Origin of the sequence: Verrucomicrobium spinosum DSM 4136 = JCM 18804 (assembly GCF_000172155.1) — a bacterium.
GTDB classification, from domain to species: Bacteria; Verrucomicrobiota; Verrucomicrobiia; order Verrucomicrobiales; family Verrucomicrobiaceae; genus Verrucomicrobium; species Verrucomicrobium spinosum.
The window spans coordinates 865,071-1,095,756 of record NZ_ABIZ01000001.1; the positions used below are offsets into that span (position 1 = coordinate 865,071).

At 60.8% G+C, this 230,686-nt stretch carries 187 protein-coding genes, 1 other RNA gene and 3 pseudogenes (2 of these 191 only partly in view); 131 read left to right on the plus strand and 60 right to left on the minus strand.

Annotated elements, in window-relative coordinates:
• Positions 1-439, plus strand: the end of a protein-coding gene (locus VSP_RS03270; RefSeq protein ID WP_009958719.1) for a protein kinase. The gene continues 1,163 nt to the left of window position 1, outside the view; only the last 439 of its 1,602 coding nucleotides appear in the window; the start codon falls outside the window, past its left edge; its stop codon occupies positions 437-439.
• Positions 440-806: 367 nt separating this feature from the next.
• On the opposite strand, the gene VSP_RS03275 is transcribed toward VSP_RS03270, so the two are convergent.
• Positions 807-1,262 (minus strand): hypothetical protein, encoded by a 456-nt coding sequence (locus VSP_RS03275; protein WP_009958721.1) that lies wholly within the window; start codon positions 1,260-1,262, stop codon positions 807-809.
• Between the two features lie 191 nt (positions 1,263-1,453).
• On the opposite strand from VSP_RS03275, the gene VSP_RS03280 reads away from it, so the two are divergent.
• The 5 genes from VSP_RS03280 (at position 1,454) to VSP_RS03300 (ending at position 5,654) form a co-directional block, all read left to right on the plus strand.
• A complete protein-coding gene (locus VSP_RS03280) occupies positions 1,454-2,191 on the plus strand; it encodes a hypothetical protein (protein WP_009958722.1) in 738 nt (245 codons plus the stop codon).
• Between the two features lie 104 nt (positions 2,192-2,295).
• On the plus strand, positions 2,296-2,634 hold the full coding sequence (locus tag VSP_RS03285; RefSeq protein WP_009958725.1) for a hypothetical protein: 339 nt from the start codon (positions 2,296-2,298) through the stop codon (positions 2,632-2,634).
• A gap of 55 nt (positions 2,635-2,689) precedes the next feature.
• Positions 2,690-4,351 (plus strand): glycoside hydrolase family protein, encoded by a 1,662-nt coding sequence (locus VSP_RS03290; RefSeq protein ID WP_157210710.1) that lies wholly within the window; start codon positions 2,690-2,692, stop codon positions 4,349-4,351.
• Between the two features lie 97 nt (positions 4,352-4,448).
• The gene (locus VSP_RS03295) at positions 4,449-5,171 is read left to right on the plus strand and encodes an SEL1-like repeat protein (protein WP_157210711.1); all 723 of its coding nucleotides are present in this window, start codon (positions 4,449-4,451) and stop codon (positions 5,169-5,171) included.
• Between the two features lie 39 nt (positions 5,172-5,210).
• Complete coding sequence (locus VSP_RS03300; RefSeq protein WP_009958728.1) at positions 5,211-5,654, plus strand: hypothetical protein; 444 nt, start codon at positions 5,211-5,213, stop codon at positions 5,652-5,654.
• Positions 5,655-6,178: 524 nt separating this feature from the next.
• On the opposite strand, the gene VSP_RS03305 is transcribed toward VSP_RS03300, so the two are convergent.
• Complete coding sequence (locus tag VSP_RS03305) at positions 6,179-8,089, minus strand: hypothetical protein (RefSeq protein ID WP_009958730.1); 1,911 nt, start codon at positions 8,087-8,089, stop codon at positions 6,179-6,181.
• A gap of 194 nt (positions 8,090-8,283) precedes the next feature.
• Here VSP_RS03305 and VSP_RS33675 point away from each other — a divergent pair, with 194 nt between their 5' ends.
• The 4 genes from VSP_RS33675 to VSP_RS03325 all read left to right on the plus strand — a co-directional run bounded on the left by VSP_RS33675 (position 8,284) and on the right by VSP_RS03325 (position 12,171).
• Positions 8,284-9,207 (plus strand): DUF2167 domain-containing protein, encoded by a 924-nt coding sequence (locus VSP_RS33675; protein WP_009958731.1) that lies wholly within the window; start codon positions 8,284-8,286, stop codon positions 9,205-9,207.
• Positions 9,208-9,219: 12 nt separating this feature from the next.
• Positions 9,220-10,347, plus strand: coding sequence for a hypothetical protein (locus tag VSP_RS03315; protein WP_009958733.1), 1,128 nt, complete (start codon positions 9,220-9,222; stop codon positions 10,345-10,347).
• A gap of 761 nt (positions 10,348-11,108) precedes the next feature.
• Entirely contained in the window at positions 11,109-11,651 is a 543-nt protein-coding gene (locus VSP_RS03320; protein ID WP_009958734.1) for an NADPH-dependent FMN reductase, read from the plus strand.
• 103 nt (positions 11,652-11,754) lie between these two features.
• Positions 11,755-12,171 (plus strand): DoxX family protein, encoded by a 417-nt coding sequence (locus VSP_RS03325; protein WP_009958735.1) that lies wholly within the window; start codon positions 11,755-11,757, stop codon positions 12,169-12,171.
• 93 nt (positions 12,172-12,264) lie between these two features.
• Here the strand turns inward: VSP_RS03325 and VSP_RS03330 are convergent, their stop codons facing one another.
• The 3 genes from VSP_RS03330 to VSP_RS03340 form a co-directional block, all read right to left on the minus strand.
• Positions 12,265-12,837, minus strand: a complete 573-nt coding sequence (locus tag VSP_RS03330; RefSeq protein WP_157210713.1) for a hypothetical protein — start codon at positions 12,835-12,837, stop codon at positions 12,265-12,267.
• Between the two features lie 94 nt (positions 12,838-12,931).
• Entirely contained in the window at positions 12,932-14,260 is a 1,329-nt protein-coding gene (locus VSP_RS03335; protein WP_009958738.1) for a dipeptidase, read from the minus strand.
• A gap of 39 nt (positions 14,261-14,299) precedes the next feature.
• Positions 14,300-14,947: a metalloprotease gene (locus VSP_RS03340; RefSeq protein ID WP_009958740.1), complete on the minus strand. Its 648-nt coding sequence runs from the start codon at positions 14,945-14,947 to the stop codon at positions 14,300-14,302.
• A 370-nt stretch (positions 14,948-15,317) separates the two neighbouring features.
• On the opposite strand from VSP_RS03340, the pseudogene msrB reads away from it, so the two are divergent.
• The 11 genes and pseudogenes from msrB to VSP_RS03395 form a co-directional block, all read left to right on the plus strand.
• Positions 15,318-15,806, plus strand: a pseudogene (msrB, locus tag VSP_RS43735) (peptide-methionine (R)-S-oxide reductase MsrB); the annotation flags it as partial.
• Positions 15,807-16,401: 595 nt separating this feature from the next.
• Entirely contained in the window at positions 16,402-17,712 is a 1,311-nt protein-coding gene (locus VSP_RS03350) for a 1-acyl-sn-glycerol-3-phosphate acyltransferase (RefSeq protein WP_009958742.1), read from the plus strand.
• A complete protein-coding gene (locus VSP_RS33685) occupies positions 17,699-18,598 on the plus strand; it encodes a phosphatase PAP2 family protein (protein WP_009958743.1) in 900 nt (299 codons plus the stop codon). Before VSP_RS03350 ends, VSP_RS33685 begins: the two co-directional genes overlap by 14 nt.
• A complete protein-coding gene (locus VSP_RS03360; protein WP_009958744.1) occupies positions 18,576-21,092 on the plus strand; it encodes a PEP/pyruvate-binding domain-containing protein in 2,517 nt (838 codons plus the stop codon). Before VSP_RS33685 ends, VSP_RS03360 begins: the two co-directional genes overlap by 23 nt.
• A gap of 57 nt (positions 21,093-21,149) precedes the next feature.
• Positions 21,150-21,482 (plus strand): DUF4339 domain-containing protein, encoded by a 333-nt coding sequence (locus VSP_RS03365; protein WP_009958745.1) that lies wholly within the window; start codon positions 21,150-21,152, stop codon positions 21,480-21,482.
• A 99-nt stretch (positions 21,483-21,581) separates the two neighbouring features.
• A complete protein-coding gene (locus VSP_RS03370; protein ID WP_009958749.1) occupies positions 21,582-22,445 on the plus strand; it encodes an RDD family protein in 864 nt (287 codons plus the stop codon).
• A gap of 49 nt (positions 22,446-22,494) precedes the next feature.
• Positions 22,495-23,148, plus strand: coding sequence for a hypothetical protein (locus tag VSP_RS41870; protein WP_156345613.1), 654 nt, complete (start codon positions 22,495-22,497; stop codon positions 23,146-23,148).
• A gap of 8 nt (positions 23,149-23,156) precedes the next feature.
• Entirely contained in the window at positions 23,157-24,254 is a 1,098-nt protein-coding gene (locus tag VSP_RS03380; RefSeq protein ID WP_009958751.1) for a hypothetical protein, read from the plus strand.
• A 33-nt stretch (positions 24,255-24,287) separates the two neighbouring features.
• The gene (locus VSP_RS03385; protein WP_009958752.1) at positions 24,288-24,599 is read left to right on the plus strand and encodes an RING finger protein; all 312 of its coding nucleotides are present in this window, start codon (positions 24,288-24,290) and stop codon (positions 24,597-24,599) included.
• A 41-nt stretch (positions 24,600-24,640) separates the two neighbouring features.
• A complete protein-coding gene (locus VSP_RS03390; RefSeq protein ID WP_009958753.1) occupies positions 24,641-26,314 on the plus strand; it encodes a DUF4129 domain-containing protein in 1,674 nt (557 codons plus the stop codon).
• On the plus strand, positions 26,304-27,776 hold the full coding sequence (locus VSP_RS03395) for a DUF4350 domain-containing protein (RefSeq protein WP_009958755.1): 1,473 nt from the start codon (positions 26,304-26,306) through the stop codon (positions 27,774-27,776). Before VSP_RS03390 ends, VSP_RS03395 begins: the two co-directional genes overlap by 11 nt.
• Before the next feature lie 3 nt (positions 27,777-27,779).
• Here the strand turns inward: VSP_RS03395 and VSP_RS03400 are convergent, their stop codons facing one another.
• Positions 27,780-28,964, minus strand: coding sequence for a serine hydrolase domain-containing protein (locus tag VSP_RS03400; RefSeq protein WP_009958757.1), 1,185 nt, complete (start codon positions 28,962-28,964; stop codon positions 27,780-27,782).
• Positions 28,965-29,298: 334 nt separating this feature from the next.
• Between VSP_RS03400 and VSP_RS03405 the strand changes: the two genes are divergently transcribed.
• The 6 genes from VSP_RS03405 (at position 29,299) to VSP_RS03430 (ending at position 36,937) form a co-directional block, all read left to right on the plus strand.
• Positions 29,299-30,987 (plus strand): hypothetical protein, encoded by a 1,689-nt coding sequence (locus tag VSP_RS03405; RefSeq protein ID WP_009958758.1) that lies wholly within the window; start codon positions 29,299-29,301, stop codon positions 30,985-30,987.
• 83 nt (positions 30,988-31,070) lie between these two features.
• Entirely contained in the window at positions 31,071-33,749 is a 2,679-nt protein-coding gene (locus VSP_RS03410; RefSeq protein WP_157210714.1) for a tetratricopeptide repeat protein, read from the plus strand.
• 20 nt (positions 33,750-33,769) lie between these two features.
• Positions 33,770-34,075: a J domain-containing protein gene (locus VSP_RS33690; protein ID WP_009958760.1), complete on the plus strand. Its 306-nt coding sequence runs from the start codon at positions 33,770-33,772 to the stop codon at positions 34,073-34,075.
• On the plus strand, positions 34,072-34,818 hold the full coding sequence (gene grpE, locus VSP_RS03420) for a nucleotide exchange factor GrpE (protein ID WP_009958761.1): 747 nt from the start codon (positions 34,072-34,074) through the stop codon (positions 34,816-34,818). Before VSP_RS33690 ends, grpE begins: the two co-directional genes overlap by 4 nt.
• A 27-nt stretch (positions 34,819-34,845) precedes the next feature.
• Positions 34,846-36,594, plus strand: a complete 1,749-nt coding sequence (locus VSP_RS03425) for an Hsp70 family protein (RefSeq protein ID WP_009958762.1) — start codon at positions 34,846-34,848, stop codon at positions 36,592-36,594.
• A gap of 22 nt (positions 36,595-36,616) precedes the next feature.
• Complete coding sequence (locus VSP_RS03430; RefSeq protein ID WP_009958764.1) at positions 36,617-36,937, plus strand: hypothetical protein; 321 nt, start codon at positions 36,617-36,619, stop codon at positions 36,935-36,937.
• A 20-nt stretch (positions 36,938-36,957) separates the two neighbouring features.
• Here VSP_RS03430 and hisF read toward each other — a convergent pair whose 3' ends face one another.
• On the minus strand, positions 36,958-37,731 hold the full coding sequence (hisF, locus tag VSP_RS03435) for an imidazole glycerol phosphate synthase subunit HisF (RefSeq protein ID WP_009958765.1): 774 nt from the start codon (positions 37,729-37,731) through the stop codon (positions 36,958-36,960).
• A gap of 89 nt (positions 37,732-37,820) precedes the next feature.
• Between hisF and xerA the strand changes: the two genes are divergently transcribed.
• The 6 genes from xerA (at position 37,821) to VSP_RS03465 (ending at position 48,877) form a co-directional block, all read left to right on the plus strand.
• Positions 37,821-38,777 (plus strand): site-specific tyrosine recombinase/integron integrase, encoded by a 957-nt coding sequence (gene xerA, locus VSP_RS03440; protein ID WP_009958766.1) that lies wholly within the window; start codon positions 37,821-37,823, stop codon positions 38,775-38,777.
• 236 nt (positions 38,778-39,013) lie between these two features.
• Positions 39,014-40,204 (plus strand): efflux RND transporter periplasmic adaptor subunit, encoded by a 1,191-nt coding sequence (locus VSP_RS03445; protein WP_009958767.1) that lies wholly within the window; start codon positions 39,014-39,016, stop codon positions 40,202-40,204.
• 39 nt (positions 40,205-40,243) lie between these two features.
• The gene (locus tag VSP_RS03450) at positions 40,244-40,621 is read left to right on the plus strand and encodes a four helix bundle protein (RefSeq protein ID WP_009958768.1); all 378 of its coding nucleotides are present in this window, start codon (positions 40,244-40,246) and stop codon (positions 40,619-40,621) included.
• A gap of 39 nt (positions 40,622-40,660) precedes the next feature.
• Positions 40,661-43,864, plus strand: coding sequence for an efflux RND transporter permease subunit (locus VSP_RS33695; RefSeq protein WP_009958770.1), 3,204 nt, complete (start codon positions 40,661-40,663; stop codon positions 43,862-43,864).
• A 149-nt stretch (positions 43,865-44,013) separates the two neighbouring features.
• Entirely contained in the window at positions 44,014-47,376 is a 3,363-nt protein-coding gene (locus tag VSP_RS33700) for a PSD1 and planctomycete cytochrome C domain-containing protein (RefSeq protein ID WP_009958771.1), read from the plus strand.
• Between the two features lie 52 nt (positions 47,377-47,428).
• Positions 47,429-48,877: a DUF1501 domain-containing protein gene (locus VSP_RS03465; RefSeq protein WP_009958772.1), complete on the plus strand. Its 1,449-nt coding sequence runs from the start codon at positions 47,429-47,431 to the stop codon at positions 48,875-48,877.
• Positions 48,878-49,349: 472 nt separating this feature from the next.
• Here the strand turns inward: VSP_RS03465 and VSP_RS03470 are convergent, their stop codons facing one another.
• Together VSP_RS03470 and VSP_RS03475 are read right to left on the minus strand one after the other, a co-directional pair.
• The gene (locus tag VSP_RS03470) at positions 49,350-51,332 is read right to left on the minus strand and encodes a DUF3999 family protein (protein WP_009958774.1); all 1,983 of its coding nucleotides are present in this window, start codon (positions 51,330-51,332) and stop codon (positions 49,350-49,352) included.
• Entirely contained in the window at positions 51,329-54,490 is a 3,162-nt protein-coding gene (locus VSP_RS03475) for a DUF2339 domain-containing protein (RefSeq protein ID WP_009958775.1), read from the minus strand. The genes VSP_RS03470 and VSP_RS03475 overlap by 4 nt, the downstream gene beginning before the upstream one ends.
• Positions 54,491-54,619: 129 nt before the next feature.
• On the opposite strand from VSP_RS03475, the gene VSP_RS33705 reads away from it, so the two are divergent.
• The 5 genes from VSP_RS33705 to VSP_RS03500 all read left to right on the plus strand — a co-directional run bounded on the left by VSP_RS33705 (position 54,620) and on the right by VSP_RS03500 (position 58,219).
• Entirely contained in the window at positions 54,620-55,498 is an 879-nt protein-coding gene (locus VSP_RS33705; protein ID WP_009958779.1) for a LysR family transcriptional regulator, read from the plus strand.
• A gap of 50 nt (positions 55,499-55,548) precedes the next feature.
• The gene (locus tag VSP_RS03485) at positions 55,549-55,758 is read left to right on the plus strand and encodes a hypothetical protein (RefSeq protein ID WP_157210716.1); all 210 of its coding nucleotides are present in this window, start codon (positions 55,549-55,551) and stop codon (positions 55,756-55,758) included.
• Between the two features lie 63 nt (positions 55,759-55,821).
• Positions 55,822-57,204, plus strand: a complete 1,383-nt coding sequence (locus tag VSP_RS03490) for a tetratricopeptide repeat protein (protein WP_009958782.1) — start codon at positions 55,822-55,824, stop codon at positions 57,202-57,204.
• Positions 57,205-57,316: 112 nt separating this feature from the next.
• On the plus strand, positions 57,317-57,937 hold the full coding sequence (locus tag VSP_RS03495; protein WP_009958784.1) for a redox-sensing transcriptional repressor Rex: 621 nt from the start codon (positions 57,317-57,319) through the stop codon (positions 57,935-57,937).
• 69 nt (positions 57,938-58,006) lie between these two features.
• Positions 58,007-58,219 (plus strand): hypothetical protein, encoded by a 213-nt coding sequence (locus tag VSP_RS03500; RefSeq protein ID WP_009958785.1) that lies wholly within the window; start codon positions 58,007-58,009, stop codon positions 58,217-58,219.
• 362 nt (positions 58,220-58,581) lie between these two features.
• On the opposite strand, the gene VSP_RS33710 is transcribed toward VSP_RS03500, so the two are convergent.
• The 3 genes from VSP_RS33710 to VSP_RS41875 form a co-directional block, all read right to left on the minus strand.
• Positions 58,582-61,038 carry a helicase HerA domain-containing protein gene (locus tag VSP_RS33710; protein ID WP_009958786.1) on the minus strand — a complete coding sequence of 819 codons (2,457 nt, stop codon included), beginning with the start codon at positions 61,036-61,038 and terminating at the stop codon, positions 58,582-58,584.
• A gap of 203 nt (positions 61,039-61,241) precedes the next feature.
• Entirely contained in the window at positions 61,242-61,568 is a 327-nt protein-coding gene (gene trxA, locus VSP_RS03510; protein ID WP_009958787.1) for a thioredoxin, read from the minus strand.
• Positions 61,569-61,840: 272 nt separating this feature from the next.
• Positions 61,841-63,100, minus strand: coding sequence for a hypothetical protein (locus tag VSP_RS41875; protein WP_157210717.1), 1,260 nt, complete (start codon positions 63,098-63,100; stop codon positions 61,841-61,843).
• Positions 63,101-63,308: 208 nt separating this feature from the next.
• On the opposite strand from VSP_RS41875, the gene VSP_RS03540 reads away from it, so the two are divergent.
• The 4 genes from VSP_RS03540 to VSP_RS33720 all read left to right on the plus strand — a co-directional run bounded on the left by VSP_RS03540 (position 63,309) and on the right by VSP_RS33720 (position 67,109).
• Entirely contained in the window at positions 63,309-64,271 is a 963-nt protein-coding gene (locus VSP_RS03540; RefSeq protein ID WP_009958791.1) for an SDR family NAD(P)-dependent oxidoreductase, read from the plus strand.
• 238 nt (positions 64,272-64,509) lie between these two features.
• Positions 64,510-65,673 (plus strand): M20 family metallopeptidase, encoded by a 1,164-nt coding sequence (locus VSP_RS03545; protein ID WP_009958792.1) that lies wholly within the window; start codon positions 64,510-64,512, stop codon positions 65,671-65,673.
• 84 nt (positions 65,674-65,757) lie between these two features.
• Positions 65,758-66,492 (plus strand): PIG-L deacetylase family protein, encoded by a 735-nt coding sequence (locus VSP_RS03550; RefSeq protein ID WP_157210718.1) that lies wholly within the window; start codon positions 65,758-65,760, stop codon positions 66,490-66,492.
• A complete protein-coding gene (locus tag VSP_RS33720) occupies positions 66,489-67,109 on the plus strand; it encodes a methyltransferase domain-containing protein (protein ID WP_053332304.1) in 621 nt (206 codons plus the stop codon). The genes VSP_RS03550 and VSP_RS33720 overlap by 4 nt, the downstream gene beginning before the upstream one ends.
• 254 nt (positions 67,110-67,363) lie before the next feature.
• Here the strand turns inward: VSP_RS33720 and VSP_RS03560 are convergent, their stop codons facing one another.
• On the minus strand, positions 67,364-68,341 hold the full coding sequence (locus tag VSP_RS03560; RefSeq protein ID WP_009958796.1) for a magnesium transporter CorA family protein: 978 nt from the start codon (positions 68,339-68,341) through the stop codon (positions 67,364-67,366).
• A 114-nt stretch (positions 68,342-68,455) separates the two neighbouring features.
• Complete coding sequence (mutS, locus tag VSP_RS03565) at positions 68,456-70,969, minus strand: DNA mismatch repair protein MutS (protein WP_009958798.1); 2,514 nt, start codon at positions 70,967-70,969, stop codon at positions 68,456-68,458.
• 275 nt (positions 70,970-71,244) lie between these two features.
• On the opposite strand from mutS, the gene VSP_RS41880 reads away from it, so the two are divergent.
• Together VSP_RS41880 and VSP_RS42900 are read left to right on the plus strand one after the other, a co-directional pair.
• The gene (locus VSP_RS41880) at positions 71,245-71,559 is read left to right on the plus strand and encodes a hypothetical protein (protein WP_157210719.1); all 315 of its coding nucleotides are present in this window, start codon (positions 71,245-71,247) and stop codon (positions 71,557-71,559) included.
• A 53-nt stretch (positions 71,560-71,612) separates the two neighbouring features.
• Positions 71,613-71,774, plus strand: coding sequence for a hypothetical protein (locus VSP_RS42900; RefSeq protein ID WP_009958804.1), 162 nt, complete (start codon positions 71,613-71,615; stop codon positions 71,772-71,774).
• 165 nt (positions 71,775-71,939) lie between these two features.
• On the opposite strand, the gene VSP_RS03585 is transcribed toward VSP_RS42900, so the two are convergent.
• From VSP_RS03585 to VSP_RS38870, 9 genes are all read right to left on the minus strand, one after another.
• Positions 71,940-72,710, minus strand: a complete 771-nt coding sequence (locus VSP_RS03585; protein WP_009958805.1) for a tetratricopeptide repeat protein — start codon at positions 72,708-72,710, stop codon at positions 71,940-71,942.
• A 38-nt stretch (positions 72,711-72,748) separates the two neighbouring features.
• A complete protein-coding gene (locus VSP_RS03590; protein WP_009958807.1) occupies positions 72,749-73,792 on the minus strand; it encodes an SAM-dependent methyltransferase in 1,044 nt (347 codons plus the stop codon).
• Positions 73,789-74,589, minus strand: coding sequence for a DUF1295 domain-containing protein (locus VSP_RS03595; RefSeq protein ID WP_009958808.1), 801 nt, complete (start codon positions 74,587-74,589; stop codon positions 73,789-73,791). The genes VSP_RS03590 and VSP_RS03595 overlap by 4 nt, the downstream gene beginning before the upstream one ends.
• Complete coding sequence (locus tag VSP_RS03600) at positions 74,586-74,924, minus strand: DUF1475 family protein (RefSeq protein WP_009958809.1); 339 nt, start codon at positions 74,922-74,924, stop codon at positions 74,586-74,588. The genes VSP_RS03595 and VSP_RS03600 overlap by 4 nt, the downstream gene beginning before the upstream one ends.
• A 4-nt stretch (positions 74,925-74,928) precedes the next feature.
• Positions 74,929-76,215, minus strand: a complete 1,287-nt coding sequence (locus VSP_RS03605) for an SAM-dependent methyltransferase (RefSeq protein WP_009958811.1) — start codon at positions 76,213-76,215, stop codon at positions 74,929-74,931.
• Positions 76,212-77,027 (minus strand): DUF1365 domain-containing protein, encoded by an 816-nt coding sequence (locus VSP_RS03610; RefSeq protein WP_009958814.1) that lies wholly within the window; start codon positions 77,025-77,027, stop codon positions 76,212-76,214. The genes VSP_RS03605 and VSP_RS03610 overlap by 4 nt, the downstream gene beginning before the upstream one ends.
• Positions 77,021-78,298, minus strand: a complete 1,278-nt coding sequence (locus VSP_RS03615; protein WP_009958816.1) for an NAD(P)/FAD-dependent oxidoreductase — start codon at positions 78,296-78,298, stop codon at positions 77,021-77,023. The genes VSP_RS03610 and VSP_RS03615 overlap by 7 nt, the downstream gene beginning before the upstream one ends.
• Positions 78,299-78,357: 59 nt before the next feature.
• Positions 78,358-79,299, minus strand: a complete 942-nt coding sequence (locus tag VSP_RS03620; RefSeq protein WP_009958817.1) for an acyl-CoA desaturase — start codon at positions 79,297-79,299, stop codon at positions 78,358-78,360.
• 410 nt (positions 79,300-79,709) lie between these two features.
• Positions 79,710-81,170 (minus strand): N-acetylmuramoyl-L-alanine amidase, encoded by a 1,461-nt coding sequence (locus tag VSP_RS38870; RefSeq protein ID WP_157210720.1) that lies wholly within the window; start codon positions 81,168-81,170, stop codon positions 79,710-79,712.
• 193 nt (positions 81,171-81,363) lie between these two features.
• Between VSP_RS38870 and VSP_RS03630 the strand changes: the two genes are divergently transcribed.
• The 11 genes from VSP_RS03630 to VSP_RS03680 all read left to right on the plus strand — a co-directional run bounded on the left by VSP_RS03630 (position 81,364) and on the right by VSP_RS03680 (position 99,153).
• Complete coding sequence (locus VSP_RS03630; RefSeq protein WP_009958819.1) at positions 81,364-83,142, plus strand: ABC transporter ATP-binding protein; 1,779 nt, start codon at positions 81,364-81,366, stop codon at positions 83,140-83,142.
• A 114-nt stretch (positions 83,143-83,256) separates the two neighbouring features.
• Positions 83,257-85,428 (plus strand): thioredoxin domain-containing protein, encoded by a 2,172-nt coding sequence (locus VSP_RS03635; protein WP_009958820.1) that lies wholly within the window; start codon positions 83,257-83,259, stop codon positions 85,426-85,428.
• A 114-nt stretch (positions 85,429-85,542) separates the two neighbouring features.
• Positions 85,543-86,217: an HAD family hydrolase gene (locus VSP_RS03640; RefSeq protein ID WP_009958822.1), complete on the plus strand. Its 675-nt coding sequence runs from the start codon at positions 85,543-85,545 to the stop codon at positions 86,215-86,217.
• Positions 86,218-86,231: 14 nt separating this feature from the next.
• On the plus strand, positions 86,232-87,659 hold the full coding sequence (locus VSP_RS03645; RefSeq protein ID WP_009958823.1) for an ABC transporter permease: 1,428 nt from the start codon (positions 86,232-86,234) through the stop codon (positions 87,657-87,659).
• 350 nt (positions 87,660-88,009) lie between these two features.
• Entirely contained in the window at positions 88,010-89,404 is a 1,395-nt protein-coding gene (locus tag VSP_RS03650; RefSeq protein WP_081452373.1) for a DUF4915 domain-containing protein, read from the plus strand.
• Between the two features lie 115 nt (positions 89,405-89,519).
• Positions 89,520-90,662: a hypothetical protein gene (locus VSP_RS03655; RefSeq protein ID WP_009958825.1), complete on the plus strand. Its 1,143-nt coding sequence runs from the start codon at positions 89,520-89,522 to the stop codon at positions 90,660-90,662.
• Positions 90,663-91,244: 582 nt separating this feature from the next.
• Positions 91,245-92,918: a 30S ribosomal protein S1 gene (rpsA, locus tag VSP_RS03660; protein ID WP_009958826.1), complete on the plus strand. Its 1,674-nt coding sequence runs from the start codon at positions 91,245-91,247 to the stop codon at positions 92,916-92,918.
• A gap of 231 nt (positions 92,919-93,149) precedes the next feature.
• A complete protein-coding gene (locus tag VSP_RS43905; RefSeq protein ID WP_009958827.1) occupies positions 93,150-93,695 on the plus strand; it encodes a septal ring lytic transglycosylase RlpA family protein in 546 nt (181 codons plus the stop codon).
• 93 nt (positions 93,696-93,788) lie between these two features.
• Positions 93,789-96,890 carry a PVC-type heme-binding CxxCH protein gene (locus VSP_RS03670; protein WP_009958829.1) on the plus strand — a complete coding sequence of 1,034 codons (3,102 nt, stop codon included), beginning with the start codon at positions 93,789-93,791 and terminating at the stop codon, positions 96,888-96,890.
• Positions 96,891-97,476: 586 nt separating this feature from the next.
• Entirely contained in the window at positions 97,477-97,968 is a 492-nt protein-coding gene (locus VSP_RS03675) for a hypothetical protein (protein ID WP_009958831.1), read from the plus strand.
• Between the two features lie 150 nt (positions 97,969-98,118).
• Complete coding sequence (locus tag VSP_RS03680; protein WP_009958833.1) at positions 98,119-99,153, plus strand: methyltransferase; 1,035 nt, start codon at positions 98,119-98,121, stop codon at positions 99,151-99,153.
• A gap of 148 nt (positions 99,154-99,301) precedes the next feature.
• Here the strand turns inward: VSP_RS03680 and VSP_RS33735 are convergent, their stop codons facing one another.
• Entirely contained in the window at positions 99,302-100,333 is a 1,032-nt protein-coding gene (locus VSP_RS33735; RefSeq protein WP_009958834.1) for a Gfo/Idh/MocA family protein, read from the minus strand.
• 196 nt (positions 100,334-100,529) lie between these two features.
• On the opposite strand from VSP_RS33735, the gene rpmB reads away from it, so the two are divergent.
• The 13 genes from rpmB to VSP_RS03755 all read left to right on the plus strand — a co-directional run bounded on the left by rpmB (position 100,530) and on the right by VSP_RS03755 (position 117,032).
• Positions 100,530-100,793, plus strand: coding sequence for a 50S ribosomal protein L28 (rpmB, locus tag VSP_RS03690; protein WP_009958835.1), 264 nt, complete (start codon positions 100,530-100,532; stop codon positions 100,791-100,793).
• Between the two features lie 16 nt (positions 100,794-100,809).
• Positions 100,810-101,166, plus strand: coding sequence for a hypothetical protein (locus VSP_RS03695; protein ID WP_009958836.1), 357 nt, complete (start codon positions 100,810-100,812; stop codon positions 101,164-101,166).
• Positions 101,167-101,211: 45 nt separating this feature from the next.
• On the plus strand, positions 101,212-102,513 hold the full coding sequence (lysA, locus tag VSP_RS03700) for a diaminopimelate decarboxylase (protein WP_009958837.1): 1,302 nt from the start codon (positions 101,212-101,214) through the stop codon (positions 102,511-102,513).
• 178 nt (positions 102,514-102,691) lie between these two features.
• Positions 102,692-103,411 carry a hypothetical protein gene (locus VSP_RS03705; protein ID WP_009958839.1) on the plus strand — a complete coding sequence of 240 codons (720 nt, stop codon included), beginning with the start codon at positions 102,692-102,694 and terminating at the stop codon, positions 103,409-103,411.
• Positions 103,412-103,444: 33 nt separating this feature from the next.
• Complete coding sequence (locus tag VSP_RS33740) at positions 103,445-104,158, plus strand: YwaF family protein (RefSeq protein WP_009958841.1); 714 nt, start codon at positions 103,445-103,447, stop codon at positions 104,156-104,158.
• A 96-nt stretch (positions 104,159-104,254) separates the two neighbouring features.
• Entirely contained in the window at positions 104,255-104,989 is a 735-nt protein-coding gene (gene pyrH, locus VSP_RS03715; protein ID WP_009958842.1) for a UMP kinase, read from the plus strand.
• Positions 104,990-105,079: 90 nt separating this feature from the next.
• On the plus strand, positions 105,080-105,646 hold the full coding sequence (gene frr, locus VSP_RS03720; RefSeq protein WP_009958845.1) for a ribosome recycling factor: 567 nt from the start codon (positions 105,080-105,082) through the stop codon (positions 105,644-105,646).
• A 72-nt stretch (positions 105,647-105,718) separates the two neighbouring features.
• Positions 105,719-106,411 (plus strand): acyltransferase, encoded by a 693-nt coding sequence (locus VSP_RS03725; RefSeq protein ID WP_232289540.1) that lies wholly within the window; start codon positions 105,719-105,721, stop codon positions 106,409-106,411.
• A gap of 1,078 nt (positions 106,412-107,489) precedes the next feature.
• Positions 107,490-107,753: a hypothetical protein gene (locus VSP_RS03735; RefSeq protein WP_172682803.1), complete on the plus strand. Its 264-nt coding sequence runs from the start codon at positions 107,490-107,492 to the stop codon at positions 107,751-107,753.
• A 187-nt stretch (positions 107,754-107,940) separates the two neighbouring features.
• Positions 107,941-110,622, plus strand: coding sequence for a DUF4838 domain-containing protein (locus tag VSP_RS03740; RefSeq protein WP_009958852.1), 2,682 nt, complete (start codon positions 107,941-107,943; stop codon positions 110,620-110,622).
• Between the two features lie 691 nt (positions 110,623-111,313).
• Positions 111,314-111,595: a hypothetical protein gene (locus tag VSP_RS41885; protein ID WP_156345481.1), complete on the plus strand. Its 282-nt coding sequence runs from the start codon at positions 111,314-111,316 to the stop codon at positions 111,593-111,595.
• 52 nt (positions 111,596-111,647) lie between these two features.
• Complete coding sequence (locus VSP_RS33745) at positions 111,648-115,598, plus strand: cytochrome P450 (protein WP_081452375.1); 3,951 nt, start codon at positions 111,648-111,650, stop codon at positions 115,596-115,598.
• 69 nt (positions 115,599-115,667) lie between these two features.
• Complete coding sequence (locus VSP_RS03755; RefSeq protein ID WP_157210722.1) at positions 115,668-117,032, plus strand: UbiA family prenyltransferase; 1,365 nt, start codon at positions 115,668-115,670, stop codon at positions 117,030-117,032.
• Between the two features lie 33 nt (positions 117,033-117,065).
• Here the strand turns inward: VSP_RS03755 and VSP_RS03760 are convergent, their stop codons facing one another.
• The 7 genes from VSP_RS03760 to VSP_RS33755 all read right to left on the minus strand — a co-directional run bounded on the left by VSP_RS03760 (position 117,066) and on the right by VSP_RS33755 (position 123,598).
• Positions 117,066-117,662 carry an O-methyltransferase gene (locus VSP_RS03760; protein ID WP_009958857.1) on the minus strand — a complete coding sequence of 199 codons (597 nt, stop codon included), beginning with the start codon at positions 117,660-117,662 and terminating at the stop codon, positions 117,066-117,068.
• A 102-nt stretch (positions 117,663-117,764) separates the two neighbouring features.
• A complete protein-coding gene (locus VSP_RS03765; RefSeq protein ID WP_009958858.1) occupies positions 117,765-118,553 on the minus strand; it encodes an SDR family NAD(P)-dependent oxidoreductase in 789 nt (262 codons plus the stop codon).
• Positions 118,554-118,595: 42 nt separating this feature from the next.
• The gene (locus VSP_RS03770; protein ID WP_009958859.1) at positions 118,596-119,630 is read right to left on the minus strand and encodes a zinc-binding alcohol dehydrogenase family protein; all 1,035 of its coding nucleotides are present in this window, start codon (positions 119,628-119,630) and stop codon (positions 118,596-118,598) included.
• 107 nt (positions 119,631-119,737) lie between these two features.
• Entirely contained in the window at positions 119,738-120,658 is a 921-nt protein-coding gene (locus VSP_RS33750; RefSeq protein ID WP_009958861.1) for a helix-turn-helix domain-containing protein, read from the minus strand.
• A gap of 55 nt (positions 120,659-120,713) precedes the next feature.
• Positions 120,714-121,646 (minus strand): twin-arginine translocation signal domain-containing protein, encoded by a 933-nt coding sequence (locus tag VSP_RS03780; RefSeq protein ID WP_009958862.1) that lies wholly within the window; start codon positions 121,644-121,646, stop codon positions 120,714-120,716.
• A gap of 128 nt (positions 121,647-121,774) precedes the next feature.
• The gene (locus tag VSP_RS03785) at positions 121,775-122,644 is read right to left on the minus strand and encodes a 3-keto-disaccharide hydrolase (protein WP_009958864.1); all 870 of its coding nucleotides are present in this window, start codon (positions 122,642-122,644) and stop codon (positions 121,775-121,777) included.
• Between the two features lie 84 nt (positions 122,645-122,728).
• Positions 122,729-123,598, minus strand: coding sequence for a helix-turn-helix domain-containing protein (locus VSP_RS33755; RefSeq protein WP_063607722.1), 870 nt, complete (start codon positions 123,596-123,598; stop codon positions 122,729-122,731).
• A gap of 153 nt (positions 123,599-123,751) precedes the next feature.
• On the opposite strand from VSP_RS33755, the gene VSP_RS03795 reads away from it, so the two are divergent.
• From VSP_RS03795 to VSP_RS03805, 3 genes are all read left to right on the plus strand, one after another.
• Entirely contained in the window at positions 123,752-125,188 is a 1,437-nt protein-coding gene (locus VSP_RS03795; RefSeq protein ID WP_198141306.1) for a neutral/alkaline non-lysosomal ceramidase N-terminal domain-containing protein, read from the plus strand.
• Positions 125,189-125,298: 110 nt separating this feature from the next.
• Complete coding sequence (locus tag VSP_RS03800; RefSeq protein ID WP_009958868.1) at positions 125,299-126,255, plus strand: ABC transporter ATP-binding protein; 957 nt, start codon at positions 125,299-125,301, stop codon at positions 126,253-126,255.
• Positions 126,248-127,027, plus strand: coding sequence for an ABC transporter permease (locus VSP_RS03805; protein ID WP_009958869.1), 780 nt, complete (start codon positions 126,248-126,250; stop codon positions 127,025-127,027). Before VSP_RS03800 ends, VSP_RS03805 begins: the two co-directional genes overlap by 8 nt.
• Positions 127,028-127,401: 374 nt before the next feature.
• On the opposite strand, the gene VSP_RS03810 is transcribed toward VSP_RS03805, so the two are convergent.
• From VSP_RS03810 to ffs, 4 genes are all read right to left on the minus strand, one after another.
• Positions 127,402-128,808, minus strand: coding sequence for a DUF1501 domain-containing protein (locus VSP_RS03810; RefSeq protein ID WP_009958870.1), 1,407 nt, complete (start codon positions 128,806-128,808; stop codon positions 127,402-127,404).
• A 24-nt stretch (positions 128,809-128,832) separates the two neighbouring features.
• A complete protein-coding gene (locus tag VSP_RS03815) occupies positions 128,833-131,943 on the minus strand; it encodes a PSD1 and planctomycete cytochrome C domain-containing protein (RefSeq protein WP_009958871.1) in 3,111 nt (1,036 codons plus the stop codon).
• Positions 131,944-132,077: 134 nt separating this feature from the next.
• Positions 132,078-132,827, minus strand: coding sequence for a 3-keto-alpha-glucoside-1,2-lyase-like domain-containing protein (locus VSP_RS03820; protein WP_009958873.1), 750 nt, complete (start codon positions 132,825-132,827; stop codon positions 132,078-132,080).
• A gap of 42 nt (positions 132,828-132,869) precedes the next feature.
• An RNA gene (ffs, locus tag VSP_RS40485) (signal recognition particle sRNA small type) lies at positions 132,870-132,964 on the minus strand.
• A 174-nt stretch (positions 132,965-133,138) separates the two neighbouring features.
• Here ffs and VSP_RS03825 point away from each other — a divergent pair.
• The 3 genes from VSP_RS03825 (at position 133,139) to VSP_RS41890 (ending at position 135,343) form a co-directional block, all read left to right on the plus strand.
• Positions 133,139-134,188 (plus strand): hypothetical protein, encoded by a 1,050-nt coding sequence (locus VSP_RS03825; RefSeq protein WP_009958874.1) that lies wholly within the window; start codon positions 133,139-133,141, stop codon positions 134,186-134,188.
• A 75-nt stretch (positions 134,189-134,263) separates the two neighbouring features.
• Positions 134,264-135,049 carry a coiled-coil domain-containing protein gene (locus tag VSP_RS03830; protein WP_009958876.1) on the plus strand — a complete coding sequence of 262 codons (786 nt, stop codon included), beginning with the start codon at positions 134,264-134,266 and terminating at the stop codon, positions 135,047-135,049.
• 90 nt (positions 135,050-135,139) lie between these two features.
• Complete coding sequence (locus tag VSP_RS41890; RefSeq protein ID WP_009958877.1) at positions 135,140-135,343, plus strand: hypothetical protein; 204 nt, start codon at positions 135,140-135,142, stop codon at positions 135,341-135,343.
• Between the two features lie 475 nt (positions 135,344-135,818).
• Here VSP_RS41890 and VSP_RS03840 read toward each other — a convergent pair whose 3' ends face one another.
• From VSP_RS03840 to VSP_RS03850, 3 genes are all read right to left on the minus strand, one after another.
• Complete coding sequence (locus VSP_RS03840) at positions 135,819-137,138, minus strand: sulfate adenylyltransferase subunit 1 (protein ID WP_009958878.1); 1,320 nt, start codon at positions 137,136-137,138, stop codon at positions 135,819-135,821.
• 66 nt (positions 137,139-137,204) lie between these two features.
• The gene (cysD, locus tag VSP_RS03845; RefSeq protein ID WP_081452378.1) at positions 137,205-138,149 is read right to left on the minus strand and encodes a sulfate adenylyltransferase subunit CysD; all 945 of its coding nucleotides are present in this window, start codon (positions 138,147-138,149) and stop codon (positions 137,205-137,207) included.
• A 32-nt stretch (positions 138,150-138,181) separates the two neighbouring features.
• On the minus strand, positions 138,182-138,844 hold the full coding sequence (locus tag VSP_RS03850; RefSeq protein WP_009958880.1) for a phosphoadenosine phosphosulfate reductase domain-containing protein: 663 nt from the start codon (positions 138,842-138,844) through the stop codon (positions 138,182-138,184).
• 174 nt (positions 138,845-139,018) lie between these two features.
• On the opposite strand from VSP_RS03850, the gene clpS reads away from it, so the two are divergent.
• The 6 genes from clpS to VSP_RS03880 all read left to right on the plus strand — a co-directional run bounded on the left by clpS (position 139,019) and on the right by VSP_RS03880 (position 145,833).
• Entirely contained in the window at positions 139,019-139,315 is a 297-nt protein-coding gene (clpS, locus tag VSP_RS03855; RefSeq protein WP_009958881.1) for an ATP-dependent Clp protease adapter ClpS, read from the plus strand.
• Between the two features lie 15 nt (positions 139,316-139,330).
• Positions 139,331-139,873: a DUF2017 family protein gene (locus tag VSP_RS03860; RefSeq protein WP_044133419.1), complete on the plus strand. Its 543-nt coding sequence runs from the start codon at positions 139,331-139,333 to the stop codon at positions 139,871-139,873.
• 78 nt (positions 139,874-139,951) lie between these two features.
• Complete coding sequence (locus tag VSP_RS03865) at positions 139,952-140,683, plus strand: VTC domain-containing protein (protein WP_009958885.1); 732 nt, start codon at positions 139,952-139,954, stop codon at positions 140,681-140,683.
• Positions 140,680-141,396 carry a DUF4956 domain-containing protein gene (locus tag VSP_RS33760; protein ID WP_009958886.1) on the plus strand — a complete coding sequence of 239 codons (717 nt, stop codon included), beginning with the start codon at positions 140,680-140,682 and terminating at the stop codon, positions 141,394-141,396. The genes VSP_RS03865 and VSP_RS33760 overlap by 4 nt, the downstream gene beginning before the upstream one ends.
• Positions 141,389-142,912 carry a CotH kinase family protein gene (locus VSP_RS03875; RefSeq protein ID WP_009958887.1) on the plus strand — a complete coding sequence of 508 codons (1,524 nt, stop codon included), beginning with the start codon at positions 141,389-141,391 and terminating at the stop codon, positions 142,910-142,912. Before VSP_RS33760 ends, VSP_RS03875 begins: the two co-directional genes overlap by 8 nt.
• Positions 142,913-142,956: 44 nt before the next feature.
• On the plus strand, positions 142,957-145,833 hold the full coding sequence (locus tag VSP_RS03880; protein WP_081452380.1) for a PVC-type heme-binding CxxCH protein: 2,877 nt from the start codon (positions 142,957-142,959) through the stop codon (positions 145,831-145,833).
• Between the two features lie 17 nt (positions 145,834-145,850).
• Here the strand turns inward: VSP_RS03880 and VSP_RS33765 are convergent, their stop codons facing one another.
• Positions 145,851-146,606: an RNA polymerase sigma factor gene (locus tag VSP_RS33765; RefSeq protein WP_009958891.1), complete on the minus strand. Its 756-nt coding sequence runs from the start codon at positions 146,604-146,606 to the stop codon at positions 145,851-145,853.
• A 371-nt stretch (positions 146,607-146,977) separates the two neighbouring features.
• Between VSP_RS33765 and VSP_RS03890 the strand changes: the two genes are divergently transcribed.
• Entirely contained in the window at positions 146,978-147,400 is a 423-nt protein-coding gene (locus VSP_RS03890; protein ID WP_009958892.1) for a hypothetical protein, read from the plus strand.
• On the opposite strand, the gene folP is transcribed toward VSP_RS03890, so the two are convergent.
• Both folP and VSP_RS03900 read right to left on the minus strand, forming a co-directional pair.
• Positions 147,384-148,280 carry a dihydropteroate synthase gene (folP, locus tag VSP_RS03895; protein WP_156345896.1) on the minus strand — a complete coding sequence of 299 codons (897 nt, stop codon included), beginning with the start codon at positions 148,278-148,280 and terminating at the stop codon, positions 147,384-147,386. The genes VSP_RS03890 and folP overlap by 17 nt on opposite strands.
• 18 nt (positions 148,281-148,298) lie before the next feature.
• A complete protein-coding gene (locus VSP_RS03900) occupies positions 148,299-149,090 on the minus strand; it encodes a histidinol-phosphatase HisJ family protein (RefSeq protein ID WP_009958894.1) in 792 nt (263 codons plus the stop codon).
• A gap of 82 nt (positions 149,091-149,172) precedes the next feature.
• Here VSP_RS03900 and VSP_RS03905 point away from each other — a divergent pair, with 82 nt between their 5' ends.
• The 5 genes from VSP_RS03905 to tsf all read left to right on the plus strand — a co-directional run bounded on the left by VSP_RS03905 (position 149,173) and on the right by tsf (position 154,238).
• Positions 149,173-149,988, plus strand: coding sequence for a hypothetical protein (locus VSP_RS03905; RefSeq protein ID WP_009958895.1), 816 nt, complete (start codon positions 149,173-149,175; stop codon positions 149,986-149,988).
• Between the two features lie 83 nt (positions 149,989-150,071).
• Complete coding sequence (locus VSP_RS38875) at positions 150,072-150,599, plus strand: type II secretion system protein (protein ID WP_009958896.1); 528 nt, start codon at positions 150,072-150,074, stop codon at positions 150,597-150,599.
• A gap of 133 nt (positions 150,600-150,732) precedes the next feature.
• Positions 150,733-152,265: a proline--tRNA ligase gene (proS, locus tag VSP_RS03915; protein WP_009958898.1), complete on the plus strand. Its 1,533-nt coding sequence runs from the start codon at positions 150,733-150,735 to the stop codon at positions 152,263-152,265.
• A 539-nt stretch (positions 152,266-152,804) separates the two neighbouring features.
• Positions 152,805-153,554: a 30S ribosomal protein S2 gene (rpsB, locus tag VSP_RS03920; protein WP_009958899.1), complete on the plus strand. Its 750-nt coding sequence runs from the start codon at positions 152,805-152,807 to the stop codon at positions 153,552-153,554.
• Between the two features lie 93 nt (positions 153,555-153,647).
• Positions 153,648-154,238 carry a translation elongation factor Ts gene (tsf, locus tag VSP_RS03925; RefSeq protein WP_009958902.1) on the plus strand — a complete coding sequence of 197 codons (591 nt, stop codon included), beginning with the start codon at positions 153,648-153,650 and terminating at the stop codon, positions 154,236-154,238.
• Positions 154,239-154,351: 113 nt separating this feature from the next.
• Here tsf and VSP_RS03930 read toward each other — a convergent pair whose 3' ends face one another.
• The gene (locus tag VSP_RS03930) at positions 154,352-155,227 is read right to left on the minus strand and encodes a DUF6263 family protein (protein WP_029190156.1); all 876 of its coding nucleotides are present in this window, start codon (positions 155,225-155,227) and stop codon (positions 154,352-154,354) included.
• Positions 155,228-155,458: 231 nt separating this feature from the next.
• Between VSP_RS03930 and VSP_RS03935 the strand changes: the two genes are divergently transcribed.
• Positions 155,459-155,806, plus strand: a complete 348-nt coding sequence (locus VSP_RS03935) for a P-II family nitrogen regulator (protein WP_009958904.1) — start codon at positions 155,459-155,461, stop codon at positions 155,804-155,806.
• Between the two features lie 313 nt (positions 155,807-156,119).
• Here VSP_RS03935 and VSP_RS03940 read toward each other — a convergent pair whose 3' ends face one another.
• The 3 genes from VSP_RS03940 to VSP_RS03950 form a co-directional block, all read right to left on the minus strand.
• Positions 156,120-156,581 carry a bifunctional nuclease family protein gene (locus VSP_RS03940; protein ID WP_009958905.1) on the minus strand — a complete coding sequence of 154 codons (462 nt, stop codon included), beginning with the start codon at positions 156,579-156,581 and terminating at the stop codon, positions 156,120-156,122.
• 168 nt (positions 156,582-156,749) lie between these two features.
• Positions 156,750-158,303, minus strand: a complete 1,554-nt coding sequence (gene gpmI, locus VSP_RS03945; protein ID WP_009958907.1) for a 2,3-bisphosphoglycerate-independent phosphoglycerate mutase — start codon at positions 158,301-158,303, stop codon at positions 156,750-156,752.
• A gap of 120 nt (positions 158,304-158,423) precedes the next feature.
• On the minus strand, positions 158,424-158,669 hold the full coding sequence (locus VSP_RS03950) for a hypothetical protein (protein ID WP_009958908.1): 246 nt from the start codon (positions 158,667-158,669) through the stop codon (positions 158,424-158,426).
• A 159-nt stretch (positions 158,670-158,828) separates the two neighbouring features.
• Here VSP_RS03950 and VSP_RS03955 point away from each other — a divergent pair, with 159 nt between their 5' ends.
• Positions 158,829-160,148, plus strand: a complete 1,320-nt coding sequence (locus VSP_RS03955; RefSeq protein ID WP_029190157.1) for a homoserine dehydrogenase — start codon at positions 158,829-158,831, stop codon at positions 160,146-160,148.
• A 40-nt stretch (positions 160,149-160,188) separates the two neighbouring features.
• Here the strand turns inward: VSP_RS03955 and VSP_RS03960 are convergent, their stop codons facing one another.
• On the minus strand, positions 160,189-160,644 hold the full coding sequence (locus tag VSP_RS03960; RefSeq protein WP_157210723.1) for a Spy/CpxP family protein refolding chaperone: 456 nt from the start codon (positions 160,642-160,644) through the stop codon (positions 160,189-160,191).
• 132 nt (positions 160,645-160,776) lie between these two features.
• A complete protein-coding gene (gene ilvD, locus VSP_RS03965; protein ID WP_009958912.1) occupies positions 160,777-162,519 on the minus strand; it encodes a dihydroxy-acid dehydratase in 1,743 nt (580 codons plus the stop codon).
• Between the two features lie 184 nt (positions 162,520-162,703).
• Between ilvD and VSP_RS03970 the strand changes: the two genes are divergently transcribed.
• The 3 genes from VSP_RS03970 (at position 162,704) to VSP_RS03980 (ending at position 173,125) form a co-directional block, all read left to right on the plus strand.
• Positions 162,704-163,534, plus strand: a complete 831-nt coding sequence (locus VSP_RS03970) for an alpha/beta hydrolase (protein ID WP_009958913.1) — start codon at positions 162,704-162,706, stop codon at positions 163,532-163,534.
• A 202-nt stretch (positions 163,535-163,736) separates the two neighbouring features.
• Complete coding sequence (locus VSP_RS03975) at positions 163,737-172,736, plus strand: RCC1 domain-containing protein (protein WP_081452381.1); 9,000 nt, start codon at positions 163,737-163,739, stop codon at positions 172,734-172,736.
• Positions 172,733-173,125: a hypothetical protein gene (locus tag VSP_RS03980; protein ID WP_009958915.1), complete on the plus strand. Its 393-nt coding sequence runs from the start codon at positions 172,733-172,735 to the stop codon at positions 173,123-173,125. Before VSP_RS03975 ends, VSP_RS03980 begins: the two co-directional genes overlap by 4 nt.
• Positions 173,126-173,429: 304 nt before the next feature.
• Here VSP_RS03980 and VSP_RS41895 read toward each other — a convergent pair.
• Positions 173,430-173,678: pseudogene (locus VSP_RS41895) on the minus strand (IS66 family transposase); the annotation flags it as partial.
• A gap of 648 nt (positions 173,679-174,326) precedes the next feature.
• On the opposite strand from VSP_RS41895, the gene ltrA reads away from it, so the two are divergent.
• A complete protein-coding gene (gene ltrA / locus VSP_RS33780; protein ID WP_009958917.1) occupies positions 174,327-175,727 on the plus strand; it encodes a group II intron reverse transcriptase/maturase in 1,401 nt (466 codons plus the stop codon).
• Positions 175,657-176,715 (plus strand): chemotaxis protein CheW, encoded by a 1,059-nt coding sequence (locus tag VSP_RS38885; protein WP_332306728.1) that lies wholly within the window; start codon positions 175,657-175,659, stop codon positions 176,713-176,715. The genes ltrA and VSP_RS38885 overlap by 71 nt, the downstream gene beginning before the upstream one ends.
• Positions 176,716-177,222: 507 nt before the next feature.
• Here VSP_RS38885 and VSP_RS04000 read toward each other — a convergent pair.
• Positions 177,223-178,209: a 2-hydroxyacid dehydrogenase gene (locus VSP_RS04000; protein ID WP_009958919.1), complete on the minus strand. Its 987-nt coding sequence runs from the start codon at positions 178,207-178,209 to the stop codon at positions 177,223-177,225.
• Positions 178,210-178,332: 123 nt separating this feature from the next.
• Here VSP_RS04000 and VSP_RS04005 point away from each other — a divergent pair, with 123 nt between their 5' ends.
• The 12 genes from VSP_RS04005 to VSP_RS38890 all read left to right on the plus strand — a co-directional run bounded on the left by VSP_RS04005 (position 178,333) and on the right by VSP_RS38890 (position 190,397).
• Positions 178,333-178,518, plus strand: a complete 186-nt coding sequence (locus tag VSP_RS04005) for a hypothetical protein (RefSeq protein ID WP_009958921.1) — start codon at positions 178,333-178,335, stop codon at positions 178,516-178,518.
• Positions 178,519-178,545: 27 nt separating this feature from the next.
• Complete coding sequence (ccoN, locus tag VSP_RS04010; RefSeq protein WP_009958922.1) at positions 178,546-180,948, plus strand: cytochrome-c oxidase, cbb3-type subunit I; 2,403 nt, start codon at positions 178,546-178,548, stop codon at positions 180,946-180,948.
• Positions 180,949-180,963: 15 nt separating this feature from the next.
• A complete protein-coding gene (locus VSP_RS33790) occupies positions 180,964-181,299 on the plus strand; it encodes a hypothetical protein (RefSeq protein WP_009958923.1) in 336 nt (111 codons plus the stop codon).
• Between the two features lie 5 nt (positions 181,300-181,304).
• Complete coding sequence (locus tag VSP_RS04020; protein WP_009958924.1) at positions 181,305-181,916, plus strand: cbb3-type cytochrome c oxidase N-terminal domain-containing protein; 612 nt, start codon at positions 181,305-181,307, stop codon at positions 181,914-181,916.
• 22 nt (positions 181,917-181,938) lie between these two features.
• Complete coding sequence (ccoG, locus tag VSP_RS04025; RefSeq protein ID WP_009958925.1) at positions 181,939-183,369, plus strand: cytochrome c oxidase accessory protein CcoG; 1,431 nt, start codon at positions 181,939-181,941, stop codon at positions 183,367-183,369.
• Positions 183,335-183,496 (plus strand): hypothetical protein, encoded by a 162-nt coding sequence (locus tag VSP_RS41900; RefSeq protein WP_157210724.1) that lies wholly within the window; start codon positions 183,335-183,337, stop codon positions 183,494-183,496. The genes ccoG and VSP_RS41900 overlap by 35 nt, the downstream gene beginning before the upstream one ends.
• On the plus strand, positions 183,483-184,166 hold the full coding sequence (locus VSP_RS04030) for a sulfite exporter TauE/SafE family protein (protein WP_009958928.1): 684 nt from the start codon (positions 183,483-183,485) through the stop codon (positions 184,164-184,166). Before VSP_RS41900 ends, VSP_RS04030 begins: the two co-directional genes overlap by 14 nt.
• A gap of 36 nt (positions 184,167-184,202) precedes the next feature.
• Positions 184,203-186,686: a heavy metal translocating P-type ATPase gene (locus tag VSP_RS33795; RefSeq protein WP_009958929.1), complete on the plus strand. Its 2,484-nt coding sequence runs from the start codon at positions 184,203-184,205 to the stop codon at positions 186,684-186,686.
• 26 nt (positions 186,687-186,712) lie between these two features.
• The gene (locus VSP_RS04040) at positions 186,713-187,657 is read left to right on the plus strand and encodes a universal stress protein (RefSeq protein ID WP_198141308.1); all 945 of its coding nucleotides are present in this window, start codon (positions 186,713-186,715) and stop codon (positions 187,655-187,657) included.
• A complete protein-coding gene (locus tag VSP_RS33800) occupies positions 187,654-188,817 on the plus strand; it encodes a sensor histidine kinase (RefSeq protein WP_009958931.1) in 1,164 nt (387 codons plus the stop codon). The genes VSP_RS04040 and VSP_RS33800 overlap by 4 nt, the downstream gene beginning before the upstream one ends.
• Positions 188,814-189,476, plus strand: a complete 663-nt coding sequence (locus tag VSP_RS04050; RefSeq protein WP_009958932.1) for a response regulator transcription factor — start codon at positions 188,814-188,816, stop codon at positions 189,474-189,476. Before VSP_RS33800 ends, VSP_RS04050 begins: the two co-directional genes overlap by 4 nt.
• A gap of 114 nt (positions 189,477-189,590) precedes the next feature.
• Entirely contained in the window at positions 189,591-190,397 is an 807-nt protein-coding gene (locus VSP_RS38890; protein ID WP_009958933.1) for a helix-turn-helix transcriptional regulator, read from the plus strand.
• A gap of 288 nt (positions 190,398-190,685) precedes the next feature.
• Here the strand turns inward: VSP_RS38890 and VSP_RS04060 are convergent, their stop codons facing one another.
• The 4 genes from VSP_RS04060 to VSP_RS04075 form a co-directional block, all read right to left on the minus strand.
• Positions 190,686-192,164: a sulfatase gene (locus tag VSP_RS04060; protein WP_198141309.1), complete on the minus strand. Its 1,479-nt coding sequence runs from the start codon at positions 192,162-192,164 to the stop codon at positions 190,686-190,688.
• Between the two features lie 13 nt (positions 192,165-192,177).
• The gene (locus VSP_RS04065; protein WP_009958937.1) at positions 192,178-194,004 is read right to left on the minus strand and encodes an arylsulfatase; all 1,827 of its coding nucleotides are present in this window, start codon (positions 194,002-194,004) and stop codon (positions 192,178-192,180) included.
• Positions 194,005-194,096: 92 nt separating this feature from the next.
• Positions 194,097-194,864 carry a ComF family protein gene (locus VSP_RS04070; RefSeq protein WP_009958939.1) on the minus strand — a complete coding sequence of 256 codons (768 nt, stop codon included), beginning with the start codon at positions 194,862-194,864 and terminating at the stop codon, positions 194,097-194,099.
• Positions 194,865-194,899: 35 nt separating this feature from the next.
• Positions 194,900-196,300 (minus strand): DUF2851 family protein, encoded by a 1,401-nt coding sequence (locus VSP_RS04075; RefSeq protein WP_009958941.1) that lies wholly within the window; start codon positions 196,298-196,300, stop codon positions 194,900-194,902.
• Between the two features lie 137 nt (positions 196,301-196,437).
• Here VSP_RS04075 and VSP_RS04080 point away from each other — a divergent pair, with 137 nt between their 5' ends.
• The 7 genes and pseudogenes from VSP_RS04080 to VSP_RS43800 all read left to right on the plus strand — a co-directional run.
• Complete coding sequence (locus VSP_RS04080) at positions 196,438-197,169, plus strand: ABC transporter ATP-binding protein (protein ID WP_009958943.1); 732 nt, start codon at positions 196,438-196,440, stop codon at positions 197,167-197,169.
• A 7-nt stretch (positions 197,170-197,176) separates the two neighbouring features.
• Entirely contained in the window at positions 197,177-199,786 is a 2,610-nt protein-coding gene (locus VSP_RS04085) for an ABC transporter permease (RefSeq protein WP_009958944.1), read from the plus strand.
• A gap of 48 nt (positions 199,787-199,834) precedes the next feature.
• Positions 199,835-200,968, plus strand: coding sequence for a lipocalin-like domain-containing protein (locus VSP_RS04090; RefSeq protein WP_009958945.1), 1,134 nt, complete (start codon positions 199,835-199,837; stop codon positions 200,966-200,968).
• A 195-nt stretch (positions 200,969-201,163) separates the two neighbouring features.
• Positions 201,164-202,162, plus strand: a complete 999-nt coding sequence (locus VSP_RS04095; RefSeq protein ID WP_009958946.1) for a DUF3500 domain-containing protein — start codon at positions 201,164-201,166, stop codon at positions 202,160-202,162.
• A 556-nt stretch (positions 202,163-202,718) separates the two neighbouring features.
• The gene (locus tag VSP_RS04100) at positions 202,719-203,372 is read left to right on the plus strand and encodes a CmcI family methyltransferase (RefSeq protein WP_009958947.1); all 654 of its coding nucleotides are present in this window, start codon (positions 202,719-202,721) and stop codon (positions 203,370-203,372) included.
• A 227-nt stretch (positions 203,373-203,599) separates the two neighbouring features.
• Entirely contained in the window at positions 203,600-203,806 is a 207-nt protein-coding gene (locus tag VSP_RS04105; protein ID WP_198141310.1) for a cupin domain-containing protein, read from the plus strand.
• A 23-nt stretch (positions 203,807-203,829) separates the two neighbouring features.
• A pseudogene (locus VSP_RS43800) lies at positions 203,830-204,138 on the plus strand (MFS transporter); the annotation flags it as partial.
• Here the strand turns inward: VSP_RS43800 and VSP_RS43805 are convergent.
• Positions 204,084-204,269, minus strand: coding sequence for a hypothetical protein (locus VSP_RS43805; RefSeq protein WP_343123273.1), 186 nt, complete (start codon positions 204,267-204,269; stop codon positions 204,084-204,086). The pseudogene VSP_RS43800 and the gene VSP_RS43805 sit on opposite strands and share 55 nt — an antisense overlap.
• A gap of 80 nt (positions 204,270-204,349) precedes the next feature.
• Between VSP_RS43805 and VSP_RS43810 the strand changes: the two genes are divergently transcribed.
• The gene (locus VSP_RS43810) at positions 204,350-204,475 is read left to right on the plus strand and encodes an MFS transporter (RefSeq protein WP_343123274.1); all 126 of its coding nucleotides are present in this window, start codon (positions 204,350-204,352) and stop codon (positions 204,473-204,475) included.
• Positions 204,476-204,685: 210 nt separating this feature from the next.
• Here VSP_RS43810 and VSP_RS41905 read toward each other — a convergent pair whose 3' ends face one another.
• The gene (locus VSP_RS41905) at positions 204,686-204,943 is read right to left on the minus strand and encodes a hypothetical protein (protein ID WP_009958952.1); all 258 of its coding nucleotides are present in this window, start codon (positions 204,941-204,943) and stop codon (positions 204,686-204,688) included.
• Positions 204,944-204,967: 24 nt separating this feature from the next.
• On the opposite strand from VSP_RS41905, the gene VSP_RS04125 reads away from it, so the two are divergent.
• Positions 204,968-205,423 carry a hypothetical protein gene (locus tag VSP_RS04125; protein WP_157210727.1) on the plus strand — a complete coding sequence of 152 codons (456 nt, stop codon included), beginning with the start codon at positions 204,968-204,970 and terminating at the stop codon, positions 205,421-205,423.
• A gap of 108 nt (positions 205,424-205,531) precedes the next feature.
• Here VSP_RS04125 and VSP_RS04130 read toward each other — a convergent pair whose 3' ends face one another.
• Positions 205,532-206,734, minus strand: a complete 1,203-nt coding sequence (locus VSP_RS04130) for a hypothetical protein (RefSeq protein ID WP_009958954.1) — start codon at positions 206,732-206,734, stop codon at positions 205,532-205,534.
• A gap of 92 nt (positions 206,735-206,826) precedes the next feature.
• Between VSP_RS04130 and VSP_RS04135 the strand changes: the two genes are divergently transcribed.
• Complete coding sequence (locus tag VSP_RS04135) at positions 206,827-208,140, plus strand: APC family permease (protein ID WP_009958955.1); 1,314 nt, start codon at positions 206,827-206,829, stop codon at positions 208,138-208,140.
• A complete protein-coding gene (locus VSP_RS33810; protein ID WP_009958956.1) occupies positions 208,137-208,505 on the plus strand; it encodes a diacylglycerol kinase family protein in 369 nt (122 codons plus the stop codon). Before VSP_RS04135 ends, VSP_RS33810 begins: the two co-directional genes overlap by 4 nt.
• A gap of 56 nt (positions 208,506-208,561) precedes the next feature.
• Here the strand turns inward: VSP_RS33810 and VSP_RS04145 are convergent, their stop codons facing one another.
• Together VSP_RS04145 and VSP_RS04150 are read right to left on the minus strand one after the other, a co-directional pair.
• The gene (locus VSP_RS04145) at positions 208,562-208,963 is read right to left on the minus strand and encodes a GxxExxY protein (protein ID WP_343123275.1); all 402 of its coding nucleotides are present in this window, start codon (positions 208,961-208,963) and stop codon (positions 208,562-208,564) included.
• 85 nt (positions 208,964-209,048) lie between these two features.
• Positions 209,049-209,621 (minus strand): DMP19 family protein, encoded by a 573-nt coding sequence (locus tag VSP_RS04150; RefSeq protein ID WP_009958961.1) that lies wholly within the window; start codon positions 209,619-209,621, stop codon positions 209,049-209,051.
• A gap of 123 nt (positions 209,622-209,744) precedes the next feature.
• On the opposite strand from VSP_RS04150, the gene VSP_RS04155 reads away from it, so the two are divergent.
• The 3 genes from VSP_RS04155 to VSP_RS38895 all read left to right on the plus strand — a co-directional run bounded on the left by VSP_RS04155 (position 209,745) and on the right by VSP_RS38895 (position 212,924).
• On the plus strand, positions 209,745-211,124 hold the full coding sequence (locus VSP_RS04155) for an FAD-binding oxidoreductase (protein ID WP_009958962.1): 1,380 nt from the start codon (positions 209,745-209,747) through the stop codon (positions 211,122-211,124).
• A gap of 78 nt (positions 211,125-211,202) precedes the next feature.
• The gene (gene epsC, locus VSP_RS04160; protein WP_009958963.1) at positions 211,203-212,138 is read left to right on the plus strand and encodes a serine O-acetyltransferase EpsC; all 936 of its coding nucleotides are present in this window, start codon (positions 211,203-211,205) and stop codon (positions 212,136-212,138) included.
• Positions 212,139-212,204: 66 nt separating this feature from the next.
• Positions 212,205-212,924 (plus strand): SprT family zinc-dependent metalloprotease, encoded by a 720-nt coding sequence (locus VSP_RS38895; RefSeq protein ID WP_009958964.1) that lies wholly within the window; start codon positions 212,205-212,207, stop codon positions 212,922-212,924.
• Positions 212,925-213,017: 93 nt separating this feature from the next.
• Here VSP_RS38895 and VSP_RS04170 read toward each other — a convergent pair whose 3' ends face one another.
• Positions 213,018-213,329: a hypothetical protein gene (locus VSP_RS04170; protein WP_009958966.1), complete on the minus strand. Its 312-nt coding sequence runs from the start codon at positions 213,327-213,329 to the stop codon at positions 213,018-213,020.
• Between the two features lie 130 nt (positions 213,330-213,459).
• Between VSP_RS04170 and VSP_RS04175 the strand changes: the two genes are divergently transcribed.
• From VSP_RS04175 to truA, 3 genes are read left to right on the plus strand one after another with little or no spacing between them, the layout of a single operon-like run.
• Positions 213,460-214,545, plus strand: coding sequence for a mannose-1-phosphate guanylyltransferase (locus VSP_RS04175; protein WP_009958967.1), 1,086 nt, complete (start codon positions 213,460-213,462; stop codon positions 214,543-214,545).
• A 46-nt stretch (positions 214,546-214,591) separates the two neighbouring features.
• A complete protein-coding gene (gene ruvX / locus VSP_RS33820) occupies positions 214,592-215,047 on the plus strand; it encodes a Holliday junction resolvase RuvX (protein WP_009958968.1) in 456 nt (151 codons plus the stop codon).
• A 41-nt stretch (positions 215,048-215,088) separates the two neighbouring features.
• On the plus strand, positions 215,089-215,865 hold the full coding sequence (truA, locus tag VSP_RS04185) for a tRNA pseudouridine(38-40) synthase TruA (RefSeq protein ID WP_009958970.1): 777 nt from the start codon (positions 215,089-215,091) through the stop codon (positions 215,863-215,865).
• Here truA and VSP_RS04190 read toward each other — a convergent pair.
• The gene (locus VSP_RS04190; RefSeq protein WP_009958972.1) at positions 215,856-216,611 is read right to left on the minus strand and encodes an HAD family hydrolase; all 756 of its coding nucleotides are present in this window, start codon (positions 216,609-216,611) and stop codon (positions 215,856-215,858) included. The two genes, truA and VSP_RS04190, sit on opposite strands and share 10 nt — an antisense overlap.
• 1,489 nt (positions 216,612-218,100) lie before the next feature.
• Here VSP_RS04190 and VSP_RS04195 point away from each other — a divergent pair.
• The 9 genes from VSP_RS04195 to VSP_RS04245 form a co-directional block, all read left to right on the plus strand.
• Positions 218,101-220,638, plus strand: a complete 2,538-nt coding sequence (locus VSP_RS04195) for a DUF1592 domain-containing protein (RefSeq protein ID WP_157210728.1) — start codon at positions 218,101-218,103, stop codon at positions 220,636-220,638.
• A complete protein-coding gene (locus VSP_RS04200; protein ID WP_009958974.1) occupies positions 220,635-221,954 on the plus strand; it encodes a DUF1552 domain-containing protein in 1,320 nt (439 codons plus the stop codon). The genes VSP_RS04195 and VSP_RS04200 overlap by 4 nt, the downstream gene beginning before the upstream one ends.
• 596 nt (positions 221,955-222,550) lie before the next feature.
• Entirely contained in the window at positions 222,551-223,261 is a 711-nt protein-coding gene (locus VSP_RS04205; protein WP_029190164.1) for a hypothetical protein, read from the plus strand.
• Entirely contained in the window at positions 223,258-225,468 is a 2,211-nt protein-coding gene (locus VSP_RS04210) for a hypothetical protein (RefSeq protein ID WP_157210729.1), read from the plus strand. The genes VSP_RS04205 and VSP_RS04210 overlap by 4 nt, the downstream gene beginning before the upstream one ends.
• Positions 225,465-226,214: a hypothetical protein gene (locus VSP_RS04215; RefSeq protein ID WP_009958977.1), complete on the plus strand. Its 750-nt coding sequence runs from the start codon at positions 225,465-225,467 to the stop codon at positions 226,212-226,214. Before VSP_RS04210 ends, VSP_RS04215 begins: the two co-directional genes overlap by 4 nt.
• A gap of 577 nt (positions 226,215-226,791) precedes the next feature.
• Positions 226,792-227,004: a hypothetical protein gene (locus tag VSP_RS41910; RefSeq protein WP_009958978.1), complete on the plus strand. Its 213-nt coding sequence runs from the start codon at positions 226,792-226,794 to the stop codon at positions 227,002-227,004.
• Between the two features lie 86 nt (positions 227,005-227,090).
• A protein-coding gene (locus VSP_RS33830) for an IS3-like element ISVsp13 family transposase (RefSeq protein WP_086010718.1) occupies positions 227,091-228,265 on the plus strand; the annotation gives its coding sequence in 2 pieces (ribosomal slippage) (positions 227,091-227,367 and positions 227,367-228,265; 1,176 coding nt in all).
• Between the two features lie 356 nt (positions 228,266-228,621).
• Positions 228,622-229,236: a hypothetical protein gene (locus VSP_RS04240; protein WP_009958982.1), complete on the plus strand. Its 615-nt coding sequence runs from the start codon at positions 228,622-228,624 to the stop codon at positions 229,234-229,236.
• A 380-nt stretch (positions 229,237-229,616) separates the two neighbouring features.
• Positions 229,617-230,686 carry the 5' end (the start) of a hypothetical protein gene (locus VSP_RS04245; protein WP_009958984.1) on the plus strand. 4,057 nt of this gene lie beyond the right edge of the window, so the window shows 1,070 of its 5,127 coding nt (coding positions 1-1,070); the start codon lies at positions 229,617-229,619; the stop codon falls past the right edge of the window.

The following is a 230,686-nucleotide window of genomic DNA, read 5'->3' on the forward strand; positions in this document are numbered from 1 at the left end:
AGCCAGTGCCGGAGCTGTCGCCGGTGAGCCGATGACGAAGAAAAATGAGAAATCCGCCATGAGCGATGCCGAGCTCGCGAAAGCGATCAAAGTCGATCTCGACAAGTGCGTCGCAGTGGCAGAGAAATTTGTGGATCACATGGAAGCCGGCCGGCTTGCCGAAGGCGTCGCGCTTATGAGCGACCGCACCTTCGAGTCCATCTCCCGCCCCGAGTTCATCAAGAAACTGGAAAAATCAAACCAGGTCTTCGGCAAGCTCAAGAAGTTTGTGCCAGACAAGAAGGCCACCGACTTTGGCGTCAAAGGCGGTATCATGACCTTCATCCTGCAGGGAGACGGCGAGTATGAAAACGGCGATGTCCGCGAGACGCTCACCTTCATCCGTAACGAACAGGGCGGCGTGGACTTCGTAGCCTACAATCGCACGGCCAAACCCTGAAGGTAATCACTTGTTTCTTTGGCGGAAATCCCACGCCAGCGGCGTGATACAAAATAGACGCCCGGGGTCAGATCGCGAAGCGGTCGCCACCCCGGGTATCGAGGGGGGGGCACTGGAACTCCAAGGGAGTTCAACAAACCGTCCAGATCAGCTGGATGCGATCATCCTGCATGCGGTGGCACCTTCAGGGATACTGTCACGGTTTATAGAACTCGCTTCGGAGTTCTGGTCCACCTGTCGTTTTGCCCAGGGTCGCGGATCGTGCCTCGCCTGACCCTGGGCTCTATTTTGCCTGACGCCCGTGGCGTCAGGATGTTTGCGAGTTGCGGCGGTCTGATTCGCAGCAGCCCGGATGTCTTGGCCGTCCCTACTCGATGCCCAGGAACTTGGAGATTGCCTTCCAGGACTTTTGGCGGTTCTTCTCATAGGCCGCCTGGGTTTCTGGGGACGGGGTCTCCACATAGGTGATAATCCCTTTGGCGGTGCTGATCAGGAGATCATTGATGATGATCATTTCCTTCACCGCTGCGTCGTCGCCAGAGTTCAGCTTGCCGCTGTCCACCAGGTCGCTCAGGCTCTCTTTTGCCGCAGTCGTCAGGCCTGCATACATGTTGGCCAGCTGCACCACCTTGGTCTTCTCATAGACCTGCTTGCCATGAAGGTCCGCGAGTTCCGCGATGGCCATGTAGTTGCAGAAAACCGCCTGGGCACCGATGGCTCCAAACGAGTGCATTACTGGATTCTCGGCATTCGGGTCTTGAGCGCGGGTGGGAGTGGTGGCGCCCACGAGCAGGGCAAGCAGCAGAACGGCTAGTGTTTTCATAGAGAGAGATGTTGGCGCGCCACAGTGGCCTTCCGGCGCTGTTGAACAAGCAAAATGAGTTCGCATCTTGCCAGTGGGCATTCGAATGGGGGTTGCCAAACGCCCTCCTCCCTCCAATGATGACGGTTCCGGGAGGGGTGCAATCCCCTCGCGCACTGTTGTCATTCGTTCGATCAATCATTCCCTCTTCTATGGCAGAATCCTCCCCTGATCTTTGGCGCGGTCTCAGCGATGTGGCCCGTGCCGCCCTGCAAACTCGTGACTATTCCGGCGGCTCCTTGGGGGAGCGCTTGCAACAGACTGGCCGTGTGGATGCACGGGAACTGGTGGGCGGCATTCCGGCTGAGGTCGGCATTCCCGGGGTGGAGGTGTTTCATCGTCGCGTGTTTCACCAGCGTTACCGCGGCTATTTCTCCGAGTTCGCCCGCGAAGGGGAGGCTCTCTTGGGCAAGATCGGTCTCTGGCCCAAGCAGTGGGCCACTGCCAAAATGTACTCCGGCACCAGCAAGGGATTCCACATTCATCCCCCTGCGATTCCGGCGGACGCCACGCCTGAGGCATGGTTCAAGCGCCTCTTTGTGGAAGAGCCCACGAACTACGCGCTCCGTCCCTACGACAAGGAACAGTGGGATGTGATGTTCTTCATCCAGGGCATCTGCGAGATGTTCCTCATCGATGAACGCGCGGGCATGCCGCGCAAGAAGATGCGTTTCATCATCGAAGGCGATGACCTCCGCGGTGAAAGCAACGTGGGTGTGGTCATCCCGGCCGGCGTGGCCCATGCCATTCGCAGTGCCAGCTCCCAGGATCTCATCATGGTCTATGGCACCAGCACCGTCTTCCTGCCGGAAAACGAAGGCCGCATTGAGCATGGCATTGAAACTCCAGAAACGCCCGCCGACTGGGAGAAGTTCTGGAATCTCGCCTGAGCTTGAGTACTTTACCATCGGGAGTGGTCTCAAGACATGTTGAGACCACTGCCCGTGGTGGTGGCCGGGTTTGAAGTGAGATGGAATCTTGAAATTTGCCAGCCGTGTTTCTCCTCGTCGAAGAACAATCCACCCTGGAGCCCGAACGGGGATATGACCGCGAGGTCGTAGAGCGGGTTTGGCAGTTCGCCCGCACCGTGGCGGGAAATGATCCCTCAGTCTGGCGCAAGGACGAGCATGGGGCCTGGATTCACCGTCTGGCCTATCGCAACCGGCACTCCGAGTTTGGCTGGGAAATTGCCGACTGCGCCTTCACCCTGCCCGGCTGCGGGGTGGCTGCTCTCCGCCCCACCCAGTGGCAAAACCATCTGGATTTCCTGGTGGCTTCCCGCACCAGCGTGGTCACGGCGGACGGTCTGCGCAATGCCCGCCGGCTGCTCTGACGTGGTCTGTCCCCTACCTGCGCAACATCACGGCGCGGCCCGGCGTCTAGTGCAGATGGGAAAGAGATCTTCATGGTCGAGGCGACGGGTGCTGGCTGCCGGCGCGTCTGGCAGCGTGGCCGGATGGCTGGCCCCACGTGCGCATGGGGCCGAGATTGCCCCGGGGGCCAAGGCCCCCTTCAAGCTGCTCTACAACAGCGACACCACGCACATTCTCACCTGCACCAGTTCCTGGCGTCCCAACAAGGAGCCGCTTGCGGACTTCATGTTTGAAAAAACGGTGGATGAAGCCGTGGACGCGGGTGCCGATGCCTTCCTCATCGCCCCCGGTTTGGGCTGGGTGCCGTGGTGGCCCAGCCAAGTGCTGCCGCTGGCGGAGCATTGCGAATGGTTCAAGAGACGTTTCAACCTTCCCAAGGCCTCGACCAGCTTCACAAGCTACGTCCTCCGGGGTGGTGATTTCCTGAAGCTCACGGTGGACCGCTGCCACGCCCGTGGAGCCGCCTGTCTGGTGAGCTTTCGACTCAACGATGTGCATCACAAGGAATCGGCGGATGCTCCAGGCAACAGCCACATTGCGAGTGTGCCGCAGTTCTATTCCGATCATCCGCAATACCGCCTGGGGGAACAGTCGCGCGAGACCCAGATCAGCTGGGCCCGGCACGTCCAGAACTGGACCATTCCCGAGGTGCGGGAGTTTAAGTTTCGTTTCATCGAGGAACTCTCTCGGAACTACGACCTGGATGGCATCGAGCTCGACTTCTACCGCGCGGCCGCGTATTTCCGGGCGGGGGAGACCACCCGAGAACAGCGCCGCCAGATCATGACAGAATTCATGGGACGAGTCCGGCGGACTCTGGACGATCACGCCCGCGCCGGCCGCCGACGCTGGTTGAGCGTGCGCATCCCCGGGCAGCTGTCGGCCCATGATGCCCAGGGGATCGATGTGCAGGCGTTTGCTGCTGCCGGGGTGGATATGTTCAATCTCTCTGCCTCCTATCACGTGGAGCAGACGACTTCGCTGCCAGAGATCCGCCGCCTGGTGCCCGGGGCTGCAATTTACCTAGAACTCACCCATGTCGTCTCCTTCAATGGCGACACGCGGAACCGCTCACACCGACGCACGACTACGGAGATTGCCACCACCACCGCGCATCTCGCGTATTCCCGCGGGGCAGACGGGCTTTCGCTTTTCAACTTCCAGTACTACCGGGATTATCGTGATCCTGGGCAGACGGCGGGAGATGGTCCGTACACGGAGCCTCCCTTTGAGCTGCTTCAGGTGCTGCGCAGGCCGGAGGCCATGGCCTCGCTGCCCCAGCACTACTTTGTGGGCTTGATGTACCGCAACGATCCGCGGCGCGCGTACCCGTTTCCCCGCCGGGTGAAGGGAGGGGAGTCATTGCGTTATGTCCTCGATCTTGCCCCTCCGGCGCAAGGCTGGAGGCGGGAAGGGAAGATGCGGCTCCAGGCGCGATCCTCATGCCCTGAAGGAGGAATCTGGCAGGCCCGCATCAACGGACAGCTTCTGCCGGCCACTCCTGATGTGGGAGAACCCTACCCGACCGTTTACACCCAGATGCACGGCCAGGCTGGCGAATGGCTCGCATGGAACGTGCCGGTATCCGCCTTGCGCCCGGGCCTCAATGAGGTGGTCATTACCTGCCCCCCTGACACGGCGCTGGAACTCCTGGGGCTGGATCTGTCACTTCCGTGAGATTCTGCGGATGCCCTCATGGGTGGAGCTCGCAAAATTTATTGCTTCCAATGCATTAAAGTGACCTGCGGCACGGATGGGCTATCATTGTCCTGTCATGTCACAAAACGCTTCCCCACGATATTTGGGCAGGATTCGGATGCTGGCTCTCTGTTCGGCAGCCGCAGGGCTTTTGTTTGCAGGTTCGTGCGGAAGGAATGACCTCTCCAAACCCGCTCCGGCGGAGGAGTACAATCTCTCCGCAGCGGAGGTGCAAAGCCTTGCTCGTCTGGCGGATTCTGGCAACGGTGGGGCGGCGATGCGGTTGGGCTACTACTACCAGCTTTCCACGGGATCGCGGAAGGAGGCCGTCAAGTGGTTCGAAAAGGCCAAGGCGAACGGAGTGCGGGAGGCTGACGCATGGCTCCGGGGGGATGAGCATCAGTCTGCGCCGATGGGGAACCTTGAGCCCTGGGTGTTGACAGAACCCGTCACCCTGGCGGAGGCCGCAAACCGTTTTAACCAGCGCTATCGTGCGGAGCTTACGGCGACCTCTGAGCCGCCCCTTACCGAGGCGGAACTGCGCAATGCTCTGGCCCTGGGAAGCGGGGTTTTCCTGCGTCCTGAGAAGCCGTTGGTGGCGGATCTTTGCACTCAAGTTTATGAATCAGGTGTCCTGCCCAAAGGTTCGGAGGTCTCCATTTGGGTGGGGGAGAAGATTGGCCGCGGCCAGAAGGAGCAATTCCGCCCCTTCTTCTTCATTCACCTCCGCCTCACCGTCGCGGCGTCCACAGCGGCGCTTCCGGTGAGGCTGGCACCTCGCAAGACGGAGGGAAGGTAGATGCGACGCGAAGTGCAATGCACCAGGAATCTCACTCCAATGACTTGCATTAAACCCATACTGTACGGGCTTGTCTGCACCCTCACTGGATTCGCGTTGGTGAGTTGCGCCGTCCCCAAGCCTCAGCTTTCCTTGGAAACGGCTAAAGAGGTGACGGTGTACGAGAAAACACCCGACGCGACGCTTTCCAATCCCAAGGTGCAGAAAGTGGGCAAGCTCGACAGCCGGGGCGTGTCTCATTTGCAGAAATACATCGCCGGTGCGAAGACCAGGAGGCTGGGGTATGTTTCCTCGAATCGTTTCGTGCAAGTTGGAGACCGTCGGCTCGGCGTCGTGGTCTGGAGTGATGGCCGTTTGTTGGGGCTGGATTTCACCGGTCAGGATGCTTCGCGCGTGCCCCCGACGACGACTCATTCCCTCATGGTGAATGCGGATGAGGTGTTGTCCAAACACCTGCTTGATGCGGTGAAGGAGGCGGAGTGAGTCATGATGAGCGGAACTCCAGTCCAATCCTCGTTTGATGGACGCAGTCTGGTCCCGCATACGCATGCGCGTCAGGAGTTAAGGGACTCACCTTTGTCACACGCGAGTGTGCGCTGACGCCAAGGGCGTCAAACAGAGTAGCCCAGGAACGAGCCGCCACTGTGGGTACAGGGGAGTTCCCGCACTATCGCATCGAAACCCAGGGTGGCGACCGCTTTGCGGTCTGACCCTGGGCTGTTTTGTATCACGCCGTTGGCGTGGGCTTCCGCCGAAACACGGGATCATCGTCGCGGGCTCGGGTGGGGTAACCCCGTAAACTTGGCGACCCTGCGCATGCAGGACTGTGCAGCACAGCTGACCGCCCCCCCCCACGGCACGATGTCGCCTCGCTGTTGATGTCATTCTTTCATTGAACCCACATGGGGGCGCGAAAGCAGCGCTTCACGCACGCACTCCACCGCGACTTCGTCACCAGGTGTTGTTTCCCAACCACGATCAAAATCCGATAGAGCTTCCGCCACCTTTCACCGGGGAACATCCACGCGCTTCAGCACCCGGAAATAGAAGTCCGGCTCGATGCCGGGGAATGCGGCGACCTCTGTGAAGAGTGACTTGTCGTCCAGTTGTTTGAAGCCCTCAGGCAACACGGTGCGATTGAAGTTGGCGTAACCGTAGATCGCATAGAGCGGGCGCTTCTCCTTCTCGGCCTTGGCCACAATGGCAGCAAGTTCTGCACCGGAGCCCGCCGGCAGGCAGTGAGGTTCGTAGAGCGGCATGGCCTCTTTCCCGAGACCGTAGCAGACAATGACGGGCGCGGGTTTGAGACCCCGGGCATTCTTTTGGATGAATGTCGCCACATCATGCAAAGGCTCAATGGGGTGGGTGAGCAGAAGCTGCCAGCCGGGAGACACCACCCATCCGTAGAGCGCCGCCACGGCGAGGGCGGGCGTGATGCCCAGTGTTTTGCCGGCACTTTTCCCCAGCCAGGTGCTCAGGTCGGACATCGCCTGCACCGTGACCAGGATCAGGCAGGGCAGGGCGGCAATGATGAAGCGCGGATAGAAGTAGCTGTCCGCCAGTTGGGTCAGCGCGGCGAACACGCTTGAGGAGACCAGGAACGTGACCGGCAGCGTCCAGCGGAGGTGATGGTCTCGAACCTGAGCCCTCCAGGCTCCATAGAGCACGCTGCCAGCGATCACCAGAGCCAGAACGCCGGCGGTCAGCCCGTGGGCGCTGAGGGCGGGAATGCCGGTCGCCTCCACCAGTTGTGAGGGGATGTAGTGGTCCAGTCCCGAGAGCAGGTTGGAGGCGGTTTGATCCAGAAGCTGGCCGGTCAGCACGTGATGGTCCTTCTCCGCCCCCGCCCAGCGCCGGGCCTGTAGGACGTTGGGCAGGAAGACCTGGGTCAGCAGCAGTGCCGCAAACAAATTCGTGGCCAGCAGCCTCCACCAGGCAGTCCACCGGTCTCGGGCGGTTTCCTGAACTCGGAGGAGGAAGATGAGCGTGACCAGATTCAGTGCCGCAACATCAACTAGGGCATTGGGGAAGGCCCAGAGCCAGAGAAACTCCACGCCACCCAGCGCCACCAGCCCACCAATGCCCCGCCCTCGACTCCGGACGACCGCCGTCGCCGCCAGCATGGCCGCCGGGCAGAGCGGCAGGATCAGGGAGTAGGCGCGCGTGTCCACGCCATAGCGGATGGCCCACGGATGCACCGCCAGCGCCAGCGCGGCCGCGATGCCGGCCCCCGGGTGTCCCCATGCTCGCATCAGGCAGGCTATCAGCGAGATTGCCGCGGCCGCAGCGAGGAGTGCAGGCACCCGGGCCACCAGATCGTTGAAGGACTCACGCTTTGCTTTTGTGATTTTCTGCCAGACAGTCAGGCAGATTTTTTGTGCCAGAGACAGCGGGACATGATTCGTCGGCTTCTGGTAGTAGAAGGCGCATCGTTTCCAGTCATGAGGAAGAAAGCGGAGCCCGTCTGGCTTCTTGGGATCTTCCTTCCATTTGCCATGAGATGCCTGTTGTATGGCCCAGGCTTCATCCCACCAGAGGCTCCGGCTTGCCATGGGCAACCGCAGCCCCAACCCTACCACGATCGCCATCAGCACCAGCGGCCAGAACCACCGGGGGCTGGATATCGGGCGGGCGGACGGCTGCCCCGGAGGTGCTTTATCCCAACCTCGTGCCCATATCTTGTGGGTCACCGCCAGCAGCATCCACCCAGCCAGCCCGATCCAGGCTCCATAGTGTATGCCCATGGCCGCATCGTGCCACCAGTCCGGCTTGTCCCCGGCTGCAAGCGCGGTGGCGATGGCAGCCTGATGCTCTGCTGGTCGCGGTCCCCAGAGGAGCAGGGCCACGTCTCCCAGGATCAAGGCCGTCAGCACCGCAACGGGCGTGTGGCGGCGGAGTGCTTTCAGGTTCTCGATCATGGCGGGTGTTTCCGACAGACAATTTCCGGGAGACAATCATGGAATCTTGCGCCTGCTGGGATTGCGTCGTATGAATGTTCTTTAATTCCCTCGGCAGGGGCCTCACTTCCATAAGAGCTGCGAAAGCGATACGCGAACTCCCTTGACGGCCCTCATGACATCCTGTTGCATCAGGACGTCCCTTATATCTCACTATGAAATCTTCTTTCGCTGCGTTCGCGGTTGCCTTCGGTCTGGCCTTCGCTCCCGCTTTTGTCCCGGCCCAGACCCCGGCACCTGCTCCCATTGCCGCCGAGGCGGAACCTTCGGCAGAGGAGGAGGCCAAGAAAGAGGCGGCCATGCTCAAGGAACTGGGGGCCCAGTTTGAAGGGACCGGCAAGATCGGATCCCGCGCCGAAGTGCAGATTCCGGAAGGCTACATTTTCTTTGGGCCCTCCGGCACGAAGAAGCTTCTCAAACAGTGGGGCAACCTCATTGGTGGCAATGAAGACGGCCTGCTCATGAATCGTGAGAAGGGCTGGTCCGTGGTGTTCGAGTTTGATGACGTCGGCTATGTGAAAGACGACGACAAAGACGAGCTCAATGCGGACAAGATGATGAAGATGTTCAAGGACAACGAGCCTGCGGTGAATGAGGCCCGCAAGGAGGCAGGGCTCTCCGCACAGCACACCTTGGGCTTCACCCTTCCTCCCCGGTACAATCCTGACACCAACAACCTGGAGTGGGCCATCCGCTTCAACTTCGAAGGCACCCCGGGCGAGCAGGTCAACCACAACACCAAGCTGCTGGGCCGCAAGGGCGTGATGCAAGCCACCCTGCTCTGCAATCCTGAGGAGCTGGAAGCTGTCCAGCCCGACTACCAAAAGGTATTGACCGGGTTCAAGTTCAACCAGGGTGAGACCTATGCGGAATTCCGCCAGGGGGACAAGGTGGCCACCTACGGCCTCGTGGGCCTCGTGGCCGGCGGTGCAGCCTTTGCCGCTGGCAAGGCAGGTCTCTTTGCCAAGCTGGGTGTGGTGTTTGCCAAGTTCTACAAGTTCATCATCGCGGGTGTCTTGGCATTGTTCGTGGGCATCAAGAAACTCTTCGGTGGCCGGGACAACTCCCAGTACCGGTAAGGGGTCATCTGCATGACGGACGGACAGTTCCTCCTCCTCATCTTCGCCCTGCTCTATCTGTACGAGTGCCTGCGCTGGGTTCCCGGCCGGGCCATCGTCTGGAAATTGTTTGGGCGAGCCACGGAGCCCGGGGCATGGAGTCGCATCGCCCCCTTGGAACTGTTTCGCACACGGGGTGGGGCCTTCGCCCTGCTCCCGCCACTGCCACCAGTCGGGGCTCACCTGGTGACGGCAGCCTGGCCTGCGGTGCCCCATGCCCAAGGCTTGTGTCTCTGGGATGAGGTGAATGGCTCCGCCAGCCACATCCCGTGGTCGGAGGTGAACGCCTCTGCTGAAGAGGCCACTCTGCGTGTTGCCCCCGGTCGGGCCGTGAGATGTGTTCACGGCTGGCAGGCCGCCGAGTGGGCCCGACTGATCCAGAGCTGGAAGCCCCTGCCCCAAGAGGATCGCGAGTCCCAGTTCCTTGCCAAGGCAGCGACCTTGTTGGAGGAGCAACTGTTGCGGGATGCCGGGGTGGAGGTGGCACGCGCCACCCGTAGCCTCCGGTGGAATGGCACGTTGCTGGTCCTATGGGCTTTGGGAATCTTGCCCTACACCTACTGGCGGTTCGGCGATACGCTCCCCACTCTGGTCGCGATCGGATCCCTGTACTTCGTGATGCTCTGTCAGGCAGTGACGCTGTGGTGGATCTCCCGTCGTGATCCCCGCCTGAAATACGGGCGGTGGAGCCACATTCTTGGGGCCGCCTTTTATCCGCCTTCCTCCATCCGCTCGGCAGATTGGGTCTGTCTGATGAAGAGCCCTGAGATCCATCCGCTGCTGGCGGCCTTCACATTTGGCCAGCGGGAGGCGGCGGAGAAACTGGCCGCCCAGGCCTGGCGACTTGCCCGGTGGCCTGTGGGCAGTATTTCGGAACGTCCGTGGGATGGGCCTGAGGTGCAGGCGTTGCGGTTGTTCTTTGCCAAAGTGAACTTGGGTGTGTCTCGGTTGGAAACTCCGCCTGCTCTGCCTGAAGGTGCCAGCAAGCACTGCCCGCGCTGCCTCGCCACCTATGGCGACAAGGCAGAGACTTGCCACGACTGCGGTGGCATGCCCCTTGTAAAACGGGAAGCCGAGCCTGAAACGGCGGTGGCGGTGTAAGGGGGGCAAGTGGAGAATCCCATGTCGAAGAGAGAAATCCGCATCCTCATCGGGAAGCAAAGGTGTTATCCAGAGGTCTCTTCAACCCACAGCCTCGCGGCCATGTGGCACCCCTTGGGCACGCGGTCGCTCTCGGCGAGGTAGACATCGCATATGGGGAAGTTAGTGCCTGCCAAGGAACCTGGGGGACTGACGTGGAGGTGTTGATGGCGGTGGGGAGAAAGCGGATGCCGTCGGCTTTCCCACCTGATCGTCCTACGCGGAGGTACCCAGGGTTGACTCGCTTGAGGCTCGTACAACCACTGGGCTGTGCTAGAAATCCCTTTCAGGGATTGGCTTCGGGCTGAGCAGAAGATGGTTCCTTGGCGGCCGCCCCAGATCGAAGCTGATCCCCAGCGGGGATCTCTAACTCAGCCCAACGTTGGACGAGCCCTAAGCGAGTCAACGTTGGGTGCCACCGCGGAGGAGGATCAGGTGGGCCGGCTGACAGCATCTGCTTTCTCCCCACCGCTATCAACACCTCCACGTCGGTTGGACCTGAGGTCATGCGATGACTGACGTTCGCGGCAAGATGACGCAAACAGCATGCAGGATGCGTGCGCTCCCCGAGTTTCCCAGGCACTGGCTGAAGCGTCTGCAAGTTTCGACAGATTCAGGCACCCTTGATCCGCCTTCCCTTTCCACCTTGGCAGGGGAAACCCGACGACAACTGGAACCTTCTGTGCGAACTCCGCCCAAGTCACCCTTTCCGTCTTCGCCTTATGAAAATCACTCTTGTAAGCGGCACGAACCGCCCCGGCAGCAACACCCGCAAAGTCGTCAGCCACATCGCCCGCCTCTACGCTGATCTGGGCCAGCCGGTGGACATTCTCGATCTGGCCGACCTTCCCCCGGAGATTTTTCATCCTTCCTCCTACGCCAGCAAGCCGGCCTCCTTCTCGCGGTTCAGCGACGCGGTTCTGGCCAGTGACGGCCTCCACGTGGTGACGCCGGAGTACAATGGCAGTGTTCCGGGCGTGCTGAAGTATTTCATCGACATGCTGAAGTTCCCTGAGAGCTTCGAGCACCGTCCTGTGGCCTTCACCGGCCTCGGGGCTGGCATGTGGGGTGCCCTGCGTCCGGTGGAGCAGCTCCAGGCCATCTTTGGCTACCGCAATGCCTTCGTGTTTCCGGAACGGGTCTTCATGCCCGGCGTGAACTCGTTGCTCGGCGATGATGGCACGGTCATTGATCCCGATGTGGTCGGCCGCCTCAAGTCCCAGGTGCAGGGGTTCCTGGACTTCGTCAAGAAGCTCAAAGCCTGAGAGCCCCAGATCTGCGAGCCTGCAAAGCCGGGCAAAATTTTTGGAACAAAGGGCTGTTAATGGAGCGCCAACCCGCTACCCTCGAACGTAAGCACTCCCACCTATGAAATTCCTTCAGCTCAACTTCATTCCCCGCAGCACAGATCTTGGCCTCCTGGTCCTCCGAGTCTGGCTGGGTCTCTCCATGGGAGTGCTTCACGGCCTCGTCAAAGCCAAGAACTTTGACGGCATCCTGTCCCAGTTCAAATCCATGATCGGCCTGGGGGCCAAACCTGAGCTCATGCTGGCCCTCTTTGCAGAACTGGTCTGCTCCGTGCTGCTGGTCTTGGGACTCTTTACCCGCGTGGCCGCAGTGTTCCTGATCGTCACCATGGCCGTGGCCTTCTTCTTGGCCCATGGAGCCGCGCTTTCCGGCGCGGGCAGCGGAGAGCTCGCCTTCATCTACCTCGCCGGATTTGTGACCCTTTTCTTCACCGGCGCTGGCAAGTTCTCGGTGGACTCCAAGCTGGGCGGACGCTGATACCCGTTATCCTCTTTGAATGAAAAACGCCGGTGGCTGCAGACCACCGGCGTTTTTTTGTGAATGGGTTTCGGGAAAGAATGTCCTGCCGGGCTACTTCTTCACTGCGGAGAACACGCGGGCCACGGGGTCAAACACACACGTGAAGTCTTCGACCTCGAACCGCTTGCCATTGAGCGTGCCTTTGCCGCTGATCGCCAGGAAGGCCTGCGGGCCATCCTTGCTCCAGCCCACGCAGCGCAGGTAACTGCGGTCCAGGATGGTGTCCTTGATCTCCTTGCCACCCTCGATCTGGGCGGCCAGACGCTGTACGGCAAAGTCGAAGTCGAACTCCTTCACCTCCTTGTAGTCCAGTCCTTTGGAGCGCTTGAAAAGGCGCACCGTCGTCCCCAGGCTGCTGCCCCCATCGGTGACGAAGAGCCAGCGATCATCAGAGGAGAAGTGCACTTTCAGCGCGCCCAGGCCTACCAGATCGGCCACCTTGGCACCGGTGCCGCCATGCGCCCACGAGACAAAGAGTTCGCCGCCATCACTGGTGGAGCGGGCAACCCACACCAGATCTTTGGTGGAGGATTTGCCATCCACGGTGTCAGCCTGCACCTGGGCGGGCTGGAAAGCAGAGAGAACCGCGACTGCGGCCATCGCAATAAGAGAGAGTGTTTTCATGGATCAGTCAGGATGATGTGACGAGGGGGACAATCGCTGCTTGTGCAACGCACGGCCCGTGTGACAAAAAACCTGCGTGGTCATCCGCAGACGGTCACTTGGCCAGTTCGCGCAGCAGATGCTGGTTGAGCCGGATGCCTGCTTCGAAGTTCGCCACCGGGTAGTTTTCGTTCGGAGCATGGGCTTGGCAGTCGGGCAGCGCCAGCCCCAGCAGGAGGGTGTCCACGCCGAGCACATCGCGGAAAGCCTGCACGATCGGAATGCTGCCACCTTCACGGATGAGGGCGGGTTTGCCTCCGAAAGTCGCTTCCAGGGCGTTCTGAGCCGCTTTGCCGAAGGGGGAGAAGGGATCCATCAGGTACGGCTGGCCTGTGTGGCCCAGCTCGATCTCCAGACTCACGCCGGGAGGGGTGTGTTTGCGCAGATGGGCTTCCACCTTGGCCAGGATGTCGTCCGGACTCTGGTCAGGCACGAGACGGAAGCTGAACTTGGCAAAAGCGGAACGCGGGATCACCGTCTTCGAGCCTTCGCCCTGATAACCTCCCCCGATGCCATTAATCTCGGCTGTCGGCCGCGCCCAGCGGCGCTCCATGTCAGAATAGCCCGCTTCCCCAAAGAGCTCCGGTACGCCGGTCAGCTTCTGCGTCTCTGCGGCGGAGTCTCCCAGTGTGGCCCAGGACTCCCGTTCCCAGTCGGCCAGCGGTCGCACGTCGTCGTAGAAGCCCTCCACCGAGACCCTGCCTTCAGGATCGTGGAAGGTGGAGAGAATCCTCGCCAATGCCATGTTCGGGTTGGCCACCGCTCCACCAAACAGGCCCGAGTGCAGGTCAATACCAGGACCGCGCACCGTCACTTCCACACAGGCAATGCCCCGCAGGCCGTAGGTGAACGTGCCTTTGCCCTGCGCCACCATCCCTGTGTCGGAGATGGCCACCACATCGCATTTGAGCAGTTCCTTGTTGGCCAGCAGGAAGGGCTTGAGATTGGGGCTGCCGATTTCTTCCTCACCTTCAATGAGAAACGTCAGGTTGACGGGCAGGTCGCCGTGCTCCCGCAGGGCCTGTTCCACGCCACACACATGAGCCATGAACTGGCCCTTGTTGTCTGCGGCACCGCGGCACAGGATGCGGTCGCCCACCAGCGTCGGTTCAAACGCCGGGGTGCGCCACTCGCTCAATGGTTCTGCTGGCTGCACATCATAGTGCCCGTAGATCAGCACCGTTCGGCGATCCGGGCGGTGTTCGTTTTGGGCGACCACCACCGGGTGACCTGAGGTTTCATGCAGCTCGGTCTTCAGCCCCATGCGGCCCAGCTTTTCCACCAGCCAGTTGGCACAGGCTCGGGTGTCGTCGCGCCGGGAGGAGTCGGTGGAGACGCTGGGGAAGCGCAATACGGTGAAAAGATCTTCGAGGGGAGTGCTCATGGGAAAATGAATGGGAGGAGGAGGGCTGTCGGGACGCGATCAGTTGGGGTAGAGCATGCCCGCGGGGCGGTCACCGCGATAGCGCTGGAAGTTTTCGTACGCCATCATGCCGAGTAGGAGGGTGCTGAAGGTGCTGCCACGGGACAGCATCCAAAGTGCGAGCACGGCGGCTCCGATGATGCCGACCATGTAGGTGACCTTTTCCATGCGGGGGCCAAGGAAATGCAGCAGCACCTTGCCGCCGTCCATCGGGTAGATCGGGAAAAGATTGAAAACGCCCCAGACGATGCTGACCCATGTGAACGCCTTGAGAAAGTGGACCACAAACTGCGCGTCTCCACTGCTCATGCGGAGGAGCTTCCATGCAAGGGCACCCAGGAGGATCTGGATGACGGGTCCTGCCAGGCTGATCTTGATGTGCTGCTGCCGGGTGAATCCGCGGTCCGATATCGCGAGTCCGCCCAGCGCCACGAGCATAATTTGCACCTTGCCGCCATAGCGGCGCTGGAGGAAGGCATGGCCCAGTTCGTGGATGATGATGGAGATCAGAGCCGCCAGCACAAAGGCGATCAAGTACTGGAAGTCGTCTGGCGTCTTGGCCAGCGCTCCGCCGCTCAGAAGCACTGCTGTCACCCAGAACATCCAGTGGATGGCAATCGGGAAGCCAAATAGGGAAAATCGAATCATAGTTGAACCTCTAAAGGAAGGCTACGAATGCAACCAGATTGCGGCGGTGGACAACTTTCCTTGGGAATATTCCGCCGCTCGTTCGTCTTACAAGGGTAGAGCAGGGATGCAGTGCGCGGTTTGTTTGAACCTCCGGCTTGCAATCCCGATCAGAACCAGTCCATCCTTTCGTATTCTACTCATGTCCACTGTTCGCCAATACCCCATCTCCGCCGTCCGGGGCAGTGTCCTCGCTCACGCCGCCCGCGCCCTGACCCTGGTTGCCGGCCTTTCCCTCGCCACCATGTCCCAAGCTGAACCCGAGAAAAAGGAAGAACCGAAGACCGAAACTGCTGCCAAACCTGACGCTGCTGGACCCCGGGCCCCTCTTCCTACCAAGGAAGAGCTCAAGCAGAAGCTCACCCCCATCCAGTTCGCCGTCACCCAGCAGAGCGGCACGGAACGCCCATTCACCAACGAGTATGACCATCACTTCGAGGAGGGCATCTATGTGGATATCGTCTCCGGAGACCCGCTCTTCTCCTCCAAGGACAAGTTTGACTCGGGATGCGGCTGGCCCGCCTTCACCAAACCGATCAATGACAAAGAGGTCAAGGAACTCGCTGATACCTCCCATGGCATGATCCGCACCGAAGTCCGCTCCAATCGCGCGGACTCGCACCTGGGCCACGTTTTCAATGATGGCCCCAAGGACAAAGGCGGCCTTCGTTATTGCATCAACTCCGCCTCCCTGCGCTTCATCCCCAAGGCCAAAATGCAGGAAGCCGGCTACGGTGGGCTGCTCCATCTGTTTGACGACGCCAAGCCGAAAACGGAAGCCACGGCCGCTGCCAAGACCAAGGAAGAAGAAAAGAAGTAGTTTCACCTGCCTCTGCCACGTTTCTGCCCTGTCATGTTTTCGCATGACGGGGCTTTTTTGTGTTTGGGCATGATGGGAAGCAAGCCACCCCTTGACCTCGCGGGAGTAAAGGAGGCGGGGTCTCCGGCCCCGCTGGGGAGCGGAGGGGGATGGCAGAGTGTGTGATTGTATGAAGTGACCGTCCATGGCGTCAGGAGCGTGGGGCTGGCATGGCGTTGCCGACAGATGGAACGTTGGGCGAATGATTGTCAGCCAGGGGACCCGATAGGCTGACGTGGAGGTGTTGATGGCGGTGGGAGAGAGCGGAGGCAGTCGGCCTCCACACCTGATCATCCACTCTGCAGGTACCCAGGGTTGACTCGCTTAGCGCTCGTTCAACCGCTGGGCTGTGTTAGAAATCCCCTTCGGGGATTGGCTGAGGACTGAGCCGAAATCGGTTGCTTGGCGACAACTGCAAATGTGCGCTGGGTGGATGGCAACGGCGGCTGATTCCCCAGTGCGGCGGTAATCGAACGGAGAAACTCATTGCCGTGTCACAATCGCCGGCATTTTCCGATGCATGTCTTGTCGGGGGAGATCCCCGACTGCCCACGCCGTGCCTCCCTCCCGCTCAATTGACTCCTCCGCGCCGCTGCCTCTGGCAGAGGGCGACCGTGTCACGATGCGCCCTGGCTGGCATGCCGGGTTTCACCGGCTGATTTCCTGGCTCTACTTCGACCGGGTCACGGTGACCGGGCGGGAGCATCTGCCTGCGCCTGATGCGGGTCCCGTTTTGTTCCTCTGTCTGCATCGCAACGGGGCGGTGGACGCCTTTGTCTATCACTCGCTGCTGGCCCCCACGCGGTTCATGGTCTCAGTCCAGTTGTGTCGCAGTTTCTTTGGCCGGTTGTTTTTCTCGGGCATTCAGGTCGTGAGGGACAAGGATCGCGCCCGGACTCCGGATGCTGACCGGATCAACCGGGAAGCGATGGGAGAATGCCTGCGTCTGCTGTTGCAGGGAGGGCGACTCACCATTTTTCCTGAAGGCACCAGCACTCTGGGGCCGCAGCACCTGCCCTTCCGCGCAGGAGCGGTGCATCTGATCCAGGACTTTCTGGACTCTGGGCGCAGAGATTTGCAGGTCATTCCTCTGGGTGTCCACTACGAGGAGCCCTCGCTGTTCCGCCGCCGGGTCGAGGTGGTGATAGGCCCGCGTATTCCTCTGGAGATCGATGAAACAATGTCCGCGCGACAGAGGCTGGTGGAGATCCGTCGGCGCATGACGCTGGCGCTGGGGGATGTGGGCATCAATGTGCCGACCCCGTCCGATCAGGAGGACGTGCAGCGCATCGCCTACGCCCTGACCCTGGGCACAGAGCATGAATACTTTGCCATGATGAAGCGGCTGGAGCGGGGCGTCCCGGCTCCCATGCTGGAGGCCTGGCGTGGGTTTCAGGAGTCGATACGTGAACGTCAGGCGGCGGCCCCGGGCGTGCGGCTGCTGTTTCACCAGGGTATTCCGCTGTTTCCCATCAAGCCGGTCCCCGTCTATGTGGCGGCGTTCTTCGTTTTCGGCATCATCTGGTTGCCCGGCGTGCTGCTAAATCTGCCCCCGCTTCTTGCTGGCTGGCTGGCGGCCCGGAAGCTGGCGGATGACGAGAACGTCGTGAGTCTTTGGAAGTCCATGGTGGGCGTGCCGGTCTTTCTCCTCTGGTTTGCGGCTCTGGTGGTGGCTTTGCTTGCGGCAGGCCAGTTGGCGTGGCTGGTCTTTTATCTCCTGTCCACCCTGGTCAGCCTCCAACTCACTCATCGGTTTGCCAAGGTCACCATCGCCGTGAACAACGCCTTGCGTCACCCTGCTCTGCGTCTCCAGGCGCTTGCTTTTCATCAACGTTTGCTTGAGGAGGTGGGACATGACCCGGCTTGATCACTGGAAGATCCTTCCTCATGAGTGGGTCTTCGGCCTGTTCTGGATCAGCAGCACCATCCGGATCGCCTGGGTCACGGGCTGGCAGCAGGATGCCATCCTGTTCACCGTGCTGCTGCTGGTGAACGTCGCCCTCATTGTGGCCTGTCGCCAGTGGGAGCGGAGTCGTCGCCTCGCCTTTGCCCGGCTGTTGTACTACCCGGTGGCCATCAACTTCACCTATGGGGCCATGCGCACGGCCGTGCCCGCCATGACGGCGCGCCGCTGGGACGCGGAGCTGCAGGGGATCGATGAAAGAATCCTCGGCGGTCATCCCTCCCTCTGGCTTCAGGCCCATGTGCACCCCCTGGTCACGGAGGTCTTCAGCTTCTGCTATCTCACGTTCTTCTTCGCCCTGCTCTTCAGCTGGATTCACTACTACCGCCGGGGGCTGGACCTGGCGCGGCTCTTCACCGCCGGATTTTTTGCCGTGTACGGGCTGGGCTTCCTCGGTTATACCCTCATTCCTGCGGCGGGACCGCATTTGGACCCCGCTTTTGCCGCCCGCTACACCGTGCCGCTGGAGGGTTGGGTGTTCACCAAGTGGAACGCTGCCCTCGTGGAGGCGGGGAGCAACCGGGTGGATGTCTTTCCCAGCCTCCACACGGCGGTGACGGCGTTCCTCCTGGGGTTTGACCTTCGCTTTGCACCCGGCCGATTCCGTCTTTGGCTGGTGCCCACCGTTGGCCTTTGGCTCTCCACCATCTACCTCCGCTATCACTATGTGACGGACGTGGTGGCTGGGTTTGCCCTGGCCGGCTTTGCCCTCTGGCTGACCCGATACCTTCATGCCCCCGACCCACACCCGACATCCTCACTCCGACATGAGCCTGCTGCTTCCCTTTGACGATCAACGCGCCACCCGGGTGGATCTCTGCGGGGGTAAAGGAGCCAACCTGGCCCTGCTCACCCAGCATGGCTTCCCGGTTCCACCCGGGATGGTGGTCACCACCCTCGCGTACCAGGAGTTTGTATCAGGACTGGGGGAGGTGCTTGCCCAGGCCGCGGATCTCTCTGCCGGGGATCCGGTTCGCCTCCAGCAGGGTGGTGCGCGCCTGAGGGAAGAACTCGCCCGCGCACCGCTCCCGGAGGCCGTGGCTGCCGAGGTGCGCCAGTCCCTGGCGGCCCGCCCGGCGGGGCAGGCGTACTCGGTGCGTTCCTCCTCCAACCTGGAGGATCTGGCCAGTGCTGCCTTCGCGGGCCAGCATGATACCTTCCTCAATGTGATTGGCACAGACGAAGTGCTGGCGAAGGTCAAGGCTTGTTTCCTTTCCCTCTGGCATGACCGCGCCATCGCCTACCGGCGGGAGCACGGCTTTGACCACACGCATGCCAGCATGGCGGTGGTGATCCAGCAGATGGTGCCCTGTGATGTCGCAGGCGTGGCCTTCAGCATCAATCCCGTGAATGGTGACCTCGGTACGATCGTGGTGGATGCCAACTACGGACTGGGGGAGTCGGTCGTGAGCGGGGAGGCGGAGGTGGACCACTTTGAGCTCGACAAGGCCACGGGAACGGTGAAGTCCCGCACGGTGGCCGCCAAGTCGCATATGGTGGTTTCCTCAGACCAGGGTACGGTGGATCGTGTGGTGGACGATGCCGCCGCATGTTGCGCCTGCTTGAGTGACGCGCAGCTTGCCGAACTGGCGGCGCTCCTGGTCCGTGTGGAGCGTCACTACCGCTTTCCGCAGGACATCGAATGGGGCTTGCTCGGCGGCACACTGCACCTGCTCCAGTCCCGGCCCATCACCACCATCCCGCCCAAGTGGACCCGGGACGAGTCGGCCGAGCGTTTCCCCAATGTCATCACGCCGCTTACCTGGGACTTCGTGGAGGCCGGATTTCACGAATCTCTCCACTATTCCTTCCGCCTCATGGACTACCCGGCGTTCCGCGGGAAATGGTTCGCCAGCTTCGGTCACTACATCTATGGCAACCAGAATGCCGTGCGACTTTATGCGGGACGCACCCCTTTCCACTTCACCAACCTGGAGGATCTGCTGGGGCAGATGCCCCGGTTGCGGGAGGAATACCGTTGGGTGCAGGAACTGCCGGTGACATGGATGCGGGATCTGGATGGCTACCTCATCCGTCTGGGTGTGTTTTCCATGGTGCCACTTCAGGAGATGAACGAAGCCGCCCTGTGGGCGCATGTGAAGGAGGTGGTGGCGCATGGCGCACGGTATTTCCGGCCCAACATCGCCATCTCCATCACCCAGTCCGTGCTGTGCCGTCTGCTGCTGAAGCTGCTTGCATACGTGGTCGGTGAGCAGGACGCGCGACCCATCTTTGACGCCCTGATGTCCTGGTGTGAGACCAAGACCGGTCAGATCAACCGGGAGCTGTTTGAGCTGGCGCATCGCGCCCAGCAGAAGCCCAATCTGGCAATCTTGCTGAAGGAGGTTCCCTCACGCGAGATCATCGAGGATCATCTGCTCGAACCGTTCGAGGAGTTTAACGCCCAGTTTGAGCGCTTTATCGAGAATCACGGGCACCGTGAAATCGACTTTGATGCCTATCAGCCCCCTTGGCGTGAGGCACCGTGGGTGGTGCTGGACAACCTCAAGATCATCCTCGCTTCGCCCATGCATGCGGCCCCGGTGAAAAAGGAGCGGGAAGTGAAGGTGGCGGCACAGCAGGCGGAGTTTCGTTTGTTCAGCAAGCTCCCGCAGGAGGCCCATTACTTCTTCTCGGAGATCCTCCGCCTGGCGCGGGCTTACACCAGCCTGGATGACCTGGAACACTACCAGACCACCCGGCTCAACCAGCCCCTCCGCATGGGCTTGCGGGCGCTGGGGGACCGGCTCGTGGCGCGCGGCGTATTGGAAGAGGCCATGGACATCTTTTATGCGCATGAGGCGCAGATCGAAACCGCAGTGCATACGGGCAGCGGTGCCGCCTGGAGGCTGTTGGGAGAACAGGTGCGCGAACAAAAAGCCGCCTGCCTGGCGGATGCCGCGCGGGAGCCGGAGTGGAATCTGGGAGAGTCGGCTCAGGAGCCCTTGGAAGAGTCGGGAGACATGACCGGACTTGCAGGCAGTCCGGGCGAGTCCGAGGGCGAAGTCTTTCGCGTGTTATCGGCCGACGACTTCGCGAAGTTTCCCAAAGGCGCTGTGTTGGTCGCTCACACCACGAGTCCGACTTGGACCCCGCTCTTCTATCTGGCCAGTGCGGTCATCACGGCCAGCGGTGGCCCGCTGTCCCACGGGGCGGTCACCGCCCGGGAGATGGGCATCCCGGCGGTCATGGCTGTGCGTGATTGCCTCTCGCGGCTGACCAACGGGCAGCGGGTGCGTGTGGATGGCTCCCGGGGGCGTGTCAGACTGGTGCAGGAAACTTGATCACCAGGCACCCAAGTCTTGCAAACCCCGGAGGGGCGGGGCAGTATCCCTTCTGGCATGAACTGGTATTACTCAGTCGAGGGTCACGCGCTGGGGCCCGTAAGCGAGGAGGCGCTGGAGAAGCTCGCCCTCGAAGGCGCGCTGGTGAGAGACACCCTGGTCTGGCGGCCGGAACTTGAGGAATGGGCTCCGCTTCAGAAGCTGCATCCCGACCTGCTCGAACGTGTGCGCGAGGCCCAAGAAAAGCCCGCGTCTGTGACAAAGGCCACTGCCCCGGTCCCTCTGGACGTGCCCTCCTCCGATGCGGCCGCAAACGGCGGCTCTCCAGGAGAATCCCACAGGGAGAAGCCGGGGCTCTTTGGGCGACTATTCGGACGTGAAAGGAATTGAGGAGCCACGCAGGTTTTTTGCTTTTCTCCACGGCTTCTCTCAGCGAGGGTGCTTCCGCTCTCCACGCTTCTCCCAACCCAAGACAGATCCCGCCGACACATGAACTGGTTTTACTCTGACAACGGACAACAAAAGGGCCCGATCTCTGACATGGAACTGACCACGCTGGTGCGTGGTGGGACCCTCCCAACCTCAGCTCTGGTCTGGAGGGAAGGCCTGCCGGACTGGCAGCCGCTCTCCCAAGTGCGGCCAGACCTCACCCAGGTGAGCCCCGCCACCCCCACCATCGGTGGCGTGCCGGTGTATGACAAAGGGCTCCTCCTTCAGCAGATGCGGGAAGGCGTGGTCACCGAGGCCACCCATCCCGGGGCGATGGAGTACGTTGGCTTTTGGTGGCGTTTCCTGGCCCGGTTCATTGACTACATCGTAGTCTCTGTGGGCAGCTGCCTGCTGTTCTTGCCCATCGCCTTTGGCTTGGGGATGGCAAGTGCCTCTGGCGGTGACACTGCCGGGGCAGCGGGGATTCAGATTATCGGCCAGCTCGTCATGAATTTCCTGCAACTGGTCATCTGGGCGGGCTATTACACCTGGATGACGGGCAAATACAGTGCCACGCTCGGCAAGCTGGCTCTGGGCTTCAAGGTGGTCAATGCCGACGGCACCAAGCCGTCCTACCTTCGGTCGCTCGGACGTTTTGCGGCGGACTATCTGCTTAGTGGCTTGATCTTGGGCATTGTCGTTTTCGTCTTGCTCATGCTGGTCATGGCTTTGGGCTTTGGCGGTTTCAGATCTCTCATGGAAAGCAATGAAGAAGCATTCGCCGGTGGGATTGCCTTTGGCGTGATCGCTTCCCTCTTCGTTGGCTTCCTGTTGGGTTCCTTCCCGTGGTGGATGGCGGCGTTCGATCCAGAAAAGCGGGCGTTGCATGACCGGATCTGCGCGACCCGCGTGGTGCGCAAGTAGTGCCAGCCGCACGTCCGGCCCCCCCAAAGAAAAAACCCCGGCAGTGATCATGGCCACTCTTCGCTGTACCAGTTGCGGCTACGCCATCCCCCAAGAAGCTTTCAAGGGGCGCGAAAGCGCCCCCTGTCCGCTCTGTGGGCGGGTGTCGCAGGCATGGGTGCTCCCGGCTTTGGCTGCGGGTGCGGGAGTTAACCCCGCCGCCTCCCGGCCACCCTCGTTGCCGGATGATCCTCCTGGTCCGGGGGACAATGTTTGTTTCTACAATCCCGAGCGCCGGGCTACCACGTCCTGCAGCCACTGCGGCGTGTTTATTTCCGATGCCTGGGCGGCTCAGTGGGGAGGGGAGACGGTCTGCTTCAAGTGTCTGGACAATCTCCGGCTCAAGCGGCAGGATTCCCGTTTCCAGTCACGGCGCGTGCTTTGGGACAACATCGCCCTCTTGACGACCCTGGCCCCCTTCCTCCTCTGCATCCCGTTGTTGCTGCTGGGACCGGTCGGGGTGGCGTTCATCGCCGTGTGTGTCATGATCAGTCTCATCACTGCCCCCACGGGATTGGGCCTGGCCATCTTTGCCTGGGGCAAGCCGCGCAGCCTGGTACCCCGTGGGCGGGGGCGGGTGGTGTGGGCCGGGCTGTTGAGCCTTCTTCAGTGTGCGACTTGGGTGGTGCTCTTCATCGCGGTTGTGTCCAAGAACTTTAATTGAGGTGGCAGATGAAGCAGTCCTTTGACGATTACAAGCATCTGGCCGGCGGCACCGGGGGCAAGGGCAGCCTTTGGCAGGGGCCTGACCACCTGCTCGTGGTGGAGGGGCGTGGATTCCTTCTCCCGTTTAGTGAGGTGTACCGCCGGGTGGACTACGACAAGATTCAAGCCCTGACTCTGGTCACCACGAAGTCTTACATCTGGGCTTCCATCGGCATGGGGCTCGCGGCGTTCTTCTTTCTTGGGCTGGCGTTTTTGAGTCGTGATGAGGAGCCATTTCTCCCGATCTCCCTGGTCATCCCAGGGGTGATGCTCACGGTCCTGTTGTTGATCAATGTGTTTCGCGGGCGTACCTGCCGCTGTTCGCTCCAGACGGCCGTGCAGGTCCTGCGGTTGAAACCTCTCGTCCGTGTGAACAAGGCGGAGCCAGTCATGCGTCTGCTGGAGGATCTCTGCCGCAGGCAGCAGAGCCATCTGGTCCCGGCCTCCCTTTCCCCAGCTCAACCAGATGCGGTGTCTGGGGCAGCTTCGCCGCTGCCACCTCCCTTGCTGCCAGGCGCCTCCATTCCGGGCGGCAAACCCCCGTGGCAAGGTAGCAACTGGACCTTCTTCACCGGGCTCCTCATGCTCTTGTGGGGGCCTGCGCTGGCAGCAGAGCTTTTTGTTCCCGGGCTGGCGCTCACCCTCTCCAGCGTCGTGCTGGGCACCCTGATCACAGTCTTGGGCATCATCGGCCTCGTTCACGCGTCCCGTTACCGGACCCCAGGCACCTTGCTGACCTGTCTCTGGGTGAATCTCGTGGTGGATCTGCTGGCCGGTCTGGGCATGTATATTCTGGCAATCGCGGCGGTCATGCACCAGGGGATGAACCATCCCGAAGACATGTTTGGCAAGAAAACGGTTGGAAACGAGCGCATCCTCTCCTTCCTGGCCGACTACTCCATGGAGCAGTGCGAGCCTTGGGGCTGGGGCTTGGTGGTGTTGGGGGGCTTGATCCTCATTCTGGGCTTGAGTATTGTTGTGTACGGAGGGCGGGGCCGTCGGCTCGCCCCGAAAGCTGTCCCCGCCACTCCTCCGATACCGCCCCCCTTGGATCCCGCTGCCTAAGAGTCCGGCTTCGTTCCTAAATCCCTCTCTCCCGTGTCCAACGCCATCTGTCTCAATCACCCCCTCCGGGAAGCAGCGGCCCGTTGCACTTCCTGTGGGAACACCTTCTGTCGTGAATGCATCACGGATCTGGACGGGCGCATGGTGTGCGTGGCCTGTCACCGGGAGAAGACCAGCGTCAAGGACAAGCCCAAGCGGGATTGGTTCCTGGTGACCGCTGGCCTGCAGGCGGTGCTGGGGGTGGCGATCCTGTGGTTCACCACCTGGGCCGTGGGGCGCATCCTGCTGAACATCCCCGCCGAGGTGCATGAGGGCACCATCTGGATGAAATTCTCCGGCATGTAGCCGGATCGCCACAGACCTTTCCCTCCCGAGTTCCCCCCCCCATGGCCCACCGCCAGCCATCCACCCTGCCGACCCTCATCACCTTGTTGGAGGAGGCCACCCACCTGCTGCGACGCTCCCCGGCGTCGGCGTGGCTGACCTACTACGCCTCGACCATCCCGTTCGCACTCTACCTGTTTTATTTCCTCAATGACATGTCCCGCTCAGCCAGTGCGGGAGCCCATGTCATGGAGTCGTCCCTGGTGCTTGCCCTCCTCTACGGGGGCATGAAGGTGGGCCAGGCACTGTATTGCGACCAGTTGGAGGCCGTCGTGCAAGGCCGGACTCAACCGGGGTCACTGCCCTTCCGCGGATGGTGCCGACTGGTGGCCTCGCAGATGCTCATTCACGCCACGGCTCCCTGGGTGCTGGTGATTGCGCTTCTGGCCATGCTGCCCTTCCCGTGGACTTACGCGTTTTACCACAACGTGACCATTCTGTCGGTGGACCATTTCCGCAAGGGGGGTACCACGCGGGAACTGGTTCGCATTGCCGCCCGGCAGTCTCATTTGGAATGGCTGCAGAACGCCACCACGATCGGCATCATCAAGCTGGTGGCCTTCCTGATGTATCTCAATGTTTTCATCGGGTTCGGCATGGGCGCCATGCTGCTGAAGTCCTTCACCGGCATTGAGAACCCTTTTAGCATGAACTGGATGCTCCTCTTCAGCACCGGCATTCAGGGTTTGCTGGTCATGATCTGCTATCTGGGGATCAACCCCCTGGTGAAGAGTATCTACATTCTGAGGTGCTTCTACGGCGAATCCCGCACCACAGGGGCGGACCTCGCGGTCATTCTGCGACGCATCACCTCCCTGCGGGCGGCTACGGTGGGGGTGACCCTGTTGCTGGCGCTAGGGTCCTTTGCCGCGGTGACTCCGGCCGCCGCTCAGTCCACAGCCGCGGCCCCGGCCCCGTCCACAGAGCCTGGGCGTGGGGGCGAGCTGTCGCAGAACATCGAGAGCGTGCTACAGGGCTCAGAATACCAGTGGCGCATGCCGCGGGACGGGGGGCCGAAAGTGGAGGAGGAGAGCTCCTGGCTTGCGAGCGGATTTAAAGAACTGGGGGCCTGGATCAACAGCATGCTGGAGCACATTGGCAATGCCATCGGGGATCTCATCGACTGGCTGTTTGGCGGGAAGGAGATGCCCGACATGCCCACGGATGCCCCTGGGGGCTCGGCCTGGATGGCCATGATGCCCAAGTTCCTGATCGTGCTGGCAGTCGTGCTGGTCCTCGGCGTGCTCTGGCTGTTCTACCGCAACTGGCGGCAGTCGCGTCTCACCCAGGTGGTGGAGGCTGAAGCTGCCCCGGCGGAAATCGATCTGGAAAGCGAGCACGTGGTGGCGACGCAGTTGCCCGAGAATGAGTGGTTGCGCCTGGCCCGCGAGAAAATGGAGGCCGGGGAGCTGAGGCTGGCCTTGCGCGCCCTCTTCCTCGCCACGCTGGCGCATCTCGGCGAGAAACGCATGCTCCAGATCAGCGGCACCAAGTCCAACGGAGACTATGTGCGGGAGATCAACCGCAAGGCCCGGGGGCACGAGGATGTGCAGGCCAGCTTTCTGCGTCAGGTTCGCACCTTTGACCGGGTCTGGTACGGCTGGCACGAGGTCACACAGGAACTCATGACCAGCTTCCAGGAGGAACACGAGCGCATCACCCGCCATGCAGCGTAACAACGCAGTCCCTGTCGTCATCCTGGTTCTGCTGGGGTGTTTTGCCGTCTGGTGTCTCTCCAGCATCATTGGGCGTCGTTTCTCGGCGGGGGATGCGTATCCGCCCTATTCCTCGCTGCGCAGTGATCCCCTGGGATCGCGAGTGCTGTTTGAGTCCCTCGACCGTCTGGATGGCACACAGGCGCTCCGCAACTACCGCAGCCTCGACAAGCTGGAAGGTGGCCCCGGTCAGACCCTCCTGCTGCTGCGTCTGACCCCCGAGGTGTTTGCTTCGCGGGAATTCAACGGCAAGGACGTGCAGGCCTTTGCCGCCCGTGGTGGCCGGGTGGTGATCACATTGGACGGCCAGGTGGGCAACTGGAAGGAGATGGAGAACCGCGTGGACAAGCGGCGGGACGAGAATGCCGAGCGACGCGAGCGTGAACAGCGGGAAGAGCGCCGGAAGGAACGGGAGAAGAAGCGGGAACGCGAACAGGCTGCGAAAAAGGATGCTCCCGCTCAACCAGCAGACAAGAACGGTGAGGACCAGCGCAAGCATGAGGAGTTGCAGGAGAGAATGGCCTGGCTGCTGAAGTCGAGATCCTTGAAGGCGGTGCTCGGTTTGACGGTGGAACGACAGAACTTTGTCATGACGGCGAAGGGGGCGATTGAACTGGAGAAGTCCCCCCAACTGCCCCTGAAGGACGGCGAACTGCCGGCGTGGTACAGCCGGACGTCCCTCAAGTTCGAGGAAATCCCCGAGAAAAAGCCCGCGGTGGATGACAAGGCGGAGGATAAGGTGGAAGACAAGGCGGAAGCTTCGAGCAAGGACGAGGAGAAAGACGAAAAGCCGGTGTCCACCTCCGACCGCTGGACGGCCCTTGCCGCAGCCAATGGGTCCATCATGATTGCGGAGCAACGTATCGGCCAGGGGAGTGTGGTGGTGGCCACGGACAGCTACTTTGCCAGCAATGAAGCACTGCTGAAGGAGCGGGCCCCGCAGTTCCTGGCGTGGCTTGTGGGCCCCTCGCGTGAAGTGATCTTTGACGAGTTCCATCTGGGCACGGTGGAGTCTCCCGGCATCATGACGCTCGCCCGTCGTCTGCATCTTCAGGGCCTCTTTATCGGTGGTCTGGTTCTGTTCGGCCTGTTCATCTGGCAGAGCAGCTCCAGCCTGGTGCCTGCGGAGGATGTCGCGGGCAAGGAGTCGGAGGCAGTGGTCTCCGGTCACGGAGCCACCGCAGGTCTGATCAGCCTGCTGCGGAGGGGCATTTCTCGTGGCCAGTTGCTGACCCGCTGCTTCGAGGTTTGGGAGAAGTCCGCTCGTCAGAACGGGGCCGCAGCTTCACGCGTGGCTGCGGCGGAAAAGGTGATGGCACCTGTGAAAGGCATCAAGCTCCCCGTGCGACAGGTGGCGGGCGTCTATCGCCAGATTTGTGAAGCCGTGCACACCGGGCCCGGTCGCAAGCAGGGTGGTGCGTAAGTTTCAGAGGCCTGCTCCGCCCGTCAGCACATACCCTGCAGCTTGGGCGGAGAGGGTGCCCATCCGCTCATAGATGGAAAGGATGTTGGTGCGGCCTTTAGTGCCATGCAGCCGGCTGGAGAGGAAGATGTAGAAACTGCCGGATGCAGGATCGATCCAGAGACACGTGCCTGTGAATCCCGTGTGGCCGTAAGAGCCATCAGGAAACAACATGCCCCGGGGGCGGCTGTAGCTGGAGTTCAGATCCCAGCCGAGCCCCCGCTGGTCGGCCATCGCGGGTGGCGATTGCACAGAGGTCATCAGTTGCACCGTCTCCGGGCGCAAGACTCTGGTGCCCTCGAGCTCCCCCTGCCGCAGCATCATGCGGGCGTATCTTGCCAGATCACCGATGGTGCTGAACAGCCCTGCATGACCGGTCACCCCGCCCATGCGGCGGGAGGTGGGGTCGTGCACGACGCCACGGAGGAGCTGGCCGTTCTCGTCATTCTCCGTGGGGGCGATGCGTGGTTTCAGAGCATCTCCGGGCACATAGGTTGTGTCCTTCATCCGCAGAGGATCAAAGACATGCTGTCTGGCAAACTGGTCCAGCGGCTGTCTGGCCACGCGACTCACCAGCTCTCCCAGAAGGAGGAAATTGATGTCACTGTAGCGGAACTCTGCGTCAGGGAGGTGAAATGGCTCGGTGGTGATGATCAACTGATGCCCGGCTGCCCAGCCCGTCCACGGCGGATTGAGCGTGATGCCCGGGCGTAGTCCCGAGGTGTGGGTCATCAGTTGTTTGATCGTGATGAACTCCCGTCCGCTGCCGGTGAATTCCGGCAAGTGGCGGCAGACCCGGTCGTTGATGTCCAGCCTGCCCTGTTCATACAGCAGCATCACGGAGGGGGTCGTGGCCACCACTTTGGTAAGCGAAGCAAGGTCGAAAATCGTGTCCGCCGTCAGCGGCTCCACTGAAGGCACGCGGGCTCGCGATCCGTGAAAGCCTGAAGCCACAACGCCCTGCTTCTCGATCCACCACTCGGCACCGGGCAGTTGGCGGTTCTTGACGGCTTCTACCAACATCGCCTGGATCTCATCCAATCGGCTGCGCACCAGCGGCTGCGGGGCGGGGGACGCCCGGAGCGCCCGAGTCCCGCTCAAGGAGGCCAGGGCGGCAGTGTGAAGCCAGCGGCGGCGGCTGAACAGCATCGGCAGATTCTAACGGGAAATTCCTGGAAGGGAATCCTTGTCTGAGATTTTCACGAGGAGGATTTCCCGCCGAACTCCTTGCCGTTTTCGCCAGCCAGGGTGGAGTGCCGTCCCGTATGCGGGACCAATGCCGGCAGGGAAAGGTGGTGAGGTCGATGATTTCCCTTTGGCGAACGAGCTGAGGGCTGAAAGCCCGAGGTTATGCAGGGACGTCCGTCGTGGGCAGGCTTGATGAGGCCGGGCCTTCGGCCCTCCTGAGGTGGCATTGGCCTTTAGGCGGTCAGGGCCAGGGTGAACAGATGTTCTATGGTGGCTGCTCCCGGCGTAGGCTAGCATGACTTCCGCAGAGTTGCGGACACTGGTGAAGATGATGTCGATGCTCCAGGCTTCGGTCTGGCTGGCCATGGTGGCTGGTCTGTTCAGCCATGCCTTGCCGCTGAAGGCTGAAGACGTTGCAGTGTGGCAATGGTCTGCTCCGCTGGAAGGGACCGTTTCCCCTGAGACTCAGGCCGCTCCTCGCGCCTATCTGTGGATCCCGCCCACCTGTCAAAAGCTGAGGGGCCTGGTGCTGGGGCAGCACAACATGGAGGAGGAGTCCATCCTGGAGCATCCCGGATTTCGCAAAGCGCTGGCAGACTTGCAGTTCGCCGCCGTCTGGATCACTCCGCCATTGGGCATGGACCTCCAGGCGGATACGGCCTTGGGTGGGAGGTTCGAGGGAATTCTCAGCGCCTTGGGCGCGATTTCCGGGTACACCGAGCTGGGCACGGTGCCTGTGGTCCCCATTGGACACTCGGCTGCGGCCTCCTTCCCCTGGTCCTTTGCTGCATGGAAGCCAGAACGGACTCTGGCTGCCATCTCCATCAGCGGGCAGTGGCCGTACGCCACGGGGCCAGGCATTCCCAAACTGTCTGCGGACGCTCTTGATGGAGTGCCGGGCATGGTGATTATGGGGGAGTATGAATGGGCCTCGGATCGGGCGGGAGAGGGCCTCAAACAACGTCGTGAACATCCCCGGCTGCCGCTCTCGCTGCTGGCGGAGCCCGGGGGCGGGCACTTCGATGTCTCTGAGGCCAAGGTGGAGTTCCTGGCGTTGTATCTGCAAAAGGCCGCTCACCATCGCTTGCCAACCGAAGAAGGACAGCCTCTCGTGCCACTGGATCCCCGCCGTGAAGGGTGGCTGGTGGAACGCTGGCGACGCGATCAGCCCCGCAAGTCGGCGGCTGGTTCAGTGGCCCAGTACGGTGGAGATCCCGGGCAGACGTTCTGGTGCTTCGATCAGGAAACCGCTCAGAGAATCGAGGCCTTCGGGAACGAGCACGAAAACAAGAAAGCCCAACTCGTGGGTTATGAGCAAGCAGGCGTCAAGGTGGGGCAGGACAAGAAGACCCATCAGCAGGTCACGTTGCCGTTCTTGCCTGAACCAGATGGCATCACCTTCAAGGTGCGCGGCACCTTTCTTGAAGCTGTGCCAGAAGGGCGTCCTGTGAAATGGACCCAGCTTCCCGCTGGTGCGGAGATCGGTCATGCCTCCAGCGGCGGCCCGGTGGTCATCCAGAGGATCTGCGGCCCAGTGACCCAACTCGATCCCGAGACGTTTCAAATTGGCTTTGGGCGGCTTGGTTTCGACAACCCCCGCCGCTCGGGGGAGATCTGGCTGATGGCAAGCCATCCGGGAGATGGAGAGTACAAACGCGCCGTGCAGCAGGCGCTTCTGAAGATCCCGGTCCGCAACACTGCCGGCCCTGCCCAGCGCATCACCTTTGCCCCGCTTCCCAATCCAAAGTCCGGAACAACCACGGCGCCTTTGGTGGCCACCTCAGATTCGGGTGAGAAGGTCCGCTTCTACGTGCGAGAGGGGCCCGCACGGGTGGAAGGGGATACCCTGCATCTCACCCCGGTGCCGCCCCGCACGCGGTTTCCTGTGAAGGTCACCGTGGTGGCCTGGCAGTGGGGTCGGTCTATCGAACCCAGACTCCGGAGTGCCGAGCCGGTAGAGCGGACTTTTGAAGTGGCGCGTTAACGCCGTCAGCGGACAATTGAGGCTTGCCCGGCGGTCAAAGCTTGCGCATGGCGGTGGGTGGGATAAAGAAATTTTTCCGCCGCATGAAGCCTGCTGCATCATCCCCACCCCCGTCTGTGTCCGCAGTGGCCGACAGAGTGCGCACCCTGTTGGACGCCAAGCAGTGGCGCAAGGCCCGGGACGAGGCAAAGCAAGGGTGCAAGGCGGACAAAGCCAAGTTTCTGCCTCTGCTGATCGAAGCGAATACCGGCTTGACCAGGGAGATGATTGCCAAGAAGCAGATCTCTGAAGCGGAACAGGTGCTGGCCTACCTGGCCACCATCGCCCCCAAGGAATTCGTGGATGAGCTGAAGAAGGAGATGTTGGGGCAGAAGGAAGTCCAACTGGCCCAGCAGTCGGTGGTGCGTCCGCAGGGCGCGGGGGCAGCCCGGGTGCCAACTGTGGAGGAGGTGGCCGGACTTGCGGCTAGGCTCGGTTCTGGAGAGGAACTTGCCGCGTCTGATTGGAGCCGGGTGGACGCCTGGGTGGCAGATGGTCTGGGCAGGAACCTGCCCGCCCCCAAGGGGGAGGTCCCTCAGGTTGTCCAGGATATGACGGCAGTGTCCCGGGCGATTGACGCGGTGGGCGCAGGCAATTTCTCGGAGGCGCAGGATCTGCTTCGTCCGCTTTCGTTGCGGTCGCTCCTTCAACACTGGAAGGCGTTCCTGCGGGCTGTCATCTTCAGCCACCAGGGAGAGCGGGAGAAGGCTCTGAGAGGGTTCAGGTCCCTGGAGCCTTCCTCATTACTTTCGCGTGCCTCCGCGCCCTACCTGGCTCTCCTGAAGGAACCCATCCCTCTTGAGTCCAAGCCGTCTGATGAACAGCTGGCGTTTGGCCTGCTGGCCCTGTCGGGGGGAGATCCGGGATGGGCAGGCGCAGTCGCAAAGGCCGAATCTCACTGGGACAAGGGCGAAGTCTGCCGGGTGTATCGTGATCTTCGCAAAGGTGCCAAGGGCAAGTTCCCCACCATTGTCGCAAACGCTGCAGGGACCCTCACGGATTTGGTGTTTTGCACTCAGCAAGTGAATGATGATCGGCGTGATCAACTGCTGGCTGCAGTCATTGCGGACCTGCCACGGGCCCACACCCGGACCCATGAAACGCTGGCCCTGCTGCGGTGTGTCATGTTGAACCTGGACTTCCTGAAGGAATCGGACATCTCCCTGCTTTTCGAGCTCTATCTCAAGCTGTGGAAAAATGAAGGGGGGCTGCCACCTCAGACAGAGGCTCTGGCCCGGGAATGGATGGGCACGAAATGGGCCGATGAGGCAGTGGTGCCTTCGATGCGGATTCCGGGTCGCTTTGAAGTCCTGGTGCGCAACCCCATCGCCGCCCAGGCGGAGTTCGAGAAGGCCATCAAACTCCAGCCCGGCCGGGTGAAATCCTATTTGGGGTTGTGCCGGATCTTTGAGCGGACGGGTGAGATGGCCAGGCGGGAAAAGCTCCTTGCCGAGATGTGCCAGCGGTTCGAGGACGACAAAAGCGTGATGATGCTGGCTGGGGAGAGCGACTTGGGATTGAAGAAATTTGCCAGTGCGGTGGTGCATCTCGAGAAGGCGCTCCGGCTGGACCCGCTGGACACCCGTTTACTGGATGAAGTGGTGTTCGCCAAGGCAGGTCAGATCCTCGAAGCAGGGGGCAGTGCGCCGCGGGATGGATGGGCCCTGCTGGAGCCTCTGCTGGTGGATGAACCGAAGGTTCAGGCACGGTCCCGGTGGTGCATGCGCGTGATCCAGGGGGCCGGACAACGTCGTGGGCTCTCAGCAAACCTCCGGGAAGAGGGAAGTCAGATGGCACCTCACCCCCTTGTGGCGGTCTATTTTGAGCGTCTGGCCTGCCTCTGCTTTGCGCTGCCGGTGCCAAAAGACAGTGGCCCGCGATGGAAGGCTGTGCTTCCATCCGTGAAGGCCGACACCATCATCCAGCTGCTGGATGTCTATGAGTACTGGGTGGTGAGGCACAAGGCTTCCGGCACTAGGAGTCAGGTCCGGGGGGCGTTGGAGTCCGCGATCCCCGCACTGAATACAAAACACGCCACTCCAGAAGCGTTGCTGCAACTGACCGATGCCCTGGTGTCTCGTGTCACCAAGGACAAGAAGGATCTCCAGTTTGCGGAACTGTGCGACTACCTGATTTTTCTCCTGCACCAGCGGCACCTTTCGAAGTGTCACAAGCGAAAAGCGGACCCTCGCTTGAGGCTTGCGGTCGCTTTGTTGGACGATCTGCGCTGTTTCAACGGTACCATCTATGACCCGCTATCTTACCTTCAGGACCTGGCGAAAGATGCTGCCGCGGCAGGTTTGCCGGTGGTGGCGGAGAGGGCGCGCAAGTTGTTGCACAAGGTGAAGGAGTTTCACTTCAGCAGGAGGCCGGAATTTGACGATCCATTCGTCGAAGTGATCAGGCCGGGGCCGGACAGCTTGCCTGAGAGCAAGCCTGGGCCTTCCTTCGAAGACCTTCGCGGATTCATGGACATCATCCTCCAGATCAAGGCCTCCCTCCCGCAGGACGTTGCTGACATGCGGAAGATGGTGGTCAGAGAGAAGGTGATCCCGGTGGCGACGTTCGACATGCTGGTGGACTTCGCCAGGAATGCTACCGCAGAAGAGCTTGCCGGCATGATGACGGGGATGGACGGGTATGAAGGTGGGCCTGCCTACCGGCCAGGCCAGCCCAAGGGGCGCGGGAAGACCTCTCACCCAGACCAGCTCGACCTGTTCTAAACCACCACCTAAGTTGACTCATGAATCCCTACCTTGAACTGGGTGTCGCTGAAAATGCCAGTGACGAGGAAATACGCCTCGCCTACTTGAAAGGCATTCAAACGCGCTCGCCGGAAAGCGATCCTGAAGGTTTCCAGGTGCTGAATGCAGCGTACGACCGGGTCCGCACCTCTGATCTGAGGGACATGTGGCGGCTTTTCCGTGACGCCGCCCCCGGGGCATCGCTCTTGGACGCCCTGACCCGCCATCTTCAACAATCCGGTGTGGCCCGACCCATGCCCGCCGCCCGGCTCAAGCAGTACCTCCGTCTTTGTGCCCAAAAATGAATCCCTCTTTTCCCCTTCCTTACGGATCCGATGCAGATCCGGAAAGTTCCCCTCCCGGCGCGGTCGTGTCTCCTTCTGGCGTCCAGTGGAAGTCAGCCCTGCGTGCAGAGTTCGAAACCTGGCTTGAATCCGTGGATCAAATGGCCGAGCCGGAGGCTGTGGATATCGCAGCAGCTGATGAAGCGCCCAGCCTGAGGTCTTTTTACGAACAACTCACCACGGCGACCACGGAGTGGCGTCGCTCGGGGCGCCGCACGGCTGATGTGCTGGCACGTCTGGGGGACTCGCTCTCAGCCCTGGGGGAGGAAACGCGCCAGTTGCGTTTGCAACGGTCGCAAGAGGAGCAGGGAGAGGCGCTTCCTTCAGACTGGTGTCTGGCTTTGATCGAAACGGCTGACAAGATCCGGCGCATCCAGAGCGCCTTCGAGAATCCCCCGCAGACAGCCTCCCCCTGGTGGCCTTCTGCCCGTGCTGGCCTGCAGGCCTGGCGCAATGCGTGGCAAGTGCAGGGCGAGGCTTTGGCCATTCTGTCCGGCCATGTGGACGGACAGCTCAGAAAGGCCGGGCTGGAAAGGATTGTCACTCGCGGCAGAATCCTTGACCCATCCGTGATGACCGCCGTCAGTGTGACGGTGGATGGAACAGTGCCAGATCAGACGGTGATCGAGGAAACTCTGCCTGGGTACCAGCGGGGCGGCCAGGTCATTCGCGCCGCCCAGGTCCGCGTTTCCCGTTCCGCATAGAACCTCCCTCCCACAGAATTTTACATCATGTACGAAGTTATTGCAGGCATCGACCTTGGGACCACGAACTCTGCCGTTTGCGTGGTGGAGGACGGTGTGCCCAGAATCCTTCCCGTTCACGGCCAGCCCACCATGCCAAGTGCCGTGGGATTGGACCCCACAGGGAAACTCATCGTAGGACAGGCCGCCAAGAATCAGCAGATCTCCGCGCCAGAACGCACCATCACCTCCATCAAGAGACTGATGGGTGAGGACACGAAGGTCACGCTGGGCGACAGGCAACTTTCTCCGGAAGAGGTCAGCGCGCTGATCCTCAAGGAGCTGAAACAGGCCGCTGAGAAGGAGCTGGGTGTACCGGTGAAAAAAGCGGTGATCACGGTGCCCGCATTTTTCAACGAGCGCCAGCGCAAGGCCACTCAGGTGGCGGGAGATCTGGCCGGCCTTGAGGTGGTCCGGATCATCAATGAGCCCACTGCTGCAGCACTTGCCTATGGTGCTGGCCGTGAGGATGGGGAGACCATGCTGGTGTATGACCTGGGTGGTGGCACCTTCGATGTGTCTCTGGTACGGGTGGAGTCTGGAGTGGTGGAAGTAAAGGCCAGCCATGGAGACACCCATCTGGGTGGCGATGACTTCGATACGGAGCTCGTCCGGCTTGCTGCCGAGCGTTTTCGCACGCGTCACCGGACGGAAGGGGACCTCCCTGATCTGGTGCAGCGGCGTCTGAAAGGGACGATGGAGTCGGCCAAGATCCGTCTGTCAGAAGAGACATTTGTCCAAGTGCAGGAGGAATACCTGCATGCTGGACAGCACCTGGATACTGAAATCTCCCGTGCGGAGTACGAGGAAATGATCGCGCCCTGGCTGGACAGGACGCTGACCTGTCTGCACAGCACGCTGCGGGATGCTGGCATGACCAGCGCGGAGGTGGGCAAGATCATGCTCGTGGGTGGAGCCACTCGGACGCCAGCGGTGCAGGATTTGCTCAGGGAGCGGTTGGGGCTTGAAGCGCATTTTGAAATCAACCCGGATCTCATCGTCGCCATGGGGGCGGCCGTCCAGGGGGCCATCATCGCCGGACAGCCCCAGCGGGCCATTCTGGTGGACATCACTCCCCACTCGTACAGCGTGGCCGTGCTGGACCAAAACGTGGCGCACAGCCTGGTCTGTGTGCCGATCGTGAACCGGAATACGCCTCTTCCGGCAAAGCGGGCCAAGACATTCTACACCCTGATGCCAGGTCAGAAAGAGGTGAGGGTGGAGGTGTATCAGGGCGAGGGCTCCCTGCCTGAAGACAATCTCCTCGTGGGCGATTTCATTGTTGCCGGACTTTCCCCCACTGCTCCGGAAGACAGTCCCATCATTGTGGACTTCCATCTGGACCTCAATGGCATGCTCAAGGTGACCGCGACGGAAAAAATCACGGGTCTGGTCAAGACCGTGGTGCTTGACACGAGAGGGCAGCACCTGCTCGATCTGAAAGCGGCCCGGGCGAATCTCTCGAGCTATTACGACGCCATCACTGGCGAGTCGGCAGAAGAGGGTGATGCCGACGGAGAGGACAGTGACCTGGATCAGCAGTCCCTGCTTGCCACGGCGAAGTCACTCCGGCAGCGGGCGGAATCGCTTTTGGGCAAAGGCCTGTCTGACGATGACGCAGGGGAGATCCGTCGCCTGCTGGATCTCATTGGCACGGCGATCGGAAGCCAGGACTGGAGCAGCCTGGGCAAGCATTCCGACGCCTTGGGCGACGTCCTGTTCTACCTCGAAGATTAACTTGGCCCTGGCTCACACTCCCATGCCCGCGTGCTCCATCACCTGCCCCGCCTGTGGCAAGTCCAATGAGATCGAGGATGACAACCTTGCCTGCCGTCGTTGCGGTGCCGACCTGGAGCCGCTCCTGAGTCTGGATGCTGCGGCAGCAGGATTGCGACTTCTGGGGGCCCGGGCCCTCCGCCAACAGCAGCCTGAAGAGGCTCTTGCGCTGGCGGAGCAGGCTTGGGAGTTGAGTCCCAGCCGCGCTGCCGCCCAGGTGGCAATCCTCGCGGCAGTGGGATGTCGGGACTGGGAGGGGCTGCGGTGCTGGAGGCAGCGTCTCGTGGCCTTGTCAGGAGCTTAAGGCGAGAGCGGCAACCGGTGCTACAGCCGCACCGGAATGCCCTTGCTGGCCAGGTGGCGCTTCACGTCACCCACGGTGAACTCGCCAAAGTGGAAGATGCTCGCGGCGAGCACGGCATCCGCCTTGCCTTCCTGGAGGACGTCCACCATGTGGTCGAGGTTTCCTGCACCGCCGCTGGCGATCACGGGAATGGTGACGGCTTCGCTCACGGCCCGGTTCAGGGGCAGGTCATAGCCTGCCTTGGTACCGTCAGCATCCATGCTGGTGAGTAGAATTTCGCCTGCACCGCGGCGGCAGGCCTCGGCGGCCCATTCCACGGCATCGATTTCCTGGCCATCCCGCAGGGCCAGTTTGCGTCCGCCGTGGGTGTAAACGGACCAGGATCCCCGGTCATTGCGTTTGGCATCGATCGCGACCACGAGCGCCTGGCAGCCGAAAGCGGCAGCGCCTTCATCGATCACGCTGGGATTGAAGAGCGCCGCGGTGTTCAGGCTGACCTTGTCGGCACCGGCCAGCAGCATGGTGCGCATGTCGGCCACGGTGCGGATGCCTCCGCCCACTGTCACGGGCATGAAGCAGCGCTCTGCGGTGCGTTCCACCACATCGATGATCGTCCGTCTTTCATCACTGGAGGCCGTGATGTCCAGGAAGACCAGCTCGTCTGCGCCCTGGTCATTGTAGGCCACCGCACATTCCACCGGGTCGCCGGCATCACGCAGTTCCAGGAACTTGGTGCCTTTGACGACGCGGCCGTTGTTGACGTCCAGGCAGGGGATGATGCGCTTCGTGAGCATGAGAGACGGGTGGGAAAAGGGGAAAGGTTGAATATCTTGGTTAGACCAGATTGGCAAAAAAGCGAATCCTGCGAGAAGATGGGGCCGTCATGGCCGCCGCTGCACCCAGAAAGTCAGGCAAGAAAGTGGTCCCCGCCCGTCGGGAGCCTGAAGGCATGGCGCGGTCGGAGCTGGAGATGGACTTTCTGACGTTCATGGAGGTGGAGCGATCGGCTTCGCCCAAGACGCTGGAAAACTACCGGCATGCCATGAGTACGTTCCGGAAGAGCCAGCCGGCGTGCATGACCTGGGAGTCGCTGACGCCAGACGACTTTCGCCTGTATCTCTACGAGCAGATGAAGGCGGAACTGGGGCGCGCCACCATCCGGCTGCACTTCGCGGCCCTCCGGTCGTTCTTCAAGTTCCTGACGCGTCGCCGGGGTCTGGTGAAGAATCCTCTCCTGGAGGTGCAACTTCCCAAGCCCGAGAAGAAGCTGCCGGTGGTGCTGACTCTCAGCCAGGTGGAGACGCTCCTGAATCTCCCGTTGAACACCCCTCGTGAAAAGCAGGCCCCGGCGTGGGCACCAGAGCGGGATGCGGCCATCCTGGAGTTGTTCTACAGCACGGGTGTTCGTATCAGCGAGCTGGCCTCGCTGAACGTGGAGGATGTGGATGTGTACTCGGAGACCCTGCGAGTGATCGGGAAGGGGCGGAAGGAGCGCATCTGTCCCGTGGGTGGTCCCGCCATCCGGGCGATGCAGCGGTATCAAAGCCGTCTGGGAGTGTATTCTGGCCCTCTCTTTCGCAGCAAGGTGGGCAAGCGCATGACGAATCAGGCCATCAACAATGTGGTGGAGAAATACTGGAAACTATCCGGCCTGCCCGTGCAGGTGACGCCTCACAAGCTGCGGCACAGCTTTGCCACCCATTTGCTTAACAATGGCGCGGACCTGCGCAGCGTGCAGACGCTCCTGGGCCATGCCAGCCTGAGCACGACCCAGATCTACACTCACGTGACCACAGAGCGGATGAAAGAAGTGTACGAAGATGCTCATCCCCGGGCATAATGTGCTGCGTCCCCAGCCTGAAGGCATTTCAGGGCAAAGATGTCACGGACTTTTCGTGTCCAGCCCGGCTGAAAACGGCTGTTGGTAGGATGCCCATGCAGATTTTTCCGAAGTCAGAATGCAAGTGTACACTTGCAACTGTTTGACCTCTTCAGACGTACAGCCATTACCCCGCTCTCGCTGGATGCGGGTGGTCCAACCTGCAGGGCTGGCAAAAATACCCCCACGATTTCCACATGATCCAACGCGCCCCATTGTTCCTACTCGCGGTTGCAGGCCTGTCTGGCCTGGCCATTACTTCATGCCAGAAGAAGGCCAGCGGCACAGCTGGCGCGGCACCCGCCCCCCAGGTTACCGTGGCCGCACCGGTGGTGAAAAGAATCATGGAATGGGACGAGTTTGTGGGCCGTCTTGAGTCGCCCAAGATGGTGAACCTGCGCGCCCGTGTGGGTGGCTATCTGGAAAAGATCCATTTCAAAGAAGGTGCTGAGGTGAACGCCGGGGACCTGCTGGTGACGATTGATCCACGCCCCTACGAAGCCGCCGTGGAGGGGGCCAAAGCCGAGCTGGACCGCAACCGGACCCGGTCTGAACTGGCACGCAATGAAGCCAAGCGGGCGGAAACACTGATCAAATCCCGCGCCATCGCGGCAGAGGATTATGATTCCCGGCTCAAAGCCGCTGCAGAAGCCGATGCCGCCGTGAGGGTGGCGGATGCGGCGCTCAAGACGGCCCAGCTGAATCTGGAGTTCACCAGCGTGCGGGCTCCCATCAGCGGCCGCATCAGCAATGCCCCTGTCACGGAGGGGAACCTCGTGACCGGGGGCGAGAAGGATTCCACGCTGCTGACGACCATTGTTTCCTTGGACCCGATCTATTGTTACATTGAGGTTGATGAGCAGAGCGCGCTCAAATACCGGCAGCTCTACCGTGAGGGCAGGCGTCGTAGCGCGATCTTTGAGACCGTGGAAGCCCAGATGGGGCTCTCCAACGAGGCCGGATTTCCGCGCAAGGGCATCATCGACTTCGTGGACAACCAGCTCCGTCCTGACACCGGCACCATCCGCGCCCGTGGCGTGTTTGCCAATGCCGACAAGCTGATGGCCCCCGGCTTCTTCGCTCGTGTCCGCATCCCGGGTTCAGGAGAATACGAAGCCTTCCTGGTGCGCGACAACGCCATCGGCAACGACCAGGGCCGCACCTATGTCTTCGTCATCAACGGCGAGAACAAGGCCGAGTACCGCCCTGTCGATGTAGGCCCCATGGAAGACGGTCTCCGTGTGGTCCGCTCCGGACTGAAGGCGGGCGAAAAGGTCGTCATCAACGGTCTCATGAACATCCGCAACGGCGTCACAGTGAGAGCCTCTGAGGAGCCGATGGCGCTCCCCCCTGCGAGCCCGGTGGAGCAGGCGACTGCGAAGCGATAGGGGGGAATTATAAATTGAGAATTCTAAATTATAAATGGGATGCGTGGAACTCCAGAGGGCAGGGAGAATGTTGTTTTGGATAAGAGCTATGCCTTTGCGTTGGCAGTAATCGATGCCTACAAAAAGATGGTGGCGCAGCGTGAATTGGTTCTCTCTAAACAACTTTTGCGCTGCGGTACCAGCATCGGTGCCAACGTCGAGGAAGCCCAAGCCGCACAGAGTACTCGCGATTTCATCAGTAAACTTTCCATTGCCTGCAAAGAGGCCAGAGAATCCAGATATTGGCTCCGGCTCCTTGATCGTAGCAGTTTGTGCAACATCGACTTCAATCCGCTTCTGTCCCAGGTTGAGGAACTAATCCGGCTGCTTTGCTCCATACTAAAGAGCGTCTCTAAACGACTGACCGCCAAAGGGTAGCTCATTTATCATTTCTAATTTCAAATTTATAATTCTCTGATGAATCTTCCCCGGTTTTTCGTAGATCGCCCCGTCTTTGCTGCCGTGGTGAGCATTGTCATCACGCTCCTGGGTGGGCTGGCTTATTTCCAATTGCCCGTTTCACAGTATCCGGAGGTGGTTCCTCCCACGGTGGTGGTGAGTGCGACCTATCCGGGAGCCAATGCGGAAGTGCTTGCGGACACGGTGGCGACACCGCTGGAACAGGAAATCAACGGGGTGGAGAACATGCTGTATCTCTCCTCGTCTTCGACCAGTGACGGTCGACTGTCGATCACCGTGACCTTCAAGCTGGGCACGGACTTGAACCAGGCACAGGTGCTGGTGCAAAACCGTGTGAATGCCGCGCTGCCTCGTCTGCCGGAAGAGGTGAGACGTCTTGGGGTGACAGCCCTCAAGCGGTCACCAGACCTGACGATGGCCATCCAGTTCTATTCGCCTGATGACACGCGTGATGTGCTGTATCTGGCGAACTATGTGAACCTGCAGGTGCAGAACCGCATTGCCCGTGTGCCCGGTGTGGCGGAGGCTTCCACGCTGGGCGGTCTGGACTTTACGATGCGCATCTGGCTGGATCCTGAGAAGCTGGCAGTGCGCAATCTGACGGCGGGGGATGTGGTCAGTGCCATCCGCGAGCAGAACGTGCAGGTGGCAGCGGGCCAGCTCGGTCAACCGCCTGCTCCCAGCGGACTCCAGTTTCAGTACACGCTCACGACGCAGGGACGTCTGCGCAGCGCGGAGCAGTTTGGTCGTATCGTATTGCGCACGGGAGGCAGTGGGGATGTGATTCGTCTGCAAGATGTGGCCCGCATTGAGTTGGGTGGGAAAGACTATGCCGTGAAGAGCTATCGCGACGGCAAGAACTCGGTCTCACTGCGGGTGTTCCAGCTTCCCGGCACGAATGCGCTTCAGACCTCGGATGCCGTGTATGCCGCCATGGCAGACATCAGCAAGCGCTTCCCGCCCGGGGTGGATTACAGCATCAACTACGATCCCACGAAGTTCGTGCGCTCCTCCATGAAGGCGGTGCTTCACACCCTGGTGGAAGCCGTGCTGCTCGTGGTGCTGGTGGTGGTGGTCTTCCTGCAGAGCTGGCGCGCTTCCGTCATCCCGCTCCTGGCTGTGCCGGTGTCGCTGGTGGGGACCCTGGCGGTGATGTCAGCCTTCGGGTTCTCGTTAAACAACCTCTCCCTCTTCGGGCTGGTGCTGGCGATCGGGATTGTGGTGGATGATGCCATCGTGGTGGTGGAGAACGTGGAACGCTATCTGGCCAAGGGTTTCACGCCTCGGGAGGCCACCCTGCGGGCCATGAAGGAAGTGACGGGCCCCGTGGTGGCCATCGCCCTGGTGCTTTGCGCGGTGTTTGTGCCCACCGCCTTTCTGGGTGGCATCACCGGTGAGTTCTACCGCCAGTTTGCCCTCACCATCGCGGCCTCCACGGTGATTTCCGCGATCAACTCGCTCACACTGTCCCCGGCTCTGGCGGCTCTGCTCCTCCGCCACCACGAGGCCAAGCCTGATATCATGACGCGGCTTATCGAAGGGTTGCTGGGCTGGTTCTTCCGCATCTTCAACCGTGCCTTCGGTGCCATGTCAGAAATGTATGCCAAGAGCATCGCCAAGGTGATCCGGCATGCCGTTCTGTCCCTGCTGATCTATGGCGGCCTGATCGCCTTTGCCGTGCACGCCTTCAAAAAGGTGCCCACAGGCTTCATTCCAGCGCAGGACATGGGTTATTTCATGACGGTGATCCAGCTGCCGGACGGGGCCTCGTTCGAGCGATCTGATGAGATCGTGCGCCGGGTGGATGCCCTCGCTCGCGAAACCCCTGGCGTGGCCCACACGTTTGCCATCTCCGGCTACTCGAACGTGCTCCAGGCCAACCAGAGCAATCTGGGTGCCTGTTTCATCATTCCAGATGAGTTTGAGAAGCGCACGGATCCGTCGCTCAGCGCCAATGCGTTGATGGCCACGCTTCGCAAGAAGTTCGCCGATATCCAGGAAGCACGTGTGCTCGTCCTTCCGCCGCCGCCACTGCGGGGGCTCGGCAATGCCGGGGGTTTCAAGCTTCAGGTGGAAGACCTGAACAATGCCGGTCTGCCAGCCCTGGAGGCTGCCACGCGCAAGTTCCTGGATGCCCTGTCAGCAGAGCCTGGCTTCTCCTCCATGATCACCGGTTTCAGGTCGAACAATCCTCAGTTCAACCTGGTGATCGACCGCGAACGGGCGAAGACGATGAACGTCTCCATCTCCGCAATCAATGACACCCTCCAGACCTATCTGGGCTCGACGTATGTGAACGACTTCAACCTCTTCGGCCGCACCTGGCAGGTGATGGCCATGGCAGAGCCGGCGAATCGCATGAAGCCGGAGGACATCGGGCGTCTCCGCACCCGGAACATGAATGGAGAGATGGTGCCTCTCGGGGCCCTGGTGAAGGTGGAGCGCATCGGGGGTGCCGACCGTGTGCAGCGGTACAACATGTTTGTCTCCTCTGACATCAGTGGCAGCACCTCGGCCGAGATCAGCTCGGGTGAGATGATTCAACGCGTGGACGAGCTGGCCAAGCAACACCTGCCGGAGGGCTTCGACTACGAGTGGACCGACCTTACCTACCAGCAGATCCTGGCGGGGAATTCCATCGTGTACATCTTCCCGCTGTGCGTGCTGTTCGTCTTCCTCGTGCTCTCTGCGCAGTATGAGAGCTGGGCCCTGCCGCTGGCGGTGATCCTGATCGTGCCCATGTGTCTCCTTAGCGCCATCGGCGGGGTGTGGATCTCCGGGATGGACAACAACATCTTCACCCAGATCGGTCTGGTAGTGCTGGTAGGACTGGCTTCGAAGAACGCCATTCTCATCGTGGAGTTCGCCCGGCAGCAGCAGGATCTGGGCATGTCCCGGTTCGATGCGGCGGTTGAGGCCTGCCGCCTGCGCCTGCGCCCCATCTTGATGACCAGCTTTGCCTTCATCCTCGGCGTGCTTCCGCTGGTGCTGGCCAAAGGGGCTGGGGCGGAAATGCGAAATGCTCTGGGCACGGCCGTGTTCTACGGCATGCTCGGGGTCACCTTCTTCGGCCTGATTTTCACTCCGGTCTTCTACGTGGTGATCGCCAAGTTCATGAAGGATCGCAAGGAGATCAAGGACACCCCGGAGTCCCTGAAACTGCCTCATACCGTGCCTCATGGTGCTCCTGAGGGCGCATAGGGACTTTCGGGGGGAGCGAAAATGGTGTCGGTTGCTGGCAGCTTAGTTGCTGCCCGCAACCGCCTGGCAGGCCGAAAGAATGGGCGCTGGCACGCGTATCCTATATCCGTGGCCGCCCGTTACTCACTCTGCTGCGGAATCCCCTCCCAATGGCCCCAAAATTCTCCATTCGCACCCTTCTGGGCGGCCTGATCGCCGCTGCTCCCGGATTTTTAGCTGCAGCAGAAGCCCAGCCCACGTTTCCCGGGGATCAGATCGAGTTCTTTGAGAAGAACATCCGCCCCATTCTGGTGGAGAGCTGCCAGGACTGCCATGGCGGACATCGGCACGAGAACGGCCTCCGGCTGGACTCCCGGGCCGCCGTCCTGCGTGGTAGCGACTACGGCCAGATCGTGGTGGCAGGCAACCCCGAGGGCAGCAAGCTCCTCAAGGCGGTGAAGCACGCTCCGGGTGTGGAGGCCATGCCCAAGAAAAGGGACAAACTGAGTGCCTCTCAAGTGGCAGCCTTGGAGAAGTGGGTGGCCATGGGGCTTCCCTGGCCGCAGGAAAAGGAACAGGCAGTGGGTCACCATGACAAGCCGTCCTGGCAGGAGCATTGGGCTTTCCAAAAGGTTGCAAAACCGGCAGAGCCCACCCTCACCAAGCTCAAGGGTGAGGTGAAAAACGGCTTGGACAAGCATGTGGCCGCCAAACTGGAGGAGGCTGGCCTGGCCTTCGCCCCTGCGGCAGGCCGGGCCACGCTCGGTCGGCGTCTCTATCTGGATCTGACCGGCTTGCAGCCGACGTTTGAAGACCTGCAGAAGTTTGTGAAAGACCAGTCACCCGATGCGGTGGCCAAGCTGGTGGACAAGCTCCTGGACTCACCCCGCTATGGCGAACGCTGGGCGCGGCACTGGCTGGATGTGGCCCGGTACTCGGATGTGGACGGCTATCGCGCTGGCGGCGTGGACAACCGGTTGCCGTACTCCTACACCTACCGTGACTGGGTGGTGCAGGCGCTGAACAAAGACCTGCCGTACGATCAGTTCATCACCCAGCAGCTGGCGGCGGACAAGCTTCTCCCTCCGGCGCAGGGGCGGTCCGATCCTTCGCTCGCGGCCATGGGCTTCCTGACCATCGGCGATTATTTCCTTGGGGACCGGCTGCTGCAAAATGACGACCGCATCGATGTGGTGAGCCGTGGCTTGCTCGGTCTGACGGTCACCTGCGCCCGCTGCCATGATCACAAGTATGACCCCATCCCGAGCAAGGACTACTACGCTCTTTACAGCGTCTTCAACTCCAGCGAGACGCCGGACAAGCTCCCGGTGATCGGGGAGGCGGCAGACAAGGCGGCTGCCGAGGACTTCAAGAGCAAGGTGGCGGTGATTGAGAAGGAGATGCAGACCTTCCGTCAGGAGGTCTATGGCGACATCCGCAACAGCGCCCGGTTGAAGGAGTATCTCGTGTTCGCCCGCAAGGCGCTGGAGCTTCAGAGCGAACAGTTCCGCGGCGAGGCGGGCAAGGCCAAGCTGCGTGACCGCTACGCTGACGGACTGCGCGACATGGTGAAGCGCAATGCCTATGTGGCCAAGCCGCATCCCGTGATGCTGGCGTGGAAGAAGCTCTCCGACCTGCCTGACGGCGACTTCGCCGCGAAGGCCCCGGCGGTGGTTCAGGAGCTCACCAAACCCGAGAGCCCGGTCAATGCGGTGGTGAAGAACGAGCTGGCCAAGCGGCCTGCGCCCAAGACCTTCGACGATGTGGCGGGGCTTTACAGCGATGTGTTTGTGACCTGCATCAATGGCAAGGAGCCGGACAATGCCGACTGGCAGGCGGTGCGCGCCATGCTGATGGATGGCCGGTCTCCCATGGCAGTGCCGGTGGACCAGATTGACCGCTTTTTCACGCGGAAGGACCGGGAGCACATGACCCAGCTGGAGAACAAGATCACCAAACTGGAACTGACCTCCGAGGGAGCTCCGCAACGTGCCATGGTGATGCTCGACAAGGAAAAGCCCGCGGATGTGAAAGTGATGATCCGTGGGAATCCCGGGCGTCAGGGCGAACCAGCTCCGCGCGGTTTCCTGACCGCCCTGGGTGGCCAGAAGTTCAGCGAAGGCAGCGGACGCCTTGAGCTCGCCAAATTGATCGCCAGCAAGGACAATCCGCTGACGGCGCGTGTCATCGTGAACCGCGTGTGGATGCACCACTTTGGCAAGCCGCTTGTCAGTCAGCCCAGTGACTTCGGCGTGCAGACACCCAAGCCGGATCAGGCCGCTCTTCTGGACTACCTGGCTGCGACCTTCATGGAGCAGGGCTGGTCTTTGAAAAAGCTGCACCGTCTGATACTGACCTCCCGCACTTATCAGCAGAGCTCGACCACCACGCCAGAGAAGGAGGTCAAGGACGCGGAGAACAACCTCCTTTCCCACTTCAACCGCCAGCGTATGGACTATGAAAACATGCGCGACAATCTCCTGCAGGTCAGTGGCGCTCTGAATGTGGCCAAGGTGGGCGGCCGCTCCACCCTGCCAGAGACCCCGGATGCCGACAGCCGCCGCAGCGTGTATCTGTTTGTGAACCGGTACGAGCAGGCCACTGTGCCTGCCACGTTTGACTTCGCGAACCCTGATACGCTGAGCCCGCAGCGCTTCGTCACCACCGTGCCGCAGCAGACGTTGTTCCTCATGAACAGCCCGTTCATGAAATCCCGGGCTGACCAGGTCGCGCAGAAGGTGCCCGCAAACAACAGCGGCCTCGACTCGGAGAGTCTCAAGGTTTTGTATCGTCAGGTATTGCTGCGCGAACCCTCCCCTGACGAGGTGGAGCTGGCCGGCCGTTTCGTCAATGATGCGACCTCTCTCCAGAGCAACAGCCCCTTCACCTGGGCATACGGTTACGGCAATGTGAAGCGCGACGCCCCGAACGGCCCCGTGCAGGTGCAGTTCAACGCCTTCAAGAAATTCTTTAACGACAAGAAAATGGGCATTGTCTGGCAGGGGGGGGACAAGGTCCCTGATCCGGTTTCCAACTACACCTTTGCCCGCCTGTCAGCCAGCACGATCACCAGCCACGTGGGTGATGGTGACATGGCGAACATTGTTCGTTGGGTTGCTCCTTCTAATGCTGTGATTCGCATCTCTGGCACACTCCAGCATGGCAGCCCCCATGGCGATGGTGTCACCGGGTGGATCATCAGCAGCCGCACTGGGGTGGTAAAAGAGGTCCAAGTGGCCCCCAACACGGGCCGCAACATGGGTGTGGACCGCCTGGAGGTGAAGGCAGGTGAGGTGCTCGATTTCTGCGCAACCGCTGGCCCGAAGAGGGACAATACCAACGACGGCTACCGCTGGACCCCCCGCATCGAGCGCCAGGACTCCGCCGCCACAGGGTTCACCGTCTGGACCGATGCCGGTCGCGATTTCGTCGGCCCCGGCAACTGGCCCCTCAATCTCGCCCGCCCCCAGAGCCCCCTTTCGCAGCTCGCCCACGTACTGCTTATGAGCAACGAGTTTCAATTTGTCGAATAAGCACGCGAGCATTCCGCATTCCGAACTCCCCATTTCCCATTCCGCATTCCCTATGTCCCACCACGGTTTTAATCCAGAACACTCCTTCCTGACGCGCCGACAGATGCTCAATCGCATCGGCATGGGGTTTGGTACGATGGCGCTGGGCCAGTTGTTTGGCGGTATGGCGTCTGCGGCGGTGAGCAATCCCCTGGCCCAGCGCAGTTCCCAGTATGCGCCCAAGGCCAAGCGGGTGGTGCACCTGTTCATGAACGGAGGCCCGTCTCATGTGGACACGTTTGATCCCAAGCCCATGCTGACCAAGTATGATGGCAAGGTGCTGCCGAACACGTTGCGCACGGAGCGTCCCACGGGCGCAGGGTTGAAGTCTCCTTTCGAGTTCAGGAAATACGGTCAGAGCGGTCTGGAGGTGAGCGATCTGTTCTCCCATACCGCCCAGCATGCGGATGACATGTGTGTGATCCGGTCGATGCACGCGGATGTGCCAAACCATGAGCCTTCCCTTGGTCTCATGAACTGCGGTGAGTCCCGCCTGAACCGTCCGAGCCTTGGATCCTGGATCACCTACGGTCTGGGTTCAGAAAACCAGAACCTTCCTGGCTACATCGCCATGTGCCCCGGCGGCATGCCCATCCGTCGTACGAAGAACTGGCAGTCTGCCTTCCTTCCCAGCGCCTACCAGGGCACCTACATCAACACCAACCATGAAGAGGTGGAGAAGCTGGTGGAGTTCATCAAGAACCCCTCGCTGGACTTCAAACAGCAGCGTCGCCAGTTGGATCTGCTGACCCAACTCAACGAGCGCCACCTCGCAGAGCGTCAAAAGGACCAGCAACTTGAGGCCCGGGTGCAGAGCTATGAACTGGCCTATCGCATGCAGATGGAGGCCAGCGACGCTTTTGACATCAGCAAAGAGCCCCAGTGGGTGATCGACATGTACGGGGCCAAACCGGGCCGGGAGAACGCCTTTGCCCGCCAGTGCCTCATTGCCCGCCGTCTTTTGGAGCGTGGCGTTCGTTTCCTGCAGCTCTGGACCGGCGACGGCCAGCCTTGGGACAACCACGATGAGATCCTGGAACACCAGAAGCTCGCCGAGCGCACGGACAAGCCCATCGGCGCGCTCATGACCGACTTGAAGATGCGTGGGTTGTTTGATGAAACCCTCCTTTTCTGGGGCGGTGAATTCGGTCGTACCCCGTCTGTGGAACTGCCCACTCCGGGGTCCAATGCCGGAAAACAACGCGGTCGCGATCACAACCACTACGGCTTCAGCATGTGGATGGCGGGGGGCGGTGTGAAAGGCGGCCAGACCTACGGGGCCACGGATGAGTTCGGCTTCCAGGCCGTGGAGAACAAGATGCACGTCCGTGACCTGCACGCCACCATCCTCGCCCTGCTCGGTTTCAACCACGAGAAGTTCACCTACAAGTACGCCGGCCTCGACTTCCGCCTCACGGGTGTGGAAGACGGACCGAAGGTGGTGCGTGAGCTCATGGCGTAGGGGTGGGGTTGTTCTGTTGGCACTTCAAAGATCGCGGCAGCGTCTTGGAGTGCTGGCGGCTTGACGCCGCTTTCGCCGGGTGATGGAGGTGGTTGGCGTCTTGAACCTTGGTTCGGCTGGCTGGCGTATGCGGTGGCGTTGGGCTTCGCTGGTGTGTTGTCGTTCTTCGCGTTTGGTCGCGGTCAGAAAACGGTGTCGAGCCACCGTACTCCAAGACGCTTCGCGACGGTTGGAGGTGCTGGGGAAGAGTGGCTGATGATGGTCTGGACGTTCCCGGGCTTCGAATAGACAGCGCCACGTTACAAGCTTCGCATCTCGACGCATTGAACCCGGAGGGTTCTCCATGATTCGCCATGGGTCGGGCGAGTGTAGCGAGCCCTACCCAGGGATCCTGCAGAAATGCGCTCTACCGCGGAGCGGTAGGCCCATCGCGTTGCCAGATCCCTGACACCCCCCTCGACCTCTATTCCCATCACGCCGAACCACTCCCGCCGCCCGGCTGCTCGGGCAACAACTTCACCACGACCCACAGTAACCCACCCGCGACGGCGGCGAGAGCCACCCACAGCAAGACAGAGCCAGCACCGGATTCATCTTCTGCTTTGCGTTTCCCTGGTGCGACGGCCTCCTCCGGCCCCAGGGTGGCGGTGGATGGGGTGGCCAGATGGAGTTCACGCTCTACGAGCCGCAGGTCATAGCGCGGGGCAGGTGCTGACGGGTTGTCATAGTACAAATACACAGGAGCCCCGCTGGGCAGGGCCTGGAACTTCAATTGCGCCACTTGATAAGCTCCCCGCACGGCGGTGATCTCCATGGGCGTGTTGTCCGCATTGTCCGTCTCGATCCAAATCTCCCTGCCCGCCGCCCGAGTGTTCAACGGCACGGTGACAGTCTTCCCCTCCCCAAGGTTTCTCGCCGTCACGCTGCCCAGGATGGCGGAATAGTATTGCGACGAGCCGGAACGGTTGGGGCGTGTCTCCAGGATGTTGAGAGTTCTTTCATAAACCCGTGACGGGGTGTCAATCTCCAGCCGTTGCATCGAGAGATCTTCAAAAGGCAGCTCCAACTTCCACCGTGACCAGGTGGGGCGCTTGGGATCCGGTGCGAGAGTCGCAGGCAGGGGGATGGTGCGTGTGAGCCGTTCTTGAAGCACCAGGTAGGGCAGTTGACGCCCGTCCTGAACGAGGCGTAGATCAGCGAAATCATGATGACAGGTTGCCTCAAGGTCGAGTTCCAGGAGTTGCACGCCTGGCTGCGTGATCTGCACCGGTTTGCGTCGCCGCCAGCCGTTGGTGTCGATGGCGCTTCCTGATTCGGCAAACTGGCCAAGCACACCATCCTTGCGGTAGCTGGGGTTGGACTGGAGTTCCCCGATGGTCGCGGGGCTGGTCTGGGCCGACTGCAAATGAGAGGAAAGTGCAGCGAGATCATAGTACGGCGCGATGGCCAGCGGGTTGCCGCTGTACAGCTTCCAGGTGCCCAAATCCTGGGCGGCAAAGAGCAGATGCACGGGATAGCGGGTGGCCTGGACGCCGTCGATTTTCAGTGGCGGGCTGTTCCCGTTCTCAATGTCCAACACCAGTTGATCCCCCAATGCCTGACGATGCACGGGGATTTCCAGTGAGGTGGCGTTGAGTTCGTCTGCTTGCAGCCGGAACACGGTGCCGTCTGCGAGGGGCGAGGCATTCGCGCTGCGGACCACCGCCTTCCTGCTGAAGACAGGATCCGCGGTCTGCAGACGGAGCATGCCCAGCCAGGCATGCGGGGTTTGAAGAGTAAGATGAAGACGGGTGATGCCGGGGAGTTCCTCTGTCTTTGTCAGCGTGATGGCTTCCTTGATGGTGGCTGAGGCGGTCTGGGGCAGTTCCACGGTGGCACCCGTGAAAGCTGCGGGCGGCGACCTGCGATCATCGAGGGTGACGCGGAGTTGTTTCCAAGATCCGGCTGGAAAGACAAGACGGAGGCGGCTGCTGCCATCCCGCTGGCGGAAGACAATGCCGGGTTCACCGATTGGCTGCCAGGTGGCTCCGTCCTGGGAACCCTCCAGGGTCACTGCCTTGATGAAGGTGGGGGTGGCGGTCTCCAGGGTGAGGGCGCGGATGGATTCACCGGGTGGCGGCACCATCTCCAGGCAGGTCTTGTCCCCATCGATGCGGGCCCGAAATCCGGAAACGGCCCGCGTGGTGATCGTTTCTAGATGAGGCCACTGCAGCAGGAAAGGGGTTTCCACTCCCGATGGGTTAATGAGGCGGAGATCGCTCAAGTTCTGCTGGGCAGCACCATGAGTGGTGGAGGGAATCTCGATTCGCACTAGACCTGCCGCAGCCGGCCTCACATTCTGTACGTGACGCCAGTCCGTCAGAGGGGGCGTGCTGTCTTGCGCCCGGGCGGAAGCCACCGTCAGCATCAGAGCGAGAGGCAGCCACCGCGTCAGAATGGAAGACTGGGTTTTCATGCTTCGTCAGTGGGATGGCTGCGGTCCAGGAACTTCTGGTAGAGGAACGACGCGGCGAGCGCGATGAGAGCCACGATGATGAGGGCCCCAATGCGGTAGATGCTGCCGATATTGGCGAGGTCGTGGAAGAACAGCTTCAACAAGGTGATCGCGAGCAGGCCGATGCCGGCGTAGCGGGTCGCCGCTGTCCGCAGCCAGAAGCCGAGCCCGAGCAGGCCGAGGGCGAACAGGCCCCAGGAGATGCTGGTGGTCATGTCGCGGGCGAAATTCCCGTCGAAGTTGAAGGCGATGAATCGCTGGCCCGGTGCGGTGAAGTAGTCGGCGATTTCAATATTCAACAGCAGGAAGAGGAGCACTCCGCCCAGGGCACAGAAGAGGCTGCGCAAATTGATGTCCCCCAGCTTGTGACGTGGCGGAGCCAGCCACCAGGCAGCGAGGATGAGCGCGGCGGCGGCCAGGCCGTAGGTGTAGAGGTGCCAGTTCAGGATCGGCGTCTCGCTGCGTGGGTAATAGGTAAGTACGGCGGGGTTGAGTGCCAGGCGGACGAAGGCGGCGACAAGCAGGCCGGCTCCGGTGGCGCGGAGTCCGCCATGGGGCACACGACGATACAACCAGCAGAGGGCGGCTCCTTCAAAGGCCCAGCCGAGGGTGATCCACTGTCTGTCGAACTGGATCGGGAAGATGAGGGTGATGAAGAATAGCCCCACCGCGCCGAACCAGGCCAGTTGCGAAACGCGGGCAGGATTGGCGGCATCGTGACGCTTCAGCACCATCACCAGACTCAGCAGTGGCGCCACGGCAAAGGCGGCGGGCAGCAGGCCCATTACGTCGTTGGGCCAGGTGATTCTCACCAAGTCATGAACCAGCAGGAAGCCGCCGACTCCGGAGAGGGCTGCAGCGGCCCAGGGGAGGATTGCCCGCTCAAAGACCTTACGGAAGATGAAGGGATAGAGCGTGAACAGGAGATAGAAGCCCAGGTACCAGAAGAGCGGCTGCCAGGGGGAACTGATGTCAAATCGGTGCACATGCCAGGAGATCTGCAGGCCCAGGCTGCACAGCATGGCCACGGGTGGAAGGCTGCCAATGCCGCTCACCCGGGTGAGGCCAAGCATGAAGAGAGTCAGGACCAACGCTGCGCCAAAGACCGGTGCCGGATTCGGCATCGGAATGTGAAGCGATGCCATGATGAGCAGCAGGAAGGGCAGGGTGGCAGAGCTGATGGGCAGCCACTCGGCGAGACTGTTTGGGAGCAGGTCGCGGTCCCCAATCTGAGTCGGCTGGGAAGCCAGGACCCGGCGTGAGAGGAAACAACTGGCGGCGATGAAGACCACGGCGAAACCGCAAAGAATGGTGAGGAAGCCGGGCATGCTGCCGGTGGTGGCAGGCAGGCGGAGCAGCCAGGCCAGGGTGGTGAAGAGCGTGAGGACGATGGCCGTCAGCACCGGGAGCAGGGCCCGGGTCACCACCGCGAGACCGATGATGAGCAGGTTCACCAGCAGAAGGGCGGGCCAGAGCACGAAGGGCACTGCCGGGAGCCTCAGCACGGGAAGAATCATGAGGAGGAGCGCCACGACAGGCACGAAACCCGCAATGGTCTGCGGTGTCCCAGGGTGGCGACGTGCCCACACCACACTGAAGGCAGTGTGCATGAAGCCGAACACCAGATAGATCGCCAGCGCGGCGGGCAGCATGTCAGCCGTCAACTGATGCGTGCTCCAGATCGAGAGATGGGTGAAGGTGAGCAGTCCAACGATGGCCTGGGCGGCGCGGACGCGGGGTTCGATCCACACGATGGCCAGGGCGGCCACATTCACCAGCAGCACAAACGTGTACAGCAGGCCGGGGCGCTGGGTGATTTCTGGGACGTCAAAGAAGGAGAAGCCAATGATGAGGGCACTGCTGCAGAGCGCAAGGGCCGCGCCCACCGGATAGAGGTCCTCGTCCTCGCGACGCTTCGACCACCAGGCCCCGACGGTAAAGAGGACGGCAAACCAGAGGAAGACACCTACCACGATCCAGGTCTTGGGCCCGTACATGTAGCCTTCCGTAGAGAAGAACTTCGACATCCAGCCCAGTTGCATCAGGATCGTGCCCGTGGCTCCCAGTGCGGTGAGGTGGAGCCAGCGTTTTTTCTTGGCCACAGCGATCAAACCCAGGTCAAGCAGCGTGATGTAACCGAACAATCCCCAAGGGTTGTCCTGGCCAGTGGAACACAGGATGGGAGTGAGGAAACCACCCACCATGCCCAGAACCGCCACCACCATGGCATTCATCCGCACTGCGAGAAGGAAGGCGACGGCAGTGATCAACGTCATGAACCCGAAGGTGGTGATCGCGTTGAAGAATGGGAACCGGTACAGGGCGTGGGCGGCGAAGGTTACACCGTACAGGACCAGCACTCCCGTGGCGCTCAGGGTGTGGGCCAGCACGGTGTAGGTCTTTTTGGCGCTCAACTTCAATCCACCCACGGTGAGGCCAATGCCGAACACCAATCCGATGGCAACGCGGACCGACGGCGGAATGAGATTCTGCTCGAAGGCATACTTCACAAAGAAGACGATACCGAGGAAGAGGGCCAGACCGCCGAGCCAGGCAAAGAGCTTCACGCCCATGAACTGCTCCAGGGTGAAGGCGGGTTTCTCCTGAACCGGCTTCCGGGCCGCTGCGGGCAACGGCATGGGCGGAGGCATGACAGGCGTTGCCGGTTCGCTTGCCGGAATCGGGGCCGGCGTGGTGGCAGCAGGCAGGGGCGGAGGAGCGAGCGGGGCGGGGACAGTTTCTTCCACTGCGGCAGGAGCCGGGACAGATTCCAGCGTTTCCGCCAGCTCTGCCTTTATCTCCGCCGCTTCCTGCGCTTGTGGTGGCGGCACCGTTGAAGGCGGGGAAACCGTTTGAGGTCCGGCTGATTCCGGGGGCGTTGCTGCCAGGGCTGCTTTGGCAGATGGGGCTGCGCCATCCCGCAACTGGCTCTCCAACTCGCCGATGCGGCGGTTCATATGGTATTGCTGATCGGTCAGACGGGTTAGCGCCTGCCGCAGCCGTTCCTCGAGCTCAGCAGTTTTGTCCCGCGCAGCGCGAGAGACGATGGCCGCCCGGATGGGCAGGACGAAGACCAGCACCACAAAGGCGAGGAAAAAGAGAAGGCCAATGACTTCCATACGACGTGCCAGGTGTTGCCCCGGTATAGAACCCTAGTCTGGGACGGGGTGACGACGAATGGAAATTGATAAAGTTTGACCGTGTATTGATGGACTGAATACAGTGGGCCATCCCCAGACCGACCTTGCATGAACGTCCACCATCTTGAGCTGTTTTTCTACGTGGCCCGGCATGGCGGGGTGAGCGCGGCCGCCCGGCACATCCCCTACGGCATCCAGCAGCCAGCCATCAGCGCACAGATTCTGCAACTGGAGGACAACCTCGGTGTCACCTTGTTTCGGCGGCGACCTTTCCAGCTCACGAGGGAGGGGCAGGTCCTCTTCGCCTATATAGAGCCATTTTTCGCAGGACTGGATGACATGGCCCGGCGTCTGCGGGGTGGGGTGGACAACCGGCTCCGCATTGCCGCGCCTGAAATCGTGCAGCGGGAGTACCTGCCTGAGCTCCTGGTCAGGATGAAACAGCGTGTGCCCGGGTTTCATTTTACCCTCACGCAGGGGCGGCAGCAGGAAATCGAGGCTCTGCTGGAGTCTCAGGAGATTGATCTGGGCCTCTCGGTGCTGACCGACAAAGCAGGGCCCAACATTCAGATTCGCGAGGTGGCCACGCTTTCCATGGTGTTGCTGGTCTCCGAATCGAGCGGCATCCAGCATGCCCAAGAGATTCTGGAGCAGGATCGAATTGAGCTGCCCCTCATCACGCTCAGTTCCTTCGAAGGCGTCAGCCGCACCTTCCAGGCCTACCTTCGTACCCGGGGGGTGGACTGGCTGCCTGGTCTGGAGCTGGGCGGGCTGGATCTGGTGAACCGGTATGTGGAGGGCGGGTTTGGCGTGGGACTCAGCCTCCAGCTGCCGAAGATGAAGATGGCACCCGGGGTCAGAGAGCTGCCTTTGCCCGGTGCGCCGCCTGTCACCTTCGGCGCACTTTGGGCGGGCAAACTCACGGCTCCGGCGGAAGTCTTCGTGCGGGAGGCCGAGTTGCTGGCTGGCGAGTTGTTTTCAAGATGAATTCAAGGCTGGACGCCCGCCGCGTTTTGCCTTTAAACTTCAATTCTGCCATGCGTTTTTTCGCCCGTATTCTCTGGATCGTCGCGTTCTTGCTGGCCACCTACTCTTGGATGGTGGCCTTCGAGCACGGCTTCGGGTGGGCGGGTTTTCGCGATGGATTCAAGGGTGAATGGCGCAATCTTGCGGCATTCGTCACTGGCAAGCCCGTGGGGCCGCAGCCAGTCACCCCTGCCATGCCGGCTCCCCCCGCGGCAAAATAGCTCCCCCGTCTGCTTCCTTATTTACCTACAACGTCCAAACTTCACGAGACTCCCATCAATTCCATGACAGAAGCCGATCTTGCCCCTCAGCAGAAAAACTTGTGGCTCAAAGGTGTCAGTGCCTATCAGCTAAAGAACTTTGACTACGCCATCAGTCTTGTGCTTACCGTGGTCAAGCAGGCACCAGAGTTCCTGGACGGGCGTAAACTGCTGCGCCGGGCCGAAGGTGAGAAATTCCGCAGCCAGAAGAAGGGCCTCTTCGGCGGTGGCTTGAGCATGGGTGGCATCAAGCTGGGGCCTGCCTCCAAGAAGGACCCGTGGGAACAGATCGCTGATCTGGAGGAGAATGTTTTTCAGAAGGATCCCTACAATGCGGGGGCCAACCAGACACTGTATGACCTGGCCATGCGCCTGGGGCAGAACCATCTGGCTTCCTTGGCGCTGGAGACCATCAAAGAGGGGCAGCCGACCAATACGAGGAACATGCACCAGCTGGCTGTGCACTACATGGCCATTGATGAGCCGGAGAAGGCCAGCGAAACCTATCGCCAGATCCTGAAGCATGATCCGACCGACATGGACGCCATCAAGGGCGAAAAGGATGCGGCGGCCAAGACTTCCATGATGCGCCAGGGCTGGCAGGATCAGGGTGGCTTCGACAAGGCAAAGCGCGACAAGGACCAGTCCAATCGCGACGAGGCTCTCAACCGGCAAGGGATGACCCCAGAGCAGATGCAATCCCTGCTTCTCCAGCTGGCTGCGGACTACGAAAAGGATCCGAACAACGTCAACGTGGTGAGGAAGATAGCCGATCTGTACGACCGCCTCGACGATCTGGACAGTGCCCTGAGCTATTACGACTGGGCCGCTCAACTCGCCCCAGGTGACGTGGCACTGCAGGCCCGTATCGAGCAGGTGCGCAACAAGGCCGGCGAAAAGCACATTCAGCAGATGGAAGCTGAGATTGAGGCCAATCCTGACGCCGAAGACATCGAGGAGAAGCGGGAGATTATTCGCGCCACCAAGCGCGAGCGTCTCTCCACCCTTCTCGCAGAGGCCAAGTCCAAGGTGGAACGCAACCCCACGGACAAGCAGTACCGTTTCGACTACGCCACGATCCTCTTCCAGGCAGAGCAGTACCGCGAGGCCATCCCCGAGCTTCAGCAGGCCAAGAGCAACCCGCACATCCGCAACAAGGCGCTGCTCATGCTGGGCAAGTGCTTTGAGAAGCTCAACATGAACGACTTGGCCATCAACGCGATGACCGAGGCTGTGAAGGAAATCCCGGCCTTCAACAACGAGAAGAAGGAGATCCTCTACGAACTGGGCAAGACCTACCAAAAGGTGGGTAAAGCTGACGATTACCTCAACTGCATGAAGGAGATCTACAACAACGACTACGGCTACAAAGACGTGGCGTCGCGTGTGGAGTCGTCCTACGCTTGAGTTCGTAAACCTTCCTCAAACTGAATACGTTAGGCCGGAATCCGCAAGGGTTCCGGCTTCTTGTTTGTGTGGGGGTTCTTGACAAAGCCAATTCCTTTGTGAAATTTCACAAGTGACAAGAATCGAAATCCCCCGGAAAACAGTTTACCGCCTCTCGATTTACCAGCGATGCCTGCAGAAACTGAAGGACAACATGATGGAGACGGTCTCCTCTGAAGCTCTAGCCAAAGCGGCGGGGGTGAAGTCCACACAGTTGCGCAAAGACCTGACCTACTTCGGCCAGTTTGGCACCCGTGGCCTGGGCTACAATGTCGCTGGGCTGAGCGGTGCGATTGGAGAGGTGCTGGGGCGTTCTCGTCTCCAGCCCGTCATTCTGGTGGGGGTTGGGAATCTGGGTGCGGCGTTGCTCCGCTACGGCGGATTCCAGAAGGAGGGTTTCGAGATCGTTTCCGCGTTCGACGTCCGACCCGATCCCAAGCGGATGAAGGGTCTCAAGATCCCCTTGATGGACGCCAAGGAGCTCTCCTCCTTCATCCGGGAGAACCACATCAAGATGGCCATCCTCACGGTTCCTGCGACCCACGGACAGGAAGTGGTGAATGAGATGGTGGCGGCCGGGATTCAGGCCATCCTCAATTTCTCCCCGGTGGTGCTCGACGTCCCCAAGAATGTCGTGGTGAACAACGTGGACCTCGCCGTGGAGCTGGAGAATTTGAGCTACTTCATCCGATAGTGAGGCAAGGGTGTCCGCGGCCTGGTTTTGATGTTTGACGGAGTCCGTCACCCGTTGGATGTAGGTGGCATGGACCGCCCAGCCGCTATTGCCCAGATCCGGGAAGCTTGTAAGAACATTGCCCTCCAGTTCATGAAGCTTCATCCGGCACTGCCCGGATTGAATGATGCGGAGACAATGAGTGATTGCATCAAAGCGATTCACGAAATGACCGTGCAGCTCGAGACCATCAAAAAGAAGGTCGGCAAGCTGGAACGTGCGGATGACAGCACGTTGCTGTAAGCGAGAATGTGGGTGGCCCGGGGGCCGGTTGCGTTGCCCCGGCGTTTTCCAATCGCGCGCAGCGTCTTGGAGTGCCGGCGGCTTGACGCCGCTTTCGCCAGCCGATGAAGGGGAGTTGTGCCTTGAACCGCTGTCCTGCTGATTGGGGGTGGCGGTGGTGTTGGGCTTCGCTCAGGCTGCATGAGGCGTCGCACTTGATCGCGGTCAGAAAACGGTGTCGAGCCACCGTACTCCAGGACGCTTCGCGACGTTGGGAGTGGTGGGCTCGCTGGGTATCCCGGCTGGTTTGGTGAGCGAGTTCCTAAAAACGGCTGCCGCAGTGTTTCGCCGCGGCGGCCGATGGATAGGGCTAATCCCCCATGCTACTCTGCCACCCAGAGAATGCCGACGGCAGACGGGGTGATGTTCTTCTTGAGTGGATTGAGCTGCACGGTCTCGAAAACCAAAGCGGTCGGATCGTACTGATCGCGGATCTTCTGGATTTCATCCGTAAGCTGCTTGTCCAGTTCCCGGAGTTCCTGGTCATAACGCTCCACTTCATCCTCTGCGGCAGAGGCTTCCTTGGACTCCCGCCAGGCAGAGCCCACCTTGTTCACGGTGGTGCTGCTAAAGGCGCTGCCCTTGCGCCCGAACAAGGCTCCCAGCAGCCCGCTGCCGATCTGCATGACGGTGGAAAGTTTGGCGCTGCTGGCCTGGGCCTTCTGGGTCTCCAGCTTTTGCTGGGCCCGGGCCATCTTTTCCTGGATGGCCTTGGCCTGTTTGGTCATCCTGGCGCGAAGATCCTCCACTGCCTGATCGCGCAATTCACGAGCAGTCTGGTCCACACGAACCCGGAAGTCTGCCGCCGCTTCGCCGAACTTGGAGTAGGCGTCCAGCAGGGGGCTGTAGAGCAGTTCAAACACTTCGTTGGAGTACACCCAGTTGATGAAGTCCTTGGAGATGGCCTTGTAGGTGGCCGCCTTCTGGGCCACGCTTGGAAGTTCGCCGAAGGCCAGACTTTCGTCAGGCTCGGTCTGCAGGGTGGCGAGGTCCAGGTCCTTGGGAAGTTCAAGGAACTTGTCCCAGAGCACCTTGGCTTTGGCAGCGTCGATCTCGTTGGCCACGGTCACAGTGAGGCGACCGTTGATCTTTTTCTTGGTATCATTGAACTGCACCGTTGCAGAGCGCAGCAGCGCTGGTGTATAGCGGGCGCCGCCGCCATCGGCTTTGAAGTATTCGGCCACGCCATCGGGAAGTTTTGGCCGGATCGAGGAGCCAACTGGCATGTTTTCTTCGCCGTCATCGCCGCCGGGCGGCAGGAAGCCGCTGTCCTCCGTCGGAGTCGTGGACCTGGTGGCGCGGGGATTGCGCGATGAGGCGGAGGAGGAGATGCGGGCGGTCGTGGCGAATTCGGCCCGCTTTGGGTCCATGAGCTGTTTGATCTGGTTGCGGCCCAGTGGACCTCTCAGGTAGGTCATGACCCAGCGCACGTTGAAGACCACGGGGTGCTCCTCGTGCACGTTGTTCATCAGGAAGATGCGGTTGGCCAGGCCAGACAGGAGTTTTTCCATGTCGGAGCGGTCGAACTTGGCGTTCTGTGAGGAGGCCGCGCCTTCCAGCCCATCCAGCACTCGGGCCTTGTCGCGTTCTGTCTGCAGGCGGCCGAGCCACCAGGTGCCGATGTTGGAGAGTGCCTTGTAATCCAGATCCACAGGGTTCTGGGTGGCCAGCAGGATGCCCAAGCCGAAAGCACGGGCCTGCTTGAGCAGGATCATCATGGGCTTCTTGGACGGTGGGTTGGCCGTGGGGGGCAGGTAGCCGAAGATTTCGTCCATGTAGAGCATGGCCCGCAGGCTGGTGGTGCCAGACTGCGCCCGCATCCAGCCCAGGGTCTGGTTGAGCAGCAGGCTTACGAAGAACATGCGCTGCGCGTCGCTGAGGTGGGCGATGCTGAAGATGCTGACGCGAGGCTTGCCCTCGGGCGTGTAGAGCATGCTCTGAATATTGAGCGGCACCCCTTCCAGCCAGCTTGCAAAGCTGGGCGAGGCGAGGAGGTTGTTCAACTTCATCGCCAGGTCCGTGCGTTTTTTCTCGGGAAGGAACTCGTCCACGGTCATCACCCCCACCTTCTGGAAAGGGGGCTGCTGGGCGAGTTGCACCAGGTTTTCCAGCGTCAGGTTCTGCCCCTTGGCCCAGCAATGGGAAAAGATGTTTGCCAGGAGAATGTGCTCCGGGGACTGCATGGGGTCGCCTTCCACGCCAGCCAGGCTGAGCAGGCTGGTGGCGCAGCTCTCCACCCGCTCGTGAAATATTTCCTCGTCCTCCAGCACCTCTGCGGGCGGGGCCTCCAGGGAGGCGATGATGGAGACGGGAATGCCGGCGCTGCTGCCAGGCGTGAAGACCGTGATGTCCACGTTGTCCCGTAGTTTCCTGATCCGCTCTGCGCTCTGGCCCCATTCACCCAGGCCCTTCTTCCACATTGCGGACTGGCTCTCTGCGTACTCGGCGGTGCTCTGGCCCTTCTTGCGGGCATCCTCCTCGTTCACCCAGGGTTCGAAGTCGGCCCCGGCCAGGTCCGGGAAGGTGAGCAGGAAGTTCGCGATGTCGCCCTTGGGATCAATGGCGATGATAGGAATGCCGTCCATGGCGGCCTCTTCCAGCACTGCGAGGCAGAGACCCGTCTTTCCGGAGCCCGTCATGCCCAGCACAACGCCGTGAGTCACGAGGTCCTTGGAATCATAGAGCACCAGATCGTCTTCCAGCTTGGAAGATGCGGGATCATAAGTGCGGCCGAGGTAGAATGTGCCGGGCTGTTCGTAGATTTCGGGTTTGATTTCCATGGGAGAGGGAAGGGGTGGAACCCAATGCCGTTAAACCATGAAGCAGGTGAAAAGACAATGGGCAATGAACGGGAGGCGGAACTTGATCCGGCCTGTCCAGCGGGATCTCGTCGTGAAAAAGAAAAGGCGCGGCAAAAATGCCGCGCCAGTAAATGCTTGTCAGATGGACCGGTGCCGTGACCGGGAGATCGGAGCAAATTCAATCAGAGAGCTTCCAGCTTGCGGCTGAGGGCATCCTTGGACTGAACGCCCACGACGACATCCTTGGCCTGGCCATCCTTGAAAAACACCAGCATGGGGATGGAGCGCACGTTGAACTGCGCGGCGAGGTTCTGGTTGTCGTCCACGTTCACCTTGCCGATCTTCACTGCGCCTGCCTTGTCCTTGGCCAGGTCTTCAAGAATCGGGGTGAGCATGCGGCACGGACCGCACCATTCCGCCCAGAAGTCCACGATCACGGGCACCGTGGAGTTTTGCACTTCAGCGGAGAAGTTTTCTTCGGTCAAGGTGACCAGGGTTTCGCTAGCCATAGTATTAGGGTGTGGAAAGAATTACGCACGCATCGTGGCGAGGGGATGCGGCGAATCAACCGGAATCGCAGCGCAACGCTGGGGTGGCTGCCGGACGGGGGCACAAAAAAGGCACGACCAGAGCCGTGCCTTTTGAGTAGAAGGGAAGTGCTACAGGTGCTGTCCTAGCTGCCAATCTGACTCTTGGTCAGGATATTGATGGCGAGGACTGCGATTGAGAGCAGGAAAAGAATCCAGGCGAGAGGCATGGGAACAGGAGGAACGAGTTGAAATTACTGGTTGTAGAGGTCCGTGATCTTCTTGAGCGTGCTGTTGAACTCGTTCTTGAAGGTGCCGGTGTTCGGATCGCGAACTTCCCAAGCCGGGTTGTCAGCGGCAGGAACCATGAAAGAGCTGGTCTCTCCTGGGGCGGCGGCGAAGGCTTTGTCAGAACCGAGCAGGTTCAGAAGCATCACGGCCACGGCGAGGACGGTGCAGAGAATCGCGAGCGGGGCCAGGCCGGCTTCCGGGTCGGTTTCCTCATAGAGCGGAGCGTTGTCGGCAGCCTGGGTGCGCTTCACTGGGGCGCTCGGAGGCGTCACAGGGCTGGCGACCTTGGCACCTGTGCCAGCCATGGGGCCTGTGCCTTTGGCGAGCTGAACGGTGGCCTTGGGAAGTTGCTGAGTCGGACCTGCGCCAGACTTGGACATGGGCGAGGTGCCCGTGCCGCCTGCTGCGCCCGGAGGTTTCGGCGGCGCGGCGGGGGACTTGGAGAGAGGAACGGTGGTGGCCCCAGCCTCCACCTTGGCTCCGGGAGGAGCGCCGGGAGGGCGGGGAGCTCCGGGTGCTGCTGGGGCACCAGGGGGGCGGGGCGCTGCGCCAGGGGCTGGAGGAGCACCAGGAGGCCGGGGCGCTACGCCAGGAGCCGGAGGAGCCCCAACCGCTTTGGCGGCAGGAGCGGGAGGTGCCCCAGGGGCTTTGGCGGCAGGAGCGGGAGGAGGTGAGCCCGGAGGACGCGGGGCGGCTGGGGCACCAGGGGGGCGGGGTGCGCCAGGAGCTGCCGGAGCACCAGGAGGGCGAGGGGCCGCAGGAGCGCCTGGGCGCGGCGGGGCACCTACACCGGCGGGACGCGGGGCGGCAGGTGCTGCTGGGGCAGGCGGGGCACCAGAGGTATCAACTTTTACATACGCCGTCGCACGGGAGGCGGGAGGCGGCGGCAGGCTCACAGGAGCCGTGGCCTGACGGGCGGCTGGCGGTGGGAGGGGGGAGCTCGGAAGCTGGATGGATGCTGTGGCCTTGCTGACGGGCACGGCGGGCTTGGCCAAACCAGCAGGCACTGGGACGGCTACAGCACCAGCAGGCGTGATCGATGTCGTGATCGGGCGGGGAACCTGGGCCGTTGCTGGCGTCACCGGCGCAGTCAGTTCCTTCGGCTGCGTCACCCCAGCACCCGGGCGAGCCCTAAGGGTGATGCGCACCGTTTCTTTCTTCAACGGCACTGCGGCGGTCTTTGCGGGAGGAGTTGGTGGCTGATTGGGCTGGTTGTCGCTCATGGTGCAAAAAGTCTGTCGCGGGCATAAAAAGTCCCCCGAATTTCAAAAAGTCTAGCTGGTGCCCACTTCCAACGTCAATAGCTTTCAAGAAAGTTGAAGGGAAAATCGCACAGGGGGAGGCGCTTCCATTTCTCCGATGCAGTCAGAAGCCAACTTTTGCTTGCCTCCTGCCCCAGCCCACCCATTCTGACCGCCCTTTTTCCTACTCATGAAAGTCCTAGTTACCGGCGGCGCAGGTTTCATCGGATCCCACACGGTCGAGCGTCTGCTCGCCCAGGGGGCCGAAGTTGGCATTCTTGACAACTTCAATGACTATTACGCCCCCGACATCAAGCGGCACAACATCTCCGCAGTGCAGGATCGTATCACCCTCGTGGAAGGTGACCTGCGGGATCCAGAAGTCGTTGAGAGGGCTTTCGCAGAGGGGAAGTATGACGCGGTGATTCACCTGGCCGCCCGTGCCGGGGTCCGCCCGTCCATCGAGCAACCTGAGCTCTATATAGACACCAACATCAAGGGCACTTTCTACCTGCTGGAGGCCTGCAAGCGCCATGGGGTGAAGAAATTCGTCTTCGCGAGCAGCTCCTCTGTGTACGGGGTGAACAAGAAGGTCCCTTTTGCTGAAGAGGATCCCATCCTCCAGACCATCAGCCCCTATGCGATGACCAAGATGGCCGGAGAACAGATGTGCTCCAACTACAGCACTCTGTATGGCATACGCTGTGTGTGCTTGCGCTTCTTCACCGTCTATGGCCCGCGCCAGCGTCCTGATCTGGCCATCTCCAAGTTCACCAGGTTGATCCTGGAGGACAAGCCCATCGACCGGTATGGCAAGGGCGACACTGCGCGTGACTATACCTTTATCAGCGACATCGTGGACGGCATCATCGGTGCTCTCAACTACGAGGAAGGTCCACTGTGCAGCATCTTCAATCTGGGGGGCTCTCAAACGGTGAACCTCAACCAGATGATCGGGGCCATCGAGGACGCACTTGGCAAGAAAGCCATGATCAATGAGATGCCTGAGCAACCTGGTGATGTGCCCCTGACCAGCGCCGATGTGAGCAAAGCCAGCAAGCTTCTCAATTTCAAACCGACGACTCACCTGGACACCGGCATTCCGAAGTTCGTGGAGTGGTTCCTGGAGATGCGGAAACTGGGGCTTCGCTAGAGAGATCTTTTTCGCCAGGGCGGCGGCTCAAACCCGCCGCCACACAGAGCAACACCATCATGGGGCCGGGGGTGGTTTGAGGGTGAAACACCCTGAAGCGTCCCAGCCCTGGGGCGTGACCCTCGCCCCCACCCTAGGCCAGTCACTGATTATTATTTGGAGGGGCGCAGGCGCTGTCACATCTGACGGGTTGCGGGAGCGAAGATGCTGCGGAAACATGGCGCAATCCCGTCCGCCCATGACTGAAGCCTTTCCCTCCTCCGTCACTGAACTCGCCCAGGCGCTGGTCCGCATCCCCTCAGTCAACCCCGACGGTGAACCCGGTACGGAGAAGACGGGTGAGGCACAATGCGCCGCGTTTGTGGCTCGTTTTTTAGAAGCGGCGGGAGCCACAGCGGTGTTGGAGGAAGTGCTGCCCGGCCGCCCCAATGTGATTGGGCGCTTTCCCAGCGAGCCTCTGGAGGGAGGAGGGCAGAAACCGGTGGTTCTCTTTGGGCCTCACACGGACACGGTCGGTGTGGGGGGTATGACGATTGACCCATTTGGAGGTGAGGTCAGGGACGGCAGGCTCTGGGGCCGCGGGGCGTGTGATACAAAGGGGCCCATGGCCGCCATGCTCTGGGCGCTTTGGGAGGTGCGGGAAGAGATTCCCCACCTTCCGGTGGAGGTGCACTTTGCCGGATTCATGTCCGAGGAGTCGTCCCAATATGGCTCCCGTCATTTCGCGAAGCATCATGGCCAGGACTACGCCTTTGCCTTCATTGCAGAGCCCACCAGCCTGCAGACGGTCTTCAAACACAAAGGCAGCTTGTGGGCGGACATTGAGACCTTTGGCGTGGCGGTGCATGGCTCCCGGCCTGAACTGGGGGAAAATGCGATCTTGAAGATGGCCCGGCTCATCAAGCTGCTGGATGGCGACTTCCGCCAGCAGTTGAAGGATGCCTCGGGTCAGGACGAATGGCTGGGACAGAGCACGATCAGCTTGGGCATGATTCAGGGGGGGGCACGGCCCAACATCACGGCCGACCACTGCTGCCTCACGGTGGACATCCGCTACACACCCGGTGTGGCCCGGCTGGGAGGCCCGATGCTGCTGCTGGAGGAGTTTGTGAAGCAGCACGATGCCTCGGCAGTAGTGAATCCGCGGGGGCGTGAAGCCGCCTCACCGTGCCTCGACACGTCGGCGGAAGATCCCTTTGTGCAGGCGCTGGTGCGCCATGGCGCGACGCTGACGGGGGCACCCTGGTTCTGTGATGCGGCCTATCTCGCCGAGGTGGGCGTGCCCGCAGTGGCCGTGGGACCAGGTTCCATTGCCCAGGCGCATACGAAGGATGAGTGGATCGATCTGGCCGAGCTGGAACGGGGAGCGAAGTTCTGGATGGACTATCTCCGGGGTTTGTAGTTCCATCGTCGGGCGTGTGCCCGCCATGAGATTCGAACTTGCCCTTCCATGTTGAATCAGATTCTTGGGTGGCTTCGGCATGGCATGAACATTTGCACCTCTGCGCTGCTCACTGCGCAGCTGCTGAGGCGTGCGGAGCCAGTTCTCTCAGTGAGCCTTGTGCCGGTGGTGGTGGTGGCCCCGCACGAAGATGATGAGACCTTTGGCTGTGGTGGGCTCATTGCTCTGAAGCGCCAGTTGGGTGTTCCGGTGACGGTTGTCTTCGTCTCGGACGGAGGTGGCGGGTATCAAGAAGGAACAACAGCTCCTCCAGACATTGTGGTCACTCGCGAAAAAGAGGCGCTGAAGGCTACGGGCATCCTCGGCGTGCCGGCGGAGCAGGTCATGTTTCTCCGGTTTCCTGATACGCGCTTGAGCAAGCTCGATGCCTCCGAATGGCAACAGCTGGTATCCACGTTGGCGGAGTGCTTCAACCAGCAGGCGGAACTTGAGGTGTACGTGACGCATCAGCGGGACCTGCATCCTGATCATGAGGCGACCTATCGCGCTGTCGCGGAAGCCGTAGCACGCTCCTCTTCGCAAGTGCGGCTCTTCGAGTATCCCATCTGGATAAGGTGGATGGGGAAGTTCCACCGCAATCTACAGTGGTCGGACTTTCCCGGCCTGATCAAGGTTTCGATCGCCTCTGAGCATGCGACAAAGCTGCGGGCCATGCAGGTCTACGCCAGTCAGATCGGTTTGCTTGGGCGTGCGCATCTGCGTTGTTATGAGCAGGTGTGGGAGATCTTTGTGGAGCGCCCGCGTCCCAATCATCCATGAGCCCTCCACCCAAGCCATCCTGGTGGATGCGTGCACGGCATGTGCCCGGACGTCTGCGCACTCGTCTCTGGCTGCTGCTGGGGCGGCCCATGCCCATCACCTCGCAGGATCGCAAAGTGCTGGAGACGATCATCCTTGCCAAGGTGGCGGCAGAACGTCACCGCGTGCTCTTCGTGGGGTGTGAAATCTACACTGCGCACTATCGCACTTTCTTCCGGCGGAATGACTATCACACGCTCGACTATGATCCCGCGAAACAGCGCTACGGGGCGCGACAGCACAAGGTGGGCTCCGCCACCGAGCTGGACCGCTATTATCCTGAAGGGTGGTTTGATGCGGTGATCTTTAACGGCGTGCTTGGCTACGGGATTGATGAGCTCGCAGGCGCAGAGGCCGCTATCGCTGCGTGCCGTACGGTTTTAAAGCCGGGTGGTCTTTTAGTGGTGGGGTGGAATGACCGGCCCGAAGTGCGTGCGCTGGTGGAGGCCAGCCAGGAACTCAAGCGGGGATTGAACCCCGTGGTGTTTGAGCCACTCGGGGTGGTGCAGACCGAGCCCATCGATGTGGTGAAACACGTGTATAGTTTTTTTGTGAAGGAAGAAGCGGGGAGGCGATAGGAAAGCGCGGCCTGGATTGTCTATTGCTTCGCGCAAGCGATCTCCGTATTGCTCATGACGTCCTTGGCGTCAGAGCATGCGTGTTTGGGCAACTCCGCGTGATGCCCGCGCACCAGACCGCTGCAACTCCTTCGGGGTAGAGCTTCATTGAGTCTTCCTCGTACTCCACGCCAATAGCACGGTTGGCTGGCCAGCCTCGCTGTCCCCCACACCTCAGGTCTTCTGTCTTTCGTCTTCTGTCTGCGGCGTAGCCGCTAGAGCAACTTCTTCTTCTTGAAGTACCAGACGGGGAGGATGGCAGACATGACCACCGTGATCATCACCAGCAGGAAGGCGAGAGGGCTCTCTGCGACAGGGAGTTTTACGTTCATGCCATAGATGCTGGCGATGAGCGTGGGTGGCATGAAGAGCACACTGGCGACGGTGAAGATCTTGATGATCTGGTTCTGCTGGATGCTGATGAGCCCCAGGGTGGAGTCCAGCAGGAAGGCCATCTCCTGCGTCTGCTGGTTGGTGTAGTCGTCCAGGCTCTTCACGTCGCGTGCCACACTGCGGAACTGGGCGGCGAGTTCACCCTTCATCCAAGGGGCGGCATTGTTCAGGAAGTATTGGAGCATGCGGGCGATGCTCACTAGACACTCGCGCAGGTTTGCGACGAGGGCATTGCGCCGGCCGAGCAGCTTGATCACCTCGTTGAGGTCGCAGTTGGCTTTGCCGCCATCGGCGCGGTTCGGATCTACCACAAAGATGTCGCGGGACACGCCGCGCAGATCCGTCTCGATGTTCTGCAGGGTGTCCGCAATGCGGGCCACGATCATTTCCACCAGCAGGAGGAATACGGCATCACTGCTCACCGGTGTGCTGCACTGGCGGCGCACTTGATCGGCCAGTACGCGAAAGGCGAGCGGATCTGAGTAGCGCACGGTGGTGAGCGTGTCCGGGCTGACGACGAAGGTGATGGCAGACGTGTCGGGCTCAGGAGTCTCCAGTCCTACTGGCACCCATGCCGTCATGTAGAGAGCGCCTTTTTCAGAATACAACCGGCTGGACTCTTCGATCTCCTGCATCTCCTCGCGGGTGGGCAGGGTGTACTCCAGCCATTGTTCTGCTTCCACCTCCTCAGACCGGCTCGGATTGAGGAGGTCGAGAAAAACCAGGTTCTCCGGAAGCGGATGGGGTTTTTCATCGGTCCAGTCAATCAACTGGGCGTGCTCTGTGATGAGGCGGATCATGGGTGCGGGGTGCTGCCTCAGGCTTTATCGCTGCCGCCAAGGAGTGCAAGCCGGACATTGTGTCCTTTCTTGGAAGACAGGCATCAGCCTAATCCAAGACCTGATGATGTGCGATCACGAGAAGAGGTTTAATTCCGGTCCCGCGTTGGGGTTTTCGCGTGGCGTGCGCCGGGGAGCGGGTTTCTCGCGAACGAGAAGCGGCTCGTCCAATGCGGCGGCGTCCTCGTTGGGAGGGTGTCCCGCCTCAAGGCGTTCCAGGATATGGCGCGCACGGTGCAGCACCTTTTCCGGCAACCCCGCCAGACGGGCGACCTGGATGCCATAGCTCTTCTCCGCGCTGCCTGCGATGATCTTGCGCAGGAAAATGATCTGGTGATTCCATTCCTTCACGGCCACATTGTAGTTCTTCACCCCGCTGCAGGTGTGCGCGAGGACGGTGAGCTCGTGGTAGTGTGTCGCGAAGAGCGTGCGAGAGCCGATGTCGTTGTGCAAATGCTCGGCCACGCTCCATGCGATGCTCAGGCCATCGAAGGTGCTCGTGCCGCGACCGATCTCATCCAGGATGACGAGACTCTGGTCTGTAGCATTGTTTAAGATGAGCGCAGTTTCATTCATCTCCACCATGAAGGTGCTCTGGCCGCGGGAGAGGTCATCGCTGGCACCGATGCGGGTGAAGATGCGGTCCACCAGTCCCACTTCTGCACTGGCCACCGGCAGGTAGCTGCCAATCTGGGCCATGAGCGTTAGCAGCGCCACCTGGCGGATGTAAGTGCTCTTCCCGGCCATGTTGGGACCGGTGATGATGAGCACGCGGTTCTCCGCAGGTTCGAGTGTCGTGTCATTGGGTACGAATTTTTCCCCGGCAAGATTCTGGTCCAGCACAGGATGACGTCCATCGCGGAAGAAGAGATTGCGCGTCTCATTGAGCACCGGCCGCGTGTAGTTGAAGAGTCGCGCGGTTTCTGCCAGGGAGGCCAGCACATCCAGGGTGGCGATCGCTTCCGCTGTTTCCTGGATCGCTTCCAGATGCGCCATTGCGGCGCTGCGCAGCTTTACGAATTCCTCGTACTCCAGCGCCTTTGCCTTTTCATCCGCGCCGAGGATCTTGTCCTCCATGCGCTTCAGTTCATCCGTGATGAAGCGTTCGCCATTGGCGGTGGTCTGCTTGCGCACATAGTCCTTCGGCACGGCATCGAGGTTCGACTTCGTGATCTCGATGAAGTAGCCGAAGACCGCGTTGTATTTGATCTTGAGAGATTTGATTCCGGTGCGTTCGATCTCGTCGTTCTGCAGTCTGGCCATCCACTCGCGCCCCTGGGTGGAGGCACTGCGGAGTTCATCGAGCAGAGGGGAGAAGCCTTCGCGGAAGATGCCGCCTTCTTTGATCGTGGCGGGAGGTTCTTCCGTGATGACCTTCTCCATCTCCGCGGCCATCTGGGTGAGGTCGCGCATCTGCCCCATCAGGTCTTCCGCCAGCGGGGTGCGGGGCAGTTCTTCCAGGAGCACCTTGATGGCGGGCACGGCGAGCAGCGCTTGAGCGAGCGCAAGGAGATCGCGACCGTTGCCACTGCCCTGGCTGAGACGTCCGGCGGTGCGTTCCAGATCACGGATGTCTTTGAAGAGATCACGCGACTGCGAAAGCAGCATGGGCTCCTGAAGCAGTGCGGCGATGAGATCCTGCCGGGCGATGAGCTGCTGTAGATTCCGCAGAGGATGCAGCACCCAGCGGCGCAACTTGCGTGCGCCCATGGGAGTGCAGGTGCGGTTGAGAGAATGCAGCAGGGTGTGTTCCGTGCCGCCGCGACTGTTCACCAGTTCCAAGTGGCTCTGGCTTGCGGCATCAATCCAGACGCCTTCATAGGGCACGGCCACGCGCAGACGCTTGATGTGCGAGACGTCCTTGCGCAGTTGGAACTGCAGGTACTGCATGATGGCCCCGGCAGCGCTGATGGCCGCAGTGAGATGAGTGCAGCCATAACCATCCAGAGACTGCACCTTGAAGTGCTGCACGAGCGAGTGCACTGCCTGGTCGTGCAGGAAGAGGTAGCCTTCGCAGACCTGCGCGCCCTTTGAGCCGCCCACCTCGGCAAGCAACTCTGACTGCTCCTCCGCATACAACAGCTCCGATGGCATGATGCGGGTGAGTTCATCCGAGAGCGCGTTGGCCGAGTCGAACTCTGCGACCTCAAACTCACCGGTGGTGTGATCCACATACGCCAGGCCGAACTTCTTCCCCTCACGCCAGATGGCGGCGAGGTAGTGCGCCCGGCTTGCATCCAGATAGCGTCCATCTGTCACCGTGCCGGCGCTGATGATCTCGGAGACCTCGCGTGGTACGAGCTTGCCAGGCACCGGATCTGCCGTCTGCTCGCCTATGGCCACGCGTCTGCCAGCGCGGATGAGTCTGGCGATGTATCCCTGCGCGGCGTGATGCGGCACGCCGCACATCGGGATGCCATTGCGCTTGGTGAGTGCGACGTTGAGGATGCCTGCTGCTGTCTTCGCGTCCTCGAAGAACATCTCGTAGAAGTCGCCAAGACGAAACAACAACAGCACATCCGCTGGCAGTTCCCGCCGCATGGCGAGGTACTGCTTCATCATCGGGGTGGCTGCGGCATCGGTGGACATGGGACCCGCATCATGAGCGGGAATGTGCGAATTGCAAAAGGGGAAAAAGCGCAACGAAGCCTCGGGTCAGTGTCACTGAGCACGCGTGATTCATGACGTTGCGCAGCGATCATCAGGCATTGCAAACATGTTCACTGGCGGGCTCTCCAAGGTGCATGCAGGCCACTTCGACCCCGTCGAATGGGCCTTCAAGCATGCCCGGTGAAAAAAATTTATCGTTTTTTTGACGGCTCTTCATCCTCGCGCAAGAGCACAACATGTGGTGTGGCGAGGTCATGAATCAGCATCCACATGACCACGTGTTGTGCATGGATGTCATTCATGTGTGTCTGCATGAGTTCGTGGATGATGATGGGCGATGCAACGCTGCAAGCCTTGTCACACAAGGCTTGCAGCGCGCATGTGATGCTCAACACCCTTGCTTGGGTGTAAAAAGTTGCTCCGGACGTTTGTTAAGAAGCAACGGGTGCATGAAGGTTCGCGGAGGCATCATTCATCCCTGCACGACGCTTGAGCCGGGCATCATCACGCTCATCCACAACGGTGCGGTGATGATTTTCATGTTTGTTGTTCAAGAACTTTCGTGTTAAAACTCCATCGTCAGTAACCAATAACGATAATCGGAACGAAAGGAACACAAACCATGGCAACCAAGAAAGCATCCAAGAAAGCCGCCAAAAAGGCCGCACCTGCAAAGAAAGCCGCCAAGAAGGTGGCCGCCAAGCCGGCGAAAAAAGCTGCCAAGAAGGCCGCTGTGAAGAAGGTGGCGAAGAAGGCTGCCAAAAAAGCCGCCAAGAAAAAATAAGCACCTGCGACGCGGGCGGGCTGATGGCATCAAGTCTCAGCAAAAGCCAGCGCCGCTTTGAGACGAGGAGGCAGGTTCAATACAAAGCCTGAACGCTCCCCGCTCTCATCCCAACCTCGATTGTCCGGGCAGGTGTCCTGCCCGGACATGACAGGGGCTCAAAACTCAAGAGTCGAGTTTTCTGAGCGTGTACCGGCCCCGTTCCTTGGTATCGGGATCATCTTTCTCCCGGTCGGGCATGGCCAGCCCTTTGGTGATCAGCCTCCGCGCCTCATCGTTGCGGCGCATCTGGGCATAGGTCCTCCCCAGTTCAATCTGGTGCATGAGCCGCTCAGGATTGAGCGCGAGCGCCTTCTCCAGACAGCGGGCGGACTCCTCATTCGAGGCGGCAGGCAGGCTGCCATAGATGAACTGTGCCAGCGCGAGCTTGGTGCCGCCGATGTTGGCCAGCTCCTGATGCCAGCGCCCCAGCATGTGCCAGGCGAGATCGTTGCCTGGCTCCAGTGCGACGGCTTTCTCCGCAGAGGCTTTGATGACACGGGACCCTTCCAGTTTCTGGCGTGTGTCGAGTAGCGGCAGCAGCTTGCCCTGGCATACGGCCAGTGCCAGATGTGCATCGCAGAGGTTGGGATCTGCCGCCACCGCACGACGAGCGTATGCCAGTGCATTCTCTCCTTGTCGGGACTTCTCCTCAGGAGACGTGGCATCCGTCATCAGGTAGCTGTACTGTTTGGCGATGCATACCAGAAGCTTCGCGTTGCGGGGTTCCATCCCCTCCACCTGAAGGTAGAGGGGGAGGGCGGACTTCGGTTTTTGCTGCCGGTCAAATGCACTTGCCTGCGCCATGAGTTCCGCAGCGGTGGGCGCGGCCTGGAGCAGTGATGCAAGAGACAGGAGCGTAGCGGTGATGGCGATGACAGGGGCGGGCGTTTTCATGGCAGGGCGGTGGTGAAGCGAATCAAGAATCGGGCCAATCAAGCGAGTGGCTTCACAAAGCGGTAGTGGGACACAATCCATTCATTGCCGTGGTGGAAGCCCCACAGCTCTGCACAGGCCATATAGAAGACGCGCCAGTACACCCACCAGCGGGTGCGCTGTTCGCGGCCATACGTGTTCTCCAGCAGAGGCAGGATTTCCTCGCGATGGCGGTCCATGTTTGCCAGCCAGGCGTTGGCCGTCTTCTCATAGTGCTGACCGTTCACGGCCCACTGTTCCTGGATCTGGAGGTGCTCCTGGAAGTGCAGCAGCAGATCATGGGAGGGCATCTGGCCGCCGGTGAAGAAGTAACGCGCCATCCAGTCGTTCTCATGACGCACCTCATAGTGGTAGGCGATGTCGCGATGCGTGAAGATGTGCACGAAGAGTTTGCCGCCCGGCTTTAGCCAGCTCGCGACGCGGCGGAGCAGTTCGCGATAGTTCTTCATATGCTCGAACATCTCCACCGACACCACGCGATCAAACACGCCTTCTCCTTCGCCCGGGTAGTGGATCATGTTGGCCGTGCGCACGGTGAGGTTGGTGAGACCACGTCGCGCGGCTTCGGCATCGATGTACTGCTTCTGGGTGCGGGAGTTGGAGACGCTGGTGATGCGGGCGTGCGGATAGTGCTCCGCCATCCACAGGGAGAGTGAGCCCCAGCCGCAGCCAAGTTCCAGGATGTGCTGACCATCGATCAGTTGAGCCCGCTCGCACGTGCGGGCCAGCATGGCGGCCTCTGCATCATCCAGCGTCTGGCAATCCATGTCCCACCAGCCGGAGCTGTACTTGAGGTGCTTGCCCAGACAGAGCTGGAAGAAGCGTGTGGGCAGCTCGTAGTGTTGGTCATTGGCCGCATCCGTCTCCACCGCCACGGGGCTGGCCAGCAGGCTTTGAAGATGTTCGTTGAGGAGGACCTGACGGTACTCCACGTTTTCTGGACGGCGCTCATCCAGCGTGGCCTGTAGCCGTTGGCGGATGCCGAAGCGGATGAGGGCATCGGGCAACAGGTTCTTCTCAAGAAGGGTGTCAGTCAGGCTCATGAAGATTTTTTTGGGAACCAGGGCACGAAGGCGCTCGTGGTGCGTTGATACTCGCGGTAGGCTTCGCCTTTGGACTCCACGGCACACTTCTCGGTGAGAGGGATGCCCGTGACGCGCAACAGGAAGTGGAGGATGAGCAGCGGTGCGTAGAGTGTGAGCCATCCCCATGGCGAGCCGCAGGCAAAGAGCCAGAAGCCCCACCAGACGAGGGACTCAAAGAAGTAGTTTGGGTGACGTGAGTAGCGCCAGAGGCCCACCGTGCAGACCTTGCCACGATTCCCTGGGTCGGCCTTGAACTGCCTCATCTGCCGGTCTGCCACGCCTTCTCCTGTAAGGGCGATGAGCCAGAGGATTGCACCGGCAATCTCCCAAAGACTCAAGGGAGATGCCGGGTTGAGAAACGCCAGCAGCACAGGAATGGAAAGCAGCACAATCAACACTGCCTGCGCTTGGAAGAAGGCGAAGAAGCGGCTGCCCAGATGTCCCTGCCACTTTTTGCGCAGCACCTGGTAGCGCTCGTCCTCATGCGGATGGTGGCTCTTGATGCGGAGCAGCAGATACGTTCCCAGCCGCAGGCTCCAGCCCACGGCCATCACCAGGGCGAGCACATGGCGGGGTGCATATCCCGTGCCCCACGTGCAGACGGCGTAGAGGGGGGCCAGCACGCCGAGCGCGTAGGACCAAGTGATGTCCACAAAGCTGTAGTTGTCCAGCTTGCGGCTGAGCAGCCAAGTGAGGGTGAAGAGCACAAAGGCCACTGCGGCCCCGAGCAACAACAGCTGAGGGAAGGAGTTCATACGCGCTTTGTCAGCAGGGTTTCCAACGTCGCATCGGCCGGCAGGCGAATGAGCCGGATCAGTGCATACACGGCCATGGCGATGTTCCCCAGCAGGAGGATGGCAACCAGCCAGAGGACTCTGGCGAGGATGCGGCGCTCCAGATAGAACACCCAAATGTAGAAGGTGAGAAAGCCCCAGTACGCATCAAACAAGGTCGCAATGAACCACGGATGAGTGGCCACCTCACGCGGCACCTTCCACAGGGCACATTGCGTGCTGGCCCAGATGGTGACGCTGAGCATGGAGACCAGCACCACGATGAAAAAGACGCGGAGAAAGGGGACTGCTTTCATCTTCTTACCAGACCTCCCGGAGGGTGGGGTTGTTGGGGCGGGTGTAGCAGGCTTGCACCACGCTGATGTTGCGCTGGTCGAAAGCGGCCTCACAGTACTTGAGATAGTAGGTCCACTTCCGGATGAAGCGCTCATCAAACCCAAGGGCGAGGATCTCCTTGAGGCGTGCCTGGAACCGGTCATGCCAGAGGGCAAGCGTGCGAGCATAGCCCGCACCCAGATCCTCCAGCTCATGCATGAAGAGCGTGCTGGTCTGGTTGAGAGCTTTGTTCACCCGGCCTACGCTGAGCAGCAGGGAGCCGGGGAAGATGTGTTTCTGAATCCAGTCCACCCCTTTGCGCAATTGTGCATGGTTGCAGTCTGGCACTGTGATCATTTGCACGGCCAGGAGGCCTTCGGGTTTGAGCAGCTCCGCGCATTTGGCGAAGTAGGTTTCCAGATAGGCATCGCCCACCGCCTCCAGCATCTCGATGGAGGCGATCTTGTCGTACGTGCCCGTGATGTGGCGGTAGTCCTGGAGGCGGATCTCCACCCGGTCTGAGAGACCTTCGCGCGCCATGCGCTCCGTGGCGTAGCGATGCTGCTCTTCAGAGATGGTCACGGCGGTGACCCGGCAGCCATGCACCCGGGCGGCGTGGCTGCTGAAGCCCCCCCAGCCGCAGCCGATCTCCAGCACATGGTCTGTAGGCTGCAGGCGCAGCTTGCGGCACAGCGCCTCATACTTCTCCGTCTGTGCCTCTTCCAGGCTTTGACCCGGGCGGGTGAAGCGGGCGGCGGAGTAGGTCATGGTGGCGTCCAGCCACAGGGAGTAGAAGGTGTTCCCCAGGTCGTAGTGTTCCGCGATGTTGCGGCGGGACACCGTCACACTGTTGGGGCGCAGCCAGTGCTGCACACGGTTTACGAGCTTCAGCAGATTGAGGAGCGGCAGGCGCTGGGAGGAGCCTCTGGCCACGGGGTCGCGATGGAGATTTTCCACGAACCACTTCACCACCGCTCCGACATCCGGGGTTTCCCAGTCTCCCTCCACATACCCTTCGCCAAAGCCCACGTTGCCATAGAGCGCACACCTCTGGAAAAAGGCTTCGCGTTGGCGGATCCGGATTTCCGCCGTCACTTCAGCTTCTGCGTCTCCCAGCAGCCGGCTGGTACCATCGGGCCAGGTGAGGCGGAGCGTTCCGTGGCTGAAGCGGGAGAGTACCCGCATCACGAGTCCTTCGTAAAGGGTCCACGGCTGAAAGGTGGCGATGGAGGCCGGGTTACCTGCGCTTTCCAGTGTCAGAGTGTCGTTCATGATTTCGACGGGGTGTTGGCAGCGAGCGTGGCATGGGGGCGCAGCACCTGCTGCTGTAGATCGGGTCGGGAGGCTTTGCGGTGCACGGGCAACCGCTTCATCCACAATCGCAGCGCCTCCCAGTGAATGAGGAAGATGACCTTGAGCGTGAGCAGGGGGTACTTCACGGTGCACCAGAGCAGTCGCGTATCCGTCAGTGCCGTACGGGTGCCGGTCAGAGCGCTCAGCAGGACGCGCTCGTCCCCCTTCCGGTCATCCACGTGAATCTCCAGCCTCTCCCCGGGAACCCGGAGCTTGAAGTCGAAGCAGAGCTCGAGATCCATGAAAGGGGACACATAGAAATGTTTGGGCACGATGCGGCGGAAGCGCCCGTCAACTTCCTGGTCCTGCACCAGATAGAGCTTCTGCTCGTTGAAGGTGTTCGTCACCTGGGCCACTGCGCAGAGGGGTGCGCCTTCTGCATCGTGGCAGTAGAAGAAGCAGACGGGATTGAAGACGTAACCCAGCACGCGGGGGAAGCACAGCAGGTGCACGGTCGCGACGCGGGTTGTGTCCACACCTTCCTGGGCAAGCCAGGCCAGCAGGCGCTCTTTCACCGGCCCGGGCTGTGAGCCCAGATGATCGGCATCGAGAAACGAAAACACCTTGGGGCGATTGTGGCCCAGGAGGCGCAGCCGTTTGTCCAATGTGGGCAGTTCATCCAGATCCAGCCAGAGGTAAAACACCCGGTAGCGGAACTGGTGCACAGTGGGCGTGAGGCGGCGGTGCATCACCTCACATTCATAGATCGCGCTGGAGAGTGGCTTCACCATGGCTCCTCCCCCAGCAGATCCCGGCAGAGGCTCACCGCAGAGCCCAGGGCGTCCTCATGGAAACCATAGCGGAAATAACTGCCGCAATAGTAGGTGGTCTGGTCTGGCGACTGCCGGTTCAGCTCCGGCAGCTTCGTCTGTGCGCGTATGGCCTTCAGGTCAAAGAGGGGATGCTCATAGCGGATCGTTTTGAGCACGCGGTCCGGGGCGATGTCCTGCTCTCCGTTGATGGCGACGAAGTAGTTGGTGCGGTCTGACACCTTCTGCAGATTGTTCATCCAGTAGTGCGTACTGGTCTGCACCCCGCCGCCCGGCACCGGTTTCACATGGTAGTTCCAGGAGGCCCAGCAACGCCGGGTGCGCGGCATAAAGCGTTCATCTGTGTGCAGCGTGGCAATGTTGGGCTGGTACTGGAAGCACGGCAGCAGTTCCTCCTCCAGCGCTGTGGGGGCATCCAGGAGCGCAAAGGATTGGTCAGCATGGGCGGCCAGGATGACTTTGTCGAAAATCTCGCTGCTGCCGTCTGCCAGATGCACCCGCACCTGCCCGGGCAACTTCTCCACACGCACGGCGGCGCGGCGAAGGTGCACCCTGTCCCCAAAGGGGGCGGTGAGTTTTTTCACATAAGACCGTGCTCCATTGGTGACGGTCCACCAGGGGTGGCGCGTCTTCATCCCCAGGAAGCCGTGGTTGTGCCAGAACCGCATCAGCGTCACTGCCGGGAACTCGAGCATTCGTTCCGGGGGCGTGCTCCAGACGGCGGAGCCCATGGGGACGACGTAGAGATCGAGGAAATCCTGCCCATAGCCGCGGGTGCGCGCGTATTCCCGCAGGGTCATCTCCGCAAACCTTGGGTCGTCCAGAGCGGCCACCGTCTCCTGGTTGAAGCGGTGGATCTTCGTTACAAAATTCCAGAAGCGGGGGCGCAGCAGATTCCGCCGCTGCCCAAAGACCGTCTTCAGGTTGCGGCCATTGTACTCGATGCCCGTGGGATCATGCCGCACGCTGAAGGACATGTCCGTGCGCTGGGTGGGCACGTCCAGCTCACGAAAGAGCCGGGTCAGATGCGGGTAGGTGACGTGGTTGAACACCATGAACCCCGTGTCCACCGGGAGTTCCCGCCCCTCCTCCTGCACGGTCACCGTGTTGGTGTGACCGCCCGCGTAGTCATTCTTTTCAAAGAGGGTGATGTCATGCCGTCTGAAAAGAAAATGGGCACAGCCGAGTCCGGCTATGCCCGTTCCTAGGATGGCGATGCGCTTGCGACTCATGAGGTGTGTGTCCGGCTTGATTTCTCAAACACCTCACCTCACGAGAACTGCGAGGGGTGTCAGCCGGGTGATGCGCCAGCCCGCTCTTTTTGGATGCGGGCCTCTTCATAAATATGTGCGGGCACCGGCTTGAGCTCCCAGATGATGCCGCACCAGGAGAGCATCTTCAGCACATAGTAGCTGATATCAATCTCCCACCAGTAGAAGCCCTGACGGGCAGAGTGCATGTAGCGGTGGTGGTTGTTGTGCCAGCCTTCACCGAGCGTGAGCAGGGCGAGGATGAGGCTGTTGCGGGAGGTGTCCTCTGTGATGAAGCGGCGCTTGCCGAACACGTGGGCCAGAGAGTTGATGAAGAAGGTGCCGTGAAGCAGGGCCACGGTACTGATGAAGAAGCCCCAGATGAAGAGCTGGCCACCGTTGGTGCCAAGACCGGGGGCGAACTTCTCCAGGAGCCAGCCGACGAGCCAGAGGGAGGCGCCGTAGGCCAGGGGCACCACCATGTCGTGACGGTTCAGGAAGACGAGCTCCTTGTGCTTGGCAAGATCCTTCACACGGCTGTAGTCCGTGGGGAAGTTCCGGGGGCTGGTGATCCAGCCAATGTGGGACCAGAGGAAGCCGCGGATGGTGGGGGAGTGCACATCTGGATCTTCGTCCGAGTGCTGGTGATGGTGCCGATGGTGAGCCGCCCACCAGAGGGCACCGCGCTGCATGGCGGTGTTGCCAATGACGGCGAACATGAACTGCGCAAAACGCGAGGTGCGGAAGGTGCGGTGCGAGAAGTACCGGTGGTAGAAAGCGGTGATCGCGAACATGCGGATCACGTAGAGAGCGATGGCGGCCGCCAGAGCGAACCAGCTAAAGCCCACCCAGATGACGGCGAGACAGCCCCCGTGCAGGAGGATGAAGGGCACGCAGCGTTTGATATCGACAGTGTCCGCAGCGTTGCGGAGCTTGTCCTGGCCTTCAGGATGGTAGTCCGTGTCCCACCATTGGCGGAGCATGTCGGATAGATGCGCCCAGAGGGTGCGCTTTTTTGCGATACTTGGTGATTGGGATGTCATTCGAATTTTGTATTCTGGGTCCGCCCGTTAAAAACGGGCGGATTCGGAGTTGAAGGTGAATTGCCCGTGGCGTCAGGATCAGAAATGAGTGAACCTGTCGCCCCAGACGGTTGGGAGGGTTCAGAAAACGCCCCCCGACCAATCCTCATGCAGAAAGGGATTCCGAGGCTCCGCTGGTGAACCCGTTTCAACTGCGGCAGTTGCCAAAACTGCACTTAGAAACGGGGGCAAAATCGGGTCACGGGCCTTTGGCGGCGTGAAAATCAATCTCATTTACGCCATTCCTTGGAATTTAGCAATGGAGCAAAATGGTGCAAGATTGCCCATCACCGAGCAAATCCTGTTCTGGATCAGCGTGAGCCGGGGCGTTTGCCCGGCTGGAGAGCCCTTCGGTAGTTCATTACCGCCTGGGCGATGGTGGTGGCCAGTTCGCTGCGAAAATTGTCGGCAGCGATGAGGCGGGCATCGGTGGCATTGGTGACAAACCCACCTTCGAACAAGACGCCGGGACGCTCCAGCCCGCGCAGGACATGCCAGCGGGCGCGCTTCACACCCCGGTCCACCAATTTGAAATGACTGACGACAGAGGCATGGATGGCGGTTGCCAGGGCGATGTTTTCTGAGTCACGCTGGTTGCCACGGAAGGCGTAGCCGTCGCTGGAGTTGGAGCCATAGACGGAGGCGCTGCCCTGTGGTGAGAGGGCGAAGGTCTCGATGCCAGTGGCGCTGCTGCCGCCGGAATTGAAATGGAGGCTCACGTAGATGCTGTTGGGCACCTTGTTGGCGTAGGCCACCCGACCACCGAGGGAGATAAAGGTGTCATTCGTGCGGGTGAGCATGACGCGCAGGCCCTGCTTTTCCAGAATACCCTTGAGCGTGTAGGCGAGCTTCAGGGCGTAATCTTTTTCATACCCGTAGATGCCCTTTGCCCCGGAGTCGTGGCCACCGTGTCCGGGGTCGATGATGACGGTGTCAAAGGTGCTGCCTTTGCCAATGTAACTGGGGCGCAGCACGGGATCGATCAGTTTGCAGAGGTCCAGGCGGGAGATGCAGGACTTCCCATTGAGCTCCACCATGGGGTAGCTCATGACGAACTTGATGTTGTTGATGAGCAGTTCGTGGCTGCCCTTCGTGCCCTTCATGATGAGCACGGGAGAGGTGAACCAGACCGAGTTCCCGTTCTCCTTCAACTCGTTGAACCGGTAAAAGCGGTGGATGCTGGCCGCAGAGACGTAGTCCCGCTCCTGGTAGCGGATGAGCTCCCAGCCAGCCATGTCCCTGGAGGTGGTCGTGCTGGTGGCGGCCTTTGCCCGGGCTGCTGAGGCGGCCTTTTCAGCGGCCTCCTCTTCCGGATCGGGGCCGTGCATTTCACTGTCGTTGTGGCCGTCGGAACTCGCCTTGGAAGATGAGGTCACGTCCTTGGGCGCGGCGTCCTTGGTGTCTGTACTGGCGGAGCCGCCCATGTCAGCTGTCGGGGGCTTGCCACCTTCTGCCGGCTTCTCTCCAGACTTTTCTACAGGTTTCTCCTCCGCCTTGGGTTTGGCAGGGGCTGGGGTCGTCTTCTTGGCTGGGGCCGGAGTGGTTTTCTTGGCCGGTGCAGTGGTTTTTGCGGGTGCCTTGGCAGGCGGCTTCACCGGCACGGATATCTTTTCCGTCTGCTTGGACTCGGTCTTGGATTTTTCCTTTTCGTCTTCAGTGGATTTTTTGACGGCCCCTTGGGCCGAGCCGAGCCAGCCCGCCAGTGCACAGGCGAGCCCCACGCTCAAGGCTTTGCCGAGCGGTCTGGTGACGAAGGTGGACGTTGCCTTCATGGGGGGAGGTTCCATCATACACTTATGTTAGTCCTTTGCAATAATTGCGCACCTCTGAGGAGAGTTGGACCTCATGAGGCACCGTAAAGTGACAGTTCGATACGATGGACGTTGATCGAAAGTCGATTTTCCGTTGAATGACCGGTTCCTGCCACGATCCGATTGTTCCACTTTATACTGACTCTGACCGTTCATGATGCGCCATCCTTCCTCCATGCGGTTGATCTTGCGGTTCATGTCGAGGTACCCCTGGCGGGTGACGGCGGGTCTGGCCATGGGGGTCACTGGTACGCTGCTGGCGTACGTTTTTCCTGCGCTGACCCAGTGGTTTCTGGATGACATCATCCCCAATCGGGACACCTCCCGCATTGTCCAGCTCTCTGCCATCGGGCTGGGAGCCATGTTTCTGAAGCAGCTTTTCTTCAGCCTGCGCACGCTGGCGAACAACGCTTTTGAGCTGCGCATGACCTATGACCTGCGGAGTCGCCTGCATGAGAAAATCCAGCATCTGCCGCTCAAGTGGTTCGACCGGCAGAGCACGGGGGACATCATCACCCGCATGGCTGATGACGTGCCGGCCACCCAAAGGGTCATTCTTGACGGGATCGATCAGGGGGTGCCGGCGGTGCTCCAACTGGTGCTGACGGCGGGCGTGATGTTCTGGCTGGACTCAAAACTGGCCATGGTGGTGCTCATCCCGGTGCCCTTCATTGCGGCTGGCGGCTGGATCTACGCACGGTGGGTCTCCCCGCGGGCGCTGGAGGCGCGGAAAGCGGCTGGGGGGCTGAATTCCCTGCTGCATGACAACATTGCGGGCATCCGCCAGATCAAGAGCTACACGCTGGAGGAGGAGAAGCAGCGCGGTTTCAACGCATCCAGCAGTGAGTACCGTCGCCAGCAGACACGGTTGCAGCGGGCGTGGTCTGTCTATGGGCCGGGCATGGGTTTTCTGGGAGATACGGGCGTGATTCTCCTCATGGGGTTCGGTGCCTGGTGGTGCATCCAGGACGCCGTGGCAGTGCCTCCCCCTCCCGCGGCGGAGACGCTCACCATCGGGAAGCTCGCGCAGTTCCTGCTGCTCATGGGCATGTTCTATGAGCCGGTGGGTCGGCTGCATGGCATCAACCAGACGGTGGTCACGGGACTGGCGGCCGCCCAGCGGGTGTTCGAGATTCTGGAACTGGAGGGGACGGAAGACCTGAAGAAAGGGGAGCGTCTTGGCGAGGTGAGAGGAGAGATCGAGTTCAAGAACGTGTCCTTCCGGTATGATGAGAACCGCCCGATCGTCACCGACATCAATGTGGTGGTGCGGGCCAGGCAGACAGTGGCGTTTGTGGGAGCCACCGGGGCGGGGAAGAGCACGCTCTTCCAGCTGCTGACCCGCTTCTACGAGGCGAATGAGGGGGGGATCACCCTGGATGGACACCTCATCCAGGACGTGAACAAGGCGGACCTGCGTGACGCCATCGGCTACGTGACGCAGGAGAGCTACCTCTTCAACCAGAGCATCCGGGAGAATCTGCTGCTGGGGCGGCCCACGGCGACGGATGAAGAGTTGTGGGAAGCCCTCCGTCAGGCCTGTGCGTCAGAGTTTGTGGAACGCATGGATGGCGGGCTGGATGCCATGGTGGGTGAGCGTGGCTCCCGCCTCAGCGGCGGGGAGAAACAGCGCATCTCCATAGCCCGGGCCTTTTTGAAGAACGCCCCCATCCTGCTGCTGGATGAGGCCACCAGCGCCGTGGATACCCGCAGTGAGAAGCTGATCCAGCGCGCCATCGACGGGTTGCGGACCAACCGCACGTGTCTGGTCATCGCCCATCGCTTGAGCACCATCCTGCACGCGGACCGGATCTATGCCATGCGCAACGGCCAGATCCTGGCCCACGGCACGCATGCGGAACTGCTCCAGACGAGCGAGTACTATGCCGAGCTGGTGAAGCTCAGTTTTCAGGAGGAGAAGATGCAGGGTTGAGGCGGCGGGCGAATCTGCCTAAACTTGGGGTCCCCCAGCTACGTTTTGTTTGTTGATATCTCCTGCGGACTCCCGTCCAGGCGGGAGTTCCTCCCTTTTTCACGAATTTGACGCATGAGCCAGACCGATACGCCGCCAGCTACAACGCCCAAGCATACGAACGCCCTCGCCACCGAGAAGTCACCGTACCTGCTGCAGCACGCGCACAATCCGGTGAACTGGCTCCCCTGGGGTGAGGCGGCCTTTGAGCAGGCGCGGAAGGCGGACAAGCCCATCCTGCTCTCCATCGGCTACTCCACCTGCCACTGGTGCCATGTGATGGAGCGGGAATCCTTCGAGAATGAGGAAACCGCCCAGGTGCTGAATGAGCATTTCATCTCCATCAAGGTGGATCGTGAGGAGCGTCCGGACGTGGACCTCACGTACATGACCTATGCCCAGGCCGTGAGCGGGGGAGGCGGCTGGCCGCTGAACGTGTGGCTCACCCCGGAACTGAAGCCCTTCTTTGCGGGCACGTATTTCCCGCCGGAAGACAGGGGCGGGCGCATGGGCTTCCGCGCCCTGTGTCTGAAGATTGCCGAGGTGTGGAAGGATGACCGCGCCGGCGTGATGGAGCGCAGTGGGGCGGCCATCCAAAAGCTGCAGGAGTACATCGAGGACGAGCAGAAGCATCACGACGCCCCCTTCGATGCGGTGATGAAAAAGGCGTATGACGATGTGTCGAACGCCTTCGACTATCATGAGGGCGGCTTCAGCGGTGCGCCCAAGTTCCCCCGCCCGGTGACGCTGAACCTGCTGGGCCGGCTGAAGAAACACCTCGCACTGAAGAAAGAGGAAAGCGAGTCCAACTGGGCGGTGGCCATGGGCAAGACCACGCTCACCTGCATGGCAAATGGCGGCATCCGCGACCACGTCGGCGGTGGCTTCCACCGCTACTCGGTGGATGGCTACTGGCATGTGCCCCACTATGAGAAGATGCTCTATGATCAGGCGCAGCTCCTCACGGCCTATGTAGAGGGCCATCAACACACGGGTCTGAAAAGCTTCGCGGCCATCGCGAGAGAGATTGTGGAGTATGTGAAGCGCGACCTGCGTCATCCTGAGGGTGCCTTTTACTCTGCGGAAGACGCGGACAGCTACACGGATGACACGCGCACCACGAAGGGGGAGGGGGCCTTCTATGTGTGGAAGGCTGCGGAGATTGATGAACTGCTGGGCAAGGAGGAGGGCAGCATCTTCCGCTATGCTTATGGGGCCCGCCGCGATGGCAATGCGCGGCCCGAGAGCGACCCCCATGAGGAGCTCAAGGGGCTGAATACGCTCTTTCGCGCTTACTCGCCCAAGAAGACGGCGGAGTACTTCAAGCTGGAGGAGGACAAGGTGGCGGAAATCCTGGAGCGCGGGCGCAAGGTGCTCTTCGAAGCCCGAGAGAAGCGTCCGCATCCACATCTGGATGACAAGGTGCTAACCGCCTGGAACGGTCTCATGATCTCGGGCCTGGCGCGCGCGGCCGGGGCGCTGAACGAGCCGAGTTTCCTAGAACTGGCGACGCAGTCGGCGCAGTTCATTTACGACCATCTCTCTGACAAGGGCTCGAACCTCCGCCGGAGCTGGCGTGAGGGTGTATCCACGGTGCATGGCTTTGCTTCAGACTATGCATTGCTCATCCAGGGGTTGCTGGACCTCTATGAGGCCGGCTTCGATGTGAAGTGGCTCCAGTGGGCGGCAGCTCTGCAGGAGGAGTTTGAGACGAAGTATGGCGACCCGGAGAAGGGGGGGTATTTCAGTGTCAGCAAGGCGATCCCCAACTCCGTGCTACAGGTGAAGGAGGACTACGACAGCGCTGAGCCCTCTCCCAACAGCGTGGCGGCCATGAACCTCTTCCGCCTGGCCCGCATGCTTGCCCGGGAGGATCTGCGGGAGCGCGGGGCGAAGGTGTTGCGACTCTTTGGCAAAAGCCTGGAGGAGAGCCCCTTTACCGTGCCGGCCATGGTGGCGGCGCTGGACTTCAGCCATTATGGCGAGGTGGAGATCGTGCTCGCTGGCAGCAAGGACGATGCCGGTTTCCAAACGCTGGCCACGGCGGTGCGCTCCCGGTACCTGCCGCATGCGGTGCTGCTGCACGCGGACGGCGGTGCTGGCCAGGCCTTCCTTGCGACAAGGAACGAGGCGCTGGGGGCCATGAACCCTGTCAACGGCCAGGCGGCAGCCTACGTCTGCCGCAACCGGGTCTGCCAGTCTCCCGTAACCACAGTGGAAGCGTTGAAAGGTATTTTGGATTTGTGAACACTGATTTTGGATTTGGTCCAATCCAGCGGTCACAAGTCATTCTAAAGTGTCATCCATCGCCAACGGCGATCTCCATTTAGCATCTCAAATTCTCAATTCATCATCTCCCCAATGCCTCGCGCTCTGATCTTCGACTTCGACGGTCTCATTCTGGATACTGAAACGGCCGTTTACGAAGGGTGGCGTGAGTTGTACGCCGAGCATGGGCATCCGCTCCCACTGGAGACTTGGGCCCAGTGTGTGGGGAGTGATTTCGGAGTCTATGATCCTGCGGCAGCTCTGGAGAAGCTGGTGGGTACCGGTGCCTTGCTGGACTGGCCGTCTCTCACCACCCGGCGCCGGCAGAGGGTGTCAGAGATTCTGGTTGGCAAGGACACGCTCCCCGGAGTGCGCCAACTCCTGCGGGAGGCTGGTGATCACAACATCCCCTGTGCCGTGGCCAGCAGCTCCCCCCATGAGTGGGTGGACCGCTGGCTGAAGCAACTGGGACTTTGGGACTATTTCTTCAACGTCACATGCCTGGAGGATACGGGCGGGAAGGTAAAGCCTGACCCCAGCCTGTTCCTCCACGCCGCGAACAAGCTGGAGGTGGACCCGACGCAAGCGGTCGTATTTGAGGACTCGCTCAACGGGCTTCGCGCTGCCACCGCTGCAGGTATGCGGTGTGTGGTGGTGCCATGCGCCATCACCAGCCACCTGGACTTTCAGGGGGCTTGGCGGCAGTTGCGGTCCCTGGAGGAGGTGACGGTGCCGGAGCTTTTTCAATTGTTCCGCGCCAGCCTCTAACGGCAGCCCCCCTGATGGCTGCCGACCGCACGGCGGATGGCTTCGTGCCGCCCTTGTGCCTTGCATTCTCCACGCCCCCACCCACACTGCGCGCCGTGACCAAAAACTTCAGCCTCTACCTCGCCCTGCGCTACCTTCGTCCCAAACGGACGTTCGTGAGCGTGATCACCCTCATCTCCATCCTGGGGGTGACTCTGGGGGTGAGCGTGCTGATCGTGGTCATCGCCGTGATGGCGGGCTTCCACGCCCAGATGAAGGAGCTCGCCGTGGGTTACGAGGCCCACATTGAGGCCCGGGATGCCTGGGGCACCTCCATGTTTGGCGAGAATCATCGCCCGCCAGATGCCGCCGACAAGCCCTGGCGGGAGGTCATCAAGGATCTGCGCAACACTCCTGGGGTGGTCTCTGCTTCGCCCATGGTGCGTGGGTTGTTGTTGATCGAGGCGGAGGGCAACATGGCACCAGCCTGGATGTGGGGTATTCAGCAGGAAGATGGCAACCGGCTCGCGGAAAAGCAGAAGGAAATGGTGGAATCCGGTGAGCTCGACCTCTCTGGAGACAACATCGTGCTGGATGGCGGTGTGGCTCGCGCCTTCGGTCTGAAGGTGGGTGACACGGTGACCGTGTATGCCCCGTCGAATCTGAATGGCATCGTCCAGACCATCCGGGAGATTGATGACAAACCCGAGGCGGAAAAACAGGCCGCGTTCAAGCAGCTCAAGGAACTGGTCCTCCCGCTGGATCTGAAGGTGACAGGAATCATCAACCCGCCCCAGTTTCAGGACTCAGACAAGATGGCCATTGGCGTGGTGCCATTGCATGTGGCGCAGGAGCTTCGGGGCATCGATGACGGCATCTCCAGCATCGGGATCGAGCTTCAGGAGCCCTACATGGCCGGGCCGATCAAAGAGCAGCTTTTGAAAGACAAGGTGCTCCCGGAATCCTGGGAGGCCTTCACCTGGATGGAGGCTCACGCCCGCCTCTTCGGCGCGGTGCAGAATGAGATGATGATGATGTACATCATCCTCTTCATCATCGTGCTCGTGGCGGCCTTCTGCGTGATGAACACCATGATCACCGTCACTGTGCAAAAGCGTCGTGAGATCGGCATCATCGCCGCGCTCGGCACCCGCATCGGCCAGATCATGTGGGTCTTCCTCTGGCAGGGCATGATGGTAGGGGCTTTTGGAGCCATCTGCGGTCTCGCGGTGGGTTTGTCCGTGGCGTACAATCTGAACTCGATCCGCGACTTCCTGAACGACAGGTTGAAGCTCCAGCTCTTCGACCCTGCCATCTACGGCCTTGTGGAACTGCCCGCCAAGGTCCTGCCGAAGGACGTCGCCATCATCTGCGGCGGTGCCTTTGTGCTCTGCTCCGTCGCGGCACTGGTGCCCGCGTTCCTGGCGGCCCGGACCGAGCCGGCGGTGGCGCTGCGGGATTAAGTGCAGGGCAGTCGATGCAGAAGAGCCGTCCCGGCTCTTGTGGGCCTCGCAGCCCACGACACCCAAGAGTGGTTCGATGTAACCGCTGATCTTCGCTTCATCCGTGAGGTTTTCCGGTGGCAAGCTGAGATGTTTGTCACCTCCGGCGAGGGTGCGAGGTAATGATCATCATGCAGCGTGCAGGTTCACGATGAGAGAGTGTGTCGGATTAAAAGAAAACCAGTAGTGAGTGCAGGCCTATCTCGCGGTTTGCGGTTTGGAGCTTCGTTGCGAATCACGGTGGAGGCTGCAAGAAGTCCATTTTTTCAAAAAAGCGGATGCGCCGGGACGCTTGAAGTGGAAATAACCCCATGGTCAGCCCTCAGGGATTGGTACAGCCTGTTCTGGTGAACGGAATCGAGCACGTGCTGGTGGCATCGTGTCTTGGGGAGTTGACTGGCGGGGGGCTGTGTATGGGGGGCATCGGCGGGATGCAGGTGGTGGACCGTCTGTCCAGCACAGGGCTGTTTGTCAAAGATGGGCTGGTGGCCCGAGCGCTCTGGACGCCCTCGCAGATGGCGGAGATGGCGGAGTTGCTGATCTATGATCACAAGGGGGTGCTGGGATATCAGCGTCTGGATGCCACAGCGGATGTGCATGACGTCCTGCTGCTGGATGATGGGGGCTGCGTGGTCGTGTCCACCGGTACCAATGAGTTGATCTGGTACTCGGAAGGGGGGCAGGTGGTGAAGCGCTGGAGAGCGGAGGGAGAGGGCGATTCCTGGCACCTCAACAGTCTGTTGCAGCACGCGGGAGAGCTGTATGCATGCGCTTTCGGGAAGTTTCAGAAGCACCGCGAATGGGCCCAGGCAAAGGACTCTGGCTCGGGATGCGTTATCAAGATCTCCACCGGGGAAGTGGTGCTTACTGGCCTGATGTGCCCGCACAATCCCCGACTCTCAGGGGACTCCTGGATTCTCTGCAACTCTGCCAGAGGGGAACTGGTGGAGGTGGATGCCGCATCCCAGGTTATCACGCGAAGCCAATCCTTGGGCGGGTGGACACGGGGGCTTGCCTTCGCAGATGAGCACGTCTTTGTGGGTGTGAGTGCCAATCGGCAATATCGTGACCCGGGTGTGAGCGCTTCGATCGCCGTGCTGGACAGGCAGTCGTGGCAGGTGACGGGGCGGATCGAGTTGCCGTTTGAGGAGGTGTATGATCTGGTCCTGCTGCCGCCGGAACAGGTTCTTGGATTGCAGCGTGGCTTTGCCACGAGTCCCTCTCGCACGGCTGAGCAGGAGCGGTATGCGCTCTTCCGCCAGGCGGGGGTGGAACCGACCCGCCTCTGGCCCTCCGGTGATCCGCTGGCATCGGAAAGCTGCCGGATCCAGGTCACCGCGCAAGTCCCTGAGGTCATGACAATCGGAACCCGGGTGCAGATACCCTGCGAGGTGCGGAATGCAGGGAACGCGATTCTCGCCACGATGCCACCCTGCCCTGTGCACATCTCCTACAAATGGCTGGACCCTGCGACAGGGAAACGTCTGGCAGATACGGAAGGGCTGCGAACCCGGCTCTCCCGATCCCTCCTGCCGGGGGAGGCGCTGACCTGCCAGCTCGTCGTACAGGCTCCTGCGCTGGAGGGGGAGTGGATTGTGGCGGTCACGCTGGTGCAGGAGCAGGTGGCGTGGTTTGATGATCTGGATCCCGGTAGCTCTTTCCGCAAAAAGGTGTCGGTCTGCCTCGATAGCTCGCGCGTGGATTAGTGACTTGCCTGCGGTTCAAAGGGCAGGGTGTCCCTTGGCGTGTGGCAGGGGAAATTGAATCCAGTGATCGGAAAGATCCGGTCGCTGGGGGTGTTTTTGGGTTCACGCCTCACCCATGAAGTCCGTTCGTCCCAACAGTTCGCCTGCGGCTCGCGCAGACTCTTACTATCGCAAACGCGCAGACTGGTCTGGCAGTACGGGCAATCTCAACATCTCTGTCTTTGTTTTTCGGGACACAAATCGGAGCGGCCGCTATGACCTGGGGGGCCGACCGCTGGCCTCGGTGGCGGTGGAGATGCGAAGTGCAAGGGAGGAAGTGGTGGTCAAGCACTCCAACATTGCGGGTTTCTCGAACTTTGAGATGTCCACCACCGATGGCGCGAGCCTGATCCAGAAGCCGGGTCGGCGGACGTTTGAAGTCATTGCGCCCCCTGGGTGGGTGGTGACTACGGGCAATGCGGTGCAGGAGGTGGAGTTTGTGGCTCTGGCCGGCTCTGTGGCGGGCTTGGTCTGCCTGCAACCGCCAAAGCTGGTGGGGCTGGCGCCCATGCTCTCCGTGAGGGCCACGCTGCACCCGGCATCCATAGGAGGCGATGACCTCCACCTGAGACGGGTTCAAGGCAACACGAGTCCGGGGAACGACGCGCCGTTCCTCTGGCAGCGTCAGCGGCAGGGGGGCGGCCATGAATTCAGCGTTCGCTGCGGGGAAGGGCACTTCGAACTGGCGCATGGTCGCCTGGCCCGTCCGGTCACGGTGGGTCCGTTTCCAGCACATGTGGGTAATCTCAATGTGGACCGCGAATACGCCCCTGACGCTGGTGGTGACTGGAAGACCATCGATTTCGAGTCAGCGGTGCAGGCGGGCATTGGCAAGATCCCCCATGGTTATGCGGGCATGGACTGGGACAACTTTGTGGCGGTGGACAACGCCTTTTACCAGGGGGAGGGCTATGTAAACGGCACCATCTCAGGTCGCATGGTGACTTATAACGGTTCCGGCCATCCCGCGGAGGTCCTCTACGAGAACGGATTTGATCTGCTCGGCTGCCATCTGACCTTGGGATGGATTCGCGCTGAGGGCGAGGTGGTCATCATCGAGGCCTTTCAGGGCGACACGTTGATTGCGGTGGACAAGGTGGAGCTCTCTGCGCTGGGCCCTGTGTGGTATGAGCCGAGATTCCGCAACGTGACCCGGGTGCGCTTTGCCACGGAGCACTACTGGCAGTTCATCATGGACGGGCTGGTGGTTCGGATTTAGTCAGTGCGTCAGTGAGGGCTCGATCATCGGCCTCGCCAGCTTTTCCCTGATGGCATTGGCCTTCACACGGAATCAGTTGTCCGGGCGGAAAAGGGGTGAATTCTCGTGCCGCCGACCTTCTCCGTACCAGCATGCTGGGGGCGAGGGAGAGGGCTCCCGGGGGGCATCGGCGTTCAGCACCAGCCCTCCAGAGGGGCGGCAGCAGATCGACCAAGGCCTGAATCCGGCTCCCCGTAGGGCCGCTCAGCAGGGGCTCCACCGTGACCGCCGCGCAGGTGGGTCACCAGCAAGCCAGCGGGCCGGGAATGGAGGAACTGGGGGTTTAGATCTCCCCCCCGGAAAGATCCTTTTTCAGGGAATTTAGCCCGTGGAGCCCCCGTCCGACCGGGTTTTGAGTGCCTTTTCAGCGGTGCCGGGGGCGAAAAAAACTTGCTTTCGCCCCAAAACCCCCGAACGTCCCGGCCCGCTTCATTCCGGCCTTTAACTTCACGTTCGCTGCGGGGCCTCAAGGCAGGACGAACAGCGCCCCAGGCAGCCCCGCGGCGTTTCAGTGGCAACATCACAAACCCAAGAATAATACACATGAGCGCAACGCTCGCGGAGTTGATCGCAGGATCCTTCCGCACTCTTCACGAAGGATCCATCGTCAAAGGCCGGATCCTTGAAATCAAGCCCCAAGTTGTCCTTGTGGACATCGGCTACAAGTCCGAGGGCGCGATCCCCCACTCCGAGTTTGAAGACGAGGACATCCAGGTGGGTGACGAAATCGAAGTGCTTCTGGAGCGCCTCGAAAACGACGAAGGCATGGTCGTTCTCTCCAAGGAGAAGGCCGCCCACAAGCAGAACTGGGACAAGATTTACCGCGTCTTCCTCGACGGCGGTCTCGTCAAAGGCAAGGTCAAGAGCGTCGTCAAAGGCGGTCTCATGGTCAACGTGGGCGTCGAAGCCTTCCTGCCCGGCTCCCAGATCGACATCATTCCCCCCCGCGACCTCAACGAGTACGTCGGCAAGGTGTACGAGTTCAAGATCGTCAAGGTCAACGACGAGCGCAAAAACATCGTGCTCAGCCGCCGCGAAGTTATCGAGGCAGAGCGCGCCGAACAGCGCCAGAAGTTCCTCGAGAGCGTCAAGCCCGGCGACAAAGTCGAAGGGATTGTCAAGAACATCACCGACTTCGGTGTGTTCGTGGACCTCAATGGCATGGACGGCCTGCTTCACATCACCGACATGACGTGGGGCCGCTTGAACCATCCTTCCGAACTCGTGGCGATCGGCCAGAAGCTGAACGTCCAGATCTTGGAAGTGAACCGCGAGAAAGAGCGCGTCAGCCTCGGTCTCAAGCAGATGCAGTCCAATCCTTGGGAAAGCATCGAAAACCGCTACCCTGTGGGTCAGCGCGTGCACGGCACCGTCACCAAGCTCGTCGCTTACGGCGCGTTTGTGGAAGTGGAAGAAGGCGTCGAAGGCCTCATCCACGTGTCCGAGCTCTCCTGGACCAAGCGTATCGCCCGTCCTTCCGACGTGCTTACCGTTGGTCAGAAGGTGGACGCCCAGGTTCTTGGAATCAACAAGGAAGAGCGCAAGATCTCCCTTGGCGTGCGTCAGCTTGACACCAATCCTTGGGACAACATTGATGAGCGTTTCCCGATTGGCACCAAGATGAAGGGCAAGGTGCGCAACCTCACCGCTTACGGCGCGTTCGTGGAGCTTGAGGAAGGCATCGACGGGATGATCCACGTTTCCGACCTCAGTTGGACCCGCAAGATCAACCACCCCTCCGAAGTCCTCAAGAAGGGCCAGGAAGTGGAAGCCACGATCCTTGAGATCGACAAGGCCAACCAGCGCATCAGCCTGGGCATCAAGCAGCTCGAAGGTGATCCTTGGAGCGAAATCGACACCCGCTTCAAAGTGGGCGATCTCGTCAAGGGCCGCGTGGCCAAGATCGCCAGCTTCGGCGCGTTTGTGGAACTCGAGGACGACATCGACGGCCTCGTGCACATCAGCCAGCTCAGCGAAGACCACGTCAACCGCGTCAAGGACGTGCTCAACGTCGGCGACGAAGTGGAAGCCCGCGTCATCAAGGTGGACAAAGTCGAGCGCCGCATCGGCCTGTCCGTCAAGGCGGTCAACTACGACGAGGAGTCCCTCAAGAAGGAAAGCCAGGCCTTCGAAAGCCTCCGCCCCAGCACCGACCTCGTCGGCCTGGAGCAGGCCTTCAAGTTCGCGACGGAAGAATACCGTCCGGGCCAGGGCTAAGCCTGAGTTCGAGGAGAGTTCATTCTCCATACATTCCATACAGATCTGCGGAGGAGCCTCGAAAGAGGCTCCTCTTTTTTACAGCCGTTCTGGCAATTTTTTGCGAACCGTCGATGCCGCTTGGTGAATTTCCCTAGGTGACCCTCACAGGGTTATTTTATGGTTTCCTCAGGCAGCATTCAGCGCTAGCCTTTAACCCACATGTTGAGAAATTATTCCAGAAAAGCGTGCATGATCATCGCGACCACGGTCGTGATGACGGGTGCGTCCATCATGCTGAATGACTATCGCAAAGATGAGTTCGTTGAAATTACACCTGAAGAGTCCGGTGCCGATGCGGCCGTGGATGCGGAGCATGATGTGCAGGACGCGCAGCGCATCCAGGCGGCAGTGCGCGGCCTCATGGTGAAGGCCCAGGCTTCGTTGGACACCCGCAAGCAGCTGCGTCCGGCGGGCAAGGTTGAAAAGGGGATCGCCTCCAGCTATGGCAATGGATTTAACGGCCGCAAGACGGCCAACGGAGAGATCTACAACCAGAACACTTATACGGCAGCGCACAAGAAGCTCCCCTTTGGCACCAAGGTGCTGGTGAAGAATCTGCGCAACGGGCGTGAGGTGGTGGTGCGGATCAACAACCGCGGTCCGTATGTGCGGGGGCGCATCATTGACGTGTCCCTGAAGGCCGCCAAGGATCTGGGCATGCTCAAGGCTGGCGTGGTGCCTGTGGAGGTGACCGTCCTCGCTGAGGAAAAGCCTGTGCTGGCCTCTGCGGAATAGGGCCACCTGTCACAATAATACCGAAACGCGGCACAAGGGGCGTTCAGTTGGCGCGGCGCATGGCGTAGGTTTCATGCGCTGCTTTGCGCTCTTATGAAACTGCTGCGTTGCCCCTTGCTGTCAGGTACGATTGTGTTGTTCATGGCTGGTGTGGTGGTGCCGGTTCATCCCTCAGCGGCGGCCGAGCCGGCGGGCGGCATCAAATCGGTGACGACGCATCGGGAAGCCTATGGGGCGACCAGGGGCGCTGTGGCGGTGGATCCGGCCCGGGACCTGCCGCGCCTGCCACCGGTGGAGCCGCAGAATGCCCCGGCCACCTGGCAGGTGAAGGAGGGCTTCAAGCTGGAAATTGCCGCGCATGAGCCGCTGGTGCGGAGCCCCATTGCTGTCAGCTTTGATGAGCGGGGGCGTATGTTCGTGTGCGAGATGATCGACTACTCGGAGCGTCGTGATGAAACCCCTCACCTGGGGCGCATCTCCATGCTGGAGGACAAGGACGGCGACGGCCGCTATGAGTCGAGCATAGTGTTCGCGGAGAATCTGGCCTGGCCCACAGGGCTGATATGGGCCAAAGGCGGTCTCTATGTGATCGCGACGCCGGACATCATCCGGTTCGAGGACAAAGACGACGATGGCCGGGCGGAGCTGCGGGAGGTGGTGTACACGGGATTTGGCATGGGGTTGAAAATCCTGAACGTGCAGGGCATGGCCAACTGCCCACAGTGGGGCATGGACAGCCGCATCCACCTCCAGGCAGGCGGGGGGAACCGTGGCAAGGTGAAGTGCCTGAAGCGGCCGGACCTGCCGGAGCTGGAACTGGGCGGGCGGGACTTCTGGTTCGATCCGCTAACGCATGAGTTCGGCCTGGAGGCCGGTGGCGGCCAGTATGGCATGAGCTATGACACGTACGGAAGGAAGTTCGTGTGCAGCAACAGCGACCACCTGCAGTTCTTTGTGTGTGATGACGCCTATGCCCGGCGGAATGCGTACTTCAACTTTCCTCAGGTGCGTCAGAGCATCGCCGTGGATGGCGGGGCGGCCGAGGTGTTTCGCATCAGCCCGGATGAGCCCTGGCGCATCATCCGTACCCGCTGGCGCATCGCCGGGGTGGTGAAAGGCGCGGTGGAAGGAGGAGGGCGTGTCTCAGGTTATTTCACCGGAGCCACGGGGACCACGGTGTACAGGGGTGATGCCTACGGGCCCGAGTTCGTGAACAACACCTTCACCGGAGACGCGGGCGGACAGTTGATCCACCGCAAGGTGCTCCGGCAGAAGGGGGCCAGTCTGGAGGGGGAACGCCCGGCGGATGAGCGGGGGCGGGAGTTTGCCGCCTCGAAGGACACCTGGTGCCGCATGGTGAACTTCGCCAATGCGCCGGATGGCTGTCTCTATGCCATGGACATGTATCGGGAGACCATCGAGCACCCTTGGGCCATCCCGGACGAGATCAAACAGCACCTGGATCTGAACAGCGGCAATGACCGGGGGCGCATCTACCGCATCACCCCGGCTGGGGGCCTGCCGGCCGGGCAGCACCAGCGCGCGAATTTTTCCGGCATGGACCTTGCCGGTCTGGTGAAGACCCTGGAGCATGCCAACGGCTGGCACCGCGAGACGGCGGCCCGGCTGATCTATGAACGCCAGGACAAGGCGGTGACTTCCTTGATGTTGAAGTTGTTGGTTGAAACTCAGAGCCCGCTGGCCAAGTTCCATGCCCTCTGGTTGCTGGAGGCGTATCATGCCGCGGGGGAGCCGCAGGTGCTGGCGGCCATTCAGGACAAAGATGAGCATGTGCGGGAGCTGGGCATCCGCCTCAGCGAGGGACTGCCTGTGGAGGTCCGGGTGGGCAAGGCATTGCGCCAGCAACTGGCGGCGTGTGCGGAGGATCCGGCACCCCGGGTGCGCATGCAGCTGGCGTTCACAGTCGGGAGTTACTTTAAACCTGAGATGTTGGCAGGGCAGGGGCGTGAGGTGAGTCGTACACTGCTGGCCACGGCGACCCGCTTGCTGGCGGAGGATCAGGACGACTGGATCTATAGCGCGCTGGTTTCCGGACCACCGGCGCTGGCGCGGGAGCTGTTTGAGAATGTGCGTGCGTTCACTCCCAATGGTATTCCTGAGTCCCGCATTGCCGAACTGGTGCAGGTCATCGCTGCCCGTCAGGATCCTGAGGATTTGGAATGGCTCATGGAGAACCTCTCGAAAGGGGCTGGCAGCAGCACGCAGCGTCTGCGGGCTCTGGACAAAGGGTTGCGTCAGCGCGGCAGCTCGCTCGCGAAGCAGGATGCAGCGGGTGTTTTCAAACCTGTCTTTGATCTGGCTGCCAAAGAGGCGGCGAACGCTGGAGCGGAGAGTTCGAGACGTCACGAGGCAGTGACTTTGCTGGAGATGGCTCCCTATGCCCAGGCGCGTCCGGCCCTGGCGGCGCTGCTGCAAAAGGATCAGCCGGCTGATTTGCAGCAGTCCGCGGTGCAATCGCTGGTCCGCTTCAATGAGCCCACTGTGGCGGAGGTGTTGCTGGAGGTCTGGCCGGCGCTTCAGTCTGCGGCTCGTGCAGCGGCACTGGAAGGACTGCTTTCGCGCCCCGAGCGCATTCTGGCACTGTATCAGAATATGGGCGGTACACAGCCAGTACTGAAGCCGGAGGACCTCTCCAGCGCGCAGGTGCAGGCGCTCATCAAACACACGAATCCCAAGGTGGCGGCGCTGACCAAACAAGTGCTGGCTGCAGTGATTCCCAAACCGCGGGAAACGGTCATTGCGGAGTTTCAATCCGCCTCATCGCTCAAGGGGGATGCCGCGCGGGGGCAGTTGGTGTTCATGCAGCGCTGTTTCACCTGTCACCGGGCAGCGGGGCAGGGATTCCAGGTGGGGCCGGATCTGATCACTGTGAAGACCAAGGGGCGTGAGGCACTCCTCAGCGCCATTCTGGATCCCAACAAGGAAGTGGCACCGCAGTTCATCGCCTACACGGTGGAGACTCAGGATGGCCAGACCTTGGGCGGGCTGCTCTCCAAGGATGACACCTCCGGTGTGACCGTGCGGATGACCGCCGGGGCCGAGGTAAACATTGCCCGCGCCCAGGTGAAGAAAATGTCTGCCGGTGGTTTGTCGCTCATGCCGGAAGGACTGGAGGCGGGGATGGATGCTCAGGGAATGGCGGATTTGCTGGAGTTTGTGGAAACGCTGAAATAAAAATTAGGAATGATGAATTAGGAATTAGGAATGGGGTTTTTGGTTCTTTTGGCGCGAGTTGTCTCATGAACCCGGAGGGTTCGCCATGCGTAGCCATGGGGCGGCTGAGTGGAGCGAGGACTACCCATGGAAGTTTGAACCGGGAATTCTACCGCGGAGCGGTAGGCCGATCGGGTCCAAATGACGGACGGGGTGTATCGCGGGAAGGGTGTCCGGGTTTTGCAATGCGATGGGCCTACCGCTCCGCGGTAGCATGTGGTTGGACGGCATCCCCGGGTAGTCCTCGCTTCACTCGGTCGACCCGGGGCTATTCATGGTGAACCCTCCGGGTTCGGGATGGGTTGGCAATGGTTGCCCGATCCGGGACCCGGGGTGTGGCGGAAAGAGGAGTGAGGTGCGTGTGCTCAAGCGAATTGCACTTGCTGTCAATACTCGATCCGGGTTCCGGGAAATGCGGAATGGGTGGGGCCAAGAGGGAGCCTTGCCATACCTGTGAACGGGCGGAAAACGGCACCATCGGCACCTCGCATGAAAAATGCTGCCCCCCTCTGAAAGGCCCGCACAACCCCGGCGTCTTTGTCACTCTATGAAATCCATCACTCTGCTCGCCACCGCCATTTTGCTCTCCCTCGGGCTGTCCGCCCAGGCGGAATCCACCCTCACGCTCAACGGCATTCACAACTGCTGCAAAGGATGTGAAAACGGCATCACCAAGGCCATCACGAAAGTAGATGGTGCCACCGCAGCCGTCACCAAGACCAGCGTGACCATCACGGCCAAGTCCAAGAGTGATCTGGACAAGGCGGTGGACTCCCTCCTGGACGCCGGCTACTACGGGGAAGGGGCCACGGTGAAAGCCGTGGCCGACAAGCAGGTGAAAACCGCCACCGTGAGCCACACGCATCTCTGCTGCGGCAAGTGCGTGAAAGGTGTGGATGAAGCCATCAAGAACGTCAATGGCGCGACCAAGCACAACGCCACCAAAGGTGAAGACAGCTTCACCGTGGAAGGCGACTTCAATCTGACAGACCTGCAAACCGCGCTGAACAAGGCGGGCTACAACGGCAAGATTGAATAGGGAGCCTTCCAGAAATTAGGAATTAGGAATGCTGAATGATGAATGGGTGTTCTGAGATGAGTGGTGTTCCGCCCCGCTTGGCCACTCATTCATAATTCATAATTCAGAATTCCTAATTTTGAATTATGAGGATTCTCGCTTGAGTGCGGCATGGCCGCTGACCTCACCTCTGTCCCTCAAAGTGATCCGCTTCGTGTTTACCGCTATCGCGATGGCTTGTATGCCGCTGACCTCCTGACGGCGGCGGTGGTGTATCTGGACTTCTTCACCTGGCTGGGCGCAAACCCCTCCACCAAGGAGGAAATCTGTGCACGGTTTGAGTTCGCGGAGCGACCCACGGATGTGATGCTCACGCTGCTCGCTGCGAATGGCTTTGTGGAGCGCCTGGCGGATGGGAAGTTTCACACCACGCTCACGGCCAAAGAGCACCTCACCGCCGGTTCGCCGTGGTGCCTTTCCCCTTACTACGCCTCCCTCAAGGACCGACCGATCACGCAGGACTACCTGAAGGTGCTGAGCACGGGCAGGCCCGCCAACTGGGGTGGGGATAAAGCGGCGCAGGACTGGCACAAGGCGATGGAGACAGACGCGTTCTCCCGCAGCTTCACTGCGGCCATGGACTGCCGCGGATTCTATCTTGGTCAGGCCTTGGCCAAGAAGGTGGATCTGGGCGGTCGCAAACACCTCCTGGACATCGGAGGTGGCAGTGGGATCTACTCCTGCTCGCTGGTGGCCCATCATGCGGAACTGAAGGCCACGGTGTTCGAGCAGGCACCGGTGGACCGTATCACGCAGCGCTGCATCGTGGAGCGGGGTTATCCGGACCGTGTTTTCGTGGCCACGGGGGATATGTTCAACGACCCTCTGCCGACCGATGCGGACGTGCATCTGTTTTCCAATGTGCTGCATGATTGGGACTACCCGGAGGTGCGTGAGTTGCTGGCCATCTCCCACAAAGCGCTGGCTCCTGGTGGCCTGTTGATCATTCACGATGCGTTTATCAATGAGGCGAAAAATGGCCCGCTGCCTGTGGCGGAATACTCCGCGCTGCTGATGCACTCCACCCAGGGCAAGTGCTATGGCGTGGGAGAGTATGCTGAACTCTTGCGTGAAGCCGGGTTCGAGCCGGGCGCGTATCACGACACGGCGGCGGATCGCGGGTTTATGACGGCGATTCGTCGGTAGTCCGGTGATTCGGTAAGACAGTAGTCCAGTAAAACGGTGAGGCAGGAGGAGGCTGCTCCGTTGCGGAGCGCTTCCTCAGTCGCGGCAGCGTTTTGGAGTACGGTCGTTGTAGGAGGTTGTTTCCTGTGACCTGGGAGTTGCAAGCCGGCTACGCCACCCTCACCAGATCCCCGGCATCCATGCTCTCGGCGGCGGCCTGGACCACGCGCATGTATTTGATGCCCTCAAGGAAGTCCGGTTTGGGCCGGGGCGCGGAGGGATTGAGCACGGCGTTGATGAAGTCGCACTCGACGGTCCACTCCTTCGCTTCGGTGTCGGGGATCGGCACTGCCTCCAGTGCGCCGCCGACCCTGCCCAGACGGATCTCGTCGGTCACGAAATTGTAGGTGAGGGTGCCCTCGCTGCCATAGATCTGAATGGCATCCTGCGGGGGGTGGGAGGCCACGCCGCTGAAGATGAGGCTGCCTTGGGCACCGTTGCGGAAGCCGCAGAGCACGTGGAGGTAGTCGGGGATCTCCACCTCATACCCCTGGCGATCCGGGATGACGACGGACCCGTTGGCCTGGACCGCCACGATGTCGCCCAGCCAGCGCTGGATGACCTCCACATAGATGCCAAAGCTTAGGACCTGAAGGCCGCTGATTTCCACCCGCTGCCGCCAGTGGGCCGGTGCCGCAGGATCCAGCCAGCCGCCATTCATGCTGTGCAGGACGGCGTGGTAGGGCTTGCCAATGGCTCCCTCGGCCAGGAGACGACGCATGGTGGCGTCGCCCTTCATCCCATACGGGGGCGGGCAAAGGGCGGCCACCAGTTCCGGGTTGCTCATGCTGGCTTCCCACATGAGCTGGGCTTCCTGCAGGCTCATGGCCATGCGCGCCTGGCAGAAGACGTGCTTGCCAGCGCGGAGGGCGTAGCAGGTGATCTCGCTGTGGAGCATGGGCGGGGTGCCGATCCAGACCACGTCAATGTCCCCACGGGAGACGAGTTCTGGCCAGTGCTGCATGGGCTCCGCCGTGGGGGCCAGCTCGGCGCAGAACCGTTGGCTGCTTTCCAGGGTGGCATTGCTCACCGCCACGATTTCCACCTCGGGCATGGCCTGAAGGGCGGGGAGGTGCCGGGACTTCACTATGCCGCCGGCACCGACGATGCCGATGCGGATCCGCTTGGGGTCAGAACTCATGGGAGACAGGGGTGGGAAAAGGGGAAAATGAGATTCTTGCTGTTGGGAAGGGATTGTCCAGAGGCGGATACGGTCCAAAATGACACTCTGACAGGAACACAGGCTTTTCTGACGGCGATGTCAAAAATAGTTGACGGGTTGGATTCTGCGATTAACCTCCCGACCCTTCTTTTCAACCCTAACCCTTTTCACAGTCATGGCCAGAGTTTGTCAAATCAGCGGCGCCCGTGTTACCTCGGGACACAAAATCCATCGCAGCGGTAAGGCCAAGAAAGAAGGCGGTATCGGTAAGCACATCACCAAGCGTGTGAAGCGCAAGATCTACCCGAACCTGCGCGACAAGCGCATCTTCGTTGCTGAGCTCGGTCGCTGGGTCAAGGTCCGTGTGACTGCCCGTATCTTGAAGACCATCAACAAGGTCGGTGCTTTCAAGGTGCTCAAGGAAGCTGGTCTCGTCTAAGACGAAGGGCCCTTCCATGGCGGTTGACGCCATATTCAATCTTTTTGAAGCCGCGCTGTGGTTCGCCATCAGCGCGGTTTTCTTTTTCCGCGGCGTATTCCGCGCTGGCGGCAGATCGCCCGAGTCCCGGACGCGTCGGCGGGAGATGTTCCTGCTCGCGGCGGCGTTCGCAGCCTTTGGGGTGAGCGATGTCATAGAATCCCGCACTGGCGCTTGGTGGGAGCCGTGGTGGCTGCTGGCTCTGAAGGCTGCGTGTGTGCTGGTGTTCCTGCGCGCGTTCTTGCGGTACCGGGCCGGGCATCGCAGCCGGAGGGGGGCGGGAGAGATGAGCCCGACCGGGGAGGACGCAAAAGACGAGAGCGCTCCCCAGTGACGCACAGCTTGCACGCAGCGCATTTTGGCTTACATCACGCGCCCTATGCATTCTTTCCGCTACATTCAGGGTCGCCTGCACTGTGAGAACGTTGATCTGGAATCCCTCTCCGCCAAACATGGCACACCGCTGTATGTGTACAGCAAGGAGACCATCACGGATCACTACAAGCGGCTGGATGGAGCGCTCGATCGCCTGGACCATCTCATCTGCTATGCGGTAAAGGCCAACTCCAACCTCGCGATCCTGCAGACCATTGCGGATCTGGGCGGTGGTTTTGACATCGTCTCCGGTGGTGAGCTCTACCGGGTGATTCAGGCCGGGGGCCGTGCCTCCCAGTGCACCTTTGCCGGGGTGGGCAAAACCCGTGCGGAGATCGAGTACGCCCTGCAGCAGGGAATCTACAGCTTTAACGCTGAGAGCGAGGCCGAGCTGCGGCAGATCAATGAGGTGGCTGGTACCTTGGGCAAAAAGGCCCCGGTGGCCCTGCGGGTGAACCCGAACGTGGATGCGAAGACCCACAAGTACATCTCCACAGGCAAGAGCGAGAACAAGTTCGGCGTGGACTTTGACCGCATCCTTGACGCGTATGCCGCGATCGCGACGGAGTGTGAACACCTGGACATTCGTGGTCTGCAGATGCACATCGGCTCCCAGCTCACGAGCATCGACCCCTTCGTCGAAGCTGCCAAGAAGGTGGCCCCTCTAGTGGAGAAGCTCAAGGAGCGCCACCACATCAAGTTCTTCAGCATCGGTGGTGGCCTGGGCATCGTGTATCGCGAGAGCCTGGACAGCGGTGACCAGACCTGGTGGGGCGAGAAGGAGGAGGCCGAGCGACCCCTCACCATCCAGAGCTATGCGGATGCCCTGGTGCCCATCCTAGAGCCCCTGAAGCTGCGCATCCTCCTGGAGCCCGGCCGTTTCATGGTGGGCAATGCAGGGGCCCTGCTCTCCAAGGTGCTCTACCTCAAGAAGGGCAATGCCAAGAAGTTCGTCATCGTGGACGCGGGCATGAACGACCTCATCCGCCCCGCCCTGTATGAAGGCTGGCACCAGATAACCCCCCTGCACAAGGCGGAAGGGGCCGAGCTGGAGAAGGTGGATGTGGTGGGGCCGATCTGTGAGACGGGCGACTTCCTGGCCCAAGATCGCGAGCTGCCCCCGGTGCAGGCGGGCGACACCCTGGCGGTGCTCAGCGCTGGGGCCTATGGGTTCACCATGGCGTCCAACTACAACTCCCGCCCGCTGGCGGCAGAGATCCTGGTGGACGGGGCGGAGGCGCATCTGGTGCGCGAGCGCCAGACGCTGGACGACCTGGTCCGCGGCGAGCATCTGGTACAGAAGTAGGCCGTGCAGCCATGGGATTTTGATGAAATCTGACAAAAGAGGGGGTGCTGCGGTGCCTCCTCTTTTGTATCTGTGAAAGATCGCGGTGGAGTTTCCCGTGGCAGAGATTATGAAGACTGGACCTGTGGGGACAGTTCAGAACCCCAGTCCAATCCCTGACCGACCGACGAAGCGAAGCATGAACCTCTCCCGTCCTATTCACACCTGTCTGCTGTTGCTGGGCCTTGTGACCAGTCTTGGATTTGCGAGCGCTGCGTCTGCCCAGAGTCAGGAGTACATCATTGTGAGCGGTGGCCCGGCTTTGAGAAAATGGGAGGATCTGCGTGCGCCTGGCACTCAGCATGATCGCTGGTGGGGCAACTTCATCCGCCCGGCGCGTGTCCGCATCGAGGAGATCAAGAAGCAGGACCCCAATGCGATGATCACCTGGCTGGTGTATCGCACCGCTTTTGTCACCCGGAGCACGGAGGACAATCGTGCGCTCACTCCGCTCGTGGAAAGTGTGCGGGACAAGTACGGCGTGCGCCTGATGTGGTTCGACAACGGCACCCAGTTGATCAACTACCTCAACGAAGGCCAGCCTCGTGGGCGGGTGAAGATTTGCAATTTCGAGTACTACGGCCACAGCAACAAGTACTGCTTCATGTTCGACTACAGCAATCTGGTCTATGGCGTGTCCAAGTCCTGGCTGCATGAGAAGGATCTGCCCCGCATCCGCAGTGGGATCTTCACGAAGAACGCGTATTGCAAAAGCTGGGGCTGCCACACGGGTGAAAGCATGAGCCGCGCCTGGCGCAACGCCACTGGCATCCCCATGATCGGTGCCTACGGCAAGACGGACTACTCCAACCCGGTCCAGATCGAGTTGTCCTTCGGCGGTCACTGGACCAACGGCTGAGGTGGTGGAAGGGGAGCCTGGTGAGGAATCCGCATGCCGCCTGCAGTTGAGCAGACCTTTCGAGCCTATGGCCCCAGCCATCTGGCAGCTCTGCTGGCGACGGTGCTGGTGGCGGCGGTGATGATCTGGGTGGCCCGGCGCGGGCTCGGGCGCACTCAACGTGCCCTGGAGTGGCTCATGGCCGCGGCCCTGGTGGTGCAGTGGCCGGTGAGCTACGCCTACTATGTGCACGCGGGCACGCTCACAGTGGACAACCAGTACCCCTGCCACCTGTGCGATCTTTCCGCACTCCTGGGAGTGGTGGTGTTGCTCACCCGGAGGCAGTTTTTTTGTGAGTTGCTCTTCTTCTGGGGGCTGGCGGGCACCATGCAGGGCATGCTGACTCCGGCGCTTACCACGGATTTTCCCAGCCCACGGTACTTCGCCTTCTTCCTGGCGCATGGCGGTGTGGTCGCCACCGCACTCTATGGGGTGCTGGGGCTGCGGCGTACCCCCCGGGCCCAGGCCAAGTGGGTGGCCTGGGGCTTGATCAATCTCTATGCCCTGATCATCAGTGGGTTCAACGCCCTCACGGGGGCCAACTACGGCTTCCTCTGCCGGAAGCCCGCCACGGCCTCGCTGTATGATCTGCTGGGTCCCTGGCCCTGGTATATTGGCGCGGCGTCGTTGATGGCGCTGGTCATCTTCATACTGCTGGATCTGCCCTTTGTGCGAGGCAGAAGCCGGGCCGCCCGGGGTGGTAAGTGAGAATCAAATGCAGCAACGGGAATCCATCGCCACAAACTCGTCCCACGGTGATTTGTCTTTGCAAGCGTGCACGCTTCATGTAATTACGACCCGAAGATGCCAGACGAAGACACACGAAAGTTCAAGAGGGTCCTCATCAAACTTAGCGGCGAAGCCCTTCGTGAAGTCGGCAGTCATGACAACATCTCCCCGCCGATCGTTGAGAACATCGCCTCGCAGATCAAGGCGGCGCACCAGTCCGGTCTTGAGATTGCGGTGGTCGTGGGCGGCGGCAATTTCTGGCGCGGCATCAGTGCCAGCAATCGCGGCATGGAGCGCGCCACGGCCGATTACATGGGCATGCTAGCCACGGTGATGAACTCCCTGGCCGTCCAATCCATGCTGGAAGGCATGGATGTGCCCACCCGGGTGCAGAGCGCCATCAAGATGGACAATGTGGCGGAACCCTTCATCCGACGCAAGGCCATGCGCCACCTCGAGCTCGGTCGGGTGGTCATCTTCGCCGCCGGCACCGGCAACCCCTTCTTCTCCACGGACACCACGGCCGCCCTGCGCGCCAGTGAGATCAATGCCGACGTCGTGCTCAAGGCCACCAAGGTGGACGGCATCTACGACAGCGATCCCAACAAGAATCCGAACGCCGTTCGGTATGAGCGCCTTAGCTATCAGGAAGCTCTCACGCGGCAGCTCAAGGTGATGGATGCCACCGCCTTCAGCCTGTGTCAGGAGAACAACATGCCCATCGTGGTGTTTGATATGAACGGGCCGGACAACATCCGGCGGGCTCTCACTGGAGAATCCATTGGCACGATCGTCAGCAACGACGCGTGACAATCCGGCCGGAGCGTGCTTTGCTGTCGGCCCGCTGGTGGCAGACTGTCGCCATGTCGGGCCCGATCAACTCGAACCTTACTGCATCCCATGCCCCTTGATACCGCCCTCCTCACTTCTGAGGAAAACATGACCAAAGCGGTGGAATACGCCATCCACGAGTTCGCTGCCGTCCGCACCGGCAAGGCCTCCCCGGCCCTTGTGGAGAATACGGACATCTGGGTGAACAGCTATGGCAGCAACATGAAGCTGAAGCAGCTGGCCATGATCTCCACCCCGGAGCCCCGGCTCATTCGCATCGAGCCGTTTGACCCGTCTACGCTGAAGGACATCGAGCGCGGCATCAATGCCTCCAATCTGGGCCTCAACCCCAGTGTCGAAGGCAAGGTTATCCGCCTGCCTGTGCCAGAACTCTCCACCGAGCGCCGCCAGCAGATGGTCAAGCAGGTCAAGGGCATGGCCGAAGACGCCCGCGTCCGCGTGCGCGCTGTGCGCCGTGAGTCCATGGAAGAGCTCAAGAAGCTCGAGAAGGCTGGCACCATCACCGAAGATGATCTGCATCGCGGTGAGAAGGAAGTGCAGGCTTTCACGGACAAAAAGATCGCAGAGATTGACCAGCACGTCGTTTCGAAGGAAAAGGAAATCCTCACCGTGTGAGGCCCTTCCTGGTCTGAGGCGGGGGAAGGGGCTGGCGGGTTGACGTCGGCATCGGCCTGCCCTGCCCGTTGCATGTCCGCCTGCTTTCACATGTTCTCCGCTGGCAACTACCTGGACCTTTCCCGCACCATTCACGGGCTGCTCTTTGATGACGAGCAGCCGGTCTGGAGCGCTCTCACCCGTATCGAGGGGTACCTACAGTTCAAGCTCAAGCCTGAGATCTTGGGTAATGTCTCGCCCAAGGCCACCCTCGGGGACCAGGTCTTTATTGATGAAGGCAGCGTGGTCGAGGCCGGAGCCGTGATCAAAGGCCCTGCTTGGATCGGCAAGAACTGCCACATCCGCTCCGGCGCGTACATCCGGGAAAACGTCATCGTGGGCGATGGGTGTGTGCTTGGGAACTCATGCGAGTTCAAGAACTGCATCCTGTTCGACAACTGCGAGGTGCCCCATTTCAACTACGTGGGAGATGCCGTCCTTGGCTACAAGGCCCACCTCGGAGCGGGCGTCATCCTCTCCAACGTCCGTCTCGACCGTGCCCCGGTCGTGGTCCACCACGGTAGCGAACGCATCGCCACCGGTTTGAGGAAATTCAGCGCCGTCGTCGGCGACCACGCGGAAGTGGGCTGCAACAGCGTCCTCAGCCCTGGCACGCTGATCGGGCGTCGCAGCATCGTCTATCCCTGTGCCAACTTTGCCGGCGTCCTGCCGGAGTCGTCGATTCTGAAAGTGCGCCAGCAGCACGAAGTGGCGGAACGACGGTAGCTCGGTGGTTCAGTGATTCGGTAATCCGGTAAGTTAGGGGTCGGTATTGAGGTGAGCCAAGGGATCCATGTCATCAGGGAAAAGGCGTCGTATCGCATCCCGGAGTGGATGCCAGCGACGTTGCCTCGGGCATCCAACTTCCCCGCCACACTGTTCCGATTTCAATAGATTGTTGACGCTGTAGGCCCGGTTCATTTCGGGGTGTTATCGTGGGCAGACTTGATAAGGTCGGGCCTTCAGCCCTCCATGAGGTCTTTGATCTGTAAACCTTGGGCGTTGCCCAAGGCTGCAATGAAGCCGGACCTTTGGTCCTGTTGAGGCTGTCCATCGAGCGAAGCTCTTCCTTGCAGAGGATGGGGCTGCCAGCCCCATGTTGACGAGCTTCCAGCGGGTTTACGTTGGGCAGGGGAGTTTGGGGGGAGGATTCCCTGAAAGAGTTGTGGCGGTCAGAGCTGGTTTTGTGGGAGCTTGTGGATCAAATAAGCGTGTGCCGGTCACCAAGCCGTGCTTGAAAATGAGGTGATCCAATGAAATCAACGAACCGCCCGCAGGACATGTCACCACCGGAGTTGCGCGAATGGGCGGTCGCGTTGGCTCGAAGCGTCTGCGCTGAGAGCGGATGGACTTTCCTTGGGAGTGTGGATGTTCGCCGTTCCCTTTTTGGAAGGCAATTCACCATTAGAACCAACGGTGACAAATTGGGGGCAAACGTGGTCATCGTTACCGACAAGGTGGGGAATGTTGTCTCAGCGAGGTTTTTACCCCGGTAGTGCAACGCATTCCATCACAGAACTTGAGTGAAGATGCTCTTCCATGATGAGTACGATGACATCCCGCTGCACGGCATGATGCAGTGGGAGGGTGCGCGATATGCGCTTTTGGCCGAAGTGGCTCAGGATGCAGGGAAGGTGTCTGAGGACGGGCTAATCCGAAGGGCTTGCTGACAGAGTTGCAAATCTGGTTCCCGGGTTGATTCAATCCTGTACCTTTGAGACAAATCTGTTAATCAAGTATTTGAATGGTGTTCCCCTTCGCAGTACTGGCAGCATTATGCGTCAATACTTGTGCGACGATTTTCATGCACAAGCTGGCCGGGGCGTGGCGGATGTTGACCCACATAGCAGTTTGGTGCACTTTTTTGTTTATTGCATACACTGTCGATTATGCGCATAGCGCGGGCGCTGAGGTTCGCTTTACCGCCATTTATCGCAATTTTACTTCCGCCTTTGCCGGAGGAGGGGTGCTCTTTGTGGTCATGCATGATGGAATTGTTTCTCTGGTTGTATCTTTTGTTCGGTGGTCATTTCTGAAAATACGGCGGATGCGGCGGCGTGACGCGTGATAATATCAACCGGTGCGGTCCACCTCAGAGTTCTGATAGGAACTGGCTTCGGATCGCTTGAGGGCAGTCATCAGGGCTTTGGAAAGATGCTTTGACGTCGGGCAAGCGCTTCCGGGAGAGTTTCGACTCTTCATCGTGACAAAAACGCCGGGCTGCCTTCGTAGTCTGTGCGCTCGCTTTCCTTTCCATGAACCTTCGTCTCTCCCCGCCGGCTGATGTCCGTTGCCTCCTTGCGTGGGCCGCGGCTTGTTTGATTCCCGCGTCCTTGCACTCGCAGTCTGCCAGGGGAGAACTCTCCCTGTGGAGCGCTGGCAAGACGGACTATCAGATTGTGCTGCCAGATTCCGGTTCGCAGCCTGCCACGACCCTCACGGGTTCCCTGCAGCAGACGGCGAGGATGTTGCAGACGGCGTTTGAAGCCAATGGCGTAAAGGTGCCGGTGGTGCAGGAGTCGCAGCGCGTGCTGTCCAAGCCGGGAATCTACCTCGGGCAGACGAAGTATGCCGCCCAGCAGGTGCCTGACGCCCTTCGACTGGAAGGCTGGGGCTATGTGCAGCAGGTCGTCGGGGAGAATGTCATCATTGCCGGGCATGACGTGCCCTCGCGGCTGCCGCCCGGGTCCAAGGACCGTCGGCAGCCGGGGTGGGACTTTGTCGGCACCGCCAAAGGAGCGGCAGACTTTGCTCGCGAGCATCTGGGAGTACGTTTCCTTTATCCCGACCTGCCTTCGTACAGTCAGGTGGCGGATGCTGCCAAGGTGGACCTGCTCAACTCGCCAGCGATTGAATTCCTCAAACGGCCGGCGACCACCGTCCCGCGGGACCTCAAGGTGCGCCACACCCCGCTGTTGAAGGTCAACACCTCGCATCCAGCAAGTGCGGGCTTCTATGATCTTTCCTTGAACCGGTTTCCCCGGGTGGATTCCCTCTTTGGCGGGCATACCTGGGCGCGGGCCATTCCGCCGGAGCAATACTCCAAAAGTCACCCCGAGTATTTTGCGCTGGTCAATGGCGAGCGGCAGAGTGTCCCCGCAGGCAATGCCCAGTATTGCCTTTCCAACCCCGAGGTGCAGGAGCTGATCTACCAGGATCTGGTGCGGCAGTTGGAGAACGGATACACCTCGGTGGATCTCGGCCAGCCGGATGGGTATCAGGAGTGCCAGTGCAAGGAATGCCGTGCACTCTATGGCACGGGGAACGACTGGGGGGAAAAGATCTGGATCTTCAACCGGCAGGTGGCAGAGCGGCTTCTGAAATCGCAACCGCAGGGGCGGATCACCATGATGTCCTACATTCTCACCGCCCGCCCGCCCCAGACTTTCAAGGCGTTTCCGGCGAACGTGAACATCATGCTCACCGGCACGAATGAGACCGACATCGCTCCCTGGCGGGACTACGAGGTGCCGGGTGGCTTCAGCGGATACGTTTACAACTGGTGCCCGAATCTGGTGACTCGCTATACACCCATGCGCACGCCCGGCTTTGTGGAGACCCAGGTGAAGAGGCTGGCTGAAAACAAGACACAATCCCTGCTGCGCGACGGGCCGGGCCAGCTCTTCGGGCTGGAGGGGCCAGTGTACTACACCATGGGCCGGATGTTTGATGATCCCGTCGGCAACTCGGCTGCCAAGCTGGTGCCCGAGTTCTGCGAGGCTGCCTTCGGGAGCTCGGCTCCCGCCATGCTTTCATTCTATGACCGGCTCTATCATGCCATCAATCTCTACTCAGACCACATCGGCACCCGGGGTGATGCGTGGAGCTACCAGACCTATGACGGGCGGCGGCGCAAGACGGTGACGGATCCCTTTCCTCTCATCGCTTTCCTCTATCCTCCCCAGATCCTCGCCGCGTTGGAGAACGATCTCGCGCTGGCGGAGTCGCTGGCTGCGACACCCAAGGTGAAGACGCGTCTGGCACTGGTGCGGACCGAGTTCGAGTATCTTCGCCACCTCGCCAAGGTGGTGCATCTCTACCAGGCCTTCGTTCTGCTGGCAGACGCTCCATCCCGCGACCAATTGCTGAATGCGATCGATGCCCGCAATGAGGCGATTGACGCGCTTTACAAGAAAGGCCCACGCACCAAATCAGCAGGAGACTGGGCGCAGGTCTTTTTCCCTTTCTCCGGCCATTCGGCCGAGCACTTGAGGCTCGCTTATGACGGCTATCAGGAGCCGTTCGCAAACACCTGTTTTAACTGGGATACCAAGAGCATGCGTGGCGCTCCTCTGCCGGGCAAAAAACGCCTGCCCGTGGCGGCGGTCTCTTCGGCTGTGACGCTTGAGCCAAGTGTTTGGGCAAAGGTGGAGGAAGCGGACTTCACGCGTGTTCCCCCTTTCAACAAGGTTCCTCGCAAATCGTCCGTGCGGGCGCTTTATGACAAGACGAACTTGTACCTGTTGCTGACCAGCGAGCAGGAGCCTGATGCGAAGCCGCCCTTGCCCGGTGCGCGGCGCGAGCAGCCTCTGGGGGACAAGGAATCCGTGGACATCTACCTGGCTCCTCAAGCGGGCCAGGAGCTGGCCTATCGCTTCATGACGGGCATTCATCCCACGGCCCGGTACGACGCGCTGAATGGAGCGGTGACAGACGTCATGGATCCACGCCATGGCAAGGACGATCCCGCCTTCAAAGGAGAGTGGGAGGTGCAGTCCCGCACTGATGTGGCAACTCGAACCTGGCAGGCGCTGGTGACCATTCCGTTTAAAACTCTGGGTGCTGCCGCCCCCGCCGCTGGCACCATCTGGAGGGCCAACTTTGCCCGTAACCATCCCGTCATGCGCGATCAAATCGACCGCTACATCTGGTCTTCAGCCATCGGCAATGGCAACATGAATGACCGGAGCTTGTTCGGGGATCTGGAGTTTAGGTAGTCTGAGGCCCTTTGAGCGGTACACAAGCGGGTGGGTGAGTTTTGGGTGCCGATTGCATTCGAGCGAGCCTTCCCTGTGAAGGTTGATTGCAGGATGGTCGGGATTGTTGTAACCGAAGAACCGCCAAATTCGTGAGTAAACGAAAGGCGGGGCCACAGGGAAGGCCCGCACTGGTTCATCAGTGGATTGGGGGAGTCCGGTTCGATCTGTTTTCTCCGCATTGATGGCACTAAGCGGCCGGTATCGAAAATGAATTTGTGGAGCCCGGGCATGCAGGAGTAATGGGGAGCGATCCCGGGACGTGGGCGCTTGGGTCTGGAACCCCGTGGAGATAGGTCAACGCTGCCCTGTGCCTGACTTTCGGGCAAATATGGCGTCGTGTGACCAGTTGGACGCATCCAGGCGGCTTTCGCCGATTTCAGTACCGGGGCGCAAAACGGGTTGTTTCGGGAGGAATTCAACTCATAGTCGCCCGCCCAAACAAATGGACGCTAAGAACCCGAATCTTTTCTATCTCTACGGACCTCCTGCCTCGGGGAAAAGCACGCTTCTGGTCTATTTGGCCCTGAACTGCCCAGACTGCACAACGATTGATCTGGAAGCGCTTCATGATGGGGCAGACCGGGCGGCGTTCCCCCAATTGCTCCCATCTTATAGACACCAAAATCTAGTCTTCGTCGGAGCGGCGGACGTGAGCCCTGACTCTCTGCCTGCGGGCAGCAAGGTTATCGCGCTCATCCATTCAGACGTGGATGGGTATCTCAATCGAGTGTCACGCCGCGATGCGAAGAAAGCGAGGAACCGCAATCAGAATGCTGCGGAACATTTTCTAGGCATCAAGGAGTACCTGAAGTATCATCCACCGTTCCTGACCATCGATCCCCTCGAGTATGAGGGACGTTTTGATGAGTTGGCCCTCGCTGTGCTGGCGAAGGCACGGGAAGCCTCCGTCAAGGACCCAGAAAACGCCTGACGGCGTGATATGACGTCCCGCGACGTGCCTTCGTCCTGAAGTTTGTTCTCTGATGAAAAGTCTATTAAATCGGCTCAAAATGTCTCGCAAGCGGAGCATGGAGGGCGTTCAGTGTCGATTCTTCGGCACCTCAACCATCTATTTGCAAGGCGGCGTGTATGATCCACGGGACCCAACCCGAAGCTTCAATGTTGAGCTCCTTGATGCGGATACGGGTGAAGTGGTGGGGAAGTCGAGGGCGGACGGGAGATCTGCCAAGTCCGATGTTCCTCACGGGCACGGCTTTTCGCTTCCCATCCCGGAATCTTGGTTGAGCTCAGGGGAGGCGATCAGGCAGTTTCAATTCAGAGTTGTGGAGTCGGGGCAGCTCTTCCCGAAGGTGCGACGCGAGCTCCCGCTGGCCAGGATGCTCAAAGACTTCGAGCGTAGTTGTGGGCGGTCCGCACCGCTGGTGGCCGGGTTGCGAGATGCGGCTGTCAGGCTGGATGCGATCAAAGGCCCGGACCTGCTCGTCGTCATGACGCATGAGCTCACCCGGACGGGAGCTCCCATGATTGCGCTCAGCACGATACGTCATCTAGTGAGCAAGGATGGAGCGAGGGTCGTGCTGTTGACTCTGGGCACGGCTGGTAAGTTGTACCAGGAGTTCAGCGAGGTGAGCGAACTCATCGTGGAGAATCTGGGTGAGTGCCTTAAGCATGCGCTGCCAGAGACGCGCAAGTTTTTCAAGGTTCTTGCCACGGCCGCAGAGCAGCGAGTTGCCCTCAGCAACTCACTGTGTTGCGGTCAGCTGGCAGTCTTTTGCAAAGAGGCCGGATTCAAGGTGATATCCCTGGTGCATGAGTATCCTTATGCGTTCTCTCCAGACTGGGTTCAGAATCACTTCTCGGCAGTTGAGTCGGTGGTGTTTCCGTGCCGGCATGTGCATCAGAGCTTCTTGAAGCATGGTCCGGGACTCTTAACGGAGCCACACAGGTCTGAGCCTCTTAAAGTCTCCATCTTGCCCCAAGGGTGTTATCAACTAGAGCGCCCTCCCTTGGATACGAATGAGGCGGTGGACTTCGAAAAGCGATTTCGTGAGGAAAACTGCCTGGGTGCCGACAGCCGCCTGGTTGTTTCCTGCGGAACGCTGGATTCGAGAAAGGGGTTTGACTGGTTTGCCAGTCTCATACGGCACTATGGGAGAACTTCGCCCAAGACTGGAACCACCCACTTCCTCTGGATCGGTGGGGGAGGGAGTCCGGAGTTGTTTGAGCACGCCCTTCATGACATGCGGGGTGATGGAGTGATCGGTCAATTCCACCATATCAGTGACATGGAGGACGTGCGCCTTGCCATGAGGTTGGCCGATGTCTTCCTGCTCTGTTCGCGCATTGATCCTTTCCCTAGCGTGGTGCTGGAGTCCTTTGCAATGGGGGTGCCCGTGGTCGGTTTTGACAGGGATCAAGGGTGCGCTGAGATGATCATGGAGACCCGATTCGGGAGGGTGGTGCCGTATCAGGATCTGACGGCTGCCACGACGGCCATTGACCACCTGCTGGATGGCGCGACAGAAGCCATGGACGTGCGTAAAAACGGACATGCTTTCGTCAGTGAGAACTTCTCCTGTCAGCAATACGCCGAAGGCATTGCCGCGCTGTTGCGTGGCGAAGCGCTGCCGCCAGCAAAGCCTTTCACGCTTGGGGGAGGCTCCGCCGTGAGAAGTCAATTGCCTGCCACGGCTGCTGGCGACGGGGCGAACGTGTCGCCTGCGGATGCGATCTCACGGGGATTGGACTTTCTTGCCGCTACCCAGTTTGCGGATGGAGAGTTCCCCACACTGATCTCCTCCCGGGAGTCCTTGGATGACGGCGAGCTGGACAGCTCACCATTCGTGACGGCGCTCATGGTGCACTCCCTCCGTTCCTGCCTTCCGCGTTCGCGGGCCATGGTGGAGCGCGCCCTGGCTTTCCTTGAGGGGCAGATGGAACCGGGTGGCGTCTGGCGCTACTACACCCCCAAGCAGTTCAAGCACTCCAGAATTCCTCCCGATCTGGATGACACGGCTTGCGTCGCCTTTGTGATGAAGGACAACGGTCGCAGTCTGCCAGACAACACGTGGGTTTTTGGAGCCAACCGTTCGCCGGAAGGCCTCTATTACACTTGGCTCCAGCCGGGTGCGGCAAGTGGCGGGGGCGTGACGGCCTATCTCTCTACGCTAGAGGCTCTGGCCACTGTTCGCAGCCCCGCGAAGCCTCCCCGGCATACCGGGAATCCCCGATTCGCCCTGCCCAGAGACGTTGTGCCCGCCCGGGAGATTGACCCGGTGGTCAACGCAAATGTGGTGCTGTATCTCGGAGAGAGTGCGGACACCCAGCCGGCCATCTCTTACCTCAAGAATCTCGTGCTGGGGAACAGTGGTGAAATCAAAAGCGACTACTATGTTGATGACCTTGCGTTCTGCTACATGGTCGCGCGAGCGTGCGAGTGCAGTGCGCCGGGGCTGCGCGAAGTGGCAGGCGCTATGCGTTTCAGGATCGAGTCGCGTCTGGAGAAGTCGCTGGGAGAAGAGAAGCCTCTTGCTCTGGCGCTGGCTGGATGCAGCTTGTTGATCCTCTGTCCTGAGTCGGTCTGGGTGGACAGGGTGGCGGAGAGGATCCTCGGGCTACAGTGCGAGAACGGCTCCTGGCCTCGTGAGGCCTTCTACCGTGGCCCCGCCGAGTTCTGGGGTTCTGAGGAGCTGACCACGGCATTCTGCCTTGAGGCGTTGGAGCGACACGCCATCGCACGGGGTGGGGTGACGTCCGGTGACGGTAGGGGATGCTGTCCACGCTTGAAGGAAACAATCTGGCTTGATCCCGGTGCAGAAGCGTTCAGAAGGAACCCTTATCCCACCTACGCAGAGTTGCGCCAGCGTGAGCAGATCGTCTTCAACGAGTTTACGCAGACATGGCTTGTGAGCAGCCATGACCAGTGTCTCGAAGTGTTGAAGGATCCGGGCACCTTCACCACCCGGGGCACGTCTTTTGAAGAGACGCTGGTCGGGGCCGAAGGCGGGTCCCATGCAAGAGTCAGGGAGGTGGTGCGTGAGCTCTTTACGGCCAGGCGGCTACAGGAGCTGGAGCTCCTCGTGGGCGAGTGGGTGCCAAAGCTTTTTGCCGGGGCCAAGGGGCGGAGAACCTTCGATTTTTTGCACGAAGTGGCGGAACCGCTCCCCCTTAGGGTGATGATGTACCTGCTGGGGTTGGGGCAGGAAATGGCGGATCAGTCGAGGGAGTGGACCCGCGCGATCCTTATGGCCAGCCCTGAACGGCATGATACCCTCTCCCAGTGCAGGGCCTACTTCCTGAAGCACATTGAAAGCCTGCGCACCAAGCCAAACAACGTTCCATTGACGGCGATCATCTCCCCGGTGGATGACGGTGGCAGACTGACGGATGAGGAGATCGTGGATGTGTGCATGATCATCATGGCGGCCGCAGTTGTCACCACCACGGGATTCATCACGAATGCGACGGCCATCCTCGCGGACGATCCGGGGCTGGCCCAGCGGTTGCGGGAATGCCCCCAGGAAATCACGGTATTTGTGGAGGAAGTGCTCCGGTATGAGAGTCCCGTGCAGAACGTCTTCCGCTATGCCACGCGTGCCACGACTTTGGGCGGCCAGACCATAGCGCAAGGAGCCAGGGTGCAACTGCTTGTGGGATCAGCCAACCGCGATGAGGATAAAATGCCGGCGGCCGGGGCCTTGGATGCGTGCCGTCGTCCCAATCCGCATCTTGCATTTGGTCGTGGTGCACACCAATGTCTCGGCATGCAGCTCGCGAGGCTTGAGGCCAGGATCGTCATCCAGGAACTGCTGAAACAACTGCCGGAATTCTCGGGCGACTGGCCCCGGTCCGTGCCTCCGTTGTCCAACCACTCCTTTATGCGTCTTGCGGACCGGATGGTCCTGGTCTTGGGCAGCGGTCTGCCAGCGAGTGCAGAGGAACAGCACGCAGCCTCACCCATGTGCCCCTCCTGACGTAGAGTGCCGCTGCGGATGGCTTCGGCAATGCCGACCATCCCGCCGGGATGCGAAGTGATCTCACCCATGATGACCTCCCAGTTTGCCAGTCAGATCAGGGCCTTTGGCCGGTTCGGAGAATGGTGGCGGTACAAAATCAGTTATTTGTTCGTACCATTCTATTTCCTGCTGCCGGGGAGCGGGGCTGATGTCAGCTTGGCATTGAAATCATTCGTTTTGCTCTTGGGTTACTTCACCGCTGCGGCGGCATTCGGACACGTTATCAACGATTTGGGGGATGTTGAGGCCGACGAGAAAGCGGCCAAGGTGAACTCCTGCTCACAAGGGGGCAGGGTGCCGGCGTTGGTCACAGCTGTTTGTTTTGGGGTGCTGTCGATCATGCTCCTTTGGCTTGGCGGGGCTCCTTGGGCGGTGTTCGTGATGGCGTTTTTGGAGCTGGTCCTGTTTCTGGTTTACTCCTTCAAACCCCTGCGGTTGAAGGAATCAGTGACCGGGCTGTTGATTGACGCCGCCTATGCCCACGTGGTTCCTTTTGCGATCGCCACCTGGCTCACTTTTGAAGGGCCGGTGACGGCTCTTTACGCGGCGCTGTTCGCCTCTGCCATCGCCTGGCAGGGGATGGCAGGCTTGAGGGGGATCATCGGGCACCAACTGGAGGACTTGCTGGGGGACAAGGAGGCGGGGCTTCGCACGGCTGTGATTCAGATCGGGGCGGATAGGGCCAGGAGATGGCTGCGTTATTGCATCATACCCGCTGAGGGGCTCTTTCTGCTGGCCACCCTGCTGTGGGCCCTGGTCCTGTCACCACTGCCGGTTCTGGCGTTGCTTGTTTACAGTGTGATCTGGGAGGTGAAGCGGCGGCGCCAGACACGGTCATCCCAGGGAGGGGTGGATCAGGCATGGGCAGGCTTCCTGGACCGTTTCTACAGGGAGTGGTTGCCGCTGGCGACCTTGGCGGCCGTGATCATCGCGGCTCCCAAGTTCTGGCCGCTGTTGGTCTTGCATTTGGTCCTCTTTCACATCTCCTGGGGCAGCAGGGCTCCCGGGAGCCGCCGGGCCATTCCGCCTGCAGTGGTTGATCATCTCTTTACCAGGGTCGAAAAGAAGGGGGGCATTTTCGAGGTGGAGGGCTGCTACCTCACCTCGCAGCTGACCACACGCACAGACATCAACATCATCCTCAGCGCATGGATCGATGGGGCGCAGGCGTCAGCAGAGCTGGCCTACGCGCCCAATCGATTCTCAGACTTTTACCGCAAGTATCACATAGAGGAGACACCTGTGAGCTTCACCATGAGAATAAAGATCCCGGAGGCCAAGGTGAAGGTCGGCAAGGTTGAGTTGACTCTGGTGGCGGCCTGGGTGAATCCGAAGGAGCGGGTGGAGCTTTTTTCAAAGATGTTGCGGTTTGACCGTGGGCAGCTTGTTTGAAGATTGCTGCTCGAAGGTTTGGATGGTTTCCTCTCACCGCGCCTTCACTGCCAGGAACTCCCCTTTGCCCACGGGCACCAGCGCGGCGGTGAAGGTTTCGTCGGCATTCACTGCTGCCACGAAATCCGCGACTTCCTCGGGGTGGGAGGTGGCGTTGTCCACCACCAGGGTGCCGCCGGGGCGGAGGATTCGTTTCAGATGGGGCCACCAGGCCAGGTAGTCGGCCCGGTTGGAGTCGAGGAAAATCAGGTCGATGCTGTCCCTGCTGGCGTTGCTGAGGAAGTCGCTGGCGTCTCCTTCCACCAGGGTGATCAGTCCCTGCAACCCGGCCCGCTCGTAGTTCTCCCGTGCCATGGCCACCTTGACGGCGGAGCGTTCCAGCGTGGTGATGTGACCGCCGAGCGGCTGGGTGGCAAAGGCCAGCCACAGGGTGGAGTAGCCGTTGGAGGCACCCACCTCAAGGATGTGACGGGCCCCGGTTGCGCGGATGAGCGCTGCCAGAAACTCCCCGGTGTCGCGGGTGATGTTGAGCATCTTCGACTCCCGCTTCGTGTTGCCGAGGTCATTGTCTTCTCCAAAACGTTCCAGTTCAGAGAGCAGACTGTTGAGGGAGTCGGGGAGTTTTGACATGGGGGAGTCAGATGGGGCGAAGCAGAGCCAAAAGAAAAACGCACCTCAACGGCGGTTGAGATGCGTGGGCTTGTGCGGGCAAGGGGCTTGGCTGCGGCTTGCTTACGCGATCGCTTTCACGAGACCACCTTCCACGCGCACGGATGAGCCGTTGATGCCGGAGGCGAGGGGGCTGCAGACGAAGGCCACCACATTGGCGATCTCGTCCACGGTCTCGAACCGCTTGAGCAGGGAGGTGGGGCGCACTTTTTCAAAGAACTCCTGCTCAAAGGTCTCGAAGGGCTGTCCTCCGCTGAGTTTGTCCACGAACTCTTCCACGCCCTCGGACCGAGTGGGGCCGGGCAGGACGCTGTTCACGGTCACCGCCGTCCCGGCGCTCAGTTCTGCGAGACCGCGGGCCACGGCGAGCTGGGCGGTCTTGGTCATGCCGTAGTGGATCATCTCCGACGGGATGTGCAGCGCACTCTCGCTGGAGATAAAGATGATGCGACCGCGGTTGCGCTTGATCATGCCGTCAAAGTAGAGGCGGCTGAGCCGTACCCCGCTGAGCACATTGACGTCAAAGAAACGCAGCCATTCCGCATCGGGGATCTCGGAGAAAGGTTTGGGATCAAAGATGCCCAGGTTGTTCACGAGGATGTCCACCTCCGGGTGGGCAGCCGCGAGATTCTCCGCCGTGGCCGCATCGGAGAGATCGCCGGGGAATTTTTCAAGCTGGGCGTTCGGCACCGCCTCAAGGATGCGAGCCACGGCTTCATCGACTGAGGCCGCACTGCGACCGTTGATGATGACGCGGGCGCCCTCACGGGCCAGTGCTCTGGCGATGGCCAGACCGATGCCCTTGGTGGAGGCGGAGACCAGAGCGAGTTGATTTTCGATTTGCAGATTCATGGGGGTGATTCGGGTGAGGAGTTAGTAGTTAAGGGTTAGAAGTTATGCGTTAAGAGGTTCGCTCCAGCCTGTCAGCACGGTTTTGCCGATGCTACGTTTGCTCTCCAGCAGCGCGTGGGCCTGCCGCAGATTCGTGGCATTGATCGGTGTGAGGACATCGCGATGGATGGGTTTGAATTCCCCTGCATCAATCAAGCGCGCCACCTCAGTGAGGATGTGGCCCTGCTCTGCCATGTCGGGCGTCTGGAACTTCGAGCGGGTGAACATGAACTCCCACACGAATGTGGCGCTCTTCGCCTTCAGTTCATCAATGTCCACCGGTTGGTCGTTCTCCACGATGCCCACGATCTTGCCCTGGGGCCGGATGAGCTCCGCCATGGCGGACCAGTAGATGTCGGTGTTGAAAAAGTTGGCGATGCAGTCCACCTCGGCGAACCCAAGTTCCTTGAGCTGCGGACCCAGAGGCTCGCGATGGTCCACGATGTGATCCGCGCCCAGCTCCTGCACCCATGAGGTGGTTTCCGGGCGGGAGGCGGTCACGATTACCACCAGGCCGGCACGTTTGGCGAGCTGGATGGCGATGGAGCCCACCCCGCCGGCTCCACCGATGATGAGCAGGGTTTTTCCTGCATCCTTCTTCCCCGTCGGGTCGATGCCCAGACGCTCAAACAGGGCCTCCCAGGCGGTCAGCGTCACCAGCGGGAATGCGGAGGCCCCGGCGAAGCCGAGGGACGAGGGCTTCTGCCCCACGATCCGCTCATCCACCAGTTGATACTCCGCATTCGAACCGGGGCGGGTGATGTCACCTGCGTAGTACACCTCATCGCCGGGTTTAAATGCCGTGACTTCTGGGCCCACGGCTTCCACAATCCCGGCCGCATCCCACCCGAGTACCTTGGGGGTGGTTTCCACCGCAGGCTTCGGGGAGCGCACCTTGGTGTCCACCGGATTCACGGAGACGGCCAGCACCTTTACCAGCAGGTCGCGGCCGGTTGGGTGGGGCATAGGAAGGTCGGTGTCGAAGAGGGACTTCTCGTCGGCGATGGGCAGATAGTGAGTGAGGGCAATCGCTTTCATGGCTGGTGGGAGCATCTCTCACTACGCCCATCCGCACAATTCTGGATCCCAGCACAATCCGCGGACCGACCAGTACTTTTTGAGGATCGGGTTCCGATCTGGGGGCCTCACCCTTCACGCCCCACGCCGGCCCGACAAGTCTCACGGATGGCGGCACGAAAATCCGCCGGGGCCTGGCCGGTGCTCTTGCGAAACACCCGGGCAAAGTAGGAGGGGTCCTTGTATCCCAATCGATAGGCAATCTCCGAGACACTGAGCTCCGTGTGCATGAGCAGCCGCCGTGCCTCCAGGAGCTCCCGGGCATGGATCAGTTCACCGGCGGTGCCAGCAGTGAACTGCCTTACCACATCGTTCAAATGCCCTGCTGTCACACCCAGCTGCCTGGCGTAGGAGGCCACCGACATCGGCTGGCGGAAGCTGTTCTCCACCTCGGCCTGGAAGCGTTGTAGCAGTTCCCGTGAGCGTCCTGCCTCCCTGGGCTCCGGTTTCTGCCGCAGCCAGGCACGGCTGGCGAGCAGCAGGATCAGCCGTATGCTGTGTCGGCACACCTCCATCCAGCCCTCTCCGCGGGTGGCATATTCCTGCTCGCACCGGGCTATGAGCGGGGTGACATCCTCCTCAAGGGTCGTGTCCGCCGTGAGGACAGGTGGGTAGCACATGCGATTCACGAAGCCCAGTTGCATGAGGCGGCTGGGCGGAGGCTCTCTGCCATCGAAGAACGCGGTGGTGAAGGAGATCAGCGTGCCGCGGATGTCATCGGCACCCTCCCACCGGTGCAGTTGACCGGGGCTCACCAGGATGAAGGACGGGTGCTCCGCCGGGAGCTTGAAGTGCTCAAAGTCATTGAAGTGCTCCGCAGGACCATGCAGCCAGAAGAGCTCGAAGTGCCCATGGCGATGCATGCCGGGCGGGCGGTCCATCTGGGTGTTGAGCACCTCGAAACGCCCCACGTACAGACCCAGCTCGGCGATCTCCGGCTGCACGTAGTCAGTGAGCGGATAGTCAGGGATGTCGCGCGTCTCGGCCATGGTGCACGGGACATGCATACATCAGCCTGGAGGGCGGTTCACGCTATTTAGGAGGTCATGGCCGCACCACGTCGTTTGCGTGACGGGCGATCCAGTCCCGGGACCATTCCACCGCCTCCAGTTTCATCCCGCAGAGAGGCGTGCAGTGGAAGATGAGCCCTTCGATCTGGCCCTGCTTCAGCCATTCCAGCCCGAGACGGCACTGATGTTCCATCAGGGAAACGGGGATCGTCTTCTTCTCACCAAAGTCCCACATGTAAATGCCCAGCAGCGTGGGCTTGGTGGGGGCAATCTTGCGGTACGCGGCGAAGTTTGCCTCCAGATTGGCCAGCTCCCGCGCCTTCCAGGTCCAGAGGTACACTTGATCCACCGCATCCACATGGGGCTGGATCACGGGGTGAAGCTGGTTCGTGTAAATCACCATGCAGAGATCCAGCGGCCGGGGCAGGGCGTGCAGGTCCTTCCTGATCTGGGCGACCTGGGCCACGGTCAGGTGTGCGGCTGCCTCTGTCGCACCGTTCTTGGGCAGGGCATCTCCCAGGAAGAAGTCATCCATGTCCAGCCCCGTCAGATGAGGGGTCTTTTTCGCGAGGTCCAGCGCCTGCTCGAGCTTCTGCGCGGTGGTGAAGTTCTTTCCTCCATCCACGAAACTCCAGGTGAGTCGGCGGGTCTTGGCGAACTGCTTGACGTAGTCGTCGAAAGGGGGCGGGGGCGTGCCCGTGAACCGCACCATGCAGCAGTTCGGGATGCCCATGTATTCCAGCGCCGCCGCGGGCTCGATGTCGCTGTCTTTGCCACCGATGCCATAGCCCTGAGTCAGCGAGCCAGCATCATGCCCCCACATCCAGAGGCGATCCCGCAGGGTGCGCTCATACGGCGGCTGGAGGGCTGCAGCCTGGTGACCAGCGGGCAGCAGGCATGCTCCGGCAGTGAGCGCGCTGTGGGTGAGGAACTGGCGACGACTTGGAGAAGGCAATGAGGAATGCATGGGTGGGGTATCCGGCGACGGGCGTATGGGAAATAACGAGCGGGTGAGCCGCTCTCTGCGGAGCCAGTGTGAGGGGCAGGAAATTGCGCGTCATCCGTGGCACGCGCTCATCCTGTACTGGGGCTGGGCTATTTGCCGGGGGCCATTGCCGCGGGCTTGGACACCTTGACGGTGCCCAGGGGATGCAGCTCGAATTGACGCACGATCATTTCTGCACCTTCAGTCTGGAGGAGGATCTTGCCCTGGCTGGGCTTGCACTCGTATGCCTCGTTCACCTTCACGCCATTGACGAAGTATTGCAGGGTGTCGCCCTTGGCGATGACCTCCAGGCGCGTCCATTCACCGAAGGGGGACTCCACGTCCTCCTTGCCTCGGAAATTCGCTACATCGGTCCAGTCCACATCGCGTTTCTCCCAGTTGATGCGGCCTGCGGTCACTGTCTGGCGGGGAGCGCCGGGTTTCCAGATTTTTTCCTTGTCCCGGTCCAGTGCGAACTCGGCGCTGAGGGAGGTGGTGAGTGTCGTGCCATCGGGCATCTTGGGGGAGAGGACCAGAATGTCACCCACTCCGCCTTCGATGATCTGCGCCTCGATGCTGGCCATCCAGGTGTCCCTGTAGGCACCGTGAGGTCCGTGGGAATGGAGGAGGAGTCCGTTGTCGCGTGCCTTGTTCTCGCGTTTGCCCCAGGTCTTCGCACCCCACTTGAACTCCAGCACCAGGTGGTAGTCCCGGTAGTCCTGCTTCGTGGCCACATAGCCGTAGCCGCGCCCGCTCACGTGGAGGTTTTTGTCCGGCTGGATGGTCCAGATGTCCTTTGGATCATCGTGGAAGTCCGCCTTGGGGTTCACGTAGTAGTCCACATCACCGGTTTTGATGCTCTCCAGCAGGTCGATCTTGGATTTGACTGGGTCTGCGGCGCTGACAGGCAGCAGGGAGGCCATGGGGAGCAGCAGGACACTGAGGGCCGTGGCTGCGGATTTTTTTGAGGGGATAATCATGGCCGATACTTACGCAAAGCCACGGCCGACGCTGTGTCGTCATTTCCGGCGAAGAAATCTCCTTTTCCGGCGTGGATGAAGTTGTCATCCGCGGGCTCTCACCGCAGCGCGGTAAGCGAGCGGAGAGCGCTGTTGATGCCGATGAAACTGCCGCTGAAAGTTTGCCGGGGAGGGGTAGCCGCAGGCGGTGGCGATGCGGGCCACCGTGTCGTCTGTCTCGGCGAGGAGACGGCAGGCGCGGCCGATGCGCAGTTCATTGAGGTACTGTGGCACGGAGCGCCCCGTGCTCTTCTTGAACAGACGACTGAAGGCGCTCTCACTCAGTCCCGCCATGAGGGCCAGGTCGCGCACGTGGAGGGGCGTGGCCAGATGGGACTCTATGTGGGCAATGATGGGCGCAACGCGGTCGGTCGGGCCATGGGCTGCCGGTGCGTGGAAACCGGGTGAGGCGATCTCCACCAGTTCCCTGGACACCGCCAGGTCTTCCAGGATCTCCAGCAGCAGCACCACGCGACGCAGCCCGGTGGCACGGGACAGTTGTTTCATTCTCAAGGCAGCCCGCCTGCGGGTGGGCCCCCGGACCTCCAGTCCAAGTCGAGAACGATGAAACAACTGCCGGACACGTTGCATGGAGGCATGCTGCAGCCAGCCCTTCCCCAGCAGGTCCGGCATGAACTGCACCACGATCGCCTGCACCCGCTGCCCCCGGCCCGTGGCAGGATGTTCATTGCGATAGTCGTGCGGCAGGTCCGGGCCGAGCAGTGTCAGATCCCCTGGACGCAGACGGGTCAGCTTGTCGCCCACCATGCGTTCCGTGCCGCCGCGCAGCACCAGGGTGATCTCGCACTCCGGGTGGTGGTGCCATACGCAGCCAAAGTCGTCTCCCCGCACGACCTCACACGCCACCAGTTCCGAGGCGGCCAGGGGCGAGGGTTTTTCAACGACGAGGTGCACGGCTGGAAATGTCCGCCCAGAACAGACTGTGACAAGCTTTGCGCCGAAGGAAATGCAGATGCCTTGTCGCATGATACGAATGTGCCCGTGACTGGTCATCCCGGTACGGGACGTGCAAGCTTGGCGGTGGTGGGACGTAGTGGCAGGATGCCTATGAAATCGTGGATTTCTGCTTTCCTCGTGATGTGCCTCTCCGCTGGCCTGGTGGCTGCGGAGCCGACCTCATCGGCCCCGCTGCGTGCCGGGGCCGCCACGAGCAACATCACGCCGGAACTGGGGGCGAAGATCATCGGTGGCTTTGTGCCCTTCCCGGCCACCGGGGTGCATGATGAATTGCATGCCCGCTGTCTGGTGCTGGATGACGGAAAGACCAGGCTGGCGCTGGTGGTGTGTGACCTCCTCGGGCTGCACCGGAGCGTGAGCATCGAGGCGCGGCGTTTGATTGAGGAGTCAACCGGCATCCCGCCTGCGCAGGTGATGATCTCCGGCACGCACACCCACTCTGCCACCAGTGCCCTGGGGGACAGCCGCTATGTCTCTGAGCAGCCTCTGGATGCCTACCAGCAGTTTTTGGCCCGCCGGATTGCCGACGGTGTGCGGCGGGCGGTGAATGCTTTGCGTCCGGCACAGGTCGGCTTTGTCACCGCTGAAGCTCCTGAACATGTCTTCAACCGGCGGTGGGTGATGAAAGAGGGGACGGCACCGGTGAACCCGTTTGGCAAGGTGGACAAAGTGAAGATGAATCCGCCGGGAGGCAGTCCGAATCTGGTGGAGCCCGCTGGGCCCACTGATCCCACGGTGTCCATCCTGGCTCTCCGGGAGCCTGAGGGACGGCTGATCTCCGTGTTTGCCGCCTACTCGCTGCACTACGTGGGTGGCGTGGGCAATGGGGAGATTTCTGCGGATTACTACGGCATGTTCTGCTCCGCCCTGGCACGGCTCAATGGGGCCAAGGAGGATGAGTCCCTGCCGTTCGTGCCCATTCTGGCCAACGGCACCAGTGGTGATATCAACAACGTCAACTTCCGCACGCCGCGCCCCTCCTCGCCACCCTATGCCCAGATGAGAAAGGTGGCCGAGGATGTGGCGGGCAAGGTGCAGGCCGCACTGGCCGGCGTGGAGTGGAAGGATCGGGCAGACCTGCAGGCGCGTTTCCGCGAACTCGAGCTGTCCTGGCGGGTGCTGAGCCCAGAAACTCTGGCTTGGGCAAAGGAGAAACTGCCGAATGCCGACGTGCCGTCTGTGAAAGCCGATCTGCCCGCGATCTATGCCCGGCGGGTGCAACAGCTCAGCGAGGCGAAAAATCCCGCACGCATCCCCCTGCAGGTGTTCCGGATCGGAGACGTCTGCATCGGGACCTTTCCCTGCGAGACGTTTGCGGAGACAGGGCTGGAGTTCAAAAAGCGCAGCCCGCTCAAGCACTCATTCATGGTGGAGCTGAACCACGGGTACTTCGGCTACCTGCCCACCCCGCGCCACTTTGAGCTAGGTGGGTATGAGACCTGGCCGGGAACGAACTCACTGGAGCCGCAAGCGGCGGTGAAGATGCTGGATGCCCTGCTGGAGATGGCGGGGGATTTGAAGCGATGACTCCTCGTCTCCGTACGTCCAGACGGTTTGTCCTTCCAGGTTGAGGGGCGTCGCCGCAACGCTTCCGCGTTGTGCTTGCACTTTGCTTCAGCGTCCCTACCATCGGGCGCGTGAGCATTGCCCCTGACTCTCCGTCCGCTGCTGTCCCCGGCTCAGTGCCCGTCATCGTGGCTCGGGCCGTGGCCAAAAAGTTTGGTGACTTCGCCGCACTGCAGGGGCTGGATCTGGAAGTGCGTCGTGGCGAATGCGTCGGGCTCTTGGGCCCCAACGGCGCGGGCAAGTCCACCTTCATCGGCTGTCTCTATGGGGCGGTCCTCCGCACTGGTGGCGATCTCACCGTCTTCGGTCACGATCCCGCGCAGAATCCGCGGAAGATCAAAGAGCGTCTTGGGGTTGTCCCTCAGGAGAACGCCCTGGATGAAGGCCTGACGGTGATGGAGAACATGCGTCTGTATGCGCGGTTTGAGGGGGTGGACAAAAAGACCGCCCTGTTGCGAATCGACGAGTTGTTGACCCACATGTCCCTGGACCACAAGAAACAGGCACCGATCAAGACCCTCTCTGGCGGCATGAAGCGCCGGCTCGCCTTTGTGCGGGCACTTCTGTCTGACCCGGAACTCCTCATCCTGGACGAGCCCACCACCGGCCTGGATCCCGCCGTGAGGCATCTCATCTGGGAGAAGGTAATTTCCTATCGCCAGGCGGGCAAGACCGTCATGGTCACCACCCACTACATGCACGAGGCGGAGATCCTGTGCGACCGCATCATCATCCTGAACCGCGGCGCGGTGGTCGGTGCAGGGGCGCCCCGTGCACTCATCGACAAAGAGACGCCCGGGTTTGTGGCCACCTTTGCGCACGACTTTGACGCCCGGATCAAGTCGGAGCTCCGGTCCGGATGGGAGCTCTTCCACCAGGGTCGGCAGTGCTGCGTGCGCGCGCCCAAGATCGATGACCTCCTCTCCCTCCAGCAGACGCTGGGCACCACGGCGCTCCAGTTGCGCCCGTCCAATCTGGAAGACGTTTACCTGAAACTCACCGGCCGCGAGCTCGACGACAATGACTGACGAATTCCGCACCTCCTTTCAGCTCGCATGGCATGTGGTCGTCCGCAACTGGGTGGTCTATCGCAAGGACTTCCTGGCGAACATTTCACCCACCCTGGCGGATCCCGCGCTCATGCTCACTGCGCTGGGCATGGGGCTCTCGCCGTTCATCGGGCAGATCGGCGGACTGTCGTATGCCCAGTATCTGGCTCCAGGCATGGTCGCCACCACGGCGCTCTTCACCGCCTTCTTTGAGAGCAGCTATGGGTTCTATGTAAAAATGACCTTTGAGTCTGTCTTCAAGGCCATGCTCACCACGCCCATCGGCGTGCGGGAGGTGGTCATGGGGGAGTTCCTCTGGGGCTTCATCCGTGCGGCATTGATGGGCGGGACCGTGGGCGTCTTCCTGCTCCTCATGGGGCTGCTGAGCAATCCGTGGTCGGTGTTTCTCTTTCCGCTGATCGCAGGCCTGCTCGCCGTGCCCTGCGGTGCGATCGGCCTGCTGGCCTCCGCCATGGTGCGGAACATCAACCAGTTCCAGACCGTTTATTCGTTCCTCATCGCGCCCATCTTCTACCTGTCAGGCGTGTTCTTCCCGCTGGGAGACCGGCCGGTGCTGAGCGTGATCGTGCAGTTCTCTCCCTTCTACCACGGGGTGCGGCTGCTCCAGCTCAGTGCCTGGGGCCAGTGGCATCCTGGAGAGATCGCCTGGCATTTGGGCATGCTGTTGCTGTTCACCGCTGGGTTGTGTTATTGGGCGTATCGGAAGGTGGTGAAGATTCTCACGACGTAGGCGGGGTGGCCCGGGGAAGCATAGGGAAGGGGAAGTTGGATGCCGAAGGCATCCCAGCTATTAGCCGGGGTTGAGCGTAGCGATACCCCCGGTAATCAAGAATTTGTCTTCACCCTGAAGGGGTGACAGCAGCGTGAGCCTGTCATTGGACGTCGCTGGCATCCGCTCCGGGATGCGATACCCCTTTCAAAATTCCGGAGGTATCAGTCGCTACGCTCCTTCAACCTCCGTCTAATGGCTGTGATGCCTCCGGCATCGGGTGGCTACGCTAGAATGATCAGGTGGAAAGGCCCGTCGCCATCAACGCTTCCACGTCATTCGAGCGCAACGTCGCCCGCAGACTGATGTTTTTCCGCGCCAGCCACACACCAGCCTCACGCCAACACGCTTTTCACCACGTGCCCGTGCACATCAGTGAGACGGAAATCCCGCCCCTGAAACCGATAAGTGAGCTTCTCGTGATCGAAGCCGAGCTGGTGCAGCAAGGTTGCATTCAAGTCATGCACATGCACCGCATCACGCACCACGTTGAAACCCAGTTCGTCGGTCTCGCCGTGGATGTGCCCCTTCTTGAATCCTCCGCCTGCGACCCACATGGTGAAGCAGCGGTTGTGGTGGTCGCGCCCATCATTGCCTCCTTGAACCATGGGCGTCCTCCCAAACTCGCCGCCCCATACCACCAGGGTGTCATCCAGCAGCCCGCGTTGTTTTAAGTCTTTCACCAGTGCAGCGCTGGCCTGATCTGTGTTCTGGCAGTTCTCCTTGATGGCCTTCGTCAGATTGCCGTGCTGGTCCCAGGCTTCGTGAAAGAGCTGCACAAAGCGCACCCCCCGTTCAATCAACCGGCGGGCCAGCAGGCAGTTCCGGGCATAGGAGGCTTCCTTCACATCCTTGATGCCATACATCTCCAGGATGGGTTTCGGCTCCTGGCTGAGATCCATCAGCTCCGGCGCGCTGGTTTGCAACCGGTAGGCCATTTCATAGGCATCAATGCGTGCCGAGATCTCCGGATCCCCGGCATCGCCCAGGGCCAGGCGGTTGAGTTCGTTGAGCGTGTCCAGCGAGGCCCGCTGGGCGGCGGCGTCGATGCCCCGTGGGTTCGAGAGGTATAACACTGGATCTCCCGCACTGCGAAACGGCACGCCGCCGTAGGAGGTGGGCAGGAAGCCGCACCCGTAGTTGCTGGCACCGCCGCTGGTGCCCTTGGCGCTGGTCAGCACCACATAGCCGGGCAGGTCCTCGCACTCGCTGCCCAGGCCGTAGAGCGTCCAGGCACCGAAGCTTGGCCTGCCGAACTGTTGCGACCCGGTGTTCATCAGGATCTGGGCCGGCGCGTGGTTCACTGCATCCGTCTGCATCGAGCGGATCAGGCACAGGTCATCCGCGATGCTGGCGGTATGCGGCAGCAATTCACTGATCTCCATGCCGCTGGCACCATGCCGGGTAAACTTGTACTTCGCCCCCAGCAAGGCGGAGTTGGGCTTGATGAACGCGGCGCGATACCCGTAGAGCAGCTCCGGGGGCGGCAGCTTGCCATCGCGTTTGGTCAGCTCTGGCTTGGGGTCGAAGAGCTCCAGATGACTGGGCGCTCCAGCCTGGAACATATAGATGACCCTCTTCGCCTTGGCCGGGAAGTGCGATCTCGGGGTGCCGCCGGTGATTGCAGGAGACGCCGTTGCCGAAGCCTCCCGGGCCAGCAGAGAATTGGCGGCAATCCCGGCCAGGCCGAGACCGCAGTCGCGGAGGAACCAGCGTCGCTTCAGATAATTGGGGGGAAACATGATGGAGCAGGTGGGCAGGGAGCTTCAGGACTTTGTCATGGTTTCGTCCAGATTCAGGAGGACACGGCTGACCACCGTCCAGGTGGCGATGTCCACCGGCGTGGCGTTGGGCGGGAGCAATTCCGGCTTGGTAAAAGGAGAGAAGGCGATCTCGCCAGCCTTGAGCTCGCCCTTGCGGAGTCTCTCCCGGGTGACCTTCACCAGATTGAGAATCTGCTCTTGTTCTGCCAACTGGACCGGTCGTGAGGTGCACAGGCGGTAGGCATAGTTTGCCCGCGCGGCATCGTCATCGCCGCCTTCCCTCAGCACCCGCTGCGCCATTGCCTGGGCTGCCTCCACGAAGATCGTTTCATTGAGTGCCGTCAGGGAGGAGAGAGGGGTGTTGGATCGGGGCCTCCGGGCGCAGGCCGAGTCACCATTGGGGGCATCGAAGCTGCTCATCACCGGGTCCGGCATGGACCTCTTTCGGAAAAGATAGAGCGCGCGCCGATAGCGCTCCGGACCGGTGGGCGGCAGCCAGTAGGTGGGCCTCACATAGTTGTAGTCCAGCACGCTCTGCGGCACAGGCGGGAAAATGCTAGGGCCACCCTCCTCCAGATGCAGCAGGCCTGCCACGCTCAGAGCGGAGTCTCGCAGCACCTCCGCTTCCATGCGGAAACGTGGACCCCGGGCCAGCAGGCGGTTGTGTGGATCCCGCTCGCGCGCCTCTGGCGTCACCTTGGAGTCCTGTTGATAGGTGCCGCTGGTCAGCACCCTGGTGAGGAGGTGCTTGTGGCTCCAGCCGTGGTTCATGAAATCTACGGCCAGCCAGTCCAGCAGTTCCTGATGCTCTGGCACCGGAGCCCGCACGCCAAAGTCCTCCGAGGTCTCCACCAGACCGCTGCCAAACAAGGCCTGCCACACCCGGTTCACGGCCACTCGCGCGGTCAGAGGTGCACGGGGATTCGTCAACCAGCGGGCAAAGGCGAGCCGGTCACCCGGTGCAGACTGGTCCGAGGCGGCCCCTGCGATCTGGAGCGCCGCCGGGATGTGAGGCGTGATGACCTGCTTGGGCCGGTCCCAGGAACCGCGATCCAGCAGATGGGTGGGGCGCAGGTTGTTTCCACGACGCTCAGCCAGATGCAGGATGGAAGTGGTTGCTGGAGGGAGCTTCTTCCACGCAGCGGCGATCTGGTCATTCATCGGCGCGGCCTCCTTCACTGTCTTTCTCCAGGCGGTGAAGATTGCTTCCTGTTGGGCGGCAGTCCGCTGTTCCGCTGCGGTCTCCATGGCCAGCACGGCGGCGTAGTCCGCGGGCGGGGCCTCCGGGTTGGCGGTCTCTGTCAGGCTCACCCGGCAGCAGCCGACCTGTGTGTTGTGCCGGCCATTGTCACTGCCGCTGTGGTAGAACTTGAGCAGCACTTTCAGCTTGGTGCCAGGAGGCAGGTCCAGCGGCTTTTCAAACTGCACCACCGCCACGCTTTCCTGATTGCGCAATCCCGGGCCGCGATCTGCTCTCCACCCGGTATCATCATTGCCATCGATGAGATAGCTCACCGGACCGCGCACCCGTTTCTGCTCCTTGTCGAAGTCCGCCTTCCAGTCCTCCTCCATGCGACCATCCGTCTCGGAGAAATCGGCTGTCGCGCGGGTCAGTTTGACCGGAGTCCACTGCTCTGAGCCGGGTGCCTGGGTGGTGACCACCATCTCGCTGATGGCCCAGGTGCCGTACTTGCTTCGGCCGGGACCCCTAAAAGGCAGATCCCCGTGGCAAAGTGCCTCCAGTCGCAGGCCGGTGGCTCCTTTGAGGGTGGGTTCAAAGAGAGCGTAGATGTCGCCTTTGGTCGTCGGGTGCCCTTGAGTGAGGATGGAAAGGTCGGCCTCCTGAGTCGGATGATTCAGCCCCGAAGTGCTGCCCAGTTCCGTGGCCTTCAAGGGCGTCCAGGCCAGCTTGCCAGCCTTGAGCCCGGTTTCCCAGTCCGCGATTTCCTTTGGCCAACCCGGCCGGGAGCGTTTCAGTCTCTCCTCGGCTTCGCGTGCCGTCGCCTTCACTTGGGCCACCTGCTTCTGCTCACCCGGCGTGTACACCCAGGACTGCGCCTCGTACGCATTGTTAAAATAGGCAAAGATGCCGAAATACTCCTCGTGGGAGATGGGGTCAAACTTATGGGAGTGGCACTGGGCGCACTGGAGGGAGATTCCCAGGGTCGCCTTTCCCAGGCAGTCCATGCGGTCGAACATCTCATCCATGCGGAACTGCTCCGGCACGATGGCTCCTTCCTCATTGACCATGCTGTTCCGGAGAAATCCGGTGGCCACAATTTGGTCCTGACTTGGCTGAGGAAGCAAATCCCCCGCCAGCTGCTCCGTGACGAACTGGTCATAGGGCATGTCCGCGTTGAAGGCGCGGATCACCCAGTCCCGCCAGGCCCATTGTTCCCTGGGCAGATCTTTCTCATACCCGTTACTGTCGGAATAACGGGCCGCGTCCAGCCAGTGCCGGGCCCACTTCTCTCCATACTGTGGAGAGGCCAGCAGTCTGGTCACCAGCTTCTTGATGGCTGTCGGCCGATCCTGGCGCTCTGCAGTTTCAAAGTCCGCCACCTCCCCTGGTGAAGGGGGAAGCCCGGTCAGATCCAGATAAATCCGGCGACAGAGGGTGGCCGCAGCGGCGGGAGGGGAGGGCTGCAAGCCCGCTGCGGTGAGCTTCGGTCGCACCATGGCGTCCACTGGGTGGGCGTCCGGTGCCACAGCTGATTGAACGGGCGCGACGAAGGCCCAGTGCCTGGCGTACGGGGCACCTTCTATGATCCACCGCTTCAGCGTCTCCACCTGGGTGTTGCTGAGCGGTTTCTTTTCTTTCGGCGGCGGCATGACTTCATCGGAGTCATGCGTTAGCACCCGTGCGATGATGGAACTCGAGTCCGGCTGGCCTGGCGAGAGTGCTGGGCCGTCGGATTTGCCGCCCTTGAGGGCGTCCTCTCGCACATCCAGGCGGAGACCACCCTTCCGGGTGCCTTCATCCTGGCCATGGCAGTGGGTGCAGTGCTCGGCCAGTATCGGCTGCACCTCACGAGCGAAATCCACCGGGGCTGCGAGCGTGGCAGCGGTAGGGAGCAGGAGGATCAGGAGAGACAGGGCAGGGCGGCGACGCATGGACGGGAACGGGGGCGATACAGTGCCTCCCAACCCGTGGATAGGGCCGGGGCAATTCCCCAATTACGGGACGACGGGCGCAGATCTTGTCCCGCGCCTCCATCTCCGGCCGCCCTGACCTGAGGAACGGGGGGTCAGGAGGCTGCCGGGGCAGAGCTCTCTGCTTGGGGCTTGGGTTTCCCTTTGCGTGCTGGCACGATCGGGCTCATCTGGGTGCCCGGCGCCGGCAGCTTCGCTTTGACGGCTTCCCACTCAGGATTGGGGGTCGCTTCAGTGATCTTCAAGTTGCGAAATTGTACGGACTGCCCACCGACGGTGAAGCCTGCAGCGGCCTTCTGACTCTTGAAGAGCTCGCTGCTGCCATAGGCCTCGTGGGAGTCCACCCGGCCGTAGAGCGTGTCACCCACCATCTCAAGATGGACCTTGTGCCAGGTGCCGGGCGCAAAGTTGGCGGAGAATCGGGCAAAAATCACCGCCTTGTCCGGTCCGTCATGATCGTTGTCATCGCGCTGGATGGTCACGCTTGCCGGTGTGATGAGAATCCTTGCCATGTGGTCTTTCACGGCATTGATGCTCACGCTCGTGGCACGGGCGCCATCGAAGAGGAATTCATAGTCGAGAATGAAGTCCGGCAGTTTGTCGGGAAGCCGAACAACCGCCCCATGATGATCTTCAGGTTTCTCAGAGCCGTGCCAGGTGCCGTTCCGCACCTCCCAAGCACCTTTGGCGACCCGCCATGGGCTGGCCGGAGCGACATCCAGCTTGCTCTCATAAATAACTTTTCCCGGCACACCCAAAATGGGGGTCTGGTCGGAAGCGGACAGCGATACCAGGGGCAGCAGGAGTGGACACGCCAGCAGGGCGCAGTGGAGGATTGATCTCATCCGCCTGCAAACGAAAGGGCGGGGGCCATTGTTTCCTCAAAAAAAGGCCAGGGAACCGCGGCAAAGCAAGACTGACTGCCGTTGCTGCCTTCCGGCCCTGGCGGGGTTCGCCAGCTCGCCCTCCACGGTCCCTGACAGGCTCAGCATGGCACGTGACGGGTTGAATACAAACGGGAAGTGACAGGCGGACGGCGATTTTCAAAAAAAGGTTCAAGGGGTATTAACGCAACGAACTTTTATGTTGTGTGGATTGGGCCTTTTCGATAGAAAGACCACTGCATCACGAATTTTTTATCAATCTCTAGGTCACCATGCTCTGGAAACTTCTCTCTGGTCTCGCCGCTGTCGCCCTGCTCGTGGGTGTATGGTCCAGCTATAATAATCGGGTCAGCCTCGAAGAAGAGTTGAAACAATCCAAGCGGGCCGTGGAGAACAACAAAGCCGTGAAGGCCGAGTTTCCCAAGGTGACCGCCCAGAAAGAGCTCAAGACCAAGCAGCTGGAAGACCAGAAGAAAGCTCTGGATGAGGTGAAGCTTGAGAAGACCAAAGTGGACGGCGACACCGAGCTCAAGACCAAGGAAGGCGAGCTGGTGAAGCAAAATCTTGAGGATGTGAACAAGCAGCTCACGCAGCTGGAAGACCAGATCAAGAAGGTAGGCGACGTGAAGAAGCTCCTCGCTTCGGTTCAGGAAGAAACGGAGAAGAAAAAAGCGGTGGATGCCGCCATCGCCAACCAGCAGCAGCAACTGGCCCTCTCCGATGAGAAGATCTCCAAAGTGCAGGCTGAAATCACCCGCTTTCAAGAAGTTGAAAAGCGCCAGCGCTCCGGCGTCGTGGAGCCTGGCTTCACTGCCCGTGTGGCCCAGGCTTTCCAGGAGTTCGGTTTTGTGGTGCTGAACAAGGGCAACGCCAGCGGCATGTTCGCCGACGCCATGCTTGATGTGAAGCGTGGTCGGACGGTCGTTGCCAAACTCAAAGTGCGTGACGTGGAGCAGGGCATGTCTGTTGCAGACCTTGTTCCCGGTTCCCTTGCTCCTGGCGAGTCCATCCGTTCTGGTGATCTCGTGGTGGCTGCCCGTGAAGTGCCAAGACCCGCCGCTGCTCCTACGGCACCTGCCCCTGTGGCAGATCCCTCCCAGCCGGCTGCTCCCGCCCCGATGGCTCCTGCGGGTGCCGATCCTTTCGGCGGCGCTCCTGGCGCGGCTCCCGCTCCTGCTCCGATGGCTCCTGGTGGTGCAGATCCTTTCGCGCCTGCTGCCCCTGCCCCGATGGCCCCGGCAGCAGCCGACCCTTTCGCCCCGCCCGCCGGCGCGACGCCTGCCGCCCCGGCCACGATGGACCCGTTCGCTCCCAAGCCCTGATCTGATCTCTACGAGGCCTGACCGCATTTCCGACCCTGTACTTGATATTCTTCCAGCCCCGACAGCAGCAACACCATGACCAAAGTTCTTTTCCTACTCAGTGCCGTCGTGATGGTGGTAGCAGGATTCTTCAGCTACCAGAATCGCGATACCTTTGTCAAAGCCCGTCAGGAACGTCAGGCGGCTGACGCCTCCACGAAGTCCGAGATGGTCAAGTTGAAGAATGAGGCTGGCATCGTGGTGGGCCTTCAGGGCGAGGTTGACAAGGTCACCGGAGAAATCTCCACAGAAACCGAGCGCCTCAATCAGGCCAAAATCAAGCTGCGGAACGTCCAGGCAGAAGCTGACCGTGCGCAGGATCAACTGAAAGTCGCCCAGGAGAAGATCAACGCTTACAAGCAGGAGTTGACCAACATTCCTCCTGGCTTCTCGGTGGAGACGATGAACGAAGACATCAACAAGCTCAAGCAGAGCATTGCTGATGGGGAGGCTCAGGTGGCCAAGATCCAGGAACAGGTGACTGCCAAAGATGGCGAGCTTAAGAAGGTGCAGGACACCGTCAACGACATCAAAGAGCGCATCGAGGCCCGCAAGAAGTCCTTTGATCGCAACTCGCTTGTGTCCACCATCATCGCTGTGAACAACGACTGGGGTTTCGTGGTGGTGGATGGGGGCACGGACAAGGGCATCACGCCTGAGACCACCCTGCTGGTGACCCGCGGCACCCAGACCATTGGCAAGCTGAAGATTGTCTCCATCGCGGGCTCCAAGACCGTTGCGAACATCGATCAGAAGTCCCTCCGTTCCGGTCTTTCGGTGGCCCCTGGTGATCGTGTGATCCTTGAGACCCTCTACCGCTAAGCCGCGAGGCCCGGCAGTGAATGGGCCGACAAGGGGCAATGACATGAAATGCCCCTTGATGCCCTCTCAATTCTGGCTACCTGATTCCCCATGAAGCGGACTCTTTGTCTCCTGTCGAAAATCCTATTGTGTGGTGCCTTGGTTGCCACCGTGAGCTGCGGAACCACAGAGCCGGTGAAAAAGAAGAAGAAACCGGTGCCGCCGAGTGAAGACTTGAGCGGTCTGCCTTGGAACCGCCCCCGGTCCTTCGAGAGCAGCGCTGGCATGGGTCGCATGATGCCGCAGAGCCGATAGAAGTGAGGCTCCCCAGTTAAGACCTTTCAAATCTCCGCCAGATCTGATCTTGGCGGGGATTTTTTTTGCCTTACGAAGGCAATGGTTGGTAGTTCAAACTTTAGTTTGCTCAGTCCGCGGCAGGCTTCCTGAGCAAACTAAAGTTTGAACTACAAGCCGAACCTCGTCAGCGGGGATGGGGTGCTTGAACCTGCAATCCTGCGGCGACTGAGCCGACAGAGACTGTCGGACTACCCCTGTGGCGATCCGGTGACGTCGTCCGATGGTCCCCGTCGGGCTTGGGAGCGGAAGAGATTGCGAAAAACATCAAGGGCGTACTGGGATCTCAGCGCGCTTTCCCATATCAGGCCGGGCATCGGCGACCATCATCGGCGTCCATCTCTACCTCCGAAACAAAACACCCGGGGAACTCTCGTTCACCGGGTGTTGAAGCAGATGCAGAAGCTGAAACAATCAGGTCGCTCCTCGAACTGGCCTAGATGGCAAACTCGTCGGTGCTCTTGGTGGAGTCATCGCCTACTGCGCGGAGGATCATGCCCGCTGCCACCGTGTTGTTGGTCTGTTCATCCACGAGAATAAAGCTCCCCGTGGTGCGGTTCGTGGCGTAGGAATCAAAGAACAACGGGGAGGCGCAGCGCAGGCGAATGCAGCCGATGTCGTTCAAGCCAAACTCGGTCGGGCCGGGAACGCGCTCCATGGTGCTGATGTTCACCTTGTAAAGCAGGTCCGGTACGGACGCCCGCACCGTGCGGGTGGTGTGGCGCAGATAGAACTTGCCCCGGGGTTTGAGCGGTTTTTCCGTGAACCAGCAGATCATCGCATCGATGTGCTGGCTGTGCTGGGGTGGCTCGTCCGCCTTGGCGATGAGGTCGCCACGGCTGATGTCGATCTCGTGGGCCAGCGTGAGGGAATAGCTCAGCATGGGGATCGCCTCTTCCTTCGCCCCTTCCAGGGTGTGGATGCCGGTGATCTGCGTGCTCATGCCAGCGGGATAGGCAGTGATTTCATCGCCCACCTTGAAAGTGCCACTGGCCATGCGGCCGGCGAAGCCACGGAAGTCGTGATATTCATCCGACTGGGGGCGGATGACCCACTGCACGGGGAACCGGGCGCTGCCTTCAGACTCGCCCACGTGCACCTGCACACTCTCCAGGTGCTCCAGCAGCGGCTTGCCGGTGAACCAGGGCATGTTGGCGGACTTGTCCACCACGTTGTCCCCGTTGAGGGCGCTCATGGGGATGACCGTAACGTTGACCTTGTTTTCCAGGCCGGCGCGGAACTGCTCAAAGTCAGCCAGGATCTGGTTGTAACGCTCCTCGCTGAAGTCCACGAGGTCCATCTTGTTGATGGCCAGGACGATCTGTTCGATCCGCAAGAGGGATGCCAGGAAGGTGTGGCGGCGGGTTTGCTCCACCACGCCATGACGGGCGTCCACCAGGATGATGGCTAGGTCTGCCGTCGATGCACCAGTCACCATGTTGCGGGTGTACTGGATGTGGCCGGGGGTGTCTGCGATGATGAACTTGCGCTTGGGCGTCGCGAAGTAACGGTAGGCCACATCGATGGTGATGCCCTGCTCGCGCTCAGCGCGGAGGCCATCGGTCAGCAGAGCCAGATTCACGTGCTCATCGCCGCGTCGCTTGGACGATTCTTCGACCGCCAGAAGCTGGTCTTCGAAGATGGACTTGGAATCGTAGAGCAGGCGGCCGATCAACGTGCTTTTACCGTCATCCACGCTGCCGGCGGTGGTGAAGCGGAGGAGGCTGGATTCGGTGGGATTGACGAGAAGATCCATACAAACTGTTTTTTCCTAGAAGCGGAGGGAAAGGAGGGGGCGGAACGGGGCCGGGTGAATCTCAACTCAGAAGTAACCTTCCTTCTTGCGGTCCTCCATGGCTGTCTCAGAGCGGCGGTCGTCTGCGCGGGTCCCGCGCTCGGTCTGCCGGGCGGCAGCCACCTCGGCCACCACATCGTCAATGCTGCTGGCATCGGAGAGAACGGCGCCTGTGCAGGTGGCATCGCCCACGGTACGGAAGCGCACTGTCATTTCCTGGATCCGGGGTTTTTCCTCATCCAGGAGCTGGACGAAGCCGGTCTCGGCATCCAGAAGCTGGCCATGGCGCTCGATGACCCGGCGCTGGTGGGAGAAGTAGAGATTCGGCAGGGGGATGTTTTCCTGGCGGATGTACTGCCAGACGTCCATCTCTGTCCAGTTGCTCAGCGGGAACACGCGGAAGTGCTCGCCATAGTTCTTGCGGCCGTTGAAGATGTTCCAGAGCTCAGGGCGCTGGTTCTTGGGGTCCCACTGGCCAAACTCATCGCGATGGGAGAAGAAGCGCTCCTTGGCGCGGGCCTTCTCTTCATCACGGCGTCCGCCGCCCAGGCAGGCGTCATATTCATGCGCTTCGATCGTGTCGAGGAGCGTCACCGTCTGTAGCTTGTTGCGGCTGGCGTTGTGGCCCTTTTCCTCGACTGCGCGACCTTCATCAATGCTTTTCTGCACGGAGCCCACCACGAGGGTGGCTTTGATCTCATTCACGAACCAGTCGCGGTATTCAATCGCCTCCGGGAAGTTGTGCCCGGTGTCGATATGAACTAGCGGGAAGGGGAGGTGCGCTGGATGGAAAGCTTTGCGGGCGAGCCAGGCCATGACGATCGAGTCTTTGCCGCCGGAGAACAGCATGGCGGGCTTGCCAAACTGGGCCGCCGTCTCGCGCAAGATGTAGATCGCCTCGCTTTCGAGGTACTGGAGGTGCGTGATGGAGGATGACATGGAAGAAGTCTGAGACTGGAGGCGGGATGACATGGGCGGGCGGGCTGGCAGGTCAAGGCGGGGCGTTAGCCCTTGGCGACATCAGTCACGAGCTTCGCGTGCAGGCCGCACTCGTGTTTTTCATCACCTTTGGCAGGATCGTAGTAGGTGCGCTCGTTGGGCAATTCGAACTCAGCGAGGTAGGCCTCCATTTCCACCGGGGTCCAGTCGAGGATGGGGTTCACTTTCAACGTTTGGAACTTCTCATCCCACATCACGGGCTTGAGGGTGGCAGCGCGCTGCGGGTTTTGCTCCTTGCGCAGAGCGGTGATCCACACGGTGGGAGCGAGTTCTCTCATGCCGCGCTCGAACGGTTCCAGCTTCATGATGCGGCTGAAGCTTTCCACGCGCTCCACCTCATCCGGCATGGGGATGCTCCCCCCATTGAGGGCCAGCCAGTGAGCGGCGGTCATGAGGGGCAGGTAAGGGCGGAGGTTCAAAGAGAGCTGGGCGCGGCTCTTTTCCGCGAAACGATAAGTCTCGGGCAGATTGGTGCCGTGATCCACCCAGAGCACAGGGATATCTGCCTGAGCCTGGGTGGCGAGATGCAGGATGACCGCTTCGTACGGACGGAAGTTCGTCGTTACGATCGCTTTTCCCGCAGCTTGCTCGATGGCCCAGCGGGTGAGTTCCAAGGGGGAAAGGCCCTTTACAGTATCATTGAGAGCGGCAACCTGGTCGGGAGTCATGGGGCCGCGAAATTAATTCCCATTTCCCGATATGACAAGTAGGAAATAGAAACTTCCGCTGTGGTTTAGCTGAAGTTTCCCCCTCTTTTGGCCTTGGATGTGCAGTGGTGCACAAGGCGTGAAATGCCGTCCCCTCGATTTGCTCCTGCATCGTATTTTGTATAAGATCAGACTATGCCCTCCATCGCCACTCCCGATAAACAGACCTTGGTCGAGACCGACCCGAGCGTGGCTCTGGATTCACCCTGGCATGTGATTATTCACAACGACCCGGTGAATTTGATGAGCTACGTTGCCCATGTGATTCGAAAGATCTTTGGTTACCCAGACAAGGAGGCGCAGCGTCTCATGCTTCAAGTGCACCAGGAGGGGCGCAGCCAGGTGTGGACGGGGCGCCGGGAAAAAGCGGAGCACTACGTTCGGGAACTGCATGGGCACCAGTTGCTCGCCACCTTGGAGAAGTCAGACTAGAGGAGTGTTGTGCCCATGCGATTGAGCGTTCAAAAGGCCATGGGAACGTGGCAGTTGGGAGACATGGAGGACATCCATGTCACATTGCTGCGGCAGGCAGCGGAAGATGCGAGCATGACCGATTGTCCTGAGGGACGGGCTCGGTTGGGGCCCAGCCCCGTGGCTGCCAAGGACGAGTTGCGCGAGGGCGAGTTCCTGGAGGACTGGTCCGAGTTCGTCACTGAAGATCTTGAGAATCAGTTCGCCGAGGATGTCGGGACCTTGCTCGCGGATTTGGATGGCCTGGAGACCCTCACCTTGGAGGATGAGCCCGACGAGGAGCGCTACCGGGTGTCCATCCCGCTCGATCATGGCATGGCCTGGTTTAGCGCTCTCAATCAAGCGCGGCTGATGCTGGATTTGCGTTTCATGCTGCATCCAGGGGGACAGGAATTCGAACCGCACCCTGATCCGGACATCGTCAAGGGGGTGGACTTCTCCGAGCGCTTTACTGCCTACATGCGTTATGAATTTTATGCTGTTGTGCAGGAATGGCTGGTAAAAGAGGTCTTGGAGTGAGGATCGAAGTGGGGGGCTGAACGAATCTTCATTTGAGGAGAGGGAAAGTGGCTCGTAGCGCTGACTTCCCCCCGAAGAATGAAGTTCTCCCTCCCCCGTCTCCTTTCCCCACTTCCGCCTGCCGGGGAGCAGGAGATCAAGTTTCTCATACCCCGAAGCCAGTCCCCTGCATTCCGTTCCTGGTTGCAGGCACAGTTTGTGACCCATCCTGCGCATGGGCTGTGCACGGTGTGCTCCATCTACTTTGACACGCCGGATCAGGCCTCCTTCCGTGAGAAGGAGGCCAGCGACTACTTCAAATCCAAGTATCGCATCCGTTGGTACGCCTCCCCCGCAGGGGAGATCCTGCCCGTGCCAGCCCATCTGGAGGTCAAGCTCAAGGAGGGAGTGGCGCGGACGAAGCACCGCGTGGCGTTGCCCATTCCTGCGGCGACACTGGCCGGCTGGCCGCTGGATGATTTGCGGCTTGCTGACCTGTATCGGTCGCACCTTCCCGCAGAGGTGCAGCTTCCTGCTGGAGGGCTGAGGCCGGTCGTGGAGATTCGCTACCTCAGGCAGCGTTGGCAGCATGCCGTCTTCTCTGAAACTTTCTGCCTGGACTCAGACATCCGCGCCGTGCGCGCCCGCACTGGCGTGATGCCGCCGGCGCATGGTGGGATTTTGCCCTTTGATGTGTTTGAGCAAAAGGGGGGCAGCATTCATCCATTGCCCTCTCTGCGGGCTCTTCCGCGCTTTGGTGCCCGGCGAGCTGCGGTCTCCAAGTACTTTTTGACGGTGCGTAATCTTCAACCCCACGGCGAGCTGGCATGACTATTGAGGAACTTAAACGCGCTGCTGGCGTGGTGATGTTTGGCGGAGATGTGCGGGAGGTGGCGGATCTCGGATTGGCCACGCTTTCCCTGAGCCTGACCGCATCTCTGGCATCATCGATTCTATTGTCCTGGGCTTACAGCGCGTTCTTTGGTTCCAGGGCCACTGGCAGCAATGTGCATCGAGCCTTCCCGTTGATCAGCCTGGCGGTGACAGCCATTTTCATCTGTGTGCAGTTCTCGCTGCCGCTGTCATTAGGGCTGCTGGGGTCACTGTCCATCGTCCGCTTCCGCACCCCCATCAAGGAGCCGGAGGAGATTGGCTTCATCATGCTGGTGATAGCCTCAGCCCTGTGTTGCGCCTCGTTTAATGTAGCCTTCCTCATCGCCATCCTGGCAGCCGCTGGTGTGGCCATGGCGATTCTGCGCTGGAGCCCGGGCTTTCTGAGTCGCCGCTCCGGATCAGGCACCCTCGTCATCCGCTGCAGTGTGGATCAATATCGCACCGCCTTGCCCGCACTGGTGCCGATCATTGAGGCCCACCTGAGTCGTCCCTCCTTCGACAGTCTTTCTACGGCAGACAGCGAGTGCGTGCTCACGTGGTCTTTCCAAAAGGTCTCGCTGACAAAATCCGCCGAGCTGGAGCAGAAGCTTCAGCAGCAACTCCCAGATGCCAAGTTGGGGCTCTACTACCACGGCCACGCCAATGCTTGAGCCGCCCTCCCAACTGGAGCTTCGACCCGTTGCCCACCCCCGCAGACGCTCCCTGCTGGTGGTGCCGTGCGCCATGCTGCTGCTCGGAGTGGCCGTTCTGGTGGAGTTCTTTCCACTGGAAGGTTTGGAGGCTTACCAGGACAGGTCGGCACCTGAACTGGTGTTGGGGCGCGATGAGGTGACGAGCCGCAACGCTGCGCTCATTCGTATGGGCCTGCTCAAGATGAGCCACAAGTTTTGCGAACCCGAGGACCTGGCCGCGTTTTCGGAAGAGGCGGTGGCCTTGTTCAAGCAGCCGTGTCCCGCTCCATCGGCTGCCTTGCTGGAGCAGGGTAGCCCGCCTTCCACGGCTTTGCTCGCGTCCCGGGTTGCGGCGTTGCCGGCGGACATGGTGGTCGTCTCCATCGTTTGCCGCAGCAGTGAACTCTTTGATCCCGATCATGGTATCGTCACGCATCCGCTGGAGCACAACCGGGAGGCGGAGCGTCCTGCATGGTTTTCTGCCTGGCAAAATTCACGGTTGCTCATCGAGTCTCCCATTGGGCTCCGGGTTCATGGGGGGCACAGCCGCACGCTTCCTGCAAAGAGCTTCGCCCTTCGGTTCCGGGAAGAATATGGCGGCCGTGAGACCGGTCCGGCAGGTTTGTTCTTTGGAGCGGAAGCTCCTCCCGTTCGAGAGTTGGTGCTGAGCAATGCGGACCACCCCAGCCGCTTCAATGCCGCTCTCGCCACGGAGATCGCCACCCTCGCGGGTTGCAAGGTTTCCCGGTGTGTGCCTGCGATCGTGTATCTCAATGGGACCGAGATTCGCTCTCCCTTCTTCATCTATGAGCATCAGTCCCCGGACTTCGTGCAGGGTCGGTTCGGGCTTGCAGACGTGGACTGGGTCCGCCTGAAGTCCCGGGAACCCGTGGAAAACGAAGCCTACATTGAGTGGCGTCGTTGGGTCCGTCGCCCTCGCAACCCCATCCTCATGGAGGAAGAGGCGGCCAAGTTCAATCTCCAGGATCTGAACGCCTGGGTCCTGGCCATGAGCTTCACCGCTACGGGTGACAACAACCAGGGAGCTTATTTCCGCGACCGGCGGAATCCCCGGGCGGTCTGGCAATCACTGGTCTGGGACATGGATTGGGCGTTTGACGAGGGCGTGCATCAAACGGCCCAGGGGCCATTGCGTCCCTCCACAGATTCTTTCAAGGTGCTGCTGGGGGATCGTGCCCGGCTCTTCAACCGGCTTTTCGATAACAATGAGGAGTACCGAGAGGCTTATCAGCAGTATGTCCGGGAGCGATTGAGCCGTCAGTTAAGCCGGGAGACCGTCCTCAAACTGATGGATCGCTACGAGAGTCTGGCCTGCCGTCATCCGTCCTCCAGTCCCAAGCTCATGGCGGTGATGAAAACCACGCGCGCCTTTCTGGAGCGTCGCCATGCGGAGTACGAAGGCCTGCTGAAGGAGCGGGTGCGCGAGGCGCTCTCCGGTGCCAGAGGAGAATCGCGCCCTCTGGCGGAAAGGTGATTCGCCTGACAAAAAGTACGCTTTTATGACGTAGTTCTCCGGCCATGAGTCGGAAAATTATCGTTTTGGCAGCACTATTGTATCACTTGGGGTCACAATCAGGATCAGGTGAGCCTCCACAGTACACCCTGCCGGAAGGTCTCGAGCTGGTTTCCGCCGCGGCACCACCGTTGGTTCACCACCCGATCATGGGCTGCGTGGATCCGCAAGGGGCGCTGTACCTGGGTGATGCGGCAGGACTCAACCTGAACAAGGCGGAGCTGGAAACCCAGCTCCCCAACCGTGTGCTCAAGCTGGTGGATGACAATGCAGACGGCGTTTATGACCGCGCGACGGTCTTTGCGGACAAGATGACTTTTCCGCAAGGGGCCTGCTGGCACGAGGGGGCTCTGTATGTGGCGTCACCCCCCGGGATCTGGCGGTTGCGGGACGCCGATGGCGATGGTGTGGCGGAAGAGCGAACGATGATCGTGGGTGGCTTTGACTACACGGGCAACGCGGCCGATGTCCATGGCCCGTTTCTTCATCCCAATGGCAGGCTTTACTGGTGCCATGGACGCAAAGGGCATCGCGTGGTGCAGAGTGCTGGTGGCAAGCTCGTGCATGAAGGCCTGGCCTCGGGGATCTGGTCGTGCCAGCCGGACGGCTCCGATGTGCGGTGGCATTCACTGGGATGCGCAGACAATCCCACCGAAATCGATTTCACCCCCGAAGGCGACATCATCGGGACCTGCAATCTCTATTACTCCCAGCCTCGCGGTGACACCCTCATGCACTGGCTGGAGGGCGGAGTGTACGAGCGGGCGGACATGATGAAGGCCATCACAGGCCTGCCCAGAACGCTGGAACGCATGCCGGTGATCCACAACTTTGGTCATGTGGCCGTCTCCGGCTGCACGTTTGACCGGACCGGGGTGTTGTTTCCTCCATCGGCCGGAAAGCGGACCCTTTTCGTCACCCACTTCAACACGCAGCGAGTGGTGCGGATGGAGCTGGAGCCTTTGGGATCCACCTACAAGGCGGTCGAACGAGAGTTCTTGAAGATCCATGATCCTGAGGCTCATTTGACGGATGTGATCGAAGATCGCGACGGCTCTTTACTGGTGCTCGACACCGGAGGGTGGTTCCGCATTGGTTGCCCCAGCAGCCTCATGGCCAAACCGGATGTCAAAGGCGCGGTTTACCGCATCCGGAAGAGCGGACAGGGGGATCTGGCACCGCCGCTTGGCAAGGTGCCCCGGCCGCCTTCGTCCACCGGTTCATGGGCATGGCAGACGGAGGAGGAGATTCGCGCCGCACTGACCTCAGGTGTCCTCTCCCGGCAAAGGATGGCCTGCGATGCCCTGGCGCGCCGGGCTGACCTTAAAACCCTGCTCGAACCGCTGAAAATGCTTCTCACGTCCGAGGTTGATCCTGCTTTGGAGCATGCGGGCATCCGGGCTCTGGCTGCCTTGATGACGGTGGAGGATCTTCTTGGTGGCAGAGAATCTTCTGCGAACGACCGCCTGCGGAGTTGCGAGGTTCGAGCGGCTAACTATTCCCAGATCGACGGCAGCGGACCCGCGGCGGACCGCGCGACGTACAGCGTCCGTCTCGTCAGCCTCGCCAGCAGTCTCGGACTCGAGCAGCCCATGACGAGGGATGCGGTCCTGTTCGGCCTGGATCTGATCCCTGAGGCGGTCGATGCGAATGCCAGGACGTTTGATGAGTGGTTGGCGGCCGGTCCGCTCGCTCCGGCCCAAGCGGCCGTGGTGGAGAGGGTCTTGAAGAACCGGCTGGGCAACCCGGCGGCGGCGCAGGTTTTGGCCCGCATGCTGGCCCATTCGGACGCGGTCACGCGGCGTCTGGCCTTGCAGATCGCCGCGCAGTCGAGTGCGGTTCCCCCAGTGGAAGGCATCATCGCCCCGCTTTTGGCGGACCTGGCCCGTCTGGCTGAGCCGGAAGCGGGCGGGAGGAGTGCCTTGCCCGTGCTTCTTGGGGTCGTGCAGCGGCTAAAGTCCCCTCAGTTTGATCCGGTCTTGGAGCGGCTCGCGGCGGACGCGTCGCAACCGTCGTCGCTAAGATTGAAGGCCCTGACGGCACTGTCGTCTTCGGGCGGGGCGGTGCGCAGTGCCTCCTTCGATCTCCTCTCCAAAGCGGCTGCGGACCCAATCAATATTGCCGCTCGCATCGAGGCCGTGCGGATGCTTGCGGCGGCCCGGTTGACGGACGCCCAGTTGGCTGCGGTCCTGGCTGATTTGCCCATGTGCGGTCCCTTGGAACTGGCGGAATGGCTCAAGGGATTGCGGAAATACGGCGAACCAGAACAGGGGCGGATGATCGCTCGTGCCCTGGCGGCGACTCCAGCGCTGGGGAGCATCGACGAAAGCACTGTGCGGACGCTCTGTAGTGACTGGCCGACGGACGTCTTTGCCGGATTGCGCCCCTCTCTGGAGAAGGCGCATGAGGCCATCGAGCTCAAGAAGCGGCGGCTCGAATTGCTGGCCACGCTCGTCAAAGAGAAGGGCCGCCCTCAGGAAGGGGGCAAACTGTTTGAGACGGGACGGGGCACCTGCGTGGCCTGCCATCAGGTGGCGGGCTTGGGGCGGGCCATTGGGCCTGACCTCAGCCGCATCGGGGCCATCCGCCGGGAGCGTGACCTGCTGGAGAGCATCCTGTTCCCCAGCGCCACGCTGGCCCGTGACTATGAAACCCAGGCGATTGAGACGTCAGATGGACAGAGCCACATGGGGCTGATCCGCAGTCACACCGCGGAGGGGCTTTTGCTGGTGGATCTGGCCGGGCAGGAGAAGAGCCTCGCGCATGACCGCATCTCTGCGCAAACCACCCTCGCGACAAGTCTCATGCCCATGGGGCTGGACATGACGATGAGTGAGCAGGAGCTCTGTGACCTGGTGGCCTGGTTGTGTTCCCGCAAGTGATGCCAAGCCAAGCAGGGTTACTTCTCGAAGCAGCGCCAGAGATAGCTCAATTCATCATCCAGCTCGGCCTCACTCACCATTGGCTTGATGACTTCCTCCAGCATCTGGCGGAATTTTCTGCCGAAGCGGGAGACGCGCTGGCGCATGGTTACTTCCGTGATGCCCAGTCGGGCCGCAGCCACTTCGTAGCTCTCCCCTTCACCGCGCTTCCTGAGGAGGAAGTCCTGGAGGGTCTCAAATTCCTCGCCCCGGCCTTCCGCCACAAACTTGGCGCGCAGGCGGTCCAGCGCTTCGCGGAAGGTGGCTAGCGTCCAGGCGCGGTCGAATTCCTTGTCAGGCGTGTTGTCGTCCCGGGGCTCCACCGCCGTGCGATTGGTCTCGCTGGGGAACTCTGCTGGCACGTGGATGGCATGGCCGCCACGCTTCTGGGCGTGTTGTTTGCGGCGGTGATTGGCCACGAAATTGTCCAGATAGCTCAGCAGGAAGGAGCGGAAACGACCTTTTTCAGGATCGGCGCGCTTCAGATAGTCCCCATGGATCAGCCAGGTGATGAAGGTCTGGGCCAGATCCTCTGAGTCATGATGCTCGTAGCCGTGCTTGAACCGCAGCGCGATGTAAATGGGGTGGCGGTAAATCCGGCAAAGCTCCTCCAGCGCATTGGCGGAGTCTCGGTCCATCCCGCCTCCCTTGGCGCGGTTGACCACATCCCACTTGGTCACAAACGTGGAATCATGTGAGGTGGAGAATCGGGCAGTGGAGAACTTGTCGTTCATGGTGGCTACGGTGTTGCGAGTCGAACTGGGCCGCAGTAGCAGGAATGATAGGAGTTTACCAAAGCACAAAGTGCGCCGGAAGCGAGCACTACCCTGTATGGAATTCTACGGACAGCAGGGAAAATGTTTTACTTTTCAGGTCACATTGGCCCGGATTTCCAAATGCATGCCCTTGAAGGCCCACACGGTTCTCCCCCTTTGAGCCCGGGGTCTTCACAAAACCCCACCGGCGTGCCCCTTTGCAGGGGTGCGCCGGACACCCCGTTTAGACCGAGATCATGAATCCTGCCGTTCCACCCTTGCGGTCAGAAGAAATTGAGCGGTTGCCTGAACTGCGATTCGCTCCTAAATCGTTGCCATCTGCCAAAGCTATGCCTTTTCCCCGTTTCGTGCTCTCCCTTGTTGGGGCGTCCCTCATTCTCTGGGGCGCCAAGGGCGAGGTGTTGAACATGCCGATGATCGGGGTGGTGAGCCTCTTTGAGATGAACCGGGCCGCGGCGTGGACCCTGGTGTCCGCTGCCGTGATCGTGATGGCGCTCGCCTGGCTAAGATCGGCCAGGTATGCCTGGATTGCGTGGATCATCGCTGTCGGGGCACTGAGCTTTCTGGTCAAAGATCTCTGGGGTAAGGTGGATCTTCTTGCCGCTGGTTTTGAAGAATTGAAGGCGGCAGGCCTTCCGGCGATGGATCTGAACTCGATCATCGCGAAGACCCAGATCAAGCCTGGGGCTGTTTCCCTGGGTGTGGGGCTGGTAATCCAGATGGTGGGCCTGCTCCTTACGCGGCGGAAGTAGCGATTGGACTCGGGTGGGTGGCCTGCCAGAGGACTTTCACTGCCTGGGCCGCTGCTTCCACATGGTGTACCCGGAAGATTTGCGCTCCACGGCGGATGCCGACGGCGATGCAGGCGACCGTTCCAGCATCACGGTCTTGCGGGTTCGGCAGCTCCAAGACTTGACCGATGACGGTCTTCCGTGAGACGGGCAACAGGAGGGGACGGCCAAAGCGGTGCAACCGATCCAGCTCCCGGTAGATGGCGAGGTTGTCATCGCGTTGTTTGGCAAAGTCGATGCCAGGATCGAGTAGCACCCGCTCTTCAGAAAGACCGGCGGTCTTGGCCAGGAGGAGCTTGTCTTCAAAAAAGCGGTCTAGCGTCTCCATCACGTCCGGATAACTCACGTGGGTGTGTGGGATTTTGGGCTCGCCTACGCTGTGCATGATGAGCAGAGCAGCGTCGTGTTGGGCGCACAGTTCGGCGTTGCGTGCGTCCGGCAGTCCGGAGATGTCATTGATTAAATCCCCGCCAAGGGGAAGCACCCGCTCGATTACCCCGCTACGCCAGGTGTTGATCGACAAAATCGGCGGCCAGAGCTGGTCGGAATCCCAGGGGGGGCTGGCAAATTCCGCTGTCAGAGCTGGCCAGGCTTGCAGGAAGGGGAGGAGCCGGGCCACTTCTTCGTCCTCGGTGATGGCGGCACGATTGGTGCGGGCGCTCTCTGCGCCAATATCGATGATGTCGGCTCCTGCTTTCAGAAACTGCCTCGCCTGGGCCAGGGCGACCCCGGCGTCGAGTGACCCGTCACCTGAAAACGAGTCGTCGTTGATGTTCACGATGCCCATGACCAGCGGGCGTCGCGGGAAGCGGACTTGAAGGCCACGGGCTTTGAGTAACATAGGCGTCGCGGACTGGGTTCAGAGGGGGATGGGGGTGGCGGTCCGGCCCAAAAACTTGAGTGTGTGGGTGTAGCCCACCTCCCGGGCGAGAGCCACGGCCTTGTCGAAATCTGCGCCAACCTCCCCCGGAGCATGGGCGTCGGAGTTGATGAGCAGTGGCACCCCTGCGGAGAAGGCCATCTCCAGAAACTCCCGACTGGGGTACATCTCGCGAACATCCTTGCGCAGCCCTGCGGTGTTGATTTCGATGGCTGTCCCGATATCCGCGAGAGCCTGGATCGTGGGCTCATAATAAGGGCGCAGATCGCCTGAAGGGCGGTGGCCAAACTTCTTGGGAAGGTCTGGGTGCCCCATGAAATCAAAAAGCCGGGAGCGGATCGCTTTTTCGAACAGTCTCCAATAGGTCGCCCAGATCTCCTCCACACCGTGTTCTGAAAAGCGCGAGAGGTGCTTGGGGTTGTCCACATCCCAGCCGGGGGCAATGTAGTGGACGCTGCCAATGAGGTAGTCGAATGGGGCTTTGGTCGAGAGTTCCTCCACCCAGGCCTCTCCTCCCTCCAAATAGTCCACTTCCAATCCCAGTCGAATAGGCAGGGAGGGGTGCTCAGCTCTTGCTTCGTCCACCATCTCCAGGTAGCGGGGGAATTCCTCCCATTCCATCCGCCAGTCGTCGAAGTGGGACTTCATCGGGCTGTGGTCGGACAATCCGATCTCGGGCAGGCCAAGTGCCACAGCAGCAGCGGCATACTCACGGGGATGGCCCTCTGCATGTTTGCAAAGAGGAGTGTGTAAATGGTAGTCCGGCGGCATGGTGCAATGGAGTCGAAGCGAAACGAATGAATTTCAAAAAAAATCTTGAAGGGATGTGTACGAGTCCGCTAGTTTCAGGCCCATGACTAAGAAAAAGCTATTTTCAGTTCTTGCTGGTCTTGCGCTCGTGTCGGGCTCACAGGCGTTTGCCTGGGTGGGCGGTCCTTTCGACAACGGCGACTATAGCGCCACGCTGGATAATGAAGGCGTGTATCAGGCCTCCCTGCGCTACAAAAACGGGTCTGGCTACGCCCAGTGGGGAAACAACGTTGACCTTGGACCTTCGGTTGCCTCTGGTTCAACGGGCAGCGGTGGCAGCACGACCGCCACGAATTCCACGGTGGGCAGCTATCTGAACCGTAGCGTCCTTTACTATCAGGGCATCGCCTTTTTCGGCACGGCTTCCGGCATGGTGGACATGGACCGTCGCGAAGTGACCTGCGTCACCAACTCCCAGTCCGAAGTGACTTTGAGCGACCAGGCTTCCACGAACACCCAAGGCAGTTTCTTCCTTTTCGGTTCCAGCAACACCGTCAACTCCTCCACCAGCGTGGTGAACAACGGTGGCCGTGGCTTTGTCGCCAACACCAACTTCGTCGCCAAGATCACCAAGACCTATCCCGAACTCCGTTTCTCTGGCAAAGGCAAGATCACCATCCTTTCCCCGGATGCGCAGCCGATCATCTCGCAGCTGGCCCAGACCATTGCTGAAGGCCTGGTCGAAATCGAGCCTTCGGATGACGGTACGATCATCATCAACAATCCGTTCGGCTTCCTGAGCGATCCTGTCTTCCTTGCGGCAATCACCCCCAAGAACATTGACGAAGTTCAAGAAAATGCCGAAACCCTGACGATGAAAGTGTACGGCAGCCGTCGCTTCTTCCTGGGTTCCCGCTAATTGAGTAAGCCTGTTTCCGACTTGATCTGAAGTCCCTTTGTGCCGCGCGATTCATCGCGCGGCATTTTCACTTTTAGTGAGAGATGAGAAAACGCCCCGTTCCCCACGGATACACCCTCATTGAGATGTTGATCGTCATCGCCATTGTGGCGTTGCTGGCAACCATCTCGTTTCCTGTATTCGGTCAATTCCGGAACATGGCAGGCTATGCGGCCTGCATTTCCAACATGAGGATCATGCATGTGGGGTTCAACTCATACATGCAGGATCATGAAATGGTCTGGCCCCAGCTCCCTGAGGATGGGTACGAGGATGAAGACCAGGAGTGGAAGTGGTGGTATGAGAAGCTGAAGGACTATGGCGTGGCCAAGACCAACTGGGTCTGCCCATCCGATGACACCCACCGGGGTGTGGCCAATGACGACAGCGGAGAAGAGATTTACTCCAGCTCGTACGTACCCACGACGTTTGATGACTCCCCGAGCACGGCTTTCCGCTGGAACCAGCCTTGGGTTCTGGAGCGTGGCGGATTCCACAAAAAGACCCAGGGGCCGAACATGTTGATGCCTGACGGCACCATTCAGCAGGGCCCCTCGATGATGGCTCCCTAGTGCGACAGGGGGGGGGATTGATGCGGGCACTGTCCCGCGTGGCTGAAGCCTCCCTGGCAGGCGCTTCCCTGCATCCACCCTAGTTGGTGCTTGCAAGTGGGCGCGGGCTCCTGCATTGCTTGGGCTTTCTGACATGAGCACAGCCTCCGCCATTACCCCTACCCGCGCCGACAACTTTCCTGAGTGGTATCAGCAAGTCGTCCGAGCTGCCGATCTCGCTGAAAACTCTGAGGTGCGAGGCTGCATGGTCATCAAGCCGTGGGGCTACGGGATATGGGAGCTCATCCAGAAGCACCTTGATGCCAAGTTCAAGGAAACGGGGCACCAGAATGCGTATTTCCCGTTGCTGATTCCTCTGAGCTATCTGGAAAAGGAAGCTCAGCACGCAGAAGGATTCGCCACAGAATGTGCCGTGGTGACGCATCACCGCCTCGAAGCGGTGAAGCAGCCCGATGGCACCGTGAAAATGGAGCCCACCGGCAAGCTCGAAGAGCCCTTCGTCATTCGCCCGACTTCTGAGACGATCATTGGGGCCGCTTTCGCACGGTGGGTGGAAAGCTACCGCGACCTGCCCCTGCTCATCAACCAGTGGGCCAACGTGATGCGCTGGGAGATGCGCCCCCGTCTTTTCCTCCGCACGGCCGAGTTTCTGTGGCAGGAGGGGCACACTGCCCATGAGACCTCTGAGGAAGCCATGAAAGAGGCCAAGCTGATGCACGGCGTCTATGAAGATTTCCTGCGCAACTATCTCGCCATTCCCGCCATTCCGGGAGAAAAGACTGAGCGCGAGCGCTTCCCCGGTGCGCTGAACACTTTCACGGTTGAGGCCATGGTGCAGGACCGCAAGGCCATCCAGGCGGGCACCTCGCATTTCCTGGGGCAGAACTTCGCCAAGGCGGCCAACATTGAGTTTCTGGGGCGCGACAATCTTCGTCACCATGCTTGGACGACGAGCTGGGGGGTGAGCACCCGTCTGATTGGCACATTGCTGATGGCCCATGCAGACGATGACGGTGCGGTGCTGCCTCCCCGGATCGCTCCCACGCAGATCGTGATCCTCCCGGTCACTCCCAAGCCTGATACCAAGGATGCGGTGATTGACGCGTGCGAAGCCCTGGCCACCACCTTGCGTGCCCACGCCTTTCATGGCGAGCCGCTGCGTGTCCATGTGGACAAGCGGGACATCGCCGGCGGCGCTCGCAACTGGGAGTGGATCAAGAAAGGGGTGCCGCTGCGTGTCGAGATCGGCCCGCGCGACATCACCAGCCGCAGTGTGGCGGTGGCGCGTCGTGACCGCGGCCCCAAAGAGAAAGAATTCATCCCCAAAGAACAGTTCATTCAAGATGTGGGCGACATTCTCGCCGACATCCAGAAGCAGCTGCTGGCCCGCGCTACCGCGCTCCGTAACGAGCACATGCACAAGCTTAACACGGAAGCGGAGTTTCGTGCTTTCTTCACGCCGAAGAGCGAAGACAAGCCAGAGATCCACGGCGGTTTTGCCCTCATGCACTGGGCGGGCAGCAGCGAAGATGAAGAGCGGCTTCAAAAGGAACTCAAGGTCACCGTCCGTTGTATCCCCGATGGCGACGAGTACGTCGAAGAAGGGGTGTGCTTCCTGACGGGCAAGCCCAGCTCCCGCCGCGTGGTGTTTGCGAAGAGCTATTGATCGGCGCTGCGGCAAGATTTCGGGATCTTTTCCCGGGAGGGGAGGGGCAAGGAGCTGCGAGGTTCTTTGCCCCTTGCTATTGGGACAAAGTGAGCGGAGGGCGACGGATGGGGAGCCTGACCGCCGTAACTCCTTCGGAGTAGGCGCTATTTCATTGCCTACCCAACGTAGGCTCGCTGGAAGCTCGCCAATGTTGGGCTTGTGGCTGCATCCTCTTCGAGGAAGAGCTTCCGACAGGCTGCTTTGCACGCACGGTTTTTGGAAGTTGTACGGAGTCCAGTCCCGCATGCGGGGCTGCCTCAGTGCACCCGCCGCAAACTGAGGCAGACTGAAGTCCGCCACTACTTTGCTGGAGCTGAGCCTGCCTGGTCCCCCACTTTTGACTTTTCACTCTCTACTTTTCACTTTTTTAGCCCCGGCAATTCTTCTTGCGCATTCAACAATTGCCCTTATCCTGCCTGCCCCTTTCCGCTGGGCGGTGAGGGTTTCAGTATTAGTTCAACGTTTATCCGCCTGCCGACCGGATCATTCCTCAAAGAATGAGCTGGCCCGTCCTTGAAGGAGGGGAAAGTGCGGTCTCAGGCTTCGTCAGCATCATGTCCTATCAACAACTCGCAGAACTCGTCGAGGCCGGAGTACACTTCGGTCACCAAACCCGCCGTTGGAACCCGAAGATGAAGGGGTTCCTTCTGGAGGCCCGCAACGGCATCCACATCATCAACATCGAGAAGACGCTCGAGCAGGCTGAAGTTGCTGCAAACTTCCTTGCTGACCTGACCCGCAAGGGCAAGCGCATCCTTTTCGTGGGTTGCAAGCGCCAGGCCCAGGAAGCTGTGCAGGAAGCGGCCACGGCCGTGGGCCAGTTCTATGTGAATCACCGCTGGCTCGGTGGTACGCTCACCAACCAGGCGACCATCCGCAAGAGTGTGGCCCGCTGGCAGTACCTTGAAGATCTCCCGAAGCTCCCCGAGTTCAAGGCGATGTCCAAGAAGGAAATCGCGGCCCTCAACCGTGAGAAGGCCAAGCTTGAGCGCAACCTCAAGGGCATTCGTTACATGGACGGCCTTCCGGACGCCATGGTGATCGTGGACAGCGCCCGTGAACACATCGCGGTGCATGAGGCCACCCGCCTTCGCATCCCGATCGTGGCCCTCGTGGACAGCAACGCTGACCCGAACGCAGTGGACTACCCGATCGCCGCCAACGACGACGCCATCCGCTCCATCCGCATCATCCTGCAGAAGCTGATCGACCCGATCCTCATGGCCCAGGCCGAGGTGAAGAAGTAAGTCGGTTTCGTTGCTTGCTGCTTCGTTTCCCGGCGCGCAGCCTTTGCTGCGCGCCCTTTAGTTTCCCTCTAATCTTTCATTCTGTAATCACCCATGGCTGAAATCACCGCTGAACTCGTCAACAACCTCCGCAAAAAGACCAATGCGGGCATGATGGACTGCAAAAAGGCTCTCACCGAAGCCCAAGGCAACATCGAGGAGGCCGAAACGATCCTGCGCAAGAAGGGCATCGCCAAGGCGGCGGGCAAGGCGGATCGTGAAGCCAAGGAAGGCATCATTTCCAGCTACATTCACATGGCTGGTCGCGTGGGCGTGCTCATCGAAGTCAATTGCGAAACCGACTTCGTGGCGAAGAACGAGAACTTCCAGACCTTTGTGAAGGACCTCACCCTGCACATCGCTGCTGCCAACCCGAGCTACCTCCAGCGCGAAGACGTGCCGGAAAGCCTGCTTGAGAAAGAGCGCGAAATCGCGGCTGACCAGGTCAAGGGCAAGCCCGCCAACGTGGTGGACAAGATCGTGGAAGGCAAAATCAACAAGTACTTTGCCGACAACTGCTTGCTTGAGCAGCCTTTCATCAAGGACGACAAGGTCGTGATTCGCGACCTCGTGAAGAGCAAGATCGCTGAGCTTGGCGAGAACATCGTCGTGCGTCGCTTTACCCGCTACGCAGTGGGCGGTTAATCGAGCGGTCTCTCTGAGATCCCTTTCCGGCCTGTGTGGCCGAAATGAAAGAGCGGATGATGCCTTGCATCATCCGCTTTTTTAATCTTGCGAAGAGTGGGGCGAGTTCCGCCTTATTTGAGGTCTTCGATGCCAGTCAGGGCGGTGGTCACCTTCTGCGTCATGGGAGCTTCTTTGCCGCCCACATTCAGTTTCAGGGTGGTGTTGGTCACGTTGTTGACGACCACCTTGCGATCCAGGTCGAAGAGCACTTCGGCGTCGAACTTGGAGCCTTCGCCGAGATTCACCAACTGGTTGTCGCCCTCGGTGGAAAACTCACCTGTGATGAGCAGCTTTGCGGTATTGGCTCCTTTGACCGTGGCCAGGGAGTCAAACTTCCCGGTGGCTTTGATGACGAGTTTGCCAATCGGGGGCAGGTCCATCTTTTCTTCCACCTTCCAGGTGTCTCCCACAGCCACAGGGTCTTTGGGCAGCCCCATTTCGCTGGATTTACGGAAGGCTTCGGCAAGTTGTTTGCCATCCATCGCCTGGGTCTTGCCCAGCGGTGTCGGAGCAAGGTTTTCGATACCCTTTACGGAGACGAACTTGTCATCCTTGTCGTAAACGATGGTGAAGGACTTGCCGACCATGGCTCCAAACGCCTGCTGTAGGAAGGGCTGGGATTTGGCGGGATCGTTGGAGTCATAGGTCATCACCTGGCCCATCATGGTCATGGAGCCTTTGATGGCGGCAAACTTGACTTCAGCGGACTTGTTATCTGAACCGGGATCTTTGGTGACGCCGACGGTCAGGCTCTGGATGATGTTCGTTTTTTGTTCGCCTGCGGCTCCCAAGCCTGGCATGACCATGGACATGTCTGTGACATTTTCCTGTTTATACAGCTTTCCGGGTTCCCAGTGCTGACGAAGGGTGACTTTGTCAGCACCGCTGGCATTGAGGGTGAAAGCTGCGAGGAGGGCGGGGAAGAGAACTACAAATGGTGTTTGCATGAGGTGGGTTTTGATTGGATAGACTGATAGAAACATGCCGAGTGAGGCTTGCCAAGCTTCGCGACGGGGGTTTGCAAAAATTCAGTGTGCCGAAAGTGGTCTTAACCATCTTTTTCAAAATTCGTGGTGAGTTGGCACGGTGCCCGCTAATGTGTTGATCAGGAATCAGGCAATCCAGCCGGACAACCGCAACAACCTCTCACCCCATCCCCCTCCACCAAACCAAACTCTATGAAAAAAGTCGAAGCCATTATCAAGCCCTTCAAGCTGGAAGACGTCAAAGAAGCCCTCGCCGAAGTTGGTGTTCAAGGGATGACGGTCGTCGAGGTCAAGGGCTTTGGTCGCCAGAAAGGACATACTGAAATCTACCGCGGGAGTGAATATACGGTGGACTTCCTTCCCAAAGTGAAACTTGAAGTAGTGGTTGAGTCTGATCGCTGTGACACGGTGGTGGAGGCGATCGTGAAAGCCGCCAATACGGGCAAGATTGGTGACGGCAAAGTTTTCGTCAGTGAAGTTGCGGAGGCCATCCGGATCCGCACTGGGGAGCGCGGCCGTGATGCGGTGTCTGGCAGCTAATGCCCCCTGACAAGGATTTCCGACTAACCATCGGAGTGAGGAAGCGTGCGAAAAAGGCAGGTCGGACCGGGTGGTCCGGCCTGTCTTTTTTTTGCCGCTCCGCGGCGGACAGAAGACTGGAAGAAAGAAGACAGAAGACCTGAGCTGGCACCTGGAGGGGAAGCCGGGAGACTCAAGTGTACCATAGTCCGGACCGGGCTAGATATGTCCTTGGCTCCATTTCCTGACCAGCTCCGCTGGAGACGGCCACACTTGCGCCAGCTCAGGTCTTCTGTCTTGCGTCTTCCAGTCTTCTGTCTCCGCCCCGAAGGGGTCATTCGTCTTCCTTGCGGCGACCGCGTTTTTGCACCTGATCGAGGGTCTCGCTGACGTCATCCACGGACTGCCAGACTTCGTTGGCCACGAGGATGGGGGCATTCTGCGCGACGGCGAGGGCAATGCTGTCACTGGGGCGGGCATCCAGTTCCACAACCTTGCGCTGCTGAACTTCATTCTGCGCACTGATGATGAGACGGGCGTAGAAGACGCCGTTGTCCAGGGAGTTGATGATCATGCGCTCCACCTTCGCCCCGAAGGCCCGGAGCAGATGACTCATGAGGTCATGGGTGAGAGGCCGGTCTTTGACGATGCCACGCATCGACATGGTGATGGCTGTGCCTACCGGCTCATCCACAAAGATGACAAACGTCTTCTCCGCGTTGCCCAGGAACACCGCATGGCCGTTGTCCATGGGAAGCACATTGCGCAACTCCACCGCCACCACATCATTGTTCATATAAAAAGGATACGCTTTCGGCTGGGGGAGGCAAGCAAGACTGGCGGAACCGGGGCATAACAGCCCATCAGGGCTCGTCAGCCTCAAAAAAAACTGCTCCCCCGAAGAGATGAGGGAGCAGCTTTTCAACCAGGAAGCAGGATGATTATCGGGCCCGGCCCGGCCAGATCAGGCTTTAGGCTCAAGGAGCGACTTGCCAGTCATTTCAGGCGGCTGTGCGACTCCCAGCATGTGCAGCAGGGTGGGGGCGATGTCCGCGAGCCTGCCAGGGCGCACCTGGTGCTCTGCGGCGTCCGCGGCCACGTAGATGCCGTGCACAAGGTTCGTGGTGTGAGCCGTGTGGGGTGTGCCGTCGGCATTACGCATCTGCTCGCAGTTACCATGGTCGGCCGTGATGAAGAGTTTGCCCCCCAGGGAGAGAACCTTTTCCACCACCAGGCGTACGCCCAGATCGATCGTCTCCACCGCATGCACGCCAGCTTCGACGATGCCGGTGTGGCCCACCATGTCGGGGTTGGCGAAGTTGATGATGACCAAGTCGTAGTTCCCCATGCGGCGCACCAGCTCGAAGGCGAGGTCCGGAGCGCTCATCTGGGGCTTCTGGTCATAGGTGGCCACTTCCTTGGGACTGATGGCCAGGTAGCGCTCTTCGCCTTCAAACGGGGTTTCCAACCCGCCATTGAAGAAGAATGTGACATGCGGGTACTTCTCCGTCTCTGCAGCGCGCAGTTGCTTGAGTCCGGCGGCAGACACCACCTCGCCAAGGATGTTCTTCATGCTCTCGGGCCCAAAGATGACCTGGCAGCCGAGGTGGTAGTAGGTCTGGTCGTACTCCGTGAGGGTGTAGTAGGCTACCTTTGGCGTGACTTCACGTTCGAATCCGTTGAAGTCGGACAGCAGGAACGCCTCGCTGAGCTGGCGCGCGCGGTCGGCACGGAAGTTGAACCACAGTACCACGTCGCCGTCGTTGATGCGCTGCGTGTTGGCGTCTGCAAAGATCATGGGCAGCAGGAACTCATCGCCCCGGGGCTCTGTCGCGTAGGCGGCGGCCACCGCTGCGCTCGGAGCGTCGCTGTGCACGTCGCCCCGCCCCAGAACAATGGCGTCCCAGGCGAGCTTGTTGCGCTCCCAGCGTTTGTCACGGTCCATGGCATAGTATCGGCCGATGACGGTGGCGATCTTGGCCCCGCTGGGGATGAGGTCCTTCTCCAGCTTGGCCACGTAGGCGGCACCGCCCTTTGGCGAGGTGTCGCGTCCGTCCGTGATGGCATGGACGAAGATGTCTTCCACCCCGGCGGCCTTGGCGGCATCACACAGGGCCACCAGATGATCCTGGTGGGAATGCACGCCGCCATCACTCACCAGGCCCAGGAAGTGCAGGCGTTTGCCTTTGGCCTTGGCAAAGGCATCCACCAGGACGGGCTGCCCGGCGAGTTCGCCTTCACGAATGCACTTGTTGATGCGGGTCAGGTCCTGATAGACGACGCGGCCGGCCCCAAGGTTGAGGTGGCCCACTTCGCTGTTGCCCATCTGGCCATCGGGGAGGCCCACGTCCTCACCACTGCCGCTCACGGTGCTCCAGGGGTACTTGGCATAGAGCTCGTCGTGAAAGGGCGTGTGAGCCAGCAGCGTGGCGTCGCCGTTTTCGACCGCCGCAGCTTTGCCGCCGGGATTGATCCCCCAGCCGTCGCGAATGATGAGTACAACAGGTTTTCTGGACATGGTGATAAATTGGGAGCCGCTTCCATGCCCGCAAAGGGGCCGGGAATCAAGCAAAGGAAATGGTCCCTCCGGGGAGAGCTCAGTCAGCTCCCAGCTCTCTCACCACTGCGGCTGCCAATCTCAGGCGCTTTTCCTGGGGGCAGTGAAGGCCCGCTGAAAGGTCACCAGTACGGCAGCCACCCCAATGACCAGCACGATGGCCCGCGGGTTATGCGGCAGGGCGGAGGAGGGCATCACAGCACTACCGGTGCCGCTGGCACCTGCGGCCGCCGCGCTGGTCACCCCGGATACCCCACCTGCGTCGTCAGCATGGACGACGGAACCGCTCATCAAGAGCAGGGCGGTCAGGAGACTGAAAATGCGCATGGAGGTATCCCAACAGACCGCGCAGCCAGTGGCAAGGTTGAATTTTTTTCAAATCGAGAGTTTGTTTCTCAATTTTATAGAAATCTTTCCACCTGAAGACTGGGTTGCGTGAGGGTGGTATCCCATGCATGATGCGCGCCTCATTTTCGCGCTCATATCATGTCCAGTAACGTGCCCAGTCCCCGTCTCGTTCGCATCGGTCTCGCAGGTTTGGGAAATGTAGGAATGGGAGTTTTCAAAAATCTCCGTCAAAACGAGGGACTGCTCAAAGAACGTACTGGCTGCCTGCTGCGGGTGGACAAGATCGCCGTGCGCGATGTGACCAAGCCTCGCGGTGCGGAGATCCCAGCCAGCATGATTACGGGCGACTGGCGGGAACTGGTGGCCGACCCTAACCTGGATGTGATGGTGGAGCTGGTGGGGGGCACGACCGAGGCCTTTGACCTGGTGTGCGCTGCGTTGCGGGCGAAGAAACCGGTGGTGACGGGCAACAAGGCGCTCCTGGCAGAGCGTGGGCAGGAGCTCTTTGCGCTGGCGGAGCAATGTCACGTGCCCATCTACTTTGAGGCCGCCGTGGCAGGGGGCATTCCCATCATCCAGACGGTGCAGGAAGGCTTCGTGGGCAACCACATCAAGAGCATCCACGGCATCATCAACGGGACCTGCAACTACATCCTCTCCCGCATGAAGGAGGCGGGTATCAGCTACGAGCAGGCGCTGGATGAGGCGCAGGCGCATGGCTTTGCCGAGGCAGACCCGACCTTGGACGTGAGCGGCTGGGATGCCGCGCACAAGGCGATCATCCTGGCCTCCCTGAGCTACGGCTTCTGGATCAAGCCCCAGGACGTGCATGTAGAAGGCATCGAGCGCGTCACACCCACGGACATGGCCTTTGCTGAAAAGCTGGGCTACACGATCAAGCTGCTGAGCGTGATCCGGGCAGACAAGAAGGGGCGCGTGGAGGTGAGCACCCGTCCGAGCCTGCTGCCCAGCAGCCATATCCTGGCGAGCGTGAGCGGCGCGTACAACGCGGTGCTGGTGAACGGCGACATCGTGGGGGAGACCCTCTTCTACGGCAAAGGGGCTGGGCAGGACCCGACTTCTTCCAGTGTGATTTCTGACCTGGCCGAGGCGGCTGCCACCTTGGTGTATGGTCCCCGCCACAGCGGGTTCGTGCCTCACGGTCTCTATGGCAAGAGCAAGCCGGCGGCCGAGACCATCTCGCACTACTACGTGCGTCTGAAGGTGGATGACAAGCCGGGTGTGCTGGCCCAGGTGGCGGCCCTGCTGGGCGACCGCGGCATTGGCATCTCCAGCGTCATGCAGCCGGAGGAGCTGGGCTCGGAGTTCACTTCCCTGATTCTGATGCTGGATGACGCAACACTCGCGACCGTGAAGGAAGCCATCGGCAGCATCGCGGCTCTGGAATGTGTGCGTGAAGCGCCAGTATGGATGCGGGTGGAGACGATGGAGGGGTGAGGAGGCGGGAGGCTTAAACCTACCCGCACGAGTAACAGGATTAAGACGGCTTCTTCACCGGGTACTCCTTCTTCAACTCACTGCCCCGCTCGTTGCGGAGTTTTTTCATCTGCGCCATCTGCTCCGGGGTGAGGATCTGGGCGAGGCGGGTGTCGGTGTCTTCCTTGATGCTCTTGAGCTCCTGCTTGGATTGCTCCAGGGCGGCGGCTTTCTGTTCACTGCTCTTGTTGCCGCTCAGGTTCTTAAGCGCAGACTGGAGCAGGGCGTTGCTGCGGACCAGGGCGTCCTCGAAAACCGGCCGGACCTGGGTCTTCTGCACGTCGCTGAGCTTCAGCTTGTCCATCATGACCTCCAACTCCTGGCGGGCCTTGGTCGCGAGGGTGTTAGTCGAGGGGATGGAGGGTGTTTTGCCCGGTTCCGCCGCCGCGGCGGGGATCGAGGAAAGCATCACGGCGGCGGCAGTGCCGGCCATCAGAAGGGAAAGGACAGATCTCACGGTGGGGACAGGGTTCTGGGGGTTGGGATCAGATACGGCTGGCAGCCCTACTATGCGCTGAAATCCCGCGGGATGCAAAAAGCGGCTCCTGGGGGCACCAGGAGCCGCTTGTACGGGGTGCAAGAGGCGGGGTTACACCACGTCCTTGTCCGTGACCGCGCCTTCGCTGGCGCTGGTGACGGTGGCGGCGTACTTGGCCAGCACGCCACGGGTGTAGCGGGGCTTGGGCTGCTTCCAGGCTTTGAGGCGGGCTTGCAGTTCCTTGGCGGGAATGCCCAGGGTGATGGCGCGTTTTTCGGCGTCGATGGTGATGGGGTCGCCGTTCTTGATGACGGCAATCGGACCGCCCACGAAGGCCTCCGGGGTGACGTGGCCGACCACGAAGCCGTGGCTGCCGCCGCTGAAACGGCCGTCGGTGATGAGGGCGACGTCTTTGCCCAGGCCCTTGCCCATGATGGCACTGGTGGGGCTCAGCATCTCGCGCATGCCGGGGCCGCCCTTCGGTCCTTCCATGCGGATGACGATGACGTGGCCTTTTTTCACCTTGTCATTGAGGATGGCGTCCAGCGCCTTCTCCTCGGACTCGAACACGATGGCTTTGCCGTTGAAGACGAGGCCTTCCTTGCCGCTGATCTTGCCGACGGCACCCTCAGGGCAGAGGTTCCCTTTAAAGATGACCAGGTGGCTGTCTTTTTTGATCGGGTTGCTCAGCGGGTAGATGATGTTCTGGCTCTTGGGGTAGATCAGTTTGATCTTGCTGAGGTTCTCCTTCATCGTGCGGCCGGTGACGGTGAGGCAGTCGCCGTGCATGAGGCCTTCTTCCACGAGGATCTTCATGAGCGGCACGGTGCCGCCGATCTTCACGAGGTCGTTCATGAAGTACTTGCCGCTGGGCTTGAGGTCGGCCAGGACCGGGGTCTTCTTGCCGATGCGGACGAAGTCCTCAATGCTGAGCTTCACGCCGGCGGAGTGGGCCATGGCGATGAGGTGCAGCACGGCGTTGGTGGAGCCGCCCAGGGTGATGATGAGGGTGATGGCGTTTTCAAACGACTCCTTGGTGATGATGTCACGCGGGGTGATGCCCAGCTTGATCATGTTCAGCACGGCAGCGCCGGCGTCGAAACAGTCGCGCAGCTTGTCGTCGGACACGGCGGATTGCGCGCCGCTGTTGGGCAGGCTCAGGCCCATGGCCTCGATGGCGCTGGCCATGGTGTTCGCCGTGTACATCCCGCCACAGGAGCCTTCCCCGGGGATGGCGTGCTCTTCGATGTCTTCCAGCTCCTTGTCGCCGATGAGGCAGTTGGCGTGCTTGCCCACGGCCTCGAACACGGTGACGATGTCGCTTTCCTTCTTCTCGGGGCCCACGCAGCCGGGGAGGATGGTGCCGCCGTAAACGAAGACGCTGGGGCGGTTGAGCCGGGCCATGGCGATCACGCAGCCGGGCATGTTTTTGTCGCAGCCGCCGATGGCGACGAAGCCGTCCATGCCCTCGCAGCCCACCACGGTCTCGATGGAGTCGGCGATGACCTCGCGGCTCACGAGGGAGTATTTCATCCCCTCCGTGCCCATGGAGATGCCGTCGGAGATGGTGATGGTGTTGAAGATGATGCTCTTGCCCCCGGCGGCGTCAGCGCCCTTGGCGGCCTCTTTGGCCAGGCGGTCGATGTGCATGTTGCACGGGGTGACCATGCTCCAGGTGGAGGCGATGCCGATGACCGACTTCTTAAAGTCGTCCCGCTTGAAGCCCACGGCGTGCAGCATGGCGCGGCTGGCGGCGCGCTCCACGCCGTCCACGACGATGGCGGAGTGCTTGCGATGCAGTTCAGAGGAGGCGGCGGACTTCGCTTTCGATTTCGCGGACGATTTGGGAGGCATGGCGGTTCGGTCGGATTGCGGAATACAGAAAAATCGGTGTTGAAACTCCCAGCATGCCCGGCTTGGCGGGAGATTCAAGCCCGGTTGCTTTGTGTTTGCGTTGTCCGGGACTGGCCTGCGGTTGACGATTTTACGCTTCTGGAGGGACTTTCCAGTCGCCCAAGTCGCGTTAGACTGGTCGTGTATGTGGAAAAAGACCGGTGAAACCCTCCTCGTCTCCGCCGCCCGAATCCTTGCTGTCATGGTGTTGTTCCTTGCCTGCTGCCAGAGCAAAATGATCTACATGCCCCGTGCCTATGATGCGGCCACGGTGCAACATGTGGATGCCCGACCTCTGGTTTATGAGACCGGGCAGGGGAAACAGACGGCATGGATCCATCCCAAGGCCGCCACCGGCAGTCAGGGCATCGTGTGGCTCGTCTTCGGCGGGAACGGCACCGTGGCCCTGGACTGGGTTGGCTTCTTTGACTCCCCGACGCTGAAGCAGGACACCTATGTGCTGGTGGACTACCCCGGCTATGGCAGCAGCGATGGCAGCCCCACCCCCGGCCGGATCAAGGAGTCGGTGCAGAAGCTGGTGCCCGCCCTCGCGGTGGAGCTCAAGACCACCGAGGCCGAACTGCATCCCCGCCTGCGGGTGTTTGGCCACTCCCTCGGCTGCTCCGCCGCCCTCATGGCGATGGAGGAACATCACATCAAGAAAGGCGTGATTCTCGCCCCCTACACCAGCATGAAAGACATGGCCCGCCACGTCCTCGGCTGGCCCTTGTGCGAGATCCTGCATCACCGCTTCGACAACGTCGCCACCTTGAAGCGCCTGCAAAAAGAAGGCGGCTACCAAGTGGTGGCCAGACACGGCACCGAGGATGAAGTGATCCCCGTGGCCATGGGGCGGAAGCTGGGTGAGTTATTTCCTGATGTCGTGAAGTATGAGGATATTACAGGGGCGCGGCACAACGATGTGTTGAACACGGATACGGACAAGGTGCATGCGGCGCTGGAGGGGGTGAGGTGAGGGGGGGATTGTGGAGTGTCATTTCTGAAAAGGTTATCAATTCGCTGGTCCCGTTGTTGGAGTTTGTTTTGGTGTGATCAACAAAAATTTTGGTGTGATCAACAAAAACATAGTAAAAGTTTACTGCACAAAATTGTTATTGCGTGAGGTGTTCATTTGCGCTATGTTCGTGTAAATAACACCCCCCGGTAACAAACCGACCATGCTACACCGCCAGCTTAAGGGCAGCGCATTGCCCTTCTACGTCCGTCTGTCATTTTCGAAGTGCCTGTTGAGGCCTTTCTGTCTGCTATGGATCCTTATTTGTCTGTCTGCTTCTGCTGCATTGGGCGGTGGGAAAATTGCCAGCGGTCTCCGGCATCATCTCGCGGTCAAGTCAGACGGAACGGTGTGGGCGTGGGGACAAAACAGCAGCGGACAGCTGGGCAACGGTGCCACTGTGGACAGCAATGTGCCAGTGCAGGTTTCAGGGCTCACCAATGTGGTCTCGGTGGCGGCTGGATCGTCCTGGTCTTTGGCGCTGAAATCCGACGGTACAGTTTGGGGCTGGGGCACTAATCAAGGGTATTATGGTGGAGGGACGACGGCGGACACCTCCATTCCCCGACAGGTGACCGGGCTCTCTGACATCGTGAAAATCGCCGTGTCATGCAAGACTGGGACCATTGCCCGCTTTTTTGCTTACGCGGTGAAGTCGGATGGAACTCTGTGGGCGTGGGGGGACAATAGCTACGCGCAGTTTGGCAACGGAACGCTGTCCCCTCTAGGCAGCTACACGCCTCAAGAAGTGCCCGGCTTGACGGATGTGGTGGATGTGGATGCAGGAGAGTTTTTCGGTGTTGCTGCCAAAGGCGACGGCACCGCGTGGATCTGGGGCGGCACTTCGAATATCGTTGGCCTGTATAGTGTGATAGGCGTGACGTCCCCCAAGTCGCCGGTGCAATTGAGTGTTTCGGACATTGTCCAAGTGTCTGCCGGCAGGGGGCATGTGTTGGCGCTCAATTCGGCAGGGCAAGTGCGGGGTTGGGGTAGCGATGTTGATGGTGAACTAGGGAACGGTGGCCTTCCGCCTACGGGCTATCCGGTGCATTGTCCGTTTGGGACAGAGGCAATTACCTCCATCTCGACGGGTACGCGGCATTCGATGGCTGTCACGGCCTCTGGTCGTGTATGGGTTACAGGGTCCAACGCAAATCGACAGCTTGGAGTCGAAAACGCCGGGAAAGTGTTGACACCTGTGCTGTTGGCGCTGCCGACAGCAGTATCCGAAGTTTGCGGGGATGATAACGCAAGCATCGCCGTGACCACTTCTGGAGCAATCTGGGGCTGGGGAGAGGGCTCCGCCGCGACTTGGAATTTTGAGACGCCGTTAGATCAGACGGAAAAACTGAAGGAGGTTGCTGGCACTGGAGTGATCAGACAAATTGCAGCTGGAACCTCCCATGGATTGTCGCTCCTCACAGGTGGGACGGTGAAGGGATGGGGTGCAAATGGTTCTTATCAAGTTGGAACTGGTGATATTGGGGTGCGGACCAGGCCCTCCACAGTTATTGAGATGGGTTACAATCAAGAGTTAACGAACGTTTCTAAAATTGCCGCCGGACGAAACTTTTCCCTAGCAATTCGTCAATCAGACGCGGCATTGCGGATGTGGGGGACAAATGCTTTGGGACTGGTGGGGCAGGACACTCAGTCTCCGACTGCGAAAGGCTATGCGCTTTCTGGCCTCTTTGGAGGCGGAGTGGTTCCGGTTGGTGTTGCGGCAGGCGCCACTCACGCGTTGGTGCTTTCTTCTGCGGGCAAGGTCTACTCATGGGGGGGATATTCAGCCGGGCAACTGGGGCGGACGATCGGAACCGGGATGGAGGGGGGACTTCGTTACGATGCTATCTATCCTGGAGAAGTGGCTGGTTTATCTAATGTGGTGGCGATTGCGGGATCCGCGCAATCTTCGTTCGCTCTCAAGAGCGATGGTACTGTCTGGGCCTGGGGTGGCAACAACCGAGGGCAGCTCGGAATTGGCACGACGACTGGAGCTTCATCCCCGCAACAGGTGGGGGCGGGCATCTTATTGAATGTTGTTTCCATTGCAGCGGGGCAGGATCATGCGCTGGCGCTTACTTCTGACGGTGAAGTTTGGGCTTGGGGGCTCAACTCCTCGGGGCAGATCGGCAATGGAGTCTTGACGGATGTCTTGACCCCTGTGTGTTTGTCATTGACGAACATTGCGGCAATCGGATGCGGGCAACTGCACAGTCTGGCCGTCGGTGCCGATGGCTCGGTGTGGAGTTGGGGGAGCAATTCCACGGGGCAATTGGGGCGGACAACTGGGAGTACGTCGAGTCCGGGTATCGTGCCGAAAACTCAAGGTGTGGTCCAAGTTGCTGGGGGAGGCTCGTTTTCGATGGCGCTGAAAGAAGATGGCTCGGTCATCACGTGGGGGCCTGAAACGGCTTCTTCACAACGCCAGGTGTTTGGTGTGGGGTACAGTGCGTTTGTTTCACCGGGAGTGCTGCCCGGCTTCAATCTGTCCTCCTCAGTGCCGGAGGTGAGCTTCGCGAGTGGTGCTCCCACCGTCACCGTCTCGCTTGGACAACAGGCAGTGTTACCCATCGCCTACCAGTCTTCGAGCTTGGCAGCCATGGACTCCGTCAGCCTCTACTATGGCAATGACGTTGTCGGAGTGGCTGGACCCGGGGCTGGCAGTGTTCCGTTCTCGCCTCGTACTTGGGGAGACTTTCCTGTCACCTTGATCGCAAAGGATGTGCATGGTGCGCATTCTCTCCGTGCTACACCGATCACGATCCACGTTCCATACGACAGCGATAGCAACAGCCTTCCTGACTGGTGGGAGTTGAAGCACTTCGCGAAACTTGGCGTGACGCCCGGAGGCGATCCTGACCGCGACGGGGTGACCAATTTGCAGGAGTACAAGGCGGGGACCGATCCGTTGGATGCAGTGAATTTGGCAAACGTTTCGGGATCTTCGCCGGGAGTCACCTGGTCAGGCAATGTCTCCGGCGGCAATGCAGGGACAGGAGGAGTGGTCCCTGGTGCCCCCACTGCGCTTCCCAATGGCACCGCAGTGGATGAATCCTTCATCGATGTGAGCGAACCCCAGCAGGGAAGTGCCTTGGGAGAGGGGATGAAGATCGAGGCAAAATGGGTGTCTGTGGACTATTGGGATGAGACATTCGATTGGGATCCACCAGGAATGGACTCCGACAGTCTGTATTGGAACCTCTATCGGTCTGGAGAATTCCCATCCTTGGGATTGACCACCGAACCTGCATTGACGCTGGGAACTAACTGGGATGTGGGATTTGGCATTTGGGGAATCAATCCTGATGCTGAGTCTCATCGGAGGCGTCCGTTCAATGAGCCGATGTTTGATGAAGGTGCCTGGCTGGCCGGGGTCCATAAGGTGCATGACAGCTGGTGGAGCGAGTGGATGCAGGTGCGGGCGACTCTGTGGGATCCTGCGGAGCGGTGGTACTACTATTATTACAACAAGATCAAGGTGGTGAAGGAGGACAATGTGGAAGTCTCCCGCACCGTGATGGGGCCTGAAAGATTGGTGATCCGACCTGGCGAAACTTCCTCGGGTGTTGTCAACTTGATGCCGCAACCTGGAGATCTCCTGGCACCCGGCGAATCGGAGCAAATCTTCCTTGAACGCGTCGAAACGACTGGCGAAGCGCAACCCAGCTTTCGCATCTCCGCCTCTGACGCGGCCGGGCCGGTGCATCGCAAGATCGGCCTCCATGGCATGCCTCTTTCCGACAGCAAGCCGCAGGTGAAGGACGAGAGCGGGGAGGTCCCGGAAGAAACCTTTGTGGATGCCTTTACCCGGCAGCTCAACCACTCCGTCAGCGACGTCTATTCCAGTGTGGACAGCTCCCTGCTGCCGCTCACGGTCCGCCGCGGAACCCGTGAACATGTGTGGAGCCTGCGCAGCGGGCTGCGCCCCTCGGAGCTGCCCGATGCCCCTTTTGGACCGGGTTGGTCCTCGAACCTGTGCGCCCACATCAAGTTTGAGTGGGGGTATCAAAAGGCCGTAGTCACAGATGAACAAGGGGCTGCTTCAGTCTATTTTCGCGTGCTTCGGGATGAAGAAGGGGTGTTGCATCCCAATGACGTCCACGTGTGGATGCACACCCGGGAGGAAAAGCAGGACGCCAAGACCGCCTACAACACCTTCGAAACGATTTGGGACGAAAACCAGCAGGTCACAGGCTTTGTGTACCGCAAGAAGTATGGTGCCACCTGCACCTACGAGCTGGTTCCGATTTTCCAGTTCTTCTCCAACAACCGTCTGGATGGCGCTCATACCTTCACGGATTACACCTACGCACGCCTGACCAAAGTGGAAGACCGCTGGGGCAACAAGCTTCTCTACAGCTACCCCACGGACACCACACTTATTCCCAACAAGATTGAAGATCCTGACCGCCCCAACCAGGTGGTCACCATCACCCAGAACAACGGGGTGGTCACGGCCGTGCGTGGTCCTTCAGGGGAAACCGTCGAGTACAACTACGCCACCCAGAACACGGGTGATGACCTGGTGCGGTATCTGTCCTCGGTGGAACGTGGGGGACAAACGGTCAGCTACCAGTATGAAACGGAGATTGAGCCTGTTCCGGCCATCGACCTCGATGCGGACGGGCCGCCTGACCCCCAGAACCGGCACTTCTCCCTGACCCGCATCACGGACGAGCGGGGTGGGGATTACGAGTTCGAGTACGAGTTCAATTACGGCAACAAGTACCTGGAAGTCTCTGGAGACGGGTTCATGACCCGCAGCCAGCTGGGCATGCCCCGGCTGGTGAAGAAGGTGACCCTGCCGAATAATGCGGTGACCACCTTTGGGGGAACCCGGCAGCTCGTCTGTCAGAGTGATGCCACCCTGAACGCGGTGTCCATGGAGACCCAGGTCAGCGGCCCGTGTGGGACCTACACTTACACGTTCACCCAGCCGGACGTCTTTGTGCCGCTGGCTCAAGATCCTGACCGCAATCCCGATCCCTTCAGCCGCCAGCTCACCGTCTTCTTCAGTCGGATGAAGATCGACACCCCTGAGGGGGATGAGGTTTACAACTTCGACTTCGACCACGGCATGGCGCTCAGCTCAGCCACGGATATAAGCGGGAACACCACTACCTTCCACTATGGCACGGTGGGCTCCAACGGCCTCGGGTGGGATGATCCCATCCAGCAGGTCAATGCCCTGGGCAAGAGCCGGTACTTCACTTATGACGATGACACCCGGGTCATGAAGTCCATGACCGATGAGCGGGGTACGCTGACCAGTTACACCATTCAATCCGGCACCGGACTGCGGACCAAGGAAACCATCAGCAAGGGCGGCAGCACCTTGCGGGTCACTGACTTTGACTATGGTGCCGGCGGCTTTGCCGGGTTCCTGGCCAGGACCACCGTGCAGAGCACCACGGCCACCGGGGGCGATCTGGTCACCGAGTACACTCCCGATGCCAATGGCCGGGTCCAGAAGGAAGCGGTCACGGCCGGAGGTGGCATCGAGCTGGTCACCAGCTACACCTACACGGGCAACGGCAGCAAGAAGACCGTCACCAACCCACGCGGGCACACCACCACCTTCACCTATGATGCCCAGAGCCTGCGGCTCACGGGTGTGGAGAACCCCGACAGCACCACGCGCACCCTGGGCTATGACGCCCATGGCAACCTCACCAGTGAGGTGAACGAGCGCGGCGTCACGACCACGCACGAGTACGACGCCTTGAACCGGCGCAAGAAGACCATCGTGGACATGGATGACGGGGCCGACCTGGTGAGCGAAACCACCTACACGGCGCTGAACCTGCCGCACACCGAAACCGACCCACGCGGCACGGTCACCACCCACACCTATGACGGCATCGGCCGACGTCTCACCACCACGGTGGGCAGCGGCGGGGACGCCCAGACCACGACCTGCACCTACGGGGCCAACAGCGGGGGCAGCGTCTTTGATGTGAGCGGGTTCAAGCCCACCACGCTCACCGACCCCCGTGGCAAGGTGACCACCATCACCTATGACGACCTCTACCGGCCCACGGTCAAGCAGCTGCCGGAGGGTAACACCGTCACCACCACTTATGACGACGCCGGCAACCCCGAGGAGGTCAAGGACGCGCTCAACCGCATCACCAAGACCACCTTTGACGGCCTGAACCGTCCCACCCAGGTGGAGTATCCCGATGCCACCACCCGGCATTCCTACTACACGCCCTCCGGTCTGGTCTGGAAGGTGGTGGACGAACTGGGTCGTGAAACCCTCACCCAGTACGACCGGGCGGGTCGCGCTGTGGAGGTGACGCTTCCTGCGGTCAACGGGGTCAGCCCGGTGACCAAGACCGCCTATGACGCCAATGGCGATGTCATTGCCGTGCAGGATCCCCTGGGGAACATCGTCACCACGGTCTACGACAACCGCAACCGTCCCACCAAGGTGACCTCCCCGTACATCTGGGATGCCCTGGAGGGTCAGTGGTCCCGGCCGGAGGTGAACACCACCTATGACGCTGGGGGCAACGTGCTCACGGTCACCGACCCTCTGGGCAAGGTTACCACCAAGACCTACAACAACGCGGGCTGGGGGCTCACCGTAACCAATGCCCTGGGCCAGGTGACCGCTTCCACCTATGACCGCAACGGCAACGTCAAGACGGTGACCGATGCGCTCAACCGGGTGGTGACCAACACCTATGACATCCACAACCGTCTCATCGAGACGGAAGATGCGGAGGAGCAGATCACCACCTTTGGTTACGACAAGAACGGCAACCGGACCTCGGTGACAGATCCGCGGGGCAAGGTGACCACGTTCACCTATGACGACCTCAACCGGCTCCTCAAAGAAACGTTCCAGGAGGGCGTGTGGACCGAGCGTCATTACGATGCTCTTCGTGAAACCTCCCGGGAGGACAGCGCGGGCCGTGAGTTCACCTTTGGGTATGACCTGCGCGACCGCCTCACCACCACGACCTGGACGGTGGGTGGCAGCCCGGTGGTGCGCACCCGGGTCTATGACACTGCGGGCCGTCTCACCGATGTGACCGAGACGGGGCGTCCCGAGGCCACGGTGGGCTACACCTATGATGCCCTCAATCGGGTGGCCACCGAAACCACCCAGGGCCTCACGCACACTTACACCTATGACCTGGGCGGCCGCCGGACCGGAAGCGCTCTGGGCACGGGCAAGACCATTGCCACCACCTACGACAGCCAGGGCAAACCGCTCACGGTCACCGAGGGCGGGCGCACCACGGTCTATCACTATGACCTGGCCAGCCGGGCGGTGGCCCAGACACAGCCCAACGGGTTGTGGCAGTATAATGCGTACGACGACCTAAGCCGGTTGGAATCGCGCCAGACCTACACCAGCGCCGATGCCCTGCAGGCCCAGTTCCTGTGGACCTATGATGCGGTGGGCAATGTCACCGTGCAGTCAGAGCGCTGGCCCGGAGAAGGCACGCGTGGGGCAGGCTGGCGCAGCACCGTCATGGTGTATGACGCCACCAACCGGCTCACAGGTGAGGCCATGGCCCAGCCTGGCTCCCCGGTGATCACCACCGGTTATGCCTATGACACGGGCAGCAACCGCAGCGTGAAGCTGGTGAGCAGGGACGGCAGCCTGACCACCAAGACGCTCTACACCTACAACCACTTCAACCAGCTCGCGGACTGGTCGGAGGAGGATGGGCTGGGGGCGGTGACACGCACCGCCGCCTTGACCTATGACCTGGCCGGCAACCGGGCCACCCAGACGCTCACCACCGCCGAGCAGTCCGTGCAGACCACCACCTACCACTGGGATGCAGAGAACCGGCTGGAAGGCGTGACCCTGCCGAATGCTGAGGAGCACGAGTATGGCTATGACTACCGGACCCGGCGCATCAGCCGGGTGGAAAACGGCATCGGTACGGCCATCGTGTTCAGCGGCGGCCTGAGCGTGGCCGAGTACGAGTCCCAGGGCATCACGCCCACGGTGGAATACCTGCGTGGCCCCGACATGGGCGGTGGCGTGGGCGGGATGATGTACAGCCTGCGCAACGGCGGGACCGAGGCGAAGTATGCGATGAGCAACGGCCGAGGAGACGTCGTGGCCCAGAGCAACGATGCCGGAGCCCTGACCTGGACAGCCAGCTACGAAGCCTACGGCAAACGTCCAGTGGAAACCGGGACCAACCTGGACCGTCAGCGGGCCAACACCAAAGAGGAAGATCCGACCGGGCTGCTCAACGAAGGGTTTCGCTACCGTGACATCGAGACCGGTGTCTGGCTGAGCCGCGACCCGGCGGGGTTCGTGGATGGCCCCAACCTGTATGCGTATGTCCGCCAGAATCCGTGGACCGCATTCGATCCTCTGGGCTTGGAAGGGACCATTGTCTTCGGAGTGTTTTTCAGCACGGAGTATGGGTTGGAGATTGCACCTGCGAAGGACTTCCACAGGGCGCGGGCCACAAGAGTGTTTCCGGACGTTAACAAGGCAAAGGAGCGGTTTAGTGACCTAACGGAATCTCCAGGCCAATTTGGAGCAGGATTCCTCGGGGGCTATCATGGTAGTGGTCTCGGAGGCGACTCTAGGGCTGCTCAGAACGGGAGGGCTGTTGGAGAAAACGTTGCAATAGCAGAAGCTGTGATAGCAGCATTCTCGCGCACTGGCGTGCCCAAAGGACCCGGTCCGAGGCTTGCACCGGCGCACGGTCCAGCGATAGCCGACCTTCCAGTGGCAGTACCTGCCACGCGTCCGCCTGCCATTGTGCTAATGAACCAGAATTCCGGGCATGAGTCTCCAACTGAGACGGGTAAGGGGAATGCAGGAAAGAGTGAGGAAATTGCTACAGATGCAGCAGGCACAGGTGGTCACTTTGTCGGTGAGGCTACCCCATGGGCAGTTGGAGCTACTCCTAATTCGATCTACACTCAGATTTCAGGGAAATCTGGAGCTGCAATCAAAAACGTAATCTATGATGGTTCCGGACGATACGTCGGTGAGGTGAACTTCCGCAACCATGGCGGAGGGATGGTGTCGGGCCACGGCCATAAGGCAGACTCTCCTGGGGACATCGGTAGTGCTCATTTGCCTCAGAACCACTTGCTACCATCGCAAGTGCCGTCATCATGGTCCACTTTGCCACCTAATATTCCACCTACGACCCCGCTCGGAAAATGAGTCTTACTGAACTATCAACGGCACGTTCTTTGCTTAGCAGTTACTGCGAACTCTGCGACGCAGTGATAGAGAATGTGGAGTTGCGATTTGGTTTAGACCCGGAGTTGAATATGTTGCTTGTGGTGAGGACGAACGAGGGCGTTCCTTGTCGTGTCACGTTGCGGCTTTCTAGTGTTGAAGCTTTCCGGTTCGAGTTCTTGGAGCATCAGTCGGGCAAGGTGATTTCTGAGGGGGTTCGTGTTGATTGCGACGGCGACAGTTTGTTTGTGGATTTTGGCGACGATCCCGACCTGCGGCCGGGAGAAGCGGGGTGGCAAGTTTATTCGAAAAAGTGGTGCGTTTGTGCTGCTTTGGACATTGTTGACGTGCAACCTTATTCGCCGAGTTGAGTTTATGGGCATGATAAAGTACAGTGCCAGACATTATGTAAAGACAGGCTCTTGAGAAAGCCTCCCGGGCTTCATGTGAGGAAACAACATCTTTGGATCCGGGCATAGTGAGTCTTCAAGCAGTGCAAATAGACAGGCCAAGCAGTACAAATAGACAGGCTAGAATGGCGCTGACTTAAGTCGCATCCTTTTTGCGAATCTGGCGCTGGGCCCGGTGTGGCTCCTCCCTCATTTCGTGCCGGGGTTTGGTCATCAGCTGGGTAAGCGAGTAACCAAGCCCCGTGGGTGCAGGGCTTGACTTTTGCTGGTCGGCACGCCGTGCCATCCACGCCCGGGGCGTGATTTCCTTCATCTGTTGATTGGTCATCGCTGGCAGCTTCGTGAACAGGTCCTTGAGATACTCGTAGGCATCCGCCCCAGCCCGCTTCGCATTGTCCAACAGCGTGTAAAACGTCGCCGCACGCACTCCCGCCTGCGCGTCGCCCACGAACAACCAGTTCTTCTTGCCGATGGCACTGGGCCGGATCGTGTTCTCCACCAGGTTGTTGTGTATGCCTCGGAAAGGCGTTGAGAATCACCGGGTGGAAGTCCCGGCTGGCTATATCGCTCCGGCCAGAAGCACTGGGGGCGGTTCAAGAGGTGACAAATGAATCGAAGTACTTCCAGAAAAGGCTCCGTAGGGAGTCAGCGATCATGCGGGCTGCAATGTAGTGTGAACACCGTGCAGGCCTCGAAAGACTGTTGTGGGAGCCGACCCGCCATAATAACGGGGAAGGCCGTCGTCTGGGGCCGCTCTGAGCGGTTGAAGGTCCTGGATTCCACCGGGGTAGTGGTGGCAGTACGCATGGAAGGGGCTCAACGCAACGAGGGAAGTCTGCTGGGATGGACAGCCGGGGTGGCATCCGGAGCCCAACCATCGGCCCGCGAGGGAGACGGTGGGTCCTGGCAGATGACGGATGGGGGTGTAGTACCTGGGAAGCCTGGTAATGCGGGTGGAGGGAAGGCTCCCTGATGACTGGCAAGTGAACCAAGCAGCGAGAACCATGAGGATTGATGGCAACAGATTGATGGCAACATCTACGAACTTCAACCGGGCAAGACCGGGACGGTTGGGAAGCTGCAAAGTGCACTGCTGACAAAAGCCAAGGCCGAGCCCGGCTGCCGGTTTTACAGTCTGTGGGACAAGGTCTGGCGCGAGGATGTGCTGGCTGAAGCCTGGGACCGCTGCCGCCGCAAAGCGGGGGCACCCGGAGTGGATGGCACCAGCTTCCAACAGATCGAACAACAGGATGTGAGCGTGTGGCTGAGGGAGCTGCGGGAGGAGTTGCGAAGCGGTGCTTACCGCCCGCAACGCCTCCGCCGGGTGTGGATACCCAAAGCAGGAGGAGGACAGAGACCGCTGGGCATTCCCACGGTGAAGGACAGAGTGGTGCAAATGGCGATGGTGCTGGTGCTGGCCCCAATCTTTGAGGCCGACCTCTGCGAAGAGCAGATGGGGTATCGTCCGGGACGCGACGCTAAAACTGCGGTACGCCTTGTCTATTATCAGGTGAGGCAGAAAGGACGCAGTGAAGTGGTGGACGCGGACCTGAGCGATTACTTCAACACCATCCCCCATGGAGCGCTGCTCAAGTGCCTGAGCCGGAGGATAGCTGATGGCAAAGTGCTCCGGATCATCCGGATGTGGCTCAAAGTCCCCGTCAAAGAACCAAGCAGAGGCAGCCGAACTGTCCAAGCGACTGAAAGCCGCAACCACCGACGCGGGGTGCCGCAGGGAGGGGTGATCTCGCCCCTGCTTGCCAACCTTTACTTTCGGAGGTTCCTGCTGGCCTGGAAGAAGTTTGGGCACGACCGTGCCACGCAATCGGTGATCGTGAACTACGCTGATGACTTCGTGATCTGTTGCAAACCCGGAAACGGGCCGACGGCCCTCGAGGCCATGGAAGGGATCATGGAGAAACTTGGGTTGAAGGTAAACGAGCGCAAGACGCGGCTGGTGCAGGTGCCGGGAGGGATGTTTGACTTCCTGGGTTACAGCTTCGGACGGTTTTACGGACGAGACGGAAAGTCATATGAAGGGACCCGGCCTTCCAAGAAGGCTGTGCAAAAACTGATGAAGGCAATCCATGACGAGACCACCTCACTGTGGCACGCCTCGGAACCCGAGGTGAGGACATTGGTGATCAACCGGAAACTGAGAGGCTGGGCGGGTTACTTCAACCAAGGCCCGGTCTTCAAGGAGTATCGCAAGATCCAAGCCTATACAGAGAGGCGGTTGCGCAGGTGGCTGATGCGGCGCAGGCAGAAGAAAGGCACGGGCTACCGCCAGTATCCCGACAAGCACCTCTACGAGGAGCTTGGCCTGTACAAACTGCAATGCGAGCGCCCAGGCACGCAGTACGAAGAGACAGGCTATTACGAGAAAGAGAAGTTGACGGCTCTACCTTTTAGGGCGATGGGCTGCCATGGCTTCGCCTCGATATATTGCCGATCCGCTGGCTCCGGTTGCCTTTTACCACTGCATTTCTCGGGTGGTGGAGAGGCGGCTGGCGTTTGGGCCGGAGGAGAAGGAGCAGTTTGTGCGCTTGATGCGGGCCTATGAGGGGTTCTGCCAGGTGCGGGTGTTGTCCTATTGTGTGATGTCCAATCACTTCCACATCATGGTGGAGGTGAAGAAGCGGCCTGAAGGGGCGGTGTATTCGGATGCATGGCTGCTCAAGCAGGCGGCGTTGATCTATTCCCAACCGGCGGTGCGGATGCTCAAGGAGACGCTGGAAACCTTTCGCAGCCAGGGGCATGACGCGGCGGCCGAGGAACTCAAGGAGAGATATTTGGGGCGGATGTGGGATGTGAGCCAGTTCATGAAGGAACTCAAACAGCGCTTTTGTCTCTCGCGTTTCGCTCGCGACCTGCAGTTTGGCTTCGCTCTAAGTTGCCGCTTCGCGGCATGGCAGTGTCTGTGGTTCAACAAGCGGGAGAACCGCAAGGGCACGCTTTGGGAGGAGCGGTTCACCAGTGTGCTGCTGGAAGGTGAGCTCGCTACGCTCTCGGTGATGAGTGCCTACATCGATCTCAATCCGGTGCGGACGGGACTGGTGCAGGATCCCAAGGACTACCGGTGGTGCAGCTATGCGGAGGCGGTGGCGGGTGGACGCAAGGCGTTGTCAGCCTTGTACACGATCACGAATGAGCAACGGGCGCATGAGCGGAACCAGCTAGGGGGCTCGCATCGGATTCCCGGTGCGGCCAAGGTCCTTTCCGGCTACCGGGTATGGCTCTTTGGCCAGGGGGAGGAGGTTCGAGACGGTCACGGTCCGGACAGCCAGGTGCTGCGCAAGGGGATCAAGCGCGAGCTGGTGGAGCAGGTACGCACGGAAGACGGCAAGCTGACCCTCGCGGAGACGCTGCGTCATCGGGTGACGTACTTCACGCTAGGTGTGGCCTTGGGAAGCCGGGGTTTTGTGGATGAGTTCTTTGAGGCGCGGCGAGAACAGTTTGATGCCCGCCGCCAACGAGGTGCCCGCCCCATGAAGGGCGGGAGTTTTGCGGGGATGTTTGCCTTTCGAGCGCCGAGAGTCGGGGTGGTGTGACGGCAATAAGGGGTGCCGCAAAGAAGGGTGGCTGGTGCATACGGGAATAGGGGACCAAGGGGTATTGAGCCCTTGGGGTGGCAAGATAGACAGGCTATTACTGGACGCCTTTGTGGCCAGGCCCATCACTGGTGAACAACGGTCGAGGCTTGAAAGTATGGAGCGTGAGTTGGGTGTCCTGTAGTTTGATCAAAGGTCAGTGTCGGATGGCAGATTGTTGTAAGATGCCAGCGTTGTGAGGCTTGATGAGGCCGGGCTTTCAGCCCTCAATCGTATTGGGGTGGTCAAACCTTGGGCGTTGCCCAAGGCTGGTTTGAAGCCGGACCTTTGGTCCTTCTGAGGCAGGCTGAAGCCCGCCACTACTTTCTGAGGCTGCGCTCCCGTCATGGTCTGGGTTGCTCGCGTCATCTGATTGCGCCCGGCGGTTGTGCTTGAAGCGCAAACCGCCGCTCCTTCGAGGAGCCGCGCCCCGCCAACCAGGCACCAAGAACTACGAACCAAAAACTATCAAACCGCATTCGCACACACGCCGTCACGCTCCAGGGCGGTGAGGTTGCCGAGGGTGGTGGTGGCGATGCCCATGAGGGCTTCGTGGGTGAAGAAGGCCTGGTGGCCGGTGATGAGGACGTTGGGGAAGGTGGTGAGGCGCATGAAGACGTCGTCCGTGATGACTTCGCCCGAGTGGTCGGTGAAGAAAAGTTTTTCCTCTTCCTCGTACACGTCAAGGGCCAGGCCGCCGATGATGCCGCGTTTGAGCCCCTCGATGAGGGCCTGTGTGTCCACAAGGGCACCTCGGCCGGTGTTGACGAGGAGCATGCCGGGCTTGAGGAGGGGGAGCTTGCTCTCGTTGATCAGGTGGTGGGTTTCAGGAGTCAAGGGGCAGTGCAGGCTGACCACCTCGCTCTGGGGCAGGGCCTCCTCCAGGGAGACATAGGTGCCGCCCAGCTCTTCCACCACGGGATTGCGGTACATGTCCACGGCCAGGATGCGGCAGCCGAAGCCGCGCATGATGGTTGCGAAGAGGGCCCCGATCTTGCCGGTGCCGACCACGGTGACGGTTTTGCCATGCAGATCGAAGCCCAGGAGGCCACGCAGTTCAAAGTTGCCTTCACGCACGCGGTTGTAGGCCTTGTGCAGGTGCCGGTTGAGCGCCAGCAGCATGGCCACGGCGTGCTCGGCCACAGCGTGCGGGGAGTAGGCTGGCACCCGCACGATGGAGAGCCCCAGGGATTTGGCGTGCTTCAGGTCCACATTGTTGTAGCCAGCGCAGCGCAGGGCGATGTGCCTCACGCCGTGGGAGGCGAGGCGGTCCAGCACGGCCTGATTCACCACGTCGTTGACGAATACGCACACTGCCAGGTGGCCCTTGGCGAGATCCACGGTGGTCTCATCTAGCCGGGCGGCCAGAAAGGTGAACTCATGGGCATGGTCCGCGTTGGCCAGCGTGAAAAAATCCTCGTCGTAGCTTTTGCTGCTGAAGACGGCTGTTCTCATGGGTGAACCCTTACCGCACATCGGGGACATTACCAGTAGGAAACCCCTGAGAAGCAAGATGCGGGAGGGCTTGGCCAAGATGCGCGGAGCGACTGAGGTGCCGCTGGCGGATCATTGGGGCACATGGAAGTGCTCGCCGTCACCCTCTTTCTCAGTCTGCTGCTGGCGGTGTTCTTTGTGGTGCTCTTCCTCGGCAGCCATCGGTCCTCCCGCCGCAGTGTGGAGCAGGACGCGCTGATGCCGCTCGATGATTCGGGCTCTCCGCGCCGTGCGCCCGCACCTGAAACCCGCCCGCAGGCCCGTGTTTGACCAGGCTCCCGTCTCTTTTCTCTCCCTATGAACGCCCCCACCAAGACCGTCGTTATCGAGTACGAAGACCGCACTGTGCGCCATTTCATGCTGGCCTCCGTGATCTGGGGGGCGGTGGCGCTCCTGGTGGGGGTGGTGGTGGCCTCGCAGCTCAACTACTGGCAGATGAACTTCAACCTGCCGTGGCTCACCTTTGGCAGGTTGCGCCCGCTGCACACGAATGCTGCCATCTTTGCCTTCGTGGGGAACATGATGTTCGCCGGCATTTACTACTCCACGCAACGCCTGTGCAAGACGCGGACGGCGTCTGATCTGCTTTCGCGCATTCACTTCTGGGGCTGGCAGCTCATCATCCTGGCGGCGGCGATCACGCTGCCTCTGGGCTACTCACGCAGCAAGGAGTACGCGGAGCTCATCTGGCCCATCAACATCGCGGTGGCGCTGATCTGGGTGGTGTTTGCCATCAACTTCTTCTGGACGCTGAAGAGGCGCAATGAGCCGTCTCTCTATGTGGCGCTGTGGTTCTACATCGCCACCATCATCACGGTGACGATGTTGTATGTGGTGAACCACCTGCAGATTCCCACCTCCTGGACGCATGCGTATCCCGTGTTTGCCGGGGTGCAGGATGGCCTGGTGCAGTGGTGGTATGGGCACAATGCGGTGGCCTTCTTTCTCACCACACCCATCCTGGGCATCATGTATTATTTCCTGCCGAAGGCGGCAGAGCGGCCGGTGTACTCGTACCGGCTGAGCATCATTCACTTCTGGTCGCTGGTCTTCATCTACATCTGGGCGGGGCCGCACCACTTGCTCAATACCTCCCTGCCGCACTGGTTGCAGATGCTGGGCATGCTCTTCAGTCTCATGCTCTGGGCACCGTCCTGGGGGGGGATGCTGAACGGCCTGCTCACACTCCGCGGGGCATGGGACAAGCTGCGCACGGATCCGGTGATCAAGTTCTTCGTGGCCGCCATCACCTTCTACGGCATGGCCACCTTTGAGGGGCCGCTGCTTTCCATTCGTGCGGTGAACTCCCTGTCCCACTACTCGGACTGGACCATTGGCCATGTGCACAGCGGTACTTTGGGCTGGAACGGCTTCATGGCGGCGGGTCTCTTCTACTGGATGGCACCGCGTCTCTGGGGCACCAAGCTGCACTCGGTGGCCCTGGCCAACTTCCACTTCTGGATTGGTCTGGTGGGCATCCTCTTCTACGTGGCCTCCATGTGGGTCTCCGGCGTCATGCAGGGGCTCATGCTGAACGCCACCACCGACGGTGGCACCGTGCTGGCCTATCCGAACTTTGTGGAGACGCTCAATGCCATCCGCCCCCTCATGCTGTTGCGGGTGCTCGGCGGGGCGTTCTACCTGGCCGGGTTCCTCATCATGGTGTACAACCTGTGGCGCACCATCCGCAGCGGCCGCCCCGTGGTGGAGAGCCGGGAGGTGCATGTGGAAGTTTCCTCCAACCAGGACCGCATGAGCTGGAAGGAGGTGGTGAACAACGACCCCGTCATCTTCACAGTGGTGGGTCTGGCCTTCATGTGTGCGTGGTTCTTCCTCCCCAGCTATGCCAACCTGGCGGCTCTGGTCAGCGGTGTCATCCTCTGCTGGCTGGGTGTGCAGCGCTTCCAGGCCAGCGGGAAGTCCTGGGGCTACTGGTATGACCGCCTGCTGGAGAACTACCTGCCCTTCAGCGTGCTCACCCTGGTGGCGGTGGCGATTGGCGGGGTGATCCAGATCCTGCCCACGGTGACGGTGAACCGGGCGAAGAATGTGGAGGACCGCATCCAAAAGCCCTACACGCCGCTGGAGCTGGCGGGTCGCGACATCTATGTGGGCGAGGGCTGCTACAACTGCCACTCACAGATGATCCGCACCATGGTGCCGGATGTGCTGCGCTACGGCGACTACTCCCGCCTGGGTGAGAGCATCTATGACTACCCGTTCCAGTGGGGGAGCAAGCGTACCGGTCCGGATCTGGCGCGCATCGGCGGCAAGTACCCCAACGTGTGGCACTACAACCACATGAAGGATCCGCGCGCGGTGAGCCCCGGCTCCAACATGCCGAACTACGCCTGGATGCTGGACAAGAAGACCGACATCAAAGCCCTGCCGGCCAAGATCGCCGTGCAGCAGCGCCTGGGGGTGCCGTACCCGGCCATGAGCCGGGATGAGATTCAGCAGCAGGCCATTGAGCAGGGCATCGCCATTTCTGCCGACCTGAAGAAGGCGGGTGCCTTTGCCCTGCCGGACTCCCAGATGGTGGCGCTCATCGCCTACCTGCAAAAGGTGGGCCAGTCTGAGGCACCGGAGGAGCGCCCTGCCGAGACGCCATGGAATGAGAAGCCCTTCCCCGTGGTGCCGGCCCTGCCGGACAAGCATCGCACGGCCCAGGCCGCGCCGCAGAACAGCCCGCCCAACTAACCACCGCCTGATCCCATGTTCCGCCGCATCATTCATGAGCACTGGCATGACCTCGTTCCGGTTATTGCCTTTATCCTGACGTTTGCCGTCTTCATCGTCGCCTTCATCCGCGCTCTGCTGGCGCGGAAGGAGACGGTGGCCCACATGGCGGCGCTGCCGCTGGATGAGCCCCTGCAGGTGCCGGCCACGGAGGCGGTGGAGAAGGGCCCGGCAGAGAAAGAGGAGGGCGCAGGCTGCTCCGACACCTGCCGCAGGTGCCCGGGCTGCCGCCGCAAGGAAGGCGGCCCTGCCCACGAGTCCGACCACGCCCGCCCCCACTCTCATTCTCATCTGCACACGTCCACACACTGAAGCCCATGTCCAAGCCCACCGAGGAAACAACGCCTGAACTCCGGCCGCATGTGTATGACGGGATTCAGGAGTATGACCAGAAGCTGCCGAACTGGTGGCTCTTCACCTTCTACATCGCGATTGCGTTCTTCGTCATCTACTGGCTGGCCTACTACCAGTTCCAGCTCATTCCCACGGATGAGGACCGCATGCACGCGGCCATGGCGCAGATCGACGCGGCGCGGCTGAAGCAGCTGGAGTCTCTGGATGACGCCAAACTCTGGGCGATGTCCAGGGATGCGAAGGCGGTTGAGTCGGGCAAGGCCACCTATGCTGCAAGCTGCATGGCCTGCCATGGCCCCACGCTGACGGGTGGTCCCGGGCTGCCGGGCCTTTCGCTGGCAGACGAGGTGTGGAAACACGGCGGTCATCCCACGGAGATTCTGAAAGTCATCCGCAAAGGCTCGCCGGACGTGACCAAGGGCATGCCCGCCTGGGAGCCGCAACTGGGGCTGCCCCGGGTGCTGGAGGTGCTGGCCTATGTGCTGAGCCATCACCAGGAGGGGGAGAACTTCAAGGTGGACCCCAACGACAAGCCGGCCTGGATGGCCGCGACGCCAGTCGCAGGGGCCCAGTGATGTGGGGGATAACTGAAACAACATGAGCCGCTCCCTTCCCAACCTCATCAGCGTCACCACCATTGCCCCGGACGGGTCCCGGCGCACGGTGCAGCCTGCCGATGTGCGGGGGCGGTACACCTTCTGGCGTCGCGTCACGGCGGTGGTGCTGCTGGCGGTGTACATCCTGCTTCCATGGATCCCCATCAACGGCAGCCCCGCTGTGTTTCTGGATGTGGCCCACCGGCGCTTTCACATCCTGGGTTTTGTGCTGGCGGCGGAGGATCTCTGGCTGGGCTTTTTCCTCGTCACCGGGGTGGCGTTCTCGCTTTTCTATGTATCAGCCTTGATGGGGCGGGTTTGGTGCGGATGGACCTGCCCCTACACCGTGTTTCTTGAGCACATCTATCGCCGTGTGGAGCGCTGGATCGACGGGGACGGCCCGGCCCGCCGGAAGCTGGAAGAAGCGCCGTGGACGGTGGGCAAGGCGGTACGCCGGGTGTTCAAGCACGGCATTTACCTGCTGCTCTCCGCCTTCATCGCGCACGTGTTCCTGTCCTACTTTGTCTCCCTGCGCCAGCTCTATGCCATGATGCAGGGGCCGCCTTCGCAGCACTGGCTGGCCTTTGGCGTGGTGGCGTTTCTCACGGCCTCGTTGTACTTTGCCTTCAGCTGGTTCCGGGAGCAGTTCTGCATCATCCTCTGCCCTTATGGCCGGCTTCAGTCTGCCCTCACCGACGATCACACGGTCAACGTGGGGTATGACAAGACGAGAGGCGAGCCACGGGGCAAGGTGAACACACCGGGCGCGGGCGATTGCATCAACTGCCGCCGCTGTGTGCAGGTGTGTCCTACGGGCATCGACATCCGCAACGGTCTGCAGCTGGAGTGCATCGGCTGTGCCGCCTGCGTGGATGCGTGCGATGACATCATGGCCAAAGTGGGGCGCAAACCCGGCCTCATCCGCCACGACTCCCTGGCGGCCTTCAAAGGCGGGCGCACGAGGTGGGTGCGGCCGCGCACCGTGCTCTACGGGCTGCTCCTGGCCTGCGGGATGATCGTGTGCAGCCTCTCCCTGCTGGCGGTGAAGCCGGTGGGAGTTTCATTGAACCGGCTGACCGGAGCCCCCTACTTCGTGAACAACGGGGAGATCCGGAACCAGTTCCAGCTGCGGCTCGTGAACAAGCGACCCCGGCCTGCGGTTTACCGGGTGGCGCTGGCACCGGATGCGCCGGAGGGCCTGCGCCTGACGGACGCTGCAGATGCCGTGGAGGTGCCCGCCCTGGGTGAGGTGGTGAAGACCGTGGTGCTGACCCTGCCGAAGGACCACTTCCGTGGGCCCATCAAGACGCAGCTCTCCATTTCGACCGAGCCGGATGGCCGGGCCCAGGTGGCGCGGGAGCTGGAGTTTCTTGGACCTGATCCCCGACTGCAAAACGATGAATATCTCAATCCGAAAAACTATCTCCGCTAGGCCCTGGCTGCTGGTGGTGGCGGCCTTTGTGCTGCTGGTGACCATGTGGACGGGCCTGATCGTCGTGGCGGTGCGTCACGCGCCGCAGAGTGTGCCGTTGTCCCCCGTTGTCCATGACCAGCATTGACACCACGGCAGGCGCCTTCCTGGCAGGTCTGGTGACCAGTCTGCACTGCGTGGGCATGTGCGGCCCTCTCGCTTGTGCCTGGGCCACGGGGCGGGGCGGGGCGTCGTCTGGTTTCCTGCGAAACACGGCGGCTTATCACGCCTGCAAGCTGGTTTCCTATGCCCTGGTGGGAGCGATAGCCGGGGCGCTGGGCACGCTGCCGGTGCGCCTGTTCCAGCACGGGCCGGGGCTGCTGGTGCCGTGGCTCATGGTGGCCATGTTTGCCTTTGTCGCGCTGGGGCTGGAGCGCTGGCTGCCCAAGCCCCTGTTTCTGACGCGGCCCATGGCGCGCGTGCGGGCCTGGGCTGCCAACCGGGGCGGTCTGGCCCGGGCCTCGCTGTTGGGAATGGCCACCCCGCTGCTGCCATGCGGGCCGCTGTATCTCATGTTTGGCCTGGCGCTGGCGAATGGCTCCGCTCTGCGCGGGGCGGAGTTTGCCGCTGCCTTTGGCCTGGGCACGCTCCCGCTGCTGTTGCTGGCCCAGACGCAGTTGCGACTCCTGAACCTGCGCCTTACGCCCTTGCAGATGCACCGCCTCCAGCGGGGGCTGGCCCTCTGCGCCACGCTTGTGATGGTATGGCGCCTCCGCGACACCCTTACCGGGGCGGCGGAGGTGAGCTGCTGTCATTGAATGGAATTCCACCCTCGTGCCCCGGCTTGATCAATCATGAAACACGATGCCGCCCCCCTCTGCCAGCACTGTGGCACGCCTGTGCCATCCCAGGCGCTGGATGCGAGGTTCTGCTGCGCCGGGTGCGCGTATGTGCATGAGCTGCTGGTGACGGAGGGGCTGGGCAAGTTCTATGAACTACGCGGCGGCACCGCGCTGCCGCCGGTGGCCCCTGATGCCCTGCGGGCCCGGGATGATGAATGGCTCCAGGAGCAGGTGGCGGCAGCAGAGTCGGCTGCCGGACCCGGTGGCACGGCACACCTGGACCTGGCCGTGCAGGGGCTCACGTGTGTGGGCTGTGTGTGGCTCATGGAAAAGGTCTTTCACAGCGCCCCGGGGGCGATGCATCTGGATGTGCATGTGGCCCGGGGGGAGGCGCATGTGGAGTGGCAGGCCGGGGAGTGGGATCTGCCCGCGTATGCGAGGCGGCTCCAGCAGTTTGGTTATCTGGTGGGGCCGGCCGGGGAGCGAGGAAACACCTCCGTGCAGTCCGCGGGATTTGGCCGCCGGGTGGGGCTCTGCGGGGCCTTTGCCATGAATGCCATGGCCTTCTCCCTCCCGGGTTATCTGGGCATGCGGCCGGACTTCCTCTTTGCCTCCTGGTTTGACATCATCGCCGCCTGTTCCGCCACGCTCTCGGTGCTGGTGGGCGGGAGTTATTTCATGGAGCGCAGCGTGAACTCCCTGCGGCAGGGCATTCTGCACATGGACACCCCCATCGCCCTGGGCATCGCGCTGGCCTGGCTGGGCTCCATGGCGGGCTGGCTGGCGGGGGAGGCCCGGCTCAAGTACTTCGACTTCGTGGGCGTCTTTGTCTTTCTCATGCTGGCCGGGCGCTGGCTCCAGCAGAGCATGGTGGAGCGCAACCGCCGCCGCCTGCTGGCAGCGAGTGCCGTGCCGGGCTGGGTGCGGGTGGTGGGGGCGGAGGGGCGGGAGACGCGCACGGTGTTGGATGAGGTGGTGGTGGGTGACCGGTTGCGCATCCCTTCCGGCAGCATCTGCCCGGTGGGCGGGGTGCTGGTCTCCCCTGTGGCATCGCTGAGCCTGGAGTGGATCAACGGCGAAAGCGCGGCAGTGGATCGTACTGGCGGGCAGGCGGTGCCCTCGGGAGCGGTCAATATCGGTCTGGGCCAGGTGGAGGTGCGGGCCACAGAGGTGTGGAAGGCGTCCCTGCTCTGCCGATTGAATGCCGCCACCGGTCAGGAGGGCTCACGCGCGGTCTCCAGCCGGTTCCTGGCAGGGTATCTCATGGTGGTGCTCGCCCTGGGAGTGATCGGGGCGGCGGGATGGTGGCTCTCAGGACACGGGGTGGTGAAGGCGCTGCAGGTCATGATCTCCGTCTTTGTCGTCTCCTGCCCGTGTGCGCTGGGGGTGGCGGTGCCCTTTGCCGATGACCTGGCGGCTTCTCGCATGGCGCGCCTGGGGGTGTTTGTGCGGGCGGGCAGCCTGTGGGCACGGCTGCTGCGGGTGCACAAGGTGGTCTTTGACAAGACAGGCACCCTTACCATGGAGAACCCGGTGCTGGCCAATCCCGTGGAGGTGAGGGGAATGCCGCCCGGGGCCCGGGCGGCCCTGCGGAAGATTGTTTCCAGCAACCTGCATCCGGTGAGCCGCAGTCTCTTTGACGCCCTGGGGCCGGATGCGGCCTTCGATGATGCGGCGGCTGCAGGCGGAATTGAGGAAATAGCAGGCCAGGGGCTGCGCTGGACCAGCCCGGACGGGCGGGTGTGGGCTCTGGGACGGCCGGGTTGGGGGGATGTGAAAATGGCGATGGAAGGAGGCGTAGGCGTCCCGCGGGAGGCGCGTGCTGCGGATGCATGGTTCACGTGCGATGGAGTCCTGCAGGCAGGTTTCCGCTTCACAGACTCCCTGCGGCCTGAATCGGTGGAGGCGTGTGAGGCCTTGCGGGGCCGGGGTTGCAAGCTGTATCTGCTGAGCGGGGACCGGGAGGCCAAGGTCGCGGCAGTGGCCGGGCAGTTGCACATCCCCGTAACCCACTGGCAGGCTGAGATGACGCCGGAGGGCAAGGCAGCGCGGGTGAGGCAGATGAACCAGCAGGACACCCTGTATCTGGGGGACGGGGCCAACGATGTGTTGGCACTGGAGGCGGCGCTGTGTGCGGGCAGTCCGGTGACGGGGCGGAACTTTCTGGAGCACCGTGCAGACTTTTACTTTCTGGGGAACTGCCTCCGCTTCATGCCGGAGCTGCTCCAGATGGCGGTGGTGCGCTCCCGGGCCGTGCGCCGGGTGCTGGCCTTTGCCCTGGCTTACAATGCTGCGGCCGTGGCGCTCTCGCTGGCAGGATGGATGAACCCGTTGCTGGCAGCGGTGCTCATGCCGTTGAGCTCTCTGCTCACCCTGGGGCTGGTGGGTGCCACGTTCCGCAGCCGGTCCGGGGCGTTTGTGGCAAATCGCACGCAAGAACGGACGGAAATGGAGCAAACGATGCGTCGCACTGCGGGGCCAGTTCCGATATCATGATAGGGGAAAACTACCCCATCACGGCCATGAAAACGTATCGTCACATCCTCGTCGGCATCGATTTTTCGCCCGCTTCCCGGGCAGCTCTGAGGACGGCAGTTCGCATTGCCTCCTCTCACGACACGCCGCTGACGGCGGTGCATGTGATGGATCCCACCCTGGCGGGAGCCATCAAGGAGGCCCACAACTTCAGCGATGAGCAGCTCTTCGCCGACATGAACGAGCGGGTGCAGACCTTCATGACGCATGCGGAGATCGGCACTGAGATGGTGCAGACCCGTCTGGAAGTGGGGCAGCCCATTGCGGTGCTGGGGGCGGCATGCCTGGAGCTGGGGGCTGATCTGCTCGTGCTGGGCTCCCGCGGGACTGAACACGGGCCCAACCAAGTGGGAACGGTCGCCTCCAAGTGCCTGCGCAAGGCTCCTGCGGACGTGCTGCTGGTTCGCACCCATCTGGACGGCCCCTTCAAGCAGGTGCTGGCCTGCGTGGACCTTTCTGAAACTTCTGCCAAAGCGGTGCGCAGTGCCCGCTGGATCGCGGAGCGGGATCACAGCAAGCTGGACTGCCTGTTTGTCTATCAGAGCGCACTGGCACTCTCGCTGGACTATGGTGGATTCGTGCCGCCGCTGCCGGTGGCGGATACCGCTGTGGGGGACACCTGGAAGAAGGACCTGGACGACTTTGTCCGGCCCCTCCTGCGCACCAGCGAGGATCTCGACTCCCGCAACATCATACTGGAGCGGGTGAACATCCGCGAGGCCATCGTGGAGCATATCAAGGAAACGAACACCGATCTCGTGGTGGTGGGTACGCGGGGCAAGAATGACTTGCGCACCTTCTTCATGGGCACCACCGCCGAGAAGGTGGTGTCGCATGCGCCATGCTCCATTCTGGCGGTGAAACCCGATGGCTTTGTCTCCCCGCTCACTCCGGCACCAGCACTCCCGCCGGCCACGGTTCCCATGGCATGAAGTCCCCGGCCCGATCTTCCCAACACTTGAAGGGCATCCGATCCTCGGCGAGGGTGGTGGCCGGAGAAAATATGAATGGTCACCCGCCTGAGAATGATGAGCAGCATCTGCGCGAACTGGAGGAGGTGCGCGAGGCTCTCCGTCTCAGTGAGGATCGCAATCGCGCCATCGTGGAGACGGCGGTCAATGCCATCATCACCATCAACGAGCGCGGCGTCATTGAGTCCGTGAACTCCGCCACCGTGCGGATGTTTGGCTACGTCACGGAGGAGATGATCGGAAGGAATGTGAGCATGCTCATGCCCAGCCCCTACCGTGAGCAGCATGACGGGTATCTGGGAAACTACCTTCGCACTGGCGAGCGGAAGATCATCGGCATCGGCCGGGAGACGCTGGCCCAGCGCAAAGACGGCACCATCTTCCCCATGGACCTGTCTGTGGGGGAGGTGAAACTGCCGCGTGGGCGGATCTTCGCCGGCATCATTCGCGACATCACGGACCGCAAGGAGCTGGAGCAGCAAATCCTGGGAATCAGCGAGGAGGCGCAGCACCGCATCGGGCAGGATCTGCACGATGACTTGTGCCAGCAGCTCGCCGCCATTGGCTGCCTGGCCAAGGTGGTGCTACAGCGTCTGGAGTCCACGCGGAATGGCGAATCTGCCAATGTGGCGGAGATCGTAAAACTCATCTCCCAGGCCAACACGCGGGCACGGGAGATGTCCCGCGGGCTGGTGCCAGTGGTGTTGGATTCTGAGGGGCTCATGGCTGCGCTCAATGAACTGGTGGCCGGCACGGAGCGCATCTTCCGCGTGTCCTGCCGTTTCCGCTGTGATCCGCCCGTGCATCTCTACGAAAACAAGACGGCCACCCAGCTCTACCGCATTGCCCAGGAGGCGGTGGGAAATGCCATCAAGCACAGCCACGCCACGCGGGTGGAGATTCAGCTCACGCAGCAGGGGGGCATGTTGCAACTGACCATCCGCGACAACGGCATCGGCATCCCGGACCATTCCCCGCGCAAGGGCACGGGCATGGGGCTGTACACCATGGGACATCGGGCAAAGATGCTGGGCGGCGAGCTCCACGTCGGGCCGGATGTCTATGGCGGCACGGTGGTGCAGTGCGATGTGCCCATGCCAGAGCCCCATTCTCAGTCATGAAGAAAAACAAAAAACGCGTCCTGCTGGTGGATGACCATCCCATCATGCGCCATGGGCTGGCCCAGCTCATCCGCGCTGAGGCGGACCTGGAGGTGTGTGGTGAAGGCGGCAGCGCGGCAGAAGGTCTGGCCCTGGTTGGCTCCTTGAAGCCCGATCTCGTGGTGGCGGATCTGACCTTGCCGGACAAACATGGCCTGGAGTTCATCAAGGATGTGCAGTCCATGTATCCTGGCACGCTCATCTTGGTGCTCTCCATGCACGATGAGTCCCTGTATGCCGAGCGCGTGTTGCGTGCTGGCGCGCGGGGTTACGTGATGAAGGAGACCGCCGCCGACATGCTGGTGCTGGCCGCCCGCCGGGTGCTGGATGGCGGCATTTATCTCAGTGAGAAGATGTCCAGTCTCATGCTGGAGATGATGGCAGGCCATCGGAAGCCGGTGTCCAGTTCTGCGCTGGACCGTCTCACGGATCGCGAACTGGAGGTGCTGCAGCTCATTGGCCAGGGGAGGGCCACCCGGCACATCGCCGAGCAGTTGCACGTGAGCGTGCGGACGGTGGATGCCCACCGGGCCAACATCAAAGAGAAGCTGCAACTGGCAGATGGGGCCACCCTGGTGCGCTACGCGGTGCGCTGGATGGACACGCAGGCCAAAGCCTAGTGGATTCCTCTACGCCCGGATTGCCGTTTTCATGCCTCGTGCAGCCGTAGGGGCTACGAATTTACCCCGGCCCAGGATGGGTGATCGTGGAGCGTCAACCAGCCCGACGTTACCATGAATCATCCTCTGAATCACCCCAGCCTGCTTCCCCAACTTGCCCAAAGTGATCTGTTCCTGAAATTCCGGGAGGCCTTTGAAGTGGCCACTGGCCGTCATCTGGACCTGCAGCTTGTGCAGGATCAGGATCAGAAAGCGAAGCCTGATGAATTGCCCTTCCCTGTGATCCTCAAGGTGCCGGTGCAGGTGAATGGTCAGCCCTTCGCCGAACTGGTGCTCGATCCCGTGCGTCTGTCTGACGGGGAGTTCGCGAGCTTTGACAAAGTGGCCGTCAGCCTGCTGGACGACGGCTGCGATGCCGCGATGGTGCGCCGCGCGCAGGCGGTGTTTCAGAACATGCCCGCGCTGCCCGCCAACCGCCTGGAGGCGCTCCGGATCATGATGCAGTGCTTCAGCACGCAACTGGGTGACCTGGCCTACCGGCTTTTTCTTCAGTGCGCGGACAATGAACCCCCGGCCGTACGCCGCGCGCGGCAGCACATCACCCAGCATCTGGCGCAGCCGTTGTGCCTGGAGGAAGTGGCGCGCCACTCCGGGGTGAGCCCGTTCCACTTTTGCAAGATCTTCAAGCGCTTCACCGGTCTCACCTTCACGGAGTATGTGAACCGCGCCCGGGTGGAGAAGGCCAAGCAACTGCTCATCAAACCCCAGTCCCGCGTGACCGAGGTGGCCTATGATGTTGGCTTCCAGTCCCTGTCACAGTTCAACCGCAGCTTCCGCCGCGTGATGGACCAGTCTCCCACGGAGTTCCGCAGCAGTATGACGCCAGCGGAGAAGCGGCACATGTTGGCGGGGAGTTTTTAGTTAAATTATAAATTATAAATTATAAATTATAAATTATAAATTATAAATTATGAATGAGGAATGAGGGGGGCGTTGAAGATTAACCACAGAGGGCACGGAGTTTCAAGGAGACTGAAACTGAGGTTTAGACAGAATTAACAGAATTTACGGAATTGGGTTTAGCTTCTCGTGATGAGTGTTGTCACCCAGAACCTTAAGCGGGAATCCAATTTTGTTAATTCCGTCAATCCTGTCTAAGAAATCATTCCTCTGTGCTCTCTGTGTCTCTGTGGTTAAACAAGATGCTCGTTATCCCTTCGGCTTTGCAGCCTGCCAGCCTTGTTCTGCCTGGGCGGAGAGTTGCTTTACCAGATCCGCTTTGGCCGGGTCGGCGGCCAGGTTGATGTTTTCCTGAGGATCGGTCTGATGGTCGTACAGCTCCAAGGCCACGACTTTTGAGGCGTCGGTGCGGTCCACCCAGCGGGTGAGGCGATACTTCTCGGTGCGCATGCTGTAGCCCATGACGGCCACGCCTGCCTCTTTGGCACCACGAGGATACTGGCTGAAGGCGGCGGACTTCCAGGCACGTGAGGGTTCGTTGAGCACCGGCACGAAGCTGGTGCCTTCCAGATGGGCTGGGAGCGGCAGGCCACAGAGTTCGGCCAGGCTGGGGTAGATGTCCACGAACTCCACCAGAGCAGCGGTCTTCTGGCCTGCAGATTTGAGGCCGGGGACGGAGACAAGCAATGGGGCATTCGTGTCGTTCTCCACGGTGCTGTGTTTGCACCAGGAACCGTGCTCGCCCAGCTTCCAGCCGTGGTCACCCCAGAGGACGATGATGGTGTTGTTTCTCAATCCCAGGCGGTCCAGTTCGTCCAGCAGCCGGCCGACCTGGGCGTCCATGTAGCTGATGGCGGCATAGTAGCCGTGCTTGAGCTGGCGGGCCAGGGCGTCCGGGATGGGGCCCTGCTGCGGGATCCCGGCGTAGTTGCGCAGTTCGCCAAAGTTGGTCACCGCATAGGGCGGGGCATCCCTGGCGGGCTGGGGATTGGGCGCCAGTTCGATCTGGGCGGGATCATAGAGATCCCAGTACTTTTTGGGTGCGACAAAGGGGAGGTGCGGACGAATGAAGCCCACGCCCAGCCAGAAGGGCTGATTTTTGGCCGACGCCTCACGCAGTGCGGCCACGGCCATGTCGGCCAGCGCACCATCGTGGAAGGCATTGTCCGGGCTGTCGGAGCTTTCAAAGGCCGGGCCCCTTCGGGCGGCATTGGGCTTTTTGCCCGCTGCTCTGGCCTCGGCCGTCAGCTTCTTGCCCAGGTTCTGATTTTCCGGCAGTCCGTACACGCCATGGGGCAGTTGGGGCTTGGTCCAGGGCACACTCCAGGATGCCGGATCATCCAGGCCGCTGTGATAGAGCTTGCCCATGCCTTGGACGTAGTAACCTTGATTTTTGAAGTGCTGGGGCAGAGTCACCACATCAGGCAGGGACTTGCGGAAGTGTCTCACCAGGTCATAGACCTGTGTCGTGTCTGGCCGGGCTCCGGTGAGAAGGCTGGACCGGGAGGGGGAGCAGACGGCCTGCTGACAGTAGGCGTGCTGGAAGGTCACTCCGCTGGCCGCCAGGCGATCGAGGTGGGGTGACTTGACGATCTTGCTGCCGTACGCCCCGAACTCGGGACGCAAATCATCCACGGCGATGAAGAGGACATTGGGCCGTGACTTGTCGGCGGCGGAGATCGAGGAAACAAAGACAAACAGGGCCATAAATGGCGCGGGGAATTTCATGGTCGGGGCCGGGTCAGGGGGTCTTTTTGAGAGTCAGGTTGATCTGCCGGACGTCCATGACGGACTTGCCGGAGATCTCCAGGGCGCGGAGGGTGAGCGGCCCCCGCCCTTTCTCCAGATGGAGGGTGCCCAAGGGGAGGGGGCGGAATTCCTTCATGCGTGACTCTGCGGGTGGGCGGGGAAGGGTGTCCTGGTTCGTATAGAGTGGCGGATCCCAGGCTGGGGCGACTTTCCCGGTGAGACGGCTCTGCAGGTGCGTGAGCTCCACGGTGGCTCCGGCATCGCCCTCCGGGCAGGTGTAGAGGATCTCCACCTCGTACTCGCCGGTGGTGTGCACCTCCACGTCCCAGGTCATCTTGTCCTCCAGCGTGGTCCAGTTGACGAAGTAGGAGCAGTTTGGGGCATTGGCGCTGCGTTTGACCCCGCCGGAGGGCGTGCCGTCACGGGCGGGGAGGGGAGTTCGTGGAAACTCCCCATAGCCCACCGGGTAGGGGCGGGGGTCCATGACGGCTCCCTTGGCCTGGCCCTTTTTCTTGGGGCCGGCGGTGGAGGGGGCGGGGCCACTGCCCAGCACGTCGGTGCGCCACTGTTGCACGGCCTGGCGCAGTTCCTCCGCCGTGGCAGGCTGGGTGGCGGCCACATCGGTTTGCTGTCCGGGGTCGGCCAGCATGTCGTACAGGCCCCCCTGCGCATCCAGCCGGTACTGCTGGCTGCGCACGCTCACATTGCCGTTCTGATGGCTGAAGATCAGGCGGGGTGCCCAGTTCGGGTTTTCTTCCTTGAGCAGCGGGGTGAGATCCCGGCCATCCAAAGGCTGGTCGCCCACACGCGGGGCTCCCGTCAGGGCGCTAAGAGTGGGCAGCAGGTCGATGGCACCGGCAATTTCCTTCACCACCCGCCCTTTTGGCAGCGTGCCCGGCCACCTCAGGTAGCAGGCACTGCGCACGCCGCCCTCATCCGTGCCGCCCTTTTTGCCCTTCATGCCGCCATTCCAGCGGAACGTGTTGGGCCCATTGTCGCTAAAATAGACGACCAGGGTGTTTTCCTCGATCCCCAGTTTCTTGATCTGGGCCAGCACGCGGCCCACATTCCAGTCCAGGTTCTCCATCATGGCCAGGACGCAGCGGGTCTCGTCCAGGTCTTCCTTCACCGTGTCGGGGGCCGTGAGGGCCAGGGGCTTGTCCTTGAACCGCTGCCAGTACTCCTGCGGCACGGCCCAAGGGGAGTGAGGGGTGTTGTAGGGGAGGTAGCAGAAGAAGGGGGCGTCCTTGTGCTGCTCCATGAACTGGAGGGCGTGGTCGGTGAGGTCGTCAGCGATGAAGCCCTTCCCGCGCACAGGCTGGCCGTTGTGGTCCAGGGGCGGGTCAAAGTACTCCCCCCAGTGTCCGGAGGTGAAGCCGTAGTATTCCTCGAACCCGCGGGCGTTGGGGTGGTAGGGCCACTGGCTGCCATTGTGCCACTTGCCAAAGGCCCCGGTGGCATAGCCTGCTGACTTCAGCGTGTCCGCCAGCGTCTTTTCTCCCAGGTCCATGCGTTCCTGTCCGCTGGAGACCCCGCGCACACCGGTCCGGGGGTGGTAGCGTCCCGTGAGAAACTCTGCCCGGGTGGGCGAGCAGACGGCGCAAACGTAGAAGCGGTCCAGGCTCACGCCATCGCGGGCCAGGGAGTCGAGGTGCGGCGTCTGGAGGTTGGTGTTCCCGCTGGAGCTGAGATCGCCCCAGCCCTGGTCATCGGTGAGGATGACCACGACGTTCGGTCGCGGTGCTGCCGGGGCCTGGATGCCGAAAGTGACGACCGCCAGCGTGGCGATGAGAAGGGTGGGAAAGCGATGCGGGCGCATGGTGGGACGGGAGGGCGCGTGAGCCCCCCCTTGGGAACGACGTGACTGGGAGCTTCTTCCGCAAACTTGCGGAGACCTCTTGCCGCTGTGGATCAACCGCGGGCCACGGTCAGTACCCAGACCCGGGCCGCGCCTGCTTCTTGCAGGAGCACCTTGGCGCACTCACTGGCGGTGGAGCCCGTGGTCAGCACGTCATCGATCAGCAGGATGGTCTTGCCCTTGAGCCGGCCCCGTCTCACCAGGGAGGGTTTCACCCGGAAGGCTCGCTTGAGGTTTGCCAGACGTTCCCGGCGGGACAGGGAGGCCTGCGGGGTGGTGGCCCGGACGCGCTGCAGAGCCTCCAGGGACGGGATGCGGTGAAGCTGTGTGAGGCGGGTGCAGAGTTCCCAGGACTGGTTGTACTCGCGCTCCCGCCGCCGTGCATGATGCAGGGGAATGGGCACGAGCAACCAGGACTCACGATCCGCGCTGGCCAGGCGGGCATCCTGAAGCACGCGAGACAGCAGACAGGTCAGCAGACCGCGCAAATGCAGCTCCCGTTGATACTTGAAACGGTGGATGAGTTCTCGAACCGCGTCATCCGCGCGATAGCCCGCGATGGCGAACTCAAAATGCAGCCGGAGATCCTGACAGTTGCCGCATTGGAAGGCATCGGTGATGGCCCCGTGATAGGGCTCCCCGCACCGGGAGCAGAAGGGGGCGTGCACCTCCGGGAGGTTCTGCAGGCAGCCGTCGCAGAGCCAGCGGGCAGCCCCGGTCCGCCCCGCCCCGATCTGGCATTCACACACCTCGCAGCGGCGGGTGTAGAGCAGATCCAGGAAGGCGGTCCAAAGCCTGGGCAGGAGGGCAGGGCTCGACATCGCGTGCGGCGGGGGAAGGATGGGGATTGTGGAAACTACTGCCACTGCTTCAGCCGCTCGGGGAACGGGCAGTCTTCACAACTGGAGTCGTCCTCCAGGCAGTAGTCCTCATAAATCTGCAACAGGCCCTGCTGCTGGAAGAGGCGCTTTTGGAAGAGGTCGGCGGTGGTCTCCGCGCCAAAGAGGCGCAGGGCGGCGCGGCGGACCTTCTGGTTGTCCAGAACCGCAGGCAGATCCTTGTAGTCCATCCAGAGACGCTCGTCCTCCGGCACCAGCAGGGGATAGGCGAGGTTGGCCAGGATCTCCTGGGCCCGGGAGGCGCCGATGAGGGCGAGGGCCTTGGCTGCAGGGGCGGCGAGCAGGGTGTAGTGCTGGCTCCAGTAGTCGTGTTTGAGATCCAGCAGGATCTTCACGAAGCGCTTCCGATCCCAGGCGGCAACCTCCCGCAGCGGGGCGAAGACCTGTTTCCAGTTTTCCAACACGGCACTGAGCGCACCGAGACGACGCTGGGGATGGTTGCCCGGGCGGGCCCCCGCAATCTGCCAGACGGGCTGGTTGGGAGGGAGCAGCCACTCTGCGTACGCCTCGCGCTGCTTCCACCAGGTGGACCAGAGCTGGCGCAGGTAAGTGCGGGTCTCCGGTTCGGTGTCCTCGTAACGGACGGATTCGAGGAAACCTGAGACTCCGAAGAGCAGGGACTCGCGCTCTGTGGCATCCCGTTTGAGCAGGGTGCGCAGGGGCAGCCTTTGCGCCAGGATGGTGAAGGGGCGCTGGTTGTTCCGGTACCCCAGTGCTGCGGCCAGGCTCTGGTACACGGCCTGCTCGCGGCCATGCAGCCGGACCAGGGCATGGAGCCGTTCAGACTTCCGCTGCAGACGGTACTGGGCCGCGGCCTCCAGCAGACTGCCCACCGCGGCCTCTGGCATGTGGCGCAGCGGGGTGGAGCAGCGCCCCAGGCGGGCCTCAGCCAGGAGCTGGGGCCGGGCGTTGCTCTTCAACATATCTGGCGTCAGATACACCTGCAACACCTCGCGGTGACCGGCGGTGCGGGTGAAGACGCGCGCCTCCGGCTGGTGGAGGAAGAGGTGCAGCACCACCTGCTCGTAGTTGGGATTGGCCCCGTGGCCGTGCCGTTCCCAGTCGCGGGCGTCCGGGTCCAGTTCGATGTCGCCTTTCAGCGTCTTGCCGTTCAGTTGCAGGGCACAGCCGGTGAAGTCCGGACCCGCGGCGTGGTTCCATACACCGAAATCGCGGATCGCGAGCCTCTGACCGTCCACGGTGGTGAACTCGGTGCCAAACTCCCCGGCATACCAGAGGCTCTGGAGGTCCAGCTCCGGCATGGACTGGCCCCAGTGCTTCAGCGCAGGGCGTTCCGCCACGGAATCACCGAGGACGGTATGAAAAAACTCACGGTAGCGGTCAGCGGGGGCGGGCATGGTTTTTCGAGGGAGGCGGCAATCTGACGCTGGGGCAGTGGGGGGCGCAACTGTGGTTTGAGGATTTGTGCAATTGACGGAGGGGTGGGAGTCGTATCGGACAGAGGGCTTTCACCTGCCCCGGCACCTCCTCCACCATGCCATCACCCCCGCTGCTTGAAGCCCGCTCACTCTCCAAGAACTACGAGGCCCGGCAGGTGCTCCGGGAGGTCTCGCTGACCGTCTGCGCGGGGGAACGGGTGGCGCTGACCGGCCCCTCCGGCAGCGGCAAGACCACGCTGCTGAATTGTCTGGGCGGGGTGGACCGGCCGGATTCCGGCAAGCTGCTCTTTGACGGCCAGGTGATGAGTGATCTGAACGGAAAGGTGCTGGCAGAGCTGCGGAGGAGGTCGATCGGGACGATCTTCCAGTTCTTCCACCTGCTGCCCACACTGACGGCGGCGGAGAATGTGGAGTTTCCCCTGCAACTGCTGGGGGTGAAGCATGAGGCGCGGCAGCAGCGGGTGCGGGAGCTGCTGGAGCGGGTGGGCATCTCCCACCGGGCGCAGGCGCTGCCCTCCCAGCTCTCGGGTGGGGAGATGCAGCGCGTAGCCATCGCCCGGGCCGTGGCGCATCAACCCCGGCTGCTGCTGGCGGATGAGCCCACGGGCAATCTCGACTCCCGCAGCGGGGGCAATATCCTCGAACTCCTCCATGAGGTCTCGGCCGAGCAGGGTGTGGCCCTGGTGCTGGTGACACACAGTGAAGAAGCGGCCGCCATTTGCTCGCGCCGCATTCATCTGAAGGATGGCCGGATTGTAGGGACGGATGAAACGCCCGCTGCCACATTGGGTACGACATCACCTCAACCGGCCGCGCCGCCGCGCTGACGCTCGCATGGACGGCCTGATCCTCCTCCTCCAGCGCTTCACCTTCCGCCACTGGCGGCAGGCCCCGCGCACCACTCTGCTGCTGGGGCTCACCCTGGCGCTGGGCGTGGCGGTGTTTCTCAGCATCCGCATGGCCAACCGGGCGGCGCTCTCTGGATTCTCCAACTTCACCGAGCTGATCACGGCGGAGAGTGATTTCATCATCCAGGCCACGGCCGGACCTCTGCCGGAGAAAGCGCTGCTGGACCTCCGCGAGGCGATCGAGCCCTTTGCGGCGGTCTGCGTGCCGATCATCGAGACCACGGCCTCGCCTCCGCGCAAGGAAGGGGAGCCCACTGGCCTGAGTCAGCGGGAAACGTTTACGCTCTACGGGCTGGACCTGGTGTCTCTGCAGAATGTAAGCACGGCCAGGGGCCAGTCGGAGACGGTGGCGGAGGGCGGATTGGGGAGCTTGTCGATCCTGGGCAAATCCAATGCGGTCTTCATCAGTTCCCGGCTCGCGGAGCGTCGGGGATTGAAAGCCGGTGACTCATTAGAACTGGTGATGCAGGACCAGCGGGTGGGCTTGGAGGTGGCGGGGATCATGCCGGACCGGGACAAGTCCGTGCGGGTGCCGGAGACGTTCCTCCTCATGGATCTGCCGGCGTTGCAGCGGCTCCTGGGCAGAGGAGGTCAACTGGACCGGGTGGAGGTGATTCTGGAGAAGGGGAAATTGGGGCAGCAGGCGAGGGCGGAGGTGCAGCGGGTTTTGGAAACTCAGGGTGAGGGGCGCTGGCGGGTGTCCACCCCGGCGCAACGGCGGGAATCCGCCTCAGTGATGACACAGGCCTTCCGGTGGAATCTGGGCATTCTCTCCATGCTGGCGCTCGTGGTGGGGCTGTACCTCGTGTTTCAAGCGCTGGACGGGGCGGTGGTGCGCCGCCGGGAGGAGATCGGGGTGCTGCGGTCCCTGGGTGTAGAACCTCGAACCCTGCAACATGCCTGGCTGCTGGAATCCCTCCTGCTTGGAGTGGCTGGCGGGATCTTGGGCGGCCTGCTGGGCTGGGTAGGTGCGCTTGCTGCGGTGAAGCTGGTGGGGCAGACGGTGAATGTGCTGTACCACACCACTCACACGCAGGGGGTGGGCTTCACCCTGGAGGATCTGTGGATGGCGCTCACGCTGGGCATGGGAGCCAGCCTTGTCGCAGGCTGGTGGCCGGCCCGGCAGGCCGCCCGGACGCCGCCTGCGCAGTTGCTTACCCGGCATCTGCCCCAGCCGGTGGGTGGGGGGCGCTGGCGCAAGATCTGGCCCGGGCTGATCTGGGTGGCGCTGGCGGCTGTGCTGGCGACACTGCCCCCACTGCGACTGGAGGGTGGCGGACGGTTTGCCCTGTCAGGATACGGCGCGGCCATCTGTCTGGTGGTGGGGGGCGGTCTGCTGGCAGGGGGCGTGTTGCAGCTCATGGGGCGTTTCCTGCAACCCCTGGCCCGGTGGTCGGCCCCTGTTCGTCTGGCGGCCAGTCATTTGCGCCGGGCCTCCTCCCGGCACCGTCTCGCCGTGGCAGCGTTGCTTTGCGCCGTGGCCATGACCTCCGGCATGGCGATCCTGGTGGGCAGCTTCGACCGCACCATGCGGGGCTGGATCAACCGCACCTTTCAGGCGGATCTCTATGTCGCCAGTGACGGGGCGCAGAGTGCCTCCTCACAAAACCGAATTCTGCCCGCCACCTGGCAATGGTTGCGTGACCAGCCGGAGGTGGAGGATCTCAACGCCATCTGCTTCCAGCCCCTGCAACTGCCCGAGGGCGAGACCCTGCTGGCGGCGGGTGACCTGGGCTTCATGCAACGTCACTCAGACATGGCCTGGATGCAGAAGCCGGAATCGGAGGAGATCTACGACAAGGATCGAAACGCGGGCCTGTGCCTGGTGAGCGAGGCCTTCAGCGAACGCTTCCGCAAACGGCGGGGGGATGAGGTGCTGCTGCCCGTTCCAGATGGGGTGAGGAAACTGCGCATCGCAGGCGTGTACTCGGACTATGGCAACGAGCGTGGCACGGTGATCGTGGACCGGGTGCACTATGCGGCGTGGTTCAGGGATGATTCTGCGTCCCGGCTCGCCGTGCAGTTGAAAGAGGGCAAGGCACCGGAGAGCGTTCGTGCGGCCTGGCTGCAGCGTCATCCTGGTCTGTCCATCTTCACGAACGGCCACCTGCGCAATGAGGTGATGCGCATCTTCAAGCAGACCTTCGCCATCACTTATGCCCTCGAACTCATCGGGGTGGTCGTGGCCGTGGTGGGGCTGGGCATGTCGCTCGCCAGTGTGCTGCTGGAGCGCCGGGCGGAGCTGACCACGCTGCGTGCTCTGGGCATGTCGCGGGAAGCCATGGCGCGCGCCACCATGCTGGAGGGTGTCTTCCTCGCCCTGGCAGGCACCGTATGCGGCCTGGTGGTGAGTGTGGCCCTGGGCTGGGTGCTGGTGTTTGTCATCAACAAACAAACCTTTGGCTGGACCCTGCAGTTCACCCTGCCGTGGACGGCGATGACGGTGCTGTTGTTGCTGGTGGTGGGCAGTGCGGCGCTGGTTTCCTGGGCGACGGGAAGGTGGGGGGCGGACTTGCCGGCAGACAGGGAGGAGTGAGTTTTAGAAACCAAAATTCAAACTACAAGATTCAAACTTAAAATGGGAATGAGAACGATGCTTGGGTTTTGGGCCGCCTGCCTTCTGGCGGGTGCGCTGGGAGCTCAGGAGCCGCTGTTGAAAACGGCGGAGGGCTTTGCCTTGCCTCAGCCTGGGAGGGTGTTTGAGTTTCCGCGGGATCATGGCAGCCATCCGGAGTTCAAGATCGAGTGGTGGTATGTCACCGGGCATCTGTACGCTGCGGGTGGTCGGCGCTTTGGTTTTCAGGCCACGTTCTTCCGCCAGGCCCAGGCCAAGGCTGAGGCAGGAGAGGAGTCCACGCTGTATCAGCACGGGCAGATGCACCTGGCGCACATGGCGCTGCTGGATGCTGGCAGCGGGAAGTTCCTGCATCAGGAACGGCTCAATCGGGCGGGATGGGATGCGGAGGCGGATGAAAACACGCTGGCGGTGCGGAATGGCAACTGGTCACTGAAGATGATCCGCCCGGTGGAGCAGGCCATGCAACTGCTGGGCACGGTGGCGGGTGAGGCGAAGTTTGACCTCGAACTCATCCCTGCCAAGCCGCTGGTGTTTTTTGGCAAAGACGGCGTCTCCCGCAAGGCGGATGGGCCCACGGCCGCGAGCCACTACCTGACCTTCACGCGCTTGAAGACCCGCGGTCAGCTCCAGTGGGGGGATGAGAAACTGGAGGTCACTGGTGAGGCGTGGATGGATCACGAGATCAGCAGCAGCCAGTTGGATCCTGAACAATCCGGCTGGGACTGGGCCGCCATCCAGCTCAAGGACGGTCGGGAGATCATGGTGTATCGCATGCGCCGCAAGGACGGGGCATTGGACCGACACTCCACCCTGGCATGGATCGATGCGGCGGGGAAGGTGCAGCATCACAGCGTGGACCAGTTTGTCTGGAAGGAGCTCGGTTATTGGCGTAGTCCGGTGACGAAAGCCAGCTACCCCATCCGTGCCGAGATCCAGACTGTGGACCCCGCCACCGGCAAGCCCCTGCACCTGAAACTCGAACCCCTGGCTGAGGCGCAGGAACAGACGGGTGCCATGGGCGGTACCGCCTACTGGGAAGGGGCATGCCGCGTGGTGGATGCAGTGTCAGGTGAAGAACTGGGCTCCGCGTTTTTGGAACTGGCGGGGTACACGGGAGATTTGGCGGGGCAATTCCAGTAGAAATCAATTATAAATTAGGAATTAGGAATTAGGAATTAGGAATGGAGTGCAGGTTGGGTGGATCGTTGGAAGGGGAAGATGATTCCATTTATCATTTCGAATTCAGAATTCATAATTGGCAGATGCTCTTCTTTTTGAGAGGCTGGTTCTCCTGTCACCGTATGTCCCGGTGAAAGTCTTTGCCCGCTGCCTGCCATGAATACGCCTTCTTCTCTGTTGGAGCATCCTTCCCGTCGTCAGTTCATCCTCCAGAGCCTGGCGGCCACTGGGGCGGCTTTGGTGGGAGGTCCGGCGGTGGCCGCGCCCACGGCTACGGCTTCGCAACCCGTTTCCGAGTCGCTGGTGACCACGCTTTACGGCACGCTCGATGAGGCACAACGGAAGGTGTTGTGTTTTGATTTTGACCACGCGTTGCGGTCCAAGGTGGACAACAACTGGCACATCACTCCCAAGCCGATCCAGGATGTGCTCAACAAGGACCAGCAGGCGATGGTGCGGGAGATCTTCGACAAGCTGCACAGCGATGAATACAAGGACAAGGTCTGGGAGCAGTTTGACCAGGACAACAAGGGGGATGGTGGCTTTGGCAGTGCGAGCATCGCCCTCTTCGGCGAGCCGGGGAAAGGCAAGTTCGAGTTTGTGCTGACGGGCCGTCACTGCACGCGCCGTTGCGATGGCAACAGCCTGGCGGGCACGGCCTTCGGCGGGCCCATCTTCTACGGTCATGCCGCCAAGGGCTTCAATGAAAAGCCGGACCATCCCGGCAACGTGTACTGGTACCAGGCCAAGCGGGCCAACGAGGTGTTTGCCGCCCTGGATGGCAAGCAGCGGGAAATGGCGCTGAGGCCGGAAGGTCGTGGGGAGGCGGGCAACGCCACCGTGAAGCTGACAGGGCGCAAGACCGGCATCGAAGGCATTCCCATGACAGAGCTCAGTTCTGACCAGAAGGACCTGGTCCGCAAGGTCCTGGCGGATTTGCTCCTGCCCTTCCGCAAGGAGGATGCCACTGAGGCACTCGGCTACATCGAGAAGGCGGGTTTTGACCACCTGCACATGGCCTTCTACAAGAATCAAGATGTCGGCAACGACGGCGTCTGGGATGTGTGGCAGCTCGAAGGACCGTCTATGATTTGGTATTTCCGTGGCGATCCCCATGTGCATTGCTGGGCGCACATCAAGGATGGCGTGGCGTGAGGCGTGGGGGGGCATGCTGACAACTAAACGCCCATGCCATCAGGAAAATGTAAGTCGCCACGCATCATCGCACCTCCCTGGGTGTGCAATTTGAGGACTGTAAGCCCGGATTCAGAGGAGCTCCTATGAAAGCCGGACCTTGGGTCCTCCTGAAAGGGCATTCCTGCCATCGGTAGGGCGGATGTGCCATCATGACTTTGAGCGCGCCAAGGTAAAATCGCAAGTCTCGAAGGAAATGGAAAGAGATCGGTCCTCACTCCCAAAGAGAAGGAGGCGTGAGGAAGTTTCTTCAATCACATCGCCCGCTTGAGCTTTCCCAAACCAAGGCAAGTCCCTCAAGCTGCGCGTCGAGTTCCGCATTGACCCAAAATGTTCTGCCGGACTGTCGTTTTTGAAGCCCGGACCCGATGTGGATGCGATTTTGGATTCAGCGGCGTAGGCAGCGGCTCGTCTGCGATCTGCTTTCAACGATGGCGACACCTCGATTGACCGGGATGCTGTTCCTGTCATTATCTCTGTTTCTTGAACGAGAACGATTGAACAGGATCAACTGCCTATGAGTGACGGATTTCTTCACAAGTACTTTCTCAACAATGCCAACAAGCGGTTGCACAAGTGGATGCACTACTTCGACATCTACGAGCGGCACTTTGCCCGTTTTCGTGGCAAGTCGCCGGTGATCATCGAGATCGGCGTCTTTGGCGGCGGGTCACTGGCCATGTGGAAGGAGTACTTTGGTCCTGGGTGCAAGATTGTCGGCATCGACATCAATCCAGAATGCAAAGAGCATGAAGGCGAGGGGATCGAAGTGTTCATCGGCAGCCAGGATGATCCCGCAGTCATCGAATCCATCTTTGCCAAATATCCTCACGTGGACATCGTGCTGGATGACGGCAGCCATATGATGCAGCACATGATCCGTTCCTTTGAGCTGATGTATGACCGGGTCAACCCCAACGGGGTGTACATGGTGGAGGACACGCACACCTGTTACTGGAAAGAATATGAGGGGGGACTGGGGCGTGAGGGCAGTTTCATGGAGTTCGTGAAGCACAAACTCGATGAGATTAATGCTGTGCACACCAAGGACCAATTGCCGATCTCCGAGTTCACGCGCTCGACAGATTGCATCGCCTGCTACGACAGCATCGTGGTTTTCGAGCGCCGACGTCAGGGCCAGCGCCAGGCGCCGATCACGACGCCCATGTGAGTGAAAGCGGAGGGGGAGTCGGAGTATGCGCCGAAGCGGTGTTTTGGTTGCTGTTGTACGCTGCGTCTTGATACAAGGGCATCCGGCAGGCGAAAGCGGCGCTTCACGCACGCATTCCAAAGCGACTTCGTCGCCAGATGTTGGTTATAGTGGGATAGGGTGCATCTGAGAGCTTGCGATGTCGGAGATGTAGCGTTGGCGTGGAGGAACCGGTGAGTAAGGGCTCTGTGGTTCACATTCCGCCGGGAGTGGTTCACGGGGCCCGCGGCAAGATGCGGGTTCTGGTGGTGGGCATTCCGGATATTGCGGAAGACGACTGCTTTGAAGTTGCCGATTCTTTGCGCCAGCAGCGCTGCGACACCGAGGAAGTGGTGTCCGGATTTTCCCGGCTTTTGTCCGATGCCACCCAGACGAGTGGGGAGCGCATTCCGTAGGATGGCGCAGGCTTTGAGATTAGATTCATTCCACGGCGGGATTTCTTTTCGGATTCGACACGGTCGTGATCTCCGGCGCGGAAAAGACCATTCAACAGCTCTGGGGGTTGAGCGCGGAGATGCATGGGCTGGCGATGGGGGCGGCACTCTGGGGCACGGTGGTGGGCTCCCTTGTGGGAAGCTTGCCTGCTGACCGGTTCGGGCGGAAACGAACGCTCCTGGTCATCGGGGTGCTTTTCCTGGTCGGGTCCGTGTGGTCGGCCTTCGCGAACGAGGTCTATTCCTTCATGGTGGCGAGGTTTCTCGGTGGCATCGCCATCGGGGTGTCCACCGTGGCCGTGCTCCGGCAGGTGCATCCCGGAGCGGGGGAGGCGGAGTTGAACGCCATGGCTGAGGGGCTTACGATGTCCACCGGCGAACGCTCTGTCTCCAGCCGCGGGTTCTGGAGTCGGGAGATGCGCACGCCTATCCTCATTGCGTTCTTTTGCCGCGGTGCTCACCACGGTCTTTCCCCTGGCTGTTACCGCCTTTCATCCGGGCGCGGTGTTCCTCTTTTTCTGCTTCATGATGATCCTCCAGCTGGTCTGGGTGCGGCTGATGGTGCCTGAGACCAAAAACCGCTCGCTGGAGGAAATTCAGCAGGATCTGGTGGGAGGGCAGAAGTCCTGATTCAGTGCTGCCCTCGTTCGAGGAAATGGAATTGTGTGCCGGGAAGACCACCGGGGAATGGCTGGCATCCGATTGAATGCAAAGACGTTAGCATGCGTCCATCTCAGTCAACCGCAGCGGATGCTGGGCAAGTTCGCGCCTCTATTCAGGGAGGTGGACCACTCCGGCAGCCCCTCCTTCAGACCCATCCCTATGAAATCTCTCCTCACGTTAGGCATGGCCCTTGCGGCCACCCTGTTGTTCAGCAGTTGTTATCACCACTACCCTCACCATGGTCACGACCATGGTCGCCGTGATTTCAATCGCGAGCGTCATCATTGGAAGAAACATCACCATGACCATCACGACCACCACTGAGAGGCTGCCTGAACCTGAGGGAACCCCGGACACTGTGCAGCGCCGGGTGGGTGAAAGCTCCGTGCGCTGCTCAAAAAGCGTTACGGGAAGGCCGCCGCGCTGTGTTAACATGGATGTGAATTCAGATTGGCGGCCATGAGCAGAGCGCGGCTTGGATTGATAGCTCTGGGATTGTTGCTGGCGTTCGGGACGGCGGGAGCGGTCCGGAAGTGGTGCCAGATGGAGGTCAGACCCCGCGTGGCGATGTCGGAGATCAAACTCTTCAACTGTGATTTTGTGGAAGGGAGTACGAATACGGTGCGCATTCCGGGGGGCATGGTCTCCACGATTCAGATCAAGGAAAATTCCAAGGTGCCAGTGCGGATCCTGGGACTCGGGCTCGATCCGGCGGCGGCCCGACCCTGGAGCATCCAATTTCGGTCCGGGACGCCCCTTTCCTCGGCGGCCAAAGACGGGATGGTGAAAGATCAGCTCCTGTTTGACCAGACCACGAAAACAACAGAGCAGACGCTCAGGGTGGGCTCCCAAGGTGGCAAGATAGTGATTGAGCACCGGCACGAGCGCGGACCGGTGCTCCTGATCCTGGACTAAGATTCACAATCTCTCGGCGAAGTGACTCTTATCTCATTCTTTTAAATGAACCTGCCATGCCCAGATGTTTTTATCCAAACAGGTTCCAAGCCCTCCCGCGAGATTGTCTCACTGGGGGCGCGCCACCATGAGGCTGGTATTGGTCGGCATGTTCAGGTAGCCGATGCCGAAGCTCAACGGACGGGGGCCTTGCTGTTGCTGGGCGCTGAGGAGGTCCGGCTGCTCATACTCCTTGAAGATGTCCTGCACGCCCTGGTAGTTGCCGTAGAGGTTGACCTTCCAGTTCTGCTCGATGAGGCTGCGGTAAGGCACCCCGCTGGGGTCTTGCACGAGGCCACGGCTTTGCATGAGGATGAAGTTGCGCACGTTTGAGAAGTAGGATTCGTGCATGAGGTAGGAGGCGCTCTTTGCCAGGGTGGCGGGACGGCCCAGGCTGGTGGCGTAAAGCAGGAAGGGGCTGTTGGGCTTCAAGGCGTCGTTCGACAGGTTCTGCGTGAAGTAGTAGATCCGCTTGGGGCCGTGGGGGCCATTGATGCGAATGAGCAGGCCCGGTGACGTGCTCTGGGTGGCGGCAGAGACGACGGGGGTGCCGTTGTCATCCAGTCGGGCAGCCTCGATGGACTCCACCACGTGGCCGGTGCGGGCGATGAAGACCAGGAACACGGGCAGGACCCCGCGGAAACGGGAGGCCTGCAGATCCTGGCGCATCTCCTTGGTGATGAAGTAGGAAAATTGCAGGACGGTATCGAGCGAGTTCCAGAGGCTGTCCAGACCCACATCGATGTCCGCCTCCGTCACCGTCTCCCACGCAGGGAGGGGATCGCAGGCCTCCAGGCCGCACATCAGGTAGGTTTCTGAGTACGGAAAGAAGACACTGGCGAAGAGAAAGTCCGGACCGCTGAAGGGGTAGAAAACGGCCGGACTGTCGCGGAGGTCACTCATCTCCGATTGTGCCCACTGATTCACGGGGCGGCCGTGACGCCACTCGAAGTCGCGCCAGAGGGAGTTCATGCGCAGGGAATGGTTCTTCCAAGCGACAGAATTGCGCAGATTGCCAAAGGCGTCCTGCCCGTTCACTGGCGGCATGCCTGCCAGGAACCGGGCGGTGTCATTGAGCGCTGCCGACGCCACCGGCACGGCCAGGCCCGTGGCTGCGGGAAACAATTCCCCATCTTCCGCCGGTTCTGCGCGGAGCACCTGAGTGCCCGTGCCAGCTGGTTGCGTCGGCTTGGAGCTGCCGCAATGGGTGAGGGTCAGGAGGGGGAGGGAGACCAGCAGGGTCTGGAGAAGAGGGAGTATGCAGGGACGCATCGCGCGCGAGACTAGCAGAGAACATGACAAGAGGAAGCGCAAAACCGTGCTTCTGCTGGCCAGGCCTGCCCTGGCATGCTACAGAGCCCCCGATGCCGCCCGACCGTCTCTCCTTCACCGCCGCAACGGCCATCGTGGTGGCCAGCATGGTCGGCACTGGCGTGTTCACCAGCGTTGGCTTTCAACTGGCGGACATCCCTTCCGGTTTTCCCATCCTCATCCTGTGGTTGATCGGGGGCGTGGTTTCCTTGTGTGGAGCGTTTTGTTATGCGGAGCTGGGGGCCATGATGCCACGGTCCGGCGGGGAGTACCATCTGCTCTCCCGGGCGTACCACCCGCTGGTGGGATTTCTGGCGGGGTGGATCTCCCTCACGGCTGGATTTGCCGCCCCCATCGCCGCCGCCGCCAAGCTCTTCGGCAGCTACACGCATGGCATTGTGCCGGGCTTGAATGAGACCGCGCTTTCTGTGGGCCTGGTGCTTGTCATCATGGGGGTGCAGCTCTGCCACTTGAGGTTCATCGAGCGCTTCCAGCTTGGCTTCACCATCCTGAAGGTCACGCTGGTGATCTCATTCATCTTCGGTGCGTGCTGGCTGGGTCAGGGGCGTTGGGATCTGCTGCAACCCCGCCCGGGTGACGGGGTTTATTTCCTCAGCAAGCCTTACGCCGTGGCGCTGGTGTTCGTCATGTACGCCTACGCCGGGTGGAATGCGGCCTCTTACATCGCCGGCGAAATCGAGAACCCGGCAAGGAACCTGCCGCGGGCGCTCATCATCGGAACGTCAGCGGTGACCTTTCTTTATATCGCCCTGAACGCGGTCTTTCTGGTGGGCGCGCCGTGGCAGGAGATGACGGGCAACATGCAGAGTGCCCTCATCGCCGGGCGGGCCATCTTTGGCCAGCGCGGTGGGGATGCCATGGGGACGCTCATCGCCTTCGGCCTGGTGGCGCACGTCAGCGCCATGCTCTTCTCCGGCACACGGGTGCTCCGCGTGATGGGACAGGACAGGCGCATCCTGCGCTCCATGACCTACACGAATGCGGTGGGTGCGCCCTGGCTGGCGGTGCTGGTGATCACCGTGGTGGTGCTCACTCTCATGCTGACGGGCACATTCGACCAGCTCCTGTTGTACATTGAAACCCTTCTGCTCGGCTGCTCCCTCCTGTGTGTGCTGGCCGTGCCGTGGATGCGCTGGCGTCAGCCCGGCCTGGAGCGCCCCTTCCGGGTGCCTCTCTATCCGCTGCCTCCGCTCATCTTCGCCGCCGTGGTGGGCTGGATGTTGTTTTCCCTGGTGATCCGCCGCCCGGTGGAAACCGCGTGGGGCGCAGCCACCCTGGTGGTGGGTGTGGTGATTTATTTCCTCGATAGAGCAGGACGCCGTCCGGAGCCCGGTGCAGAGTCATGAAGCTGGAGTTCCCGGTTCTCCGCCACGCCTGGCACGGTCTGGTTCACGTGGTGAGGACACAGCGGCACGCCCTCTGGCATGCGCTCGCCTCACTGGCTGTCGTTGGCCTCGGCATCGGGTTGCAGGTGTCCCTCATCGAGTGGCTCGCGCTGATCCTGGCCATCGGGTTGGTCTGGGTGGCAGAGATCTTCAATACTGCGTTGGAGATCGCCTGTGATGTCATCACAAAGGAGCCTCACCCTTTGATCGGCCTCGCGAAGGACGTCGCTGCCGGAGCCGTACTGGTGGCCGCGTTCATTGCGGCTGCGGTAGGAGCGGTGGTGTTCGTGCCGAGGTTTTGGGAGATGTGGAGGCCTTGGGTGTGAGTGATTTATTCTCACACGAAGGCACAAAGGCACGAAGGTTTTTGTAGAGCCCCTCTTCAGTTTGCGATGCGTCGAATGCCGTTCTTGAGCACTTCCTCCCCAAAATTGATGAGAAGACCGAGGCGACAGTTTGCGAGCTTGAGATAGGTGAGGAGTTGTTTGGCATGCACTGGACTCATTTTCTCCAGCGACTTCAACTCGACAATGAAGCAACTGTTGACGATCAGATCAGCCCGGAAACCCATCTCGAACTTGATCCCCTCAAACACAACGGGAATCGCTTTTTCGCGCTCCACTTGATAGCCCAAGTCCTTGAGCTTCTTCTCAAGAATTACCAGGTAAACGCTCTCCAAGAGTCCTGGTCCGATCGCCATATGGATCTTGATTGCTGAATCTACTACATCCTTGGCGATTCTCTCAAGCTCTTCAGTTATTTCATCACTCTTCGCACAAACTATTCTGGACTTCCAGTCATCAGAACCTTCGTGCCTTGGTGCCTTTGTGTGAGAATCTTCATCTCCCGTCAGCGAGATGTGCCCTGCCTTACCTCAGCCTTGTGAAGTGCTGAGGGTTCGCACGGAACCACGAGCAGAGCCCCATCGCCAGAGCTTTTTCCAGCTGCCGGAGATCTTCTGTTTCTTCCTTTAGATCGTCCTTGCCGCTCAACAGGGCGAGCTGATCATGGTCATGGTCGTGATCATCATCATCGTGATCGTGGTCATGATCATCCTCGTCGTCGGAATGAGGTATATACGAGGCGTCGATTTGGCGGCGGCGCTCGGTGATGTCCACAGCCGGGATGGCGGCACCAAAGAATTTACGGGTGGCACTTGTCAGGATGTTGCCTGCATTTGGGTGTCCAATCTCAAAGAAATCCTGGATCTGATCCGCTGCGAATTTGCCGCTGGCCTTCCAGAAGTAATGCGGCAGTCCGCCGTTGTTGAGCTCGGAGGTAAACCAGTAGAATCGCACCGCCATCCTGCGGCCTTCGTTCAAGTTCGGATAGGTTGCTTTTCGCCATTCAGGCTCAATGTCCTTGGCGAAGATGTAACTCAGTCGGGGTAGGCCCTCCGGTTGCCGATCAAATTTTTGCCAACTCGGGGTGAAGAATCGCATTGGAGTGTGTCAATGTCGCCACTTCCCAGCCGGGGAGCAAGTCCCAATCGTGACTGGGTCCAGAGGGATGAATCCTCAAAACCTGCGTGCCTTTGTGCCTTCGTGTGAGAATATTCCCGTCCCATGTCGTCCCCTGGCTCCTACATTTCTGAACTCACCTCCCTTCTCGGCCCCTCCTGTGTCTCTGTTGAAGAGCCCGTGCTGGCGGTGCACAGCACGGACAAGTGGTTTGCCTCGGCCCGGCCGGATGTGGTGGTCTTTGCCGAGAGCTCAGAGCAGGTGAGCGCGCTTTTCAAGTTCGCTTCAGAGCGGCGCATCCCGGTGACGCCGCGTGGTGCAGGGGTGGGGTATGTGGGGGGCTGCGTGCCGCTCCAGGCCGGCATCGCCCTCTCTCTGGCGAAGATGAACCGCATCCTGGAGATCAACGAAGCGGATGGCGTGGCCGTGGTGCAGCCAGGGGTGATCACTGGTGACCTCCAGAAGGCGGTGAAAGAGCGCGGGTGGTTCTACCCGCCCGACCCGGCGAGCCTGAAGGAATGCTCCCTGGGAGGCAACATCTCCACCAACGCCGGGGGGCCGCGCTGCCTGAAGTACGGGGTGACGCGGCCCTATGTGCTGGGCTTGGAGGCGGTGATCCCTGACGGCACCATCCTGAGAGCGGGCGGTCGTTGCCACAAGAACAAGACTGGCTTTGATCTCGTGGGTCTGTTTACGGGTAGCGAGGGGCTGCTGGGCGTGGTGACCGAGGCGACCCTGCGCCTCATCCCCCATCCGCCCCTGCGTGCGATGCTTTCCGTGGGCTTTGCCACCTTTGCAGAAGCGGCCGCCGCGGTGCAGCGGATCCTGGGCAGCGGACATCTGCCGTCCGCCCTGGAGATCACCGACAGCTTCACGCTCCGGGCCGCCCGTGACTATGTGGGTGAATCCGTGCCAGAGGGGGAGGCCCACCTGCTGGTGGAGGTGGATGGCCAGGAAAACACGGTGCCGCTGGAGTTGCAGGCCATCGAGAGCCTGTTGAGAGGCCTGGGCGCGGTCTCCATCAGTGCCGCGGTGGGTGATGCGGAGTGTGAAAAATTCTGGACCCTGCGCCGTGAGTTCTCCTACAGCCTGCGGGCCACGGGGCTGATCAAGCTCAATGAGGACATCGTGGTGCCGCGTGGCCGCCTGGTGGAGCTGGTGAGTTTTGCCTCCAAGCTGCAAGAGGAGAGCGGCTTCCCCGTCGCGTGCTTTGGCCATGCCGGGGATGGGAACATTCACGTGAACGTCATGGTGCCGGACATGGAAGATCCGGCCCAGCGGGAGCGGGCAGAGGTGGCGTTGGACCGCCTCTTCCATCACGTGCTGGCATTGGGCGGGGCCATTACCGGGGAACACGGCATCGGCATCGCTAAAAAGCGCTGGTTCCCTGAGGCCATCGGAGCCGGGGCGCTGGAGGTGCACCGCCGCCTCAAGGCTGCACTTGATCCGCTTGGCATCTTGAATCCCGGCAAGTTCGTTCCATGATGGGGAGGAACGGGGCGCGTGACCTTGGTCGCCCGGCCTATTTCCCCTCAGCTTTTTATCGTCTCTCGCTACTGCCAAATGGATTGCCCACAGGAAGATCTCGTCAGCGGACTGCTCAAGTCCTACCAGGAAGTCGGCGGCATCAATCACCTCGATTGTGCCAACCTGCCCTCGAAGCGCGTGATTGCCTCCCTGTGTGAGGACCTGCTCCAGCTGCTCTTTCCCGGCTTCTTCGCGGAGGAGGCGGTATCCACTGCAGAGCTGCCGCTCATCACCAATGAGCTGGTGCAGAGCATCCGCGACCGGCTGGCGGACGAGATGGAGCACAGCTTCCGCCTCGCGGATCCCAGCCATACGGACAACCGCACGTGGGCTCATGAAGTGGCCTGCCAGTTCTTCAAGAAATTCCCCGTCGTCCGCAGGCTCCTGCAGACGGATGTGGAGGCGGCCTATGATGGCGACCCTGCGGCGAAGAGCTACGACGAGATCATCCTCGCCTATCCGGGGCTGGAGGCGATTGCCATTCAGAGGCTTTCCCACATTCTGTACCGGGCCGGTGTGCCGCTGATCCCACGCATGATGACGGAGTGGGTGCACAGCCGCACCGGGATCGACATTCACCCCGGGGCGCAGATCGGCTCCCATTTTTTCATTGATCACGGCACGGGCGTCGTCATCGGTGAGACCTGCGTGATCGGCTCTCATGTGAAGCTGTATCATGGTGTCACCCTTGGGGCGCGCAGCTTCCAGAAAGATGAGGACGGACACATTGTGAAAGGCACCAAGCGGCATCCCAACGTGGAGGACCATGTGACGGTGTACCCGAATGCCATCATCTTGGGGGGGGATACCACCCTGGGGGCACGCAGCACCATCGGAGCCAACGTTTTCTTGATGAAAAGCATCCCGCCAGACACTTTGCTGGTGATGGCAGATCAGGTGCAGCGTACTTATGACAAGACGGCCCGCCAGAAGCCCCTCTCGCCAGACGAACGGCCCGACATTGGCTTGTAACAAGGGTGTATCGGGTGACACCGCCGTCGCTTGCAATGGGCCAGATTATGCTACCCTCTGCTTCAGATGATTCCCAAGACGGCCCAGCGTCAGATGTGGTTTGAGTTTTTGGAGAAGCTGGTCACTCCGGCCTCGACCTCGGTCGGGCAGGCGGAGGGGGAACTGGAGCAGTGCTGCGATCACGGCCACGATCATCAGGAGGAGCCTGAGTCTGAACGCGATGATATGGGGTCTGCAACAGCCCCCTCTTCGGCAGCTCCCTTGTTCCGGGGACGGGATGCGGGGCTGGAGACCGAGTCCCGGCGCTGGTTGCTGAGCCTGGGCATGACCGAAGGGGCAGGGAAGGTGCAGGTGGTGTGGAATGCCAAGCTGCGCAGCACGGCTGGCTACGCCCGGTGGCCCCAGTGGCTGGTGGAGCTGAATCCCCGGCTGGTGGAGTTTGAGGGGCAGGTGGACCGGACCCTGAAACACGAACTGGCGCACCTTATCGCCTATGCCCGGGCGGGGCGGCGGCGGATCGAGCCTCATGGTCTGGAGTGGCGTCAGGCCTGTGCAGATCTCGGCATCCCTGATGAAAGTGCCCGTCACACCCTGCCGCTGCCGCGGACGAAGCAGCAGCGGAAGTTTGTTTACGCCTGCCCTGCCTGCCAGATGATTGTGGAGCGGGTGAAACGTTTCCGTCGGCACACGGCGTGCCTGGCCTGTTGCCGCAAGCACAACCGGGGTGCGTTTGATCCGCGCTTCCAGTTTGTGCTGGTGCATCGGAAGGAACCGGGCGACCCCTGAGCGAGCTGGGTTGAGTCCCATTAAAAAAGCGGCGCATCCCGGTGGAGATGCAGCCGCTAGATAAAGTAAAGAGGAGGGGGGGTCGCTCAGCGATCAGTTTTCGTCGCCGAGGGGGTAGATATCGGCACCTTCCGGCACCGCCCCGTTGCGGATGCCTTCCAGACGCTTGCGGCTGCCACGCGCGGAGGACGGCCGGTTGGCGAGGCGGGAGACGATCTCCGTCACGGTGGGGGCCACGAGGAGGGCACCGGTGGCCAGCAGGGCCACTGAGGCGATGTTGGAAGACTTGCGTGACATCCCACGACCGAAAAGCATGCCGAGAGCGCAGCCCGCCGCGGCGGATGCGGTGGCAACAGCATAGGTGTTCAGTTCGGAGTCGTTCCAGCGCTGAGATGCAGGGGTCATGACTAAAACTATACGCTGGCAACTGCCAAAACGAAAACAGAAATTCACGTTTGAGGTTGAGGGCGATGGTCCTAGGGTACTCTCCCTCACGTATTCCGGGTTTGTCCCGGTGTCAGCCACCCTTACCGTCATGAGTACACCTTCCAGTCCCGCCCGCACCTATGCCCTTGTTCTTGCCGGGGGAAGCGGTCAGCGGTTCTGGCCGGTCAGCCGGGATCGTTTGCCCAAGCAGCTCCTGCGCTTGTTTGATGAGAAGACGCTGCTGGAGCATACCATCAACCGTCTCGCTGGGGTGGTGCCCCGGGAGAACATCCTCATCCTGACCAACTGCCAGCAGGTGGAGGGCGTGCGGGAAGCCTTGCCTGATTTCCCGGCGGAGAACATCATCGCTGAGCCTGAGAAGCGGGATACCGCCCCGGCTATCGCATTGGCGATCGCCTGGGTCGCCGCGCGGGACCCGCAGGCCACGATGATGGTGCTGCCCTCCGACCACCTCATTCAGGCCACGGACGAGTTTCAGCGGGCGTTGCGGACGGCTTGTGCGGCGGCGCAGAGCGGGGGAAATCTGGTCACGATCGGCATCAAGCCCACCTGGCCCTGCCCCAGCTATGGCTACGTAGAGCGCGGTGCCCGCCTTGACGATCCCGCTGCCGATGGCGTGCCGGTGTATGAGGTGGTGCGGTTTCGGGAGAAACCGAGCGCCAGCCTGGCGGAGCAGTTCCTGGAGCAAGGGCACTTCACGTGGAACGCCGGCATGTTCTTCTGGACGGTGCCGACGGTGAGGGAAAATTTGACCCAACACTGCCCGGAACTGGCGGACTTCATCCATGCGCTGTCCACCGCAGAGGACTTTGACGCGACGATGAAGGAGCGGTTTCCGAAGCTGACGAAGCTCTCCATCGACTATGCCCTGATGGAGAAAGCCCCTTGTGTGCTGAATGTGGAGGCCACCTTTGACTGGGACGATGTGGGCAACTGGACCTCAGTGGGAGCGTACCTGGCCAAGGATCACGAGGGCAATCAGCACAACTGCCTGCTCAACCAGATCGAATCCACCAACAATCTCGTGTTTTCCCAGACGCCCCAGCACATTGCGTTGCTCGGCGTGCATGATTTGATGGTGATCTCCACTCCAGACGCCCTGCTGGTGGCGCACCGCAGCCAGGCAGAGCGCATCAAGAAGCTGGTGGACGGGCTTCCTACGGATCTCCGCTAGGGCGGAGAATTGCGTTCCCTGGCAATTGAGGGCACCCTTTCAAGGCATGCGCACGCTCGGCATTGATCATGGCACGGTCCGCATTGGGCTGGCTCTCAGTGATGAACTGGGCCTGGCCGCCCACCCTCTGAAGACGCTGGACACGAGCCCCAGCGTCGAGCAGGAGATCGCGGAAATCGTGCGGCAGAAGCGCGTCACCACCGTGGTGCTGGGACTGCCCCTGCGCATGGATGGGCATCGCGGAGAAGCGGCCACGCGGGTGGAGGCCTTTGCCGACCGCCTGAGCAAGGCGCTGCGTCACGAGGTGACGGTGAAGTTCGTCGATGAACGTCTCACCAGCGTGGCGGCGGAGCGCAGCCTGGGTCTGGAGGGCAAGCAGAAGACCAAGGAGCAGAAGAAGCTGGTGGATCAGGTGGCGGCGGTGGCCATCCTTCAAGATTACCTGAACACCCAGGCGGGCGGCGATGCCTGGCTCCTGCCGGATGAGCCTGACTTCCGCTGAGGAGGGGTGGTTGTTTCCTGATGCTATTTGCCCCGCGCCACATGTCGTTTCGCCGGCTCAAGCTCACGATCGCCTATGACGGCCGCCCCTGGAGGGGCTGGCAGTCCCAGGCGAACAGCGTCACGGTGCAGGACCAGGTGGAGACCGCGCTCCGTGATCTCACCGGCACCCAGGTGAATGTGCAGGGCTCCGGGCGCACCGATGCTGGTGTGCATGCCCTGGCCCAGGTGGCTCATGCCGATGTGCCGGATGCGCTGAAGATGGGCCGGGAGGCGTGGGTTCGCGCCCTCAACGTCCGTCTGCCCCAGAGCATCCGCGTCATGGATTGCGAGGATGCGGCAGGGGAGTTCCACGCCCGGTTTGACGCTGTGGGAAAGATCTACTGCTACCGCCTGTGGCGTGGGGACGTGATGTCCCCCTTTGAGCAGGGGCGGGCCTGGCACGTGTACGGGGCGCTGGATCTGGACCTGCTGCACCACGGGGCGGGGATTCTCACGGGAACCCACAATTTTGCCAGGCTTTCCGCGAACCGCGGGGGCATGAGCGAGGACGAGCGGCGGGAGGATGCGGAAGCGCTGACCCGCACGGTGCGCCGCATCGACATCATCCCGGAGGGCGAGGTGATCCGAATCGAGTTCGAAGGCGACGGTTTCCTTTACAAGATGGTCCGCCTCATGACGGGCAGTCTGGTGCAGGTGGCCCGGGGGCGGGAGCGCCTGGAGTGGCTGAGCGATCTGGTGGGGGATCCCTCAGGGCTCAAGAGCAACCAGTGCGCCCCGGCGGATGGCTTGTATCTGGTGAAGGTGTTTTACGCTTGAACCGGCGGGGGTGTGTTGTACAGCCCCAGCGCCTGGAGGGCGGAGCAAAGGACATCGCCTGCCTTGTTCTCGTAGGGTCGCTTGGGCCGCAGCACGGGCCAGCCCCGACTTGCGCCGATGGCCTCCAACTCCGCATTGGGGTGCACGAGCACGCCGTGACCGGCGAACCCCAACAGCGGCAGATCGGCAGCACTGTCGGAGTAGGCCCACGAGTCCTGAATCTCATCCGCTGTCGCTGCGGCCACCGCAGGCACCGCCTTCTTCATCGCTGCGATCTTGGCCTCGCGCTTGTTGTTGATGCCCAGCACCACGGGCAGGGCGGGCATGCGCTCGGAGGGCTGGACCTGGGTGGCGATGCAGTGGTCAAAGCCGAGGGCCTTGGCGATCTCATGGGCATACACGTCCGGGCTGGCGGTGTTGAGGATGAGGACGCGCCCTGCCTCCCGATGCCTCGCCACCTCGGCCATCAACTCTGGATAGGCCCAGGGGCGCACCACTTGCAGGGCAAAGACGCGAGCGTGCTCTGTGAGCGCCGCGCTGGAGAGTCCTTTCATGTAACCCATGAAGGCCCGCTTGGCCATCACGGTCGGCAGCACCTTGGCCGCCCGGAGAAGCGCGATGGGCGCAAAGCGGAGCAGATAAGCCGTGCGACCGCGATCCTGTTGCAGCATGTGATTCGCAAACAACGCCTGCGTGTCAAAAGGCAGCAGCGTGTGATCGAGGTCAAAGAAGGCGAAACTGGGCATCGCCGAAGGGTGGCGACGATGTGAAGGGAGTCAATGGGCGGGAGTCAACAAGAGCGAGGGATTGCCGACAGGTGTGGGTTCGTCCTACTCGCCCCTGACCGCACCTGTAGGGCAAGCGGCCCGCTTGCCGCGAGCGTCCCCTGACTGAGGCAACCGGAGCGGTCGCCCTACAACCCAGAGGGTTGATGGCTGGGGAAGCGAGGAAGTGGCCAAATAGGTACAAGGTCATCCTCCTCGCCCCTGACCGCACCTGTAGGGCAAGCGCCCCGCTTGCCGCGAGCGTCCCCTGACTGAGGCAACCGGAGCGGTCGCCCTACAACCCAGATGGTTGAAGGCTGGGGAAGCGAGGAAGTTGCCAAACAGGTACAAGGTCGTCCTCCTCGCCCCTGACCCCACCTGTAGGGCAAGCGGCCCACTTGCCGCGCGCTGCCCCTGACTGAGGCAACCGGAGCGGTCGCCCTACAACCCAGAGGGTAGATGGCTGGGGGGCGAGGAAGTGGCCAAACAGGTACAAGGTCGTCCTCCTCGCTCCTGACCCCATCTGAAGGGCAAGCGCCCCGCTTGCCGCGAGCGTCCCCTGACTGAGGCAACCGGAGCGGTCGCCCTACAACCCAGAGGGTAGATGGCTGGGGGAGCGAGGAAGGGGCCAACAGGTACAAGGGCGTCCTCCTCACCCCTGACCGCACCTGTAGGGCAAGCGCCCCGCTTGCCGCGAGCGTCCCCTGACTGAGGCAACCGGAGCGGTCGCCCTACAACCCAGAGGGTAGATGGCTGGGGAAGCGAGGAAGTTGCCAAACAGGTACAAGGTCGTCCTCCTCGCCCCTGACCCCACCTGTAGGGCAAGCGCCCCGCTTGCCGCGAGCGTCCCCTGACTGAGGCAACCGGAGCGGTCGCCCTACAACCCAGATGGTTGAAGGCTGGGGGAGCGAGGAAGTTGCCAAACAGGTGCAAGGTCGTCCTCCTCGCCCCTGACCGCACCTGTAGGGCAAGCGCCCCGCTTGCCGCGAGCGTCCCCTGACTGAGGCAACCGGAGCGGTCGCCCTACAACCCAGAGGGTTGAAGGCTGGGGGAGCGAGGAAGTGGCCAAACAGGTGCAAGGTCATCCTCCTCGCCCCTGACCCCACCTGTAGGGCAAGCGCCCCGCTTGCCGCGAGCGTCCCCTGACTGAGGCAACCGGAGCGGTCGCCCTACAACCCAGAGGGTTGATGGCTGGGGAGCGAGGAAGTGGCCAACAGGAGCAAAGTCATCCTCCTCGCCCCTGACCCCACCTGTAGGGCAAGCGCCCCGCTTGCCGCGAGCGTCCCCTGACTGCCCTTTCCCGACATGCCCAACGCCGAGACTCCTGGCCAGACGCACAAGCGTACTTATGTGGTGACGTCCTCCGCCAAATGTCCCGCAAGATGATAGAAAAGTGCGCCGGGGAGCGTAATTTCCATCCGTACCCTCATCGCACGCGGGACGGAACAGGTTTCCCTAAAACCCGCTGATAATGAATTGTTTACGAATGGATCTCTTCAGCTCCTCCCGCCGCCGTTTTCACGCGCAGTTGCTGCCGGTGCTCATGGTGGCGCTTGGGGCGACTTCCGTGGTCGGGGCGGAACTGCCTCTGCCTGAGCATCCCGGTGCTGTCATCTACAAAAAGATGTGCCTGGACTGCCATGGCGCGAAGGGCGAGGGCGTGGCGGGCAAGTACGACGAGCCGCTGCATGGTGATCGCACCCTGGAAGCCCTGGCCAAGCGGATTGACCGCACCATGCCTGAGGATGAGCCGGAACTGCTGGACGCGGCGGGTTCTGCCCAGGTAGCGGCCTACATTTACGACGCTTTCTATTCGCCGGCGGCCCAGGCGAAGAACCATCCTGCGCGCAAGGACCTGACCCGTCTGACGGTGGCCCAGTACCAGACCTCTGTGGCGGATGTGGTGGGGCGTTTCCGCCCCGGTTCTGACCGCCCGCCCGGCAAGGAACGGGGGCTCAAGGCGCGCTACAATGGCTTCATGCTGCCTCAGGCGGAGCCAGACTTCGTGGGCCCGCCCGCTGAAGCCAAGGAGGATAAGAAAGACCGCCCCAAGCATCGCTTTGAGCGGGTGGATGGCCAGGTGGCTTTTCAGTTCGGCGCAGACAGCCCGGACAAGGCGGTGATGGCCAGCGATGAATTCCGAGTGCGCTGGGACGGTGCCGTGATCGCCCCGGACACAGGGAACTATGAGTTTGTCATCAAGACGCAGAACGGGGCCCGTCTGTACGTCAACAACAACGACACCCCCATCATTGATGCGTGGGTGAGCAGCGGCCCGGATGTGCGGGAGGAGAAGAAGACCATCTTCCTGCTGGGCGGGCGGAGCTACACATTCACGCTGGAGTTCTTCAAGTACCGGGAGGACGCCTCTTCCATCCAGTTGATGTGGAAGACTCCACACGGTGTGCTGGAACTGATCCCCCAGCGCTATCTCACGCCCAACGGGGGCGGCATTCACATGGTGGTGAACACGACCTTCCCCGCGGATGACCGGAGTGAGGGCTATGAACGTGGCGCGGGAGTTTCCAAAACCTGGGAGCAATCCACCACCGATGCCGCCATCGAGGTGGCGGAGCATGTGGAGAAGAACCTGGACCGTCTGGCGGGCACCAAAGCCGGTGCAGGGGATCGCGTGGACAAGCTGAAGGAGTTCAGCCGCAAGTTCGCGGAAACGGCCTTTCGCCGCCCGCTCACGGATGAGCAGAAGCAGATCTTTGTGGACGCGCAGTTTGCCAGGTCGCCCACGCCTGAAGTGGCGGTGAAGCGGGTGGTCATGCTCTCGCTCAAGTCGCCTCGTTTCCTCTATCCCGACCTGAGTGAGCTGGAGCACCCGGATGACTTCACCGTGGCTTCACGACTGGCGCTGGAACTTTGGGATTCCATCCCGGACGGTGGTCTCACCCGCATGGCGGCAGAGGGCAAGCTCAGAGATCGGAACAGTGTCGCCGCCGTGGCCCGCCGGATGATCGCTGACCCCCGCGCCAAGACCAAGCTGCGCGGTTTCTTCCACCACTGGCTGGAGCTGGATCGCGCCAGCACGATTGCCAAGGACGCCAAGACCTTCCCGGGCTTCAATGAGAAGGTGCTGGCGGATCTGCGTGAATCGCTCTGGATGTTTGTGGACCAGATCGTGTGGAGCGAGAAGTCTGACTACCGTGAACTGCTGCAGGCGGATTACCTGTGGATCAATGACGTCCTGGCCAAATTCTACGGCAAGGGCGACGCCGCAGCACCCACGTCGGAGTTCCAGAAAGTGAGCTTCGGGAACGGGCAGCGCACAGGGGTGGTGACGCATCCCTACCTGATGGCCGCCTTTGCCTACAACAAGGACACGTCGCCCATCCATCGCGGCGTGTTCCTGACGCGCAACATTGTGGGCATGTCCCTCAAGTCGCCGCCCATGGCGGTGGAGTTCGAGGACAGCCACTTCGACCCCACGCTGACCATGCGGGAGAAGATCACGGCAATGACGAAGGACAACGCCTGCATGGCGTGCCACTCAGTGATCAACCCTCTGGGCTTCAGCCTGGAGAACTACGACGCGATCGGCCGCTGGCGCACACAGGAGAAGAACAAGCCGGTGGATCCCGCCGGACACTTCGCCAACGAGCAGGGCCAGACCATCCAGCTCAGCGGCGCCCGCGACATCGCCAGCTATGCCGCCAACAGCGAGAGCGGGCACCGCACCTTTGTCCGGCACTTGTTTCATCATACCGTGAAGCAGCCGGTGGCGGCCTTCGGTGATGACACGCTGGAAACGCTGCGTGCCAAGTTCACCAAGGAAGGCTGCAACATCCAGAAGCTGCTGGAAGAGATTGCCGTGATCGGAGCCATGGATGATGTGCCGCCGCCTGCGCCTCCGGCTCCCAAACCGCAGCCCGCCCCACCTGCACCCGCGCAGAACCCGGCCGCCCAGAACACGCCGCCACCGGCACCTGCGGCTGCGCCTCCCGCCCCTGCTCCTGCTCCTGTTCCAACCCCCAACACCCCACCCCCCGCCAAATCATGAAAGCCCTGAACCGCCGCCAGTTCCTCCGCGACCTTGGAGTCTCTGCTGCCACGCTGCCGTTCATCGCCGGTCTGCCCAGCTTGACGGGCGCTCCGATGCCCCAGCGTCGTCAGCGGGTGGTCATCATGTTCTCGCCCAATGGCACTTTGCCGGCCGATTTCTGGCCGGACAAGGAGGGGGCAGACTTCGAGTTCAAGTCCATCCTCAAGCCGCTGGAGCCTTACAAGGACCGCACGCTCATTCTCAATGGCGTGTACAACAAGATCCGTGGCGATGGTGACCAGCACATGCGTGGCATGAGCTGTCTGCTCACTGCGAGTGAGCTGATGCCTGGCAACATCCAGGGTGGCTCCGACAAGCCTGCTGGCTGGGCGGGCAGCGTCTCTATTGATCAGGAGATCAAGAACTTCCTGCAAGGGCGTGCCGAGACGAAGACCCGTTTTGGCTCGTTGGAGTTCGGCGTGGCGGTACCGAATCGCGCTGACCCGTGGACCCGCATGAGCTATGCCGGGGCCAACCAGCCCATCGCGCCGATTGATGATCCGTACCAGATGTTTGCCAAGCTCTATGGCAAGATGAAGGACAAGGACAGCCTCATCAGCGTGCTGGACGACGTCAGTGCCGATCTCAAGAAGATCTCCAGCAAGCTGAGCGCCCGGGACAAGGCGCTGCTCGACCAGCACATGATGCTGGTGCGCAATCTGGAGCAGGAGTTGCAGAACCCGGCGGCAGATGCGGCCCTGCAGCACCCCATGCCTGAGCTGGATCCCGGCATTGAGCTGGTGAACGACAACACCCCGGAGATCAGCCGCATGCAGATTGACCTGCTGGTGAATGCCCTTTCCAATGACATGACCCGGGTGGCGACCCTGCAGTACATGCGCTCTGTGGGACAGGCGCAGATGCGCTGGCTCGGTGTGGAGGACGGGCACCACTCGCTCTCCCACGATCCAGATGACAACAAGGACTCCTACGAGAAGCTCAAGAAGATCAACACCTGGTTCTGCGGCGAGCTTGCCTATCTGGCGAAGCGCCTCTCCGAAACGCCCGAAGCGGGCGGCGAAGGCAGCATGCTGGATAACACCCTGATCGTCTGGACCAACGAGCTGGGCAAAGGCAACTCCCACACGCTGGACAACATCCCTTGCGTGATCGTGGGTGGGGCTCCCGGCTTCAAGATGGGCCGCCACCTGAAGCTGGACAAGGTGGCCCACAACCGCCTCTGGATGACTCTGGCGCACGCCATGGGGCATCAGGACCTGAAGACCTTTGGCAAGGCCGGGCTCTGCGAGGGCGGGGCGTTGAATCTCGCCTAGCGGCAGACCATCGCTGCTGGCTTGCAGTGACAGCGAGTTTGGGATAGGCATGGGGAAAACCTTCCCATGCGTCATCCTTTTTTACTCTGGTCAGCCAGCGCGGTGTTGTCGTTTGCTGTCCTCCCGGCACAAGAGCTTCCTCCCGCTGAACTCCTGCGGCTGGCCCGGGAACGGGCGGCGGAGGGAGGTATTTCCGGCGCCGACTCCACCCTTAGCAGGCTCCTCGCTCCGTGTGGGGGGGGCTTTCGGATGCAGGCCCAGTGAGGCATTAAAGGAGGATTCCCTTGACGGACGGCCTGCCAAAGGCACTCATAGCCCGAAGTGAGCGAAGCGAACCAAGAGGTGGCAATCTGCGGAGCCGCTTCCAATGGCGCGGAGCCTGATGGTGGTGGTGCCGAAGCGAAGCGGAGAGGGAAAGAACTTTCCTTAGGGCAACCGGACAGCCGGTATCTCGTTTTCACTTGCCATCGCAAAAAAACACAATAGCTCTGCGCCAAACTTTCTAAGATTTGAACATCAAGAGCCCCCACCCCCTAAGTTGCCTCCTTCTGGTAGCAGTCAGCACTTCAGCGCCCCGGCTGACCGCCTCGGATGAAATGACGCAGCCACTTCCCATAGTGCAGCAACAGGTCGTCAAATACCGGGATGGACGGGCGATTGTCATGCAGAGACTTGACCGTGCGCCGGTGATATCCAAGGCGGGGATTGCAGTGGCGCAGTCGAGTGGAGAAGAAACACCCCAACAGGAAGCGCCCGCCAAACCACACCATTTGTTGGCGATCTCCTGCACAGTCTATGACAACAAGCTTACCCTCGTACGCTGGCACTCCGCGAACAGGAGCTACAGCGCTTTTGTGAATATCGACTTCAACAATCTTGCCGGGATCGGGATGGCTGAATCTGAGGACGCGGTTTATTCTGTCATGCTCGCTGTTGGCAATGACACCTCCGAGAGTCTGAATGCCGCAAACGCCGAGTTGCTGGCAGCAGGAACCCCCGCCGCCAGCTTGATTCAGTTGCCTGCTGATTCAGCATTTCCTGCAGGAATAACGAGCTACGTCTTGACGGGTCCTTCTCCCGATGCTGCCCAAATTGATGCCGATTGTGCGGGACTAGAGACCCTCCTTGATCACTATGACAACAACCGACAGGCGCTCATCGCTGCACGCCAGCAGAGGGAGACTGAGCAATTGCAACGCGAACAGTTTTTGAAAGCAAATCCACCGCAACCGAAGGGCACCGTCATCAAGTTCTGGCCTGTCAAAAGCCAGCGATATCAGGTCGTTCCGCAGGAGGACGCGCCTTGAGAAAGACACTTCTTTCCGCACTATTGGGCTGGATCAGTACTGCAGCCCTATTCGGACAAAGTCCTGGAGACCTCAATTCCGGGGCTCAGCTCGTTCACGACCCTGACACCAACAGCTTCACCTTCTCATGGTGGGGTGAAGCAGGGAGGATCTACTACCTTCAGCAGTCGGAAGATCTGAAGAAGTGGGATTACTTGCCAGTCACTGAGATCGGCACCAGCAGCATCCTTTCCTGGGGATTCACCACCACGGCGGACCGGCTTTTCCTGCGCCTGAAGCACACAGAGCTCCAGGGAAACCCCATTGAAATGGACAGTGACGGTGACAGCATCCCCGACTCGGAGGAGATCCAGGACAACACAGATCCCTTTGACCAAGACACGGATGACGACGGATGGTACGATGATGAGGAGCAGAGGTCGAATACAAATCCCCGGGACGAAGAGGACAAGCCGGTCCTGAAACCGATGGAGGAATACGTCACCGTGGAATCAAGGTGGGTCAGCGCGAGCTGGACCCAATCAGGCGGAAACATGGCGTATGCTGCCTGGTCCTGGTCCTGGTACAGCGACGACCCTCCGGCAGGAAGCTGGATCCTCACCTCAAGCGGAGAATACCCTGTACTGCCGGTCATTGGGGGATACGCAACTTTCAGTGACGGGCGGGAGTTTCCGGAGATTAGCGACCTAGGCGAAGCCAAAGGCAAAATTACCGAGCTTTCCGAGACGGAAAACGGCTGGGGACCTTCGCTTGGGCCTTGGTCGGTGAGTTCAAGCTATTCTGAGGTCAGCCAGGGAAGCGATCCTGGTTATCCTACGGAGACTCCGAACTATCCTGACCTGGGATCGTCCTCCGCCCAATGGCTTGTCGACCCGTACAAAAGTTGGATTGGAGGATCGATAGAGCTACGTTTGGCGTGGACGCAGGATGCACCAAGACCTGAACGCCTGACGCAGGTCTCCGTTGCGCTTCAAAGCCAATCCATAGAAAACGGCGTCGACCAGCAGATTGGGGCGGTTGACCTTAACATTCAGCCCGGTGAGCCCTATTCGACGGCTGGCGGCAGCACTGGATATGGTGCAGTCCTTGCGTCTGCAGATGTAAGTGTTCCAGCTACCAGCACGGAGAAGAAGATCACCCGCTATGACATCGTTCCGTCAGAAGGCATGCGCGGCGTGATTGGCGATGTGGTCTATTCGGCAACTACTGGAAGCACCGTCAAACATTTTGTAACCCCGCAAAAGAACACCGAATTGCCTCAACCTGACGTAGAGCTTGAGGCGAAGGGTATTGATGCCGCCACATTCACGCAGAAATTTGACTGGGTGGGGGCAGTGGTGGGAGCAACTTCTAACAAGTGCAAAGTTGCGAGGGGCACGCCCGGAAGAACTATCGTCCAGATCAAGGAAAAGAGCAGCGGAGCGATTGTATGCCAACTGTATGTCTGGGTGGTATGGGTGGATATTATCATTACCAATGGCCCGGAAGAAATAGATGAGGCCCAAAATGGAGCGTTGCGGTCCTCATTCTATCGCGTATGGACCTACGATGGACATATCAAACCAGCGTCGATTTGCGACGTCAATTCCGAAATCCCTTACTTAAAGGGGAAGCCGGTATCCAAGGTGCCGGAAGAGCAACAAACTCACGCGTTGGATGGTTTGGTCAATGTCAGACCTGGCAGTAAATGGGACATGACTAGGCAATGGCGGACTCGCAGTTTTGCGAACATGCTTAGTGGCAGCGACGTAAACTTGCCGCCAGGAGGAACAATTTTTAAAGATTTCCCTCTCAAGGGAAACACTGTTGTGCATGTTACAGCAGCGGCAACGAACAGTTTAGGCTATCCGATGAATGCCTTAGAAGGCAACGACGACAGTCAGGAGCCGCCGCAAGATCCTTATTCAACCAATACACTGGCAAAGCTAGAGGACGATGATCGTATTCGTGCCTCGGTTAATACAAATGCCGGAACCGCAGGTGATATCTACAGTACCGACAGACATTTTCTAGAGTTTGCCAGGCTCGAAATCGCCGGGAAGTGGTATTGTGTGAGTGATTACAAACAACTTCGGTTCTCGGCTAAATTCAAAAAGCTGAATGAAGCTGCTGCAAACAGGGATATCAACCAGGATGGAGATATGTTCGACGAAATCTGGGCAAATGATGGTAGCGAGACACGACGAAACAACGACTTTTGGCCATGAGACTAATTATTCTAATTGTAGTTTTAACCCCCTTCCTCTCCTTGTGGGGATCTCAGAAGGACGAGGTGCTACGTCTCAGTATCTTGGTTGACGAATCATCATTGGAACAGCCCAATTCTGAGCATTCCACTGCATTGGCAAAGCTAGTCGTGGAGCTTATTTCGAATGGGACGCCGGAAGACATCAAGGCTACGCTAGCCTCGGTACGATTAGACAAGCCATCTGGTCAGATCATTGCCACGGAGTCCATCCTTGCATTCAGGGAAAGCGACAACGCCGAGAGGCTGGCCTCCGCAGTCACCGGCTCAGCGAACTGGTCGCGTTCGATTTCAGATGAGCTTCCGAGGGGCAAGACCACGATCGAAAGGTTTAGGCTTCGGGTTGGCCGCCAGCTATTGCGAAAATTGGAACTTGATGACAGCGACTCGGCTAGTCTGACTCTGCTCGTCAAAGATGTTTCCAAATGGCTGCAAATCACTCTCGAACAAGCGTCGAAACAATCAACACCAGAAAAGCTTGAACTTATCGAACGAGTAAAGGCGTCGATCACAGGCGTAGAGCAGATCGCCAAAGACGCAGGGCAACCGCAATCGCCCGTGAATGCAGGAGCGCAACCAGAAGAGCGTAGCAGTGGCATTGGTTCATCAAAATTGGGCTGGTGGGCGGTATTTACTGTCACCGCAGTCGGCATTATCTTGATACTCACGGCAATCGTCAGGAAAAAAGGAAAAAGGAACTCTTCGTGAAGTTGTGTGGGTTGACGCGTGATTTGATGCTGGGGTGAACCAGTGTCGTGGAATGGATATTCGCCAGCAGTGTGTCAGAGAACACTACGGGATCCTTCTTGGCATTGAGCAGGAGTGGGTGGTCGAGCTCGTGGAAGCTAACTCAGTAGCCAAATGCATCAGGCATGGGCGCAGTGGTGCGAAAGCAAAGCACTGATGTGCCCCAAGGGCATGCCACATGTACTGACTACAATCATCTGCCAGAGCGCAGGTGGAGACATCTGAACGCCTGCGGATTTCCTTATTCAATGAGGGCGAGGGTAGCGGTTGACGGGCACACTTGAGCAGCAGAAAAGTCTCAAGCTTGACTTGCTAGCAACCACCCTTATACCATCAATAGATGGGGACAATACTTTCGATCTTGTAGGACTATATCGTGAGAAGGCGATCCGACTGAGATCGAAAATATTCTACAGATCTGAATCCATTTGGACTCCTCTCAAGCGTTTGGGGAGCCCAAGCATCACATCAAAGCTCCACTCCCTTTCGCCCAGTGTCCTTACAGCCTGAAACGTCAATTCAGCCCCCTGAATCAAATATGAAGCGCTTGGTCAATCACGAAGTAGTGGGCTTTGTTCCGAAGCGACCTCGCGTCACCGAACAAATTGGTCAGGAGCACTATGAACAAATTCGCAGCAGCAAGAATCTGTGTGCGGCTGCGTTGCTCATTGAAGAGCGTTTTAAGCTTGTAATAGACAATTTCTGGGAATGGGAAGTCGAGATGTTGAAGCACGCTCAGACTAATCTTTGAGGTGGACCCCGGAAATCGGACCAGTGCTGAAGTTGGAGTTTTGGAGTTGGGCAGGGCTGGAGTAAACCAGAACCTGAAACTCGAAAATGAAAGCCAAACGTAGAAGACACGACCCCGAATTCAAGGCCCGAGTGGCGCTCGAAGCGCTCAAAGGCCTCAAGACCATTGCCGAGATTGCCAAGGAGTACGACATCCATCCTGTGCAGGTCTCTGACTGGAAGAAGACGCTCCAGGCTGGGATGGCCGGGGTCTTTGGTCAGGACCATGGCCGTGCCGACCAGGAGGAGCACGAGCGCGAACGGGCCCAGTTGCACTCCAAGATCGGGGAGCTGGCCGTGAAAGTGGACTTTCTGCAAAAAAAGTCCAAACAGCTCGGCATCTGGAACGACCTGCCGGGCTGGTCGAAAAAGAACACCCCGTTTTGAGCATGAGAAGCCAGTGTGAACTGCTGGGGGTGTGCCGCTCGATGCTAGCCTATGAGGCGGTGCCTGAGAGCGGTGAAGACCGCCGAATCATGAGGTTGCTTGATGAGCTCTACCTCAAGGATCCGTGCCTGGGGACCCGTCGCCTGGTGAAGGTGCTGGAGCGCGACCACGGCTTCAAGGCCAACCGCAAGCGCTTGCAGCGGCTGCGACGTCAGATGGGGCTGGAGGCCATCTACTGTCGTCCGCGCACGAGCCAGCCTGGAGACGGGCACCGCATTTATCCGTACTTGCTGCGGGAGATGGCCGTGGAGCGTCCCGACCAGGTGTGGTGCGCCGACATCACCTATGTGCCCATGGCGCGAGGCCACGCCTATCTGTGTGCAGTGATGGACTGGCACACGCGCAAAGTGCTGGGGTGGCAGGTGAGCAACACGATGGATGTGAACCTGTGTCTTGAGGCGCTGGAGATGGCGGTGAGGGAGACAGGGAGCAGGCCGGAGATCTTCAACACCGACCAGGGCAGCCAGTTTACCTGTGAGCAATGGACCGGGCGGATTGAAGAGCTGGGAGCGCGCATCAGCATGGACGGCAAAGGGCGGTGGATGGACAACGTGTTCATCGAACGGCTGTGGCGGAGCGTGAAGTACGAGGAAATCTACATACGCGAACATGGCACCATCCTTGAGCTTGAGCGGGGGCTGGCCCGGTGGTTTGAGCGCTACAACACATGGCGTCCCCACGAGGCCCTGGGCTACCAGACACCTGAGCAAGCCTACAAGGGCATTGCGAAGCTGCCTGCGACAGTGCCGAGGATGCCCATGGCTCTTGCCGCATGAACACACCAAGCGGCCTTCCAGAGCCCGCTTGGATGCCCCCCAGGGGCGGCGGTCCGACCGAAGGGGTTGTTGCACTTCAGGCTCTCCGCTTCGCTCCGAGCCTTTCGTTACACAACCCCATCGGTCGGAAGTGCAATGAGGAAGTTGACATCAAGACAGAACCAAACTAACCCAATGAACAGCCAGCCCACCATAGCTTAACTTCCAGCAACTCTGGCCGAAGAACGGGGTCCACCTCACTTCTATGGAGCGACCAAGGGCATGACGAGGCGATGGCGCAACGACTGGATCTTGATAGACGTTTGGTCAACTTGCTAAGTTCGTTCCGACTTTAAAACGATCAGACGGCGCGGAGCATGAGCGAATTTTTTGGTAAAAACAGCTTAGAAGCGGATTCTCTCAAACAATTCAAAGGTGAGCTATATGACCAAACTTTTGGTTACCGTGTAATTGAAGCTCTGCGAAATCATGTTCAGCACTGCGGGCTGCCAGTTCACACGATCACATACAATTTCAGCCGTGAACCTGCGAAAGACGCAGAATATATTAGACAAACGGTGGCACCTATGCTCAGCCACACCGAGCTTGCGCTGAATGGAGATTTTAAATCCAGTGTGTTGCAGGAGTTGCAAAAAAATTCGAAGGATTTAGATCTGAGAGTCCCGGTCAGGGAGTATATATCGTGCTTGATTTTGATTCACGGGAAAGTTCGTGAGTTGATTTCTGGTGTGGTCAATGATGCTCGCACCAAATACAATGCAGCCATTGAACAATTCACGATCATGAATGGCGAGCTTGTCGAGTTTGCGTGGTTCCAAATCTGCAATGAAATGGGAGAGAGACTTGAGAAATTCGACTTGGTTTCAGAATTCCTCACACTCTACGACAAACTGTACAAAAGAAATTCCGGAGTTCACGACCTGCGCAGGAAGTACGCTTCTGGCGCCACTCATAAACCACTCTGGGTATAGAGGGGCGGTGACGACAGCTTTCTTCGAGTGCGGAATGTCATGCGGACACGATAATCCGCTCCCTACGTCATAGCTCGACAGAAGGAATTGACCATGTGCTGACATCACTAGAACTCACATGTGTCGAATTTGCAGACACATGCAAATCGGGAGTGAAACTGCTGCGGCAGGCGTTGCGGCTGCTTCATGAGCCTCAGTTGAACCGTGCAAATCCTTGTAGTGATGGCGAGGTTCCGGATGAACGCGCGTTGGTGATAGAGTCGGGGCTTTGAACCATATTAGCTCCATTCTCGGGTGGTGTATTGTTGCGATATCGCAGGCTTTCAGCTGGAACGAGTTGGTGGGTTGCCAAATCCTGAAAACTGGTGGTAAAACCGGACATGCGATTTTTCACATGCTTCTTAAGTGGCTGGCTGCTGGCCGCGGTGTTGAGTGCGGCGGAGACGCCGGAGGATGACTTGCAAAGGGCCCAGGAGGAGATCGCGGCTGGCAAACCGCAGGATGCGGCACGCACTCTGGACCGGCTGATGAAACGCCCAGAGCTGAATGACGCGATGCGGGAGCGGGTGATCCGGGTGCAGATGGACGGGCACCTGTTGGAAGCGGCCGCGACCTCTGCGGAAAGATTGGTGAAGCGGTCGGGTCAATCGCCACCGAAGGTCGCGCACCAGAAACTTCTGGAGGAGGTGATGACGGCCCATGTGAAGGAGCTGGATCGCATACTGGCGATGAAGACCTGGGCGGATGTGGGGCAGAGTGAATACGATTTCTCCAGCAGCCTGCCCGGTGTGATGCGCCGTGCGATCAAGGTGGACCGGGCCAAGACGGAGGCGGTGCTCAAGCATGCTTATGCCCTGCTGAAACAGAGTCCAGAAGAACAGAACACCATCCAGGCGGGCAGTCGGGAAGGGCCTGCAAACCAGTATCTGATGAAGATGGGATGTGTGCCACAGCTCATGCGACAGGTGCTGGAACTGGCCGACGCTTCAGGGGTCTCGCGCACGACGGCATGGAGCTCCCAGTATTTCGCCCAGATGCAGGGGGAGGAGAAGATGAGAGACGTCGCGCATGCATTCAGCATCCTTCAGGGAACTCCCGTGGTGGCGGATGTGGGTGAGTTCAGAGACATCGCCTTGCGGGGATCTTCGTGGGAAACGGCGTTGGGCGAGATCGCCTCCTGGTTCCGCTGGGATCAGTACAGCGATCTAAAGAAGCAGGTGCTGACGGAGCTGGCCTCCCGCCAGCCCCGCACCTTTGGCTCTGAGCTCACCGGGTGCCTCATCGGTGATGAGGAGGACAACCGGATGATGACGGCTTTTCTCAAGCGGCGTCGCGAAGCCCTGGGCCGGCTGACGGATGAGGCCGCGAGCAATCTGCTCGCGCTGCTGGGTACGAGGTATTACGCCATCACTTCCCCGGTACCGCTTGATCCGGCGTTGAAAGAGCTGCT

Excerpts from the sequence above, each read along its gene's own strand:
- VSP_RS03755 (WP_157210722.1), top strand. The coding sequence starts at position 115,668 with ATGATGACCTCCCAGTTTGCCAGTCAGATCAGGGCCTTTGGCCGGTTC.
- VSP_RS03970 (WP_009958913.1), top strand. The coding sequence starts at position 162,704 with ATGTGGAAAAAGACCGGTGAAACCCTCCTCGTCTCCGCCGCCCGAATC.
- VSP_RS03500 (WP_009958785.1), top strand. The coding sequence starts at position 58,007 with ATGGACCGCCCAGCCGCTATTGCCCAGATCCGGGAAGCTTGTAAGAAC.
- VSP_RS03395 (WP_009958755.1), top strand. The coding sequence starts at position 26,304 with ATGCAGCGTAACAACGCAGTCCCTGTCGTCATCCTGGTTCTGCTGGGG.
- VSP_RS04040 (WP_198141308.1), top strand. The coding sequence starts at position 186,713 with ATGAAAACGTATCGTCACATCCTCGTCGGCATCGATTTTTCGCCCGCT.
- ccoG (WP_009958925.1), top strand. The coding sequence starts at position 181,939 with ATGAGCCGCTCCCTTCCCAACCTCATCAGCGTCACCACCATTGCCCCG.
- rpsA (WP_009958826.1), top strand. The coding sequence starts at position 91,245 with ATGAGCGCAACGCTCGCGGAGTTGATCGCAGGATCCTTCCGCACTCTT.
- VSP_RS03300 (WP_009958728.1), top strand. The coding sequence starts at position 5,211 with ATGACTTGCATTAAACCCATACTGTACGGGCTTGTCTGCACCCTCACT.
- gpmI (WP_009958907.1), bottom strand. The coding sequence starts at position 158,303 with ATGTCCAGAAAACCTGTTGTACTCATCATTCGCGACGGCTGGGGGATC.
- VSP_RS41880 (WP_157210719.1), top strand. The coding sequence starts at position 71,245 with ATGAATCAGCATCCACATGACCACGTGTTGTGCATGGATGTCATTCAT.
- hisF (WP_009958765.1), bottom strand. The coding sequence starts at position 37,731 with ATGCTCACGAAGCGCATCATCCCCTGCCTGGACGTCAACAACGGCCGC.
- VSP_RS04135 (WP_009958955.1), top strand. The coding sequence starts at position 206,827 with ATGCCGCCCGACCGTCTCTCCTTCACCGCCGCAACGGCCATCGTGGTG.
- VSP_RS42900 (WP_009958804.1), top strand. The coding sequence starts at position 71,613 with ATGGCAACCAAGAAAGCATCCAAGAAAGCCGCCAAAAAGGCCGCACCT.
- VSP_RS03600 (WP_009958809.1), bottom strand. The coding sequence starts at position 74,924 with ATGAAAGCAGTCCCCTTTCTCCGCGTCTTTTTCATCGTGGTGCTGGTC.
- folP (WP_156345896.1), bottom strand. The coding sequence starts at position 148,280 with ATGTTACTCAAAGCCCGTGGCCTTCAAGTCCGCTTCCCGCGACGCCCG.
- VSP_RS33810 (WP_009958956.1), top strand. The coding sequence starts at position 208,137 with ATGAAGCTGGAGTTCCCGGTTCTCCGCCACGCCTGGCACGGTCTGGTT.
- VSP_RS03335 (WP_009958738.1), bottom strand. The coding sequence starts at position 14,260 with ATGAGCACTCCCCTCGAAGATCTTTTCACCGTATTGCGCTTCCCCAGC.
- VSP_RS04155 (WP_009958962.1), top strand. The coding sequence starts at position 209,745 with ATGTCGTCCCCTGGCTCCTACATTTCTGAACTCACCTCCCTTCTCGGC.
- VSP_RS03815 (WP_009958871.1), bottom strand. The coding sequence starts at position 131,943 with ATGCGTCGCCGCCCTGCCCTGTCTCTCCTGATCCTCCTGCTCCCTACC.
- VSP_RS03705 (WP_009958839.1), top strand. The coding sequence starts at position 102,692 with ATGAACCTCTCCCGTCCTATTCACACCTGTCTGCTGTTGCTGGGCCTT.
- VSP_RS03640 (WP_009958822.1), top strand. The coding sequence starts at position 85,543 with ATGCCTCGCGCTCTGATCTTCGACTTCGACGGTCTCATTCTGGATACT.
- VSP_RS33735 (WP_009958834.1), bottom strand. The coding sequence starts at position 100,333 with ATGAGTTCTGACCCCAAGCGGATCCGCATCGGCATCGTCGGTGCCGGC.
- VSP_RS03620 (WP_009958817.1), bottom strand. The coding sequence starts at position 79,299 with ATGCTCCGCCAATGGTGGGACACGGACTACCATCCTGAAGGCCAGGAC.
- VSP_RS03485 (WP_157210716.1), top strand. The coding sequence starts at position 55,549 with ATGCGTTTTTTCGCCCGTATTCTCTGGATCGTCGCGTTCTTGCTGGCC.
- VSP_RS03740 (WP_009958852.1), top strand. The coding sequence starts at position 107,941 with ATGAACCTTCGTCTCTCCCCGCCGGCTGATGTCCGTTGCCTCCTTGCG.
- tsf (WP_009958902.1), top strand. The coding sequence starts at position 153,648 with ATGGCTGAAATCACCGCTGAACTCGTCAACAACCTCCGCAAAAAGACC.
- clpS (WP_009958881.1), top strand. The coding sequence starts at position 139,019 with ATGCCCTCCATCGCCACTCCCGATAAACAGACCTTGGTCGAGACCGAC.
- VSP_RS03450 (WP_009958768.1), top strand. The coding sequence starts at position 40,244 with ATGCGTGGAACTCCAGAGGGCAGGGAGAATGTTGTTTTGGATAAGAGC.
- VSP_RS03780 (WP_009958862.1), bottom strand. The coding sequence starts at position 121,646 with ATGCATTCCTCATTGCCTTCTCCAAGTCGTCGCCAGTTCCTCACCCAC.
- VSP_RS38895 (WP_009958964.1), top strand. The coding sequence starts at position 212,205 with ATGATTCCCAAGACGGCCCAGCGTCAGATGTGGTTTGAGTTTTTGGAG.
- VSP_RS03380 (WP_009958751.1), top strand. The coding sequence starts at position 23,157 with ATGAAGCAGTCCTTTGACGATTACAAGCATCTGGCCGGCGGCACCGGG.
- VSP_RS33705 (WP_009958779.1), top strand. The coding sequence starts at position 54,620 with ATGAACGTCCACCATCTTGAGCTGTTTTTCTACGTGGCCCGGCATGGC.
- VSP_RS04175 (WP_009958967.1), top strand. The coding sequence starts at position 213,460 with ATGAGTACACCTTCCAGTCCCGCCCGCACCTATGCCCTTGTTCTTGCC.
- VSP_RS04050 (WP_009958932.1), top strand. The coding sequence starts at position 188,814 with ATGAAGAAAAACAAAAAACGCGTCCTGCTGGTGGATGACCATCCCATC.
- cysD (WP_081452378.1), bottom strand. The coding sequence starts at position 138,149 with ATGTCATCCCGCCTCCAGTCTCAGACTTCTTCCATGTCATCCTCCATC.
- VSP_RS04130 (WP_009958954.1), bottom strand. The coding sequence starts at position 206,734 with ATGCGTCCCTGCATACTCCCTCTTCTCCAGACCCTGCTGGTCTCCCTC.
- VSP_RS04090 (WP_009958945.1), top strand. The coding sequence starts at position 199,835 with ATGAGAACGATGCTTGGGTTTTGGGCCGCCTGCCTTCTGGCGGGTGCG.
- VSP_RS41870 (WP_156345613.1), top strand. The coding sequence starts at position 22,495 with ATGGCCACTCTTCGCTGTACCAGTTGCGGCTACGCCATCCCCCAAGAA.
- VSP_RS03475 (WP_009958775.1), bottom strand. The coding sequence starts at position 54,490 with ATGGAAGTCATTGGCCTTCTCTTTTTCCTCGCCTTTGTGGTGCTGGTC.
- VSP_RS03805 (WP_009958869.1), top strand. The coding sequence starts at position 126,248 with ATGACTGACGAATTCCGCACCTCCTTTCAGCTCGCATGGCATGTGGTC.
- VSP_RS03615 (WP_009958816.1), bottom strand. The coding sequence starts at position 78,298 with ATGAGTCGCAAGCGCATCGCCATCCTAGGAACGGGCATAGCCGGACTC.
- VSP_RS03610 (WP_009958814.1), bottom strand. The coding sequence starts at position 77,027 with ATGGTGAAGCCACTCTCCAGCGCGATCTATGAATGTGAGGTGATGCAC.
- VSP_RS03605 (WP_009958811.1), bottom strand. The coding sequence starts at position 76,215 with ATGAACGACACTCTGACACTGGAAAGCGCAGGTAACCCGGCCTCCATC.
- VSP_RS33760 (WP_009958886.1), top strand. The coding sequence starts at position 140,680 with ATGACTATTGAGGAACTTAAACGCGCTGCTGGCGTGGTGATGTTTGGC.
- VSP_RS04020 (WP_009958924.1), top strand. The coding sequence starts at position 181,305 with ATGTCCAAGCCCACCGAGGAAACAACGCCTGAACTCCGGCCGCATGTG.
- VSP_RS04205 (WP_029190164.1), top strand. The coding sequence starts at position 222,551 with ATGACGCAGCCACTTCCCATAGTGCAGCAACAGGTCGTCAAATACCGG.
- VSP_RS03725 (WP_232289540.1), top strand. The coding sequence starts at position 105,719 with ATGTCCGCCTGCTTTCACATGTTCTCCGCTGGCAACTACCTGGACCTT.
- VSP_RS03630 (WP_009958819.1), top strand. The coding sequence starts at position 81,364 with ATGATGCGCCATCCTTCCTCCATGCGGTTGATCTTGCGGTTCATGTCG.
- VSP_RS03340 (WP_009958740.1), bottom strand. The coding sequence starts at position 14,947 with ATGATTCGATTTTCCCTATTTGGCTTCCCGATTGCCATCCACTGGATG.
- VSP_RS04150 (WP_009958961.1), bottom strand. The coding sequence starts at position 209,621 with ATGCGATTCTTCACCCCGAGTTGGCAAAAATTTGATCGGCAACCGGAG.
- VSP_RS33740 (WP_009958841.1), top strand. The coding sequence starts at position 103,445 with ATGCCGCCTGCAGTTGAGCAGACCTTTCGAGCCTATGGCCCCAGCCAT.
- VSP_RS04060 (WP_198141309.1), bottom strand. The coding sequence starts at position 192,164 with ATGAAATTCCCCGCGCCATTTATGGCCCTGTTTGTCTTTGTTTCCTCG.
- VSP_RS03785 (WP_009958864.1), bottom strand. The coding sequence starts at position 122,644 with ATGATTATCCCCTCAAAAAAATCCGCAGCCACGGCCCTCAGTGTCCTG.
- VSP_RS03330 (WP_157210713.1), bottom strand. The coding sequence starts at position 12,837 with ATGAAAACACTCTCTCTTATTGCGATGGCCGCAGTCGCGGTTCTCTCT.
- VSP_RS33675 (WP_009958731.1), top strand. The coding sequence starts at position 8,284 with ATGAAATCTTCTTTCGCTGCGTTCGCGGTTGCCTTCGGTCTGGCCTTC.
- VSP_RS03360 (WP_009958744.1), top strand. The coding sequence starts at position 18,576 with ATGAGCCTGCTGCTTCCCTTTGACGATCAACGCGCCACCCGGGTGGAT.
- VSP_RS03890 (WP_009958892.1), top strand. The coding sequence starts at position 146,978 with ATGCCTTTTCCCCGTTTCGTGCTCTCCCTTGTTGGGGCGTCCCTCATT.
- VSP_RS03585 (WP_009958805.1), bottom strand. The coding sequence starts at position 72,710 with ATGAAAACGCCCGCCCCTGTCATCGCCATCACCGCTACGCTCCTGTCT.
- VSP_RS04200 (WP_009958974.1), top strand. The coding sequence starts at position 220,635 with ATGAAAGCCCTGAACCGCCGCCAGTTCCTCCGCGACCTTGGAGTCTCT.
- truA (WP_009958970.1), top strand. The coding sequence starts at position 215,089 with ATGTCGTTTCGCCGGCTCAAGCTCACGATCGCCTATGACGGCCGCCCC.
- VSP_RS03305 (WP_009958730.1), bottom strand. The coding sequence starts at position 8,089 with ATGATCGAGAACCTGAAAGCACTCCGCCGCCACACGCCCGTTGCGGTG.
- VSP_RS03735 (WP_172682803.1), top strand. The coding sequence starts at position 107,490 with ATGCACAAGCTGGCCGGGGCGTGGCGGATGTTGACCCACATAGCAGTT.
- frr (WP_009958845.1), top strand. The coding sequence starts at position 105,080 with ATGCCCCTTGATACCGCCCTCCTCACTTCTGAGGAAAACATGACCAAA.
- VSP_RS33790 (WP_009958923.1), top strand. The coding sequence starts at position 180,964 with ATGTTCCGCCGCATCATTCATGAGCACTGGCATGACCTCGTTCCGGTT.
- VSP_RS03425 (WP_009958762.1), top strand. The coding sequence starts at position 34,846 with ATGTACGAAGTTATTGCAGGCATCGACCTTGGGACCACGAACTCTGCC.
- rpmB (WP_009958835.1), top strand. The coding sequence starts at position 100,530 with ATGGCCAGAGTTTGTCAAATCAGCGGCGCCCGTGTTACCTCGGGACAC.
- VSP_RS03860 (WP_044133419.1), top strand. The coding sequence starts at position 139,331 with ATGCGATTGAGCGTTCAAAAGGCCATGGGAACGTGGCAGTTGGGAGAC.
- VSP_RS03760 (WP_009958857.1), bottom strand. The coding sequence starts at position 117,662 with ATGTCAAAACTCCCCGACTCCCTCAACAGTCTGCTCTCTGAACTGGAA.
- VSP_RS03430 (WP_009958764.1), top strand. The coding sequence starts at position 36,617 with ATGCCCGCGTGCTCCATCACCTGCCCCGCCTGTGGCAAGTCCAATGAG.
- VSP_RS33700 (WP_009958771.1), top strand. The coding sequence starts at position 44,014 with ATGGCCCCAAAATTCTCCATTCGCACCCTTCTGGGCGGCCTGATCGCC.
- VSP_RS04125 (WP_157210727.1), top strand. The coding sequence starts at position 204,968 with ATGAGCAGAGCGCGGCTTGGATTGATAGCTCTGGGATTGTTGCTGGCG.
- VSP_RS33710 (WP_009958786.1), bottom strand. The coding sequence starts at position 61,038 with ATGGAAATCAAACCCGAAATCTACGAACAGCCCGGCACATTCTACCTC.
- VSP_RS03595 (WP_009958808.1), bottom strand. The coding sequence starts at position 74,589 with ATGAACTCCTTCCCTCAGCTGTTGTTGCTCGGGGCCGCAGTGGCCTTT.
- mutS (WP_009958798.1), bottom strand. The coding sequence starts at position 70,969 with ATGTCCACCGATGCCGCAGCCACCCCGATGATGAAGCAGTACCTCGCC.
- VSP_RS03410 (WP_157210714.1), top strand. The coding sequence starts at position 31,071 with ATGAAGCCTGCTGCATCATCCCCACCCCCGTCTGTGTCCGCAGTGGCC.
- VSP_RS03675 (WP_009958831.1), top strand. The coding sequence starts at position 97,477 with ATGAAATCCATCACTCTGCTCGCCACCGCCATTTTGCTCTCCCTCGGG.
- VSP_RS03930 (WP_029190156.1), bottom strand. The coding sequence starts at position 155,227 with ATGCAAACACCATTTGTAGTTCTCTTCCCCGCCCTCCTCGCAGCTTTC.
- VSP_RS03880 (WP_081452380.1), top strand. The coding sequence starts at position 142,957 with ATGAGTCGGAAAATTATCGTTTTGGCAGCACTATTGTATCACTTGGGG.
- VSP_RS04170 (WP_009958966.1), bottom strand. The coding sequence starts at position 213,329 with ATGACCCCTGCATCTCAGCGCTGGAACGACTCCGAACTGAACACCTAT.
- VSP_RS03680 (WP_009958833.1), top strand. The coding sequence starts at position 98,119 with ATGGCCGCTGACCTCACCTCTGTCCCTCAAAGTGATCCGCTTCGTGTT.
- VSP_RS03465 (WP_009958772.1), top strand. The coding sequence starts at position 47,429 with ATGTCCCACCACGGTTTTAATCCAGAACACTCCTTCCTGACGCGCCGA.
- xerA (WP_009958766.1), top strand. The coding sequence starts at position 37,821 with ATGGCCGCCGCTGCACCCAGAAAGTCAGGCAAGAAAGTGGTCCCCGCC.
- VSP_RS43905 (WP_009958827.1), top strand. The coding sequence starts at position 93,150 with ATGATCATCGCGACCACGGTCGTGATGACGGGTGCGTCCATCATGCTG.
- VSP_RS03295 (WP_157210711.1), top strand. The coding sequence starts at position 4,449 with ATGTCACAAAACGCTTCCCCACGATATTTGGGCAGGATTCGGATGCTG.
- grpE (WP_009958761.1), top strand. The coding sequence starts at position 34,072 with ATGAATCCCTCTTTTCCCCTTCCTTACGGATCCGATGCAGATCCGGAA.
- VSP_RS03935 (WP_009958904.1), top strand. The coding sequence starts at position 155,459 with ATGAAAAAAGTCGAAGCCATTATCAAGCCCTTCAAGCTGGAAGACGTC.
- rpsB (WP_009958899.1), top strand. The coding sequence starts at position 152,805 with ATGAGCTGGCCCGTCCTTGAAGGAGGGGAAAGTGCGGTCTCAGGCTTC.
- VSP_RS41900 (WP_157210724.1), top strand. The coding sequence starts at position 183,335 with ATGAATATCTCAATCCGAAAAACTATCTCCGCTAGGCCCTGGCTGCTG.
- ilvD (WP_009958912.1), bottom strand. The coding sequence starts at position 162,519 with ATGCCTCCCAAATCGTCCGCGAAATCGAAAGCGAAGTCCGCCGCCTCC.
- VSP_RS03560 (WP_009958796.1), bottom strand. The coding sequence starts at position 68,341 with ATGATCCGCCTCATCACAGAGCACGCCCAGTTGATTGACTGGACCGAT.
- ccoN (WP_009958922.1), top strand. The coding sequence starts at position 178,546 with ATGAACGCCCCCACCAAGACCGTCGTTATCGAGTACGAAGACCGCACT.
- VSP_RS03405 (WP_009958758.1), top strand. The coding sequence starts at position 29,299 with ATGACTTCCGCAGAGTTGCGGACACTGGTGAAGATGATGTCGATGCTC.
- VSP_RS03470 (WP_009958774.1), bottom strand. The coding sequence starts at position 51,332 with ATGAAAACCCAGTCTTCCATTCTGACGCGGTGGCTGCCTCTCGCTCTG.
- VSP_RS38890 (WP_009958933.1), top strand. The coding sequence starts at position 189,591 with ATGAATCATCCTCTGAATCACCCCAGCCTGCTTCCCCAACTTGCCCAA.
- VSP_RS41875 (WP_157210717.1), bottom strand. The coding sequence starts at position 63,100 with ATGAGCGACAACCAGCCCAATCAGCCACCAACTCCTCCCGCAAAGACC.
- VSP_RS03325 (WP_009958735.1), top strand. The coding sequence starts at position 11,755 with ATGAAATTCCTTCAGCTCAACTTCATTCCCCGCAGCACAGATCTTGGC.
- VSP_RS33695 (WP_009958770.1), top strand. The coding sequence starts at position 40,661 with ATGAATCTTCCCCGGTTTTTCGTAGATCGCCCCGTCTTTGCTGCCGTG.
- VSP_RS03955 (WP_029190157.1), top strand. The coding sequence starts at position 158,829 with ATGTCCAGTAACGTGCCCAGTCCCCGTCTCGTTCGCATCGGTCTCGCA.
- VSP_RS03320 (WP_009958734.1), top strand. The coding sequence starts at position 11,109 with ATGAAAATCACTCTTGTAAGCGGCACGAACCGCCCCGGCAGCAACACC.
- VSP_RS04085 (WP_009958944.1), top strand. The coding sequence starts at position 197,177 with ATGGACGGCCTGATCCTCCTCCTCCAGCGCTTCACCTTCCGCCACTGG.
- VSP_RS03905 (WP_009958895.1), top strand. The coding sequence starts at position 149,173 with ATGACTAAGAAAAAGCTATTTTCAGTTCTTGCTGGTCTTGCGCTCGTG.
- VSP_RS04190 (WP_009958972.1), bottom strand. The coding sequence starts at position 216,611 with ATGCCCAGTTTCGCCTTCTTTGACCTCGATCACACGCTGCTGCCTTTT.
- proS (WP_009958898.1), top strand. The coding sequence starts at position 150,733 with ATGAGCACAGCCTCCGCCATTACCCCTACCCGCGCCGACAACTTTCCT.
- VSP_RS03850 (WP_009958880.1), bottom strand. The coding sequence starts at position 138,844 with ATGACTCCCGACCAGGTTGCCGCTCTCAATGATACTGTAAAGGGCCTT.
- VSP_RS03590 (WP_009958807.1), bottom strand. The coding sequence starts at position 73,792 with ATGAGCCTGACTGACACCCTTCTTGAGAAGAACCTGTTGCCCGATGCC.
- VSP_RS03950 (WP_009958908.1), bottom strand. The coding sequence starts at position 158,669 with ATGCGCATTTTCAGTCTCCTGACCGCCCTGCTCTTGATGAGCGGTTCC.
- epsC (WP_009958963.1), top strand. The coding sequence starts at position 211,203 with ATGGATTGCCCACAGGAAGATCTCGTCAGCGGACTGCTCAAGTCCTAC.
- VSP_RS03770 (WP_009958859.1), bottom strand. The coding sequence starts at position 119,630 with ATGAAAGCGATTGCCCTCACTCACTATCTGCCCATCGCCGACGAGAAG.
- VSP_RS03370 (WP_009958749.1), top strand. The coding sequence starts at position 21,582 with ATGAACTGGTTTTACTCTGACAACGGACAACAAAAGGGCCCGATCTCT.
- VSP_RS33800 (WP_009958931.1), top strand. The coding sequence starts at position 187,654 with ATGAAGTCCCCGGCCCGATCTTCCCAACACTTGAAGGGCATCCGATCC.
- VSP_RS33685 (WP_009958743.1), top strand. The coding sequence starts at position 17,699 with ATGACCCGGCTTGATCACTGGAAGATCCTTCCTCATGAGTGGGTCTTC.
- VSP_RS04075 (WP_009958941.1), bottom strand. The coding sequence starts at position 196,300 with ATGCCCGCCCCCGCTGACCGCTACCGTGAGTTTTTTCATACCGTCCTC.
- VSP_RS03645 (WP_009958823.1), top strand. The coding sequence starts at position 86,232 with ATGGCTGCCGACCGCACGGCGGATGGCTTCGTGCCGCCCTTGTGCCTT.
- VSP_RS04100 (WP_009958947.1), top strand. The coding sequence starts at position 202,719 with ATGAGTGACGGATTTCTTCACAAGTACTTTCTCAACAATGCCAACAAG.
- VSP_RS03490 (WP_009958782.1), top strand. The coding sequence starts at position 55,822 with ATGACAGAAGCCGATCTTGCCCCTCAGCAGAAAAACTTGTGGCTCAAA.
- VSP_RS03840 (WP_009958878.1), bottom strand. The coding sequence starts at position 137,138 with ATGGATCTTCTCGTCAATCCCACCGAATCCAGCCTCCTCCGCTTCACC.
- VSP_RS03900 (WP_009958894.1), bottom strand. The coding sequence starts at position 149,090 with ATGCCGCCGGACTACCATTTACACACTCCTCTTTGCAAACATGCAGAG.
- VSP_RS03695 (WP_009958836.1), top strand. The coding sequence starts at position 100,810 with ATGGCGGTTGACGCCATATTCAATCTTTTTGAAGCCGCGCTGTGGTTC.
- VSP_RS33795 (WP_009958929.1), top strand. The coding sequence starts at position 184,203 with ATGAAACACGATGCCGCCCCCCTCTGCCAGCACTGTGGCACGCCTGTG.
- VSP_RS33750 (WP_009958861.1), bottom strand. The coding sequence starts at position 120,658 with ATGGCCGAGACGCGCGACATCCCTGACTATCCGCTCACTGACTACGTG.
- VSP_RS03650 (WP_081452373.1), top strand. The coding sequence starts at position 88,010 with ATGGTCAGCCCTCAGGGATTGGTACAGCCTGTTCTGGTGAACGGAATC.
- VSP_RS03445 (WP_009958767.1), top strand. The coding sequence starts at position 39,014 with ATGATCCAACGCGCCCCATTGTTCCTACTCGCGGTTGCAGGCCTGTCT.
- VSP_RS03980 (WP_009958915.1), top strand. The coding sequence starts at position 172,733 with ATGAGTCTTACTGAACTATCAACGGCACGTTCTTTGCTTAGCAGTTAC.
- VSP_RS03825 (WP_009958874.1), top strand. The coding sequence starts at position 133,139 with ATGCTCTGGAAACTTCTCTCTGGTCTCGCCGCTGTCGCCCTGCTCGTG.
- VSP_RS04095 (WP_009958946.1), top strand. The coding sequence starts at position 201,164 with ATGAATACGCCTTCTTCTCTGTTGGAGCATCCTTCCCGTCGTCAGTTC.
- VSP_RS03365 (WP_009958745.1), top strand. The coding sequence starts at position 21,150 with ATGAACTGGTATTACTCAGTCGAGGGTCACGCGCTGGGGCCCGTAAGC.
- VSP_RS03635 (WP_009958820.1), top strand. The coding sequence starts at position 83,257 with ATGAGCCAGACCGATACGCCGCCAGCTACAACGCCCAAGCATACGAAC.
- VSP_RS03400 (WP_009958757.1), bottom strand. The coding sequence starts at position 28,964 with ATGCTGTTCAGCCGCCGCCGCTGGCTTCACACTGCCGCCCTGGCCTCC.
- VSP_RS38875 (WP_009958896.1), top strand. The coding sequence starts at position 150,072 with ATGAGAAAACGCCCCGTTCCCCACGGATACACCCTCATTGAGATGTTG.
- ruvX (WP_009958968.1), top strand. The coding sequence starts at position 214,592 with ATGCGCACGCTCGGCATTGATCATGGCACGGTCCGCATTGGGCTGGCT.
- VSP_RS04240 (WP_009958982.1), top strand. The coding sequence starts at position 228,622 with ATGAGCGAATTTTTTGGTAAAAACAGCTTAGAAGCGGATTCTCTCAAA.
- VSP_RS03810 (WP_009958870.1), bottom strand. The coding sequence starts at position 128,808 with ATGTTTCCCCCCAATTATCTGAAGCGACGCTGGTTCCTCCGCGACTGC.
- VSP_RS03765 (WP_009958858.1), bottom strand. The coding sequence starts at position 118,553 with ATGAATCTGCAAATCGAAAATCAACTCGCTCTGGTCTCCGCCTCCACC.
- VSP_RS03820 (WP_009958873.1), bottom strand. The coding sequence starts at position 132,827 with ATGAGATCAATCCTCCACTGCGCCCTGCTGGCGTGTCCACTCCTGCTG.
- VSP_RS04005 (WP_009958921.1), top strand. The coding sequence starts at position 178,333 with ATGGAAGTGCTCGCCGTCACCCTCTTTCTCAGTCTGCTGCTGGCGGTG.
- VSP_RS41905 (WP_009958952.1), bottom strand. The coding sequence starts at position 204,943 with ATGTTAACACAGCGCGGCGGCCTTCCCGTAACGCTTTTTGAGCAGCGC.
- VSP_RS04065 (WP_009958937.1), bottom strand. The coding sequence starts at position 194,004 with ATGCGCCCGCATCGCTTTCCCACCCTTCTCATCGCCACGCTGGCGGTC.
- VSP_RS03975 (WP_081452381.1), top strand. The coding sequence starts at position 163,737 with ATGCTACACCGCCAGCTTAAGGGCAGCGCATTGCCCTTCTACGTCCGT.
- VSP_RS03550 (WP_157210718.1), top strand. The coding sequence starts at position 65,758 with ATGAACATTTGCACCTCTGCGCTGCTCACTGCGCAGCTGCTGAGGCGT.
- lysA (WP_009958837.1), top strand. The coding sequence starts at position 101,212 with ATGCATTCTTTCCGCTACATTCAGGGTCGCCTGCACTGTGAGAACGTT.
- VSP_RS03795 (WP_198141306.1), top strand. The coding sequence starts at position 123,752 with ATGAAATCGTGGATTTCTGCTTTCCTCGTGATGTGCCTCTCCGCTGGC.
- VSP_RS03655 (WP_009958825.1), top strand. The coding sequence starts at position 89,520 with ATGAAGTCCGTTCGTCCCAACAGTTCGCCTGCGGCTCGCGCAGACTCT.
- VSP_RS04215 (WP_009958977.1), top strand. The coding sequence starts at position 225,465 with ATGAGACTAATTATTCTAATTGTAGTTTTAACCCCCTTCCTCTCCTTG.
- VSP_RS04030 (WP_009958928.1), top strand. The coding sequence starts at position 183,483 with ATGACCAGCATTGACACCACGGCAGGCGCCTTCCTGGCAGGTCTGGTG.
- trxA (WP_009958787.1), bottom strand. The coding sequence starts at position 61,568 with ATGGCTAGCGAAACCCTGGTCACCTTGACCGAAGAAAACTTCTCCGCT.
- VSP_RS03940 (WP_009958905.1), bottom strand. The coding sequence starts at position 156,581 with ATGAACAATGATGTGGTGGCGGTGGAGTTGCGCAATGTGCTTCCCATG.
- VSP_RS03875 (WP_009958887.1), top strand. The coding sequence starts at position 141,389 with ATGCTTGAGCCGCCCTCCCAACTGGAGCTTCGACCCGTTGCCCACCCC.
- VSP_RS03865 (WP_009958885.1), top strand. The coding sequence starts at position 139,952 with ATGAAGTTCTCCCTCCCCCGTCTCCTTTCCCCACTTCCGCCTGCCGGG.
- VSP_RS03390 (WP_009958753.1), top strand. The coding sequence starts at position 24,641 with ATGGCCCACCGCCAGCCATCCACCCTGCCGACCCTCATCACCTTGTTG.
- VSP_RS03670 (WP_009958829.1), top strand. The coding sequence starts at position 93,789 with ATGAAACTGCTGCGTTGCCCCTTGCTGTCAGGTACGATTGTGTTGTTC.
- VSP_RS03830 (WP_009958876.1), top strand. The coding sequence starts at position 134,264 with ATGACCAAAGTTCTTTTCCTACTCAGTGCCGTCGTGATGGTGGTAGCA.
- VSP_RS03315 (WP_009958733.1), top strand. The coding sequence starts at position 9,220 with ATGACGGACGGACAGTTCCTCCTCCTCATCTTCGCCCTGCTCTATCTG.
- VSP_RS03280 (WP_009958722.1), top strand. The coding sequence starts at position 1,454 with ATGGCAGAATCCTCCCCTGATCTTTGGCGCGGTCTCAGCGATGTGGCC.
- pyrH (WP_009958842.1), top strand. The coding sequence starts at position 104,255 with ATGCCAGACGAAGACACACGAAAGTTCAAGAGGGTCCTCATCAAACTT.
- VSP_RS41890 (WP_009958877.1), top strand. The coding sequence starts at position 135,140 with ATGAAGCGGACTCTTTGTCTCCTGTCGAAAATCCTATTGTGTGGTGCC.
- VSP_RS03545 (WP_009958792.1), top strand. The coding sequence starts at position 64,510 with ATGACTGAAGCCTTTCCCTCCTCCGTCACTGAACTCGCCCAGGCGCTG.
- VSP_RS04080 (WP_009958943.1), top strand. The coding sequence starts at position 196,438 with ATGCCATCACCCCCGCTGCTTGAAGCCCGCTCACTCTCCAAGAACTAC.
- VSP_RS33720 (WP_053332304.1), top strand. The coding sequence starts at position 66,489 with ATGAGCCCTCCACCCAAGCCATCCTGGTGGATGCGTGCACGGCATGTG.
- VSP_RS04195 (WP_157210728.1), top strand. The coding sequence starts at position 218,101 with ATGAATTGTTTACGAATGGATCTCTTCAGCTCCTCCCGCCGCCGTTTT.
- VSP_RS33765 (WP_009958891.1), bottom strand. The coding sequence starts at position 146,606 with ATGAACGACAAGTTCTCCACTGCCCGATTCTCCACCTCACATGATTCC.
- VSP_RS04000 (WP_009958919.1), bottom strand. The coding sequence starts at position 178,209 with ATGAGAACAGCCGTCTTCAGCAGCAAAAGCTACGACGAGGATTTTTTC.
- VSP_RS38870 (WP_157210720.1), bottom strand. The coding sequence starts at position 81,170 with ATGAAGGCAACGTCCACCTTCGTCACCAGACCGCTCGGCAAAGCCTTG.
- VSP_RS41910 (WP_009958978.1), top strand. The coding sequence starts at position 226,792 with ATGAAGCGCTTGGTCAATCACGAAGTAGTGGGCTTTGTTCCGAAGCGA.
- VSP_RS03290 (WP_157210710.1), top strand. The coding sequence starts at position 2,690 with ATGGGAAAGAGATCTTCATGGTCGAGGCGACGGGTGCTGGCTGCCGGC.
- VSP_RS33690 (WP_009958760.1), top strand. The coding sequence starts at position 33,770 with ATGAATCCCTACCTTGAACTGGGTGTCGCTGAAAATGCCAGTGACGAG.
- VSP_RS33745 (WP_081452375.1), top strand. The coding sequence starts at position 111,648 with ATGAAAAGTCTATTAAATCGGCTCAAAATGTCTCGCAAGCGGAGCATG.
- VSP_RS04070 (WP_009958939.1), bottom strand. The coding sequence starts at position 194,864 with ATGTCGAGCCCTGCCCTCCTGCCCAGGCTTTGGACCGCCTTCCTGGAT.
- VSP_RS03540 (WP_009958791.1), top strand. The coding sequence starts at position 63,309 with ATGAAAGTCCTAGTTACCGGCGGCGCAGGTTTCATCGGATCCCACACG.
- VSP_RS03275 (WP_009958721.1), bottom strand. The coding sequence starts at position 1,262 with ATGAAAACACTAGCCGTTCTGCTGCTTGCCCTGCTCGTGGGCGCCACC.